The organism is Kurthia sp. 11kri321 (assembly GCF_001534765.1).
GTDB classification, from domain to species: Bacteria; Bacillota; Bacilli; order Bacillales_A; family Planococcaceae; genus Kurthia; species Kurthia gibsonii.
In genome coordinates this window covers 1286890-1517575 of the sequence record NZ_CP013217.1, presented here as the reverse complement: position 1 = coordinate 1517575, position 230686 = coordinate 1286890, and the positions used below count along the sequence as shown (strand labels likewise).

Here is a 230686-nt window from a genome sequence, read left to right as displayed (position 1 = left end):
CGAAACATTAGTTGAAGCAGGTTACCAACCAGAAATCGCTTACTTCGAATGTTTCCACGAATTAAAATTAATCGTTGATTTAATGTACGAAGGTGGAATCGACAACATGAACTACTCAATCTCTGATACAGCAGAGTGGGGCGAGTATGTTTCAGGTCCACGCGTTGTAACAGCAGCTTCTAAAGCAGCAATGAAAGACGTATTAACAGATATCCAAACAGGTAAATTTGCGAAAGAATGGATTGCTGAAAACGAAAATGATCGTCCACAGTACTCAGTGAAAAAACAAGCAGTACGCGATCACCAAATCGAAGAAGTAGGCGCTAAATTACGTGAAATGATGCCATTCGTTGGACAAAAAGCAAACAAAGAAGTTGTAACAAAATAATAAAATATGGGGTGTGGGAAGTATATGCTTCCCGCATATCACTCCATACTTGTTATTTTCGCACGATTTGATTTAAGGGGGAAATTATAATGGAAAAGAAAATTACAGTGTTACCAGGAGACGGTATTGGCCCAGAAGTAGTAACTGCGGCTGTTGAAGTATTAGGTGCAATCGCACAAAAGTATGATCATCAATTTCATTTTGCATATGGTGCAATTGGCGGTGTAGCCATTGACCAATATCAAGATCCACTACCACAAAATACGATTTCACTATGTGAAGAAAGCGACGCTATTTTATTAGGCGCAGTTGGTGGACCGAAATGGGATCATAACCCAGCAGATTTACGCCCAGAAAAAGGACTACTCCGCATCCGTAAACACTTCGACTTATTTTCTAATTTACGACCTGTGCAAGCGATTCCGTCGATGCTCAAATCATCTCCTTTAAAAGAAGATATTGTGAAAGATGTTGATCTTCTAATCGTTCGAGAATTAACAGGCGGTTTATATTTTGGAGAACGTCATCGTACAGAGAACGAAGCACTTGATTCATTAACTTATACAAGAGAAGAAATCGAACGAATCGTCGATAATGCCTTCACACTAGCACGCTTACGTCGTAAAAAACTAACATCGGTTGATAAAGCCAATGTACTTGATACATCACGTTTATGGCGTGATATCGTAGATGAGAAAAAATCACAATATCCAGATGTAGAGGTAGAGCATAGTTTAGTTGATTCAACAGCAATGAAGCTAATTACAGCACCTGCAGAATATGATGTCATTGTGACAGAGAATATGTTTGGTGACATCCTAAGTGACGAAGCATCAGTTATTACAGGTTCATTAGGTGTATTACCTTCTGCAAGTATGCGTGCAGATAACTTCGGTTTATACGAGCCCGTACATGGTTCAGCACCTGAAATTGCTGGTAAAGGGATTGCAAACCCAGCAGCAACAATTCTTTCGGCAGCGATGATGTTACAATATTCATTTGGTTTATTAGAAGAAGCAAAAGCAATTGAAGACGCAGTGGCAGCTGTTTACGAAAAAGGATTCTTTACAGGTGATATGGCGCCAAAAGGTGTAGAAGCACTCTCTACAAATGACTGGACAGAAAAAGTATTACATGAAATCGAACCAGCTTATGTAAAAGAACAAACATTTATTTAATGATGATGAGGTGAAGAATATGGGGAAAAATATTATTGAAAAAGTATGGGATCAACATATTGTCTATCAAGAAGAAGGAAAACCAGATTTATTATATATTGATTTACATTTAGTACATGAAGTGACGTCACCACAAGCATTTGAAGGACTTCGTTTAAATAATCGTGTATTACGTCGTCCTGATTTAACATTTGCGACAATGGATCACAACGTACCAACGAAGAATTTACCAACAATCAATGACCCAATTGCAAAAAAGCAAATTACAACACTTGCGGATAACTGTAAAGAATTCGGTGTTGAATTGGCTGACATGGGGCATCCAGATCAAGGGATTGTCCACGTTATTGGACCACAACTTGGTTTAACACAACCAGGTAAAACAATCGTTTGTGGTGATTCACATACATCAACACATGGTGCATTCGGTGCGATTGCATTCGGAATTGGTACATCAGAAGTAGAACACGTCATGTCCACACAAACACTTTGGCAAGCAAAGCCAAAAACATTAGAAATTCGTGTAACAGGCGAGCTTGGTTTTGGCGTAACAGCAAAAGACGTCATTTTAGCGATTATTGCAAAATTCGGCATTGATGTTGGTACAGGGTACATTGCAGAATTCACAGGTGATGCGATTCATCAATTATCAATGGAAGAACGTATGACGATTTGTAATATGTCGATTGAAGCAGGTGCAAAAGCAGGTTTAATTAGTCCAGACGAAACAACGGTTGAATATTTACGCGGACGTAAATATGCACCACAAGGCGAAGCATTTGAACAAGCTGCGAAAGAATGGTTAGCACTTGCAACAGACGCAGATGCAACGTATGATCGTACAGTCGTTATTGATGGTTCTGAAATTGAACCATTCGTTACATGGGGAACAAATCCTTCAATGGGTACCGGGATTTCAAAAACAGTTCCATTTGCAAAAGATTTAGCAGATGAATCAGACCGTCAAGCGCTTGAAAAAGCACTAACATATATGGATTTAGAGCAAGGAACACCAATCGAAGACATCGCAATTCAACATGTATTCATCGGTTCTTGTACAAACTCTCGTCTACATGATTTACGTGCCGCTGCAGAAGTCATTCAAGGTAAAAAAGTAGCAGACGGTGTACGTGCTATTGTCGTACCAGGTTCTTATTCTGTGAAGCAATTAGCAGAAGCAGAAGGTTTAGACAAAATCTTCTTAGATGCAGGATTTGAATGGCGTGAATCAGGTTGTTCGATGTGTTTAGCAATGAATGAAGATGTTGTACCTGCAGGTGAGCGTTGTGCTTCTACATCGAATCGTAACTTTGAAGGTCGTCAAGGTGCAGGATCACGTACACACCTTGTAAGTCCGCCAATGGCAGCCGCAGCCGCAATCGCAGGCCATTTTGTTGATGTACGAAAAGTAATGAACGTACCTGTATAGGAGGGGAATTGTATGGAACCAATTAATATCGTAAAAAGTATTGTGACACCATTAAATCGTAAAAATGTCGATACAGACCAGATTATTTCAAAAGAGTTTTTAAAACGTATTGAACGTACAGGTTTTGGTCAATATGTATTCTATCATTGGCGTTTTGATGCAAATGATCAGCCAATCCAAGACTTCGTATTAAATCAGCCAAAATATGATGGTTCATCTATTTTAGTAGCACATGATAACTTCGGGTGTGGTTCATCGCGTGAACACGCACCATGGGCGATTTTAGACTACGGTTTCCGCGTTGTTATCGCACCAAGTTTTGCAGATATTTTCCATAATAACTGCTTCAAAAATGGAATTTTGCCGATTGAGTTACCTGTTGAACAAGTAGAGGCGATTTTAGCAAAAGCAGAGGCAGAAGATTTACAAGCCGTTGTAAATTTAGAGGAGCAAACCGTAACAGCTGGCGAAGATGTTTATCGTTTTGACATCGATCCTTACTATAAAAAAATGTTAATCAACGGTTGGGATGAAATTTCGTTGACGTTCCAATACGAAGAGTACATTTCAAAATTCGAACAACGTAAAGCACAAACTGTATAAATTAAGATAAGCTATCTATGGATGTTGGGGATTCCCAATCATTCAATAGATAGCTTTTTTATTTTTTTTTAATATTTTCAAAAAAATGAAACCTTTTATAAAAAGTATGCGACGATAGAGGTGAAGGGGTGAAAATATGACGATGGAAGAACTGATTGAGGCATATGCAGATTATTGTTATCGTGTCGCTTTTATTTATGTAAAAGACCACGGGGCAGCAGAAGAAATTGTACAAGATGTTCTACTCGCACATTATCGAAATGAACATGCTTTTGAACAACGTGCCTCTTTAAGAACGTATTTAGCCAAAATAACCGTACATAAAAGTCAAGATTATTTACGAAAGAAGAAAGGGAAGTGGCGCTTCTTTTTTACAAAAGAGAAGGAAGTCGACATAGGCGATTCGACGATTAACCCAGCGAATCTTTATGGAAGAAAAGAAAGAAATGGAGAAGTAGTAGATGCTGTTTTACAACTGGATGAAAAGTATCGTGCCATTATTTTATTTCATTATTTTGAGGAATATACGCTTGCAGAAATTAGTGAGATTTTATCGATTCCACTGAACACTGTAAAAACGCGTCACCAGCGTGCGAAACAACAACTCAAACAATCGTTAAAGGAGGTTTATTTTGATGAAGAATTTTAAACAATCATTTCAACGAGAGATGAATCAATATAAAATGTCAGAACAGGCAAAAGAGCGAATGATTCAAAAAGGAAAAAAAGAGAGAAGAAAAGTCATCTATAAACCCCTCCTATTAACTGCTTGTATGATGGTCGTATTCGCTGGCATTCTTCTTATGATTTTCCAACAACAAACGACACGCGTTGGACAAGCAGAAGATGGGATTCAGTCGATTCGAATTGATACAGAAGCGCGTTATGAAGAAGACGGAACAACATTAACGAATCAATGGTTTTCAAGCGAGCGAGAACTATCTTCTTCTAAATTTGAAGCATTTCAAAAAAAATTAAATGCGAGTCCTGTTATAAAAAAAGAAATAGAACCACCTTCTTTATACTATGTTGTCGAAGTAACGAAAGAGAACAACGAAGTCGAAACCTTTTTACTATTTTCGAATGACGAAGATACACAGTATTATGTAAAAGAACTTGATACAGATAAGATTTATAAATGGGCTGACAGTGTAGAGGAAACGGAACTCTTTTTCAAATTAAAACCAAGTGTTATGGAGATAGCACTCATCGCATTTATTTTATGTATACCCACTTTATTTTCAACATTATTCATTGAAAAAGAGAAGAAAGAACCCTATGAATATCAAAATAAAGTGAAAAATATTTTCGGGAAAATAGCATTCGTTACGACTATGCTTTTTGCATGGTACGTCATTTGGAAAACCAGAAATATTTTTTATGGTTTATTAATCTTTACATTTGCATCAATTATCGGTTCATTCAATAAAAACCATATTCGAATGAGCCGTCCAAATGCGATGAAGTTATTAGAAGGAACGAAGGATATACTGAGTTACACATATGCCTTTACAATATTTATTTTTATACTGTACCGTAATCAAAACGCTCTATACGTAGGAATTGCCTTTATTGTTTTAAGCTTTATTTTATGGTTTGTCATGAAAAATCGTGAAGAAGTAACGTGTCCACATTGCGACGAAGTGCTCGACTATCGGACGACGTGGAAACTTCAGTGGGGTATGAAGAAATATCAAGCATGTGGACATTGTGCACAACCGATTTATTTAAATAAAAGGCGCATTGATCTACAAGGCTTCCTGCTAAGTCTTGTGTTAGGCGCATTGTCAATCGGAGCGAATCTATATGGAATTCACATAGCGTATATTATTGGTGTCATCATCGTGTATGTTCTTTACTTTATATTATTTTCACCGCTCTTTATTCGTGTCGACAAAGAGGATAAACCACTTTGGTGATGAAAATAAAACCAACTATTGCATAAATTACTAGGGAGTGCTATACTCACCTTAACAAAATCATAGTGTGCTAGGAGTGCTGGTGTTGCCAGCTGAGATGGAGCCGTAAGCTCTGGATTCTTTCAACCTGATCTAGTTCATACTAGCGTAGGGAAGCCGTTTCGACCGAAAAAACAATTTCAGGTCCCTGTTTCGATACGTGTATGGAGACAGGGGCTTTTTCTAATTTCATAATGCTTCACCACTAGGGGTGCCGTTTTTACGTGCTGAGAGAGGTTTCGACACCTTAACCCTTATTACCTGATCTAGTTCGGACTAGCGTAGGGAAGTGGCATGCGATGATTCTGTCATTTGCAGCCATTTCGATTCTTTGTCGAGATGGCTTTTTTTATAGAGGAGGAAGATCATTGGAGAGTTTAGCTTTACAAGATGTCTGTTTTCGTTACGAAGAACAACCCATTTTAGACCATGTTCATTTTTCCATTCAAGAAGGTGAATTCGTTTCGTTAATTGGTCCAAGTGGTTGCGGAAAAAGTACGATTTTTCGTCTCATTACAGGTCTATCTCAGGCACAATCGGGACAAGTGACCGTAGCGAAACAACCGGTAGGCTATATGCCACAGCAAGATTTACTGCTTCCTTGGCGAACGGTATTACAAAATACATTGTTGCCATTAGAATGTCAGCGAATACCGAAAAAGAGAGCAGAAGAACAGAGTAAGGCGTTACTCGAGGAATTTGGTCTAGGAGCTTACATGCATAAAAAACCAAAAGACTTATCGGGTGGCATGCGCCAACGTGTTGCCTTCATTCGTGCATTGAATGCTTCACAAGATGTACTGTTACTCGATGAACCATTTAGTGCACTTGATGCACTGACGAAGATGGAGTTACAAGATTGGTTATACATACAAGCGAAGAAATGGCGTAAAACCATTTTATTTATTACGCATGATGTGGATGAAGCGCTCTATTTATCAGATCGTATTCTAACTGTACAGCAGACACCAATTCATACGCTACACGAAACGATTGTCCCAATGGAACATAAAAGACAGCGTTCAGATTTAGCAAGTAAGGAGGTGCAAGACGTGAAGCAACAACTGATTTACATGTTGCAACAAGGACGTCAGCAATTATGAGAAAAAATGCACCTGCGATTTACGTGAGTGTGGGACTGCTACTCATTTGGGAAGTATTTGCGCGCTGGCTAAATGAGATGTACATCTTACCGTCTCCAACAGCCATCTTACAAAAGATGTGGGATTTTAGAGAAGCTCTATTTACCGTCCATTTACCTGCAACACTACAAGTACTTTGGATTGGTTTACTAATTTCAATTATTTTAGGCATTGGCCTCGCGATTATGATGCACCTCAGTCATTGGTCGGAGCGCGCATTCTATCCGCTACTCGTCGCGTCACAGACGATTCCCATTACAGCACTCGCGCCCATTTTTGTTTTATGGTTCGGTTACACGATTTGGAGTAAAGTGCTTGTGACTGTCCTCATTGCGTTTTTCCCGATTGCGATGAGTATGTTTGATGGACTGCGTAGTACAAAGCGTGAACTAGAAGAACTCATGCGAACGTACGGGGCGACAAAATGGCAAATTTTTTGGAAGCTACAACTTCCGTCAGCGCTACCACAGCTATTCTCTGCTTTTAAAATCGCTGTACCGCTCAGTATTATCGGCGCAGCTGTTGGGGAGTGGCTCGGAGCACAGGCAGGTCTCGGTTACTTCAGTAAACGAATGATGACACAGTTAGACGGAGCAGGTGTATTTGCGCCTATCGTTCTATTATCTACGATGGCGATCATTGCTGTCTTCATCATTCGAATCATTGAAAAAAAATATATCGTTTGGAGGAAAGATTAATGCGTTTGATGAAATTTTTTGTACTATGTAGTTTGTTAGTTGTCGTATTAGCAGGTTGTTCAAGTAAAGCAAAAGATGGTAAAGAATTAAAAGAAGTGACAGTTATGCTCGATTGGTATCCGAATGCGATTCATAGCTTTCTCTATGTAGCGATGGAAAAAGGTTATTTTAAAGAAAAAGGACTTGATGTCAAACTACAATATCCATCGAATCCAACAGACCCACTGACTTTAACAGCTGCTGGAAAATCAACCATTGGTATTTACTATCAGCAAGATGTCATTATGGCACGTGCGAATGAAGGAGTTCCAATTCAGTCGATTGGTACGATTGTCCAATCACCACTTAGTCAATTGATGTCACTAAAAGAATCGAATATTCAACGACCACGCGATTTAGAAGGAAAAACAGTTGGTTATGGCGGTACACCATTAAGTGAAGCGACAATTAAAGCGATGGTAAAAGAAGATGGGGGCGACCCGAATCAAGTGAAGTTAGTCGACGTAGGCTTTGAATTAGTATCCGCACTCATTACGAAAAAAGTGGATGTTTTAGCAGGTGGTCTAATTAACCATGAGCTACCTGTCATGGAGGAAAAGGGCTATCCGATTTCAACAATGGACCCATCGGAATTCGGTGTACCAAAGAGTCATGAAATTGTCTTCGTAGCAAGTGACCGTACGATTGCGAAAGACGAAGCAACATTAAAAGCATTTTTAGAAGCAGCGAAACAAGGGTTTGATTATACGAAGAAGAATCCAGATGAATCGCTTGCTATTCTATTAGATCATCAAGAGAAAGACCAATTCCCACTGACGAAAAGTATCGAGGAAAAAAGCTTGAAGATTGTAACAGATAAGATGGAGACGAAGGAAGAGCCGTTCTTATCGGATAATCCAGCCAGCTGGGAAAAGCAAAATGAGTGGCTCGTTCAACAAAAAATTGCCGATAAAATGGTGCCAACAGACGAGCTATATAAAGAACTGGTGAAGTAGATGAAGATTCATGTTCTTTCAGATGGCAAGCAGACGAATGAACAGTTTGTAAAACGTGTTATGCATGCAGAAACCGAAATAGACGCACTACATTTTCGTGAATATGAACGCACAGCAAAGGAGTTATATCAGCTTATAGATCAGTGTCTACAAGCTGGTTTTCCTCTTCATAAAATGATCGTCCATGATCGGTTAGATGTTGCCCATGCACATCAAATTCAAACCGTTCAAGTTGGTTACAGAAGTCTACCTATTCCCGTAATTCGCGTGCGCTTTTCAGAATTTTCAATTATCGAATCAGTTCATTCTATTGAAGAATTACATAAGAGTGAGGCGGATCAATGTATGTTATCACCGATTTTTCATACAAGTTGTAAAAAAGATGCGATTCCTTTAGCAGCAGATATTCTCCAAACAGCGAAGCGTCCGTATATTGCATTAGGAGGGATTACGCCCCACAACGTACATCTTGTGAAAAGTGAAAGAATAGCGATTCGCTCGGGTTTTTGGGAGGCAGAAAATGGTTGTGACATATTAAAAATCTATCGTGAAATGAGGGAGAACTATGAAGAATTATGATGTCATCATCATTGGCGGCGGTGCAATCGGCAGTTCAATCGCCTATTCGCTTTCTAAACGAAAAAAGCGAGTAGCCATCATCGAAAAACAGATGATTGGCAGTGGTGCTTCATCTGCGGCTGCTGGTTTACTCGGTGTACAAGCAGAGTGGGATGCGGAAGATCCACTCTTTCACCTAGCACAGCAAAGTCGTCGATTATTTCCAAAACTTCAAGAGGAAATTCGTACACTCTCAGGCATTGATATTGGTTATGAACAAAAAGGAATCTTGCGCATCGCTCATACAGAACAAGAACTCGCACGTATTCATGACATTATGAACTGGCAAAGTGCGTGTGGTGAAGTGTGTGAAGCGATGACGATGGCACAAGTACAGCAGATAGAACCAGCAGTGTCATCTAAATTATATGGTGGTGTATTTTGCCGAGATGATGGGCATGTACTTGCAAAGGACTTAACAAAAGGCTATGCCGCGAGTGCCGCAGCACTTGGTTGTGCCATTTACGAACATACGGAAGTGACCCAGATTATAGAACAGCAAGGAGAAGTATGTGGTGTGCAAACAACAGCAGGCATGTTGGAAACGAAACAAATCATACTAGCAACGGGCGCATCAAATCAGACGCTGCAACAACATTTTGAAATTGAAGCGATTCCTGTGAAGGGGGAAGTCGTTTGCTTGCATAGTTATGAACCGATTTTACAAGTGCCACTATTTCGAGAACGATTTTATATTGCACCAAAACGAGGCGGTCATTACGTCATTGGGGCAACGATGAAGCGAGGTGACGTAACAAAGCACGTGGAAGCAGCAAGTGTGCAACATCTATTAAATCAAGCTTTTGAACTTGTACCAGCACTTCAACAGGCGACCTTTAAAACGAGCTGGGCAGGTTTGCGTCCAGACTGTTCTTTAGAACGACCACTTATGGCACAACATGCGACAACAAAAGGATTATGGTGTGCGGTTGGACATTACAGGAATGGTATTTTACTCAGTGCCATTACAGGTGAATATATGGCAAATCAATTAGAGGAGGTGACAAATACGTGCAATTACGTGTAAACGGTCATTTTATCGATGTACCAGAGGAAGTACAGACAGTCGCAGCACTTGTCGATTTTTTAGCACTTCAATCGAAAGTCATCATCGTGGAACAAAACGGTGCCATTTTACAGGCAGATGAGCATGAACGAGCAATTCAACCAAGCGATTCATTCGAAATCGTAACATTCGTAGGAGGCGGTTAATATGTTAACTATTGGAGAAAAACAATTCACATCACGTTTATTATTAGGAACAGGGAAATTTACAGATTTTGATGTACAACAACAGGCGATTGCAGCGTCGGAAACAGAAATCCTTACATTCGCAGTTCGTCGTATGAATATTTTTGAACCGACACAACCGAATTTATTAGAAAAAATTGATGTATCAAAATATACACTATTACCGAATACAGCAGGTGCAAAAACGGCAGAAGAAGCAGTTCGCATTGCACAACTCGCAAAAGCATCGGGGCTATGTGACATGATTAAAGTCGAAGTGATTGGTTGTGACCGTAGTTTATTACCAGATCCAATTGAAACATTGAAAGCAACCGAAAAATTATTAGAACTTGGCTTTATTGTATTACCTTATACGTCAGATGACGTGGTACTCGCACGCCATTTACAAGAGCTTGGTGCACATGCCATCATGCCAGGTGCTTCACCAATCGGTTCAGGACAAGGTGTTATTAATCCGCTGAACTTACAATTCATTATGGAACAATCAACAGTGCCTGTCATTGTCGATGCAGGGATTGGCACACCAGCAGATGCAGCTTATGCAATGCAGTTAGGTGCAGACGGTGTCTTATTAAATACAGCAGTAAGTGGCGCACAAAATCCAATTCAAATGGCACGCGCAATGAAGTATGCGATTGAAGCAGGGCGCATGGGGTATGAAGCAGGAGCCATTCCGAAAAAAGAATATGGTATTGCGAGTAGTCCGCAAAAAGGAATGAGTCCGATTGGATAGTGTACGTTATTCACGTCAAATTCTGTTTGAACCGATTGGCACAACAGGGCAGCAAGCATTACGAGATGCACATATCCTTGTGATTGGTCTTGGTGCATTAGGCAGTCAAATAACAGAACAATGTGTGCGAGCAGGTGTTGGACATCTGTCGATTGTTGACCGAGATTATGTCGACTACTCTAATTTACAACGTCAAACACTCTATCATGAACAAGATGCTGAACAAGGTTTGCCAAAGGCGGTTGCCGCACATCAACATCTACGCGCCATCAATCAATCCGTTCAAATTGATGCGTACATAGAAGATGTCAGTCCTGCTTTTTTAACACAATTTAAACAAGTCGACGTCATCATCGATGCGACAGATAATTTTGATATTCGTTTTATAGTCAACGACTTCGCCTATCAGCAACAGATTCCATGGATTTACGGTGCATGTGTCGGTTCATACGGTCTTTCCTATACTTTTTTACCGAATGAGACACCCTGCTTGCATTGTTTAATGCAAAAGATTCCACTTGGCGGTGCGACGTGTGACACAGCGGGAATTATCGCACCTGCTGTATCACAAGTTGTCGTCTGGCAAATGACGGAACTATTAAAAATTCTAACAAAACAATATGATGCACTACGCGGTACACTTATTTCAACAGATTTATGGAAGAATGAAATAGCCGAAGTGCGTGTACAAAGCTTAAAAGATCCAGCTTGTCCTTGTTGCTCATCTCATGCAACACATCCCTATTTACAAGCAGACAATCAATTGAAAACAGCGATATTGTGTGGGCGTGATACGGTTCAACTGCGTATGAATCAACGAGAAAATTGGTCTTTAGCTCAGTTTGCAGAAACATTACAAGGGCAAAATTATACACAAAATGACTATCTCATTCGCATTGAGGCAAAGCCCTATAAACTCGTCGTATTTCAAGACGGACGTGTGTTTGTTCATGGCACAAAAGATGTTCTTACTGCAAAAAAATTATATTATCAATATTTTTAACCAGAATACTTTAGCTTGGGTATAATAAGTATGAGGTGAAGAACATGGTTGAATATATAAAACCAACAGTAGAAGATGCGGCAGAGATTGTTGCATTTTATAATCGTGTCGGTGGTGAAACATCATATTTAAGTTTTGAACAAGATGAATATCCATTAACAGTGGAAGAACAGAGTGAAGCGATTGAACGTGACGCACAAGATGATAGTCAGTACATGTTGCTCGTGAAAGATGAAGGACGTATTATTGCGATTGGTACGATGACTACATCCCACAAAATAAAAGCACGTCATGTAACAGAGCTTGGTATTGTCGTTGAAAAAGCACAACACAGTAAGGGAATTGGTACAATTCTTATGAAAAAGTTGATTCAATGGGCGAGAGAGCAGCCATTCATTACGAAGATTCGTTTAGATACGCGTGCAGATAATTTAAAGGCTGTAGCACTTTACATTAAGCTTGGCTTTGTTATTGAAGGTACATTGAAGAATGAAACGTATTGGAATGACCAATACTTTGATCTGTATGTGATGGGAAAAGACGTCTAGTCCAAAAGAATTATTTTTTCTGTAACAGGAAAAGATGAAAATGAAAAGAGTTTTTCCTTAGGGAAATAATAAGTAAGCTAAACGCTTTTATACGAAGTGTTTAGCTTACTTTTTTTATAAAAGCTTATTTTTTTCTTATAAGAAACTTTTTTTCTTTATTTAAAAAACACGTAATAACGGAAAAAATCTTTGCATAGACTAAGAGCGATTTTGTTTGATATGATACGAAAGCACTTTCGACATCAGATGTCATTATTTGGAGGGTTTCTTTTGGACAAACAACAATCATTATTCGCCGCTTGGGTGAGTGTCATTAGCAATATTTGTTTAACGATTTTAAAAATCATTTCAGGCGTCGTATTCAAAAGCCAAGTTCTCCTCGCTGATGGAATACATAACGCAGCAGACGTTGTTGCTTCTGCGGTATCATTAGGCTCCATGAAAATCTCGAATCAACCAGCAGATGAAGACCATCCTTATGGACATGGGAAAGCAGAAGTTGTATCTTCCGCCTTTGTGTCCATTATTTTAATGTTGGCAGCAGTTTATATTGGGTATGAATCGATTCTTGCTTTATTTGAACCAGCGACAGAAGCACATATTTTAGCCTTTGTTGCAGCCGTTATTTCGCTTTTATGGAAAGCATGGCTCTATGTCTATACGATTCGCATTGGACGAAAAGAACGTAGCAAGGGATTAATTGCGACAGCTTATGACCATTTAGCCGATGTCTATGCCTCATTAGCAGCTGTTGTCGGTATCGGCATCGCGCTTATTAATCAATACATTATCGCAATTCCCTACGCTGCATATGGTGATCCTGTTGCAGGCATCATTGTCGCATTACTGATTTTAAAATTAGCGATTGGTATGATGAAAGAATCGATTGATATTTTAATGGAAGCAAGTATTCCATTGGAGCGAAGTCATCAATATTTTGAAACAATAAAGCAAATTACGTATGTCAAACGAATTGACAGTATTCGTGCGCGTAATCACGGACATTATGTATTAGTCGATGTACGTGTGGGTATTCAAGCAGACTTAACGATTCAACAAGGACATGATGTCTGTCGTGAAATTAAAAAACAAATTATGGAGCGCGATGAAGAAGTAACAGAAGTGTTAGTCCACCTTAATCCGTGGTACGCTGAAACAGAAGTAGCACGCACACCAGCGGAATTATAATGAAAAACCAGAATCGTATTACAATGCGATTTTGGTTTTTTGTTTTATTTTATTAAGTATGTATTATTCGCTTAATTAAAATCTGCAGTGAAGATTTAATTTTAAGTGGTATAATAAGGTTTAAATGTATTTTTTTAAAGTTAAAGTGATAAAACAAAAATATTAGGTGAGCTAACAACAGGTAGTAAGATAACTTATTTATTCAAAAAGAACAAATGGAGAGATTACTACACGGAAACAGGCGATAAAACATTAAGTACTAAGTGGAAAAGAATTAACGATACAGTGATTTTTGAAATGGATAAGTCTAATTCTACTAAACCATTTATTACTTTAATTGAAGATATTATGAAACCATTTGAATTTAGAAATAAGGTTGATTTGTGGAATGACTCTTTAAAAAATATTAATGAGATAATCGTTTTTTGTGGATTAGAGTTACTCTCAAATGGAAAAGTTATTACAGTGAAACCTGTGAACACTTTAGAAGAGGCCGCTAATAGAACTAATAACTTATATGAAAAATTAAATGAATATAATGTTCATTTAGAAGTAATAAAATATTGTAAACAGGAGTTGCTGCAAGAAAATTATTTCCATGCGATATTAGAAGCAAGTAAAGGTATATTACAGCGTATTAGAGATTTAAATTTATCTAGTAAGGATGGAAATACATTAATTAACGATTCATTTAATTTGAAAAACCCTTCAATTCTTATTAAAGGCAATTTAATATCTAATGATACAGAAAAGAGTCAATATCAAGGTCTAAAATCTTTATTAAACACTATTTGTTATTTATATAGAAATCCAACTGCTCATTCACCAAAGATGTACGATGATAGAAGTGAAGGAGATGCTATTCAAGCTTTATTATTAATTTCAATGGCTCATTCCCATTTAGATAACTGTGAATGTATTAGATTTTTAGAAGTTTAAAATAATTATTTTAAGTATTATAAAAAATTATATGTATTTTTCAAGAGCAAGATACATAAGTTTACTAGTTTTTAATCTATTTGTTCTACACTATATCTTAAATATAAATAATCTAATCAATTAAACGCGTAGAAAACGACTCCTGCGGGAATAGCATGAGCTGAAAACCCCACAGGAACGGAGTGACGAGGGGTTTGAAGCCATGCCCGCGGAAAGCGTTTTTCGAAGCGGAATTTGATTGAGTTAAAGAACCTGTATGATTTTTCGAAATCATACAGGTTCTTTTCTGTTGAAAATATTTTTATTTCAGACACTTTTCTAATCATCCGAAAGTTCAGGTGTTTTTGTACCGAGTGCCAGCAGTAAAATCATGAATAGAATACAAGCTGTTCCAATCCATTGCCAAAAACCGAAATGTTCTTGTAGCCAGAAGACCGTTGTTAAAACAGCAGCAAGCGGTTCTAAGCTACTTAATAAACTCGTCTCTTTCGGTGATAAACTTTGTAAGCTCTCGATATAAAACCAAAATGCTAACATTGTACCGAAAATGATGACGAAAATAAGATAGATATAACCATCTACATCGAATTGGGATAAATCGACTGCCCATGGTGGATGGATGAAACTAAGCATGAAGCCACCGATAACCATTGCCCAACCAACAACGACGAGTGAATCGAAATGAGCGAGTAGACGAACAGCATACAATGTATAAAAAGCGAGTGCGACGCCCGATAAAATCCCCCAAATAATAGCAGGTGTTGGGACGGATAAATTCGAAATGGAACCGTTCGTTAAGAGGAAGAAGCAACCGAGCAGAGCAAGCGTTACGGTAATCACGTCTTTTTTTGTTAAGACGGATTGTCGACGTAAGACAAGATAGAGAATAATCATGACAGGCGCTAAATATTGTAATAATGTCGCAACTGCCGCATTCCCATAATTGATGGACATCATATACGTGTACTGTACAGCAAGCATACCAATGATGCCGAAAATAATGAGTTGTAATGCTGTATGTTTATGTTGCCATATTTGAAAGATTTGTTTTCGGTCTTTTAAGAAAAATTGTACAGTTAACAATAAAATACCAGCGATGAGCAATCTTGTTGTAACAAGCCAGTTGACGTCAACCGCATAGTTTTGAAATAGTTTTTGTGCAACTGTTCCTCCGACACCCCAAAAGAGAGCGCCCACTGTTACGAGGATAAGACCGATTTTTCGAGCAGGTCGTTTCATCTTTATTCTCCTTTTTTTCTATGTTCTCCATGTTATAATAAAGGATAATCTACTTAGAAAATACTGAATTTAATGAAAAAAGTATAACAAGATTGAGGTGAGACCATGCAAATTACCGATTTTCAACTCAATGCACAACTACAAGAACTAACCAAGCATCATACGGTAACATTACCTGTTGCTTGTTATGAAACAACGATTCAAGCAAATGTACATGGTTATATACCACTTCACTGGCATGAAGAATTACAATGGATTGTCGTGCTACAAGGATCTGCACAATTTCAAGTGAATGAAGAATATATGACGGTTTCAAAAGGAGAAGGACTTTTTATTAATCAAGCGCAACTACATGGTGCAAAAGATGATGCAAAAAATCCATGTATTTACCGCTGTTTGAATGTTTCGCCGCTATTTATAATGTCGAATGAATTGTATGCAGCATATGTTCAACCTTATTTGCAAGCCAATAGTTACATGAGATTAACGAAGTCAACAAGTTGGTCGAATCAAGTGTTGGCGCATTTACAAGCAATCTATACATTACTTGAAACGAAACATCCGTTATTTGAATTTGATTTAACCATTCATCTAACACAGCTTTGGAAAGAGATGATTATAGGGTTTCAACAAGGTATTGCACTTAGACAGCCTATTCAAAATGAGCGTATGAAGCAGATGCTCCAATGGATTCACACACATTATGCTGAAACGATTATTTTAGAAAATATTGCACAAGCAGGGCAGCTAAGCCGCTCGGAATGTTGTCGTTATTTCAAACGAATTTTACATACAACACCATTACAATATGTGACGGACTATAGAATTCGAAAAAGCCTTACTTATTTGCAACATTATAATGTTACAGAAGTAGCTTATGAAGTGGGATTTAATAGTACAAGCTATTATATTGAGAAGTTTAAAGAACGTATGGGACAAACCCCACTTGCTTATAAAAAGAGTATAGCGAGTAAAAATGAGATGGAAGCTTGACTTTGCTTCCATTTACTTATAATATGTATATATGATTATATGTTCATATAAAGGGGTGTTAAAAATGGAAGAACAAAATAATAATCGGAAAATACTTTGGTATTCACTCATTATTATTACAGTGTACATGATTATTGAGATGGTTGGTGGTTTTTTAACCAATAGTTTAGCATTACTATCCGACGCAGGGCATATGTTAAGTGATTCGATATCATTAGCCATAGCGCTTATCGCTTTTACACTTGCACAAAAAGCTTCGAATAACGGTAAAACATATGGCTATAAACGTTTTGAAATTTTAGCGGCTGTTGTGAATGGTGTTACACTTATGTTAGTGGCTTTATACATTTTTTATGAAGCATTCGATCGCTTTAAAAATCCGCCTGAAGTTTCAACAACAGGTATGTTAATTATCAGTACGATTGGATTACTTGTAAACATCTTAGTTGCATATATTATGATGCGCGGCGCCGATACGAAAGAGAACTTAAATATGCGTGGTGCGTATTTACATGTTATTTCAGATATGCTTGGTTCAATTGGTGCAATTGTTGCAGGTCTTTGTATTTTATTCTTTGACTGGCGAATAGCTGATCCAATCGCAAGTATTATTGTCGCAATATTAATTTTACGAAGTGGCTTTAAAGTGACGATGGATTCAGTTCATGTGTTAATGGAAGGAACACCAAAAGATATCGAGATTGACCACTTAGTAGATATTCTAAAGTCTAAAAAAGAAGTACAAGGTGTTCACGATTTACATGTATGGACAATTACATCTCGTTTAAATGCGTTAACATGTCACTTAGTAGTTCCAGATAATTTAACCGTAATTGAAAGTTCACAATTACTCGCAGATTTAGAACATCAACTAGCCCATGAGAATATTCAACATGTAACAATTCAATTAGAAGCAGCTTCACTTGCACATCAACCTGATTTATTCTGTACGATGAAAGTAGAGCTAGATCCACATGCAGGGCATAATCATTAGGAGTGATATGTATGAAACATATATGTGAACGACAATTAGATGAAGAAACATTATTCGTTGTATCGCAAACATTTAAAGCGTTGAGTGATCCAACTCGTATTCGTATTTTAAATTATTTATGTGGTACAGAACGTTCAGTGAATGATATCGCAGAAGCACTCAATCTTGGACAATCTACGGTATCACACCAACTTCGTTTTTTAAAAAATTTACGTCTCGTGAAATTTAGAAGAGAAGGTACAACAATGTATTATGCACATGACGACGAACATGTCATTGATTTACTACACCAAGCGATTGATCATGCAATGCATGAGTAAGAGGAGAAATGACGTGAAATATCCGTCGTTCCTCCTTTTCTTTCTTACTTTGAAAAAAGTAAGGTTAGACTGGATGGAAATGAGGAAAAAACATGGATAATAGGCATTATACGATTGGACAAATGGCAAAGCTAACGAATTTACCAAGCCAAACATTACGATATTACGATCAAATTGATTTATTTAAGCCGATTTATACAGATCCAGCCACAAATTACCGCTACTATGCGGAATCACAACTATATTTAATCGATTTGATTAAAAGCTTGCGATTTGTCGGTACACCTCTTGAGAAAATTAAAGAAATTCAGCATTTCTCAATTGAAGAAATGATTAATTACTTAAATAAACAAGAAGAAACATTGGCTAATAAATTAGCACAGCTACAAGAAACACAATATACACTTCGAAAAACACGTAAACAAATGGAAGAACAACTTGCGATTCCCGTTTTAAATGAAGTGTTTACAAAGCACGAAGAATCCGCTCGCCTTCTTTGTTTAACAGCACCAAATGCAACTCCCGAACATGTCTCAAATGATGAAATGCGTAAGTTAACAGAGACAATTGAAAATGAGGGAAGCGTACAGACCATTCGTTATGGTAGTTATTATCCACTCAAACGATACAAACAAATAGAAGATATTCAATACACCCAAATTTTCATTCCGATTTTGACATCAAAATTATTCCATGTGCAAAATGAGGCGATGAATATTGTGACGATGCCAGAAGGCAAATATATTGAAATGGCCTTTATTTATACGTCGGCACAATACATTCAAATGTATGAAAAACTATGGCAATATATTCAAATAAATGACTTGCACGTAGAAGAGGTCGTTTGGGAATCTATTATGCCGATGAGTTTTTCAACAAATGTAGAAGAAAAAATTTTAGTAGAGTTAAAAGTACGTTTGCTAGATTAATCGCTTGACATTATAGTTACTGTAAGGTTTAAGTTTAGTAATAGAAATTGAACAGAATCGAGGTTATTCAACATGAAAAATAAGTTAACATTATTTATTTTACTTGGAAATCTGTTCATTGCTTTCTTAGGCATCGGTTTAGTTATTCCGATTTTGCCAACGATTATGAATGAGTTTGGTATTAGTGGAACAACGGTCGGTTATTTAACCGCCGCGTTTGCTTTATCGCAGTTAATCGTGTCACCTTTTGCGGGGAAAGCAGCGGACCGATTTGGTAGAAAAATTATGATTGTCCTTGGACTTTTCATTTTTGCCTTTTCTGAATTATTATTTGGACTAGGGAAAAGTGTGGAAGTTCTATTTATTTCGCGTATTTTAGGCGGTGTCAGTGGTGCATTCATCATGCCTGCTGTAACAGCTTTTATTGCCGACATCACATCAAATGAAGAACGACCTAAAGCACTTGGTTTTATGTCGGCAGCTATTAATTTAGGATTTATTATTGGACCTGGGGTAGGAGGGTTCTTAGCAGAAGTTGGTACACGCGTGCCTTTCTTTGCGGCAGCCATACTCGGCACAGTCGCGGCGATTTTATCACAAATTTTATTAAAAGAGCCTGAAAAGAAAGCAGCCATCGCAGATGCTGGAGAGCATGCGACACCGAAGAAGAAGGCAGGACTTGGTCGTCTATTGACACCACTCTACTTGTTACCATTCGTCTTGATTTTTACATCGTCATTTGGTTTAGCAGCCGTCGAATCATTCTTCAGCCTGTTCGTTGACCATAAATTTAATTTCACACCAAAAGATGTCGCGATTGCGATTATGGGTGGTGGAATTTTAGGAGCAATCTTCCAGTTACTGATTTTTGATCGTATGGTGAAGCAACTAGGGGAAATTAATGTCATTCGTCTTAGTTTAATCTATTCGGTCGTGTTCGTTTTAGCGATTGCACTAGCACCGAATTATTGGACAGTTATGATTGTCTGCTTCCTTGTATTTGTTGGTTTTGATTTAATTCGTCCAGCATTAACGACGTATTTATCAAAGATTGCAGGAGATGAACAAGGATTTGTTGGTGGTATGAACTCGATGTTCACATCATTAGCGAATGTGATGGGTCCGATTATTGGTGGTATGCTATTCGATCAAAATATGAACTATCCATATTATTTTGCAGCGATTCTACTATTAATTAGTTTTATCCTTGCACTATTTTGGAAACAGAAAAAAGCATTGTCATAAGTAGGAGGTGTCACTTTATAAAGTGATGCCTTTTTCTTTATTCTTTAAAAGGTTGAAACATATAATCTTTATTCCATTTAGTTATAGTGATTATTCCGTCTAGAAGGGTAGTATAATAAATAAAATAAGTTTTTAAATTTTCTAATTTCTTTGGATTCAATTGAGGGGGATGACCAATGAAAGTATCATTGTTCGCGACATGTCTTGTCGATACATTTCAAACCAATGTAGGGAAGGCAACTGTCGAATTATTAGAAAGACTCGGGTGTGAGATTGAGTTTCCGCGTTCGCAAGTGTGTTGCGGTCAACCAGCTTATAACTCAGGTTATGTTGAAAAAGCAAAAGAACCGATGCGTAAAATGATTGATACATTTTTAGATGCAGAAGTGATTGTTACACCATCTGGTTCATGTGCCACGATGTTTAAAGAATATCCACATGTTTTTAAAGACGATTCAGCTTATGCTGAAAAAGCACAAATCGTAGCGGATAAAACATATGAATTAACCGATTTTATTGTGAATGTTTTAAAAGTAGAAGATGTTGGCGCAACATTCAACCACAAAATCACATACCATCCATCATGTCATATGACACGTCTACTCGGTGTGAAAGACGCACCGTTTACATTATTAAATAATGTGAAGGGCTTAGAATTCATTCCATTACCATATAGCTATAATTGCTGTGGATTTGGCGGAACATTCTCAGTGAAAATGGGTAATATTTCAGAGCAAATGGTAGATGAAAAAGTCGATTCAGCGATTGAAACAGAGGCTGAATATTTAGTTGGTGCAGATGGCGGTTGTTTAATGAATATTGGCGGACGTATGCATCGTCGCGGCGAAAAAATTAAGACGATTCACATTGCTGAAATCTTAAATCAACAAGCATAAGGGGGGATTTTCATGGCGATTAAATATAATGACAATGCATTCAAAGATAATGTGAATACAAATTTAGAACGTGACTTCATGCGCGGTGCAGTTACATCAGCACAAAACCGTCTACATGGTGGACGTTTAAAAGCAGTAGACGAGCTAGGCGATTGGGAAGAGTGGCGTAAACATGGCGAAGAAATACGTCAACACGTTCTCGATAATCTCGACTACTACTTATATGAACTCTCTGAAAATGTTGAAAAAGCAGGAGGTCATGTCTTCTTTGCGCAAACACCAGAAGAAGCGAATGCTTACATCCAATCGGTTGTTCAAAAACAACAAGCAACACGCGTTTTAAAATCAAAGTCGATGGTAACAGAAGAGATTAGCCTGAATGAAGCATTAGAAGAAATAGGCTGTACCGTACTTGAAACAGATTTAGGGGAGTATATTTTACAATTAGATGATCACGATAAGCCATCTCATATTGTCGCACCATCTGTTCATAAAAATCGTTTCCAAATCAAAGAAGTATTCGTTAAAAAGCTCGGTTATCCAGAAGACGGTTCAGCTGATGCCAAAGATTTAGCACGATTCGTTCGTACAATTTTACGTGATGATTATATGCAAGCAGAAGTCGGCATTACAGGCTGTAATTTTGCGATTGCTGATTCAGGTTCCATCTCACTCGTTACAAATGAAGGGAACGCGGGACTTGTGACAACCATTCCAAAAACGCAAATTGCTGTTATGGGTATGGAGCGTATTGTACCGAGTTTAGAGGAGATGGAAGTACTCGTTAATATGCTGACACGTAGCGCAGTAGGGCAAAAATTAACATCATATGTGAATGTTATTACAGGTCCAAAACGTGCAGAAGATGTTGATGGTCCAGAAGAATTCCATTTAGTCATTTTAGATAATGGGCGTTCAGATATTTTAGCTGGCGAATTCAAGTCGGTTTTACAATGTATTCGCTGTGCAGCATGTGTTAATGTTTGTCCTGTGTATCGCCATATTGGAGGGCACTCGTATAACTCGATTTATTCGGGCCCAATTGGAGCTGTTTTAACACCACTTCTTGCGGGATATGATGATTTTAAAGAACTACCATATGCCTCATCTCTATGCGGTGCATGTACAGATGCTTGTCCTGTTAAAATTCCACTACATGAATTGCTACTTAAACATCGTCAAGTCATCGTCGAAAAAGAAGGACGCGCACCTGTTTCAGAAGGTCTTATGATGAAAGGCTTTAGTGTCGGTGCTTCAAATAGCACATTATTTAATGTAGGTACGAAAATTGCGGCAGCAGTGATGAAACCATTGTCAAAAGATCAAATGATTTCAAAAGGTGTCGGTCCACTGAAAGATTGGACGGATATTCGAGACTTCCCTGTTGTGGAACGTGAAAAGTTACGTGATTGGTTTGATAAGCGTGAAAAGAAAGGCGGAAAATAAATGATTCAAAATCGTGAGAAATTTTTAGAAAAGATTGCTACATCCTTAAACCGACCTTTTTCGCCTACACAAAAGCCTGTGCGTAATTGGCAACATAAGCCAGAAGAAAAAAAACTATCGCATTTATCCATTGATGAGCTGATGCCGGCATTTGTGGAACAATGTGGTCGTTTAAATAATACAAATGTTGTAGAAGTGTCATCAGGTGACGTGAAGAAGGCAGTCGATGAAGCTGTTAAACAACATGGCGGCGAATCCGTTGCTCTATGGAATGATGAACGCTTCCAAAAGCTCGGTTTAGACGAATTATATGAAAAACAGTGGGTAGAAGAAGGATTACGCGTACATGTATGGGATTCAGGTCTTAGTCGTACAGAAAACTTCGAGCGCACGAACGATTCGAATATTGGGATTGTGTTTGCTGAATATGCACTTGCTGAATCAGGAACGGTTGTTTTATATTCAGCAGAAGGACAAGGAAAGGCAGTTGGGTTATTACCGAACGCTTTTATTGCGATTGTTAAAAAGAGTACACTTCGCCCTCGTATTACACAGGCTGTACAAGAAATGGAACGTGAATTCGTGGAAGCGGGCAAAACATTACCTGCAGCTGTTGATTTCGTATCAGGTCCAAGTAACTCAGCTGATATCGAAATGGACTTAGTCGTAGGTGTACATGGTCCGATTTACGCAACGTACATTGTCGTATCAGATCAGTAAAAATTAAAAAATCTCTCTATTTTATAATGGAGGGATTTTTCTTTTTGCGTTACGATAATAAAGACGAAAAGGAGGTGCTTGTTAGATGATTTCTTCATCGATTATTTCAAAAACTCATGCAAAGCCTTTCTTAAAAGTGCGATTCTTTGCATGGGGTGAATAATTCCACATCGCAAGCTTTGTGTTTTTAATGAATGGTTTTGCCCTTAGAGATGACAATATAAGGAGCCAAAAGCATGAGTTATCAAAACGCAAAAGAAATTTTACCAGAGAAATTAATGAAAGAAATTCAACAATATGTACAAGGGCAAACACTCTATATTCCGAGAAAAGATGAGCCGAAGCGCTGGGGAGAAAAGAGTGGTAGCAGAAAAGCGTTATATGAACGAAATGAAGCTATTTGTAAAGCGTATGCGCAAGGTGCTACAAAGGAACAATTGGCGCAACAGTACTATCTATCGGTTGAAACGATTCGCAAAATTATTTATCAAAAAGGGAAAAAATCATTCAAATGATTTTACCCACTCGTCATTACGTTGGTTACGTTTTATACTTTGACTATAGAAATGAGGGAGTCAAAATGGAACCATTTATTCGACATGATCAAGTGATCTTCATTGAAAAACAGATGAAACAGATTATAGACGGTCAGCAAAAACATTTACCGAAAAGTGTAATGCGTGCATTGACGGAAGAAGCTCACTTTAAAATTGAAGCACAATTTATACAATTAACAGAAGAACAGCGCCAACTAATTGATTTTACACGTTATGAAAATAACGAGATGTACCTCGAACAAATCAAAGCGTGTGAACTTGATTTTCCCGTTGTGACACTTGCTGAACTAAAAAAATTACTACCAAAGTATAAGAAGTTAAAAGTGCCAGAAGAATTAGCGGCGAATACGAAGCGTAGTTATTTAGGTTTTGATGATGTACGTTCACATCAAAAAGTTATCGTGGCAGAAATAGCGGGTGAATTATGTGCGATTGCAGGACATTTTATCGATAAGCATCAAAAGAATATTTGTGCGTTTTGTGGATGTACGAATGAGGTGGTCTATTTCACAGCGAAGACCCACGCACGCGATCCGAAAAACCCCGACTATTATAAAACGATTAGTCATTTAATCTGTAAAGATAGTGAAGTATGTAATGCACATCTAACAGATTTGACGAAATTGCATGATTACATGGAAGAAGTTTTAAAAAAATAAGCCACTTTTAATTTCCAAACGGTGTATAATATAGTGTGATTCGTAAGTTAATGGAGGATGTAATAGAAGATGTTGAAAATTACTTTTGGCAAAACACGCTATAATGCGGATAAGTTAATATTAAATGAAGCGGATAACATACTTGAGCTTGGAAATGGTTATCGCATGAAAAATTTAGCTCCGAATGTTAAATTAGCTGACTTTTTAGATTATATTAACCACCAATACATGCTAGGTGATAATATTATCAATGCAGAAATTTGGTTTTTACGTAATGGTGGTAGTGAAACACAACCGAATTATATGGTGGAAAAAATCGTAGCAGATGACCAAGAAGAGGAAGAAGATTTTCGTCGTAGCATTTTAGTTGATGACGATGGCATGCATCACTATGGGTTTAAAATCATTCATGTTCATGGAGATACGATTTTATTTGAAACACCGCGCGCCTTAATTCAAGTCTATGTACAAGGACAACTGATTCCATTTACAGCGACAGCATTAGAAAAGAGTTTAGCAGCTTTTGAAAAGATTACACTGCATACGATTGCTACATGCGTAAATCATTCAACAGCAAACATATCGAGCGAGACATTCTTGCGCTCATAATACTTAAAATAGAAGAAAATGAAATCTCAGCAATGAGGTTTCTTTTTTATATGGATAAAAATTGACAACAGCATATAAAGAATTCCATAATAAGAATAGTGAGGCAAATCTGTCTCCAACCAGAAAAGAGGCTTTGATATAATGAATCAACCCATTCTTTTTTACGACGGAACCTGTGGTTTTTGTCAGTGGTCGGTACAGCTCGTTTTAGAACATGAAAAACTACCTACCTTTTATTTTGCTTCCTTGCAAAGCGATTTCGCTAAAAAACATTTGCCAGAAGCGCTGACAAAAGATTTAAATTCAGTGGTTGTTTTAGACAATCAACGCATTTTTACACAATCAGATGCTGTGATTAAAGTAGCGTCAACACTTTCTTTTCCTTATTCTTTGGCGAAAATAGGGCAATTTATACCGAAAAGTGTCCGCAATACACTTTATCAACTTGTTGCACAAAATAGACAAAAATTATCACCAGTAAGCAAAAAATGTCGAATCCTAACAAAAGAGGAACGAATGCGCTTTATTGAATAATAAGGTCATAACTTTTGCTTATCATAAAGTATAATTTTAATGTTATTTACTTATGTGCAGGCATCTTATATCATTGGTGTTGGAGAAAAGTGGCTCATGAAAAAGCCTTTTTATATTAGTTAAATTAGAGGGGGAACCGAACAAATGGCAAACACTAACTTGCATAACAGTCGCTCTTCATTCGAAGTAAACGGCAAGACTTACAACTTCTACCGTTTAGGTGCAATTGAAGAAGCTGGCGTAGCAAACATCAAACGCCTTCCTTATTCAATCAGAATTTTATTAGAATCAGTTTTACGTCAATATGACGGATACGTAATCAAAGAAGATCACGTAGATAACTTAGCAAAATGGGGTAAAGGATCAGATGCAAACGCTGAAGTACCTTTCAAACCATCTCGCGTAGTATTACAAGATTTCACTGGTGTACCAGTAGTAGTTGACTTAACTTCTCTACGTACAGCAATGAACGACATGGGTGGCGACGGTAACGAAATCAACCCAGCAATCCCAGTTGACCTTGTAATTGACCACTCAGTACAAGTAGACAAATACGGTAATGCTCAAGCATTACAAGCGAACATGGATCTAGAATTCGAACGTAACGCAGAACGTTACAACTTCCTAAAATGGGCTCAAACTGCATACGATAACTTCCGTGCTGTACCACCAGCAACAGGTATCGTACACCAAGTTAACTTAGAGTACTTAGCACCAGTTGTACACGTGAACAAGAACGAAGACGGTTCATTCGAAGCATTCCCAGATTCAGTAGTAGGTACTGACTCTCATACTACAATGATCAACGGTATCGGCGTACTTGGATGGGGCGTTGGTGGTATCGAAGCAGAAGCAGGTATGCTTGGACAACCTTCTTACTTCCCAATTCCTGAAGTTATCGGTGTAAAACTTACTGGTACACTTCCATCAGGTACAACAGCTACAGACTTAGCGCTTAAAGTAACGCAAGAGTTACGTAAAAAAGGCGTTGTTGGTAAATTCGTTGAGTTCTTCGGACCTGGCGTACCAGCACTTCCATTAGCTGACCGTGCTACAATTTCAAACATGGCTCCTGAATACGGTGCTACTTGTGGTTTCTTCGCAATTGATGAAGAATCTCTTAACTACATGCGCTTAACAGGCCGTGAAGAAGAGCACATTTCAGTAGTTGAAGCTTACTTAAAAGCGAACGATATGTTCTTCGATGCAAACTTAGAGCCAGATTACACTGACGTAGTGGAAATCGATCTTGCACAAATTGAACCAAACCTTTCTGGTCCAAAACGTCCACAAGATTTAATTCCATTAACTGAAATGAAATCTCGTTACCATGAAGCAGTAGTTGCTCCATCTGGCGTACAAGGCTTCGGTTTAACTGAAGATGAGTTCTCTAAAACAGCAACAGCTAAATTTGCTGAAGGCGATGTAGAAATTCCAGCAGGCGCTGTAGGAATCGCTGCAATCACTTCATGTACAAATACATCTAACCCATACGTTTTAATCGCTGCAGGTCTTGTTGCGAAAAAAGCGGTTGAAAAAGGCTTAACTGTTCCTAAATGGGTTAAAACTTCTTTAGCACCAGGTTCAAAAGTTGTAACTGGTTACTTAGAAGATTCAGGTTTACAATCATACCTTGACCAAATCGGTTTCAACACTGTAGGTTACGGTTGTACAACATGTATCGGTAACTCAGGTCCTTTACTTCCAGAAATCGAAGAAGCGATCCAATCAAACGATTTATTCGTAACTTCTGTACTTTCTGGTAACCGTAACTTCGAAGGCCGTGTTCACCCACTTGTAAAAGCGAACTACTTAGCATCACCACCACTTGTTGTTGCTTACGCATTAGCAGGTACTGTAGATGTTGACCTTCGTAAAGATTCATTCGGTAAAGATAAAGATGGCAACGACGTATTCTTCGATGACATCTGGCCATCAACTGATGAAATCAACGATGTATTATCTAAAGTTGTTACACGTGAATTATTCCAAAAAGAATATGAAACTGTATTCAATGCAAATGAAACTTGGAATGCAATTGAAACTTCTACATCAACTCTTTACACATTTGATGAGAAATCAACTTACATCCAAAACCCACCATTCTTCCAAAACTTATCAGCTTCTCCAGAGGATATCTCTGCTCTTGAAGGTTTACGCGTTTTAGCTAAGTTTGGTGACTCAATCACAACTGACCACATTTCACCAGCAGGTGCAATTGGTAAAGAAACACCAGCAGGTCAATACTTACGTGCAAACGGTGTAGAACCTCGTAACTTCAACTCTTACGGTTCTCGTCGTGGTAACCACGAAGTAATGATGCGTGGTACATTCGCTAACATCCGTATCCGTAACCAAATCGCTCCAGGTACAGAAGGTGGTTTCACTACTTACTGGCCAACAGGTGAAGTTGAGTACATTTACGATGCAGCAATGAAATATGCTGAAAACAACACTGGCTTAGTAGTATTAGCTGGTAAAGATTACGGTATGGGTTCTTCACGTGACTGGGCAGCTAAAGGTACAAACCTTTTAGGTGTTAAAACAGTTATCGCTGAATCATACGAACGTATTCACCGTTCTAACCTAGTTATGATGGGTGTTCTTCCGCTTCAATTCGCTCCAGGCGAATCAGCTGAAACACTTGGCTTAACTGGTGAAGAAATCTTCTCAGTAAATATCGCTGAAGGTGTAAAACCAAAAGATATGTTAACTGTAACTGCTACTGCAGCTGACGGTACTGTGAAAGAATTCCAAGCTCTAGCTCGCTTCGATTCAGAAGTTGAAGTAGATTACTACCGTAACGGTGGTATCCTACAAATGGTATTACGTAACAAACTTGCAAAATAATGTTGCGTAACCGAGAAAAGATCTACCTTAACGGGTAGGTCTTTTTTTATGCCGACAACGTAACCATTTTTTTGATATACTATTACATGAGGTGAAGAAAGCATGTATATAAGTGAAAAAGAGATTGAAATTCGTTACGCAGAAACGGATCAAATGGGTGTTGTCTACCACGCAAACTATGTCATCTGGCTAGAGATGGGCAGAACACAGCTAATTAAGGACCTAGGCTTCTCTGTAACAGAGTTAGAGGACGCAGGCTATGTTTCACCTGTTATGAACGTAAACATTTCCTACAAGGCTGCACTGCGCTATGGTAAGCCTGCTAAAATTCGCACATGGGTAAAAACACAGGACCGTTTACGTACAGTCTACGGTTACGAGATACTCCATGAAGATGGAACAGTTGCTGCAACAGCAACAACAGAACATATCGTTGTTAAAAAAGACTCTTTCCGCCCAATTTCTATGATGAAAATCGACAAAGCATGGTACGAACGCTACTTAGAAATCGCAGAAGAAAAACCAGAATGAACGCATTCTGGTTTTTTTATATGAAGTAGTAGGGTGAGTGACCCGTTTTCGCCCTCGAATGTCCCGAATCAAGCTGAGAGTGACCCAAACACTTCATCGAATGTCCCAAAATGCGGGTCGAATGTTCGAATTCACACTATCCTAGTCAATTGAAGTCCTTTTGATTACTCAAAAGCCTTGAAGAAAGTACAAAAAGGGAGCAACTTAGTCTTTTGGGTGAGTGACCCATTTTCGCCCTCGAATGTCCCGTTTGGACGAGTGAATGTCCCGAACCGAGCAGCGAGTGACCCAACAGCTTCATCGAATGTCCCAAAATGCGGGTCGAATGTTCGAATTCACACTATACTAGTCGATTGAAGTCCTTTTGATTACTCAAAAGCCTTGAAGAAAGTACAAAAAGGGAGCAATTTAGTCTTTTGGGTGAGTGACCCATTTTCGCCCTCGAATGTCCCGTTTGGACGAGTGAATGTCCCGAACCGAGCAGCGAGTGACCCAACAGCTTCATCGAATCTCCCAAAATGCGGGTCGAATGTTCGAATTCACACCAGCCTAGTCAAATCAAGTTCTATTGAATTACTCAAAAGTCTTGAAGAAAGTACAAAAAGGGAGCAATTTAGTCTTTCGGGCGAGTGACCCATTTTCGCCCTCGAATGTCCCGAACCGAGCAGCGAATGCCCCATTTCCGCCCCCGAATGTCCCAATCCCAAACAAAAAAGAATGGGTATGCACCCATTCTTCTAGTCAACATATTCGTATAATAGTTCGTCTAAGTCATTGTCGACTTTTACTTTAAAATCATGTCCGTCAAAGAACCAGAGATCATCTGTTTCGATGAAGAAGCGGTAACCGCCTTGTTCAGTGACAACAGCAGCGTCAATCGGTGTATCTGTATTCATGCCGATGGAATAACCTTCATGGAAGGGATTTGAGCCACCATAGCGAGCAAAGAAGCGAATATGTGCGCCTGGCTCTAAGTCCATCTCTTTTTGAAACCACTTGATTGCTTCATCTGTAATCAAAATTTCCATATACATGCACACTCCTTTTGATTTTAAATCCACGTTACTTTAGGTTCTGTACCCTCTTTGATACGTTTTATGTTTGCGCGATGACGATAAATAACGAATGTTGCAAGAGCTGTGACAACAGCGAATAGTAAATATTCTTGGTCGAGTACAGCATACGTTAATCCATAAATGAATGCAACGACTGCGGCGAACATCGAAGCAAGACTCACCATTTTAAATGCTTTTAAACAAAGTAAGAAAGCAATTAATAAAATGACGAAGATGGGCCAGTGATAACCAAGTAGCACACCCGCAGATGTTGCGACAGCTTTACCTCCGCGGAATTTCGCGAAGATTGGGAACATATGACCGACAACAGCGATGACACCAGCTACAAGCGGATGAACATGACTGTTTGAAAGAATCGCAAACGTGGGTAATAACGTAGCGAGCGTTCCTTTTAAGATATCCATGACTGTGACAACAGCACCGGCTTTTTTACCGAGTACGCGAAATGTGTTTGTAGCACCTAGATTCCCACTACCATGTTGTCGAATGTCCGTTTTATAGAACAGTTGACCAATCCATAGACCAGATGGGATGGAGCCAATTAAATAGGCTAGAATAATGACGATTGCGGTATTCATATCTGAATGCTCCTTCTTTTTCTCTTAGTTACAGGTACTAATATATTGTCATAATATTTTATCATGCTTACGCTTTTGGAACAATAAGACAATGTAGGTGTTTTCAGTTTATGCTGAAATCGTTTATTTCGCAATAAAAATACAGTAACTGTTTGCCACAAAGCAAAATTTACTCTTATAATAAGAAGGCTATGTAAAAAAACGTTGAACAGTAGCTAGCTATATTTGTAAATTCAATGATTTAGTGTATAATCAAGCCTGATATATAGCCTGTATGCTGTTGACAGAAACGCTAAGTTCATACTAGACTTAAATAAAGCGAAACAGATGTTCGTGTTAGGAGAGGATTTTTTTTGACGAAAAATAATACACTATCGTCTTATAATGAAGATGATATTCAAGTACTTGAAGGTCTTGAAGCAGTAAGAAAAAGACCAGGGATGTACATAGGGTCGACGGATAGTAGAGGTTTACATCATCTCGTTTACGAAATCGTCGATAACGCAGTTGATGAAGCGCTAGCAGGCTTCGGTAACCACATTATCGTCACACTACATGAAGATCAATCCATCAGCGTACGCGACTTCGGTCGAGGTATGCCTACAGGTATGCACAAAACAGGGAAGCCTACACCAGAGGTTATCTTTACTGTACTTCATGCAGGTGGTAAATTCGGTCAAGGTGGCTACAAAACTTCAGGAGGACTACATGGTGTAGGTTCATCCGTTGTAAACGCGCTGTCGTCGTTTTTAGAAGTAACAATTTACCGAGAAGGTACTAAGTATCAAATGCGTTTTGAAAACGGTGGAACGCCTGTCACGACGCTAGAACAGCTAGGCAAAACGAAAGAGACAGGAACACTGGTTCATTTTAAGCCGGATCCAACGATTTTCTCCGTTACAAAATATAATTTCGATACATTAGCAGAACGATTACGTGAATCGGCTTTCTTATTAAAAGGGTTAAAAATCGAATTAATTGATGAAAATACAGAAAAACATGAAGTGTATCATTATGAGAACGGGATTGAAGCATTCGTAGCCTATTTAAATGATGAAAAAGATGTGCTACACCCAGTCAAATATGTAGAAGGTACACAAGACCAAATTGAAGTGGAGTTTGCGTTCCAATACAATGACGGTTATTCAGAAACCATTCTATCTTTCGTAAATAATGTGCGTACACGTGATGGTGGTACACACGAAACAGGTGCGAAAGCTGCTTTAACGCGCGCTTTTAACGAATATGCACGTAAAGTAGGCTTATTAAAAGAAAAAGATAAGAACCTAGAAGGCTCGGATATTCGTGAAGGACTAGCTGCGATTGTTTCCGTTCGAATCCCAGAAGGCTTACTACAGTTTGAAGGACAAACAAAAGGAAAACTAGGTACAAGCGAAGCGCGTAGTGCAGTTGATCAAGTCGTCTCGACACAATTAATGTACATGCTAGAAGAAAATGCAGAGCTTAGTACATCGCTTGTGCGTAAAGCGATTCGCGCACAACAAGTACGTGAAGCAGCACGTAAGGCGAGAGAAGATGCACGTAATGGCAAAAAGAATAAAAAGCAATCGACGCTATTATCAGGTAAGTTAACGCCAGCACAATCAAAAAATGCGGCGAAAAATGAACTGTATTTAGTCGAAGGAGATTCAGCGGGTGGCTCAGCAAAACAAGGGCGCGACCGCTCATTCCAAGCGATTTTGCCACTTCGCGGTAAAGTCATTAATACTGAAAAAGCAAAATTACAAGACATTATGAAGAACGAAGAAATTGCGACGATCATTCATGCAGTTGGTGCGGGTGTTGGTGCAGACTTTAATGTAGAAGATGCAGCGTATGATAAAGTCATCATTATGACCGATGCCGATACAGATGGTGCGCACATCCAAGTATTATTATTAACATTCTTCTTCCGTTACATGCGACCACTTGTGGAAGCAGGGAAGGTCTATATCGCTCTACCACCGCTTTATAAAGTATCTAAAGGTACAGGACGTAAAGAAGTCATTGAATATGCATGGACAGAACGTGAATTAAATCAAGCAATTCAAAAAGTCGGAAAAGGCTATGTTTTACAACGCTATAAAGGTCTTGGTGAGATGAATGCTGACCAGTTATGGGATACGACGATGAATCCTGAAACACGTACATTAATTCGTGTGAAAATTAACGATTTAGAACGTGCAGAGCGCGGTGTTGCGACATTAATGGGCGATAAAGTAGAGCCACGTCGTAATTGGATTGAAACACATGTTGACTTCGGATTAGAAGAAGATGACAACATTTTAGAAAGTGAATTTATCGAGAAAAATGAAGAGCAGGGGGATCTGTAAATGACAGAGAAAGAGCAATTTCAAGATCTGCCTTTAGAAGAGGTTATTGGTGACCGATTTGGTCGTTATAGTAAATATATTATTCAAGATCGTGCATTACCAGATGCTCGTGACGGATTGAAGCCTGTACAACGTCGTATTTTATATGCGATGTTTATGGATCATAATACGCATGATAAACCATTCCGTAAATCTGCTAAAACAGTAGGGAATGTAATTGCGAATTATCACCCACATGGCGATAGTTCTGTTTATGAAGCGATGGTTCGTCTATCACAAGATTGGAAATCACGTCATCCACTCGTTGAGATGCACGGGAATAACGGTTCGTTAGACGGGGACTCACCTGCTGCGATGCGTTATACAGAAGCACGTTTATCAAGTATTGCAGGTGAAATGTTGCGCGATCTTCAAAAAGAGACGGTTGATTTCATTCCAAACTTTGATGACCAAGATATGGAGCCAACTGTATTACCAGCGCGCTTCCCAAACTTATTAGTAAACGGTTCGACAGGGATTTCGGCAGGTTATGCGACAGATATTCCACCGCATGCACTGCATGAAGTGATTGATGCAGTACTCATGCGATTGAAAAATCAAAATGCCACAGTAGATGAACTGATGAAAGTTATTTCAGGTCCTGACTTTCCAACAGGTGGGATTATTCAAGGTGTGGCAGGGATTAAAAAAGCGTATGAAACAGGTCGTGGTAAAATTGTTGTACGTGCCAAAACACGCATTGAAACATTAAAAGGTTCAAAAGAGCAAATTGTCGTTGATGAAATTCCATACGACGTAAATAAAGCCAATCTTGTGAAAAAAATAGATGAGTTACGTGTCGATAAGCGCTTAGAAGGTATTGCAGAAGTACGTGATGAATCGGATCGTCAAGGTTTGCGAATCGTTATCGAGATGCGTCGTGACATTCCAGCAGAACCGATTTTACAATATCTCTTTAAAAATACGGATTTACAAGTAGCTTATAACTTTAACATGATTGCAATTCATGACCGTCGTCCAACGATGATGACATTACCGATGATGTTAGATGCGTATATCAAGCACCAAAAAGAGATTATTACGAAACGTAGCCAATTCGATTTACGAAAAGCACACGCGCGTCTACATATTGTAGAAGGTCTGATGAAGGCACTATCGATTTTAGACGAAGTTATTCAAGCGATTCGTGCATCAAAAGATAAAAAAGATGCAAAAAACAATTTAGAGACGAAATTCGACTTTACAGAAGTACAAGCAGAAGCAATTGTATCGCTGCAACTGTATCGTTTAACGAATACGGATATTACGGAATTACGTGAAGAAGAAGCGACATTGAATGCGACCATTGCGGAATTAGAAGGCATTTTACAAGATGAAAAAACACTTGTGGCTGTCTTGAAAAAAGAATTACTTGATATTCGTAAACGTTTTAAAGAAGATCGTCGTTCACTTATTCAAGAAGAAATTGCAGAGATTAAACTGAACATGGATGTATTAATTCCATCAGAAGATGTCATCGTTTCGGTGACGAAAGATGGCTATGTGAAGCGTACGAGTCTACGTTCATATAAATCTTCAAACGGCGAAGGTTTTGCGATGAAGGAATCGGATGAAATTGTCTTTAAACAACAATTGAATACGCAACAACATGTGCTTCTTTTCACAAACAAAGGACATTATATTTTCCAACCGATTCACGAGTTACCAGATATTCGTTGGAAAGACTTAGGGCAACATATTTCAAGCTTGGTCAATGTGACAGATGCAGAAGAACGCATTATCCGAGTAGTGGGTGTCGAAGATTTCGAAGCACCATTATATGTTGTGACGGTTTCAAAATATGGTCAAATTAAGCGAACACTTTTAAAAGAGTACTTTGTCACACGTTATAATAAGCCATTCAAAGCAGTAAATCTGAAAAAAGATGATGAATTACAATTTGCAGATGTCGTAGCAGAGGACCAAGATGTCATCTTAACAACGTATATGAGTTTTGCCGTACGCTTCCCACTAGAGGAAGTACCACCAACAAGTGTACGAACAGCAGGTATTAAAGCAATTAATCTAAAAGACGATGATTATATTGCCGCAACAACGATTGTATCGCCAGAAGATGCAGGCGATGTTCTCATCATTACAACACGCGGTTCAGTGAAGAAGATGTCGATTAAGGAATACGAACCGACAGGACGTGCAAAACGCGGTCTTCAAACATTGCGCGAACTAAAAACAAATCCACATCGTATTGAAGCAGTTCTACGTGTCGCACGTGGTACAACGGTAGAAATTGCGACGGAAAAAGAGATTGTCGAAGTCATCTCAACCGATCAATATCGCCATGCGGATCGTCTATCAAACGGTTCACCCGCAGTGAATACCGCAACAGACGGTGCGATTGTGCGTATTACAGTACAACCACCTGAAGAAGCAGAATAGAAATCAAAAGGAACCGTAGAATAAATTACGGTTCCTTTTTTGTCGATTATGTGAAGAAGTATGTCGTTCATTTAAAAGCGTAGTATACTGAACAAATAGAGGAGTGGAGTTTATGAATAGAATAGAGCAAGCGATGCAAGCGAAAAAGAAAAAGCAATTTGATGAGGCATTACAGTATTATCAACTCCATCAGCGAGAACAGGGCATTAGTGCAGGGCTATTACATTCGATTGCGAAAATTTATTATTTAAAAGGTGACGGAGAGATTGCACTTCGTTTTCATCTTGCAGCGACACACTTAACGCTATATATGGATCAAATCTTATTACAAAATGAAGATGAAGAAGCGCTACAAGCATTAAAACGTTTACCAAGTGAAGTTCGTAAAACATTGCCACATGATGTTGCAGGTATGCTTTATGTACATCTAAATGCAATCAATCATATCGCACATAGTTTACTAGATCGTCCTGCTACATGGCAGGAGAAGCCAGAGCTACAGCCGATTGCCAAGTTATATGCTGCGCGTGTATTAGGCGATGGTTCAGAGCATGCACTATATGAACAATACAATCAAACACCTGAAAGTATGCAACAAGTCGAACAGAAGTATTACTTACCTGCTGGCTTCCAATATGCCTTCCAACAAATTAAGTGGCAGTCACTTGGAAATACAGATGTGAGAGCGTTATATTTCACATAATGAAAACATCGTAACGGAGCAATCGGTTACGATGTTTTTTTATTTACACTATGCATATGACTTTAAATTCTCGTATTGGTTCTTATTTTCTCTAAAATGTGGTTCTTTTCTTATTTATGTATTTCATCCATAATATGTCTACAAGAAAATAAGATGAAATGGAGTTGAACGCGATGCAAGAAGTTTCACTAAAAAGACAATTAACAGGTTTTGAACTGGTCATTTTCGGATTATCTTTAATGGCTCCTGTAACCGTATTCACAACATATGGAATTGCAGCAGATGTAACAGGAGGGCGTGTTCCATTCGCTTATCTATTTGCAGCAATTGCCTTGTCTTTTACAGCCTTAAGTTATGCTCAAATGGTAAAAGCTTTTCCCATCTCAGGTTCGGCTTATACGTATGTACAAAAAGCCTTTAACTCAAAAGCTGGTTTCTTAGTAGGTTGGACATTATTAACGGACTATATGTTACTTCCGATGGTCAATTATTTGATTGCAAGCATCTTTTTATCCTCTGTTTTTCCTTCTATTCCAGCGATGGTGTGGATTTTGATTCTTGTCGTGTGTAATACATTCATTAATATTCGTGGAACGAAAATGGCGTCTTGGGTGAATAGTTTATTACTTGCATATGCCTTCATCGTGGTCATTCTTTTTACAATTTTCAGTATTCGTTTCCTTCAAAATGATGGTGAGAGCTTATGGAGTACGATGCCTTTTGTTAATTCAGGTTTTGATCTGGGTTTACTAATGGCAGGTGCATCACTTCTTTGTTTTTCTTATTTAGGTTTCGATTCTGTAACAACATTAGCGGAAGAAGTTGTCAATCCAAAAAAGACGATTCCACGTGCGATCTTTACGATTGTGTTAATTGGAACAGCTGTATTTGTCGTCGTATCCTATTTTGCGGCACGCGTTCAACCTAATTATCAGAATTTTTCAAACTTAGATGCGTCAGGTATGGAATTGGTAGCGATGGTAGGGGGCAATTTATTCGTATCCCTCTTTTTAGCGGGTATGCTTATTGGCTGTTTTGCATCAGGTCTTGCGGCGCAATCTAGCGCATCACGTGTTCTATATGCGATGGGGCGTGATGGTATGTTACCAGCCATTTTTAGTAAATTACATGCAAAATATCAAACACCAGTCTTTAATTTAGTACTAGTTGGATTGAGTTCTTTATTGTCGATTGTTATGACATTAACAATGGCAACAGCTTTTATTAACTTTGGAGCCATGATTGCATTTTTATTCGTGAATTTATCCGTCATCGGATTCTATTATGTAAAGCAGAAAAAACGGGATGTGAAAGGTACAATCCTTTATTTAATTCTCCCATCTTGTGGCGCATTATTTGTACTGTATCTCATCATCAGTCTCAACGTGTACTCATTAATTCTAGGGATTACATGGGGAGCAATTGGCGTATGTTATTTGATTTATCTTGTAAAGGTAAAAGGAATGAAAAAATTAGATTTATCCTTTGAGGAGGCATCATAAATGAAAAAAGTCATCATTAGTCAAAATGTATTTACAGGTTTGCAAGATCAACCAGAACCAGCAGCTATTTTAATTGACGGCGCGAAAATTCAAGCTGTCGCACCCACATTAAAAGATTTAGCATTGACGGGAGAAGAAGAAGTACTCGATTTCGGTGAACAATTAATTACACCAGGGCTACATGATTTTCATCTGCATCTATTTACAGGTGCACTACAGATGATTAGTGTTCCATTACATGATACAAATTCAGCAGAAGAAGTCATTGAAAAAGTGAAAGCGTATGCAAAAAATCATACGAAGAAGTGGATTATTGGATTTGGTTGGGATAACGGGAGTTGGGTAGAAGATCAATTACCAACAAAAGAGATGCTTGATTTACATTTTCCAGATCAACCAATTTTGTTGAATCATTTAGAATGTCATTATTGCTGGGTGAATAGCGTAGCTTTACGTGAAGCAAGGATTACAAACGATACACCGAATCCAAGTTTTGGTGAAATTTTGCGTGATGAACAAGGAGAAGCAACAGGGATTTTAGTTGAAAAAGCACAAGATGCAGTCCAACAATTAGCGTATGATTTTAAGGATGAGGAAAAGATTGCGATGCTTCAAACCTTTTTTAAAGAAGCAGCACGTTTAGGTGTAACATCGATGAATGATATGTATGCACCATTCTCCGAGTACCTCGATGATTTTTCGTTACTTTATAAGCTAGAAGAAATGAATGAATTAACAGCACGCGTCTTTTTACAACCAAGAATGGACGGTGATTTAACGCGTGCGCATCAATTTAGAGCAGATTATCAACATCCGAAAATTAAAATGAATGGTTTAAAGCAATTTGTGGATGGTGTTATTACGGGGCATACAGCGTACATGGTAGAACCATATGCCGATCAGCCACATGTAGGAACAACAACCTATCCATTAGAAGAAATGAAGAAGTGGATTGTAGAAGCAGATGCACAAAGGTTCAGTGTTCGTTTGCATGCGATTGGTGACGGAGCAGTAAGATTTTCATTAGATGCTTTTGAAGAAGCGCGTCGTATGAATGGACATATGGGAACACGCCATACAATCGAACATATTGAATGTATTCAACAAGAGGATATTCCGCGTTTTAAAGAATTAGATGTAATCGCGTCTGTGCAACCTTATCATATTGCAGCATTAGAACAACAAGTCTATGTGGATCGTTTAGGTGAAGATCGATTTAAACAAACCTACTACTCAAAAACATTATTAGAAGCGGGAGCATTACTTGCTTATGGAAGTGATTTCCCTGTTGTAAGTATGGAGCCAATGCGCGAAATCTATCATGCTGTGACGCGAATGGACCGGACGAATCAAAAAACATGGGGAACAGGCGAACAGACGACGATGGCAGAGACATTGCGTGCTTATACACAAGCGCCTGCTTATGGATCGTTTAGTGAAGATGTATTAGGAACGATTGAAGTAGGTAAGTATGCAGATTTAGTCGTTTTTGAACAAAATTTATTTACAATTGAGCCAAGTGATATTTTACACAATGAAGTTGTCTTCACCATGGTAGATGGTCAAGTGGTATTTGAGAAACAAGCAGCACGTACATTGTAAAAGTCATTATATTTTCAGAAAATAAAGACTTATCGTATAATAAGCTATGGGTATTACCTTCAAATTTGTTTATTTTTAGTTGTATCGTATTCATTATTCGTTATGCTTTTCAAAATGACGACCAAAAAGGAGATTGAACGATGTTTAACGAAAAGTACAAATTATCAAATGGTGTACACATGCCAAAAGTAGGCTTAGGAACATGGCTTATTAAAAACGATGTGGTCACACCAATCGTTGCAGACGCATTAGAGGTGGGGTATCGACATATTGATACAGCACCAGCGTATATGAACGAAGGTGGTGTGGCAGAAGCAATCCATGCAAGTGGTATTCCGCGAGAAGAACTATTTATCGCCACAAAAGTGGGAGCAGAGTCGAAAAAATATGACGGTGTTGTCCGTTCGATTGACCGCTCGCTGAAAAAGATGAATCTCGATTATATCGATTTACTACTGATTCATAGCCCACAACCATGGAAAGAGTTCCGCGAAGAAAATCGCTATTTTGAAGAAAATAAAGAAGTATGGCGTGCGATGGAAGATGCTTATAAAGAAGGAAAAGTGAAAGCGATTGGCTTATGTAACTTCCTGCAAGATGATATTGAAAACTTGCTAGAGAGTTGTGAAATTAAGCCGATGGTCAATCAAATTTTAGCGCATATTTCCAATACACCATTCGAATTAATCGAGTTTTGTCAAAAACACGATATTCTGGTGGAGGCATATTCGCCAATAGGACATGGGGAAGTGTTACAACACCCTCGTCTTCAAGCGATGGCAGAACATTACGGTGTATCTGTAGCACAGCTTTGCTTACGCTATGATTTACAACTAGGTCTATCGGTTATTCCAAAATCAACTGGTCGTACACATATGGAAGAAAATACAGCACTTGATTTTGAAATTAATGAAGCAGATATGGAAGCTTTAAAACAAGTCGAAAAAATCGAAAGCTACGGAAAAGATAGTATCTATCCTGTTTTCGGTGGCAAAATTAAATAAAGTAAAAGTGAGGATGGGACAGAACAGCTCATTTTCCTTTTTTAGAGTTCACAACGAAAAACTGGAACCGCACAATAGCGCGATTCCAGTTTTTCTTATGCTCATGTAGGATGGTGTTTTTACACTTATGTCCCATCCCCTTTTCTCTTTACATCCCACTTAAACATCCGTATAATTCCATAAAATGAATAGAAAGGAATGATGATGTTGAATTGTACATTACGCTATATTATTTTATACGTCTCTGATTTTGACCAAGCCTATACGTTTTACAAAGATGTGCTGCAATTATCCGTTAAAATGCAACAAGGTACATATGTGGAGTTTGATACAGGACAGACGACATTCGCAATCAATACACGAGACTCTGTAAGAGAAGAAATCGGCTTAATTGTTCCACACGAAACGGAAAAAACAGCAACATTTGAAGTTGCATTTACAGTGGAAGATGTTGCACAGACAATCGATATCTTGCGTGCAAAAGGCGTACAGATTATAAAAGAACCTGTAACAAAACCATGGGGACAAACAGTTGCTTATATAGCAGACCCAGACGGACATTATATTGAGATTTGTAGTGAAGTGGGTGCATAACTGATGTATATGATTCGAAATATGACAGAACAAGATGTTTTATCTGTGCAGCAAGTGGCGGCGGAGACATGGCACACAACCTATGAGGGCATCATTCCACGTCCTATTCAAGATGCTTTTTTACAACAAGCTTATGAAGAATCTCGCTTATTACAACGTTTACAGCATGGCTTTTTTTATGTAGTTGAAACAGAAGGAACAGTAGAAGGCTTTGCCCATTTCTCACCTGTAGTAAATGGTATGGTTACGCTATATGCAATTTACATTCATCCGGCGCTACAAGGAAAAGGAGTTGGCACAGCTTTTTTACAAAAGCTTCATGAAGATGTAGCTGGTGTAGAAATGATTGAGGTAGAAGTAGAACAAGACAATCAAATTGGCATACGTTTTTACGAAGCGAAGGGTTTTCAAGTACGTGAAATATATGAAGAAGACTTTGATGGTCACTTACTGAAAACAGTGAAAATGTATAAGGTTGTGTAAGATGATGCGATATGGACTTATTTTGATGATTGGTTTTTCGTTGACTTTTTTATTGCAAGATTCATTTTTTACACAATCCCATGTCATAGTTAATCTTTTTTTGAGAACACTATTTGCTTGCTTTTTCTTATGTATGATTTGGTTAGTACAAAATATAGGCTTTTCAAATAAACAATCTAAATAATTTAAAAAGAGCTTCAGCGGAAATACGCTGAAGCTCTCTTACATATTATGCATTTTTTCGCATGATTCGTAAAAAATAAATGGTAGGTAAGATGAGTAGTGCAGATGCGAATAGTCCACCTTCAATGGACGTATAAAGTGCGATAAGTCCAACAAGTGGTCCACCTGCTACTTGACCAAAAGCATCAACTTGTCCATAGAAGGAAAGTGTTGTCGCGCGCCCTTTTGATTCTAGTTGTTTATTCATCATAATATTCATGAGAGGGTGGTTCACATTTCGTAGTGAAGCAACACATAAATAAAGTACAACAGCTACTATAAAATGTGTTGTAAAAGCGAAATAAATCATGAATAGTATGAGCAAAGTATTCAACCACATGAGTAGACGAGCAAAATGCGAAGTAGCTACACGCTCCATCCACTTGAGTAAACCAATATTGAGCAAGAATGTGAGCGCATAGAACAAGCCGAACCAATAGACGGTGTAATGCTCATTCAATTGGAAGTTTTCAATGAAGTGAGCGCCCCATAAACGATCAAATCCTTCACTAGCGAGACCCATAAATAATGTAATGCTTGCTAAAGAGAGAAGCGTTCGGTCAGATCGAATCACATTCCAACTCGATTGTAGTGCTATTTTCATGTGATGTAGGTGTGATTGCTTTCCTTGTGTGATGGGTACAAACTTTGTTTCAGGAATCCAAAAAATAGAGAGCAAAGCGATGAGTAATAATACGGCACCTGCGAATAGGATGGCAATTTGTACCGTAAATAGACTACCGATGGCTACACTTGTTAGAATACCGATAAAACTACCAATCGAACTAAATTTTGCGCCATTTAAAAGTGTGTGATCCAGCTGTTCTGGTGTGATTTCATCTGCAATCCATGCAGTTTCAGCACCGCTAATAAATGTCCAACCCATTCCCCATAATGCAGCCGCAATCGCAATCGCTGTAAAAGAGGGGATGCTTCCTTCTAAAAGATGTGCACAGCCAATGATGATTGTCCCGATAATAATCGATTTTTTACGACCAAATAAATCAGCGACTAATCCCGTAGGAATCTCACACAGTAAAACGGCTAATTCCATAATTGTCCCGATTAAAACAAGCTCTAATGGATTCAGTTGTGCATCTGAAACGTAGTAAATGATATTTAAAGTGAAAACAATTTGTAAACAAAATGCGCGTGAACTTGTAAAAGCATAATAAATAGATGGTGTTGTCATGTGTAACCTCCGAATGAAATTCATTTCAATACGGAGAATACGTCATTCCTTAAATGTGCATACCCTCCGTTTTAGGTGATGTAATGCAAGTAATGACTGTCATATTCATTCGCTCCTTTTTCATAGATTGCTTCGATTATAACATAATTTGTAAAATAAAAAACCTCCACATCATTTGTAGAAGTTTTTCATAATTAAAAAGAAATATTCATTTGATTGAGTAATTGTTGCATGATTTCAGCGCTACCATCTTGAAACATAAAAATGGAAAAAGCAATCATACAGACACCTGTTAAAGAAGCGAACCACTTCTTTGAAGGCATCCATTGTTTTCGAAAAGCCGTAATCAGTAATACAATACCCATCAATAAAATCAGAAAATACCAAAAACCCATATAATCCAACTCCTTTCTATTTTGATTAAGAACGAAAATAGAAGGAAGAAGTTCCAAATAATGTTTTAGGCTTTGCGTATTTTGTGTAACAAAGACATAGTCGCGTAGATTAAAAGGATACAGCCAATTCCACCAATACAAGCTGCACTAAGAATGCGTAGTGGTTGCGATTCAAAAAGAAATAATGTTATTACAGCTAACAATACAATCAAGTATGGCATCCATTTAGAAAAAGTAACCAACGAATTTTTTTGCTCGACTTTCCACTTATTACTTGTGGCAGCTAATGTTGTCCAAGCAAGTGGAATCGTCAAGACAGTTAGTAAAATAGAGAGGATCAGTAAAAATGTTTGTAAAACTTGTGTTGTCTGGTCATATAAATACCAACTAAGAAGTGTAATAGGAATGAATGAAATAGTCGTGATTTGAAGCGGTTTTAAAGAGCTTTTATATTTTTCAACATGTGTTGCATCATCGGTATAAAGTGACTTTGTTTCGGGGGCAGCTTTGAATAAATGAATATTTGCTTGTGAATCAACATGTGACCAGCCCGCCTGATTGAAAAGTTCAAAGTATTCGTCATCATCATCCTCTAATGTACGATAGTCAATTTCATAAATCCAATCTTTCTCAGTCCCTTTTTCAAGTGTATAACCTAAGAAGGAAAACTTTTTAACATGCCATCCTTGTTTGGATAACTCATGTAAACGTGTCATATCTTTTTGTTCCGAAAAAGCCAATCCATTGGACATAATATATTTCTTTTTCACTATCATCTTTCCTCCATTTCTTGTTCAGCTAATTGAATCATCTGTTTTCGTAATTGAATTTCTTCCTTTAGAATGGTGCGTCCTTGCTCCGTCAGTGTATATACTTTTCTACGTGAATCGGAATCATCAAATAAATAAATCCATTGATTATTTAATAATTTTTTTATAATGGTGTACATGGAAGCAGGGCCAATTGTGATCAAACCGTTTGATGTTTCTTCGATTAAATTCATCATCGCGTAACCATGTCGTGGCTTTGCTAAGGCAGACATAATATAAAACATTAAATCAGTTAGTTGTTCATTTTTTTTCAATATATCACCTCCTGATATATCACTTTATGATATATAATATATCGCTTTGTGATATAAAAGTAAAGAGATAAATAAAAAATACGCTAGGTAATCGATTGATTACCTAGCGTACTTGAAGTTTATTCGCCTACAAGTCCGTCACCATCGCGGTCATCCATATAAGGATATAACCAATGATCTTTTGTAATTGGCATTTTGAATCCAGCTGTTTTTGCTTCTTTAATTGTGACTTGTCCGTTACCATCTGTATCTACAGCTGATACGTCACCTTTTGTTTGTGGTTTTGAAGAAGTTGTCGGTTGTTTTTTAGTTAAACCGAGTTCTTCATTTCGCTTATCTGGATTACCGTTTGCATATTCATCTACAACGCGATTACCTTTAATTGTGTATGTGTATTTATAACGGGAAGGAATTTGTGTTTTCGTATTTGGATACGTGATAATCGCTTCAAAATCTGTTGCGCCACCTGCTTTACGAATCGCATCTTCCATATAGGCTTGGTCACCATGACGGTTTAGTGTACTATCTTGTGGTGTAATGTTATAAGCATTTGATACACCACCAAGTGAATCGGCAATGACATGTCCTTCGTCTAAATCTTTACGTTCGACACCTGGAACTTTCGCTTCGTCTCTACAGTATCTTCCTGATGATGTAACTTGTTCAGTACGATCATTTTGTAAGGTAATCTTTTTAGCAGTGACGCGAACTAATTGGCCATATTCGTTTGTAAATGCCCAATATTCACGATTTCCAAAGCCTATGTCTACTACAACATTTGCTTCACGACTCCCAGATAAATCACAAGCATTTGCTTTGATTAATTTGTAGCCTTTGAATTCATCTTTTGAAGATGTTGTTTTTTCTTCTTTTTGAGCAGGTTGTTTTTCCTGTGTATTACTTTGATTGTCATTTACTTGTTGTGTTGACTCGGTTGTTTGTTGTTCAACCGGTGCAGTTTTTTCTTCCGAGCATCCAACAAGTGCAAAACTAATAGATGCTAGTAAACCTAATTTAATCAGTGTTTTCATAGATGTCTTACTTCCTTTATTCATTAGCGTTCACACGCCCAGTTATCGTGGTCGCGGTCCATCTTTGCTTGGTAAGCAGGGTGACTTTTCGGTACACCATTTGGATAGACTTTGCGTAATTCAGTACAGTTTTTAAATGTCTTTGATGTGTTGACCGTCACAGTAGAAGAAGGTTTTTTAGAAGCGAAACCGCTGTTCGTTACATAACCTTTCTTAGACCAAATACGTAATTTTTCTTTTTTTGCTTTAGACTGCGCAACTAAATATTTCGTTTTATATTTCGTATTCGGTGCATAAACATATGCAACGCGAGCATAGCCTTTACGCACAAGTTCTAAATTCAAGTCTTTACCGTCAACATATACATACGCTAATTTACGTCCGTATTTATCACCTTTATAGCCTGTACGGTCAAAATCGAGTTGAATTTTTTTTGCGTTTTTTAAGCGATTCTTCGTATAGTTACTTGCTTCTTTACCATAAGGTTGAACTCCCTTAGAAGGGTGGACCGTTTCAGGTGTATCAACAAGTAGGAAGCGCACTTTCATATTCTTTCCCTTATACTTAAATGTTGCTGTATCACCATCTGTCGCACGTACAAGTGATACGGTTTTAAGCGAAGCCGCTGTAACGGTTTTCGGTGTTGTGTCGATTGGGTTTAACATCGATCCGCCAACTAACGAGATGCCAAGTACACTCGCCAAAACTGTCTTTTTTAATAAAGCCCAATTCATGTTCAATTCACTCCAAGTCATTTACTTTGTTGGAATCGTTTAGATATTCCAACATGAATAAACTAACGATAGAAGAAAAGCATGTAATTGTCAATTAAAGTGAAAAAAGCATCTTTTTTGTGAATTCATGTTATTTTTAAAGTATAAAATATTCTGAAAATCGTTTATCATAGTAAATAGCATACAAAGAAAGAAGGCAATCATCATGAAGACAATTGAAGTACATGCAGCACCTAGTGAATATATTTTAAAAGAAGGTGCTTTTGAATTATTAGAAGAAAAATTACAACAACGTGGCATTCAAAGTATCCTTGTTGTGACAGGGACGAAATCATATGAAGCTGCAAAAGCGTATTGGCCAGAGATGCCGAGTATGACAGAAACTTTTTATACATATCAAGGTGAATGTTCTTTCGCTGAGATTGAGGAAGTGGTAACGAGAGCGAAAGAAGTCGATGCGATTGTTGCTTTAGGCGGGGGAAAGGTAATTGATTTAGCGAAAGCAGCAGCGAATGAATTACATAAACAAGTAATTGTTTTACCGACATTGGCATCTAACTGCGCACCGTGGACACCACTAAGTGTTATTTATGATAATGAAGGGGCATTTCATCATTATGATATCTATCCAATTGCGACGAGTTTATTATTAGTTGAGCCGAAGTTACTACTTCATGCGCCGCGTGATTTATTCGTTGCGGGTATTGGTGATACGTTAGCGAAGTGGTATGAAGCCGATGTACAATTACGTACGATTGAGCATTTACCTGTACCGCTCATGATTTCGTATGAAGCAGCGAAACAATGTAAAGAGTTACTACTACGCGATTCAAAAGAGGCTTTACGTGCGATGGATGAAGGTGTACTAAATGATGCCTTTATTCAAGTGGTAGAAGTGATGTTCATGTATGCAGGTATGGTTGGAGGTTATGGTGATCATTATGGGCGTACAGCAGGTGCACATGCAGTTCATAATGGATTAACGGCTTTAGAGGAGAGTCATGCGTTGTTACATGGTGTAAAAGTGGCTTACGGAATTTGTGTACAGTTAATGCTTGAAAATCGTCCAGAAGAAGTACAAGCATTACGTGCATTTTATGAGGAACTACATCTTCCTCAAACATTAAAAGAGCTAGGTTTAACAGAAGTAACAGCTCAACAATTACAAGAAGTAGCTGAAAAAACAACGATTCCAACAGAGTCCATTCATTTAATGCCAATTGGTGAAATAACGAGTGAGCGCGTACTAGAAGCGATGCAAGAACTTGAACAACTCGTATAATTAAAAATAACTTGTAGGTCGTAAAAGACCTGCAAGTTATTTTTAAAATAAACCTCGCTAGTCTATATATGAAAATAAAAAAACAGGTTCATAAAAGTAAAAGAGGCTTAAACAAATAATGTCAGCCTCACTTTTCTGTAACGAGTTGGTGAACAGAACCGTGGATGAGTGTATAGTTTTTATTATAGGCAGAGAGAGCATCGTCTTTTGAAATCCAAATGACGGTTGTTGTTTCAGGTCGTTCTTCATCAATTAATGCCATTTTATAGTGATACTGAATGGGTGTTTCATTTTGAAACCATTGTCTTTTTATACGCCATTGTTGAAGTGTCTTACGCGTTTTTTCATAGAGCGGTTCACCCTTTGTTGCAGTGAAGATTTGCTGATGCGGCTCACCCTGTGAGACATCCCACAAAGTAATACGGTCTACAACGATTTCAAAGCGATCTGAATCGGTGACGAGTGTATCGACAACATCCTTTGGTTTAATCGCAATATAAAAGGTAGCACTAATGATAATGAATGCAACAATCCCAATTAATAAAAATAGTTTTGAACGATTTTCCATATACTTCGCCTCCTAGTCACTTCATTCATATAACCGTTCCCGTATTTTCAAATAGTAGACCACCCCATTAAAAAAACAGGGGAAACGGTATTCGTTTCCTCCTGTTTTAATTGTTATTTTTGTAATGTTAGACGTAATTTATAAGGGTCTGCAAACGCATTTCCTTGACGGTCTTTTACTTTAATCGCATAAGTTGTATTTTTCTTGAATGTGTAAGAGCCGACTTCTTCATCACCTACACCATATGCATCGAATGTTTTAAGTTTTTTACCATTTGCATATAACGTGATGACAGGGTCAAAATCTGACGCGCCACTTAATGCTAAACGGACTTTTTTCGTTGTTTTATTTTTGAATGCATACCAGTCTTCGTCACCTTGTAGCTGACCAGGATTTAGATAGCCTGTTTTTTCATAAAACGTAGCGCTTTTCTTCGTTAATGAAATCGGGTGAGAAGGGCGATTATTTTTTACTTTATTTTTTGCATCTTCATCTTTCGTTACACCTTGTTGAATTTTTAACTCATAAGGATAAATCGAGAATAGATCCGTTGTTAAAAATGCAGTAGGTTGAGCTAATACGAAGAATGTATCACCTTTTTTCGCTTCAATTGAACCGCTGATTGGCTCACCATTTAAGTCATTTCCAACAGGCTTAAATGCAGATAAATCATTCCCATCCATTTTGTGATTATGATTCTTATCTTCATAAACCGTAATAGACTTCGTGTACAGATTATGCCATTCTTTTGAATACTTCGTATCATCAAATGGACTTAAACCCATCTTCATTTGATAGATACCGTCTTTCGGTGCTTTAAAGTAATAGAAGTCTACATCGTTTGGACGTGCAAAATTCGCTGTTACTTTTTGATTTACACGAATCGTTTTTGCTTGTTCAGGTACATTGTTTTGCTCGTATTTGTCTACTATATTTGATTGTAACTTTTTCGCTGTGACACGATAGCCATTTTTCGGAATCGAGCCAACTGAGCCGACGCCAACTTCTACTAGATACGTCGTATTTGCTTGTAAACTCGCAATGGCTTTTTTCTTCATAATGCCGTCTTCTGTACTATTGGAAGCTAAAAATTCTTCTGAACGCATACCTGTTTGTGGATCATTTTGTACTTCATAAATTGTGACAGAAGGTTGTTCAGCAGCGTGTGCGACAGCAGTATTAAATTCATAAAAACCAGAAGTAGTGGTTTTGAAGTAATAACCATCTAAGTCAGTTGAACCTTGTAAAAAGCCTTCTACACCATTCACTACATCAAATGGTCGGCCTTTTTTCTTAAATAATTGTTCGAGTGTATACACTTTAGTCGGGTTTGTACGATCTATTTTTTGACTTGTTTCTGGATTGAATATGATTGAATCTTCATCGGCTGGCATCGTACGACTTGATAATGTCAGTTGATAAGGCAGTAAAGATGCTTTTGGTGAGACAACACCTTCTTTTAATTGATTAAGGACATCTTCTTCAGGCATTGCTTCACTATTGCTACTGTTCGATACGATAACTTCATATTCTTCACCTGTTGTGGCAGGGAACGAAGCATATTCAGCTTTTCCAATACCATTTTTATTAATCGAAACAAGTGGTGCACTGCTTTCTTCATTTAATAAATCTTGTTTTTTGTAGACTTCAATCGAAAGGTCGACACCAGGTAGAGCAGATGTTTGAACTTGAACTAATTCATCTTTGGTTGCTTTTATATGAAAGGCGTCTTGGTCAACCCCATCAGCTGTTTCGTTCATATATAGTCCATATACTTTTGTATTTGTACTTTTTAATGCCATCGGTTTTTCAATCGAAGCTTCATCTTTTGGTTTACTAGACTGTTTTAAAATATCTAGTGTATAAGGTGTATTAGCGTGTCCATATACATTTTTAACACCGATTGCGACTGTACCATCTTCTTTTGCCTGTACAAATCCCGCTTCTTTTTCACCAGCGCCCGTATCTTGAATCGTTTTTGTTTGAACTTTTGTACCGAAAGTTTTTAAAACAAGTTTTAAATCCGTTACGTTGTTAGATGAGGCAGTAGCTTGGATTAGTTCACCTTTTTTCACAGGTACTTGATACCATTTTGTTTCATTCGGTTGTTTAAGTGTCCCTTTTTTCGTCTGTGTTCCTTTTATAACCGTAGCATCTTTTAAAATGGTTGCGTTCGTCCATTTTTTTGATGTAAATGTCGGGATTTTCCCTTTAAAATTTTGAGCTGCCAGTGGTTGAATGAAACCATAACCATATTTTAAGTCATAACCTTTTGTGCCAAGATCTTTTGCTGTTTTTTCAAGTACATAGGCAAGTTGCTCTGGTGAATAAGCGTGATTGATAAGTAGAGAAGAAGCAATCCCCGCAGCAGCAGGTGAAGCCATCGATGTGCCACTCATCGTTTCAAAAGTTGAGCCACGTGTCGCATCATAAGAAGTGGAATAAATATCCTCACCAGGAGCCATTAAATCGAGTGATGCTCCATAATTCGAAAAGTCACTACGCTTTTTCTTCGCATTCACTGAGCCAACACTGATGACATTCTCTAATGAAGCAGGGTAGTCTGGACGATCTGTATCATCATTACCAGAAGCTGCGAATACCGCCACTCCTTTTGCATGTGCTTTTTGCACAGCTTGGTCGACAAGAGGTGAATATAATTCATTACCTAAACTCAAATTAATCACTTTTGCGCCATCTTTGATCGCTTGGAGAATCGCTTTTGCGACATCATAGTCAGCAGCATATTCAGAGCCATTGAAAACATCGTAAGATAGAATTTCAGCATTTGGATTAACACCATATCCACCAATACCATTATTCATTTTCGCTGCTAGTATTCCTGCAACATGCGTACCATGTGATTTTTTAACTTGTGCCTTCATGGGATTCGCAATGTTTAGTGCCTTTTTGACTTGGCCTTTTAATTCCACATGATTCGTATCAATACCTGTATCAATGACAGCGACTTTAATTTTTTTCTTTTTCGTTTGTTGCATTAGCTTTTTTGTTTGAAATAATTGATGCGTATATTGCAAAGATGCTTTTTCGTCCGTTTGTCCAGAAGTTTCATACAATGGACTTAGAGAGAGGCGTTCAAATCGAGCGTCTTGTGAAAACCAATCAATCGCTTTTTTCATCGCTTCATCTGTTTTAAACTGAACAACCATTGTGTGCAGATCTGGAATTTGTTGTATAATCGTACCTTTCAGTTGCTGAATCTCTTGGTATGTATAGTCATTTGAAGACTGAATAACAAGTGTACGTTTTGCATAGGATTTTTTTGTAAGATTTTTTTGAATTGAAGAATTAGTTGCCTGTGCAACTGATGTTGGCAATGCAGCTGTTAATAGTAGGGCAGAAGCTGCCACTGTCGATACCCATTTATAAATTGTTGGTTTCAAAGAATCACTCCCGTAAATAAATTGCTTTTGTATCATAACACAAAGCTTTTGTCTATGCAGTGATTTATATGACGTAAATTTGTATTAAAAAGATGCCTAAAATAGCCAATTTCTGTAGAATATTATAATATAGAGGATGCTTGAAAGGTGAAAGAATTAAAAATAGGGGAGAATAAAATATGTGTGCGCGATATACATGTCCCGTTTGTGGATACGACGGGTTAGAAGAACCGACGTATTACGAGAATTTCGCTGGAAGTAATGAAATATGTGCCTGTTGTGGATTTGAATTTGGAGTAGACGACTTTGATTGTGATACATTTGAACATGAGGGTTTAACAGAACGAGAAATTGTAGAGGAGTCACATCGCATTTGGCGAGAAAAATGGATAAATGATCATTTTGAGTTATTTGATGTGAGTGCCTTTCCTAAAGAGAAGAAAAATGGACGATTTTTAAAAGAAGCAGGAGCAATCAAACAATTGAATCGTATAAAAAAAGAGGGGCTTTGACAATATGAATTGTCTAAGTCCCTCTTTTACTACTTATTTTTTAACCGTTAGTGTATAAGGTTGAATCGACGCGCGCTTTAAGCGGTCTGTTACTTTGAAATAGTACGTTCCTTTTGATGCGTTCAATGTCAGTTTTTCTGCATCGCCGTCACCGTAAAGATCCGTTTTTGATAGGCGTTTACCATCTTTATAGACTTCTAGTACACCGTCTAGACTTGTTGGTACATCAAGCGTTACCGTTAATTTGCCTTTTTTCGTTGCTTTATAGACGAACCAATCGGCATCACCGTTTGTAAAGCCCGCATTCATGTAAGCAGAACCTGAAACAGTAGAAGTTGATTTTTTCTTGAAAGCAATTGGTTTCGAAGGCTTATTATTTTTAACGACACTTTTTGCATCTTCATCGACTGAAGGAGCTGCTTGAATCGCTAATTCATATGGACGAGCAGAGAACATAAATGCTTCAAATGCCGTTGGCTGAACTGCGACAAAGTAATGTTCACCTTTTTTCATTTCGACACCAGAATGTAAAGATAAATCATTTTGCATATCTTCTAAATAAATAGAAGATTCCATTTCATTGGCATCTAAACGTTTATTATGATTCTTGTCGAGTATTAATCGAACTGTTGAAATATAACGATTGTGCAATAATGTAGGTAATGTTTGTAAATCATTCTTTGTTAAATTTTTTAACTGATAATCTACACTATAAATACCTGTTTTTGGTGCTTCATAGTAGTAGAAATCTACATCATTAAATGTTGAAACATTGGCAATTAATTTACCTGATTTCGGGAATGATGCAGCTTGTTCAGGCTGGTTATTTGCTTCAAATGAATCAGCCACCTTCGTTTTGATTGTTTCCGCTTTTAATGTATAGCCATCAAAAGGAATGGTTTGGTCATAATTTGCGTCAACACGTAGGACATATTCTGTATTCGCTTTTAAGCCCATCATCATGAAAGAACCATCCGCAGCATAGTCACTCGTATTATCATAAATGTCTTCTAAATACACCATTTCTTGACCATCTACTGTTTCCGTCATCGCTTCAGCTAATACTACGTTCGGTAAATTACGCATATTTTTCGTTTGAATGTGTAGTTTATAAATACCGTCCGCATTCGTTTTAAAATGATACGCATCGTAGTCGCTCGAACCTTGTAAATGACCCGTTACCTCTTTTGATAAATCAAACGGACGACCTAATGCCTTGATCTGTTCTACTTCATTTTCAAAATTCAGTTCTTCTTCTCCAACATACGGAAGTTGATCTTCATCTGCTGGCATCGCTTTTGTCGCAAATGTTACTTCGTAAGGGAATAGAGCACTCTCTGGCTTCATTTCAAAATTTGGTTCTTGACCAGACATCATCATTTGAAGCAATTGTTCAAAAGTAATCTCAGCATCAGCTGTATTTTTAAGAACAATATAGTAATCCTCTCCAGCTTTTGTCGCAAATGATAGTGTATTCTCCGTATTTGCTTTTAAACTATTGCCTTGTACAATCGGTGATACTTCCTCTGTTGCATCCTCAGGAGGATTAAAGCCTTGTTTGTCATATACAATCACGCTCGTCGTTACATTTGGAATATTTGACAGTGTAAGCGATACAAGTTCATCTTTTGTAGCTTTAAAATGGAAGACATCTTCATCCACCTCACCAAGTGGTTGGAAATATTGATTATCAATTGTTGTGTTTAAGTCTGTTAATTCAGCCACTTGCTCGCGACTTGATTCATCTTCAGGGAACATGCCTGTTTGTATATCAAGTGCATATGGTGATTGACTAATGCGACCATTCACGTCGCTCACACCTACAGTCATAACCCCGTCAAATGGTGCTTCGATATATTTAGATTCTACTTCGTTTTCACGGGCGCTGTTATAAACTGCTTTTTGAGAAGATTCATCACCATAAAAACGAACGTCTAGTTGTAAATCAGCTAACTTATCACCTTTTACTGTTAGTTGAATAGGTTGACCTTTCGTAACGTTGACACGAACCCATTGCTGCTCGTATCGCTGTTTCAGTGATTTTGTAACGGGTTTGTTAAATGTTGCATCTTCCGCACTATGTTTAATTTCCTCATCATTCCACTGTTTTGTTGTTTGAACAGGAATATTTTTCGGATTGAACTGCATCGCTTTTACGGGATTTACAAGCCCAAATCCATACTTTGCATCAAAACCCTTTTCACCTAAGTCAGTCGCTGTATGTTCTAAAATATATTCTACTTGATCAGGTGTTAAGTTTGGATTTTTCGATAAAATCAGTGATGCAATGCCTGCTACAACAGGAGAAGCCATCGACGTACCGCTCATTTTTTCAAATGAAGCACCACGTTTTTGATAACTTGTCGAATAAATATCTTCACCAGGTGCTACAATATCTGTCGATACACCGTAAGAAGAGAAGTCACTTAACTTTTTCGTATTACCAACAGAGCCAACACTAATGACATTTTTATAACTAGCAGGGTATTGCTTTTGATCTGTGCCTGTATTACCTGCTGCTGCGATGACTGTAACTCCTTTTTCGTGTGCATACGCAATCGCTTCATCCATTACAGGAGAAGGGGAAGCAGAACCAAGACTCATATTGATAACTTTTGCACCATCTTTTGTCGCTTGAATTATCGCTTTTGAGATGATGTAATCGTACGCACCATCTGAACCATTGAACACATCATATCCTAAAATTTGTGCGTTCGGATTCAGACCATATCCGCCAATACCATTATTTTTTACTGCGCCAATAATGCCCGCGACATGTGTACCATGTGAACCTTTTTCTGCTACATGTAAAGGATTAACTGTATTCTTTGTTGCCACAATATTTTTTTGTAAATCAGGGTGTGTAGCATCGACACCTTCATCAATGACTGCAACTTTGATTTTATTTTTCCCTTGTAACTTTTGAGCTGCAGGAGATTGCAGTAGCTTATGTAAAGCTTGTTTTGTTGCTTTTGGATCGACATTACCTAATTTTTTATAAATTGGACTTAGTGATATACGTTCAACTTGTTTCATTTTTGCTAATTTTGGGATTGCAGCTTTCCATGCTTTTTCAGACTTGAACGACAGTACCGTATACTGAATTGCTGAAATACGTTCTTGTTTCGTTGCATTTAACTGTTTTAATTCGCGTGATGTAAATTCTTTTGTCGAGCGAATAATCAATTTATTTTTTTCGTATGCTGAATCATCAGATGTTGTTTGAACCATGTGTGTTAGATTCTGTTGTTTTTGTACAGCTTGTGTAGAGCTAAGAGGTGTTGCGAATAGTAGCGCACCTAAACTTAGTGCGGCAATCGGACGTAAATGCTTTTTCAAATAACCACTCCTTTATAATAAAATACATGGACATCATACCATATTTTGAAATAATCTTGTAATATTTGTAATAAAAAAATTCGATAATCATTTTAAATTAATTATAAATATACCTCTCTAGTCTATATATAAAATAATAAAAACCGTTTATAAAAATAAATGCACATTTAAAGAATAAATAATCCTGTATAATTCTCGAATCATACAGGATTTTATATATTTAAAATACTAGCATCTCAGGTTTCATCAGTTTAGCTTGTAACTGCTTTCCAAGCTTTCTTGCATAGGGATCATGGAAGGCCTGTAACAAGTTGATTGCTTCTTGAAGTGAAGTTAAAGGCCAGCGCTCATGTGGATGAAGTTTTATTTGTTGAAGAAGGCCAGCACCAATATACCATGCAAGCTGTGTATCTTGCTTTCTCTTTAATGTATAAATAGCCAATTGACTATACCATTCAAAGTCATTTGCTTCATAGGAGAATTGTTCGAAACAAGCGGCAATATGTGTTGTTGATTTTCCTTTTTTTACATAGCGTTCAAATTGACGAGATGTATAAATGAAATCATTTATCTCTTCCATGTACGCTGTATCTAACTTCTTTATAAATGATCTAAAGTGGCGTGCGACTTTTATGACTTCTTTCGTATGACGGTGAATGAAAACAATAGGTGGGTTACCTTTTCTATGCACTGTATAATCAAAAGCAATAAAAATATGATGACTACATGCAAATACGATATAGCGTTCATCGATGTCTAGCTGTGTGGTAATCTGTTTTGATTCAATAACTCCTTCGTGTATAGAAAGAGGCAGAAATACATCGATCTCAATCGAATCTTCACGTAATTTACGAGAAGAAAAGGTAGAATAGGCTAATGAGCCCCCGTTGTGCATCATCATCAGTTTTTTATAACTATTTGGTAATTCAATTGAGAAAAACGATTCAATAAATTCAATCGTTTGAGAAGTTACAGATTCAAAAGTTTGTTCTTCATCAAAAATATAGGCATACATAATCTAGCCTCCTTTTTATATTTTGATTGTATCGAATGATTTTGAAGTTAATATGAAAAAAATGTAAAATTTATGTTTGATTTGCGTTGTAAATGTTAATACAATAGAGTAAGGAGGTTGTTCATGAGCTTTTTAAAAATCAATACAATTGTCGGTTCATCTGTAGACCATGTTGCATCACTTACAGATAATGAAGAAACAACTTCATCTTTTTTGAATTTACTTCAAATCAAGCAACAAGATATATGGCTTTTTTCAGTAGCTGCTATGGGACTTATTGTATTAGCAATTGTAATCTTAGTCGTGATGAAGCGTACAAATAAAAATCAATAACATTCGCTTATACATAGACTACGAATGTCAATCGGGCATGAATCTTTTAAAGGTTCGTGCTTTTTTTATAAAAAGGAGATAAAAAAACGAGTACATAAAAGGAAAGGATGGATGTTTTATGTGTCACAATACGACATCATTTTATATACAGCCAAATGGAAAACCAGCATTTTTACTATGCGCAAAGTGTAATGAAAGTATGCCAATTGAAACATTGCAACTTACACCTGAATTACAACAAAAATGGCTCTTTTGGAAAAGAGATCATGAAAATTGGCTTGATTCTAAAACAGGAACCATGATACATGGAGGAGAACATCTCGAAAAACAGTATCATCAGAGAGGACAAGAATTGACAAAAGAGTTGAATCAAGCAGCGAATGGCCGCTATACATTAGAATTTAAGCAATCTTATAAATACATGGATTAATTTAGACCCTTACCAAGACTTAATTTATGTGATTTTCAGAAAAAACTATTAAATAATAAAACGAGTTTTGTTGTTTATAATAGATGGAAAGGGAATCAACATAAAGGGATGTAAGGGGAAAAGAAACATGAAAAATATGAAAAACATATGTATGATTATCATTGGTTCATCACTTGTCGGTTTTGCGTACAACTGGCTACTTATTCCACATCATATTTTAAGTAGTGGTCTAAGTGGTATCGCCATTATGCTTGGATTATTATATCCAATTGATACAGGGGTATTGAACTTAATTTTAAATTTACCATTACTCGTACTTGGTGTATGGAAATTAGGTAAACGATTTATTGGTTATACGATTCTTTCGGTGGTCGTTGTATCCGCTAGTCTATATATTATTCCACAAATGGAATTAACACATGAACCATTACTCGCTGCTTTATTCGGCGGGATTATAACAGGTGTCGGAATCGGCATTGTGTTCCGCGCATCAGGTTCATCTGGTGGTTTCGATATTTTAGCGATGTTGCTTGCGAAAAAGACAGATTTTCCAATCGGCGCTTTACTATCGGCTATGAATGCTGTGATTGTCATTGCTTCAGGCTTTATTTTCGGCTGGGACGCAGCCTTAATGACATTAGTAACGATTTATGCAACAGGTAAAGTCATCGACACAATTCATACGAACCATGTAAAATTAACATTAACGATTATTACAGCAAAAGGCGAAGAGATGAAGCAAATGTTGCTTCAAAACTTATATCGCGGCGTAACTATTTCAGATGGTGTAGGCGCATATTCGGGCGAACACCGTAAAGTTTTAATGACGGTTATTACAAAATATCAATTAGCCGAGTTAAAAGATTTAATCCAACAAACGGATCAACATGCATTTGTAAATATTACAGAAACAACAGAAGTTGTCGGGATGTTCCATAAAGGTTCTTAACTTCAAAGAAAAAATCGTGCAATTGCGCGGTTTTTTTCTTTTTCTCAAATTATGTAATGCAACTACAACGAATTCTATAGTAAAAATTGTTTTCTATTTATTTCTTATGACTTTCAGTACAATAAGAATATTCCGAATGTAGTCGAATCGTTCTACTTTTCATTTTTATCGAAAAAATTGTAAAATGAAGAAAGAAATACAAAAAAAGATTTTCGTTGTATTGTTTTTCTACTAGATAATTAGAGAGGCTTAGAATTCAATCGGAAGGAAGTATATCATGGTAGATATGAGTCAAGCTATTTTAGATTCACTAACGGATCAAGTAGCACTTATTGATCATCAAGGAACTATACTTTTTGTGAATAAAGCATGGATTCGTTTTTCAGATGAGAACTTTCAAGATGTATGCAGTAATTATATAGGACTGAATTATTTACACGTGTGTCAAGAGAACGTAAAAGCAGGTATTGTGAGCGTACTCGAAGGTAAATGTTCTATTTATACGTTTGAGTATCCATGTCATAGTCAGAAACATTTGAGGTGGTTTTTATTAAGAGTAACACCACTCGTAGTAGAGGGAGGAGAATTATGTGGTGCGGTAATCTCGCATATTAATATAACGGATCGTAAATTAGCGGAATTATCACTTACACGTAAAGAAGAACATTATCGACTCATAACAGAACATTCAACTGATTTTATTTCGCTACATACACGTGATGGGTGTTTTACATTTGCATCACCAATCTGTAAGAATATATTGGGGTATGAAATAGAAGAACTACTAGATCATTCAATTTATATTTTTTTGCATCCAGAAGACCAAGCAGAATTACAAGGGTTTTTAAAAGTAGCACAGTTTCAAACTGAGATCCAAACAATCACATACCGTATTTATCGTAAGGATGGTTCATATGTTTGGTTTGAAACAAAGTTAAAGTGTCTATTCACAACAGAATATCAACGAGATGAATTTATCTTTATTTCACGTGATATTACAGAACAAAAAAATAAGATGTTGGAACTCCAAGCTGAAACAAAAGCACTTAAACAAAAAATATATACGGATGAATTAACAGGTGTCTATAATCGTCGCTTGCTTAATTTAATTGTTGAAAAACATATACAAGAATTTCAGTTACATCACCAATCATTTTCACTTCTTATGCTAGATATCGACTATTTTAAACAGTTTAATGATACATATGGGCATGTTGCAGGTGATCGCTGTTTAAGACGTGTAGCAATGAGTATCAAAAATGATTTAGGTCATCAAGATTTTATTTTTCGAGTTGGCGGTGAGGAATTTTGTGTGTTATTACCAAATACAACAGAGCAAGAAGCAGCAGTGATTGCTAATCGCATTCGCCAAACAGTTGAAAGTCTAAATATTCCACATACCTTATCACAAGTATCACCCTATATCACAGTTAGTTTAGGTATTTATACACTCATGCAACACGAACAACAACTAACGATTGGGGCATTACTTGAACGAGCGGATCGTGCGTTATATAAAGCAAAGGAAAACGGTCGTAATCAAACAAGAATTTATTCGTAAAATAAAAGGAAAAAGGGGAATATGATATGCCTTGCAGAAGTTGTTTAGTTTTAGCGTTAGAATTTGAAATTCAATTGATGAGTAAAGAAAACCAAACAGTCATACCATCCATTCAACAGTTTTTTAAACGTCGTCAATTAGAACTAACAGTAGAAAAAAATAGTCTCTATATGAATGAGCAAGGAGCAAAAGAGTTTTTAGACTTTAGTACAGGACATATGGATTTAGCAGAGATGCAATTCCGAGTAGAAAATCAAGATTGGAAATCGATGACGGAGTTAGAAAGTATTTTAGAAACAAAATGGTTGGATGAGGTCATTCGTGAAAAACGTATAATCAGTTATTCCCAACCGATTGTTACGCGCGATAAAGAAATTTATGCATATGAGGTGTTATCACGTTTTACACGTGAAGATGGCTCGATGATTTATCCGAATGAAATCTTTTCAGCTGCACGTGCACGAGGTCGTCTTTATGCATTAGATCGTCTATGTCGTATGACAGCAGTTAGTTATTCAGCAATTCTTCAAAAGAAAACGTTTATCAACTTTATTCCAACATCTATTTATTCACCTGAATTTTGTTTAAAATCAACGATTCATCGAGCAAATCAACTAAACATTAATCCAAGTCAATTCGTTTTTGAAGTAGTTGAAACGGAGCAAGTGGACGATGTGGAACATTTGAAGAATATTTTAAATTATTATAATGAGCGTGGTTTTAAATACGCACTAGATGATGTAGGGGAAGGATTTAGTACGATGGAGATGCTTGATCAAATTCAACCACATTATATGAAACTAGACATTAAATATGTACAAGGCGTTAGCGAAAATGAAGAGAAACAACAAATCGCGCGTGCCTTTTTAGAAAAAGCCATGGAGATTGGTGCTACCCCACTCGCTGAAGGAATAGAGAGTGAAGAAGATTTTGAATGGTTAAAAGCATGTGGTTATGAATTGTTTCAAGGCTACCTATTTGGAAAACCTAGCGTAGAACCATTACGAAAAGTAAGTTAAACAGCCAAAAGGCTTCGACATGATAAATGATGTCGAAGCCTTTTGTTTAGTATTTTTATACTGCTTTAATTTCAACATCAATATTGCCAGCTGTTGCTTTTGAGTAAGGGCATACTTGATGTGTCATATGCAGTAGTTCAAGTGCTTCCTCACGTGATACGTCATCAATATGACCAACAATCTCCACTGCTAAAATAAAATCAGCAGCTGCTTTTTCAAATAGACGAACCGTTACGCTAATCGTTGATTTACCTTTAATGCCTTTTTGACGCTTCACTAAGTCAAGTGCGCTATTGAAGCAAGCGCTATAGCCTGCCGCAAATAACTGCTCTGGATTTGTTGCGTCTGCTACATTAGAACCTGGAGGCGCGATTTTCACTTGGAATGAACGGTCATCTGCTACAGATTCTCCATTACGTCCGCCTGTATTCACCATTTTTGTTGTGTAAATTTCTTTCATTATAAAACACACCTTTCAATTAAGTTTTGAACAATTTAATTGTACACAATTAAATTGCGTTTGACAAGTATAATGATTCTTTTTAAAATAGAGAAGATATGAACGGAGGATTGACCATGACGACATTAGATGATCAATTGTGTTTTCTACTCTATGTTTCTTCAAAAGAAGTCATTAAAGAATATACATCACGATTAAAAGCATACGACCTAACCTATACAGGTTACATCACATTACTTGCTATACCCCTAGATGAGTCCATCTCAATCAAAGATTTAGGAAAAAAGTTATTTTTAGATTCAGGCACATTAACGCCACTAATGAAAAAATTAGAAGCACAAGGATATGTGAGTCGTGAGCGCTCACAAGAAGACGAGCGTGTACTATGCGTGACACTTACTGCTGCAGGACTTCAATTAAGAGAGCAACTACAATGCGTATCTGAAGATGTATTTGCTGCTTCTGGTATGGATGTGACACAAGCTCAATCACTTCATACAATCTTACAACAATTTGTACATGCGCTTGAACAACGTCCGAAATAGAGGAAAAGAGGTATTTCATTACGGTGAGATATCTCTTTTTTATGAAAGTATTAAAAAATGGTTTGACATGTAAAAAGAAGCAGTGTAATATTTTAAATCGTAATCATTACTATTTGTGATGAAAAAATTTTACGGTTTTATAAAGCGTAATCATTACGTTTTAAGAAAAGGAGCTATTAAGATGAAAAAGATTCCCGTTACAGTATTAAGTGGCTATTTAGGGGCTGGCAAAACAACATTATTAAATCATGTATTACAAAATGAACAAGGTATGCGTATTGCAGTCATTGTGAATGATATGAGTGAGATTAATATCGATGCATCACTTGTATCGCATGAGAGTGGTTTATCTCGAACAGATGAAAAGTTTGTTGAGTTATCGAATGGTTGTATTTGCTGCACATTAAGAGAGGACTTGTTAATTGAGGTAGAGCGACTTGTTCAAAAAGGCAATATTGATTATATATTGATTGAATCAACAGGAATTAGCGAGCCAATACCTGTAGCACAAACTTTTACATATATTGATGAGGAATTGGGGATTGATTTAGCCAAATATTGTACATTAGATACGATGGTGACTGTTGTCGATGTCTATCGTTTTTGGACCGATTTTCAATCAGGTGAAACATTACGTGAACGTCATGAAGGAAATGATGAGCAAGATGACCGCGATGTAGCTGACTTACTGATTGATCAAATTGAGTTTTGTGATGTGCTCATTTTAAACAAAACGGACTTAATTACAGCTGAGCAATTAGAACAACTAGAGCGTGTATTACGTGTCATTCAACCCGAAGCTAAAATCATTCATAGTTCATATGGGCGCGTTGCACCAGCTGATATTTTGCATACAGAACGATTTGACTTTGAAAAAGCAGCGGCTTCGGCAGGTTGGCTACAGGAGTTGAATACGCCACATCATACACCTGAAACAGAGGAATACGGTATAGGCTCCTTCGTCTATCGACGTAAAAGACCGTTTCACCCTGTTCGTTTCCAGCAATTTGTAGAAGATATGCCGTTATCTATTGTACGTGCCAAAGGTTTTGTATGGTGTGCTAAACCGAACCATATCGCCTTACTATTTTCACAAGCAGGTGCATCTGTTCAACTATCGCCACTTAGTTATTGGATTGGTTCTTTATCTAAGGAAGAACAAGAAGCTTATTTACAAGAAGAACCTGAGCTGCGTGAAGAATGGGATGACCAATATGGAGATCGCCAAACACAACTCGTACTCATCGGTATCCAATTAGAAAAAGAGGAGATTATACAAGCGCTGGATACATGCTTATTAACTGAAGACGAAATGACAAGTGACTGGGAGAGAATCGAACAACCAGAAGGCTGGCTACAGTTAGAAGTCTAATTGGTCATAAAAAATAGAAACCACACAGCAACGTGGTTTCTATTTCTATTTATTGAATCAATTTTTGTAATGTCGCAATCAGCTTTTCTGCTTCATCTGCTTCTAATTTATTAAGGAAGTGGTGATTCATCTTCTGAATAACTTGTTCTACATCCGGTTGTAATGCTTTTGCTTTCTCTGTAGCTGTCACTAAAATCGTTCGACGGTTACTAGGGTCAACCTGTCTTTCAATTAACTGTTGCTTTTGCATTTTATCTAAAACTGTTGAGATAGAGGAAGCTTTTAAATGAAGAAAACTTCCAATTTCTTTTGGTGTTAGCTCACCATGTGTCCATAACGTATTTAAAATACCATACTGTGTCGGTGTTAATTCATAAGGTGTTAATTCGTCTGCTAGGTGTTGATGGACTTGATGTTGTGAGACACTTAATAAAAAATTTAAACATTGATGTAATTCCAATTGGAAAACCTCATTTCTTCTATGTATTCAAAATTATTGAACAAATAATTAAAATATGTTACCTTTCTATTACAAAATATTTCTATATTAGAACTATTTAAATCCAGGAAGGTGTGTGTGAAGATGGAACAATTTCAAGCGATGGTTGTACGTGAAGTAGACGGTGAAGTGAACTATGCTATTGAACACGTTACAAAAGACATGTTATCAGACGGTGAAGTACTAATTCAAGTTGCGTACTCATCCATTAATTATAAAGATAGTTTAGCTGTAAAAACAAGAGGTGGGGTCATTCGAAATTATCCGATGATTCCAGGGATTGATTTGAGCGGGATTATTGTTGAAACAACCGTACCACATCTTCAAGTAGGACAAGAAGTTCTCGTAACAGGTTACACAATGGGTATGTCACATACAGGTGGCTTTGCTGAATACGCACAAGTACCAGCTGAATGGATTGTACCATTACCACAAAATGTATCTTTACGTGATGCAATGGTAATTGGTACAGCTGGTTTTACAGCTGGACTCTCAGTAGATGCACTTGAAAAAGACGGAATGAAGGCAAAAAATCAGCCATCCATTCTCGTAACAGGTGCTTCAGGTGGCGTGGGGAGTATTGCCATTCAATTATTAAAAGCAACAGGTTATGAAAATGTCTCTGCACTTATTCGTAAAGACTATCAACGCGATGTTGTGACGTCACTTGGTGCAGATCAGGTCGTGACACTAGAAGAATTTGAGGCAACAAAAGGAAAAGTACTTGAAAAAGAGACGTATGATTATGTCATTGATACAGTAGGTGGTGAAATTGCCGCACAGTGTATTGCAAAACTACGCTACGGTGGTAGTATGACGATGTGTGGGAATGCAGGTGGTATCGGACTGACAACAACTGTCCTACCATTCATCTTACGCGGTGTTCGTTTACTTGGCATTGATTCTGTACAAATGCCACATGATGCGCGTTTACCAATTTGGCATCGTTTTTCAAATGAATGGGCAATTATGTCACAAGCACACGTAGAGGAAATTACACTACATGAAGCAAAAGAAACTTTACAAGCTCTGCAAGAAGGACGCCATCTAGGACGTACAATTATTCGTATGTAAAAATTTACAAAGCATTCATAGTAGCTTAAAGCTTCTTTTCTATACTTAGTTTAGAAAAGAAGGAGGCTACTTGTGTGAATAATCTACAATCCATTACATTAGATCACGTCACATTTTTCCCGCCCGTTGTTCAGCGTCAAGCAGAACAGCTCTTATTGAAAATGAATGCATCGGTTGAAGCTGCGATTTGGCATGAAGTATCGCTTGGCTACGCAACGATTCACGTACCAGAAATTATATATAACGAACGCCTAACACAAAAGCATATTGAGATGTGTGGGCATATTGAAAAGCAGCAATACTATTGTCTATTTAGTCGTCATTTTCAATGGAAAGTACGCGTCGATGCATTAAGACAGTTACACAAAATGGATGCACTATATGATTGGACCATTCCTTTTTTAATGTTAGGAACAGCAGACTATAGTATGGAAGTACAACAATTAAGTCGTCAATTACTATCAACGTTTGATGCGAGAGAAATCGAACGTATTAGTTATCATAATGTCTCTTTCTTACATGCTATCAAATCACTAGCACTACAAAAACCATATTAAAAAAAGGTTTGAAAGAGCAAAAAGAAGTGATATAGAGAAAAAATAATGTATTTTATGTAAAAATACGTTTTGATATGTTATACTTTTCCAAGAGGGATGTGGAAAAGGGGTTTTCTATATGAGTAATGATTCCATGTATTTAGTGATGATTGTGGTATTGGTATTATCTTTACTGGCATTAATTGCGAAGCGTAAACAAAAGGGGTTAAGTGGATTAAAATCGATGATTACACCGATTTTTAGTTATTTAATCGGGATTGTCATTTTAATTTCATTTTATACGCATACATTTGGTCCATGGACATTCTATGCAAGTGTCGTACTGTTTTTAGGTGCACTGTTCGGACTAAAGTATATGAAAGAAGCAATAGTTGAAGCTGCAGAGAAAAATACAGTATCAAAATAATAAAAAATCCGTAGCGCATGATGGGCGTTACGGGTTTTTTATGTGTGGTCATGTAGAGATGTCACAGCAAAACCTCCTTTTAAATATCTGAAAATTCAATCGTAGTAACATCTAATTCCCTATACCCTGAATAGTCCCTTTTAATAAAAGGAAAAAAAGTTGAACGAAATACGAACATGAACAGTCTAATAGAAAAGGAGGGGTGAAATGGACGTTAAACTCATTCAACAAGCAATCAAAGGAAATCAAGATGCTTGTGTTTTATTATTACAACATCATCAGGATGTACTTTATCGTATTGCCTATAGTTATTTACGAAATGAACCCGATACACTCGATGCCATACAAGAAGTGACGATTCGTTGTTTAACCCGCATACATACATTGAAAGAACCGACCTATTTTAAAACGTGGCTTATTCGAATCTTGCTCAATGTGTGTGCTGATTTAAACAGAAAAAAACAGAGAACATTGCCTGTTTTACAAGAAAAAGGCTATGAGGAAGAAGTGCATATTGATTTATATCGTGCATTAGATGAATTAGAAGTGGAGCAGCGTGAACTGATTTATTTAAAATATTTCGAGGACTATCAAAACAAACAAATTGCAGAACAACTGCAATTACCAGAAGGTACAGTTAAATCGAGGTTACATACAATTTTAAAAAAGATGCGCAAGCGATTAGGAGGTGTCTAGAAATTGAAAAAACGATATGTCTTTAAAAAATTAGATGAGATTGCTGTCCCAAAGGACCAAGTGAATAAACAGATTGAACAAGGAAAAAAACAATATCAAAAACAGCAAAAACGAAGAAAGCGAATGAAGTGGAGTGGCGGCGTAGCCGTTGTAGTCCTCCTTTTTCTAGCCCTCATTCGTTTTAATCCCAGTGTGGCAGATGCACTATCGAAAATCCCTGTATTCGCAGGTTTTGTTGAATTGATTAAACACGATGAAAGCTTGCGCACAGCACTCGAACATGAATATGTCGAAAAGATTGATTATACCATCACTAAAAAAGATGTAAAGATGACGATTCAGCAAATTAGTTTTGATGGTGCGAAAATGGTCATTAGCTATCGACTGACAAACCCTAACAAACATCTCATTAATCAGTGGGTCGATACTGCAATTGACGAAGAAGAATATACAAGTGAATCTTCTATGTCACCAACAGTAGAAAAACCATCTCCTGTCAAAAGGTTAGATGGTGTCATTCAACTATACGGTGCAGAATTGAAACGAGATTTTACACTTGATTTAACAGTGGAGATTGACGGAAAAGACGAAAAGTTCCGTTTCCCTATTCATCTAACAAAAAAGCTATTGGAGCCGAAAATACTCGCAAAACAACAAATGATTGAACTGGATGGACAGAAGATGGAGTTGCTTCAAGTGAGTCGTTATCCACTCACAACACTCGTAACTATAAGAGCAGCTGCTTCCAATACGAAAAACATTCTAATGATTGAAGAAATGATGCTATATGACGGGAAGAAAAAAGTCGCAACATTACATAAAGGATTGCGTTCGACGGGCAGTTTACAAGATAAAGAAGGCAGCACGTACTATTTACAAGGCGATTACTTCAAATCGTTGAAAGAACCGCGACTGGTCCTTTCATCTATTCAAGCACTTGAAAAGGGCGAAGAAAAACTCATCGTGAATTTAAAGAAAAAACAAGTTATTAAAAAGCCGAATAATACACTTGTCACGTATGAATTAAAAGAAGACGAGTTACGCATTATCCCAAAAAACGAGCAACATACACCGCAAATTCAGTTATATGATGCAAATGGAAAAGAAGTAGATGATACTTCTTACCGAGAAAATGGGGTGAATATTATTCCTGTGAATCCAAAAAAATATAAGCAACCACTAACAGGAGATTTTGTCATGTACCCTGCTTATTTAAAAGGAGAAGTACAAGTACCGCTAAAAGAATAATTCATTTATGCAAATAAAAGAAGTCATCGCTTTATTGTGATGACTTCTTTTTGTTTAGGTTGCACGATGTAAAGAAACTCCTGCATCTACATATGTTTCATAAGTAGTGTCTTCTAATTGCTCGTCTGTAATAATCGTATCAAAAGCTCTAAGCGGTGCGATATGAACGAATACATCACGCTCAAATTTGGAATGATCAACCATTAAATACGTGTGCGTCGCAATCTCAATCATCTTTTTACGTGTAGTCGCTTCTTCTAAACTATAATCGGAAACACCTTTTTCTAGTGAGACGCCACTCGCACAGATGAACGCTTTATGAATCGTTAATTGATCAAAGTTAAATAGAAAATCATAGGTCGTAATGGACTGTTCAGATCGTCTTAACTTACCACCAATTAAAAGCACCTCAATTTCTGTATGCATGAGTGCCATAACAATCGGCAGTGAATTCGTGACAACCGTCAGTCGCTGAACATCTTGTAATAGATGTGCTAATTGTAGTGTTGTCGAACCACTATCTAAATAGATGCAATCACCTTCTTGAATGAGACTACGACAATAGGTCGCAATTTGCTTTTTCTCTGGTAGTGCATGATGGAGGCGCTGCTCAATCAATGACTCACCAAGTGGTTCTTCTTTTAATTTAATCCCACCATATACTTTTTCGATAGCACCTTCTTCTACTAATACCGCAATATCTCGACGTAATGTCTCCATTGAAACACCAAGACGCTCCGCAAGAATCGGTAACTTCATCATCTTCTCTTGTTGTAGCATATCTAAAATCGTTGCCCGTCTTTTCATTGGGAACATGGTCAACTTCACCTCATTTCTATCTTTATTATAAACAATATAGTCAACACTTTGTAATTAGTTATTCAACATTTACTCAACATTTACAAAAATCTTCTTTTTCATTTACATTTACTCCCTATAATAAAAGTAAGAAACGGGAGGTGGACGATTTGCTACAGTTACAACATGTCAGCAAACGCTATAAAAATCAAACGGTACTGGAAGAAATTAATGTAACAATTCAAAAAGGGGAGATCGTTTCCTTATTAGGACCTAGTGGAAGCGGCAAAACCACCATTTTAAATATGATTCTTGGATTAACAGATGTATCTTCAGGTCAAATCTTTTTTGACGGGGAAGATGTAACACATACACCGATGAAAAAACGCGGCTTTAATATTGTATTCCAAGACTATGCACTTTTTCCGCATTTGAATGCCTATGACAATATCGTCTACGGATTGAAAAATAAAAAAGACAAAATTTCAAAAGAAGAAATTCAACGCTATATCGAGTTTTTAGACTTAACACCACATTTAAAAAAGAAAGTCCATGAATTATCAGGTGGTCAAAAACAACGTGTGTCCATCGCGCGCACACTCATCATGCAGCCGAAAATTCTCTTAATGGATGAGCCACTTAGTGCGCTTGACGGTGTTATGAAAGAGTCGATTAAAGAACGCATTCAACAAATCGCAAAAGAATTCAATTTAACGACAATCATTGTCACACATGATCCAGAAGAAGCACTGACGATGTCGGACCAAGTCATTATTGTCAATGACGGCAAGATTGCACAGTACGGGACACCAGAAGATATTATTCAACGCCCAAGTAACCCTTTTGTGAAAGACTTCATTTTGAAGCAGCTACATGTAAAACGCCAAAATATTTATCGCTTATTCGGTGAAGCCTATGTTTAATACGACGAAGTGGTTGAATGTTACGTCGATTCCGCTCATTGCTTTTTTCTTCGTCTTTCTCTGTCTACCTGTTGGCTTCATCGGTTTTCAATCGTTGCAAACAGATGCAGGTTTCTCGATTTCGGGTTATGTAGAAGCACTGCAAAATACAGCACTCATGACCGCACTATGGAACAGTACAAAAGTTTCGACACTCGTTGCGCTGAGTACGACGATTTTAGCTTTCATTCTTAGTTATACCGTAGCGATGACGCGGATTCAAGGTTCCATGAAGCAGTTCATTCAGTATAGCGTGATTTTCCCGATGTTTTTACCAACAATCACATATGGTTTTGTACTCATCTATGCATTCGGTAATCAAGGAATTTTCTCGAAGTTATTCGGTGGTGAGCCACTGTTTACGATTTATGGATTTAACGGTCTACTTCTTGGCGGCATCTTATATACGTTACCACCCGCCTTTATTATTATGCAAAATGGTTTTCAGTATGTGGACCGAAAATATTTACTCGTTGCAGACCTTATGGGTGACCGTCCAATGCGAAAAGCCTATCATACGATTTTGCGTCCGATGTCGGGTTCCATTGCAGGTGCTTTCGTTTTAAGTTTTATTTTAAGTTTTACGGACTTTGGAATTCCTGCTTCAATTGGCGGTTCATATGAAGTGATTGCGACGACACTCTATCAAACGATGCTCGGAGCGATTCCAAACTTCCAACAAGGTGCGATTGTTTCGGTCTTTATGTTACTACCAGCAGTGTTCGGTGTGCTCTTATTACAAGCAGTCGATAAACTGAATTTTCATCAGACGAATCCTTCTGGAACGGAACTTGCACCGCATCGCATGCGCGATACAACATTTGGCATGATGGCACTAAGCATCTCAATCATCATTCTTGCGATTTTCATCGTGATGTTTATTGTGCCTTTTTCAAAAGCCTATCCTTTTGATCTAACATTTACACTTGATTTCGTTCGTCAGTTTTTATCGATGAGTGAATTAATCCAAGTATATGGTAACTCAGTATTCGTCGCACTCTGTACAGCAGCAATTGGTGTCATCTTTACTTTTGTGACAGCCTTAGTACGAGCGAGAACCGATTTAAAAGGGCGGAAGTCATTCGATTTCTTTGCGATGATGACAAATACCGTACCTGGCATGGTACTCGGTCTAGGTTATTTACTTCTATTTAATGATAGCACGTTAAAAGGGACATTTTTGATTATCATTCTTTGCAACTTTGTCCATTTTTATACAACACCTTATTTAATGGCGAAAAATGCACTACAACGCATGGATGCCAATTGGGAGGTGATTGCGTCCCTTTTACAAGATTCTTGGCTCAAAACGGTATTCCGTATTATTTTACCCAATATGAAATCAACGATCATTGAAATGTTTAGTTACTTCTTTATTCAAGCGATGGTAACGGTGAGTGGTGTCATCTTCCTTGTCTCTACAGAAACACTCATTGTATCTGCAAAAATTAAAGAATTACAGCATTTTAATCAGTTCAACGAAATTTTCTTATTATCTATTTTTATTTTCTTAACGAATATTATCGTAAAAATTGCGTGTGAATGGTACTTAAAAAAGAAAAGAAGGTGCAATGATGAAAAAGATGAAATGGTTTTTAGTCGTATGTATGCTCGTAGTATTCATGGTGGGATGTAGTGGGAAGGCAGCACAATCAGATCAAGTGATTGTCTATTCGAATGCAGATGAAGAAGCAATTGCAGAGATGAAAAAAGCATTGGATACGAATGGTCTAAAAGGACAATACATCATTCAAGCCATCGGTACATCGGAACTTGGTGGCAAGATGATTGCAGAAGGTAACAAGATGGAAGCAGATGTTGTGACAATGGCTTCGTACTTTATTGATACAGCACAACAAAAGCATGATTTATTCGTACCAATTGAAGCAAAGCAAGAAACACTAATTGAAAAACCAGCATATGCGAATCCAATCTTAGGGAATATGGGCGCAATCTTCGTTAATACAGAATTATTAAAGTCGAAAAACTTACCAATGCCAACATCGATTAAAGACTTAACAAAACCGATGTATAAAAATCTTGTAGCCATTCCAAATATCATGGATTCTTCAACAGGTTGGTTACTTGTACAAGCAATTTTAGGTGCATATGGTGAAAAAGAAGGACAACAAGTGTTAAAAGATTTAATTACGAATGTAGGTCCACATCTTGAGAGTTCAGGCTCAGGTCCCATTAAGAAAGTGTTAACAGGTGAAGTGGCTGTAGGATTTGGTTTACGTGCTCAAGCTGTAAAAGCAAAGGCAGAAGGAAAACCAATTCAATATATTGATCCAACAGAAGGTAACTACGCATTAACAGAATCAGTAGCAGTTGTCCGTAAAGGTGGTGAGAAAGAGAAGAAAGCCGAAAAGGTAGCGAATGTTATTACAGAACATGCACGTGCAGGACTTTTAACATTATATCCTGTGGCGTTATATAAAGGCGAAACAGTGGATGCGACACATGAAGCGAAATATGCAAAACAGTGGGATGCACCATTAACAGTGGAACTACTTGAACAACATCAACAATTCTTTAAAAATGCACAATAACGGAGGAATCGAATAACGATGAAATTACTAACACCAGGTCCATTAACAACGACACGTACAGTACGTGAACAAATGCTAGAAGACCGCTGCACATGGGATACAGACTATAAAGAAACAACGCAGTGGATTCGTAAAGAATTACTTGCACTTGCGCATGCATCTGAAGAAAACTATACAGCGATTTTAATGCAAGGAAGTGGAAGTTTTGTTGTTGAGTCAGTTTTAACATCAACAATTCGTCCAGAAGATCGACTACTAATTATAACGAATGGCGCATACGGTGAACGCATTGTTCAAATGGCAAAAACGATTGGTTTACAATACGCTGTCTATGCAGTTCCTTACGATGAACAGCCACAAATTGCGCTATTAGAGGATTATTTAATGAAAGGAAGTTATACGCATGTAGCAGTCGTACACTGTGAAACGACGACAGGTATTCTAAATCCTGTTGAAGCGATTGGAGAAGTTGTACATCAATACGGTGCGACATTCATTGTAGATGCGATGAGTAGTTTCGGAGGTGTTCCGTTACACATACAAGAAGCACAGATTGATTACTTAATTAGTAGTGCCAACAAGTGTATTCAAGGTGTGCCAGGGTTTGGCTTTGTCCTAGCGAAAAAAGAACATTTTTTAACGACAAAAGGTATTTCACGTAGTGTATCGCTAGATTTATATGATCAATGGGCAACGATGGATGTTGACGGGAAGTGGCGCTTTACTTCGCCAACACATGTTGTCGCAGCGTTTGCACAAGCGATTCACGAATTACATGAAGAAGGTGGCGTGACAGCACGTTACGAACGTTACCGCTTAAATAATCAGATGATTCGTACTCAGCTACAAGAAGTGGGCATTCATGCATATATTGATGAAGCCATTCAATCACCGATTATTACAACATATCTTTTCCCGAATGAAGCATTCTCTTTTGAAGATTTTTACGAGGCGATGAAGGAAGCTGGATTTATCTTATATCCAGGTAAACTAACGGAAGTAGATACATTCCGAATTGGCAATATTGGCGATGTACACGCACAGGATTTCCGCGTGCTATGTGAAGCAATTAAAACATATATGGGGGTACAAGTAGGATGAATAAACAAATAGAAGCTGTTATTTTTGACTGGGCTGGCACAACGGTTGATTTCGGGTGCTTTGCGCCTGTACAAGTATTCGTGCAAATCTTTGAACAAGCAGGTGTACCTGTAACGATTGAAGAAGCACGTAAACCGATGGGGATGTTGAAGATTGACCATATTCGTACCATGTTAGAAATGCCAAGAATCTCGGCAGCTTTCGAAGAAGTACATGGTCGTCCTTTTACAGAAGAAGACGTTCAAACACTTTACGGACAGTTTGAAGAAGCATTAATGAAAACACTCGCAAAATATACAGATCCCATCGCAGGTGTATGCGAAACTGTTCAGACTTTACGTGAACAAGGAATCAAAATTGGTTCTACCACAGGTTACACACGCGAGATGATGGAAGTCGTGACACGTGAAGCGAAGAAAAAAGGCTATGCACCAGACTTTCTCGCTACAGCAGACGACACGAACCAATTCGGACGACCTTATCCATATATGCTGTTTCGAAATATAGAAGCACTTCAAATTCAATCAACAAAATCTGTTGTAAAAGTAGGCGATACAACTTCTGATATGCAAGAAGCGAAAAATGCAGGTGTTCTTGCGATTGGTGTTATTGTCGGCAGTTCGGAAATGGGTTATACAGAAGCAGAATACGCTGCTTTACCAGAAGATGAAAAACGCAAATTAATTGAAGCAACACGCAAAAAGTTTGAAGCGAGTGGCGCAGATTATACAATTGAAACGATGCCAGACTTATTACCTTTACTAGAGCAGATTACACAACCTGTAATGATGTAAACAAAAAAACAACCGCGCTTTGCTCGGTTGTTTTTTGTTGATAATTTCCATTTTTCTGATTATTTAAAGTATAATGATAGTAAAAATATTATCTGAAGGAGTATTTGAATTGTCATATGTAAAAATGTTTTTTGTTTATGTAATGGTTTCAGTTATTTTATCTTATTTCGTCTTTAATAATCCGCTTGTATATTCTATTATCTATTCGTTTTTAGGATTTGTTATCTTCATAATCATCTTCATGATATTCCAAAAAATGAATAAAAGAGTGATTAAATAAAAATCGATGTATCTCGCGGAATTAGTGCGTAATATAAGATGTATAGGATATTTTATTGACTGCATGTGCAGCTGTAATAAAATCATTTGAAAGATACTATGGGCTAGCCTATGCGGCTTGTAGTATCTTTTTTGTTTGCGTAATAAAATCATGCTATTAACATGTAGGATTATGTGATAATGTAAAAAAGGTTATTCTGATAAAAAAATGATTTTTTTAATGTAGAATCACGTTATTTCATGAATTAAAGGCGAATTTTGAAGAAATAGAAAATACACTGGCTTTTAATGAGTTAAAAGAAAAAGTAGCGAATGATATATCGAACTTTGGTTTGTCAGGACTGATTTTATCCTTTTTTAAAGATATGAATCATTTAAAAAAAATACTACCATCTTTTCTCCAATATACACATTATGATTTTGATCTATAAGACATTAAACAGTGTATAGAGCTCACAACAACTATAAAATAATAAAATCTAGTAGGCGCGCAAATGAAACCAGAAGTATTCATACAAAATGGAAAGGATTTAATACGAAAGAGCTGCGATTACAAAGAGAAGGAGGAGAAAGGGATGATAGAAGGAAAATACATTCAAATTATAGCGAATCATCAAAAGTTTGATGAACGATATGGTCAGTTCAGTAAATTAGAAGATAAGGGAATGGAAGAGCTAACGCTTTTTTTGAAAAACCTATAATTGAATTAGAACATGCACAGAAGTTTTTAGTTTCTCTGCTAGACTTCCCAATCTATATGCATTTAGAAGTATTTGACTTTGATTTAGAAAGCCTAGAAAGCTTATTTATTTCTCATGATGGTAAATATGCGATTCAAAAATTGAAAAGTGACACATATCATTTTGAGGCTAAGATAGAGTGTCTAGAACTTTTCCTAGAAATGCTAGAATATATGACTGCTTATGCTGGCTATGGACGATTGAACTTTTATACAAACTGTAATACATGTTTTAATAGTGAAATTATAAATAAAAAGATTCAATTCAATTTACTAGACTCTAGTAAATTTGTGTTAGTTATGATCAAATATGATGGGAATGTGTTGCGCATAGTAAGCGGAAAAAGTAAATTGGAAGAAATTAAAAAACAACTCAAACAGCTACATAATGATGAATAGTCTATACGTTACTAGCTCAACATAACATTTAAGAGTTACAAATTAAGTGGAAGGTGATGATGAGATGAATTATTATTTGAATGATTACTTAACTGGAATAAATGAAGAGTATTTTATAAAAAATAATTTTAATATTGAGTTAGAACAATTTTGCTGCGAGCCTAATTTTGAAGGACTTTACAATCCAACAATATTAGAAACAAGTGCATCTTTTTTGACGAAGCTAGAATTATTTCCTATCTACATTCATGAAATAACTTTTGGGTTACGAGCCAATCTTTCAAATGCTATAAAAGATACAAAAGAAATAAATACTAATTTTTTTTATACAATTAAAAAAATTCAAGATTCTAGGCAATTGAAAGAAATTTATTCTAAATTGGCTTTAGATGCTTATAATGGAGAAACTATTGTTATAACTTCTGAAAAGATATTAAATTTAGTTGAACCAAAAGAAAATAATGATCTGTTTAAATATGAATTAACTTTTGTTTTAACAAATCGGAAAACTTACTTTTTAATTATACAATTAGATGGTCAGTGCTGGGATTTTATTTCAAATTTTAAAAACCACCCATTCCAAGAATTTCACATTGAAGTTTAAGAAGGAAAGAGAGCATAAGGTGAATAGTGAAGTAATTTATACGTTTTTATTTTTAATAGCGAGCCCTATTTTTTTAATATTGTATTTGGAAAGTAAAAGAAGATTCTATTTATTTCTTAGTATTGGTTCAATCGCTGTATATCCAATATATGTGATTTATTTAATGAACAAACAAGAAATAGCATTTATTTTTTTACTTCATCATATGATTGTTTTCTTAGCAATGATTACACCATATTTCTATAGGAGAGAAACTGAGAACGAAAAAGATAAAAGAAATAAATATTTGAATAGAATTGTACTTATTCTTTGCCTTCTAATTATATTTACAATACCTAAAAGCTAATTAAAAAAGAGAGAAATAAAAATGATGCATGAGTTTATACATATGGATGTAGACGGTCGTTTACGAAAGAGAACTATTGTAAAAGATGTCGGTTCTATGGTTGCACATGTAGGGAGAATGGAATAAAGAACACTTTAGATTTTAAGGAGAAAAAATTCATTATATTTAGTCTACAAAATATAATGAATTTTCTCTAGATTTATTGATGAAATACATATTAGGATTTCTGCTGATGTTCTTTATTTTACTAGAACAAGCAACTACTAATTCAAAAAGAAAAATCGTCTATAGAATATCTTGGTTTACTGCTTTATTCTTAATGATGCTGTTTCGTCCTCTATAGACACACACAACTATGAATATATTAGATTTTAAGAAAGGTGTATATATGAATTTATTAGAAATGATCACGTGTTTCATTTTTTTAATAGTAGCTAATATTTTTATTGTATTAAAAGTAATTAAAAAAAACGCTATTTATTTAATTTTAAATTTGTTAGTAATCTGTTGTTATATTGTTTATATTAGTCAGTTTTGGCATGAGAGTAAAACCAGTATAGGGTTTATTATTCTTAATATCTGTGCCTTATATTATATGAGCTCATATTATTTTACAAAATCTATAGAATCGTCAACCTCTAAAAAAGTAAAGTATGTAGATTCAATAGTTTTAGTACTATTTATTTTTTTGTTAATAGATAATTATTATTAGTGGTTCATATATGACTATACAAAAAATGAAAGCTTGAAAATGAGCCACGACCGTGACGAAGCAAAAAAGACTGTACAAGTAATTGATAATTCGTATTCCTACGTTTGGAGTGTTTTTAAAAAATCTAATTATAAATTCAAAAAATTTGGAATAATCTTAATAAGAAAAAACTTACAACATTAGTTATTACAGATGCACTTATAGGTATGTTGGGGGGAACCTTCGGCAAATACCTTGCGAAAGCTAGAGTAGGAGTAATAAATAGATTATTTGTCAAATATCAATGGGAGTTCAAAGATGAATTAGCTAGACAATACTCGAAAACTGGAAAAATATCTATTTGGAGTGCGCTATATGATAGTGCAAAATCAGTCTTAAATGATAAAAAAAAGCTATAAAATTGGTTGTTACAGCATATAACCGTGGTGGTAAAACAAGAGCAATAAAGGGTGCAAGGAGATTTTAAAATATGGGAATGCATATAATGTTTATTACAATGATTATTTCTCTAATAATTACAACAGCGTGGTTTTTTAAATGGGATAGAATAAATGAACCATTTGTGGCTAATGGTAGTACACTGTTATCTATAATAAAATTATTCTCAAGAAAAACACAAAAAATATTATTGATTATTTTGTTTGGATTAATGACCGTTATAGTGATAATTTTTTATGTGACATTTATATTATATGGATAGAAGGTATGATCATGTAAAAAAGAAATGAGAATGAGGAATAATTTATGAAATTTAAATGGGATATTTTTGATACGATAATTGTATTAATAACATTAATTGGTGTTTTAGGTGATTTATTGGGGTTGCTGCATATGAAAATAGAATATTTACTATTTTTTATTGTTGCTGGAATTTTAGATTTTAGGAGTGAAAAAGAAAAAGTAGGTAAAATTAAGACGATTGTTTTGTATGGTATTAACATTATCTTGTTACTATCTATATTTATTATAAAATAAGATGCCAATGACCAATTAACAAAAGAAACCTTACCAGATGGTACGATGAATACATATGATTATGACGCAGTTGGGAATCATACGGCATCCGAAGTGAATGGTGAGAAAGCGACTTTCACGTACAATGATGCCAATCAAATTGCGACGAAAAATGAGACGGCCTATACGTATGATGCAGATGGTAACTTATTGCAAGATGAGAACTATAAAAGGAAGGTGAGCCAAAAGCGTAGGTAGAAGATAAGTCAAAAGCGCAACGTCCTGTTGCTGACTTATCCAACCTACATCGTGTAGGCAGTGTTGCAAGGCTCACCCAACTTGCGTCCAGCAAGCAGCAGCAACAACGTTTAACAAAGGTAACGACGCTAGACGACCAAATCATTGCATCGTACACATACGATGAAAATGACTTAGGTTTAACGAAAACAGTTGGCGAAACAACACATGCATACTTCTATAACGACGAAGTATTGGATAAAAAGGAACATCGTGTGAGGCCGTGATAAAGACGACCAAGAAGTCGGTGCATACACATATGATGCATACGGAAATGTGTTAACTGTCGAAGGGGATCTAGCGAAAGAAAACCCAGGTGAACGCTAGCAACGACGTCCTGTCGTAGCGTTCACCCAATCGTCGTCCAGACGACAGCGTTATGCAGGTTACTACTATGACGATGAAACAAAGAACTACTATTTACAAGCACGTTACTATAACCCAGCAAATGGAGTATTCTTAGCAGAACATCGACTAAATGCTGCACGTCCTGTGCAAACGTCGATGGCGCTCACATCGTGTGAGGCCCACACCCAGGTGATGATGACGAACCTTTATCACAGAATGGTTATAGCTATGCGAATGGTAATCCCGTAATGAATGTGGATCCAGATGGGAAAATAGCTTGGTGGATAGCTTCTGCTTTAGTAGGTGCCGCATTGAATGCATTGCCAATGTTATTGAACTATTATTATAAGCATAGGACGTTAAGAGGTTTTAATTGGTGGGTTTTTGGTAGGGCAGCAGCTGTTGGAGCTATAACCAGTATAGGTGGTGCAGGTCTATACAGAGCCGTGGCTTCTATAGGTGGAAGTTTAATAACTAGAGTTATAGCCTTAGCCGGATATGGTCCTAAAGCATATATTCTTAATACTATCGCTAAAGGTAAGAAGCCAACTCTTAGTGGATTATACTCAAGTTATATAACATCTGGAGTTGCATCAGGACTAAATGTTTTTAATCGACTAAAAAGTATTTATAGGTACGGTGGTAAAAAAGCAGTAACTCGTTATATTAAAGCCATTCGCTAAGTCAGGGAGTGATATAGTGTCAAAGAAAATATTAATCAGTATACCAATTTTTATCTTAGCAATTCTAAGCCCTGTCGCTCCAATTTTTTATTTTGGATTAAACACAAAAAAAATAGATGCGAATATACAGAGGTTGTTAAAATATTCTTGGTTTGATGAATTATATTCTACGGATAAATTTAGACATTTATTTTTTGCAAATAAACATGTTAGAAAAAAATTAAGTAGCGATATTTATGTAAAGCTGTTGAGCCATCACAAAAAAACACAAGAAAAATTCTACCGATTTTTAGAAAAAGAAAATAATAGATCAAATTAATTTATTACTATTGATTTCGATTTGCTAATAGAGATAATAAAAGTTGGATATATATCGGTTCTTCACCGAAAGACGGGGTTGACTGAAATAGGTCAATATATGTTTCAGACAGACGCTTTGTTTGTTTTTCGGTAGACCGCTTACGGAGAAGATTTTAAAGTAAAAGAAGCGACAACATATAAAGAAAACAGCGATGATGTCGACCATATTTAAAATCGAGGATTTAAAGTATAAAAAGAAGGAGATTAATAATGAAGAAATTTAGAGGGAAACAACGATACTTTTGCAATTTAGAAAAAGAAACACATATAAAAAACTATGATTTGGATTTTGACGAAAATAGTTAGTTTGATTTTTGGCATACGCATTTAGATTATTATGGATATGGAAATTATTCTATAAAAATAAGAAAACAACATTTAAAAGGTTTATTTAATTTATTTCATGAGTTAAAAGGTGTATTGAAAAAAATAGGTAAAACTTATCAAATGTGGATTGAAATATCTAGTAACGATGCTTCTATGGATACATTATTTATACATTCACCGAATCCGAATGAAGATAATTTTCCTTATAAAAAGTTGACGAATTTAGTAGATGTAAGGTCAGAAATTCCATCTTATCTAACGGAGATTATTGATGTAGAAAATTATAAGATAGAAAGTTATGAAAGCATAGAAGATGGAATTACTGATAAAATATTTGTAATTCAATTTTTAGATATCAAAAGTCTCTAAAAGAGTACTAGGAGAAGGCATTTGACATTATGATTATAAAATCAAGACGTATTATATTATAGGTGAATTCATACCGAGAAATGTGTATATAAAAACATCAAAAGATTATAAGGTGGTATGGTAGTGAAGATTACATTAAATGATTTTTTAGTTGGAGAAGACTTTTCATATATTTTTAAATCTAAAAAAAGGGGCATAACTCGTTTCTATTGTCATGTCGATTCCGAGGGAAACAATCTGGGTGCCATTGATATTGACCTAGATAGTTACAGTGATGTTGATAGTTATATTGATATTAAAAACGATATTGATAGTATATGTTTAAAAAATTTTTTAGAGAAATTAAATGTATACCCATTGTATATTCACGGAATTAGCGGTTCAAATGAAATTAATCTATCTAATAAAGAAATGACGAAATTGAGTAATGGAAATTATTATTATGTGGTAGATATTAATAATATAGAAGAACTCAAAACCCATTTTTCTAAGGCTTATTTAGATGCATTTAATAACGAAAGTATCTTATTTTCTAATGAACGAACATTAGAAATGGACTTTCATAGCGATATTGGTTTAGCTAGATTTATTTTAGATTATACTGAAGATAATTATACATATCATTTGTGGGTAAGTCATGACGGTGTAGGTTTTGACTTCATATCTAATTTTTCAGATCACCCATATCAAAATATACCTGTTATTAAAGAGGAAGACGAACTATGACGCAATGGAGAATCGTACAGCATCCGAAGTGAATGGTGAGAAAGCTGCTTTCACGTATAATGATGCCAATTAAATTGCGACGAAAACGGACTACGTTTAACGAAAACTGTTGGCGATACAACACATGAATACTTCTATAGTGGTGAAGTATTAGATAAAAAGGAACATCGACTAAGTTCCGCATGTCCTGTGCGAACGTCGATGGCACTCACATCGTGTGAGGCCGTGATAGTGAAGATCAAGAAGTCGGTGCATACACATATGATGCTTATGGAAATGTATTAACGGTCGAAGGGGACCTAGCGAAAGCGAACCCAATTCGTTATGCAGGTTAGTATTATGACGATGAAACGAAGAATTACTATTTACAAGCACGTTACTATAACCCAGCAAACGGAACCTTCCTAGCATTAGACCAACATCCAGGTGATGATGAAGAACCGCTGTCACAAAATGGTTATAGCTATGCGAATGGCAACCCGGTGATGAATGTGGATCCAAATGGAAAAAATGCTTGGTATAATTCAAAGGGATTTCTTATAGGGCTATTAATGCGGCGATATTTCTTACAACATCAGTAATATTTGGAGGGATTGATGGATTACTAATCAGATTAGGTAAGAAAAGTTTAAGTAAATCCAAAAAAAGTATATTTGTTACAGACCTTAAAAAGAAACTAAGAAATAGAGAGGTTTCTTACATCATAGCCAGTAGTATATCCAGTGCTGTAGGTACATTGATTAATATTAGTGGTTTTTGGCTAAATTCAGGAAGCTCTATATTTGATTATTTAGATAAAAAGCTAAGAAATGGTTATTTTAATGATTTTTAAGACTTAGAGGTGAGAATTATATTTAAATTATTTTTGAAAACACAAAAATTCTATATAGGACTGTTTGTCATTGGTTTTCTAACGTCAGCAGTAGCTTCATATATTTATATGGGTGGACCTAAATCTATAAGTGCAGTGCTAAGTGGAATAATTGGTTTTTGTCTAATACAGTATTTAGCTTATAGAAATTTCAAAAAAGAAAATAACTGGAAATAAAAAGATTTCAAACAAGTAACATAATCTCATACTGACTAGATGTGGTACCTATTCCTATGAATAAAGAAAAGTTCAAATTTTAGTGTGGAATAGAGTGATTCAATGAAGAAGTATCAGTGGCATTTCTTTAAAAAGAATACTCAGGATAATGCTTTTTCTTTAGTTAATTAAATAATTTACTCGGTTCACTGACGTACACAATAAAAGCGCAACAACTATTTAAAATTGCATATGACTACACGAAAAATGGCATGTTGAAGATGAGCCAAAATCGCAAGTGGAAGATAAGTCAAGATTGCAACGTCCTGTTGCTGACTTATCCAACCTACATTATGTAGGTAGTGTTTGTTGTTGGCTTATCCAACTTGCGTCCAGCAAGCAGCAACAACAACGTTTAACAAAAGTAACGACATTAGACGATCAAACTATCTCATCGTACACATATGATGAAAACGGCTTACGTTTAACGAAAACAGTTGGCGATACAACGCATGAATACTTATATAACTAAAATAAGTATATACAAAAATCGGGAATTTAAGGTAGGAATTGATGATAAACAATCTATGGATCGGAATAAATATCGCTTATATTATTTTATTAACAACTTTTCTTTTAAATCTTTTTATTAAAATAAAATTTAAAGAGTCCATCAATATAACTATATCATTTATCAGTTTGGGTTTAAATTATATTGTAAGTCTAGTTATTCTTTTTACTGATACTTTATCTTATATAGGTAATACACTACTATTCATCATTGCGACTTTTTTAATGATTACGTACACATATATATCTATAAATAATATCCAACTTAAAAAAAGTATGAAGATAAATATGTTTGGAAATATCTTGGTTTTTATTTTTTCATCAGCAATTACAATTTTTTTGGTGATAAAAAAATATTTTATGTAATAAGATGGATTAAGACGGAGAAGTGGCTAGGCTTGTTGTAGAGTAGGTACAAATTTTTATTTAATTAATACTAAACTATAAAGAAAGAGGTGAGGGGATTGGATAAAATAGATTTTGATGAACTATATCAAGAACCGGAAAATAAACTGAAAATAAGTCTACCTTTATTATAAAAAATAAAAAAGTTTCATTTAGTTGGACTGAACTATATTGGGGATGGAAAAGTCAATTCATTTCAGATAAAACACTTATTGAAATAGCAGAGACAGAGGTAACGAATACTATTTATTCAGAGCCCGTACTTGAACTAGCATCTATTATGGACTCTGAAATTTATACAGAGCAAATAAAGATACAAGAATTAATTGAACAAATTATTGAGATGTTATTCTTAATGACTTTCATAATCCTTCTAAACCCGCGAAAGAATTTTACGATGAACTTCTTATGTGGACGGCGTATGGAATAACTGCGAAGAATGAGGAGTTACTCAAATTATGGAGATTATTTTTAGAAAAGCAACGTACATATTTTTTAAATCAATGGTCTACAAAGTAATTTAATAGCATAACTCAGTGACTAAACACTACTTGGTATGATAGTGAAGGCGAAAAATGAATCAGGTAAATTTGAAACTATAAGGAAGGCGAGCTAAAAGCGCAAGTGGAAGATAAGTCAAGATCGCAGCGTCCTGTTGCTGACTGATCCAACCTATGTCGTGTAGAAAGGCTCACCCAATTCGCTTTCTGATGATAGTGTATTATTCTAAAGATGAACCTTTAATCACAGAATGGATGATATACGACGTATAAGAGCGATAATCCAGGACTAATAGTATGGCAGCTATTCTATTATCAGGGATAAGGTAAGTTATTAAAGAATTTTAATATTAGAGGAGATTGAATAATAATGATTAAATTAAATAACGTGAAAAGCTATTTTAATAGTACGATTGACCTTAACAATGATTCAGTTTTGGAGATTTGGAATAAATTCAAATCTTTTTGTTTAGTTGATGTTGAAAATGAAGATGATCGAGAAATTTTGTTTGAAACAGGAGTTGAAAAAATCGAAGGGATTAAATATTTCTATGTTAATTTCGTTCGACAATTTACAATTTATGATGGAGATGAATATGATGGAATGGAACAACTTATTTGTGCATTTCATTTTGAACATACAAAAGAGTTTAGATTTTTAAAGAAAAGCGAATGGTCAATGGATTATGAAGACTTAGAAACATATTTTAAAGAGGTAGAAAAAACAAAGGCATTTCAAAAAATGATTGATAAGAACCCTGTTAAAAGAACACTCATGCAAGAAGAAATCTAAAGTAGGTAGAAACTATAAAACCTCAAAAAAATCGTCTTGTTGCTGCCTCTCCGAACTTACTTCCAGCAAGCAGCAAAAGTAAAGACGCTAGATGATCAAACCGTCGCATCGCATCGTACGCATACGATGCGATGCGACGGTTTACGTTTAACGAATACTTCCAAAACAATGAAATATTTGATAAAAGGGTGTTTATTATTCTAAATATAGGTTTAGTATATCGAAATGAAAAAAATATAGAGAAAGAGTTTCAACATATTGTAGATTTTTTAAAGAAAAGGGAACTAATCATAGTTGAATGGAGAGTCTCTTTAGATAAAAATGGAGACAAATGGGTTGAAAAGAAAGATCAAGATGTAGATGTTGCGTTATTAACAAAATATTATTATGGAGAAATAATCGGATATATTACAAATTTTGTTGGTTTTCAAGAAATTTCGATGAGGATTAGTGTTCAACAAGAAGAGGGTTTTTATGGCTATGTGCTACATTTAGATGGAGAAAGACTAAATGGTTTAGTGATAGACACAATAGAGCAAAAAATAATTACATGGGTTACTAATTTGAGCAATTTTACGAGTTTTGATTATGCCTTTTGTGATTATGATAGTGAAATAGAATATGATCCTCAAAAACAAAGGATAATAAACAAAAGTTATTCAGTTTTATTTTGGCCAGAGAGGGGTAGCGTCAGGAAAATGCGGATTTACAACGCTAAGGAAATTCCCATACTAAAAAGCCAAATTTCTCAACATCAATTGAGAAATTTGGCTTTTTTCGTTGCTCAGTTAAAGCGTCCTTTAGTTGTATATTTCCTGTTAATATCCCTTTTGAAGCATAACATTGTTTTCAATGATCGCACCAGATAGTTGACGCCCATTTTAGAACCTATTCTTTGATTTTCAATAAGCGTAAACTGTTTAATGTTACAAGTAAAGTTGCTCCCATATCAGCAAATATCGCTATCCAAAGCGTTAACCAACCGGGCATGACCAAAAGTAATGCCACTAATTTAATCACCAAAGAGAAGGTAATGTTTTGCTTGATGATTGCTAAAGCCTTACGGCTTAATTTTATTGTATATGGCAATTTACTCAAATCATCAGACATTAAGGAGATGTCAGCCGTTTCTAAAGCTGTATCAGTTCCAGCACCACCCATTGCTACACCAACGGTAGATGCCGCAAGGGCTGGAGCATCATTCACGCCATCTCCGACCATCCCCACACTTTGATGTTTTTCTCGAAGTTCTTTAATAAAATTAAGCTTATCTTCTGGAAGTAAGTCAGCTTTAATATTCGAAACACCAACTTGTTTTCCGATGGCTGTTGCCGTTCTTTGGTTATCGCCTGTTAGCATCACTGTTTCGATTCCCATATTGTTCAACTTGCCGATAACTTCTTTAGACGATTCCCTCATTTCATCGGCTACGGCAATAAACGAAAGAATTTCTTTTTCTGTTCCTAACACCATCACCGTTTTACCTTGAGTTTGCATATCGGCAATTTTTTCTTTCCTATCGCTTGAAATGCTTCCGTGTAATTCCTCAAAAAGATTTGGACTTCCCACATAATACATTTCATTATTTATTTTGGCTTTAACGCCTTTACCTGTAATGGATTGAAAATCCTCTACTGTTACTTCGTTGAATTTTAATCCATTTTCTTCTGCTTTTCGCATAATCGCTGAAGCAAGAGGGTGCTGTGATCCTTTTTCAATGGCTGCTGTTATGGTCATTAATTCATTTTCATTTCTACCATATGTCACAATGTCTGTTACAGCAGGAATCCCTTTGGTTAATGTTCCTGTTTTATCAAAGGCTATCGCTTTTAAGTGTCCTGCTTCTTCTAAATGGATACCACCTTTAATTAAAACACCATTTTTTGCTGCATTTCCTATTGCTGTAACCACAGCAACTGGAGTTGAGACTACTAAGGCACAAGGACAACCAACCACTAATACAGCTAAGCCTTGATAAATCCATTGGCTCCAGTCTCCGCCAAATAATGGTGGAACTACCGCAATTAAAAGAGCAAGTATGACAATAGCTGGTGTATAGTATTTTGCAAATTTATCGACAAACGCTTGAGAAGGGGCCCGTTCTGCTTGGGCTTCTTCTACCAAGTGAATGATTTTTGAAAGAGTAGTATCTTTAACTCGTTTTGTAACTTTAACCTCAAGTAACCCTTCTTCATTCAAGGTTCCTGCAAATACTTCATCATTTGTGGTTTTCGTTACTGGAACACTTTCACCTGTAATCGCAGCCTGATTTAATGTCGATGTACCTTTAACCACTATTCCATCCATTGCTAACTTTTGACCGGGCTTAACAATCATGATGTCTCCAACTTGAATATCATCAACATGAATCATCATTTCTTCATTGCCTCGTCGAATTAACGCTTCTTTTGGGGCAATATCCATTAAAGATTCAATAGATTGACGCGCTTTATCCATTGAATAACGCTCTAATGCTTCACTAATCGCAAATAGGATAACAACGGTTGCCCCTTCACCCCATTCACCAATGATTGCAGCTCCTATAATTGCAATAGTCATAAGCGTATTCATATCGAAATTTAATCTGCTTAGATTTTTGAGACCTTTAATGAATAACGAATATCCACCGATTAAAATGGACGCTGCATAACCAATTGTCGGTAGAACATGCTCTTCACCATACTGCTCTCCTAAGAACCAGCTAACTACAAGTAAAAGAGCTGATATATATACCTTAATGTTTTCTTTCTGCTTCCAAAAAGGTTCTCGTTCTACCCTTTGTTCTTTTTCATCTCGAATTTTTAAATTTTCAAATGCTCCTGCTTTTTCTAATTCTTCAATGGTTGTCGTCCCCTTAACATAAACTTTAGATGCTCCGAAATTTACTTTCGCATCCTGAACACCGGGAAGTTCTTTAACATTATTTTCAAAAATGGCTGCACAGTTAGTACAAGTAAATCCTTGAACACGATAGGCTTTCATTTCTTCTTCAGACAGTTTTGCTTTCCCACTAGACATTGATCTTCACCTCTTTCTTATGTGCCAATGCAATCATCATAATTTGTCTGATATGCTCATCATCTAATGAATAAAATGCAAGTTTTCCCTCTTTTCGAAACTTAACAATCCCTTGCTTATGGAGCGTTCGCAGGTGATGAGAGGCATTTGCAACCGTAACACCTATAATATTTGCTATATCACACACACACAGTTCGTCACCTTGACATAAAGCATAGGTAATTTTTGCTCTATTTTCATCTGCAATAGCTTTTAACATTTGGGCAACACTAGAAATATCTACTGTCTGTAAATTACCTTGTATTCGATTGACCTTTTCTTCGTCATAACAATAAATTTCACAAGTATCTTTCTTAATCACATTCTCACCCCAATATCATTCAAGTGTTTATTTGAATATAGTATAACCATTTTTAATAATTCATTCAAGTGTTTGTTTGAATGAGTAAAAAAATTCATAAAAAAAGAATTGGAGTACCCAATTCTAATAACAAAATAACCAAACTGCATAAGACTTTAAGTACATAACATTATCTGGCCAATTAGTAGTAAGGGAATTACATAAGCGTTATTAAGGGGCGGTAATTTGAAAAGCATAACAACTGTTATAACGATTATTCTAGGTATCGTGATTATATTTGTGCCAACGATTATTACTGGGCATGGCTATAACGATGAAAAAATGATGGGCGCATTACTTGTTGCTGATTATACATTGAGAGTGGTTTCGTTAATAATTGGACTACTTGTGATTAGCTTTGCTATTAGAGGCTTAGCTAAAAATTAGCTAAAAGAAATTACCAAAAGCACCTTCTCGTTGTAAAAGAGGGTGCTTTTTATATTGTCTTTGTAGTTCCTTTTCACGTATTAGTGGGATCGCTTTCCTCGATATTTAAAGCAAGAAAGGATGAATGTATTGAAAAATGTATTATTATTAGTTGCATCTTTTTTCATGTCTCTCATTGTGTGGTTAAGTACATATCGTTCTTTACCAGAAAAAGTTATCATGCATGCTAATTCAGGCGGAACAACGGATTATGCGCATAAAAGCTTCATGTTTCTTATGTTTATGATTATTTCATTGTGTGTACTCGTCATTTTTTACGCTTTGCTGCTCATCGATAGAAAAAATGAAAATAAACAAAAAATGAATACAGCATTTGCTATGATCGGTGGTTTATTCGTTATTGGATTAAATATTGTCTACATACTCAATGTCCGTAATGAAGCGTTAAACACAGAACGTCTCTTTTTAATCTTTGTAGGCTGTATTTTCATTATCATCGGCAGTTTCTTACCTACAGTCAATTATAATTCTAAAGTGGGTGTCCGAAATGCCGCTAGCTTTCAAAATAAAAAATCATGGACTCAAATTCAAAGATTTAGTGGATGTGCGTTTATCATCTGTGGTATATTCATAGGGTTTGCAGCTTTAATTCCATCATTCTTATATGCGATTCTTGTCATTTCACTACTGATTACTGCTATGTTATATAGTATTCAGTTATACTCGAATAAATTGCTTAAAAATGAGTAGACGCTTAGCTTTCAAACGCAGGTAAGTATAATAAAGTGAAGGTGATCCATTGGAAGTTATAATCGGATATGGATTAATACTCTTTTTCCTTGTCAATTTTTGCGTGATGATGTACCAGGCTTATAAGGAAGTGAAAGAGAACCCTAAGAGCTTTTTTAGAATGCTGATTTTCATACCTCTTGAATTATTATTAGGTACATATGGTTTCTATGTAGCAATTGTCTTGGGAGCACTGTTAATAGGTATCCTACTTGTTTTCTATCCATAATGAATCTAAAAAGCGAGTAACACGTTCAGCGTGCTACTCGTTTTTGTTTTGAGTTTATATACTTCTTTTTACACGAGGATTCGATTATGCCATACACAATCACCGATAGAATCAATCCACCGAAATACACGATAATAATATAAGAAGGAATTTTCTCTAGAGGCTGAATTTGTATAGAGGCATAGAGCAATATAAAAAAGAAAAACAGTGTCAAAGCGGATACGAGTGAAGTCCAAGAGCAATAGAGTTTGTACAGTTTCATACTTAGTTGTTTATCAAACTTTGCTAAATAGCGATTGAATTTAATAAATCGAAAGCTTTTCAACCCTGCGAACAGTAAAATTGAGACAATCGGCAATATCCATAAAACATATTTTGAACCGTAACCATCTGGACTACCTAGTAAATTAAAATGAATCGGAACCCGCCCATCTAACCCTTTCCAATACAACAGCAATATGACGATTTGAGCTAACATGAAAAAATATGAAATCGCATCGAGGTAATATGTATGTTTGGGTAGTATATACTTCATTAGATTTCCTCCTACTTAAAATTTTGTAATTAAAGATTCACTATCAGCTAATGAAAAAGTAGTTTTCAACAAAAGCTTATACATCACATTTGAAGGCAATACTACATATATTTTAATCTAGCACCAAAAGGTCGTTTTCGTGCTACAATAAAATGGCAGCATTTTCAGCTGACTCCTTTTTCGGAAGGAGGTGTACTACATGCCTAAATACTCGCGACAAGAGAAAGTAAAGGCTGAGCGAAAGAAAAAGCGTGAAGAAGGACTGACCATCTTTCGATATGCAGCGGATCTATTTCGATTCGTGGATACAATTTATCGTTTCTTCCGTATGATGCTGTAAGAAAAAAGAGCGTTGATTCCAACTGGATTCAACGCTCTTTCTATAGATTTAATACATAAAAAACGCCTGGTGACCAAACCAGGCGCTGTACTACATGTGATTCTCGCGACAAGAATCTTACTAACTTCATTGTATGATGATTATAGATAGAAGTCAATTAAATAAGATAGAAATAAAATAGGTTAATTAAGTGATATTATTATCGAAAGCATCTATGATTTCGTATTTATACTCAATTATCGATTATTTGTATAAATAAATAATAATCGATTATAATCGATACGATTTTAAAGTTGCCGTTTTAAAAATCGGTTTTATATTGAAAAGTGCAGCAGCAATTATTAAATATAAAAAGATGAGCTCATCTATATTCGATGAACCCACTTCTTTTTATGATTTCGAACGTTTTTGAATCTCTTGTTTACTTTGCAAAATTTTATAAGCGAGATGTACGACAATTCCAAATAGCAGAAGTGCGAAAATAGAGGCAAGACCGATAAAGATCGGTTCACCAAAGCGCCAGAAAGACTCCGGTTCTTTTGCGGCAAATGAACGTGAAATCTGTAGCAAGACAACAAAGAACAATGTCACAATCGATACAAGCCCCACTTGTTTGACCTTCTTTTGCAAGAAGATCGCTTGCTCTTTACGCGATGTTAATTTCATTATGTAAAACTCCTTTAAAACATACTACCTTCTATAGTAATGGTTGAACTAAAAAGACGCAATTCTTTCCTATTAAATAGATATTCAGATGAAAAGAGTAGGCTAAGTAATTAAAAAACGAAACCGCACATATAGCGCGATTTCGTTTTTCTTATGCATGTTCTTCTTTAATTTCTTTCACGAGTGCTTCGTGTTGCTCTGGGTTGTATTCATTTTCTAGTTTTGATACAACAACTGTTGCTACTGAGTTACCAATTATGTTTGTGATGGCACGCGCTTCTGACATGAAGCGGTCTACACCGATTAGTAGGGCAATACCTGCTACTGGAATCATTGGGAACGCAGCTAATGTTGCAGCTAATGTAACGAAACCTGAACCTGTAACACCTGCAGCACCTTTTGATGTAACCATTAATACTAATAATAATGTTAGTTGTTGCCAGATAGATAGGTCAACATTGTAAACTTGTGCGATAAACATAGCAGCCATTGATAAGTAGATGGCTGTACCATCTAAGTTGAATGAGTAACCTGTTGGAATAACTAAACCAACGACTTGTTTTGAACAACCGAATTTTTCTAATTTCTTCATGATGCCTGGTAAAGCTGTTTCTGAAGAAGATGTACCTAATACAAGTAATAATTCTTCTTTGATATAAGCAAGGAATTTGAAGATGTTGAAGCCGAAGCCCTTCATAATACCGCCAAGAATTAAGAAGATGAATAGCGCCATTGTAATGTAGATACAAATCATTAATAATGCTAAGCTTTTTAAAGAACCGAAGCCGAATGAGCCGATTGTGTAAGCCATTGCACCGAATGCTGCTAATGGTGAAATAACCATGACCATACCGATGACTTTGAAGAAGATTTCAGAAGCAGATGTCATAACCTTCATAACAGGTTGTGCTGCTTCACCAATTGAAGCAGATGCTAGACCGAATAGCGCCGCACATACTAAGATTGGTAATAAATCACCGTTCGCGATTGCGCCAACGAAATGCTCTGGAATAATGTTCATAATGAATGGTACGAAGCCAGACTCTTGGGCTGCTGCTTGATCTGTAAAGTTTTGAACGGCTGATGTATCAATTTTTGATACGTCAATACCTGTGCCTTTACCTGGTTGGATAATATGTACCACGATAAAACCAATTGCAAGTGCAACTGTTGAAACAATCTCGAAGTAAATTAATGCTTTACCCCCAATTTTACCAACTTTTTTCATATCCCCCATGTTACCAATACCAATCACAACCGTTAAGAAAATAATTGGTGCGATTAACATCTTGATTAATTTGATGAAAATATCTGCTAGGATTTTTAAGTCTTGACCGAATGTTGGGAAGACGCCACCAACGATGATCCCTAAGATAATCCCGATGACTACTTGAACCGTTAAGTTCTTATACCACTTTTTCTTTTTCATGTTCATCCCTCTTTGTTATTCAATTTTGTGATCGCTTACATGTATCATAAGCGCTGTTTTAGTACAAAGGAATAATTCGGTTATAAAGTTCTTTTTGGTCATAAAGTTCTTTTTGCCGAAAAAGGATAAAAACATTGATTTAACAGCATTTTAAAAGACTGAACAAAGATGTCCAGTCTTGTATGAAAACGCTTTATGGTCATTTTTCTATTGTTGTAATACAGTTTAGGTATCTGTTTTTTTCTGAATCAATTGCTGAATTTCGTGTAGATAATGTGCATCACTACGATTTTCAAATGAACGATAGAGTGGAATAAACGCTTTTTTCCACGCTGTTTGTTGCTGCGGTGTTAAAGTGTGTATCTCAACGGAGAGATTCTTCAGTTGTTGTAAGTCATGATCGTTCATCTGCATAGCATTCTCCATATTCCATTCTGTTGCATCTTTTAACGCCTGCTCAATCAATTGCTGATCGGCTGGTTCGAGTTGTTGCCAAAACTGTTTATTAATAATGACCGCATAGGCAAGAATGCCATGATTTGAAATCGTTAAATGATTTTCTTTTTTATACAGGCTTTTTGAGTAGATATTTGAAATTGTATTTTCAAGTGCATCCATCTTTTGTTTATTGAGTTCTGTAAACAATTCGTCAAATGAAGAGGTTACAGGCGTTGCTTTCACTTGCTCGAATTGTTGTTTAAGCATATCACTCTCCATCGCGCGCACGCGAAGCCCTTTAAAATCTTGTACATCTTGAATGATCTCTTTTTCATTAATCATCTGTTTAAAGCCATTTTGCCAAAAGCCAAGTGCTTTCATATTTTCATGTTGGAGTTCATTTAAAAGACGTTCACCGACATCACTTGTGAATACTTTTTGAACTTCAGCAGTGGATGAAAATAAATAGGGTAAATCTAGAACTTCCCAACTCGGTACTTCTTTTGTTACTTTAGAAAGAGTCGGGGCAATCATCTGAACATCATTATCTTTTAGCGCTTGTAATTCATTCACATCATTGTAAAGCATACCATTCGGTGAAATTTCAACTTGAATACGATGATGCGAGCGCTTTTGAACGAGTTCAGCAAATTTCAACACAGCTTGTCCTTTCGGTGTGTCTTCTGCGACAACATGTGAAAAACGAATCGTAATTTGATCTTTTAATCCCTCTTGTTCTTCGTCATACGGTAATGTTTCGCTTTTGAAAAAGCCTTGTTCATAGCTCATATAACCGAGTAAAGCGATGACGACGAATAGAGCGGATAGCATATATGTACGCAACGTCGACCCTCCACTTTGATTTAATTTTTATTAGTTTAACATAATTGAAGTGGTACAATGTTAAAAAGTATAAGAGAGGTGGCTTGTTTGTTCAAACAAAAAATGACCTTAAATAAAGGGATGATTGCACTTACGTTCTTCATCATTGCCTTCTCATTATTGATTGCGGGCGTCTTTATTTTAGGGAGTATTGTCAATTCAAAAGAAAAGGAATTACAGGAGCAGTCGATGCTTGTGGCGAGAACGGTAGCGACATTACCTGAAATTGAAGATACTTTACATAACGAGAATAATTTATCTATTGAAGCACAGGCACGTCGAATTAATCAAACCGTTGAACAGCTACGAACGGTCAATTCTGCAGACTATATTGTGATTATGAATATGGATCATATGCGATTGTCGCATCCTTTAACGAGTAAGCTTGGCACAGTTTCGACAACACCAGATGAAGAAGCAGCGTATTCAGAGCATTATTATACGTCGAAAGCAAAAGGTGAAGTGGGTGTAATGGTACGCGCCTTTGTACCGATTATGAATACTAAACATCAGCAAATCGGTGTTGCAGTCGTTGGCTATCGCTTACCGAGTGTTCTTGAAGTGTTAGGTGGAATGAAGTGGGAGATTGCACTTGCACTGACACTATCAATTGCCTTTGGTTTATGGGGAGCGCTGATTCTAAGTCGTCGTGTGAAGAAGCAGATGCTGGATTATGAACCGCATGAGATTGCTAAATTATATACAGAGCGTATTGAGACATTCAATGCGATGCATGAAGGAATTATCGCTATTGATAAAGAGTTTACAGTGACCATCTTCAATCCGAAAGCGCGACAAATTTTAGGGATTGGCGAGCAGAATTTGCTCGGAAAGAAGATTTATGATATTTTACCTGATACACGCTTACCAGAGATTTTAGATTTCAATCAGCCCATTTACAATAAAGAATTACATATTAATCAACATACGATTTTAAGTAATCGCGTGCCGATTGAAGTAGACGGTGAGACGGTCGGGGCGATTGCCATTTTCCAAGACCGTACAGAAGTGAAAAAGCTAGCGGAAGAATTAACGGGCGTAAAAGAGTTCGTGCAAGCACTTCGCATTCAAAATCATGAGCATAAAAATAAGTTGCATACGATTTCAGGACTTCTACAACTAGGTCATCATCAAGAAGCGATGGATTACATTGTAGAAGTGCAAACGACGCAGGAAGAAACAACGAATTTCTTAAATCAGCGCATTCAAAATCAAAATATTGCAGGTCTGGTACTGAGTAAGATCAATCGCGGTAAGGAACTTGGTATTGATGTCATGATGGATGAGCATAGCACACTCGAACGCTTACCAGAAAAGCTTGATTTCCACGATTTTGTTGTGGTGTTTGGAAATCTTGTAGAAAATGCTTTTGATGCGCTGCAACTGACAAGTAGTTCATCAAAAGAAATCTTTATTAGTATTGACCAAAACGATGAAACATTATCCATTTTAGTGGAGGATAATGGTGTCGGTATGACCGATGAACAAATTCAAAAGATTTTTGATAATGGTTTTACAACGAAGAATTCTGCCAATCATGGCATTGGTTTATATTTAATTTCAGATATTTTAAACAAAACGAACGGTAGTATTGATATTACAAGTTCGTTGAATGAAGGAACGAGTATTTTAGTTACGTTTACAATGGAGTAGGGGGAACATCGCGTGATAGATGTTGTATTAATTGAAGACGATCCAATGGTACGTCAAGTCAATCGCCAATTTTTAGAGCAAATCGAAGGCATTCGTATTGTAGGAGTGGCGAAAGATGGAATTGAAGGGGTAGAGCAGCTGAAAACATTAGCGCCAGATGTAGCACTTATGGATATTTTCATGCCAGAACAAGATGGCATTAAAACATTGCAACAAATTCGAGATCAAGGGTTACCTGTCGATGTTATTGCTGTAACTGCAGCGAATGATATGAAAACAATTGAAAAAATGCTGCAATTAGGTGTTTATGATTATATTATGAAGCCTTTTACGTTTGATCGTATGAAGCAGACCATTCAGCAATATTTAGCGTATAAAGCGTATATTACGAAGAAGGAAACACTCAATCAGGATGAACTGGATCAATTACTGCATCCAACAAGAGAGACCGACCATTACCATGATGCTTTACCAAAGGGATTAAATGGTGCAACTTTACAAAAGATTATTCAATTTATTGGGGAGCAAAAAGGTGCTGTTACAGCTATTGAAGTGGCGCAGGGGGTTGGTTTAGCACGTGTAACTGCAAGACGTTATTTAGATTATTTAGAGAAGCAGCGTCAAGTTGTCATTGATATTCAATATGGCGGGGTAGGACGACCAGTGAATCAATACCGTCTCGTACAAAAATAAAGGTTTTAACTAAAATTAATAGGGAATATATGGATTAGAATATTTAGTCGGAGGGTGTGAAAAAACTTGCTAATATTACTAATTCTCTCTATTATTGCACTAATAGGTATTCCTTTACTACTTGTGATATCATCGCTTAAATTTGAAGAACGTCAATTGGACGCGATGATTCATCAATACTATGTAGAGCATCGTACAGTTCGAAAAACGCAAAAGATGTCTGTAAAACCAGTTGTTGAAAAACAGACACAACAAAAAAGACCGTCTGCTGCTAAAGACGAATCAAAACGTGCGTTTACACATACAATTCGTAAAAAGTTACCTGGTTATATTTATCCGTCACGTGAAGCAATGATTCGTGATCGTGCCAATAAAAACTAATTAATAGCTTTATTTGAGGGGGCTTTCACCCTCCTACATAACAAAGGGGTTCAAAAAATGCAGTCTTTAGTAAAACAGTTACATTTTATTGAAAAAACAATTGTGCAACTATTTGATGAAGTGAATGAGCAAACATGGAAAGAACCAGAAGCAAAGGGGCTTCGTTCTGTTTTCGAATTGTGTCATCATATGACCTACTTACCAAAAGCAGATTTAATGTTAGCAAGTTCTGCGAGTCATCAGGAAATGGATGCATTTTATCAGCGCAATCGTTTGGAGACGATTTGTGAAATGAAACAGATGTTTATTTATCATATGAAGCAGCTTTACGCACATATTGAATGTATGTCAGAATGTGAAAAGCAGCGTGAATCAACCAGTTATTGGGGCGCTACATATACGCAACAAGAATGGATACTAGAAATTCTAATGCACCTCATTCATCATCGTGCACAACTATATCAACTCTTAATGCAACATCGAGAAAAACCTATCTCAATTTGTCTATTTCAATAATTTTCAGACTGTTTCCAAAAAGGAGACAGTTTTTTCTTTTATTTTGAAAAAGGTACGCTATAATAATAAAAACGAAAGAAGGCGAATGGGATGGAATTTAGTCAATTAGAAGATGATGTTGTTTATTTACGTCCACTTGTAATGGAAGATGCAGAAGCTTTATTTGAAGCAGGAAATCATGCGGAGATTTGGACATATACAGCACATACGATTCAATCATTAAAAGATGCAGAGGCTTATATTGAAGATGCCTTACATAAATCGAAAACGGAGCAAACTTATGCAATTGTAGATCGCCAGTCGAATCGCGTAATTGGTTCAACACGTTTTTATCAAATAGATACTAAAAATCGTGCTGCAACACTCGGTTACACGTGGCTAACCCCCGCATATTTTGGCACTTCGGTGAATAAGCGTTGTAAGTATCTATTATTTCAATATGCTTTTGAAAAAGAAGGTCTTGAACGGATTCAAATCGTAGCAGATGAGCGAAATACACGCTCTTGTCGTGCTATTGAAGGGCTTTTAGCAACAAAAGAAGGGGTACTGCGTAAACATATTATTTGTAAAGATGGTTATATTCGAAATAGTGTTGTCTATTCGGTTATACGTGAAGATTGGCCGCGGGTAAAAGCGCATTTGGAGCAGGCGATTGGTTATAAAACAGTTTAAAGGAGAAAGAGACAGCATGAGTACACTAACATTCCGTATAGCAAAATTAGATGATTTAGAGCGCGTTGTCGCGATTTATAATTCAACGATTGAAGGGCGCATGGTGACGGCTGATTTAGAAGCAGTCACTGTTGAAGAACGTACTCCTTGGTTTCATGCCCATACCGCAGATCACCGACCACTATGGGTAATGGAATTAGACAACGATATTTGCGGCTGGATTAGCTTGCAAGATTTTTATGGTCGAAAAGCCTACGATGCGACAGCAGAAGTGAGCATTTATTTGGATGCGGACTTCAGAGGACATGGCTTAGGCAAAAAGGCGATTCAATTCGTTTTAGATGCAGCGCCTTCTTTATCCATTCAAACCATACTCGGCTTTATTTTTGTTCAAAATGAACCGAGTATGAAACTATTTAAACATTTCGGTTTTGAACAATGGGCGTTCTTACCGGAAGTTGCTGAACTAGACGGTATGAAAAGAGACCTCGTTATTCTAGGTAAAAAAGTAAGTAAATAATGTAATCATAAGAAAAAACCAAAATCGCGCTTCGGCACAGTTTTGGTTTTTTTCTGTTTATTTTTTAAGTGGTAACGCTAGAGGCTCATCTTGATAAATGGAATAGCTTTCTCCGCTTATCTCTACCTTTTCACAAGTCTTATCTGCACAATCAAACATATAATTGTTGTCTTTTGTTTTCACAAAAACAGACATGTAGTAAGGGAAAACGCCACCTTTATAGCGATCTACGCCATAGTTAATGGATAAAATTTGTTCTTTTTCTGCAATTTTCTTGTAATCATCACTTTCCATCGTCTTAACGACCATTTCACCTAAGATTTTATATTCTTTCTCTGTTTCTTCATAGCCTCGTTCAAAAAAGTACCATTTTCCAAGTAGGAAGAGGTTGAGAGCAATGCTGATTGTTAAAATCCCAATAAGTAATTTCTTTTTCATGTATGTCAATCCTTTCCAAAAAATATTATATCATAGATAGTTGAAAAGAAATTGACATCTTTTTCATATAAGAATATGATTATATAAGTAAGTTATTATATTTTGAGGTGATTTAAAAAATGAACAAAATTCTTTATTTTTTATGTACAGGTAATTCATGTCGAAGTCAAATAGCAGAAGGTTTTGCGAAGAAGTTGCTACCAACTGATTGGACTGTAAAAAGCGCAGGAATTGAAGCGCATGGTTTGAATCCGAAAGCTGTAAAAGCCATGCAAGAGGTACAAATCGATATTACAACGCAAACTTCAGATGTGATTGACCCACAAATTCTTAATCAGGCAACATTAGTTGTAACGTTATGCGGTGATGCAGCAGATAAATGTCCTGTAACGCCACCTCATGTAAAACGTGAACATTGGGGTTTTACAGACCCTGCAAAAGCGACAGGAACAGAAGAAGAAAAGTGGGCTGTTTTTCAAGAAGTTCGCGATGCAATCCAAAAAAGAATTCAAGATTTTGTTGAAAAGGAGCTAGATGATTATGAAAGCCATTCAAATGTATGAACCAGCAATGTGTTGTCCAACAGGTCTATGTGGACCATCGATTGACACAGATTTACTGCGAATTTCATTTATTATGCATCATGTACAAAATCAACCAACAATTACAGCAGAGCGCTTTAATGTAACGAATCATCCAGATGTTTTTGTTGAAAATCAACAAGTGAATCAATTGGTTATGGAAGAAGGTATGGATTGTTTACCTATTACGCTTGTAGATGGTTTACTAGCAGTGAAAGGGCGCTATCCTACTACGGAGGAATTTTCTGAATGGACGGGAATACCTACTGAAGAATTAGCGAAAAAACCAAAAATTCGTCTAAACATTAAGGGAGATGTTTCAAAGTGAAACGTTTAACAAAAGCTGATTTTCCTACAACCCCTTTCGTCTTTTTAACAGGTAAAGGTGGCGTCGGTAAAACATCTGTTTCATGTGCATTAGCTATTTCAATGGCGCGTGAAGGGAAAAAAGTGCTGTTAATTAGTACCGACCCAGCTTCTAATCTGCAAGATGTGTTTCAACAAACGATTTATGGAGAGCCGACCCATATTTCAGATACACTCTATGCGTTAAATATTAATCCAGAAGAGGCAGCAGCTCATTATAAAGAACAAATGATTCAACCATATCGCGGAAAGCTCCCACCTGTTTTAATTCAAAATATGGAGGAACAATTATCAGGTGCTTGTACAGTTGAGATTGCTGCATTTAATGAGTTTGCTCAATTATTGACGGATCAAACCTTACTTCAAGATTTCGATCATATTATTTTTGATACAGCACCGACAGGGCACACACTACGTTTACTGCAATTACCATCGGCTTGGACACATTTTTTAGATGAAAATACGACAGGCACTTCTTGTCTAGGTCCTTTAAAGGGTTTGAATGAACATAGAGACATGTATCGTTTAGCTGTAGAGCGTTTAATGGATAAAAATCAAACGACGTTATGGCTTGTAACTCGTCCAGATGGGAATCCTTTAAAAGAAGCTGCACGTGCATCTCAAGAATTAGATGCGTTAGGTATGCAGCATCAGCAATTAATCATCAATGGCTATTTTGAAGAAGTGAGTGATGATGTGATGGAACATGCTTTCGCAAATCGTCAACGAGCAGCCCTTCAGCATATGCCGCATGCTCTACGTCATTTAAAAACATACACACTTCCATATGTACCATATACGTTGTCATCTCAAGCGAATTTAGAGTGTTGGTTACGTGATGAGTCAATTCCATTTGCTCATACAGAAACTTCATCGTTTGATGCGTATATAAACTTAGAAGAATTGGTTCAAACGTATACGAGAGAAAAGCCACATATTATTTTTACAATGGGTAAGGGTGGTGTTGGTAAAACAACCGTTGCTTCTTATATTGCTATGCGTCTTGCAGAAGAAGGGCAATCGGTTCATTTAACAACTACAGATCCAGCAGCACATCTTTCTTGGACACTAGATGAAACACTTCCTAATCTAACAATGAGTCGAATTGATCCAAAATCAGAGTTGGCGAAATATGAAGCAGCTGTTTTGGAAAAAGCTGAAGAAACTATGACAGAAGATGGTTTAGCACTTGTGAAAGAAGATTTAGCATCTCCTTGTACAGAAGAAATTGCTGTATTTCGTGCATTTGCTGAAGTTGTGAAAGCACATGAGCATGAAACAATCATTATTGATACAGCGCCTACAGGTCATACATTATTACTTTTAGATGCGACTGAAGCGTATCATCAAGAAGTGAATCGTACCCAAGGAGAGATTCCACCTACTGTTTCTGAATTGTTACCAAAACTACGTGATTCAGACTATACGCGTGTGTTAATTGTAAGTTTGCCTGAAGCAACACCTGTACTTGAAGCAGCACGTCTACAAACTGATTTAGAACGCGCTGGATTATCAGTTGATTATTGGGTTATGAATCAATGCTTTACTGCAGTGGCTACAGAAAGCCCTATTTTTAAAGAAAAACAGCAAATGGAGCAGCAATGGCTTGAAGCAGTTCAAAAAGAAAGTAAACGAATGGTGGTTGTTCCTTGGTTGATGGAGGAGCCTATCGGTCAAACAGGTTTAAAGAAACTAGAAGGAGAGGTTAAATAATGAATTTAACAATAGAAGGAAAAAATTATCTAATGCAAGTTATGGAAGGACAAGCGCCTAAATTGCTTCGTTTTTATGGTACAGAAGGTTGTTGTGGTGTAAATGTTCAAGTGGAAATTGCCGAACCAACTATGCAAGATACGGTTCAACTTGTAGATGGTTTAGAGATTGCTATACAAGATCAAGTGATTCCTATATTAAAAGATGTGACAATTCATGCAGAGGAAGAAGATGGACAGATGGGGCTTGTATTACAAGGTTATAGTCCGACGTCTTGTTAAGGAGGAAAAGAAATGAAAAAATCAGATGAACTTCGTACAGCAGTTCGCTTGAATTACGCAAAAGTAGCGACTCAAAATAATGACTGCTGTACAACGAATACAGTAAGTTGCTGTAATCCAGAAGAAAACTTGCAGCAATCACCGGAAGAGTTAGCTCAAAAAATGGGTTATTCTATCGAGGAATTAAATCAAATTCCAAAAGAAGCAAATATGGGATTAAGTTGTGGAAATCCACATGCTATTGCGCAATTTAAAGAAGGCGAAACCGTTGTCGACTTGGGTTCAGGCGGTGGTTTTGATTGCTTCTTAGCTGCTAAAAAGGTAGGGGAGACAGGTCATGTCATCGGTGTCGATATGACACATGAAATGATCGCAAAAGCTCGCGCACAAGCTCAAAAAGCAAATTTAGCACATGTTGAGTTTCGTTTAGGTGAAATTGAGCATTTACCGATTGCCAATGAAACAGCAGATCATATTATTTCAAATTGTGTTATTAATTTATCACCAGAGAAAGAACAAGTATTTAAAGAGGCCTATCGTGTATTGAAACCAGGTGGTTATTTAGCCATTTCAGATGTGATTTTAACAGCTGAATTACCAGAAAGTTACCATGAAGATTTACAATTATATTCAGGATGCATATCAGGAGCCATATCGATTGAGACATATGAAGAATTGCTACGAAATGCAGGCTTCAAAGACATTCAAATTGAACCAAAAGATGAATCGAAGGAATTCATACGTGACTGGGAACCGAATTATGATTTAGAAAATTATATTGTATCGGCATTGATTCAAGCACGTAAATAAATCAAACGAAGGAATATGGTTGAAAAATTCATTCAACCATATTGTTTTTTTTCAAATATCTCAATATTATAAGTATTCTTATTAATGATACAAAACTTCCTATAATTTATATTATGTAAACTAAAAAGAAAAGAAATAAAAAGCGTGCAATCTTCTGTTCTATTTCCAATAAAAAATACAGTTCAGACAATTGCTTCGTCCAAACTGCATAAATGCTATATTTAGTATGCTCCGCCTTTAGCTGATCGGTTGCGTTGCATAAAGCGTGCTTCAATTTGTGCGTGATTCCGTTGTTTAACCATGCGTTGTTTTCTTTTTATACGAATGAAGTAAATACTGCTTACTAATAGCATACAACTCATTAAGATAATCCATACAAACATCTTATTTCCCTCCATCTTTCGTATCACTTACATAAAATGTACCTGACGTGAATTTTGTTGTTAATTGTTTTTGACCTGCTCCAACGATTGACGCACCTTTTGAGTTTTCACCATTCGTTAAATCAACTACGACATCACCTGACGTTTCTTCATGCGTATAACGTAGGTCGCGAACAAGTTCTGTATAATGAATGCGTACATCACTACTCGTTCCATTTATAAGCATCTTTTGTAGAGGTGTAGCCATTGTAAAATCAGCTGTACCCGATGTTAGCTTTAATGTAGCTTCTTCTCCTAAAAGTTGCTTCACTTGGATATCACCAGATGTTAATTCAGCTGTCATTTTTTTCGCTTGAACATCGACGAGACGTTGTGTACCAGACGTTGCCTTCATGCGTAAATCATCCGTTTCAATTTGTTCGAGTGATACATCCCCTGATGTAAGGCGAACAGACTGTTGATCTGAAATGATATTTTGTGCTTGTATAACACCTGAGGTTGTAGAAACCTCTACATTTTGTGCCTGTAAATCTTGCACTTTCATATTGCCTGATGTCTGTTTGAATTGTAGATGATTTCCGTATATTCCTTCGACAATCATTTGATTCGCTGTGTTTTCAACATAGAGTTCTTTCCATTCCTTTTCAGGAACAGCAATCGTTAGCTTCAGTTTGCTATGTAGGATATTGAAAAAAGCATAACGAAGCGCCTCTTTATGTGTAACTTCTACTTTTAGAGTATCGCCCTGCTTCTCTACTGTGTACGCTAGCTTTTTAGCTAAAGAACTATTCATCTTACCCTCTAACTTCGCGCGTAATTTTAAATCACTCGTCGGTACCACTTCTATATCTGCAATATCGGAATAAACATGAAGATTTTGAATATCTTCTATGGAAATTTTTTGAATATCATGAATTTCTTCCTGATTAACGCTATTCGCAACAAAATAAAAAATGGAAAATAAGAACAGTGAACCTACAATAATCAATAAGAATTTTTGCATAAGCGCTCCTTTAAATTTATTTTTGAAAATTTTGGAATATCATGTTTCATTATAAAGTATATAGCATAAAAAAGGAAGTTTTTCACAGATAGCGTCATATAGTGGTTTCATACGATGTTAAGAAGTCACTTTTTTTATGCTTTATTTTAATAAAATAGTATGAAAAATAGATTATAATACACTTCAATGATATTTTTTTAGTAAATATGCCTTTTTTATAAAATAAGAACACTTGTTCTATATGCCGTATGTGTTGTATATTCGATATACTAATAAAAAGGAGATGGTACACATGACAACTGTTGAGAAATATACAGAGCAAGCAGAAACATTAAAAAAACAAGGGGCATATGCGGAAGCATTAGAAACATACGTCAAAGCAATCCAATTAGATAGCTCAAATAGCCGCCTATATCGCGCTTTTGGTAAAGTAGCATATCTTATGCAAGATCAGAAATTAGCAGTCGCAGCTTATCTTTCAGCCTTACATATCGAAATTGCGAAAATTGAGTATTATGGTTTAACTGAAGAAACAGAGAAAATGTTAGTTGCTCTGCCAGATGAAATGAAAGAAGCACTCCCTAAAGTAGGTGGCTTCATTATTTATTATGATACCAATACACTACGTCACTTAGCGCATGCAGTCGCAGACTTTGATGAAGAAGCAATTCGTAAACAACCAAAGATGCTCGCTTATAAAGAGATTTACGCAGCAGAATTAACAGAAGACGATGCGCTTTATGAAGAAACACTGAAACAATTCAATCGTACAGAAGACGAAGTGACAAATGAAGCAAAAGCTTTCTACATTCCTGTTGGAAAAGAACTTGCTTTTTCTTGGATTAAGTGGAATGAGCTAAATAGTTTAGATGTAGGTAAATTATATTTTCCATAATAAAAAAACAGGGCTGCTACTACTAGCATTTGCCCTGTTTTTTATTATACGGTTTGTGTAATTGTATTTAAAAAAGCTTGAATCATCTGATTCCCTTCATCTGTGTGATACGATTCTGGATGGAATTGAAGCCCGTAAATCGGTAATGAGCGGTGGTGACAAGCCATAATCTCCCCGTCCTCTGTGACCGCATCTACATGAAGTAATATATGCGGGAAGTTTTCACCATTTGCGACTAATGAATGATAACGCATCACTTCGGTTTCAAAAGAACAGTTAATTAATAGTCCTTCCTTTTTATGCATGAGTGGAGACATACGTCCATGCATGATTTCTTTTGCTTGTATAATTTCCCCACCAAAAGCCTGCACAATCGTTTGATGCCCTAAGCAAATACCGAGTATGGGAAACTCTTTGTGAAGTTGTGTAACGACCTCAAGGCAAATCCCTGCTTCATCTGGTGTACCAGGACCGGGTGAAAGGACAATTGCTTGTGGTTGAAGCGCTCGAATCCCTTCGATTGTTATGGCATCATTTCGTACAACTTCTACTTCCGTACCGAGTGAGGCGATTTGTTGGTATAAGTTATATGTGAATGAATCGTAATTATCAATAAGTAGAATCATGAGATCACCTCCAATAAAGCTTTTGCCTTATTTAATGTTTCCTCATATTCACTGATTGGATTTGAATGATGTACAACACCTGCTCCAGCTTGAACATGAGCTTTCCCGTCTTTTACGACCATCGTACGAATGGCAAGTGCTAAATCTAAATCACCTGAAATCGAAAGATAACCAATCGCTCCTGCATACACGCCTCTTTTTACATGTTCGAAATCATTAATCAGTTGCATGGCGCGAATTTTCGGTGCACCTGATACCGTACCAGCTGGTAAACAGCTCGCCACAACATCTAGTGGATGAATAGCTGGTCTTAAGGTTCCTGTCACTTCTGATACAAGGTGCATGACATATTTATAACGCTCAATTACCATGTACTTTGGCACACTGACAGAACCAATCTCACATAGTCTCCCTACATCATTACGACCTAAATCAACGAGCATACGATGTTCAGCTAATTCTTTCTCATCTTGAAGTAGACCTTCTGCAATGACATCATCCTGCTTAGCATCCTTTCCACGCGGTCTTGTGCCAGCGATTGGGTTTGTCGTCACCTGACGCTTTGAAACCTTTACAAGGCTTTCTGGAGACGTTCCAAGCACTGTATAACCATCAAAGTCAATATAATACATATACGGAGATGGATTCGCTGTACGCAGTTGACGATAAAGTGCCATCGGGTTCCCATCATACTGTGCTGAAAAACGCTGAGATAGTACAATTTGAAAAATATCTCCTGCTTCAATATGACGTTTCCCTTCCTCTACCATCTGGCAATAAGCATCTTGTGTCATACTCGGTATAAATTGAAGCGCATCCACTTGTTCTAAAAAAGGTTGAAGTGGTTTCGTTAATTGCTTTTGGATTCGTTCAATTCGTTCATCTAAAATCGCTTCTGTTAAACCTTCTTGAAATAAATCAATGGTCGCAATCGTTAATGTCTGCTTAACATGATCCATCACGACAAATGTATCAAAAAAGAGTAAATGCATATCGGGCATATCGATTGGATCAACTAATACATCACCAATCTGTTCATGATAAAAAGCAGTTTCATACCCGATGTAGCCAATCGCTCCACCATAAAAAGAAAACGGATAGTCCCCTTTTACATAGGGAAGAAATTTTTTTAATTCTTCAAAAGGGTGCAGTGAATTCAATTCAATACATTTATCGCCCTTTTTATACGTAAGAATCTGATTTTTCGCAACTAGTGTTGCAACAGGTGAAGCAGCAATAAAAGAGTAACGACCACTCTCTTCATGTTTTGCAGAAGATTCAAATAGAATTTTTTGCTTCCCCTCTAATGCGTGATAAATCGAAATAGGTGTCAGCATATCTGCTTCTAACTCTAACTGCTTGTGTAATACGGTCTGTTCTGTCATGTGAAAAACTCCTCTCAACTCAGCTCATTTTTCCTCAACATATAAAAAGTCCCCCACGAAGAAAAAATCTTCATGGAGGACGAAATCAATCCGCGGTACCACCTCAGTTGTGACCTATGTCACCTCTCGCAAGTAACGGTTGCCGCCGGATGTCTCTACTTTCATGTTCAAGGCACCACTCAAAGGTCCATTCGATTCATGCACTTTACTAACTTCCACCAACCGTTAGCTCTCTTGAAAAGTAACATTGAATGTACTACTCCTTCTCAACGTGTTGCACTCATTATATGACGAATCGTCATATAATTCAATTTATTATTCTTTCTTTTTTTGGAAAAACTGTAGCATGTAATGTAAAAAACGGCGATTCGTTCGAATTTGATTTGTTAAATCACGTGCAATAACTTCAAAAAATTCATTCGACTCATCCGTACCGCGCAAGACACGTCGGGTTCTTTTTTCATCTGGCCATGAACCGATTAAATAGCCTTTTTCTTCTAATTCCCACGAAACGGTATAAAGATAGCTATTAGAAGGACCCCAACCGAAAAGGTCTTCAATCTGCTTTGCAACATCTGCCATTGAAAAACTGCTTCTCGTTTGCGCAAGTTTAAAGGTAACATAGCGCACAATATCTTTCACCGAAATCAATTTTGAAAAATAAGCTCGAAATTCTTCCGGTAATGGATGATCTGGCTTCGGTGGCTTTTCTCCATTTTTCGTCAATTCATAATAAAAGCGATCTAATATTAAAACAATCTCATGGAATCGTTCATAATAAATTTGCTGATAACGTAAAAGACGCTCTTTTCCAAGTGTCGTCGCTTCATAGTACACCTTTCTACCTTTGGTGAACGAAGAAAGAGCGCCTTCGCCTTCTAATTGCTTTGCAACACGTGCCACATATTCATAACCTACTTTGCGACCTGGGAACTGATCGACGAACTGTTCATATAACTCTGCTGCATAGAATGGTTGTGTTGAGGTTTCATGTAGCCAGAATAATGCAATCGTATCTTTTACACTAAACCCTACTGCATCTTGAAATGTTTTCTCTTTCACAGTTTAGAAACCTCCTTTTTCTTTTAGTTTACCATGTTTTAACGATAACGTATGACTCTGACAGTAGTCGATTTAGAGACATTTCCAGCCTGATCGACTGCCTTCACTTCAAATACATAGACTTTTTTCTTTTTAATTTTCGGTATAATAACCTGCGATTCACGTGTTTCTTTGATGCGTTTTCCGTTCATATAAAGAATATTTTTTAAAAAATCCTTACTACGCGACTGCTTCCACGTTAATTTCACTTGCCCTGTTGGTAGTAAATCAGCCGTTAGCTGTTTTGGAGCTTGTGGTTTTGTGGTATCTTTTTTTGTTCGAATTGTTGTCGTGACAGTTTCCGAAAAATCTCCGTCAGCATTTACAAAACGGAATGAAAAAGTTAGCTTTTTATTTGCAGGAAGGTTTTTTAAGGTTAATTTATTAGCTTTACTGCGCTGAATCACGCGTTCATTTTGTAATACGATAACGTCTTCTTTTTTACGATTTGTTAGTGAAAAAGAAGCTTCATGATCCGTCACTTTTCTTGTTGAGATGACGGGCTTTCTATCTAGTGGTACAGGTGCTTTTATCGCTAAAATCGGATAGGGCTTCTCTTTTTGCATCTGTTTTAACTTTTGAACAAGTTGCGTATTTGAACTGTACGGATAACGTTCTTTTAATAAAGCAAGTAATCCTGTAATATGCGGTGCTGCAAACGACGTACCCGTTACATAACTCACTGTACCAGAACGGTTAATCGCTGGCACATCTTCACCAGGTGCTAAAAAATCAACCCGTCCTTGATGATTTGAAAAACTACTAATATCTTGATAACGATTAATCGCCCCAACACTGACCACTTCTTTATAACTTGCTGGATAACGAACCTTTTCATAGTAACCATCATTTCCAGTAGAAGCGATCATTAAGATATCTGCCTTATTTGCCTTTTGAATGACTTGGTGAAGTGCTGTTAAATCATTAGGCAGGCCAGAAGATAAGTTAATGAAATCGATTTGATGATCAATTGACCACTGAATCGCACGTACAATATCAAAAGCAGAGCCTCTTTTTGTGCCATCTGCATATTTTAAAGCATATATTTGAACATCGGGTGCAATCCCTTGCGAAAATCCATTAAGTAGATGCGGCTTAGCAGCAATAATCGACGTAACGAGTGTGCCATGTCCTAAACCGTTATGACCGCGGTCAATCGAATCTGCTTCATTCACAGTTGTATTCGGATCGTCTGGTGCAAATACGAGTTGTTGCTTAATGGCGTGTTGCAAACTTGGTATTGCCGCTACACCGGTATCAATAACAGCTACTTTCACATTTTTCCCTGTATAAAGTGATGCAGGTGTGACAGGAATACGTAGAAGTGATAAATTCCACGTTGGTTTCGTCGGTTCATTTAATAATGTGACAGCTGTATTTTTTTCAATCGTACTATCTGGGAAAGCTTGGTGAAAAGTACGCTGTTCAGCTACTGTAAGGTCCGTTAAGATGAGTTGTAAATCTGGCAATATCTCAGCATTTTTCGGTAACTGTTTCTTCATATCAACTACGTCTTGATGTGGTGTAGAGATGATGACTTCTTCTGCGGAAGCACTTATGGAAGATGTTGCAATGAGACCTAGACAACAACTTGCCGCCAATAATAACCTTTTCATACCAAACCCTCCTTTAAAGTGTTGTTACTCCATTATATGAAAAATGAAGTCCTGTATTCAATAGTTGTCCTGAAAATTGAAAAAGAGCAGCGATTACTACGCTACTCTTTTAATTTAGGTCGTCTGCATGACCCCGTATTTAATTTTTAACCGTTCTAGCTTGTCACCAATCGGTTTTGTAAGTAACCACAGGAAAATGACATTCGAAATCATATACGTAATAGTGAATGGAATTGCTGTGATGATTTTAGAACCGTAGACAATCCAACTAAAGCCGTTACCAAGCGATAAAACCGTCCAAATATCCATGAGCATCGAATACATGATACCTGAGAAAATCCCGTAAAATAGTAATGAGATTTTTGATTCCATCCAGTTCGTTTTGCCGAGTAATCCAGCAATGTAGCCGAGAATACCGAGCGTGAACATTTGAAAAGGTGTCCAGGGACCTTGACCGAATAAGATATTCGACGTAACAGCAGATACAGCACCCGTTAAAAAACCTGCCTCTGGACCGAGTTTAAAACCGGTAATCGCCACAAGCGCTGTCATCGGTTTAAAAGCAGGAATAAAGGCGAATGCTGCACGTCCTGCCACCGTAATTGCCGACATCACTGCGATAATTAATACTTCTCTCGCATCGGGTTTTCGTCTTTCAAATGATAAAAAGAAAGGAATACAAGAAAATACCATGACAAACATGGAGATTAAATTGTATTTTCCATCTTCTAATAAAGTAGCTCCAATTAAAATCCCAATAGGAATAATCACAAAAAAGATAATGAGTGAAATCACCTTTTTAGACATGTGTCATCACCTCTTGTTGAGATTGACAACGTGCAATTAACTGCTCTGTCGTTATAACATCTTCAAATAATTGACGACACATACGATTCGTCGCAGTCGTATAGAAGTGATTACCACTGTAAAAGGCAGCTGGTGTTCCTTTTGCGACGATTTCACCGTCAAAGAACATCGCACAAGACGTTGCATGTTCAGCCGAGAATTCGACATCATGCGTCACCATTAAAATTGATGTACCTTGTCTTTGTAAATCATGTAGAATACGAGCTAATACTTGTTTAGATTCACCGTCTAGCCCTTTCGTTGGCTCATCCAGTACTAAGATTTTTGGGTTTTTAAGTAGTACTTTTCCAAGTGCGACTTTTTGCTGCTCACCACCGCTTAAATCATATGGATGTTGAGCCAGTAGATGGCGAATTTGAAGTAAGTCAATTACGCGATCAATAGCTGTTTGATCTTTTGACATCATGGCAAGTTCAAGTTGCACTTCTTTTTCGACAAGCAATGTTGTCGGATCTTGCGGTAGCATCGAAATCATACCTTGATATAAATCTTTTTTTGCATATTTTTTAAGTGGCTTATTAAAGATTGTTACTTTTCCGCGATGTGGCTTTAATAGCCCCGTTATTAAGCCGAGTGTTGTGGATTTACCCGTCCCGTTTCCACCGACAATACTTAGAAATTCACCTTGATGGAGCTGGAAATTCAACCCTCGAATTAAATCTTCTGCATGACGGTCATAGCGAAACCATACATCTTGTACATCTAGTACGACTTCACCAGAAGGCTCTGCTTCTTGAATTTGCTTATGATCTGCTTCATAGTGCTTTTCAAGCCATGTGCGTCCGTCACGAATCGTTAAAGGTGTTTCATCTGATTGCTTGAGTGCATGATGTACACGAAGCGGTGTTGGCAAACCAAGCAACATTGGATGATGTGCATCAACATGACGTAAACGTGTAGCCGCTTTAATCGGTGTATCATTTGCGATAATTTCACCTGCATCTAAAATAATGACACGATCTGCAATCGGATATACTTCCTCTAATCGGTGTTCAACCAGCACAATCGTTAAACCGAGTTCTTTATTGAGCTTTTGAAGTGTTGCGATAAATTCACTCGCTGCAATCGGGTCGAGTTGTGATGTAGGTTCATCTAGAATCAGTAGTTGTGGTTGCATCACCATAATACTCGCTAAATTGAGCAGCTGTTTTTGACCACCTGATAAGTCTGTTGTATTTTTTCGGAACCATGTTTGAATACCGAAGAAGCTTGCCATTTCAGCAACGCGACGACGGATTGTCATAGAATCGTAACCCAGATTTTCAAGACCAAAGCTCAATTCATGCCATACTTTATCCGTTACAATTTGTAGTTCAGGTTTTTGAAGTACATAACCGATTTGACTGGCTGCTTCACGCTGAGGCAAGTCTTGTAAAGCGACACCATTGAAATGAATCGTTCCAGACATTTGACCATGTGGCGTTAATTCACGTTTTAAATGCTTTAATAATGTACTCTTACCACATCCTGATGTTCCGCATAATACGACGAATTCACCTGCTTCAATTTCAAGAGAGATGTCTTTTAAAGTTGGTTTTGTTGCAAGTGGGTAACTAAACGTTAATTGATTGATTTCAATGAGCGCCATTTGAATGCCTCCAGTACTTCAATAAAAATAGGTAGTGACACGAGTATACCATAACTAATGGTCATGAAAATCATCGGACCATCCCAGACGATTGGTGAGAACGTTGGATAGTAGTAGAATTCATTCCAACCGAAATAGCTACATAGCAGTTGAATGATAAATAAAATGAAAATACCGCTGAGTGCAAATCCATCTAATCGATCAAAGCGAAATAATGAAAAAGTTGAGCGCCCCTTTAATCCGTAGCCGCGTGCTTTCATCGAATCGGCTGTTTCAATTGCATTTTCTAAAGCCCAAGAGATAAGGATGGATAAAATACGAGTTCCAGCTTTAATACGATGCCAAACCGAACCTGAACTAGGGTCCATGCCAATCGCACGTTGCGCATACATAATCTTCTTAATTTGATGACCGAATAGAGGTACAAGGCGCATCGTTAATGAGATCAGTAATGCCACAGCAGGGGATACTTTCGTAAATAAATATAAAAATTTATCAGATGTCATGACCGCATTAAATGCACTAAACCAAAAGATAATGGCGATTAACATGACAGAAGCAGCAAATCCATAAACAATAGCTTCGACTGTAATCGGTTGTTCGTTGATATAGAGAATCGCTGTTTCGCCTTCATGAATGAGTAAAGGGTTTAAAATAGCTGCTACCAACATGAATGGAAGCAGCCATTTAATCGATTTCAAAAAACTTTTCTTTAATAAAAGAAAGCTTGTGACAGTTGCACCCGTAAAACTAATCATCAGAAGAATAGGATGCATGTAAAACATCGTTAAACCAATAACAGCGAAAAAGTAACTGAAAATAACGAGCGGGTGAAAATCATGAAGTGATTTCATCTAACTACCACCCTAAGTCCGTTCCACCATTAGTTGTATATTGCAACTCAATGCGGTCACCATCTTCAAGTTCATAATTACCTACGCCAACAGGTGCCTTTACACCGTTAACTGTATACATCCAGCCACTTAATGAACCTGCTTGTTTTTCGTTTATATGATTAATCCCGATAATATAAATACCGTACATTGGATTTTTTTCGTAATTAATATAAATACCGTATTTTGAACGTAGTTTTGAAATGGCATCCCAAGCTGTATCGCCTTCTTTAATTTCAATTTTTGCGTTATTTAATAGTACACCACTTGCTGGTACATATTTTTCACTTTGTAGGTTTTTCGGTAATAGCTCATAATGATCAGGATTTAGTAATGTGCGCATGCCAATTGTAATCGTTGCATATTCTTTTTTCGCTGGTTTTTCTACAGGTTTTTCAGGTGTTGACGGTTTTGGTGTCGATGGCTTCGGTGTAGAAGTCGTTGTCTCTGGTTTTTTCGTTACCGTCGTTTCTTTTTTCGGTTCGTCTTTTTTGACTGGTTTTTCTGTTTTTGTTGGTTGTTCTTTAGAGGTATTATTAGATGTTGTTGTTTCCTTTTTTGCCTCTGGTTTTTGTGTTTGAGATGGTGTCGATGTTGATTTCTCCACTGTAGAAACGGACGAATTCGTTGACGTTGTCGTGTCGTTTTCAGATGTAGCAGCCACTTCTTTCGTTACAGAACCTTTATCATCTTGCGCCGTTTCTTTTGTTTCTTCTTTTTCTTTTTCTTTTGCTTTTTTCTGTTCTTCGTCATTTAGAACAACGACTTTTTTTGCTTCTTCCTCTTGCTCATTTTCATATTGCTGTGCGGTTTGCACTTTACAGCCTGTTAAAAGTAAGGTTGCAGATAGCGCAAATAGTATAATTTTACTTTTCATGTTGTCCCTCCTTTTAAGATAGCAATAGGGCTGTTCCAAGATTTACATCTTAGAGCAACCCTTATTCGCTATGTGTAAATCTTATTTACTTTTTACTGTAACTGTAACGGATTTACTTGTGTAATTTGATTTTTTCGCATACACTTTTACTTTTGTTTTTTCTTTTAATGTTGGTACTTTAATTGAGAAAGAACCTGTTTTTGTGCTGGCAGTTGTTTTATATGTTTTGTTTCCAATTTTCGCATATACTGTTGCACCTTTTGTTGTTGATCCGGTTACTTTTTTAGCGCCTTTTACAAGCTTACTTACTTTTGGTGTTGCAGGTGTTAAACGATCAGCCACTTTTTGTGTAATGGCTTTGCTCTTATTACCAGCTAAGTCAGTTACATAGAATTTCACTGTCGCATTGGCTTTGAACGCAGTTTTTACTGGATATGAGAATTTACCTTTTGCATCTGCTTGAACTGCTGCTAATTTTTTCGAACCATTATAGATTGTAACCGTTGCATATGGTTCTGTCGTACCTGAAATTGTTTTTGTTGTGTTCGCCACTTTTGTAACACTTAATGATTTTGGTGCAGTTGTATCATACTTTAAAGAAGAAGCTTTTGCATCTGCTAAATCAAAGAATGTATTTTTATCTGATGCATAACGATCATACGCAACAAGACCTAACATTGCACTTGTTGTTGCAAATAGTTGTGGACTTTTTTGATCTGGTGTTGTTTTAAAACCACCTGTTTTTGCATCAAAGTTTAATAACATATTTGACACAGCCCAGTGACCATTTTTAATAAATGAACGTGCCGTTTTTGGATTAATACCATTCTCTGTTAGAGCGATGACCACTTGAGCTTGTGAATCGACACTATTACCGCCCCATGGATTATAACCTGCAACATCTGTTAATTGGCTTGACATATAATCTAAACCTTTACGAATTGACGCTTTGACAGCTGGATCTGAATCATAGTTCGCAAGTGCGCTTAACACCATCGCAGCCATGTCGACACTCACGCCATTTTCAACATCTTCAGCCCAAGAGAAGCCACCATTTTCAAATTGTGTACTTACTAAATAATCAACCATAGATTTACGTGAGAAATCAGCGTATTTTGCACCTGCTGGGAAGCTATAATCTTTCGCTTCTAAAGCACGTAATACATATAAATAATCTGTGATGTATAAACTTTTCGCTGCTTTACCTGCGACTAATTTATCACCTAATAAGTTAATTAAGTTATAACCCGCAACATTTTTCGGATCTTTACCGATTGCAGTAATCGCTAAAATTATTTTTGATAATGCGCCTGGCGAACCATTAAATTGACCTTTTTGCTTCTTTAATTCACGTTCAACATCTTTATAGAATGTTGTGTAGTAATCTTTACTTACAGCGTAATTTGAACGCGCAAAATTAAGTACTGCATCTGAACTTTGGTAAGTTGGTGTTGATACATCTGGTAATGAATAATAATAGTTCGATGTTGCTTTTAATGTATTCGCTACATCAACTTTTTTAACTGTTGGTACTTTTGCTTCTGCTTGTAAAGCCGTTGCTGGTACAGCTGAAACGACTAAAGCTGCTGATAATGTTGCTGGAATCACCCATTTTGATTTAAACATAAAAATAACCCCCAAATTGTTTTGATTTGGAGGATTAGCTAACACGAAAAGCTCACGTTCTAAAGACATGAAGAATTATGTAACAATATTTATACTTACGTGCGTCTAATCCACCCCTCGAAGATTGAAACGAATGATGAAAGCAGGTCTCCTGGCTCTATGATCACATTACTTTGACAACTTCCCGTATAAACACAGTGTTTATATGTCATTTCATCCCATATTACAGTAGCGGGGCTGCATCGGATTTTCACCGATTTCCCTATTATCTAGCCTAAAACTAGCACTCTCATCTGAAAGAATATTCAATTATCTTAATAGAAAGTATTCCATACTCTATAAAAAAAGTAAATAACTTTTCATAAAAGAAGGTCTTAGGACATACAAAAACCTCTACTTTACACATTAAGTGGAAAATAGAGGTTTAATACCTAGCTAATCTCTTGAATTGTGGCGTCTCTCTTATACTCATTAAATGCATACAATTGCTCCTCTGTTAATTGTTTGACATATAAATGGTAATTCATCGACTCCAACCCATAATTTTCGCAAGCCTGACAATATATTTGATAACCTTCCATAAAGTGTTCCATTGAACATCTCTCCTTTTGTTATATAACAGTTTTATTTGTTGTACTTAATATATAACAGATGAAAAAAGATGTCAACTCATTTTCTGAAAATTCAACGAAAATATTTGGTTTACATAATAATATTATTTTTGAAACAAAAAACACCTTGAGATGACAAGGTGTTTCCACGACAAATGAGTCTGTATAGTTTAAGACAAATGAGCCTTTATTGATTCGGTGTAATCGCAAATGAGCGTACGGGAAAACCAGATGCTTTTTCAGGTTTAGCCACGATATTAAAGATAACTGCCCCTTTTGCCGGAAGTTGATCTAAATTCGTTAAAAGTTCGACTTGATACGTATCTTGTTCTAAAACGAAATACTCTGCGGCTAATGAGCCATGTTTTCGATATTCTTCACTCGAATCTGTATCAAATGTTTCATGACCAATCGCTTTAATGCCTCGTTCTTTGAATAAAAAAGATAATACTTCGACAGACCAACCTGGCACATGAGCCACGCCTGCTTCATCAATATTATTAAAGATATCATGGTCGGGCCAGCGCTTCGACCAGTCTGTGCGTAATGCGACAAATGAGTCGGCTTCAATGATGCCATTTTGATCCTCAAATGAGAGGATGTCTTCAATCGTTACCGTGTGACCTGGATTCTTTTGTACTTGAGCTGTAATATCTACAACAATAAGTGGCAGTACTAACTCCTGAAGATGAAGTTCCTCGATATAGCGTGTATCTCGTACAAAGTGTATCGGTGCATCAAGATGTGTTCCATACTGACCTGCAAAAGAAAATTGTTGTGCAAAAAAGCCATCATCATGTGTAAAAAGTGTATCGAATTTTGCTGGATTGAATGCATGGAAGTGAGGTGACTGGCTATTAAAGGTATGTGTCAAGTCCACCCATTTCTGCTTTTTCAATGTTTGTAATGCTTGTAAAACATCTTGCTGTAAAACCGATTCGCTCATAACATCACTCCTTTTTAATCTACAAAAAAACCTCTCCTGATAAGAAGAGGTTTTGAATAGTCAAAGGAACTCTTCTTATCTTTTAGCTTACGCTACAGGATTTAGCACAGTTCAATTTAACATTGTCTGTTGCTGAAGGGTCAACGGGCCAGTCCCTCGCCTTCTCTTGATAAGAGATACGATTTTTTTGTTAACTTCATATTACAGTAAGCAAATCGGAATTGCAACTGTTTTCTGAATATTATTTTATTTTTAGATTTAATTGCGTTCTTGCTTCTTCAATTTGCTTCTCAAATTGCTCAAATAAAGTTGCAACAGTTGGAATGGAATGAATGAAACCAATACTTTGACCTGCATATCCAAAACCATCTTGCTGCTCTTCGTAAATATAACGACGGTTTGCTGCACCGCTAATATACTCTTTTAATGCCTCGTATGTAGGCGTCTTTTGTTCAATTTCTAAAATTTCATCTGTGAATGGTGTGTGTAATACACGCGCTGGACCACCAATGGAACGTTTAATAACGACCGTATCCATTTCATCATGTTCAATCAATGCTTGTTTGTACAGTGGTGCTGCATCTACACATTCTTCTGTCGCAATAAAACGTGTCCCAATCTCAACTCCGTCTGCTCCTAGTGCAAAAGCAGATAAGATACCACGACCATCTGCAATGCCTCCTGAAGCGATTACAGGGATGTTGACAGCATCGACAACGCGCGGAACGAGTACATGTGTCCCTAAATCATTTAAACCGAGGTGACCACCGCCTTCTTGTCCAACAACGACAACAATATCTGCCCCTTTTTCTTCGGCCTTTAAAGCCAATTTAACAGAAGAAACGAGTACAAGCTTCTTCATATCGGTGTCTTTCACCATTTCTAATACAGGACTTGGATTTCCTCCTGTAATCGAAATGATTTGAATACCTTCTTCTATTGCTACTTGTACAAAAGGTTCGTAATGTTCACGGTGTCGTCCAATCGCAAAGTTCACACCAAAAGGACAATCTGTTAATGTGCGTGTTTTATGAATTTCTTTTCGTAAATCTTCTGGAGAATCTAAACTGAGTGCTGTCACTTGGCCCAGTCCTCCAGCATTCGAAACTGCTGCTGCTAAATCTGCATAACCAAGATAGGCGAGACCTCCTTGAATAATTGGTTTTTCAATTCCTAATAATTCCGTTACACTTGTTTGCCACTTCATCTCAAAATCCCCCTTATGCTACTCTAAATAGAAATCTTGAATCTCTTTTCTCGTTTGTTCATCAATATGATATTCTTCTTTTAAATACATCTCAATCGTACCGTATTTTCTTAAAATCTCATCATGTACATGGTCGAGCAATGTTTGATTGACTCCTACTAATACCTGCAAAATTTCTGGATCCTTAACAGCTAATTCAAGAGGTTTTTGCCAATATGGTGAATGTTTCTCCATATATTGATTAGTTTCTAAAAAGTCTTGGACAATCGTCGTATAAGGAACACCAAGTATCAAGTACGTAATCATTGAGCCAATTCCTGTGCGGTCTTTTCCTGCTGTACAGTGTTGAATCATCGGTCCTTCATGTGCTTTTAAAATAGAGACGAGTGTTTGATATGCAGGATTTTCAAATGCTAAACTGGCATAAAACTCTTTAAATAAATCCATATTCAATTGCTTCAATAAATCACTACTCGCTAAATCTTCAATCGAAGCAAGATTAAATTGCGATCGACTAGCAGGCGCATGGACGTCATGCACACCTTGTATCCTTGGTGTCGGATGAGCTTCAATCTCACTTTCATCTCGGTAATCAATGATTGTTCGAATATGAAGCGCTTGCAGTTGTTGCAAATCTTTCGGTGTACTCTTACTTAATTCTCCACAACGATAAAGTAATCCTTTTTTCACATGTTTACCTTCAATCGTCGTTACACCACCTAAATCACGAAAATTAGGAATTCCTTCGAATGGTAAAAACATTTAAACGCCTCCATTATTCTAAATAAAAATCTTGAATTGCTTTTCTCTCTGTTTTGTCTATTTGAAACTGTTTTAAAAAGAAATTTTCAATTGTATCAAATTCATTTAAAATTTCATCATATGCAACTAATAGGAAGTCACCATTTACATAATTCATATCCGTTTCTAATTTTTGGCCCTGTAGATTTCGAATCATTACTTTTAACCATTCAGGCATTTGTTCGATAGCATTCTTCTGGCGCTCCAAAAAAGTTTGGACAATTGTTTTCAATGGTACATCCAATAGTAGATAGAGCAGAAATACACCTATTCCTGTACGATCTCTACCTAACATACAATGTTGAAGTAAAGGAACTTGTTTCAGTCGGATTACTTCAATTAAAGGCCGGTATGAATTATTTTTTGCAAGATGTTCACGATAAATACGCATACGATTTTGTGCTTCAAAATAATGGGTACTCGCTTCATAATCTTGTAAAAGTTCTGTAAGCATGAGTGTAGGCATGGATACATGTGAATGAATTGTATGAACTCCTTGGATTTTTAAAGAAGGTTTTTCATTTTGTTCATACTCATTACGATAATCAATAATGGTTTTGATGCCTAATACTTCTTTTAAGTAATAAATATCTTGAACCGTTGCGTTACTAATATCGCCACTTTGAAATAGAAGCCCCTTTTTCACGTTACGACCATCCGAACTTTTTAGTCCACCTAAATCATGAAAATTATAAATCCCCTCAAATTGATATGTCATATTATCACCTACTTTTATAGTTCAATCCATGTATAAACACTAATTTTATATACCCCAAAATCATTATTGTAAATAAAAAAACTTGCAATCTCTTAATGATTTTAGGTCTTTGTAAAAGACGTGCATCATATCTCTTATTATTGATTGAAAAATTGACACAAATGGACTGTATAGCCTTTTAGTTTACATAATAAATTTATTTTATTTATATATTACAAAAATACTTTTCTTTTTTTCATACCAAAATCTCTCATAAAAGACTTAAATATCTATTCCATTCTATAAATATAGAATTTTCTGATATTTCAGTATTGACTGAAATATATAGACAATATAAACTAAATTTACTTTAAAAGAACAGTTTGCTTCGAAAGGGTTTGAGCGTATGAAAGATTTTTTTAATAAGTTACTAACAGGAATGAGCTTAGGTATTGTCGTTTGTTTAATTCCTAATGCGTTGGTGGGGGAGATTCTGAAACTGATGATTCAACACTTCCCTACGATTGCACCGTTTTTACAAACCATTTTAAATGTCACATTAATTGCGATGAGTTTACTACCGGTCGTTATTGGTGTCATGATCGGGATCCAATTTAAACTCACACCGATTCAAATGACGAGTGTTGGACTAGCAACAATGGTAGGTTCAGGTGTCATCACATTTAGCGAAACAGGTATGACGATGGCTGGTATTGGTGTTGTCATTAACATCGGAATTACAGCTGGTTTAGCCGTTGTATTTGTGCAATTTTTAGGGAATAAATTAAAAGATTATACATTATTACTAATGCCTGCTCTATCATTGTTTATTCCAGGTCTAATCGGTTTATTTATCTTACCTTATGTAAAGTATGGAGCAGATGTTGTCGGACTTGGTATTGCGACATTAACAAATCTTCAACCTGTTTTAATGGGCATGTTAATTGCGATGATTTTCTCTATTTTAATCATCTCACCTATTTCAACAATTGGTGTAGCTACAGTTATTATGTTAAGTGGTGTAAGTGCTGGAGCAGCTAATCTAGGTGTCTGTGCATCCGGTGTAGGTATGGCGATTGCTTCTTATCGTGCTAATAATTTTGGTACAGCATTAGCACACGTTGCATCTGCCAAAATTCAAATGCGTAACTTCTTTATGAAACCTAAAATTGCTTCACCGACTATACTAACAGCAGCCATTCTTGGTGCGTTAGCGGGTGTTTTCAATATTACAGGTGATCCCTATTCTGCTGGTTTTGGATTAGCTGGCTTCGTTGGTCCCCTTAAATATTTATCCATTGAACAATGGAGTACGACGAGTATGTTTTTAGCAGCTACACTGTTCATTATTTTACCGATTGTGTTAAACCTTTTATTCATTCGTTTGTTTGAACGAAAAGTGAAGTGGATTGCGCCAGAAGATTATAAAGTAACTTATGAATAAAATAAAACAAAGAAAAAGTCGTCCAATGGTGCGACTTTTCTTTATTTTCATTCAAACAGTTTACATAATATAATTATTTATTAATATAAAAAGAATTACAAAACTGCAATTCTTTTCACATCTGATTTAATCAAAGTGATGATGTATAATTTGCTTAGTTTGATGTAACATATCCGCATGTGTTTCATAATTATCGATAAAATAATGATAATACAATAAATTTACAATATACTGTTGAGCAATAATTGATGTAATCGCAGCAGTACGAATAATATCGATACCTTCTATTTGACTATGGACTAAAACAACCGTCGATTTGGAAGCTAAACGACTTGAAGGGTTGGATACAATACTAATTAGTGGAATGCCTAATTCATTACACACTGTAGCCAATGTATTTGTTTCTTTTCTTTCTCCTGAATTCGAAATGAAAATTCCTACCTTTTTCTTCGGCTTAGCAGTTAGTGCTGTCGCAATCAAATGTGCATCCTCTGTGTGAAGTACGGATTTTCCAAGTCGAATAAATTTTTGAGCTATATCTTGTGCGATAAGATTAGAAGAACCTACGCCATAGACGACAAGTTCATCAGCATTCTTTAATAACTTCGTACAAGATTCAATGATATGATCATCCATTAATTGTTCTGTTTCATTTAGCGCTGCAGTCATACGAAGATTCAATTGGTGTTTAATTTGCTTAAGTGAATCGGTCGCTTTAATCTCTTGTTGTACTTGATTCCCATGTGAATTTTCTGCAGATAACATAATTTTTAAATCAGGAAACCCTTTTGCCCCAACTGATTTACAAAATCGTGTAATCGTCGCATTACTTACTCCTGCTCGTTTTGCTAATTCTTGCGTTGATAAATAAATGACTTCTTGTGAATGAGCTATTACATAGTGCGCAACAGCTTGTTCTGCTTCGGATAGTGTAGATAATTTAAATTGTATTTGAAAAATTAAGTTATTTGACATCTCAAAAGTCCCCCTTACAAAACTGCTCGTTTTACATGATTTTTAACTTTTCTGCATAAATCAGTAAATGTAAACCTCCAGTAATATGTATACATAATCCTATTATATAGGACAAAGTATGTCCTTGTGTAATGAAATTAATTTTACTCTAATGTGAAAAAAGAAACTCTTACGTAAAAGAGATTCCTTTTCTTATAGGCGTATTCATTTCTTCTAGCTTAATTTTCTGATTACATGGGCAAATTGACAATAAAGGCTGGTCCTCTTTTCGAATTTTTCCGATTGTAAAGATATGCTCATTCTTTGGTAAATCTACTTTAACTAGATGTACTTCCCCAGCATACGAACCCATACCTAGCATATTCATCGTAATATCTCCCACTTTTCTCCCTCTAGATCTACCAAACAGAACATTTTCGGAAAAATAAGAGCGACTCTCTTGTAAACGAATAACGTCTCTTGGAAGATCAGGACGTGTATGAAAGGTGAATTGATGAATCGGGTTATGCAATACATAAGAAGTCATGTACAGCGTGATATAATTCGAATGAATCCAATCTGTAAACTGTCTAGTTGCTTCTTCTGATACATCATCATCACTAATGATAATCGTTTGAATCCCTTGTTGTATTAACTCGATTGCATGCGCGAATACAGAGCTTGTACGATGTTTTTCGAGCGTTGGCGCATTGTTTAAGGTTGTAGAGATGTCGCTCATTAGAAACGCGCCTAGAGGGATATTTTCACGCTGTATCAACTGATTCTGTTGTTGAAAGAATGTATCATCTAATCCCGTAAATGGTTGTTCATATCGATCATGCCAAGCTTCTATATTCAAACCTTTAAAATTTTGAAAACAATCTATATTTAGCGTACTCGCATTTAAAATAATCCGATAATTCAAAGCGAGTTCTTTCACTTCATCTTTTGAAAAACTTTCATCTACGATAAGTGCTTGAATCGATAACTTCGCCAGTTCCGGTAACAATGATTTTGTTTGTTTTATTATCTGTACAACGAGTTGTAAGTCATGTTGTTTTGAAAAACGTGCAAGTTGTTGAAGATGTGTCATTGCTACAGGGAGCGTATCTGATGGAACTACAAGCGATGTATAAATCAGTTGAAAACCCACTTTTTGCATTTTTTGAATTTTAGATAGAGAGGGTTGCTGTGTTAAAGATACTGAGAAACCAAACATGTATCGAACCTCCTTTTTTTCATACATACCAAGAAAGACTTCTTCATAAACATAAAAAGCAATTCATCGCTACTAAAAGGATGAATTGCTTTTTTATTAAATAAGTAGTGCTTCAATTTCTTTGGCTGGAAGTGGTTTTGAGAATAAATAACCTTGTAAATAATCACAATTTGATTTTTCAACAATGCTTTGTTCCATAACCGTTTCAATCCCCTCAGCTACAACCTTCATATTAAAGATTTTAGCTAATCCTATAATGGCACGAATCATATTTTCCTCATTCGTATTTTCATGGATACCACGTATAAAGTCACGATCAATCTTCAATGTATCAATCGGAAATGTTTTTAAATAACTTAATGAAGAATAGCCCTTTCCAAAATCATCTAGCGCAATTGTTACCCCAAGTTTTTTTAATTCACTAAATGTTTTTGTTAAAATGTCGCTATTATGCATTAAAGAATTTTCCGTAATTTCAATTTCGATTAATGTAGGATTACAGTTATTTTTCTTTAGAATATACTCTAATGTATCGACGAATTTTTTCTCTTTTAAGTGTAATGGCGAAATATTAATGGCGATTTTTATTGGTTCTGGCAAGGTCTTTTGCCATAATACAGCCTGTCTACAAGCTGTTTCAATTACAAACTCATCAATTGCTGTTGAAAGTCCTAATTGCTCAGCGAAATAAATAAATAATTCAGGAGAAACCCAACCAAAATCTTCATCATACCATCTAATCAGTGCCTCTACGTCTACAATCTTTTTCGTATGTACGTGGTACTTTGGTTGGTAGTAGAGTAAGAAGTCTTGATTACGAATGGCATTGCGCAATTTTTTTTCAAATAAAATATGATCTTGAAACTTTGTATTCATGGCTGTTTGATATTCTACATAGTAATTTCCTTTGCGTTCTTTTGCATTCATAAGTGCAATGTCAGCTGTACGAATCACTTCATCAAACGATGCAACTTCAAGGACAGAATAACGAACACCAATACTAACCGAACTATAAAATTCAAAACGATCTACTTCAAATAAATCATTAAAACGAAATAAAATAGCATTAATTAAACGAAGTGCGTCTTTATTTTTACACATCACGACGAATTGATCGCTACCATAGTGATAAACTTGTCCATATATATTCACAATTTCTGTAAAAATCGAAGCGATATTTACTAAGAATAAATCGCCAATATGATGACCGAAGCTTTCGTTAATAATCTTAAAACGATTAATACCGATTAGTAAGAAGGCATAACCTTCTTTACGCTTTGAATTTTTCATCATTTGTTCGTAAGTCATACGTAATTTCCGGCGATTTTGTAGTCCTGTTAATTCATCATGGTAAGCTAAATGTTCATAATGTTGCGCATTCTTTTGTTCTGTAATATTTGTGCGAATTGAGATATATTGATAAGGCTTACCTTTTTCATTTAAAAAAGGGACAATGGTTGTCTGTACCCAATAAAGGGATCCATCTTTTGCGCGATTGCAAATTTCACCTTTCCATACCTCACCGTTACCGATTGTTCGCCACATCTCTTTAAAGAATGTTTTAGAATGATAGCCAGAGTTGACAATTTTATGGTCTTGTCCAATCAATTCAGAAGCTGAATACTTCGAAATTTCGCAAAAGGGCTTGTTGACAGAAATAATTTTCCCTTGCGCATTTGTAATCGCAACAATGACGGATTGATCAATTGCTGCTATGATATCAGCCATTACTGACTGATCGAATTGTGCATTGTCTAATAGTTCTAAAGTAGCGTTCATTGAAACATCCATCTGCAACCCTCCCCTAAGTGACGTATAATCGAACCTATTTTACCATAAAATTACGTATAAGTGCTCATTTCACATTTAATTTTTAGGAAATAAAATATTTATTTATATTTATTAAATAAATAGACCCACAACTTTTTACTTATTTTTTACAAATAGTGGTTTTTAATTTTTATTTCTTATTCAAAGGATGTTCAGTCATGACACGCTGAATTTCTTTATTTTCAACATGTGTGTAAATCTGGGTTGTTGAAATATTCGAATGACCTAAAATTTGTTGTAAACTTCGAATGTCTGCTCCTGATTTATAAAGGAGTGTGGCCGATGTATGGCGCAATTTATGCGGCGTGAGTTTCTTTTTTTCAAGACCAGAATCTTGATTAATCTTTCGAACGAGGTTTGAAATGGCTTGTCTTGTTAAACGCGTCCCTTTTTGTGATAAAAATAACGCCTGTTGTTCTCCTCTTACTTGTAAATAGCGTGAGCGAATCTTCATATAAGAAGAAAGAGCTTCTAAACATTGCTCATTCAAATATAAGTTACGTTCTTTATCCCCTTTCCCTCGTACTGTTAGAATATCATCGTGTACGGAATCCACATCTAAAGCGCATAACTCGCTCACACGTATTCCTAAATTCAAAAAGAAAGTCATCATGCAATAATCACGTTCAGGGTGTCTCGAGTGTTCTACGCCCTCTAAAAATTGATGTGATTCTGTAATATTCATATAAACAGGTTGTTTTTTGCTCAACTTAGGTGCTTCTAATTCATCTGCTGGGTTTTGCGTAATTAAACGTTTTTTCGATTTTAAATAGTTGAAGAATGATTTAAGTGTTGCTACTTTGCGCGAACGCGAAGCAGCTCCGTTCCCCCGTTTCACTTCACAATACTCTAAAAACAGATAGAGATCTTCTAAGGTTAATTGTTGCAAATCTTCTATTGTAAAAAGATTCAAATCTACTTCATTCATTTTATCTAAATCTAAATCATGTGAGATTGCAATTTGAAATCGTAAAAATAATCGCAAATCATATTCATATTCTTTTCTTGTTCTTTGGGACTTTCCTTTAATTGCTGTTAAATATACTAAAAAGTCGCGTACATATTTCGGAAGCATTCTTCCACCTCTTTTACTAAATTCTAGTCTATTATATCATTAAAAAACTTTCCCAAATATACATTTGGGAAAGTTTTTGTGTTTTAAAGCTCTTTCAACCTGTTTTTTTCATAAAATGGTGCGTTAAATACAGTAAATCTATCGAATCTAATTGAACCCTGTTTTACTTATATGTGATGTTTTTCACATAGTGATTTACTTTTTCTAAGACTACTATTTAATTTAGCAAGTAGTATTTACCTTTCATTTAACGAATGATTAGTAATTCGTTAAATGAATCATACTCCTAAAAAGTATACATAAAGAGTAACTCTATTATATAAAGTTATGTTTAAAAGTAATTCACGCAACTTCATTTGAATATTCAGATAAATTATTTCAGAAGATAATGATTTCGAAATTAACATATATGGTAATAAATGTTTTATAAAAAATAGATAAAGGGTATGTAAAAAGAAAACAATTTTTCTGTTTACATCTATCGATTTAAAAAGTTACTTTTCCTTTAATTAGTAAATAAATCAAAAAAGTATCATTTATTGTTTTCATTCTTTTATGCCTTTTACAATAAATAAAATGCGTTCATTCGATTTTTTTATGCTTAGAACTATAAAAATCTCGTTAAAAACAATTTTTCCTCTGATTTTTTTTGTTTTTGATACAAAACAGGGGGTGATTGAAAAACTGTCATAAAACAGCTAAAATTCGCTTTTTCGACTAACAGACATCATAAAAACATCATATATTTTGAGATATTTTACTCTTTAAATAGAATTTTGAGTACCTATTAAAGAAAATTTTTAATTTTTTAAAGAAAAAAGTGTTGCATTTTAAAGCGCTTTCAAATAATATTAACTCAGAGCTAGGAAATAATTACCTTGCTCGCAAAAAAAACTATATAAAAAGGAGGCATACTTTTATGGATCAAAACTTAAACGGTTCTGATGTTCTAAATGCAAAAGCAACATCAACTGAAGTTGATAAAGCAGTTGAGTTAACAGAGCAAGAGTATGTGAAAATTTCAGAAAGCTCAGAATATCATGCGCTTGTGAAAAAGAAAAACAAATTCCTTGTTCCAATGACGATTTTCTTCTTAGCATTTTACTTCACGTTACCATTACTAACTTCGTTCACAAAAGTATTACACGCAAAAGCAATTGGAGATATCACTTGGGTATGGATTTTTGCTTTAGCACAGTTCATAATGGTTTGGGCATTTGCCATGATTTATGTGAAAAAAGCAAACGCATTCGATAAAGACGCAGCAGTTATTATCGAAAAGGCTAAGGATGGTGGATACAAATGACGGGTGGCATGAGTGGAATTGGTATCGCGTTTTTCGTCGGTATCGTAGGGATTACATTACTTGTAACATACTTTGCTTCTAAAAATACAAATTCAGCACAAGATTTCTATACAGCTGGTGGTGGATTAACAGGTTGGCAAAACGGGATCGCAATCGCTGGTGACTACCTATCAGCTGCTTCATTCTTAGGTATCGCAGGTGCAATCGCTTTAACAGGTTTCGACGGTTTCTTCTATTCATTAGGTTACTTAGTAGCTTATCTAGTTGTACTTTATATCGTAGCTGAACCTTTACGTAACTTAGGTAAATATACTTTAGCGGATATGATTACAGCTCGTTTCAACCAAAAGAAAATTCGCGGAACTGCAGCAGTAAGTTCAATCGTTATCGTTTTATTCTACATGATTGCACAATTAGTAGGTGCAGGCGCTCTTATCCAATTATTATTAGGTATCGATTACAAATTTGCTGTATTAATCGTAGGTGTAATGATGACAATCTACGTATTATGGGGCGGTATGGGTGCCACTTCTTGGGTACAAATTATTAAAGCCGTTCTATTAATGTTAGGTACTGTTATTATCTCGGTATTAGTTCTGATGAAGTTCAACTTCAATATCTTAGAAATGTTCTCTTATGTAAAAACACATCAACCACATGGTGAAGCATACTTAAATGCAGGTGTAAAATATACAAATGGTATTGACACAATGTCAATGATGATCGCACTTGTACTTGGTACAGCAGGTCTTCCACATATTTTAATGCGTTTCTTCACTGTAAAAGATGCAAAAACTGCACGTAGCTCAGTTGTTACAGCAACTTGGATTGTAGGTATCTTCTATATCTTAACAATCTTCTTAGGTTTCGGTGCTGCAGCATTCGTAGGTACTGATGCAATCTTAGCTGCTAACCCAGCTGGTAACATGGCCGCACCACTGTTAGCTGAAGTATTAGGTGGCGACATTCTCATGTCCTTCATCTGTGCGGTAGCGTTCGCAACAATCTTAGCCGTAGTAGCAGGTCTTGTATTATCAGGGGCTTCTGCATTCGGACATGATATTTATGGTCAGATCATTAAAAAAGGTAAAGTAACTGAAAGACAACAAATGTTAGCTGCTCGTTGGGCTTCATTAGGCGTATCAGCATTCTCAATCCTTTTAGCACTTGGTGCACAATCATTAAACGTAGCATTCTTAGTATCACTTGCATTCTGTATCGCCGCTTCTGCGAACTTACCAGTAATTATTTACACAATTTACTACAAAAAGTTCAACACAACAGGTGCGATGGCAGCAATGTTAACAGGTTTAATCACTGCATTAATTCTTGTAGCAGTAAGTCCGAATATCTGGAGTCCTGAAGGTACTGCAATTCTTACAGGAACACCTTTATTCCCTCTTACTAACCCAGCAATCGTATCAGTTCCACTTGGTTTCTTAGCAGGTTGGATTGGTTCATTAGTTGGCGCGAAAGCAGACGCGAAGAAATATGCTGAAGTTGAAGTACGTGCAAACACTGGTATCGGTTCTTCTGGTTCAGTTGATCACTAATTCAACACAAAAAGGAATCTCCTCGGGGGTTCCTTTTTTTAATATATGAAAATGATTTATCTACCATACACAGGATTACTAATTGGTTACATCAATGAAACGTATAATGATGCCCTACCGAACATGATCTTTACTCCTATTACAAGCAAGAAACAAAACCCTCTTGATCTTACTTCAACTACTAAAATGGGCTTGTGAATATACAACCGTACTTCACTTAAAGGTCTATAATGATTATGTTTGATTATTGTGTAGCATTTTAATAAAAGAAAACACAAAAAAAGGAAACTGCCGAGGCAATTTCCTTTTTGATCGTAACTCGTTAAAATTAAAGTTTTACGATGTTTACTGCTTGTGGTCCGCGTTGGCCGTCTTCGATTTCGAATTCAACTTTTTGACCTTCGTCTAAAGATTTGAAACCTTCGCCTTGGATTGCTGAGAAGTGAGCGAATACGTCAGAACCGCCTTCAACTTCGATGAAACCGAAACCTTTTTCTGCGTTAAACCATTTTACTGTACCTTGTGTCATTTAAATGACCTCCAATTAAGTTATTAATACATAAGCTTTTAAAAAACAAAAAATTCACATATTACAAAAAGTACCGAACAAACACGATTACTCTTTGTAATATGCGAATTCATTTCTAATAAGAACTATTTGATTAACCTTAGTATATAACACTTATTACGGTTTGTAAAGCATTTACTGAAAGTTATTTAGTTCAAGGATTTTTCTAATAACCATTCATCTTGAATTGCAATTTGATCAGTAGAAAATAATGGAATAGTCGGTTTGATCAAACTTGCACGCTTAACCGCATCTAATCGAATCTCTGTCACGCGATACCCTCTCTTTTGATAAAAGCGAATGGCATGTAAATTATCATTTGTTGTAATGAGCGAAACCTTTTGAAGCTGATGTGTTTTAGCTACTTCTTCTACTCGATTTAATAGAGCACTTCCAATCCCCTTACCTTCGTAAATACAGTCTAATGAAATTATTTCTACCTCCTGTTGCTTTATTCTATAAGTTACAAGCCCAATGATTTCTTCTTCATCCATCACATAGAATCCTTCTAATTGATCACAGTGATAGACACCAGTTGAAACAACCATCTCACTACTTCCCCAGTGCGTAATGAAAAACTGTTTAACTGTTTGACGAATTTCATCATGTATTATTCTTATTTGCATATTTCTAAGCTCCTTTAGATAGAAAAAGAACCGCATGACTGCGATTCTCTCCTTTTATCTATGAATTTGTTTCGACTGGTTCTTTTTGAAAGAATTGCTCAATTGTATCATAATCTTTACGGTGCAGTGCGTCAACAATCGCACTTCCTACAATCACACCATCAATTCCTTCACTCATTTTCTCTGCTGTTTGTCGATTCGAAATGCCGAACCCTGCAAGGACAGGTAAAGATACCGACGATTTAATCTCTTTTAGGTGTTGCATAACATGATCTTGGAAATCTCTTTGTTCCCCTGTCGTTCCATTGACAGTTACCGCATAAATAAATCCTTCTGCTGCTTCTGCAATTTCTTGAATACGCATTTTAGAACTTGTTAATGATACAAGCTGTACAAGTGCGATATCCGTTCCTTCTAAGAATGGCTGAATTAAGTCGCGTTCTTCCAGTGGCATATCAGGAATGATTAATCCTTTTACATTCGCTTTTGTAGCTGCCTTCACAAAATCTTGTAAACCGAAATGAACAAGCGGATTTAAATAAGTCATCAAAATAAGTGGTGTTTGCACATCTTCTTTTATTTCTTCTAGCATCGCTAAAATAGCATGTAAATTCGTTCCTTCTGCTAAAGCACGCAATCCTGCTTTTTCGATAACAGGCCCATCTGCAACAGGGTCCGAAAAAGGAATCCCTACTTCAATAGCAGTTGCCCCCAGTTGTTGTAGATAGCGAATCGTTTCTTTTGTGTGCGTTAGTCCCCCGTCTCCTGCCATAATGTAAGGAATGAATGCTTTTTCACCTTGTTCATTTTTTTGTTCAATTACTTGCTGTAATGTTTTAGTCATGTACTTGTCCTCCTAATGCATCACGTACTTGTGCAACATCTTTATCGCCACGGCCTGATAAGCAAATCACCATGATTTCATCTTTTGTCATCTCTTTCGCTAACTTACTTGCAAAAGAAATCGCATGCGATGTTTCTAAAGCAGGAATAATTCCTTCGATTTTCGATAATAGTTTAAAACCTTCTAATGCGTCTTCATCTGTAGCAGATTTATACTCAACGCGTCCAATATCGTGTAAATAACAATGCTCTGGTCCAACACCTGGATAATCTAATCCAGCTGAAATTGAGATTGCTTCTTGTACCATCCCATGATCATCTTGTAGTAAATACATATAAGAGCCGTGTAAGACACCTTCTTTTAAATCGGCAAATGCAGCTGCGTGTTCCCCAGTTGGAATACCATGACCTGCAGCTTCTACACCATATAAGCGAACACCTTCATCTTCTACAAAAGGTGTGAACATACCAATCGCATTACTTCCCCCACCAACACATGCGACAACTGCGTCTGGTAGGCGTTGTTCTTTTTCTAAAATTTGACGGCGTGTTTCGTCACCAATAATACGCTGAAAATCGCGTACAATCGTTGGGAAAGGATGTGGTCCTAGTGCCGAGCCTAAAATATAATGTGTGTTTTCCACATTTGTCACCCAGTAGCGCATCGCCTCGTTACATGCATCTTTTAATGTAGCAGAACCTGAATCAACTGGTTGAACGGTCGCACCAAGTAACTCCATACGGAATACATTTAGTTCTTGTCTTTTGACATCTTCTCGTCCCATGAAGATCACACATTCCATATCGAACAATGCACAAACCGTAGCAGTCGCCACACCATGTTGTCCAGCACCTGTTTCGGCTACAACTTTTTTCTTCCCCATACGTTTTGCGAGTAAGACTTGCCCTAGTGCATTATTGATTTTATGTGCGCCGGTATGATTTAAGTCTTCGCGCTTAAAGTAGATTTTTGGTCCACCTAGATGTTCTGATAATCGCTTTGCAAAATAAAGTGGATTTTCACGACCTACATAGTTGTGTAAGTAATCTTGTAGTTCTTCTTGGAAGCTCGGGTCTTGTTTTGCTTCTTCATATGCTTGTTCTAATTCATTTAAAGCTGTCATTAATGTTTCGGGTACAAATTGACCACCGAATTTACCAAAACGCCCTTTTTTCTCTGTTGTTGTTACCATTTATACCACTCCGTTTCTTGTTTGATTCATAAATGCGCGCATACGCATTTCATCTTTTTGTCCGTCTATTTCAACACCACTTGATACATCAATTCCGTAAGGTTCTACTTGTTCAATCGCACGCCCTACATTCTCAGGGGTTAATCCACCTGCTAGGATGATGTTTTGTCGATTGATTTTCGTATTTTCTAATAATGTCCAATCAAACGTATTACCACTACCACCTTCATATTCAATGCCAGGTGCATCGAATAGATAGTAATCGACGTTATATTGTGCTGCTTTTTGTATATCTTCTTTTGTTCGAACTGAAATGGCTTTAATAGTCGTATATGGTTTTAAAGCCTCAACGACTTGCTGGGATTCTTGACCATGTAATTGAATCACGTCTAGTGGCACTTCTTTTGCAATGTGTAACATATTCTCCACTGTTTCATTGACGAATACCCCTACTTTTTGAATGGGTTCAGGAATCGACTGCGCTAAAACTTTTGCTTGTTCAATGGTTACTTGTCGTTTACTCTTCGCGAATACAAATCCGATATAATCCACTTGTTCTTCAACAGCTACTTGAATATGCTCTTTTTTAGTTAATCCACAAATCTTCACGCGTACCATTAATAAACACCTTCTTTTTGAACTTGGAAACTTCGAAGTGTTAATTCAACATCTTCTGCGCGCATCAATGTTTCACCAACTAGGATGGCATCTGCACCGTCGTTTGACACAAGTTCTGCATCAGCAATAGTTTGAATACCACTTTCGCTAATAAATACATGTTGATCTGTTTCATTACGTGCTGCGGCAATCGTTTTTGTATGTGCTAAATCCACTTCAAATGTTTTTAAATTCCGATTATTAACCCCGATGATTTTCGCACCAATTCTTTTAGCAATTGTATATTCTTCTAGGTCATGCACTTCGACCAACACTTCTAGTTGTAGCGACTCTGCATAATCATGTAGTTCTTTTAATCGCTTTTCATGAAGGGCAGCCACAATAAGTAGAATAATGGATGCGCCTGCTGTTCTTGCATCTTCAATTTGTACCTCATGTAAGATGAAGTCTTTTCGTAGAACAGGTATTGTGACTTCATTTGCGACAGCTTCTAAATCAGCTAACGAACCTTTGAAAAATTGTTCATCTGTTAGTACCGAGATGCATGCTGCTCCCGCACGCTCATATTTTTTCGCTTGTTCAATAGGATTAATATTCGATTGAATCATTCCTTTAGAAGGTGATGCTCTTTTAATTTCTGCAATAACTTGTAAATGAGGTGTTTGAAGTAGTTGGTTATATAAAGAATAGACCGGTTTATCTGTTTCTACTTTCTTTTCCTCACGTAATCGCTTTTGAATTTCGATTTCTTTTTGTTGTAAGATTTTATCTAAAATCGTCATTTCGTCATCTCCAGTCGTTGATGATACTGTCGAACTGCTTGTAATTTTTCATATGCCTTTCCATGTTCAATCGCTTGGTTCGCACGATGAATACCTTCTTGAATTGTCTGTACTTTACCAGCTGCATATAAGCCAAGACCCGCATTAAAAAGTACTGCATCATAATAAGCATCTTTTTTACCAAGTAATAATTGTTCTAATATTCTGGCATTTTCAGCTGGCGTACCACCTTTAATTACTTCGAGTGGATACTCAGGTAAACCCAGTTCCTGTGCAGTAATTGTAAATGAAATAATCTCGCCATCATCGAGTAAGGCACATGTCGTTTCGCCGCAAAGTGAGGCTTCATCCATTCCTTGTTCACCACTAACGACTAATGCACGTTTTCTTCCTAACTTCTTTAAAACTTCTGCATAGGGAATGACAAAATCAGGACGATTAATGCCTGTTAGTTGATACGTTAAATCAACAGGATTCACAAGAGGACCCACTAGATTAAAAATTGTTGGTGTTCCTAATTGTTGGCGAATTTGTCCAATCCGCTTTAATTTTGGGTGCGCAGCAGGTGCGAAAATAAAAGCTAATTTCTCTTGTTTTAATAAAGGACTTACTTTTGATAAGTCCATTGTAGCTGGAATCCCTAGTTCTTCTAACAAGTCTGTACTGCCAGAAGCACTCGATACTTTTCGATTACCATGTTTTGCGACTGGAACGTCACAAGCAGCTAAGACAAAAGCGGCTGTTGTACTGATATTAAAACTTTTTAAACCATCGCCACCCGTTCCACAGTTATCTAAATAAGCTAGTGACTGTACACCTTGAACTTCATTTGCATGTTCTTTCATCGTTTTAGCGAGAGCAGCGAGTTCTTGTGCTGTCTCTCCTTTTTTAGCTAGTGCTACTAAAAACGACATAATCTCTTGTTCGGGTGTTTGTTCATCTAACATCTTATGTGCTGCGATCGTCATTTCTTGATTCGTTAAGTGTTGTCTTTGTTCCACTTTTTCAATGAATGCTTTCATACACTTCTCCACTCTCCTCAACTCAACTTTACTTTTGAAAGAAATAAAAAAAGTCCCCATGAAGGAAAAAACCTTCATGAGGACGATATTATTCGCGGTGCCACCTCAATTTCAGATTGCTAAACAATCTGATCTCGACATCCGTAACGAGGATGATTCGTTATCTACTACTACAAATTGGTTCATAGATACTCTCATAAGTCCATTCATATAGCGACTAGATCAGTTTTCACCAACCACTGATTCTCTATAACTAGCTTAACTATACTACTACTCTTACTCTTCAATTTCTCGGCTCTGCTATTTTGATGAGACTGACACTGCTCTCAGTGCCTTCTGCTCATATACGTTCAAAAGTATTGCTTACATCTTATTCCATAGAAAATAGAATGTCAAGTGATTCATTTATTAAGATATATGTTGTTTTAAGAAACGAATAATTTCACGTTGTACTTCAGGTGTAACACCGTGACCGTCTTCAAATGCCATAAATGTTACATTAGCTTGTTGGTCTTTATAGAAGTCACGTGCTTCTTCACCCCATTGATATGGTAGTACATAGTCCATCTTACCATGTGAAATAAAGACTGGTAGCGATGCAACGCTACGTTTACTATATTCTTCTTTGACATGTCCTGGTAAATAACCACTTAATGCGATGGCTCCAGCTAAGCGTTCTGTTCCTAAAACAAATGGTAATGTTTCAGCTAGTGTTGCACCTTGGCTAAAGCCGAGTACGAAAACTTTTGTTGCATCAATTGAATACGTTTGAATAGCTTCTTCAATAAATGCTTGAATATGTAAGACGATTTTATCGAAAATTTGACGATCTGGTTTGCCGAAATCTTCATCAATGAAGAACGCATAACCAGGTGCTTGTGTAATTGGTCCACGCAAGCTGAAAATATGGTATTCATCTTGAAGTTCTGTTAATAAGCCTGGTAAATCCTTCTCGTTACTTCCCATACCATGTAACAAGAAAACGGCTGGATATAACTTTCCTGCTTCTTGTTCTTTTGGTGCAGTGTGTTCAAATGTAAATGGCGATTTCATCTATAAATCTTCCTTTCAAAACGAATTACTTGTATCATAGCATATCGCTCGATTCCACGTAAATCCATTATGCACCAGACACAAAATACCGTATTAAGTGCAAACTTTTTGCTTGGTTCATGCGTCTAATGTATAAAGGAGGGACTCTTGTGGTGAAAAGATGGTTTTCAAAGCGAAAAAAACAGCAGCGTATGGTGGAACAGATATTACAAAATAATCGTCACATGCTATATAAAATTCTCTATTTGTATGTAGGTGATGAGCAGACAGCACTTTCTATTTTAGAGCAAGGCAAGACAGATTGTTTGAATGCGCACTGGTCAATTGAACAACCCGACTTGTTGTTTAGAAAGATTGTGCAAAAGCATATCGAGTATGCGATGAAAGCTGCACCACTTCCAGCAACCCAAGAGCCATATCGTGCAATTGCTTATTTATATTTTGGCGCACAGTTACATGACGAATTGTTAAGTCGCTTACTGCATTGCGATGAAGATGCACTACAACAAATGATTTTACAAGTGATGGTCAATGCAGAGGGTAAACCACAAAAAATACAACAAGCTTATGAACATATTCAAGTACCAGCAAATCTTACATAGTAAAAACAAGCAAACACCATCCACATCATATAAGCATAAGAAAAACTGGAATCGCACTTTGATGCGGTTCCAGTTTTTCGTTGTGAACTCTTAGTGAGATATTTTTTCTCAGCTTGTTTTATTTTTCTTTCGCATTAAATGCATCTACTAAACGCTGAATCGCTTCATGTTGTGAGAACATCATTGGATAGCCTTGCCACTTCACAAGTAAATGTTCATTCATTAAAAAGTCATTCAACCGATCATTCGGTAACTTCTTTTTCAATTGTAGCAGTTCTACTGCGTAAAGTGTTTTACCATTTACTTTATAACTCACAATAAAGCGTGGCTCTTTTTCAAAATAATTACGGTCTGTTCGTTCATACTTTTCAATATGAACAAGTGGTGTAGACTCAATAAAAGGTGTTGCTTCTTTCCCTTTAAAAGTCATGCTTTTTTCTCCATTTGAAATCGTTACCTCATCTACTTGTTGTACATGATTCAGAATATCTTCTGTAGCTTTTTGTTGTTTTTGATTCTGATTGTACATATTCCACGCAGCAATTCCAATAACAACAAGTATCGAGATAAAGATCATCCATCTTTTTTTCATTCTATCTACTCCTATATGTAACACATCTTTTACGATTGTATCACATCTAGTCGTTATTCAACATGCACACGTTTTACAAAGAATGTGGAAATGAATCCGACTAACGCAATCCCAGCAATATAATAGAATACATGGTTTGTTCCCGCTGCAATCATCTCTGTTGGTAGTGATTGTGGATTTTCAGACATGAAGATTTTTTGACCTTGTACCATTAAAGTAATCGCAACTGCTGTTCCCGCTGCACCTGCGATTTGCTGTAATGTGTTCATCACGGCTGAACCATCTGAATAAAGCTGTCTCGGTAATTGATTTAAACCGTTTGTTTGAGCAGGCATAATAATAAATGAAATACCTGCAAAGAAAACAATATGCGAACCAATTACTTGCCATAATGCTGCATCTGCTTTTAGTGAGAAGATGAATAAGATACTGCCGATAAAGGCAAGTGCAAAACCAATTGTTAGTAGCGTTTTTGCACCGATTTTCTCAAAGTTTTTTCCAATGAATGGAGCTAAAATGGCATTAATTGAACTACCTGGTAATAAGATAACTCCTGCTAGAGCAGCACTGTATAGAAGTGCTCCTTTTACATAAAGAGGTAGTAAAATCGCTGTTGATAAAATAAGTAGCATTCCAATAAATAATTGTAATGTACCAAGTGTAAACATCGGTTGCTTAAATACAGCTAAATTTAACATTGGAATCTTCATTGTAAATTGTCGAACGACAAATAACATGATTGCGATGACACCTGCTACAAGTGTCACCCATACTTCAGGTGCTGAAATTGATTTTTCAGCAATCGTACTTAGACTAAAAATAAGTCCTCCAAAACCGATAGTTGATAAAATAATTGATAAAACATCAATCTTCGGTTTTGTAATCGTTGCGACATTGTCAATTTGCTTTACACCGAATACCCCTAAAGCAATAAATAAAATAACGCTTAGCCAGAAAATGTAAGCCCATCCAAGTGAATCGACAATTAAACCGGCGATTGTAGGACCTACAGCTGGTGCTGTTGTAATAACAAGTCCCATTAAACCCATCACAATGCCGCGTTTATAAATCGGAAAAATTAATAAAATAACGTTCATTAAAAGCGGTAAAAGAATACCCGTTCCTAACGCTTGTATAATACGTCCGATTAATAAAATCGCAAAGCTCGGTGCTAACGCTGCGATAATTGAGCCAATAATTGAGAAAGTAAATGATGCGATTACGAGTTGGCGTGTCGTAAACCATCTTAAAATAAGTGCGGATACAGGAACAAGAATTCCAAGTGTTAATAAATATCCTGTTGTAAGCCACTGTGCGGCAGATGCATTAATCGAGAAATCTGCCATAATATTTGTTAATGCCATGTTTAATGCTGTTTCGCTGAATAGTCCAATGAAAGCACCTAGCATGAGAACAAATGCCATTCCTTTTGGACTTCTTACTTGTACTACTTGTGGTTGTGTCAATTGTATAACCTCTTTCTTATAATTAGACCAGTCTATATAATTCGATGGAAAAATGTTACCTTTACTATTTTTGTAATAATAAAGGTAACATTTTTACGATATCTTGAAGTGGTTGATTTGATTTTTTAGTGAGGCTAAGTGTTACTGCCCCCTCAATCAAGGCATTCAATGTACTGCTAATTAAACGAGCTTGTTCTTTTGAATAATCAGATGCTACTAGTTTTTCAATATAAATTTCTTCAAAACGTTCAAAAACAGCTTCACATTTTAAACGAAGACGTTCATTCACTAATGCTGTTTCGGCAGCCATCAATCCAATTGGCAATGAATCTGCACAAAGCGGTATATTTTCAACCACTGCAAATTTATCTGCAATTTTTAAAATATGTGCTTGAAAAGCTTTTAATGGATCTACTTCGTTTTGTGTGTCTTCTAAAATATTTGCGGCAACCATTGCACCGAATCGTTCGATTGCTTCGCTCGCTAACTGTTCTTTACCATCTGGGAAGTGGTAATAGAGCGAACCTTTTGGCGCACCGCTCTCTTTAATAATCTGATTTAACCCTGTTGCATGATAACCATTCATATGAAAAAGACGCGTAGCTGTTTGTAAAATTCGTTCACGTGATTGATTTTTACTTGTCATCGTAAGACACCTCGAAATTATAGTGATTGGTCTAATTAATGATATTAAATACTTTTCAAATGATTGTCAATGTGTTTTTCTTTAGTACGTTTTTTATTTTTTATATATAGACTAGAGAGGTTTATTATATTTAAAATAAAGGTGTGATATTAAAAAACCTATCACTTGTTTTAAGAAGTGATAGGTTTTCGTTTGAATTTATCGAATATATTGGTTTGATACAAGTAATGATTGAATAACTTTTGTTGGAATAACAAATTTCACTGGTCCCATACTACCTGGAGCTACTTCATATTCGTTGAATGAAATAACTAATTCATGTTTCTTGTTAATATAGAATGATTGGTTTGCTTGGATTTGATCAAAACCATCTGTTATTTCTGCATCCATACCTTTGATAAAGTAGACTTGTTCTCCTTTGCTATCAGTCATTTGTTTTTTCATTTGTTGCTTAATTTCATCTGAAATCACTTGAACATAGTCTTTATTTTTAAATAGTGACGGTAATGTAATCACTTGTTTTAATGTAGGATCTACTACATCATACTGTAATGTTGTTGCACTACTTGCTTCTGTCTCCGTTGTTTCACGTTCAATTACAAGTAATTGTTTTGTATCTTGTAATACACGATAATCACTTGTTACACTCGCATGTCCTTCACCTTTTAATGCTTTCATACGTTGTTCAAACTTTGTATATTGCTCTTTTGCTTCTTTTTCATATTTTTCATTCAATGTTTGTTCAACGTCTTTATTTTCTAAGTCTCGTACTTTTGGTGTTTTAATGTCTGCTGCATACTGTTCATCTTCATATTGGAACGTCATCGCTTGGAACACATGACCAACGATAGGCATTCCTCCCATCGCACGTGCAACCGATGCATTGGTATTTAATGTAACGAATAAAGCAATAATAGCTGCTGCAATTGCTGCACTCATCCAATACGGACGATAGTTTTTCTTCTTTGTCCCTAATTCTTTTCTCACCATTTGTTGTAGTTCTGGTGGAATCGGTGTATTTTTATAAGCTGTTCGCTCTTTTTTTAATTTTGGATTCATATTAGAATTCCTCCTCCGTTTTTAAATCAGCACGTAATAGGCGTAATGCCTTATATAAACGTGTTTTAATCGTATTTGTATTTTCTTCTAAAATAAAAGCAATGTCTTCAATTTTTAAGTCTTCAAAGAATCGTAAAATTACAACTTCACGATAAATCGTCGGTAAGTCGTCAAGCGCGTGCTCTAAATCAACATTTTCATAAGCATCATGAAAATTTCTTTGATTCGCTTGTAATTGTTCATCTTCCATCACTTGAACTCGTTTATGTTTTCTTAAAAAATCGAGTGATGTATGTACAACAATTTTATAAAACCAACTTTTTAATTTTTCTTTTTCGATTAATTTGTCATAAGACTGCATTGCTTTTTGGATACTATCTTGTACGACGTCTAATGCATCTTGCTCATTTTTTGTATAACTATAAGCAAGGCGATAAAAATCGTTTTGATAGCGTTCGATTAATTGGATCAGCTGATCATCGTAGTGTAGCTTTTTACGCGTAAATTTCATGCTAAGGGCTCCTTCTATGTTTGTATACGTGTAATAGACGTATGTCCTTCTATAAAAAGTTTGCATTTAATATAAAAAAATGAGGTACGCTTTTCTGCGCCCCTCATTTCTTTATATTTCCTGATACACAATAACAAAAGGTACAATGATTGTAACCGTTGTTCCTTTGTTTTGTTCAAAGTTCACTGTACCATTGACGAATTGAATCCGTTCTTGGATGCCTTTAATTCCATTCCCTTGCTCACCCTGTACAGTATTATAGCCAATTCCATCATCTGAAATCGTCATACGAATTTCTTTATCTGTCTGCTCAATACGAATCGTACATTTCTTTGCTTGACTATGGCGTACGATATTATTAACAACTTCTTTTAAACACATACTCAATGTATTTTCTAAAATAAGTGGTACTTCTTCAAGTTTTAATTGCCCTTTTACTTTTAAATCGATATTGGCAATTTCTAAAATCTGTTGGACATGCAATAATTCATCTTCAATTTTTATTTTTTTCATATCGGACACCATTTCACGCACTTCTTTTAATGCCATACTTGCCGTTTTACGAATATCTGATAGCTCATTTTTCGCTTGTTCTTGATTTTTATCAACTAAACGAATCGCTAAATCGAGTTTAAGACCAATCATTGATAATTTCTGCCCAAGTGTATCATGTAAGTCACGTGCAATTCGTTGTCTTTCTTCTACAACACTTAATTCAGAAATACGATTCTCTGCTGATTTCAACTTATTTTCTAAGTGGTCACTCTGTGTACGGCTGAATAAATAGAATGGTGCTAAAATCGTACCGAACACGATGACAACCATAAATGGAATTTGCTGAATATAAATAGCCGTTTCAATGAAAAAGCCACCAATAATCGCACCAACTGTTGCCGCAATGTGTAAGCCATACATAATATAAAAGCCGACTTTACTACGAATACGTCCAATTAAAAATGACGTAAAAATAGAAAAATAAAAATAGCCATATAAAATCGACATAACGGCATTTATAATCATCTCAAATGATAGCCACATATACGTCAAACCACTTGGTAGTTTGAAATCTAAATACACACAAATCAGATATGTAATCAGAATGGCTGCTGCAATACTTTGCGTCGTATGATCTTGATTTTTAAATACTGAATAAAATGGAATAAAGCAAATAAATACCCATGCTAAAATACTTTGAATGGGATGTTTCGGTATAATAGAATACCATTTTGACACACGCGTTCAACTCCTTAATTCTCTGTCTATCATATAACAAAATACTGTTTCAAGCTAGAAACATCTTGTTTTCTGTAGTTTCCTTTTACAATATCGTGTACTATTAGAATAACGACGTAAATTTCATTTATTGGAGGCATCAAGTGATGTTAATTCAACTTTTTATTTTAGGGATTTTATCTGAAAATAATTACCATCCCTACTTTATCAAAAAGCTCTTCACAAATATTGTTGATATTGATCCAAGTTTTAAATTAAGTGATGGAAAACTTTATTATCATTTCGACTCGTTAGAAAAAAAAGGATATATTAAAAAAATCGAAGTCATTCATACAGAAAATCGTCCTGAAAAATCCGTTTATGCCATTACAGATGCTGGACGTGCGTATATGGTAGAACTCATTTATAAAACATTCGACTCGATTAATTTAGCAGATGTACAAAGTCTCTATATTCCTATTTTATTTTTAAAGTATGTTGATTTAAAACGTGTAATTGGTCTATTAGATCAGGCAATCGAGCGTGAGAGTAAGCGAATCGATTCGATTATTGAAGCTGGTTCACATCCTTCTGTAAAAGATGTTGATCATATTCAATTAATTATCCGACATGCAAATCGACAATTTAACGAAAACTTAAAATGGCTACAAGATATTCGTGACGCAATTGCAGAACATATTTAAGCATACAAAAAAGACTTAGGCACTGAGCCCAAGTCTTTTTGTTATTTAATCTGTCACTTTACTCCGGAATAAACTTCCTAACGAAAAAGCAATTGTATGAATGATTAAAAAGACAGATTCATTAAAATACCAATCATTTGTATAACTATTAAACGGTGAACGACCGTAAATAATCGATTTCGAATCATTCCATGTTCCGCCAAAAACTTCAATTTGACTTGTTACATATTGATATTCTGTACCGCCTGCTAAAATAAAAATCACGACAATAATAAGAATTGCTGATGCTAGCTTTCCTTTTGTTGCTGTTTCAAAAAAAGATACGCCAACGCTCCACGTAATAAACAGACTGACACACAGGAAAGGCACTAATAAAACAATTAAAAAGAAAGCAGGGTTTAAGTTTCCAACTTTTTCAGTAGGGTCCAACGTAAAATAATAATTGATGACCATGAAACCTAAAAAACTAATCCCTAAAGAAATATACCACGATAGATTTTTCACACAATTTCCCTCCATACTTGTTCTCATTATACAAGACAACCTATTTTTACTAAAGCGGAACCTTGCAAAATGGTCTAAATATGGTATGCTCTAACCATACTAGATTTGCGGGGGGACTCTTAGGAGTTGAGAAGGTAAAACCTGACCCTTTGAACCTGTCAGTTAATACTGGCGTAGGGAGCAGCTGTTTTTCGCATGTAATGCTGTTCTACGATTAATTCGTTGAGCAGCTTTTTTATTTTTATAGTGAAAAAGCAGAAACCCGTCCTCTAATTTAGTGAAACTGAGTATGAGAAGCTTCATGAATTTGCTTTTCATTCATCAATGGAGGTAACTAAAAATGAGTATCCAATCAATTCATTCAACGAAACCAATTGTTCACTGTATTACGAATTATGTCGTAACAAACTTTACTGCAAACGGACTTTTAGCAGTAGGTGCATCGCCCATCATGGCGGATGAAATACAAGAAATGCATGATATTGTTCAAATCGCAAATGGATTATTAATTAATATCGGTACGTTAAATACACGCACAGTCGATGCGATGATATTAGCTGGACAAGCTGCAAATAAAAAAGGGATTCCAGTCGTTTTAGATCCTGTAGGCATCGGTGCTTCTAAATATCGTAAACAAACAGTCGAACAACTATTACAACATGTGCAATTTACAGCCATTCGCTGTAATGCTGGTGAGTTAGCGGCTCTTGCGGAAATTAAAGTCACCTCTCGTGGTGTCGATGCAGGTGAGGTATCTTTTGAAATTGAAGAAGCAGCTAAACAAGTCGCAACACGCTACAAAACGATTGTTGCTGTAAGTGGTGTAGAAGATTTAATCACAGATGGCACGACGGTTCACATAATAAACGGCGGACATGCATGGATGGAACAAATTACAGGAGCTGGTTGCTTATTATCTGCCCTAACAGCTGCTTCAATCGCATCACATACAGACGCACTACAAAGTGTTATCACAATTCACAAAGACTATAAACAAGTCGCAGAAACTGCACATCATCACAGCAATGGTATTGGCGATTTTCAAATGCACATCCTAAACCAACTACAACAAATGAGTTTTGGAGGGATTAAATAATGTTACCGATTACACTGACGATTGCCGGATCTGATTCAGGTGGCGGTGCCGGTATTCAAGCTGATTTAAAAACATTTCAAGAATTGAAAACATTCGGTACATCTGTTTTAACAGCTGTTACTGCACAAAATACGTATGGCGTACAAGCTGTTTATGCGTTACCCGAAGATTTCATTGTGGAACAATTACAGTCGATTCAAAGCGATTTTAATGTGAATGCACTAAAAACGGGGATGCTTTTTTCAGCATCTATTATTGAAGCTGTTTCAAAACAACTAGAGAATGTACAAGCACCTATTACTGTTGACCCTGTCATGATTGCAAAAGGTGGTGCCACACTACTGCAACAAGAAGCAGTTGATGCGATGATTACTCACCTATTCCCACTAGCGACTGTTCTCACACCGAATATTCCAGAAGCAGAGGCACTGACAGGCATGAAAATTCAAACTTATGATGATGTTGAACAGGTAGCTAAAAAATTACTCGCTATGGGACCTGAAGTCATCGTGATGAAAGGTGGACATTTTGCACCTGAACAACAAGCTGCGATTGACCATATTTTCTTTAAAAACGGTGATAAATTAACCATTTCTGCCCCGCGTGTTCAAACGAAGGATACTCATGGTACAGGCTGTACGTATTCAGCAGCACTAACTGCCTTCTTAGCAAAAGGTCTACCAATGAAAGAAGCACTTATTGAAGCGAAGCGATTTATCCATGCGGCTATTTCACATGGTTTAGGTATTGGGCATGGCCATGGTCCGACGAATCATTTCGCTTATAACACAAAAGCAAAAGTGGAGGTCGAGATAATTGAATAAACAATTACTTGAAACGTATTTTATTATGGGAAGTCAAGACGTTGTAGGTGATCCACTCTTTGTATTAGAAGCTGCATTACAAAATGGGATTACTTTATTTCAGTGGCGAGAAAAAGGTGAACAGTGTTTAACAGGTGACGCTTATGTTCAATTTGCAAAAGACTGCCAAACTCTTTGTAAACGTTATGATGTTCCTTTTATCGTAAATGATGATGTTGAATTGGCAATCAGACTCAATGCAGACGGGATTCATGTTGGACAAGATGATGTCGATGCAAAGAAAGTACGTGAACAACTACCACATAAAATACTCGGTGTGTCCGTTCATACACAAGACGAATTACAACAAGCAATACAGGACGGTGCTGACTATATTGGAATCGGCCCTATTTTTTCAACACAATCCAAAAAAGATGCAAAAAAGCCTGCTGGTACAACATTTTTAACAGAAGCCGCACAATCTATTCCTACCCTGCCGATTGTCGCAATCGGTGGTATTCAACCCGAGCATGTTTACGATTTACGTCAAGCTGGCGCTGATGGTGTATCGATTATTTCTTCCATTTCAAAAGCAGAAAATCCTGGTGAAGCGACACAGGCTTTTCGTAAAGAAAATGAACGCTTTTTACAACAACTTTAATACTTAGTAAACAGAATAGGACAAAACATTTCAGCCCCTTCTCAGCGTTTACAATAAAAAACTGGAACCACGCCACAGTGTGATTCCAGTTTTTCTTATGCTCATGTAGGATGGTGTTTTTTACACTTATGTCTCAGTCTGTTTCTTTTTCATACAAAAGGCTTAAATAAAATATTTTTACAGAAGATTTAGAGCATTTCATTATTTTTTCTATACAAAATGTTACAATAAATGTATTCTAATGCATTTGGAGGCTTACATATGGACGTTAGACAATTAATTTATTTTACAGAAGTAGCAAGACAACAAAGCTTTACAAAAGCTGCTGCTTCACTACATGTAACACAACCAACTCTCAGTAAAGTTGTGAAGCTACTTGAAACAGAATTGAATACGACTTTAATTGATCGTTCCCAACGAAAAAGCGTACTAACAGATGCAGGCGCATTAGTTTACGAGCGAGCGCTCAAAATTATTCAAATGGTCAATGAAGTACATCTCGTATTAGAGGACTTAGAAGATTTAAAAAAAGGACATATTAAACTCGGTATGCCACCGCTTATTGGCATTTTATTTTTCCCAGAAATGATGAAAGCTTTTCAAAAAATCTATCCTGAAATTACGATTACACTAGATGAAGTAGGTGCAAATGTCGTCAAAGAACGCGTATTTGATGGGGACTTAGATGGCGGATTTGTCATGTTACCTGCACATGAAGAAGATTATGACTTACTTCCCTTCACTACAGAACAAGTACAGCTTATTGTTCATCAGGATCATCCTCTCGCTGTAAAAGAGAATGTATCAATGCTCGATTTAAAAAATGAAAAAATGCTGTTATTTAGTGACGACTTCACCATTCATGACCGTATTATCGAAGAATGTGAAAAAGCAGGATTCATTCCCGATGTTGCATTTATTAGTTCGCAGTGGGATTTCATTAGCCAAATGGTCGAACATAATCTAGGTGTAGCTCTTTTCCCAGAATCCATCGCCGCAAAAGCGAATGCTGATATCATTAAAACGATTCCCGTATATCCTGTCATTCCTTGGGAAATTTCATTCATTACGAAAAAAGGTCGCTATTGTTCACACGCTATGAAAAAGTTTATCGAATTTATTAAAGATAATTATTCCAAAACGGAATGAAAAATATAAAAATATTTAATTTTACGAATGGTTAAAACAGGTGTACAATTTGATATAAACTTATTAGATAGAAGGAAACTATATGAAAATTATACAAATTTGTGTGCAAATTTTAATCATCACAACTTTTTTACTCATAGGGAATGCAATACATTCGTATGCACACTTACCAATTCCGGGAAGCGTCATCGGTCTTGTACTTCTCTTTTTGGCACTGTACCTCCGTATTATTCCATTAAAATTGGTAGATGTTGGAGCGAAATTATTAACTGCCGAACTACTTTTATTTTTTATCCCTTCAGCAGTGGGAATCATGAATTACCCTGACTTATTCGGTATAGTGGGTATAAAACTTATTATTATTATTTTTATAAGTACAGTTTTTGTCATGATGGGTACAGGCGTGACAGCTCACTTTCTTTCAAGAAAGAAGGTGCAAACTGATGATTTCAAGTCTTAGTCTTGGTATCGTTTTAACTTTATTCATTTATATGCTCAGTAAAATACTCGCAAAGCGTTATCCATATCTTTGGCTTTCGCCTCTTATTATCTGTCCTGTTACGCTCGTACTATTTTTAAGTGTGTTTCATGTTAACTATGCGACCTACGCGCGCGGAGCACATTATATTAGTTTATTATTGGGTCCTGCAACAGTGGCTTTTGCAGTTCCTATTTATAAAAATCGCGCGTTAATTAAACAATATGCTACGGCTATTCTTGGTAGCCTCATTATTGGGGTAATCATCGCTTTCACATCATCTTATTTTTTAGCAAAATCATTAAATTTTTCAAGTCAGATGGTTCATAGTATGATGCCGCGCTCTATTACAACACCGATTGCCATGGATCTTTCTACCATGCTAGGTGGACAACCCAATCTAACAGCGATTTTCGTTATTGTCACTGGATTAGCTGGTAGCATTGTTGGGCCGCTAGTTATTCGATTCATGCGAATTCGCAGTGCTTCTGCTCGAGGTTTACTACTCGGTATGGGTGCACATGGTTGTGGCACATCAACTGCTTTTTCCATCGGTGAATTGGAAGGATCTTTCGCTTCTGTTGCGATGATTTTAGCAGCGCTTGTTAGTATTATTTTATCCATCTTTTTCTTTTAAAACTAATATCCTATAAGAAAGAAGTCGCTCTAATATCCAAGGCGACTTCTTTCTTTTTAATATATATTAATTTTCCAACAAGATTCTCAGTTTATTCTTCTTGAATGATTTTTCAAGTAAATTATGTTGATTTTCGAAGTATCAACAAAAAGTCGCACGATTAATCCTCACTTTTTTGTTATTTGGTCAAACTCAACTTCTTCTAACATTTGTAGATACTTTCATTCTTTATACGTCTCTATTTCTATTTTCTTCAGACTAATGATGTAAATTGTAGCTTATATAACACATCTGAAGTTTTGTTACTAGGTTATTTAATCAATTCAAACTATAATAAATTAAACAATGGCTATTCAAATAAAAAGTAGAAATAGCACTACTTTATATAGAAAGAAGGAATTTCATGACACAAACATCACGCTTCATACGAGAAATAAAAGACTTTTGGTATCCTACTTATAATCAAAATGGTTACCCGCATGTACAACAAGCTTTTCTTTTACCACCTGAAAGACAACAAGAATTTGATCCCTTTATTTTATTAGCTGAAGATTGGTTTAAACGCGGCGTATTCGGTGATCATCCACATCGTGGTTTTCAAACTGTAACGTATGTAGTAGATGGACGTTTAGAGCATATCGATAATGCTGGAGGATACAGTATATTAGATGCTGGTGACATACAGTACATGAATGCGGGATGGGCAGCACGTCACGCTGAAGAGGCTTATGAAGATGATTTAATTCACACTTTACAGCTTTGGTTGAATTTACCTAAGGCTTTAAAAAACACCGAAACAAGCTATCAAAATATTCGTTTAGAAGATGCACCTGTTGTTGCCATCGAAAAAGGCTTCATTCGCATTTATTCTGGTGAGTTTTTAGGTGTAAAAGGTCCAATGAATAGTTTAGTTCCGATTACAATGACCGAAATTACGCTATATGAAGGAGCTGAATATACGCATACTCTTCCAGAAAACCATAATGCTTTTCTTTATATGTTAGCTGGTGAAATGACTTTTGGTGAGTCATCTACTTCTCTTAACAAAACAGGTGTTGCAACGATTTCTTATAATGAAGATATAAATGCTTCAAAAGAAAGTGAATTAAAAATAACAGCGAAAACACGTGCAAAGGTACTGATTTATTCAGGTGTACCTATTCGTGAACAAGTGGCATTAGGTGGTCCTTTTGTGATGAATACACGCGAAGAGATTATGGAAGCTTTTCAAGACCTACAGCGTGGCGTATTTGGTCCACCTGCTATTAAAAAATAATCGTTTGAATCAGAAAAAGAGCAGAAAGGCATATGCCCTTCTGCTCTAAATTTTCGTTCGGTATTTATTATTTCTCTACTTATTCTTTTTGCGTTGATCGGCATGTGTTTCTTGTTTACGATTTCGATCATTTTTATGCTCAATTGCAGTAGCTCGTAACTCAATATAGAGTGAGATGACGACAATGGCAATAACCGAAATGATGACAATGATTTGGAACCAAAACGGCCAATCAAAATCTAGAATATACAATGTTGCTGAAATAATAAAGAAAAAGTAAGCGATAATTCGTGCTTTTTGTCCCCACCAAATCTGTAGTACAACAAATACTAGAAATAATATGAGCGCAATCACTTTTACATATTCCATATCAACACCTCGTATTCATCATACCATGTTTTAATACAGGAAGCTAAAGTTTTAAAATTGATACACACTATGCAAAATATGAATTGGCTTTTAAATATGAAAATGACTCAGCAAATGACTTTCTCAGTTCATCTCGCATAGAACCGTTTGTTGTTTTAACAATTTGTCCAAAAATTTTATACTGTGTTAATTCTGGATCTTTTAACTTTACGATATCTGTAGACATTACATGAATTAGTGCTTTTTCATTTTTTTCACGGATTTCTTTAATTAATTCAATTGCTGGCATTGTTTCAACTAAATCTAAACTGATGTAATATAACTCTGCTTGATCTGACTCTAAAAAGCGTATAATGCTTGACGGCTTTCTTGTTGTCAAATTAAATTCTGCATTGATACCTTTTACTTTAGCAAATTTAAATAATGTACTATGTACCAATTCAATATATGAGTAATCTTCTTCACAAATTATTACTTTCATATTACTTTCCCCCAAAGCGATGTTAAATCGTGCTTTCTCTATATACAATCTATATCATAATATCGTTAATATTATCATTAAGTTGGTATTTCTTTCAACAAAATTCGACAAATTAATCTTTTATTTTTTATTTTTTTACATTATATAATACTTTTTTTAACAATAAAGGTTATAAAAAGTTATTTTATAATTATTTATGTTTATAAAGAAAGAAAATCTAACCATTTATTTTATAAGATAAAAGTTCAAAAACAATTGTTTTTATAGGTATTCTTTTCTATTTTTTAATAATTTTTAATTACCCTAATTCGACTTTATATTAAAAATACATTTTTCGACAATTCCATTTCGTTAATAGCTCTCTTTTTTGGGGTATAATAATGAAAAGAGGAGGGATTATTCGTATGACTGAATCAACAAAAATTCATGCACAACCTTTTGAAAAGACTGGGAAAGATGTAGGCATCTTTTTAATTCATGATTTTGGTGGCTCCCCTGCACATTTATATCCAATCGCCACTGCTTTTGCAGATGCGGGTTATTCTGTTAAACTTCCTCGCTTACTTGGACATGATACGTCCCCGGAGGAATTAAATCAAGTAAATTATACGGAAATTTTAAAATCTCTTGAACTAGAATTTGAACCATTCTTTGAAGAAATGGAATATATTATTTTACTCGGCTTCGCAACAGGTGGCGCACTTGCTCAACAACTTGCTACAAAATATGAAGTTGAAGGACTTATTTTAATCAACTCTCTCTTCCAACCACCTTTAAAATTAATGGAGGAGGCTGAAACAGCTTTAAAACGAGATGTTGACTATGTTCCACGTGGTACAGTAGATGTTAAAAATGAACGTGCTGAGCATGCACTTTATGCTAAATATCCAACACGACTCATTTTAGAATTAAAAGAAGTAAGTGAAAAAATTCAAGAACAAGCTAATCTCATTACAACCCCCGTCTTAGTATTACAGTCTATTGAAGATCATGTATATCCACCTTCGAATGCAGATCACCTTGTGAACGCTTTTAACTCACGTGAGAAGCATTTAATCATGTTATATGATAGTTATCACTATGCTGTGATTGATTATGATCAACAACGCATTTTTAAACAATGTTTATATTTCGTAAAAGGATTGGACCCTACACGCGAAGATTAAATAGTATGTAACACAAAATGAGAAGTGGCTAAAAGCCATTTCTCATTTTTTCTATGTGATTTGAATTAGTACCAGCCGTTTGAAACCCAGAATTGTTTTGCTTTTTCCCATGAACCATAACGTTGTTTCACATAGTTATCCGCTACACGTTCTTGGTTAGCTGCTGAATAGTCACCATTTAGATAAGATTTATCTAATTGGTATTTACCAATATATTTACCTGTTGCACTTCTTGCTTCATATGAGTTGCTTGATTCTTTTTGGGCAATCCATGATTTCGCTGAAGATGATGAACCTTGGTATGATGATGCATTACTTGCTTTTTGTGTTGATTGATATGACTTTGTTTGTGCTTGTTGTTTTTGTTGTACTGGCGCTTTATATGTTGATTTTGCTTGTGTTTGTTGTTGCGCTGGTGCTTTATATGTTGATTGTGTTGTTTGTTGTTTTACAGGAGCTTGGTAAGTTGCGTTGCCATTGCCGTCACCAACTTCTAGTTGAGCGCCTGCATAGATTAAGTTTGCTGATTTAATATTATTCATATTTTGAAGCGTACGCACTGTTGTGTTGTGCTCTGCTGCTAATTTCGATAGTGTGTCACCTGATTGGATCGTAATTGTCTTCGCTGACGCTGTACCTGCGAATGCTGCTGTTGATAATGCGATGGCACCTGTCAGTGCGATAATTTGTTTTTTCATAATGTGAAATGTCCTCCTCGGTTTTTCTAACTGTCACTACTATACCAAGCATAAATTTCAATCAGATGTCAGTTCATTCTCACACATGTTACAACAATATTACACATAGTGGTATAATTTGGATGTAAAAGCCTTAGATTGCTGTATTTTCACTATAAAACGTATAGAATCAACATTTTAAACATCCATTTTTTTACTTCAATATTCTTTTCATTCAAAAATAAAACTACTTTTTTTATTTATTTTTTTATAAAATAATCGAGATTTCATAAAATTTTATCGTATTTTTTATACATAACGGACTCTTATATGACAAAAACAGCTTCTATTTCAGTACATATAAAAAAGATGAAAGGAAAATCCCTTCATCTCTTTTCTACATTATTTGAGTTTCTACTATTATATGTTGGTTAAAACGGACCGTAATTCATCGCATGTGCCACAATTAAAATAATAATGCTGACAATTACTTGTGCGATAAAGAATGGAATATACCATCTTACCCACTTATTCCACTGGATTCCCGCAACTGCAAGTGCAGCGATTAATGCACCATTTGTCGGGAACAATAAGGCTGCAATCCCATCGCCTAATTGGAAAGCGAGAACTGCCGTTTGACGCGTAACATTCACTAAATCAGCAAGCGGCGCCATAATTGGCATTGTTAAAGCTGCTTGTCCACTTTGTGATGGAATTAAGAAATTAATCACCATTTGAATAAACATCATCGCAACTGCTGTTAAAGCAGATGGGACACCTGATAACATATTGCTCATATAATGAAGCATTGTGTCTAATAAACCGCCTGATTGGAAGATAACAAGGACTGCCTGTGCTAAACCGATAATCAATGCACCACCAAGTAGTTCACTGGCACCTTTTACAAAGCTGTTCGCGATTTCTGATGGAATTAAACCACCAACAATCCCCATAATAATACCTGTCAATAAGAATAGACCTGCTAATTCAGGAATAAACCACTCATACAGTTTGACACCTAAAATAAGTACAACAAAGTTTAGCATGAATACGGTTAATACTAATTTATGACGTAATGTCATTTTTAATGTCTTGTCTTTATCTTTTGGACTAAACTGACCGAACTTACCGTAAATACCGAGTTCTGGATTTTTTTGGACTTTTGAAGCATGACGATAAATGAAAAAGCTCGCCATTAATACAAAAATAATAAATACGACAATACGAAGTCCCATACCTGAGAAGGTTGGAAGTTCTGCAATGCCTTGTGCAACTGCGGTTGAGAATGGATTTAAAAACCCGGCTGTGAAGCCCATCCATGCACCCATTACAACAATTGCAAAACCAGTCACTGCATCAAAACCAAGTGCAATGGTCAAAGGAACGATGAGTGCTACATAAACCGCAACTTCATCACTCATCCCCATTGTTGCACCACAAATCGCAAAGAATAGTACGAATACAGGGATCATCAATTTTTCTTTGCGCTTCATTTTTTCAGCAAATGTCACAACAAATGTATCAAGCGCACCTGTTGCGTTCATAATACCGAAAACACCACCGATAATTAGTACGAAGAAGATTGTTCCTGCACCATTTACCATACCTTCATGAATACTTGTGAAAATATCTAGAAATCCAACAGGTGTATTGTCCACAAATTGAAAGGAATCGGCTACTAATATTTCACGTCCATCCTTCTCTACCTTATCAAACTGACCAGCAGGCACAAAATAAGTTAAAATAGCTGAAATCACAATTAAACTAAAAATTAATACATATGCATTAATCCCTTGTGCTGCTCCTTTTTTTGCTTTATCTCTCTTAAACATCTTGATGTATAACTCCTAACGATTGATTGAATATTTATGATATAAATTGTTTTTAAATGCAGTCATAATTATACATTCAAAAAATTTTTTATACAATACTATTTCAACTTTTTTCGACAAAAAAACAAAAAAGAATACGTTTATACACTAATATTATCCACTTAAATGAATAATTGGTATAAACGCATTCATGTACATACATTATTTTAAGGGTTGTAAATAGATGATTTGCCCTTCATATACAAAAGAAGAGTCTAACTGATTCAAAATTAACAAGTTTTGTTCTGTTGTTTGGTACTTTGCCGCGATACTCGATAACGAATCACCTTGCTGAATCACATAACGTAATGGTGTATTCTTTTGTGCTAGATTTTTCTTATTCCCTCTTACATCAACAACTAATTTTTGTTTAATTTGAATGGTCGCATGCGTTAAACTATTCCATTTCTTTAATTGTGCTGTCGTAATACCATGTCGTGCGGCAATACTTGTTAATGAATCACCTTTTTTCACACGATAGTATTTAGTCGGTGTATAGATGATTCTTTGAGTAGGTACAACTTGTTGACCATTTTGTTCTTTTACTTCTGCGCTATCTAAAATGCTTTCTGGTTTCGCATTCGCTGTAGTTTCTGTTTCACCAGCTACAGCTGTCGATTTTAGACGATCAAATTTTGTTAAATCATAGCGTTCAATAATTTGATTCAGCTTTTTACTATAGCTTAAGTCACTCGCATATCTTCCTGCTAAAATAGCTGTCGCATCTCTGTAACTTTTTGTATTCTCCTTCCATGCCCCTGCATAATAGTTTGGACTATATGTTAGCCCATTCCGAATAAGTTTTGCATAATCTTCTAAAGACTCTGTATACGATGTATATTTTTTAAATGTAGAGCGTATTTGATATGTGCCGCTATCTTTATACTCTTTCGTTTGGAAGGTTGCACCTTGGCCATTGTATTTCCCTTTCATACCAAAAAGATTATAAATCGGTGCTTGGCTTAGCCCACTATTGCCATAATTACTTTCTAAAATAGTTTGTGCCAACATAACAGAGGCATAAATACCATATTGATTACTTAATCTGACAACCTCAGGTGAGATTTGATTGATGAATGGATGACTTGTAGATATTGATGGGAGGCTTTTCTTTGGGGTAGCTTGCGCGTATAAAGATGAAGTCGTTAATGGTACAGCTAAAATACTCACAGATAATATTAAGCTATACAATCTTTTTTTTCTATTCAATTAAAATACCACCTTTTTTTACAAATAATGTATCATTCCACTTATTTACATACCCGATATTTTTTTATCTTAACCTTTTTTACAAGAATGGAACCTTTCTCAAATTTTATAGTCTATGTAAAGAGATTGGCTAAACTATGCTACAATAGCTATTGAAATTTAAAGGAAAAGAGTGACATCATTGAATTATGAATTACTAAAAGCCATTAATGATTTGGCTGGAAAATCTTCTGTTGTAGATGCAATCATGATTTTCGCAACAAACTACGCAGTTCCCGTTTTTGCAATCGTCTTACTAATGATGTGGTTCTTTGGAAAAGAGTATATGAAAAAAACCGTTGTTTACTCCGCTCTTTCAGGTGTTCTTGGTATTTTAATAAATGTACTGATTAGTAAAATTTATTTTGAGCCACGCCCATTTGTGACACATGATGACTTAAATGTACTTGTAGATCACGCAAGAGACGCTTCATTCCCAAGTGACCATACGACAGGTGCAATTGCACTTGCTTTTGCGATTGCACTACGCAACAAACGAATTGGTATTGTCATGATGGTATTTGCACTTATAACAGGCTTTTCTCGCATGTATGTGGGGAACCATTACCCTGGAGACGTAGCAATGGGTATTGTCATTGGTTTATTCGTTGCCTACACTGTAAACAAACTCGCATTTTTAGTAGAACCACTTGCTAACTTTATCGTTGCAGTTTATCGTGCATTACCATTTGTACCAAAGAAAACAATATAATTGTTTTATACTACACATAAAGGGTAAACAATTTTCATACCGAAAGTTGTTTACCCTTTTCTATATGTTTTGTCAAATGAAAAAACTAAATTAATTGACAATTCTAACGATTAGATGTATGATTAGTTCACAAAGTTGACACAGTTTACGGAATGCTTCATACAAAAGGAGGAAATCATCATGAACATCTACGACATTATTTTAATTGCTGCAGGTTTGATTTCAATTCCCGTCGTTTGTGCAATCTGGTTAGACTTCTCTTATAGTAAAGGTAAAAAAGTTTCATTTTCTCTACCGCGTATGTTAGGTTGGTACGCTGCAATCTTCGTTATTTCTTATGTACCAGCTGCATTTATGATTTACAACATGAAAAACTAAAAACGGTGATATATTTCAAACATACCTACCATGACCAAAAAACCAAGTAGTCACTTGACGGACAAGTGACTACTTGGTTTTTTTGGCTCTTCTAACAAAAAAAGAAGCTACTTTATCGTAGCCTCTTTCATTTTATTGTTAACTTTTCTTCCTTTGCGCTATGATTTTAAACACCAAGTGCTGTAGATAGCATAAAGATAAAGAAAATACCCCCAAGAATACCTAGAATATTTACAACAACTAATACATTTCTTTCTCCTTTATATACACTAACTGCAGTTAAAATGGCACCAATCATATATAAGAAGAAACCTAGAAAAATAAATACATTACTTGATAAAAAATCAATTGCCTGATCTGTAAATGGTGGTACTAATAGAAATAAACCAACAAATACAAAAAAGAACGATGCTCGTGAAAATGCGCGTGACATAGTAACACTCCTTTTTTAAATCGTACAAAATCCCACTAGATAGCATACCATGAAACACATAGTAACTCCTAGTGGGATTTCAGAGATGACAAGAAATCGTGCAATTTTTGTTAATTTTCACCAGCTGTTTGTTTTAACGTACGAATGAAGACTTCTTCTGGTTCCGCACCAATAATACCAAAGCGATTATCAAACACAAAAAATGGTGCACGGTCTACACCAATTTGTTGTGCATCATATGCATCTTGGTCAAGTTCTTGTTGGTAGTCTTGCCCATCTAAAATTCGTTTTGCTTCTTTTTTTGAATAACCAAGTTCTTCAATTACTGAAAATAAATAAGCTCGATCTGAAAGATCTTTTCCTTCAACAAAGTGCCCTTGCATTAATCTTTCTGTCCATTCATGCTCTTTTTGCTCTTTTGCCATCCATTTTGCAAGGCGATGTGCATCTGCTGTATTCGCTGGAATCATTGTATCAAAATGATACGTTAATCCGACTTCGTTCGCATGTTGTTGTAATTCTGCTAAAAATGTATCCACTTTTTCAGCTCGTCCATCCATACTTTCAAGCAAATAGTCTTTATAAGGTTGTTGAACGGCGCCTTGAATTTCTGGATGTACTTCGTAATTTTTATATTGAATTTCGATTGGTTCTTGAAGATTCGTTTTTTCAATTGCTTGCATGAGTTTTTGCTTACCTATATAACAAAAAGGACACGTATAATCTGTAAAAACTTCAATTTTCATGATGTACCCCTATCTCCAGGCACTCATACCACCTCGTACATTTGTGATGTCTGAAAAGCCTAGTTTTTTTAATTGTTTACATGCCTGCATACTGCGCATACCGCTCTGACAAATTACAACAACTTTTTTCGATGAATCGAGTGTACTGTAATTTGATCCCAGTGGCATATTTTTAAATTCTTTAATATGACGACTCTTATATTCTGCTGGTGTTCGAACATCTAAATAAATCGTATTTGCAGGTTTCTTTTTTAGTTGTTCTTTTAAATCAGCTGTTGTCATTTGATTTACGCCCTTTGCTCCTTTCATACGTAGGACAAAAAATAATACAACGACAGCAGCTATAATGATCCAAACCATATTGTTCCCCTCCTTACATTAAAATATCAAACCAAATTTTTGCGGCTGTTGCTAAAATCAGAATAGCTAGGAAAATTTGTAATGCTTTAATATTCATTTTTTTACTTACTTTTGTTCCAATAGGTGCTGCAATTAGACTTGCTACAATCATAATAATCGCGGGAATCCAGTCCACTTGCCCTGTTGTAATCTTGCCGATTGAGCCACCAATAGACGCGATAAACGTAATGGCAAGACTAGATGCAATCGTAATACGTGTTGGAATTCCTAGTACGACTAACATAATCGGTACGAGGATGAACCCTCCACCTGCTCCAACGATTCCTGATGCGACACCAACTAGAATAGCTAAAAAGAAAGCTAATCCCTTATTAAAAACAATGTCACCTTGTTGTTCAACTTTTTTCTTTGGTATAAACATCATAACAGCAGCTAATATCGCGAGTATACCATATACCATGTTGACACTTTCTTCATTAAAGTAACTTGAACCGAAGCTACCGACAAAACTACCGAGTACAATTCCTGTACCCATCGTTAAAATGAGTGGTTTATGCAGTAAATTACTACCACGATAAGCAAGTACGCCCGCAATGGAAGCAAACATGACTTCCACTGCGCTAATACCTGATACTTGATGTGATGTAAATGCTGCAAAACCAAATAGTGGCGGTACATACAGTAATAATGGGAACTTAATAATCGCCCCGCCAATACCGAGCATACCTGAAATGAAGCTCCCAATTAATCCAATCCCAAATATGGTTAAGATCCATGTAATATCCACGGGAGTCCCTTCTTTCTAGATGAAGGTATTTATGCTTTTTGTAAGATAAATACGTATTCATCTCCATTTTCTTGTTGTTCTACAATCTTGTTGCCACTTGCGTTTGCCCATGCTGGAATATCTGCTAATGCACCTTTATCTGTTACAGTTACTTCTAACACTTGACCTGATTCTAATTGGTCCATTGCTTTCTTCGTACGTACGATTGGCATTGGACAAGATAAACCTTTTGCATCTAGTTGTAAATCAATTTTCATTTTTATATCCTCTTTTCATTTTAATTATATAGAAATAGTTATTAACCCTCAAATACTTATCTTACTGCACAGCGATTCGGTCCGATTTCCATCTCTGTTTGTTCATCAGCTGATGGCGTTAAACGTCCCATATTCACATGGCGAATTTGTGTATAAGCATTTGGTTGTGGTGGTAAGTTGTCTGTTACTGTTTTACGGAATTCTTCTTCATTTTCAATATTTAAGCCATGGTTTTCTGCTAATAAGTCACCAAAACGTTTACCTACTGTACCATCTTCATTTAATTCTTCAATAATCATAAAGTGCGCTGGTAACACGTATAAATCCTCACTTAATTGGCGATAACGATTGTAAAGTGTTTCACGTAAATCACCCACCCAATCTTCTGCTAAACCAGCTAAGTCTGGGCGACCAATTGAATCGATGAATAAAATATCACCTGTTAAGAAATATTTTTCGTCAATAATGAATGATGTAGAACCAATTGTATGTCCTGGTGAATAGATCGCTTGAATATCAATTTTAGCTTGACCGATTTTTACAGTTGTTGCATCTTCAAGTGGTGCATAATCAAATACGACTTCTTCTGCATCTTTTGGTGGTAAGTAATATGTTGCACCTGTTTTTTCTGCTAGTAAGCGACCTCCTGAAATATGGTCTGCATGTAAATGTGTATCGAATACGTGACGAATAACAGCATTTTTTTCTTTTGCAAAGTTTTCAAATACATCTGCAAAACGTACAGCATCGATTACTGCTGCTTCACCTTCAGAGATTACCATATAAGATAGGCAACCTTTACCTAGACGAACGAATTGATACAATTCGCCACCCTTTTCTAAATCAGCTACTTTTAAAGGCTCTAAATAGCTACTCCAAGCTTTCATACCGCCTTCTAAATAACCTACTTTTACACCAGCTTCATCTAACATTTCAGCTACCATGACAGATGAACCTTCTTTCGCACATACAACTAAAATTTCTTTGTCTTTTGGTAATTGAGGTACTAATTCTTCTACACCGTCTAGTAAATCGAAGTAAGGAATATTCATATATTCGAAGTTTTCACCGTCAATTTTCCAATCTTCAAATGCATCTTGATTACGTACATCTAAAATAAATAATTGTTTTTTATGAATGACATAGTTTGCTACTTTTTGAGCTGTCCATTTTTCCATTTTAAATTACCCCCATAGGTATTATTTTTTCGTAAATAAAAGGGATGTCTATCTAGGATAGACAAAACCCTGTTTGTCTTGTAATTAGAAGCTTAATGATGGTGCGGCATCTTTTGCAAATTCTAAGAATGTTACAGCGCCACCTACATCGATTCCGTCAATTAAATCTTCTTTTTGAATATTCATAACGTCCAATGTCATTTGACAAGCGATGAATGTTACACCCAGATCTTGTGCCATTTCTACTAATTCAGGAATTGATGGTACGTTTGCATTCGCAAAACCTGCTGCTACTTGCTCACTACCTGCTGGAGCTGATAAGTGGTGCATACCTTGTTTGTGGATTAAATTTAAACCTTCGAATGTGAAGAAAATAGCTACTTCTTTTTCTGTTGCTGCTGCTGCAGTTGCGATATTGAATACTTTATAAGCGTCGAAAAGACCACCGTTACTTGCGATAATTGCTACTTTGTTTGACATAATTGTTTTCCTCCAATAATTAAATAGTTTTTTCTAATTCACCTGTGTATGCTGTCATACCAGGTAAAACATTATATACATGTTTAAATCCATGTTCTGCTAATTGTTGGCACGCTAAATCACTTCTTGTACCTGTTCTGCAGATTACATAGTATATTTTTGTTTTGTCTAATTTCCCTATATTATCCAATAATTCTCCAAAAGGAATTGATGTTGCACCTTTTATATGTCCAAAGGCATATTCAACTTCTTCACGAACATCTAATACGATTGAATCATTCGAAATATTCTGCACTTCTTCAAGTGAAGCAGTTTGTTCAAATGTTTTTTCACGTTCTTCTGCTTCATTACATTTACGTAGGTAATGTTTTAACACAGAACCTTCTTCAACTAAACCAATGTACTGATGTCCTGTTGAAGCTGCCCAAGCTTGTAAGTCCGCTTTGGAGCCCGCATCCGTAGCAATTACTTCTACTGTTTCGCCAACCTCCATTGTATTCATCGTTTTTTTTGTTTTAACGATGGGCATTGGACAAGCTAAACCTTGTACATCGAGTTGATGATCTGTTCTCATTTCTCTGCCTCCCTATACCACTATGGGTATTTTTCTTTCTAAAAAAATAGGTTTGCGATAATGCATAACCGATTTCCTAGTTACACTATAGTATACCCCAACAGGTATTGTCAACAATTTAATTCAAAAGAAAATAGTCACACTTTCAATAAAGCTATGTTGAAACTTTATTCATATTATCAAAAAAACAATAGAATTACTTTTATGATTCCTTTATACTATTTTTATAAACAGTCAGGAGGAACCACAATGAAAAAGCTATTAAATTTTAAAACAATCAAAATGCGCATTTTATTTAGTTTTGCGATTGTTTTAGTTCTATTTTTAGGCTATGGGTATTATAGCCTAACCGTAATTAAGAATGTCCAAGATGGTATGAATGTTATGGTATCAAAAGATTTAAAACTACAAATTGCAAATCAACGCGTTGCATCAAATTTCTCTGTGCAAATTGCAGCTGCACGCGGCTATATTTTGTCTGATGATCCGAAATATAAAGATATTTTCGAAGAATACAATAAGTCGCGAATGGAGAATGAACACACAATCAATCAAATTAGCGATAAAGAAATTGCAAAGGACTTAGTAGACAAAACAGACAGTTGGTATACATATATTCAAGATGAAGTATTTGCTGTATATGAAAAAGGTGATGTCAAAACTGCTGCAAAAAATTTAACTTCTGTTGATGAAGCTGGTACAGAAATCCGAAAAGGTTTTGAAGAATTAGCTGATTTACGTTCAGATGCTATGGCAAAAAATGGTGAGGAACTTTATAAAATCGCTAAAAAAGGTGAAGTATATACATTTATTCTAGCAGTTATTATTATTCTCTTAACCATTGTTATCTCTATGCTTTCTGCTCGTGTTATTTCACAACCAATCATTACGATTACTGCTCGTCTGAAAAAGATTGCTTCTGGAGATTTAACTGAAAAGACATTATCTGTTACACGCCGTGATGAAATTGGTCAATTAGGTTATGCTTCAAACGACTTAACAGAAAAATTACAACATACCATTGCTTCTATGCAAGATGTGGCACAAAATGTGGCAGGTCATAGTGATTCATTAGCACAGTCAGCCGATGAAATTAAACAAGGTTCAAATCAAATCTCTATAACGATGCAAGAATTAGCTGAAGGTACAGAAGAACAAGCATCGCATGCAGGAGAACTCTCTTCTTCTACAGATGCTTTCGTACAAGTGATTCGTACTGCAAGTGACAAAGGAAACGAAATTTATAATCACTCTACACAAGTACTTGATTTCACATCAAATGGTGCTGAATTGATGGAAAAATCAACAGACCAAATGAAAACAATTGATCAAATTATGAATCATGCAGTTGAAAATATGCAAGAATTAAATCGTGAATCAGAACAAATCTCCATGCTTGTGAAAGTGATTAATGGGGTTGCAGATCAAACAAACTTACTTGCACTCAATGCTGCAATTGAAGCGGCACGTGCAGGTGAAGCTGGTAAAGGATTTGCCGTTGTGGCAGATGAAGTGAGAAAATTAGCAGAGCAAGTATCAAGTTCAGTAACGGATATTTCAAATATCGTTGAAAAAATTCAAGCAAATACAACATTAGTGTCCACTTCTTTAGAACATGGTTATGGCGAAGTTGTACGTGGCACAGAACAGATTCAAACAACGAGTGAAACATTCGAAACAATCCATAAAGCTGTGACTTCAATGGCTACAGGAGTTAAAAGCATCTCGAACGATTTACAAGACATTGAACAATCTTCACGTACAATTCAAGTAGCAGTCGATGAAATTTCATCTGTCTCAGAAGAATCTGCTGCAGGGGTAGAAGAAACAACAGCTACGATTCAACAAACAACAAGTTCAATGGAACAAATCTCTTCAAATGCTGATGAACTGGCAACAATGGCACAACAATTAAATCAAGTAGTACGTCAATTTAAGTTATAAAATAAGATTCAAATATAAAAAAAGCAGCAATCGCATCATGACGCGATTGCTGTCTTTTTATTTCGAATTTGAATTCTCTCAATTTTTCATGATGTCTATTTAAGAATTAAGTTGACGGTAGATTTGTTGATTAGCTTTTAAAACATTCATTTTTTCTTCTCCAAAGATACCTAATGAACGTGAATCTGTAGCTTGTTCGATAATTTTTTTCAAATCATCTATTGATAAGCCTGTTGTTTCATGCAAGCGATCTAATTGAATTTTCGCCGCTTTAAGCGAAATATGTGGATCTAATCCAGATCCTGATGCAGTCAGTAAATCTGCAGGGATCTGTTGTTTTTCGACGGTTGGGTGCTGTTGTAAAAACTGCGCTACATCTTGTTCGATACGTTTCATCAATTCAGGGTTGGAAGGTGCATAGTTTGCACTACCTGAGCGAACGCCCTCTTTATTTTCTGTATTTTTTTCATAAATATTATATGCAATAGCTGACGGTCTTGATTGAAAATATTGATCTTGTTCAAATGTTTGACCGATTAAAGCTGAGCCAATTACTTGTCCCTTTTCTTCTATTAAACTGCCGTTCGCTTGATTTTTAAAGACGATCTGTGCGACTCCTGTCGTTATAAGTGGATATGCCAAGCCACAAATCCCCATCCATACGATTGTAATAAGTAATGCAACTTTCAATTGTTGCCACATCGACATGCCCTCCTATGATAACCCTAAACTTTTTAAAATAGGTGTAATGATTACGTCAATTAGTTTAATACCAATGAATGGGATAACTAATCCACCTACTCCATAAATAAGTAAATTCTTGCGTAATAATCGGTTTGCACTCATCGGACGATACGGAACACCTTTCATTGCGATTGGAATCAGTAATGGAATAATAAGCGCATTGAATAATAAGGCTGATAGAACTGCACTTATCGGTGAAGACAGATGCATTAAATTGAACATTTGCATTCCTGGAATTCCTATTAAAAAGATAGCTGGAATAATCGCAAAGTACTTAGCTACGTCATTTGCAATACTAAATGTTGTCAAAGCACCTCTTGTCATTAATAACTGTTTCCCAATTTGTACAATTTCAATGATTTTCGTAGGATTTGAATCTAAATCCACCATGTTCGCTGCTTCTTTTGCAGCATTTGTTCCTGAATTCATCGCCACACCTACATTGGCTTGTGCAAGTGCAGGTGCATCATTTGTTCCATCGCCTGTCATCGCGACTACTTTACCTTCGCGCTGTGCTTTTCGAATCACTTCGAGTTTATCTTCAGGCTTACTTTCCGCAATGAATGAATCTACACCTGCTTCTTCTGCAATAGCAGCAGCCGTCAATGGATTATCACCTGTACACATAATCGTTTGAATGCCCATCTTTCGTAAGAGTTGAAAACGCTCCTTTAGCCCCTCTTTTACAACATCTTTTAAATAGATAGCACCTAAAATTTCTTTATTCTTTGTAACAACAAGTGGTGTTCCACCCTTATTTGAAATCATTTGAACAGCTGCTTCTACCTCATTCGGACAAGATCCTACATATTTTTTCACAGTGTCAAATGCGCCTTTTCGATAGGTTGTCCCGTCCTCTAAATTGATTCCACTCATACGTGTTTGTGCAGTAAATGGTACTTCCTCAAAAGTTTGAGTTGTTCGAGATATATCTACACCTTTTTGTTCAATTAACGTTAAAATAGATTTACCTTCTGGGGTATCATCAGCTAGTGAACTATAATAAGCTGCTTCCATTAAATCTTGTAACTCTACTGTCTGCGCTGTATGAAAAGATGTAGCCATACGATTGCCGTATGTAATCGTTCCAGTCTTATCTAAAATTAAGACATCGACATCACCACAGGCTTCTACAGCTCGCCCGTCTTTCGCAATCACATTAAATTGTGTGACACGGTCCATTCCTGCAATGCCAATCGCAGATAATAAGCCACCTATTGTCGTTGGAATCAAACAAACCATTAATGCAATCAAAGTCGCTAGTGGAATCATTAAGTCGAAGTAATCTGCCATTGGCTTTAATGTTACGACGACAAGCAAAAAGATGATTGTTAAACTAACTAATAATGTACTTAAAGCAATCTCATTTGGTGTCTTTTGTCTTTTTGCCCCTTCAATTAACGCAATCATTTGATCTAAAAAAGAAGCACCTGGAAGTGAAGTAATTTCAATTATAATTTCACCACTTGTGACAATCGTTCCACCTGTTACCGAAGAAAAGTCGCCTCCTCTTTCTTTTACTACAGGTGCTGATTCACCTGTAATAGCTGATTCATCGACTGTTGCTACACCTTCAATCACTTCTCCGTCGTTTGGAATGACTTCTCCTGCTCGAACAATCACTCGGTCTCCCTTCATCAATGTAGAAGCTTCAACCCATTGTTCTTTTCCTTCCTTTATAATTCGCGCTCGCATCGACGTTTTCGTTTTCTTTAACGTTTCGACTTGCGCTTTTCCGCGTCCTTGTGTCATCGCTTCTGCAAAATTCGCAAACCAGATGGTGATTCCTAAAATAATAGCGATGATTGCATTATATAGACGCGGCGAATCATCATGTAACATTTGTGGAAACAGCGTAAATAGAATTGTTACGAAAAAGCCAATCTCTACTACAAACATCACTGGATTCTTCACCATGTACATGGGGTTAAACTTTAAGCATGCTTGCCAACAAGCCGACAAAACAAATTTTTTAGAAAAAATCTGTTCTTTTTGCATAGTTGTCATTTTCTTCACTCCTTAACGTATCGTTAAAAACTCTTGAATGGGCCCTAATGTTAGTGCAGGTAAGAATGTTAATGCACCTACTACAAGAACAATTGTGAATAAGAATGTTCCGAAAAGTGGTGTATCTGTTTGTAAAGTACCAACTGAATCTGGTTGTTCAGGCTTTCTGGCGATTAGTGTCGCAATGGCTAATTGTAAAATAATCGACGTATACCGTCCGAAGAACATTGCTAAGCCAGTCGTGACATTCCAAAATGTCGTATTATCTGCTAACCCTTCAAATCCTGATCCATTATTTGCTGCTGATGAAGCATATTCATATAAAATTTGTGATAAACCATGCGCACCTGGATTGGTAATCCCTTCAACACCTCCTGCTGCTGAAACAGCAAGTGCAGAAAATCCTAAAATAATAAATGGATGAATTAAAATACATAAGGCAATAAACTTCATTTCCTTTGCTTCAATTTTTCTTCCTAAAAATTGCGGTGTACGCCCAATCATTAAACAAGCAAGGAAGATGGCTAATAGGACGTACATCATCATATTCATAAGACCCACGCCTTTTCCACCAAATACGACATTTAACATCATATTAAATAGCGGAACCATGCCTCCTATTGGCGTTAATGTATCATGCATATTATTAATCGTCCCTGTTGTAAATGCTGTTGTGACTTCTGTAAACAATGCAGATTGCTCAATTCCAAAACGAATCTCTTTTCCTTCCATACTGCCATTTGATTGATCGATGCCAAGTGCTGTAATGAGTGGATTACCAGCCTTTTCGCTTATATAAATTGCAGTAAGTCCAATTAAGAATAGAGCACCCATTACAGTGAATAACACCGCGCCCTGCCTTCCAATGACAACGTGCTTATGTGGTTGCTTTCGATAGGCAATCATCAAACCAAATGCTACAACGCATGCACCTGGTAATAACATCATCGATAATATTTCGATTACGTTCGTTAGAGCTGTTGGATTTTCAAATGGTGTAGAGGAATTAGCTCCATTAAAACCACCGCCATTCGTACCTAAATGTTTAATAGATTCCATCGAAGCAATCGGTCCTAACGCAAGATCCTGTGACTTGCCTTCCAATGTTGTAATCGTCTGGTTTTGTGCTAATGTTTGCGGAACGCCTTGCCATACGAGTGCAAGTGCAACAACGAATGAAAAAGGTAATAAAATACGGACGATGATTCGTGTGAAATCTTTGTAAAAATTACCGATTCGATCTGTTTTTGCAATAAAGCGACGACAAAATGCCATACATACTGCGTAGCCCGAAGCTGCAGAGGTGAACATCATGAAGGTAATAACAATCATTTGTGCAAAATAACTCATCGCTGATTCACCACTATAATGCTGTAAATTCGTATTCGTCATAAACGAAATGACCGTGTTAAATGCAAGCGTTGGTTCCATATTCTCAATTTGGTTCGGATTTAAAAATACATATTTTTGAAGACGAAGTATGAGATAACTCACTATAATCATGCAAGCATTACTTAATAGTAAAGCAATGACATATTGCTTCCCTGTCATCTCTTGCTGCTTCACACCTGTTATTTTATAAAGTATATTTTCAATTTTCTGAAAAAAAGAATTAAAAACTGTTTTTTGATTCATTGTTACTTGATATACATACCGCCCGACAAGTAATACGAGCGGTATGTAGATGATTAAAACGAACACAATCTGTAACATCATAAATCCTCCCTATCTTTCTGGATACAATAGTGCATAAAATAAATAGACAAATATACACAGACATACAATAAACAACTCTAGCATGTTATTTCTCCTATTGATTTTTCGACTTATGATTACACCATTGTGTAAAAGCAAATAACACGCCGAAACTACTGAAAACTAGAGCAATCATGAAAAGTTCTAACATATCCGTCACCTTCTTTCTTGTGTAAAACTACTATAAAATAAAAAAAATTAAGGTGACATTTAGATTCGCCAAGAAATATTAAGATGGCATTAAGATGTAAAGAGCTCGCTTTTTTTTCATAAAAAATGGTTATAATGAGGAAAAGGTGGTGTTATTCGAATGAATAAAAAAAGAGGGAAATTAAAAATTTTTTTAGGATACGCAGCAGGTGTAGGAAAAACATATGCCATGCTCAAAGAAACACATGAACAACTTGCACTTGGAAAAGACATCGTTGTTGGTTATATAGAACCGCATGACCGACCTGAAACAAAGAGATTGATAGATGGTTTGGAATGTATCAAAACAATCGATGTTCATTATAAAGGTCGCGTATTTCAAGAACTTCATTTGAATGCAATTATTGAAAGGATGCCAGAATGTGTCGTCATTGATGAATTAGCTCATTCTAATACACCTGGATTACGCCATGAAAAGCGTTTTGGAGATATAGAGGAATTATTAAATCGTGGGGTTGATGTATATACAACCATCAATATTCAACATATTGAAAGTTTGCATGACCTAGTCGAAAGTATTACAGGAATTCCTGTAAATGAGCGTGTACCCGATTGGATGATTGACCGCGCCGATGAAATTCAACTAGTTGATTTAGAACCAAGTGTACTTATTCAACGACTAAAGGACGGGAAAATATATGCGCCTGAGCGAGCTAAACAAGCATTACAAAATTTCTTCACCTTACCACACTTAATTGCATTACGTGAAATCGCACTGCGCAGAATCGCTGATAGTGTGCATAAAAGGATTCCACTCGAACATGCAAAAGAACATATTCTTGTCGGTATTAGTAGCTCACCTACGAATGCAAAGGTTATTCGCACAGCAGCTCGTCTTGTTCAATCACTGCATGCTGAATTTTCTTGTGTGTATGTAATGGATGACTCGAATGAACTTGAAGCAGAGGATCAAGAACGACTACAGAAAAATATCGAATTAGCTGAACAATTAGGAGGCACAGTCGTTATATTACGAGAAAATAATCCATCTGCTGCAATCGCGAATTATGCAAAAATAAGTGGTGTAACCAAAGTCGTTCTAGGTAAAACAATGGGTAAAACAACATGGTTTACAAGACGAAAATTAACAGATGCTGTCAATGCTTTCATACCATCAATTGATTTATACATTGTACCTGATTATGAAAATGCGCAAAAAAAGTCAAAAAGAAAAGAAATTGATTTTTCCTTACAATGGCTGGACTTTCTTAAAATGATTTGTATCTTTACATGCGTCGCTTTACTCGGCATGTTTTTTCAGTACCTCGGATTAAGTGAATCTAACATTATTACCATCTTTATTTTAGGTGTATTAATCGTAGCAATTTGGACTACTAGTTGGCTTATGAACATTATTAGTTCTGCTATTGCTGTTTTAGAATTCAACTTTCTTTTTACACAACCTATTTTTTCATTTGAAGCCTATCATAAAGACTATCCCATGACATTTTTTATTATGTTTTTAGCAGGGCTTCTAACAAGTAGCTTAGCTAAAAAGATTCGCAAACAAGAGCAAACAGCGATTTATAATAGTTACCGAATCGAAACATTATTAGATGCCAACCGTACATTACAAAGTGCCAAAAATGTGGACGAACTGATGAACATTGGATGTCAAGAAATGATTAAAAATACGCAAGCACCCATTATGCTTTATACGATTGAACAAAAAAAGATACAAAATGCAGCTTACTTCCCTTGCTCACATTTAACGACACAACAAAATGAGCATGCGAAAAAAAAATTAATGAATTCAAATGAACAAGCAATTGTACAATGGTGTATCTATAATCAAAAAGCCGCTGGTCAGACAACGAATATTTTTAAAGACGCTTTTGCATATTATGTTCCCTTCTCTTTTCATGATGAAGTACAAGTAGTACTAGCGATTACATTTAAACAACAACAACCTTTTTCAAAGTTTGAAAAACAAATTATGTATGCTATTTTAAATGAACTTATGCTTTCATACGAACAGTTCTATTTACTAGAAGAAAATATGAAAGTAGCAAAAGAAAAAGAACTAGAACAAATTCAGTCGAACTTATTACGTTCTATTTCACATGATTTAAGAACACCACTCACTAGTATTTCTGGGCATGCTTCTTTATTAAAAACAGCTGGGACACAATTAACAAACGAACAAAAATATACTCTATACGAAGATTTAGATTATAATGCGAATCGACTCATTCAATTAGTTGAAAATTTATTAGCGGCTTCTAAAATTTCAAATGGACAGTTATCATTGCATATACATGAAGAATTAATTGAAGATATCTTTCAAGATTGTTTAGAGCAAATTGCGAAACATTCAGAGCGATCTATTCAGGTTGACATACAAGAGCCAAACTTAAGTGCGAAAATGGACGTCCGCCTGATTAGACAGGTGATTTATAATTTACTTGATAATGCCATTCAACATACCGAGCCACATTGCCATATTTACTTAAAAGCTTATAAAGAAAACGGATTGATTTGGATTGAAGTACGTGACGATGGGCAAGGTGTTTCTCCCAATATAAAAGAGGCTCTTTTCCACCCCACTACTTTTTATCACTTAAAACAACATGATGCAAAACGTGGTTTAGGGATTGGTTTATCACTTTGTCAAAATATTTTACAGATTCATCAAAGTGAATTGCACGTAAAAGATGCGATTCCACATGGCGCTATTTTCACATTTTCTTTAGAGAAAGGAAGCGGTATATGATGACACAACCTATTTTAATCGTAGAAGATGATCCTGCTATTACGCATTTTATACAAATGGCACTTGAATTACAGCACTACCCTTTTGAACATGCGCGCTCTGGTAAAGAAGCTTATGAAAAACTCCTTACATCAAAGCCTATATTGATGATTTTAGATTTAGGACTTCCTGACATGGATGGACAGGAAATTATCACTAAAACGCGTCAATGGTCTTCTATTCCCATCATCGTTGTTAGTGCTAGAGGTGAAGAACACGATAAAATCCAAGTATTGGATGCTGGAGCAGATGATTATGTGACAAAACCATTTAGTATGGATGAATTATTAGCGCGTATTCGTGTAGCACTTCGCCGAGTACAACATCCGCTACATGTACAAGAACAGCCGACTTTTCAAAATGGCCCATTAACCATTCATTATGATGCTAATCGCGTCTTTTTATATGAGGAAGAAATTCATTTAACGCCTAATGAATATATTTTATTAGAGACCTTTAGTAAGCATGTTGGAAAAGTTCTCACACACAATTTTCTGTTAAAGTCCATTTGGCAAGATGCTTTAGAAACAGATTTACCAAATCTTCGTGTATTTATGACAACTCTTCGAAAAAAATTGGAGAACCCACATGTTAAGTTAATTCAAACGCATATTCGTGTAGGTTATCGTATGATTCATGTAGATGAAAGGAGCGAGTAAAGAGATGCAACGCATTTTTTTAATTGAAGACGATGAAGCCATCGCCACACAAATTCAACAGCATTTTCAGCATTGGGGTTTACAGACCACTATCGCAAACGATTTTCAACAAATTATGAAGGAGGTGCGTAGTGTAGATCCAGCTCTCGTTATTATTGATATTCAATTACCCGCATACGATGGCTTTCATTGGTGTCGAGAAATACGCGCAGAGTCGAAAATTCCAATTATCTTTTTATCTTCGCGCGACCAACCAATGGATTCCATTATGGCGATGCAATTAGGAGCAGATGATTATGTACAAAAACCTTTTCACATGGATGTATTACTCTCTAAAATCCAAGCACTTTTAAGAAGAACTTATGAGTATACAAAGGTTGAAAAAGAAACGGTACATCAATGGAATGGCATTCAAATTGATTATGCAAGAAGCGTTCTCCTACGCAATCACCGACAAGTCGAACTGACGAAAAATGAGCAATTTATTTTAAAAGTATTACTAGAAAAACCGGATGAAATTGTTTCAAGAGACGATTTAATGCGTCGATTGTGGGATGATGAGCGCTTCGTCAATGACAATACATTAACCGTAAACGTGAACCGTTTACGCCATAAATTAAGTGACATCGGTTTAGATGATGTCATTGAAACGAAAAAGGGGTTAGGTTATGTAGCAGTGACGAAAGGAAACCTGGCAACATGATGAAACTATTTTTCAAAGATCATCTCATCTGGTTTTTATTATTATTTGTTTTATTTCTTTGGATGAATCTTTTATTTATATTAGATACAGGCTTACAGACTGTTTCTGTTATTTATTTGAATGGAACATCATTATTTATTGTAGTAGTGGTTGTAAGTATTTATGCCCTATGGTGGCGAAAACAATTAAAAAAACAGGCCTTTTCTTCTTATCATGCTTCTTCTGTTATGGGGCTTTATGAAAAAGAATATGAGCGGTTACGTGTAGAATTAAAACAAGCTGAAAATCAATTATTCACGAAGTTTCAAGAACAGGCTGATGAACAAATACGTTGGATTCATGAGATGAAAACACCGTTAACTGCGCAAAAGCTCATGATTGATGCACTCCCCCCGTCCCCTGCAAAACAGCAAATTGATTTAGAGTGGCATCGCTTGCATTTTTTATTAGATCAAACATTACATACATTACGCATGGAAAGCCTAGAACAAGATTTAATTTTACAAGAGGTCTCTCTCCGTCCACTTGTAATAGAAGAAATCAAACAGCTACGAAGCTGGTTTTTAGAAAAAGAGCTTGAAATTAATTTAGACGACTTCTCTACTTCCATCTACAGTGATGCAAAATGGTTACGTTTTATTTTGCGTCAAATTTTATCGAATGCGATTAAATATAGTCACGTTGGTCAATCTATCCATATTTACAGCGGGACATCACAAGATGGGCATACATTTTTAGCCGTTCAAGATACAGGTGTCGGGATTGAACAACATGATCTACCACGTGTTTTTCAACGTGGCTTCACAGGAGGTTACGGACGTAAACAGCAGGCGGCTACAGGGATGGGTCTTTATTTAGCACAGAATATCGCGCGTAAACTAAAAATCCAACTACAAGTAGATTCAACTGTCAAACAAGGGACAACCGTTCGCTTATATTTCCCTCACCCGAATACATTTGTCGACCTTCAAGCAATATGACAAAAATGTCACGTAAAACGAACGATTGTCACATCGATTCGCTTTAAGATGAATATAAGACTTGAAGGAGGCAATATACAATGGATCTTGTAAAAGCACGTAAACTAACAAAAAGTTATGGTAAAAAACAAAACGTACAACAAGTATTAAAAGGGATTGATTTAGATGTACAAGCTAGTGAGTTTGTGGGGATTATGGGCGCGTCGGGTTCTGGCAAAACGACATTATTGAATGTTTTATGCTCGATTGATACACCGACTAGCGGCATTGTCGAAATTAATGGACATGCGTTACATGAGCAATCGTCGAAAAAATTAGCACAATTGCGTCGAACAGAGATGGGGTTTATCTTTCAAGATTACAACCTCTTAGACACATTGACGGTTAAAGAAAATATTCTACTACCGCTCGCTGTGAATAAAATTAAAAAAGACGAAGCAGAGTCTCGCTGTGTGACACTGATGAAACAACTTGGGATTGAAGAGTTAAAAAATAAATACCCAAATGAAATTTCAGGTGGTCAAAAACAAAGAACAGCTGCTGCACGTGCATTAATTATGAAACCATCGATTATTTTTGGAGATGAACCAACAGGCGCACTTGATTCAAAATCTGCAACATCTCTACTTGAAAGTTTAGAAGCATTAAACAAAGCCTATCGTGTAACAATTATGATGGTCACACATGACCCTGTAGCCGCAAGCTATTGTAATCGTGTACTCTTTTTAAAAGATGGTTCAATCTATACGGAATTATATAAAGGGGATCAAACACATAAACAGTTTTTTGCACAGATTATGAATACACAAGCTGTATTAGGCGGTGATTTACGTGAGCTTTAATACGCTTGTCTTTCGAAGTATGCGAAAAAATATTCGTCACTATTATCTTTATTTCTTCGCTTTAATTTTTAGTGCTACACTTTACTTTTCATTCACAACGATTTCGTCAAATGATGATGTCACACATATGCGAAACGCCGATTTAAAAGCGGGAGCTGCTTTCCAAGTAGGTTCGATTATTTTAATCATCATTGTGGCTGTCTTTGTTTTTTATGCCAACCACCTATTTATGAAGCGTCGCAGTCGTGAAATTGGCTTATATCAACTCATTGGTATGCCAAAATCAAAAATTAATAGCATGATTTGTATTGAAAACTTTATTCTTTTCACATCCGCAGTTAGTCTTGGCGTGTTAATTGGCTATTTCTTCTCACGTTTTTTCACAATGGCCTTTTTAAAAGTCATCGGTAGCGATGATTTTGTGGAAATGTACTTTTCGACAGATGCACTAGTACAAACACTTGTTGTTTTTGCGATTATTTTTGGTTTTATCTTATTACAAACAATGTGGCTGATCGCCCGTTCAAAGCTATTAGATCTTTTCCAAGCTGAAAGTAAGTCCGAACAACAAATCAAAAAAATCGCGCCTTATCAGCTCGTTCTCGGACTACTTGGCATTGTATTGATTGGTTTCGGCTATTACCGTTCGAGCATTTTATTTGAAGTAAAAAATACGATTACATTGAATGACTTATTTATTGCGATGGCAATTATTTTATTCTCTGTTATCATTGGAACATTTTTATTTTTCCGTTACTCTGTTTCTTTTTTATTCAACGTCATCCGCTCGAGTAAAAAAGGACATCTTAATATCACAGATGTTGTAGCAGTAACACCAATTATTCACCGTATTCGTTCAAGTTCACTTTCGCTATCACTTATTACGATTTTAACCGCACTTGCACTTGGCATTTTGTCACTCGGCTCAATCGCTTATTATGGCGTACATGCTACAGCGAATCAAAATTCATCGTATGACTTTGTTACATTCAACAATCAAGGTTCTTTTGAACAGCAATTAAAAAAGGAACAGATTGATTTTAAAAAGCAAACGTTCCAGATTGTAAGTGCCGATATCGACACACAAAATTTATTAAAAGAAAAACCTACAGATGATGCACTTGAAAACATTTCAAACAAAACACAAGTTGTCGCATTCTCTGACGCTAAAAAAGTATTCCCTTCCATTAACATAACAGATGATGAAGCTTATTTAACAGGCTATAGTCAAATGATGGCGAGTATTATTCCACTTGAAAGCGGGCGTACCATTCAAGTGTTACTCCCTGGTCTTACAAAAAATTTAGAAGTCAAAACAATTGAAAAGCAAGCAATTGTCCCTTCGTATTTAACATCGGGCGTTCCAGCAGTCGTTGTTTCAGATGCATTATTTAAGCAGCTACAAGAAAATAAAAAAGTTCAAAAAATGACCGCTTGGCATTCATTCACAGGCTATACAGTTCCAGAACAGGACATCAAACAGGCTACAGAGCTTTACTTTAAAACTACAAATGATGGCACATTCAAATCGAAAAAACAAGAACTGCATCCAAAACCAAAAGCCATTTTAATTAAGGCACTACAAGAACAGATGGGGCTTGTTATTTTTATTGCTGGTTTTATCGGTCTTGCTTTCTTATTTACATCTGGTAGTATTTTATACTTTAAACAAATGTCAGAAGCAGATGAAGAACGAACTTCGTTTACAACGATGCGAAAAATCGGCTTCTCTGAACAAGAGATTATGCGTGGCATCTATATGAAGCAACTATTTAATTTTGGTATTCCACTCGTAATTGGTCTATTGCACAGTTACTTTGCGGTCAAATCCGGATGGATGTTCTTTGGTACAGAACTTTATACACCACTCTTTATGACGATGGGAATTTATATTTTACTCTATTCTATTTTCGCCCTTTTAACGACACAGTATTATAAAAATGTTGTGCGACAAGCCCTTTAAATAGTACACTGTAGAGGATTATGTTTAAAGGAGTCGGCATAGATGGCACAAATGAATGAATTAGATCGCATGATGCTTATGCGCAAGCTAGCAGAGTTAGCAAAAATGCTAGAAGACAAAACTGTCACAGAAGAACAATATTTAAAAGAAAAAGAAAAATTAATGGAGATGTTACGTAAGTTTAATATGGACATCTAGCCTATAAAAAGAGTCTTTTCAGGCTCTTTTTTTCTATTTTCACAAAAAAGTCCCTCTTATTTTTAAAATAAAAGGGACAAGCACATTATTTAGTTGAATCCATGATCTTCTTTATACGCTTTGAATAATCCTCTGTTAAAAGATATAAAGTCTCTGTATCTTCTGTATCCATAACAGCTACTTTCTCTTGATTTAACCACATAAAGTAGCTTTTATCTCCTAGCTCCACTTTATATTCAGGGTCCATTATATCGACTTTTCCCTTTTGCTTTTGTAAATGCGTAAAAGCCTGTTCAAAAGCTTTTATTTCTTCATCTGATTTAAACGTAACGACAGAATTTTTTTGAACTTGATCAAAACTCTCCATTTTATACACATCGACTTGTTTTACTTCACCTAGCTTATTACTACAAGCACTTAATATCATGAAAACACTCAAAATAGAAAGTAACAAAAGAATCTTTGAACACGATTTTTTACCATATGTACCCTTCATGGATGGCAATCCCCTTTCAAAAAGAACGCGTATTTTAATACCCTCACTATAATACCATTAATAGGTATTATTGTTATTAATATACCATTTTTTATAGAGGCAAATTTTCTACGTGTTCAGTATCCTTGTAGGAAAAATGCTGCGCGCTGTTCTTTCACCCACTCTTCTAGTGTATCTTGACTACGGTGTACTAAACGGTTTACGAGGACATCATGCCATATGTAATCTTCTAATAAACGAATGTGTATAGGGTCATCTGTATAAAAGGCAAGTGGTCGCTCTTTTAGTGAAGGGCCATAAATCATATGTGTACTATCAACCGATACAATAAACCAGCGACTCGCTGTTGGCTTCTCTGTAAAATAGGTCGCGCGGTGACGGTCAATTGTCGGTAAACCATTTTCTACATGTAGCGTAATGCCATGCACCGTTACTTTTTTCGCTGCTTCTTCTAATACAGGACGTAATAACTCGTAAACATCATCCCACAGCGAAATTAAAATTTTCTCCTTTGCTTGTCCAATTAACGTACGACAGTAACTGAGAATCGCTTCTTCTTCTTGTAAATGAAGAACGGTCGGTTTTTCTTGTTGCTTTTTTTCTTCCAATTCTTTTAATGTATCCGATAGTTGTGTAAATTCATGTTGCCAACTTGTTGCTGTCTTTTGTAAAAATACCTCGACAGGCAATGCTTGATAACGGACTTTATCCGTTGCTTCTTGTTTTGATACGATTCCTTTTTCAACAAGACTATTCAACACATCATAGATACGCGCGCGTGGAATTCCTGAATCTTTACTAATTTGATACGCCGTCACATCGCCATTTTGAATGAGCGCTAAATACGCTTTCGATTCGTATTCTGTATAACCTCTTTGCTTTAAAATCTCAATAATTCTCTGCATATTGCCACTCCTCTCTTTTTTCTGAATTCTTTATTTACAAGTATACCATAATTAGTTACTATTGTGATAGTAACTAATGAAAGGACTTATTTTTATGCCATTTGATTTAGATCCACAACTACTACTTATGCTACTCATCGCAGGTTTCGCCGCTGCCTTTATCGACTCAGTTGTTGGCGGTGGCGGTTTAATCGGTTTACCTGCACTCATGTATTTAGGATTAAGTCCTGCTACTTCTGTCGCGACGAATAAACTCGCTGGCATGGTCGGTTCTCTTACTTCTACCATTACATTCTATCGTTCTGGGAAGCTCGACATTAAAGCCGGATTAAAATACTTCCCACTGACATTCTTTGGTGGGTTACTTGGTGCTTTCTCCGTTCATTTAATGAATCCAGAACTTTTAAAACCTTTAATGCTCATTATGTTGGCGCTCGTTCTCGTTTACACCATTTTCAAAAAAGATTGGGGTACAATGGAAAAAATCGCGCAACATTCCAAACAAAAAATGTTTACATTCGTCATCATCTTATTTTTAATTGGTTATTATGATGGTTTCTTAGGTCCTGGGACTGGTTCTTTCTTAATCTTCGCCTTTTTAACAATGGGGCATGACTTTTTAAAAGCTGCGGGTAATGCAAAACTGATGAACTTCGGGAGTAATCTTGCTGCACTGTTCATGTTCGCTTTTCTCGGTCAAATTAATTATACTTACGGTATTCCGATGGCGATTGCTCAAGTATTCGGTGCGATTGTTGGTTCTCGCTTTGCTATTCGTCAAGGCTCTGGCTATGTTCGTGTTCTTTTCATTATTGTAACCGTCGTATTATTAGCTAAAAATACATATGATTACTTTTTTAAATAAACGGAAGTTTTGTTATACTGACATCATAAGGAGCTGGTCAACATGAGTATTTTTTTAAAAGCAATGTTACAAGAAATGGATAAAATTAAAAAACAAGGTGATGGTACACTTGTGCAATTAACGGAAGAACAATTGTATTTCGCACCTGATTCAGAGTCAAACAGTATCGCTGTACTCGTTCAACATATCGCTGGTAATATGCGCTCACGTAGTACTGATTTCCTCACAACAGACGGTGAAAAACCGTCGCGTGATCGGGATGCAGAATTCACTCATCACAGACTTTCAAAAGAAGAACTTATGCAAGAATGGGAAGACGCATGGGCGATTTTTTACGAAACTGTTCATGCACTTTCACAAGAAGACTTACTCCAAATGGTTTCGGTAAAAGGGAAAGAAACACCCGCGATGGCTGCTTTAATGACACAACTTGTGCATTATGCTGGGCATATCGCGCAAATGATGTATGTTGCAAAAATGCAATTACAGGAAGATTGGCAAACACAATCGATTCCAAAGAAAAAATAAACAATTATGAAAATGAGGTTCTTGTAGCCTCATTTTCTTCTATTTTCACAAAAGGGGATGACAGAATTGAAGACATGTTTTGTAATGAGTGATATTCATGGGATGGATGATGCTTTTGAAACACTACTTAAAAAATGGGATCACGAAATGCCACTCATTCTTTTAGGGGATTTAATGGACCGTGGTATGGGTTCACGTCATGTATTAGAAAGAGCATATGAACTTTCAACACAATATAATGTACGTCTTATTCGAGGAAATCATGATCAGATGTTTTTAGATTATATTGATTTAAAAGAAAAGCCCGAACGCTTTTTACGTAATGGCGGCGACGTGACATTACAATCACTTATTTCAGTCGATTTTACGAATTGGTCGCGTGCGCAAGTTGCCAATTACTTAAAAGAACATTATGCAAAAGAGATTACATTTTTACGAAATAGTCGCTACTTTCTTATATTTGGAAAAGTGTTATTCACGCATGCAGGCTTTAATAGTGACTTTGCAGATTTCCAACATACAACAGAAGATGAATTCATCTGGATTCGAGAACATTTTAAAAAGCAAAATCAAACGCCCTATGTGAATGTATTTGGCCATACACCAACGCATTACATACATGAGGCTGAAAAGCATTCTATTTGGACGAATGAACAAAAAAGCTACATAGGGATTGACGGTGGCGCTGTATTCGGTGGACAGTTGAATGGTGTGTTACTCGATGAACATGGACAAATTCAACAAGTATTTGAAGTCAAAACACCAAAATTTTCATAATAAAAAGCAAGTGTCATGAAAATTAACGACACTTGCTTTTCTTTTATGCTTCTGACTGTGAATCATCTTTATGCTTTTTATTTTTCTTTAAATGTTCAAATTGACTCTTAATTTTTTCTTTATACGCAGCTACCTTTGCTTTACGCTCTTCTGAACGCTCTGCTGATAATTTTTGACGTGTTTGCTTTTCCATATCTTTTTGTAATTGTTGTGCATGTTCAACTTCTTCAGTTATTAAAGCTGCATCATATCGAACAATACGTGTTTCATGCTCATTTAGTAGTTCATCTAAGAACTTTTCATCTGTTTCTTGTACGAGCGCGATAATGGCTACATCTCCATCTTCTAAACGTGATGTCATCGCCCCAATTAATGATGAGTCCGTTTCCATCTCATCCATTTCTGAAATCGAGCCAACAATTGCACCTACTCCTAAACCGAGCAACATGCCAATTGGACCTCCTAAAATACCAATCAAAGTACCAATTAAGCTACCTTTTAATGCATTTTCATTCGATGTCATATAATCATCTAATGTTTGAAGCTGTACACCATTGCGCTTAATTAAAATTGCATTGGAAATCGTTGTACTCCCAATAACACCTTCACGTTGCTTTAATTGTGTAAATGTTTGATATGCTTCACTCTCTACCTTATTATAACTAACAACAATATTTTCCACTCTAATCTCTCCTCACTTTTTATATTAACCGAGCGTTCTTACAACTCTCTCCTTTTATACCCTTTCATACCAAAAATACACGTCACTTTCGATATATATATTGACTTTTACGTTAGACTTTATAGTGGTTTTAGAAAGGAGATGATGATAATTTATAAAATCAAACAATTAGCTGATTTAGTCGGTGTATCTGTTCGTACTCTTCATCACTACGACGCTATTGGTTTATTGCCACCTACAACTGAAAATGATGCAGGTTATCGACTTTATAACGATGATGCTGTTGATCGATTACAACAAATTTTATTTTTTCGAACACTTGGATTTTCACTCAAGCAAATTCAACAGATGATGACACAAGACGCGTACAATCAACTCGAAGCTTTATATTTTCAAAAACAATTAGTCGAAGAAAAAATAAAACAGTTTGAACGTATGGCGCAAACGATTCAGCAAACGATTGAAGCAAAAGAAGGAGGTATTCATATGACAAATGAAGAAAAATTTAATGGATTAGATTTTAAAAAGAATCCATATGAACAAGAAGCACGTGAAAAATGGGGAGACGAAGCAGTCAATCAATCCAAAGAACAGATTGCACAATTCAATGATGAAGCCTTACAAGAAAAGTGGCAACAACAATGGACGCGCCTAGCAGCGATTCGCCATGAAGTTATTGACTCTCCGACTGTTCAACAAGCGATGAAAGAGTTCTATTACTTTTTAAATCAATATTTTGGGAACTATTCAAAAGAGGCGTTTCGCGGTTTAGGTCAGCTATATGTACAAGACCCTCGTTTTAAGTCACAGATTGATGTGTATGGTGAAGGGTTAACACAATTTATGAGTGAAGCAATGCAACAATTTAAATAAACAAAACTTTTTTAGCGTTCGCAACGAAAAAACTGGAACCACGCCACAGCGCGATTCCAGTTTTTCTTATGCTATATTTTTACACTTACAGTCTCTTTCTCATGAAAATTCAATCTTCTTTTAAACCAAGTAGTTCTGTTTTTGATGGTGATTTTTGTAAATCTTGTTGTAACTCTAAACGTAAACGCTCTGTTTCAAGTTTAAAGTTTTCATTCTTTACATGCTCCAGCTTTAACTGTTTATCAAGCATTTGCTGCTCTATTTTCATTGTGCGTTCTTTAAATTTTAAACGCTTGACATAGACATCACTACCGATTGCTACACAAGCCACGATAATAATCATTACCCACATCATATTGAATCACACCCTTTTTCTATTTTATACGAATGACTCGCAATTAAGTTTCACTATGATTCAGAACACGTTATAATAAAACTAACTCTATTATACAAAAGGATGTTAGATTATGGAAGGTTCAAAGAACGATATTCAATTAACAGAACAAGAAAAAAGTGTCTATACGTATGCATTTCGAGATGAGTTTAAAGGAATGGGCATCGATCCTGCGAAACAAGATTACTACATCGATAAGATTTTAAATGCAAGTGATGAAGCGATTCTTCATTTACGTAAAAATGGCGCGATTGCCATTGCACGTGAAGTAGTACAACCAAACAATATATTTGATGCTTAATATAAAAGAATCGCCCACTCATTGAGCGATTCTTTTTGTATACAGTATATTAAATGGCTATTTTATATTCCACGTTGTATGACTGTATCCTTCTTTTGTCTTACGAACTTCAAGTGTGGCTGGAACCGTTTCTTTTAATTCTGCAACGTGCGAAATAATCCCAATCATACGCCCCGTTTTTTGTAAATCGACTAATGTATCAATTGCTTTTGAAAGTGCTTCTTCATCTAATGTACCAAAGCCTTCATCTACAAACATCGTATCCATTTGGACATTCCCTCGGAAACTTTGAATGATATCACTCATACCTAGTGCTAAACAAAGAGATGCATTAAATTGTTCGCCACCTGATAATGTTTTAACATCACGTTCTTGACCTGTATAAGCATCATATACATCTAAACTCAAACCAGATTGCTTACCATTCGAATCGACGCGCTCACTACGAAGCAGGCGATACTGTCCATTGGTTAATGGCACTAATCGTTCATTCGCCGCTTGTATAATTTGCTCTAAATATTCAATTTGCAAATAACGCTCAAACGAAATTTTTTGTGCATTTTTCCCCGCCATTAAGTCATATAGTTGAATAATTTGACTTGCTCGTTCTTCTAATTGCGCTGACTTCTCTTGCGCCTGTTCTAAATAACGAATAAAGCGAGTAATAGATTGGCGATAGCTTTCAATTTGATGAAGTTGCTTCACGTATAAATCGACTTGTTCTTTTATAGTAAGTAGTTCTTCTTTTAGCACCTCAACATTCTTCTTCTCTGCCTGTGCTAAATGTTGTTGTTTTTCTAAATATTCTTCCGTCGCATAGCGTTCTTTTTCATACTGTGTAATTCGTTCTTGAAGTGCATTCATTTGAGCTGTTTCTAAACGTGCGGCTGTATATTCTTTTCCGTCTTGGAAGCCTGCTGCTAATACTTTTTCTTGTAGTTGTTGTTGCAATTGTGATAGCTGCTCCTGTGCTTCTACATGCTGTTGCTTCATATTTTGCACATTTGCTTCTTGCGTTGTATGTTGTTGCATCGCTACTTCATATGCTTCATTAACTTGTTTTGTTTGTTGCTCATATAGCGCTACTTGCTGTGTAATTTCATGAATCGCTTCATCAACTTGTTGTTTCGTCGCAAATGCCACGGGTAATTGTTGCTTTTTGTCCTGTAATTGTAGCTCTGTTGTATGAACGGTCATTTGGAATTGATTTACTTGTTGTAAACATACTTGCTGTTGTTCACGTAATTGCTCCACTTGTTTGCGGAATTGCGTTAACTGTTGTTGTAATTCCTGCGCCTGTATTTTTTGTTGGTTATTCTTATTAAGAGTTTGTTCAAGTTTTTGAATTGTTTCAACATTTGTTGCTTCATCATATGCAACCGTTACTTGTTGTAATGCCTCCGCCGTTTTTTGCATATCGCTATTTAAAATATCTACTTGTGTTTGAATCTGACGTGCTTTTTGCTCTGCTTGTTGTTGTGTTATTTTAGCTTGCTCAACGATTTCTTTCGTGATTTTCCCTGTTTGTGTTTGTTGTATCTTTTCTTTCACTGTATTTCCACATACGGGACAAATTTCGCCTACAACTAGTTGTTCTGCTAAGACATACGCTTGATTAGCAAGCCATTGTTCTTCTACTTGATGTAGTTTTGTATTTTGCTCTTGTAACTGCGTACTGGCCATGTCATGTTGTGTTGTTAACTCTTTTAGTTTATGGCGCTGCTCTCGCTGTGCAGATAATAGTTGTTCTACTTGCTTTAGCTGTGTTAACTGTTCGTAGTAAGCTGTTTCGTCAATCAACTGCTTCATCAATACATCATACTGTTCCTCTGCTTGCTTTACTCGCGTGATTGCTTGTTGTAATTGGATATCATATTGTTCTTTGTTTGTTGTTGCTTTCGCTAATTGATGTTGCTGTTCTTTATACTGCTGTTCTAATTGATTAACCGCTTCGTAAAATGGTAAAATACGTTGCCATTCACGTAATTGTTCTTTTTGTTTTTCATAAAGAGGCAATTGCTGTTCTATATTCGCCTGTGCTTCTTTTGCTACATTTCTTTTTTCAATCGCTTGTTGTAATTGTTGTTTTGCAAACGCAACACGCTCTGTTAATTGTTCCGTTCGTTTTCGTTGTTCACGAAAAGCTTGCTCATACGGAATAATATGCTCTGCTCGCTCCGCTTGTTTCAACTGCTGTTGAATCGACTCTATTTCCGCTTCGCGTTGTAAAAGCTCTTTATACTTCGCTGCTACTTTTTGATATTCCTCTAATGTTAGGTTAAACTGCTCTGCCGCATGTACCATCTGTTGTTTCTCTGTAAATAGCTGTTGTTTCTCTGCATGAACGGTTTGTACTTTCTTTTCTTCTGCCTCATAGTACACTTGTTCATGTTGTAACCCTTCAATGATTTGTACAGATGATTGATACTCTTTTGCAAATACATGAAATAGTGGGCGATCCGCTTCTGGTAATGTTTCTTTTATTTGACGAATAAATGTTGCACGCTCTGTTTCTAACGCAAGTAATTGCTTTTCAGCTTCTGTTTTTTTATCTTTTAAGCGTTTTGTCATTTCTTCAAAATGTTCTGTTTTAAAGATTTTACGCAGGATTTGCTCCTTATTGCGTGAATCGGACGTTAATAGTTTACGAAATTCCCCTTGCGGTAACATAACAATCTGTTTAAATTGTTCTTTTGTTAAGCCAATAATCTCCTCTAAACGATCGTTCAAATCACGTACACGATGCGAATCAAGTACAGGAATCTCACCCTCATCTGTTATCTCAACAAATTCCGTTTTCTCACCTGTAGCTGTCTTATTTCCTGCTTTTACATGGGCTAATTGGCGTAAAATACGATAAGTCTTCCCCTTCATTTCAAACACTAATTCAATCGCTGTATGCGTATCATCTGCCGCAAAATTACTACGATGTGTTTTCGCATTTTCACGCTCTTCACCACTTACACTTCCATAGAGTGCAAAACAAATCCCATCAAAAATCGTTGTTTTCCCTGCGCCTGTCGCACCTGAAATGACGAAAATTTGATTACCTTGTAGTTTCGTAAAATCAATAGTTTCTTTCTCTTTATATGGACCAAATGCAGTCATACTTAAACGAATTGGCTTCATTATTCTGCCTCTCTTTCTTTACGCAGTTCTTCTTCTACTAATTCTTGAAATAACTGAGTCATCGCTTCATTCGGCTCTGAACCTGTAATTTCAGTGTAGAAGGAATGGAATAAGGTTTCCGTATCCATCGCTCGCTTATTTTCAACAGGTGCTACTTCTAATGCCCCTTTTATAATAGGGCGTTCAATATGCATCGCATTCGGAAAGACCGTACGAATTTTCTCCATTGGTGAAAGAATTGGTGCTTCATCTAGTAATGTCACATACACATAATCTTCACTTGCAGCTAACTTTAATAAATCTTCCATAAATCCTTCGATTCGTCGTAAGTCACGAATCGGTTCTAAAGGAATCTTTTCAATCGCTACATTCCCTTTAGCGTCTAACTCCAGCATGAGAACACCTTTTTGATGGGTTGCTTCAGATACACTATATTTAAGCGGTGAACCACTATAGCGTATTTTTTCATGGGCAACAAAATGCGCTTGATGTAAGTGACCCAGTGCCGTATAGTTGAATTTTTCAAATAAACTCGCATCAATACATTCTGAACCACCAATTGATAATGGGCGCTCTCCTTCATCTGGATTCTCCTGTTGTTCACCATTCTTTGTAACGAAAGCATGGGCGATGCAAACTGAACGATTTGTTGTAGGCTGAATTGCTTCCATAATTGTTTCCATTGCTTGCTGATTCGTATGTACATCCTCTTTTTCAAATACATAGCGAACTTCTTGTGGGTCAGCAAATGGAATCAGATAAAAATCAACAGCTCCATGTTCATCTTCTAAACGAATGGGTGTCATTTCTTTTGCTAGTTTTCCTTTTACATATAAGCCACTTTCTTTAAATAAAGTCGAGCCAAAATCAACACGACTCGTACTATCGTGGTTCCCTGCGATTGCTAAAAGAGGAATTTCACGATTCTTTACAATCTCCTCAAAGACATCATCTAATAGTTGAACTGCTATTACAGGCGGTACGGAACGGTCATATAAATCTCCTGCGATTATAATCGCATCGGGTTGTTGTTCATCAACTACTCGAAGGAATTGTTGTAATATATATTTTTGATCTTCTAACATGGATGTTCCTTGCACAGTTTTACCTAAATGCCAATCAGCTGTGTGTAAAATTTTCAAAGAAAACACTCCTTTTTTTATTTTTATTTAGTTTATCATGTAGTTTGTGCATTTTTTTGTACATCTCTTTCTCTTTTTATTATATACTAAGTAAAAGATTACGAATAATGGAGGTTTTTTCTATGTACATATTCATTTTTGCTCTTTCGGCTTTAATTTTGCTTATTTTGCTTGTGTTCTTCATTATTAAACGTGCAGACCAAACAGCAAAACCTGTATCAAATATTAAGTTGGCTTTCTATCATCAAAATGGAAACCTTGATTTTTACGTTACAACAGATAATGAATTTATTAGTCGCATTCACAATCATCAGTTCAACTTACAAGACGTAGAACGCATTGAAGCAACAGCAGATGAAACCATCGTATTTGAAAAAACACGCGATCATGTACAACTCGATGCAGAAAAAATCGAAAAATTATTCAAAAATCACGTAGGCTATGTGACGTACCAAATCTATTTAAAAAATAACGAAAAAATTGAAGCAGTTGTCGATGTTGCAACGAATAAGCGACCAAAACAACGCGAAGAATTAAAGCAAAGTTTAAATAAATTAACGAATCTATTAAATCAATTAGAGATGAATTAATACAAATAGAATGGGATATACGCGTAAGAACAACCTTTCGTATGAGCATAAAAACTGGAATCGCACTGTAGTGCGGCTTCAGTTTTTTGTTGTAAATGTTATCCAACCTTTTTTCTAAGAAAAAAGGTTGATCTTATTGTACGAATTAACAGCACGCACGCTTCTCTAAACGGAAAGCTAATAATGCCCTGTTTCCCTTTAAACGGCGATGATTCCCTTTCGCGCGCAGTTTTGTCCCTTTCATCGGCGGCGCTTCCCTTTCGCGCGCGATTTTGTCCCTTTCATCGGCGGCGATTCCCTTTCGCGCGCGGTTTTGTCCCTTTCATCGGCGGCGCTTCCCTTTCGTGCGCAGTTTTGTCCCTTTCAAATGCGACATTTCCCTTTCATCGGCGACGATTCCCTTTCGCGCACGGTTTTGTCCCTTTCATCGGCGGCGATTCCCTTTCGCGCGCAATTTTGTCCCTTTCATCGGCGGCGATTCCCTTTCACGCGCAATTTTGTCCCTTTCAAATAATCTAATTCCTTAATGAGCATAAAAAAACTGGAATCGCGCTGTGGCACGATTCCAGTTTTTCGTTGCAAATGTTAAAAAGGGAATTAAAATGTTTTGTCCAACCTGTTTCATTATGATTTGATTAAGAAAAACATGACGATGATAATCACAATTGGTACAACTGTATACATCAGTGTGCGCCATAATGTATACCAACCTGTCGATAGTTGACTACTTGCTAAAAATTCACGTTTTGTAAAGTTCTTGTCTACTTTATACATGATAAATAGTGCGATACAGAGATTTCCTAATGGTAATAATACATTACTCACTAAAAAGTCAGTGGCATCAAAGACTGTTTTACCAAAAACATGAAAATCAGCTAATTTGCTTGATGATAAAGCAGCTGGAATTGCCGCTACAATTACAATAACACCTAAAAACCATGTAATTTTCTTGCGTGCATTCGGATACTTTTCTTGCAGAGCTGCAACAATAATTTCATATAAACTAAACGATGATGTTAATGTCGCAAACAAGAATAATAATAAAAATAGTGCAAAGAATAGCTCACCAAATGGTAACTGTTGAAAAACAGTTGGTAATACAACAAATAATAGTCCTGGGCCTTCAGATGCTTTTAATCCAAAAGAAAACACAACTGGGAAAATTGCAAGACCTGCTAATAAAGATACGAAAATATTCATTAATACAACTGAACCTGCTGCATAAGGTAGACTTTCATTCTTTTTTAAATACGAACTATATGTCACCATACATGAAAATCCAACTGCTAATGCAAAGAAAGCTTGTCCTAATGCATATAAAACTGACTGGAATGTAATCGCTGAAAAATCAGGCTTTAAGAAGAAGGATACCCCTTCCACCGCACCTGGTAATGTCAGTGCACGTACGACTAAAATAACAAAGAAAATAAATAGTAATGGCATCATTACTTTATTTGCTTTTTCAATACCATTTTGAATCCCTAATCCTACTACAAGTACATTAAACAATGTAAAAATAATTAATCCGATAATTGTCATCATCGGTGAACCCGTTACTTCTCCAAATAAAGCACTTGCATCTAAAGATGGCGTGATGATTTGACCGACTAATGCTTTTCCTGTATAAACGGCAATCCAACCACCAATGACGCTATAGAAGGATAAAAGCAAGAAACAACCAACGACGCCTAATCGCCCAATCCATGTCCATGCTGTTCGCGGTGCCAGCTTTTTATATGCTGATACTGCTTCTTTCTGTGTACCACGTCCAATAATAAATTCCGCAATTAACATCGGTAAACCAATCGCCAGTGTAAACAAGACAAACAGTAAGAAGAATGCTCCTCCTCCACTCGTCCCTGTTACATAAGGTAGTTTCCAAATTGCGCCTAAACCAATCGCAGCTCCTGCTGATGACAGTATAAAGCCTAACTTTGTTGACCACTGTCCTTTTCTCTCATTCATTCAAATGCCTCCATTACTCTACTCAGCTCAGCAATACAAAGGATTGCGAGTTTAAAACTTCTCCTTATTATTTTATCATGTTAAAAAAATAAATTCATTACCGTTTCAACACAAAGAAAAAAGAGGCTAGTTCATTCCCTAACCTCTCTACAATTCCTTATTATGTTCGCTCGTAGCGATTACCTGTATTCATATAAATTAATCCAATGATTGTCGCTAAAATAATGCCAGCTGTTCCTAAAATAAAGTAGATCTCTTGATTCCATAATGCGCCCGGAAGAAAGAGGACAAGGGATAGTGTAATCGCACCTGTCATTTTCGAAAAGTCTTTGCACATGCGTACAGTATTCACTTTTTCCTTTTCTTCTTTTGAAGCTGTATTATAGCCTGCAATGAGCATCTCACCTTTTCCAAGAGCAAAAACAATCGTTAATCCTAGAAATAAAAGAATAACAAGGAAAAGTACAATCATATTTTTTTCACATATTCAGACTTAATATAAAGTGTACCAATACCATCAAATTTACTTTCTAAGTTATGACCATTTGGACCATCAACTAAACGAATTTTCGCTTTTGTGCCAACTTTTAAAGGTCCTGAACCACCTTTAACTTTTAAATCTTTTATAATTGTTACCATGTCACCGTCTTGTAGTTCATTTCCGTTGACATCGCGTGTTTTCGCAGACTCTTCTGCTTCTTTTTGTGATTCAGCTGTCCATTCATGCGCACACTCTGGGCAGACGAAAAGATTTCCATCTTCATATGCATACTCTGACTGACATTGTGGACAATTTGGGATATTTGCCAAATTCCTCACCCTTTCTTTTTTCTTCTCTTTTATTATAAAGGATTTTTTAGTTAATTAGGTCAATTATGCTATTTTCGTCAGAAATTCGCCCTATTTTACATAAAAAAAGCGAGACATACAATATGTCTCACTTTTATATTACAAATATAATTCAGCTTATTCTCTCAACAAATCTTCTGATGACTGACTATGTACTATAGTGCTTGTACAGATGAGTTTGTTGCTTCTGCTGATGCTTGCCAATCTAATTGATCTAAGAATTCTAATGTATCTTGATATACTTGTTCGCGTTCTTGACCAAGAGTGATAATGTGACCTGAGTTTGGATACCAAATGATTTCTTTTTCTGTTGTATCTACTGTATCAAAAATGAATGGTGCTGATTCTTGGTATAGTGCATCATCTAGTTTACCTTGTAATACAAGTGTTGGTGTGTCGATTTCACCGATTTCATCGCTTGTATGTTCAATCATTTTTTGAATTTCCATAATTGCGTGGCGATCCATGTTTTCTAACTCTTTTAATTCTTTAGCAATTGTTTCTTCGTCTTTGCCTTCGAATTTTTTATACACTTCAGCGTATTTGTATAAACGCTCGAATAAACCGTCACTTGAACGACGTTTAATTGGTGCACACATTGATACAACACCTTTAACAGGGAATTCCGCGCCCACTTTTAATGTAAACACGCCACCTAATGAAATGCCGACTACTGCGATTTCTTCATAGCCTAAGCTTTTTAAATGATGGTAGCCGCTTGTTACGTCTTCCCACCAATATTTTGCGCCGTAACGAAGAATTTCTTCAGGGCTAACTCCGTGACCACGATACATTGGTGCGTGACATGTATATCCCTTTTTATTTAAAAATTGTCCTAATTTTTTTACATCCTTCGTACTACCAGTAAACCCGTGAAGTAGGAGGACTGCTCTTTTTCCGCCTTCAATTGTAAATGGCTTTGGTGCAAGTAATTTCATTTTATGTGGCTCCTTTTTTTCTTAATTTGAACAAATCACTTTTTTTAAAAATTTATTAATTTTATTGTTCGCTCAAATTTTGTTCACATTTTTAACTTACATATACTCTAACACCACATTTCCATAATGTACAGTATATTAGCTTATTATTTTCTATGCATTTTTGTAATAGGTATGATGTCTTGAAATCTCGAGAAATCCTGTTATATCAACGTTCGTGAATATTTTCACACACTTTAAATTTTGTCTACTATTTTCACTTATTTTTCATTATTTTTTGAACTAAAACCTCTAACATATTGATAAGTTGTTACTTTCAAATGTTGATTTAGCGTATATAAGACTCATAAATACCTCTTTTTTTAGTATTTTTCTATCATAACACCTATTTTTATTCTAAAAAATAAATTTTCACGAAAAAGGTAAGCGTGTATGAGCTTCCTTTGCTTTCCTAAATGATACACGAACATTTTTTATAGCCCCTATTAAGATTTATCATAGATCTTTTCATGCATCGTTTTTATAGATCAGTTCTCTAAAAGTAAAATCTGTACTATAATAGTTATATTGGATACACAAAGGGGGAGTACAACATGAAAGTTTCAACAACAAGATTAGAAAAAGAAGATGCAAAAATTGTTTATCAAGAAACGGCAGGACTCGCGATTATTACAATCCATCGACCACAAGCTAAAAATGCATTAACCGCAAATATGTGGAATGAGCTACGTTTAATTGCGCTACAAGTACTTAAAAATCCAAAGAATAAAGTATTATTAATTCGTGGATCAGGGAATCAATTTACAGCTGGATCGGATATTAAAGAGTTCAATTCCATCTCTTTAGAAGAAGCTGAACAAGCTTTTGTTCACATGGAAAAAACGATTTCAACAATCGAGCGATTAGCCATTCCAACAATTGCGGTTATCAATGGACCTGCAATGGGTGCTGGACTTGAATTAGCACTTGCATGTGATTTACGTATCGGTAGCGATCAAGCTAAGTTAGGTATTCCTGTTGGGAAGTTAGGTATTACATTGAATAATCAGTTTGCACAACGACTTGTTCAATTAATTGGACCATCTATGACGAAAGATTTAGTGTATACAGGGCGTATGCTTAAAGCAGAAGAAGCCGATCGACTTGGTTTACTTAATTATTTAGTGGCGGAAAAAGATTTAGACCGTTATGCGATTCGAATTGGGAAGCTCGTTGCTTCTATGTCTCCAGCTTCTCTACTTGCAGTCAAACAATCGGTACAAGAGTGTGTGGATTCTGCTCCAAGTCTATGGACAGGCTCAACACCATTTGTTGATTCACATGACTTCCCAGAGGGTGTACGTGCTTTTGTCGAAAAACGTCCTGCTAGATTTACACGTAAAATAGAAGAACAATAAAAAACAAGCTGCTCTAGTGTTCAACTACTGCAGCTTGTTTTTTTATTTTTAATGGCTTTTTTTGCGAAGCTAAATGCTCGACTTGAAGATCAATCGTGTCAAACTCAATTTCAAATTGTTCGTCAAAAGCTTGATTAATTTGCTGTTGTAACATGTATAATTTTTCATCCATACGCTCTGTCTCATTACTTGAATAAACAAGTACTAATTTCGCAATTGGTAGTGGATATAGCGTGAATTGTAATTTTGTTACATCCATAATATATGGAGAATCTTCACATACTTGACGTATGCATTGTGTAAAGTCTTTTGTTTTATAAACCAGTAAATCTTCATGAAAATCAGGCTGAACAATCGTTGTTTCACCGATTTTTTCTTTTTTCGTTGAGAAAATTTCAAACCCTTTCATCACTAACCGTTTAAAGAAATTTTGTTGCACTTCAACGAACGGAACAGGCATAATATGCTTTCCTTCTGTTTTTCGTATAAACTTCGCCATTTTCATTTGTTTCGATGTACGGTATTCGTCGATATGATAGAAGTGTTCAATCTCCCCTACGCCTAAACGCTCTGCAATTCTGATTGTCATACGATCCGATGTGCCAATAATCATGAGTTTTTCTGGTTGTACTTCCTGTAAAGCTACTCGCACTTCTTCTACATGTGCATCATCGGAGAAAATCGCACGTTTCACTGCTTTAAATGCACTTTTTTCAAACTTCGCTGAGGTTCCTGCTTTTCGACAACCATTCATAATGAATAAACCATCATCAATAATTGCATCTACCTCTAATTGATGTGCTAACTCAAGTGCAAAGGAACTTTTTCCTGTGCCACTTGGTCCACTAAAAGAATAAATGTTCATTTTTTTCCCCTTTAATAATATACTGCTCTATTGCAGCGGCTACACCGTCTTCTCTATTTGTTAATGTTTCAACTACGGCAACACGCTTAACCTCATCTACTGCATTCCCCATCGCAATCGGATAATTTGCATAGTCAAGCATCGATAAATCATTAATTTGATCACCAATTGCTGCAACATACTGCTGATGAATACCTAGTATTTCCGCAAGTGTTTGTAGTGCGCGCCCCTTACTTGCACACATTGCATTTACCTCTACATTATGCGCAAAAGAAGTTGTCACTTGATATCCTGCTTCAATACATTGTTGAATTGCTGTATAACGTTCATGTTCATGTTTAAAAAATAAATTAAATTTTTCAACAGGTTCGCATAATTCTTCTACGTATTGTAAAACATTTTCTTTTGGTGTACGGGTCTTTTTTAAAAAGTCTGTATGCTGACTACCACCATATGCTTCAAAATGTTCATAATAATAAGGTTCTACTAAGATTCTTCCTAGCATAAAAACTTCCATACGTACGTCAAATTGTTGAAAACCTTTCATTAAGGTAATAGCTTCTGTTGATGTAAGCGCACATTCAGATAGCTTTTCTTTTGTTTGACGGTTCCAAACTGCTGCACCATTCGATGTAATGATATAACGTATATTCGGTATATATTGTAGTTCTTCTGGTAATTCTGCAATCGTCCTTCCTGTACAAATAACCACTTCCACATTGGACGGTACGCGGTTTAATACGTCAATTGTGTGATGTGTAATTTGCAATTCAGAATTTAATAATGTTCCATCTAAGTCAATGGCAATTAAGCGAATATCCATTGAATTCACCTCATACTCTATTTTATCATATCTATTTAAACTTCTAATTGAAAAGAAGGAATTGCCCTCTAAGCAACCCCTTCTCCTTCTTTACTAATCGTTATTTCTATACTTTAAACGATTGTGTTAATTCATGCAATTCAATCGCTTGTGAAGAAATTTCTGCTACAACGCTATTAATTTCTTGTAGTGTGGCAGTTTGTTCTTCTGCTGCTGCTGTAATACTTGCTGTTGCTGTTACCGCACCACTTGCATGTGAAGCAATTTCAGATACAGAAGCTGTTACTTCTTCTGTTCCAGCAGATAATTCCTCTGACGTTGCTGTCACATCTTCTAATTGCGTCGTCATTTGACCTACGCTTTGTTCAATACTGCCAAATGCTGTACTTGCATTCTCAATAATGTAAACACCTTCTTTTACATTCTTTAATCCTGTTTGTACAGACTCTGCTACTACTTCTGTATCTTCTTGTATTGTCGCAGTTAATTGAACAATCTGACTTGCCGATCTTTTCGATTCTTCTGCTAGTTTACGCACTTCTTCTGCCACTACTGCAAACCCTTTGCCATGTTCACCAGCACGAGCTGCTTCAATCGCGGCATTGAGTGCAAGTAGATTCGTTTGTTCTGTAATATCTGTAATAACTTTTGACATGCTTTGGATTTGACTTGTCTGTTCTGCTAAACGATGAATTAATTCATTCGTTTGATTTGTAGAACTTGCAATTGTATCCATCTGGTTTTTAGCTACTTTTAAAATATCTGCTCCGTTAATCGCTAAAGCATTTGCTTCTTTTGCATGGTCAAATAATTGTTGAGATGACTGCGCAATACGCTGTACGCCGACCGCTGTCTCCTGCATTGCTTCTGCACTATCTTGCGCATTTGCTGCTGAGTCTGTTGCTGCAGATGCTGTTAGTTCTACTTGTGAACTTACTTCTTCTGCTGCTTTTGAAACTTCATGTGTACTTGCAGATAATTCTTCAATTGAAGCACTTAATTGCGCGGCATTATCCGAAATACCTTGTACTAAATTTTTTGTATTATGTTTCATTTCATTAATTGAATCTGCTAATTCTTGAATTTCATCTTTTGTATTTACTTTTAAATCTGGCTCTGCATAATTACCAGTAGCTAATACTTTCACATTTTGAACAGTTCTTAAAATTGGTTTTACGACTGAGCGTTTAATATAAAGAACAAAGAAAATAGCTATAATTGCACTTAAAATCCCAACAATAACTGATAATATTTTTGAAATTATCGCTGTACGTTGCAAATCTGATTTTGCATGTTCTAATGTTGCACGCTCTTTTTTCTCAATTTGTTTAACTGATTCCATAACACTAACATTAATCGATTTTGCTTTATTTAATTCAGCAAAAATAGCTGATTCATCTGAATTATCGTCTACTGCTTTAATTAAATTAACACTTACATCATTAAATTCTTGATCACGTGCTGTAATCGACTCTACACTTTTCTTAATATCTGAATCATCTTTTGTGATTTTTTGTAATTTTTGTACTTGAGCTGTCGTTTCATCACGTACACTCTCTAAAGAAATTTTCGCTGTATCTGACTTTGTCAGAACATAATCACGAAGTTGAACTCCTTGCATCGCAATCAAATATTTTACATCAGTTACTAAGCTAATATTATCAAAGCTTCCTTGTACTTCATCTTCAAAACTTTTTTCAATTGCATCTAATCGATTATATGTAAATACCATCATAATAATCATTAAAACCAACAATGTAATATAGCCTAAACTTAATTTTTTTTGTATAGACAATTTTTTTCCCCCATCTGCATATAAAATATTTGTTGATAAAACTTATATTACATGGCAACAAGACTTTTCGCATGGTTATTTATACCTATTTTTAGAGATTTAAAAATAAAAAAGCAGGAAATAAATTCCTACTTTTTTTAAGATTAAAATTTTTTCGCTGAAATTTGCTCGCTTACATAATTTTTTATGTATGTAATCGCTTCTTTTGATAAAGTACTTTTCGTAGGATGGACTAAATCCCCATAAATGATTCCATCTACAACACGAACCATTCCTTCAAATTTTCGGTTATAATCTGTGCCTTTTAGTTCGATAAAGAGTGTTTGATTACCATGCCAAGCAAAATCGACTACATATACATGCATTATTTACGCTTCCCCTTCAACTTTTCTTGTTGCTTTTTTAATTCTTCTTCCTTTGCTTTTTCTTGTTGTACACGTTTCCACTGCATACGAAGTTGAAGCGCACTTAACGCTAAAATAATAATAAAGAATGGTTGTGTTACGGATAAGCCAAGCTCTGAATGTCCTCCAAATAACGGTAAGACAAAAATTAAAATAAGAATGGCTGCAATAACACGTACTTGTAACCAAAAGTTTTGTTCTAAATTTAATTTCTTTGTCGGTGTGAAACAGATGATAATTCCAATAATAAACACAATAATCATCACTGTTTTTGGAACAACCGTCCAAATATGCCAATTACTAAAGAAATCCATACATAGTAATACAAGAACTAAAATATAGGCAATTAATTCTCTCATTATTTTCAATTCATTTCCCCCCTTAAAACCATTCATAGCATAGCATAGAACAGCTTTTACATGCTACCCTTACTCTATTTTCCTTCTATTAAACATGAAAGCTACTTTCCAACTTTTTCTTATAAATACTAAAAAGAGTCTCAGCATTTTATGTGCTGAAACTCTTTTATCGTTAAAGTTTATTGTACACCTGTAATTTCTTTTAGCTTTTTCAATACATCTGGATGCGCTTCAACTGTACGTTGTGGTGTATCTAGACTATTGATTGCATTATGCGTGTAGTAAATGTAGCCTTTTTCTGTAATAAAGAAGCTATAAGGGAATGGTTTACGTGGATCACGTTCTTTTTTGTTTTCAAAGTAGAAGAAATACGAATCAACGTCTTTGATTTCTTTTTCTGTATTCGTAATTGTACTTTGTTTTGTTTTTAAACCGTCTACTGCACGTAAAATCTCATCCATTTTTTCTTTGTCTGTTAATGTAACTGTTTTTGACTTCACTTCTTTATTGTTTTCAATGGTTTGAACCTGTACAGAAATGAATTCTTTACCGCTTGGTACTTCCATTGTTTTTTCTGATTTCCCAGAGAAAATCACATATAGAACGCTTAATACGAGTAAAATAATAATAGCGAATGGGATTAACTTTTTAATGACCAACACTTCCTAACCCTTAATTTCAGAATACCCCTTCATTATAGACTAGCTTACAGAATCTTGCATGATAGAAAACCACTTTTTTCGTTAGAAACATGAAAAATTCATGTTTTTGCCATAATTAAGCGCCGATAAAGAGTGCGGCTTGTGCAATCGCTAAAAAGAGTGCTGGGTTTTGGAATGGGCTGTCTTCTAACATCTCAAACGTAATTCGGAATGTATCTTTTTCTTCTATATAATCTGCGCGCCAACGGGCAATTGTTTTTTCATCATAAAGAAATGGTGACCAGTCTTCTCGATTCATCTCTAGTGTCATCTGTTCTTTTTTATTTGAAATCATCAAATCTGGAATCAACTCTTTCCAACCGATATAAGCAATTCGATAAAGTGGTTGCCCTTCCTCGATGGCATCGTAATAAATTTTACCTTTACGTTGAATTTTTTTACATGTTACAGGTGCAAAACCTTCAATTTTTGTGTCAATTTGAACAAAATATTTTTGATCAAACATGCGATCAATTACTTTTTTTAAACCATTTGAATAAACACGTTGAATCGTTCCGACTTGTTGTTCGTCACAAATAATTGCTTCTTTTTCTGTATGTTGTAAATGTGCTGGAATTTCATAATAGTATGCTTGCATAAATCTGCTCCTTATTTCACTGTTCATTCCTTTACCATACGGGAATTAAATAGAGAAATCAAACTAAAAACTGCACCCGTCATTAAAAGGTGCAGTTCTCAATTTATGGTGTATGAATTATTTTGCTTCAGATTGAATTTTATTAGCTACGCGTTCTGTTAGCATTGATGTTGCTTTTGGTAATACAGCTGAAAAAATTGGATTTAACACAGGTGCTACAATACCACCTGCTTTAATTTCTAAAAATCCTGACATCTCTGTATTTTGTGCATCGATTTCTTTTGCTGTAAAGTAGCCTGAACCTGTAAATTTATCTGTTAGACCTGTTAAATCAAATGAAATTTTAGATGGTTCTTCCCAGTTTGTAATATCTATTTGCACTTCAACTGATTTTTTTAACACGCCTACATTCCCAGCGAAAATCCATTTCGACTGCTTTTCATTGATCATTTCGTGATTGCGGTAGCCAGGCACTAACTTTGCCCACTTCTCCATATCACTTACAAATGCCCATACTTGTTGTTGTCCTGCTTTTACAGTTGTTGTGTGTGTTGCTGTTGCCATCTAAATCCCTACTTTCCTATCTTTACGAATAAATCTAGCTATGCTAGTGTTCACTTTATTATAACAAGCTTGCTTAAAATTACAAACGATGGGCATATTTGTTTGAATTATTGACGAATTTGCCCTGCTCCATCTATATAATATTTCTCAGAAGTTAGAGCTGGTAGCCCCATAGGTCCTCTTGCGTGTAACTTTTGTGTACTAATACCAATTTCAGCCCCGTAGCCAAACTCAAAACCATCTGTAAAACGTGTCGAGGCATTATGGTAAACAGCTGCAGCATCCACTAACTGTTGAAATCTCTTTGCATTATCTTGTAATTCCGTAACAATAGCTTCTGAATGCTTTGTTCCATACTTTTGAATGTGCTGAATAGCCTCATCTACCGAGTCTACTGTTTTTATACTTAGTGACATTGCTAAATATTCAGTGGCATAATCTTCATCTGTGGCAGAATAAATACGTGAATCCATGTTACAAATTGCTTCATCACCGTATAATGTAACATCTGCATCCAGCAATGCCTGAATTAATTCTTCACCATGTATTTCTACATATTTTCGGTGAATTAATAAACTTTCTGCCGCATTACATACCGATGTACGCTGTGTTTTTGCGTTAAGTACAATCTGTGTAGCCATCTGTGGATTTGCAACTTCATCAATATAAATATGGCAGTTCCCTGCGCCTGTTTCTAATACAGGAACAGTTGAATTCGCTACAACTGTATCAATTAACGCTTTACTACCACGTGGAATTAAAACATCTAAATATTCTTTCATTGTAAAAAGTTCACTCGCTGTTTGACGACTTGTATCTTCTATTAATAAGACTGCATCTTGTGGAATCGTTGTTTTTTCTAAAGCGCGGTGAATACTTTCTACTAATACTTGATTTGAATATTTTGCGCTTGAACTTCCTCGTAAGATGACTGCATTTCCTGTTTTCAATGTTAAGGCTGCGGCATCCACTGTTACATTAGGACGCGCTTCATAAATCATACCGATAACCCCTAAAGGTACACGACGTTTTTCGATATGTAATCCATTTTCTTTATCAATCACCTCAAGTATTTCACCAATCGGATCTTGTAATTCTACTACTTGTAATAAAGCATCATGAATAGCAACGAGACGGTCGTGATTTAACATAATACGATCTAGGACAGCCGAATCAATCCCTTTTTCTTTTCCTTCTATTAGATCGCGCTCGTTTTCTTGTAAAATATGTGCCTCATCTTGTAATAATTGTGCTGCAATCGCACATAATGCAGCGTTTTTTTCTTCTGTTGTACGCTCCATCATCGTAAAGCTCGCTACTTTTGCACGTTTTCCTTTTTCAATTACCTCTGACATCTTAAATTTCCTCCTTTACTACTGCTACAAAGCGATCACGATGAATCACTACATGATCATGTGCTAATTCGTCTGTTCTTTTTCCCATAGCTTGCATCAACTCTTCCGCGCTATATAAAACTTCACCCTTACCAATTAAATCACGTTCTCTGAAGACATCGACTACATCACCTGCTTCAAAGTTGCCTGTAACCAGATATACACCTGCTGGTAATAAACTCTTCCCATTTTCTAAAATCGCTTTTTCTGCACCTTCATCAATATAAATCGCTCCCTGTGTTTGAGAAAAAAGTGAAATCCATTGCTTTTTAGAAGATAATGATTGCGGAACTTGTCGCTCAATATACGTACCGTCTCCACGCTTTTCTATAATTTCGATGAGCTTTTCTGAACCTTCCCCTTTACCGATGAACACATTGACACCTAAGTCGTAAGCGGTTTTAGCTGCTTGTAATTTAGATTGCATGCCACCTGTGCCTACATTTGAACCTTCTGATGTTGCATATCCAAGTAACTCATCTGTAATTTCTGTTAAATAATCAAAACGTTTTGCTGTAGCATCCTTCTTAGGATTTGCTGTATATAAACCATTAATATCTGTTAAAATAATGAGCTGCTCCGCATGAACTAAACCACTTACAAGTGCTGATAATAAATCATTGTCACCAAACGTTAATTCTTGTAATGATACGGTGTCATTTTCATTGATAATTGGCAAAACATTTCGTTCTAATAGTTCCTCAATTGTTTCATGCGCATTTTGATAACGATGTTTCGACTGAAAGTCAGCGCGTGTCAATAAGATTTGTGCCCCTACATAACCGTACTGTGCAAGTGCTTTTGTATAGGCTTGAATCAGTAAACTTTGACCAACTGCAGCAGCTGCTTGCTTTCCTTTTACAGTAATTGGTCGTTGTGTGTAACCTAGTTGACGGAATCCACAAGCGACGGCCCCTGATGAAACGAGTACAACATCATAGTGTTTTTGTTTTAAAGCGGCAATCGCTGCTACATGTTCTTGTAGCTTTTCGTAATCTACTTCACCTTTACTATTCGTCAAACTACTACTTCCGATTTTTACAACAATTCGATTTTGGTACATATTTGTATTCCTCCATATAAAAAAGCCCTTATCATCCAATATTTTAAGGACGAAAAGGGCTCATTCGCGGTACCACCTTAATTGAACAAAGTCATACTTTGTTCCGCTCGATTCCGTTAACGCTGGAGTATGCGCCTATGTTTTCATAGGAGCTAGGAAGTAGGTTCCGCATGCCTTATTTGAATTTCCCTTTCAGCCGGTGAGGAAATCTCTCTTTCAAACAGTCACACACATACTATTCTTCCGTACGCTAATATATTAAATTCATTATTCCCGATAAGAACTTTTTTGTCAATATATTCTGTATTATATGTTGAAAACAGAAAAATATTGTCTTTTACATCAAAAACCCTGTTTTGTTATACAACAATTTTTTGAAAATTTTTATACAATTTAATTATCTTAAAATAATAATAGAGATTTCTTTTTCGTTCGATTTTTTTCTCTTTTAAATTATTATTTTGTTTTTAAAGTGATTTTTTTAGTTATTTACGCTCAATTTCTTTTGAATTCGGTTTTTTGCTACTTTTTAATTTAAAAGGAATTTTTTTCATGTAAGTCAGAATATATTTATTTTTACAAATTTTAAAAATTCCGTTTAGAATTTTCCGAAAAAATGTTGTTGATTTTCTCTCTCTGCCTTAATACAATAGTTTCATGCCTTGTGAACGAACGAGAATTTTTCTGAATAAGGTAGAAATTTGCAACATCGGAGGTGGTTTGGCATGACGACAAAAATCGATCTGCCAACAAAGGGGAGTTCTGTTTCCGATAAAATTATCGAGCAAAAAACAGAACAAGAAATGACACAAAAGAAAGTTTTGAAAGGAATTGGGCAAAATCAAGAATTTAAAGCACTCGTTAAAAAAAGAAGAACATTTCTATTTTCAACAACTTTTATTTTCCTAGCATTATATATTTCCTTACCAATTCTAACTTCATTCACAACTGTACTACATCAGAAAATGTATGGAGAGATTACATGGGTTTGGGTATATGCTCTATCGTTATTTGTTATGACGATTGTTTTATGTAGCTTTTACATTAAAGGGGCAACACGATTTGATCGTGAAATGAAGGCATTAGTTGAAAAGTTGAAAGACGGGGGTTTTTAAATGAATATTGTAACGATTAGTTTCTTTTTAGGAATTGTAGGTCTAACTTTATTAGTTACATATATTGCCGCTAAAAAGACATCAAATGCAAAAGATTTCTATACAGCTGGTGGTGGCTTAACAGGTTGGCAAAATGGTTTGGCGATTTCAGGTGACTACTTATCAGCCGCTGCATTTTTAGGTGTATCGGGTGCAATCGCATTATCAGGTTTTGATGGTTTCTTCTTCTCAGTTGGTTATGTAGTAGCAAACTTAGTTGTACTTTACATGATTGCAGAGCCACTTAGAAATTTAGGTAAATATACATTAGCTGATATGATTACAGCTCGTTTTAATGAAAAGAAAGTACGCGCAATGGCTGCAATTAGTACGATTACAATTGTTATTCTTTATATGATTGCACAGTTAGTTGGCGCAGGTGCACTTATTCAATTATTATTCGGTATTGATTATTGGATTGCTGTTTTAATCGTTGGTACGATGATGACGGTTTATGTATTATTCGGTGGTATGACAGCGACTTCATGGGTACAAATTATTAAAGCTTGTTTACTATTATTCGGTACAGCTTTAATGTCGTTTTTAGTATTACGTCAATTCGACTTCAGCATTGTCACGATGTTTGACAAGATGGCAACAGCTACAAGCTATGGCGACAGTTTCTTGGTACCTGGCTTAAAATATACAAATGGTTTTGATTCAATTTCTGTGTTAATCGCGCTTGTTTTAGGTACAGGTGGTCTTCCACATATCTTAATGCGTTTCTTCACTGTAAAAGACGCACAAACAGCACGTACATCGATTTCATGGGCTACATGGATTACAGCAATCTTCTTTACTCTAACAATCTTCTTAGGTTTCGGTGCTGCAGCATTCGTTGGAATCAAAGAAATTATTGCAGCAAACGCAGCAGGTAATACAGCCGCTCCATTATTAGCTGAATTCTTAGGTGGTAATGTTTTACTATCATTTATTTGTGCAGTAGCATTCGCAACGATTTTAGCAGTTGTTTCTGGTCTTGTATTAACAGGTGCTTCGGCTATTTCTCACGATATCTATGGTGAAATCATTAAAAAAGGCGTTTTAACTGAAAAACAACAAGTATTAGCTGCTCGTATTGGTTCAATCTCAATTGCAGTATTATCAATTCTTCTTGCATTAGGTGCACAATCATTAAACGTTTCATTCTTAGTATCATTTGCGTTCTGTATCGCAGCATCCGCAAACCTTCCAGTTATTTTATATACAATCTATTGGAAGAACTTCACATCAACAGGTGCAATCGCAGCGACAGCTACAGGCTTAATTTCTTGTATCATTTTAGGTGCAATTGGTCCGAATATCTGGAGTCCTACAGGAAATGCTATTTTTGTTGGAACACCTTTATTCCCATTGACAAACCCTGCAATTGTCACTGTTCCACTTGGTTTCTTAGCAGGCTATCTCGGCTCTAAATTATCAAGTCGTAAAGTAGACTTAGAAATATATGAAGAAATTCAAGTAAAATCAAGCACAGGCATTAATGTTTCAGATGTTTCCCATTAAATTGGACGAGGGGTATAACCATAGTTGGTTATACCCCTCTTTTTTCATGATATTGCTAATTGTATGTTATCTCAACCCGATCTTCCGGGGAATGTACTACTCTCTTTATTTACTTGCCGCGGTAAAAATTACACTGTTATTCTCTAACCTAAGCAACGTAAACCCTACCTTCTTTTACGTCCTTGTGACCCCATAGTCACGCCAGTGTGAATAAGTATCTTCAAAAACAATTGTGAACTGCCAATTTCTTCAACTAGCTTTTTATCAAGATTTATATCATCTCATGTTTTCAGCCTCTTGTCAACTTTTTTTATTTTATTTATATATAGACTAGAGAGATTTATTTTAAATAGAATTTAATATATAAGTACTTTGCATACAAAAAATCTCGCATGATTTTCAGAAATCATACGAGATCATTCAATTTAATCTACATCGACTAATTCAAATGTTGTGTGACCATTTTCAACTGCTTTAATCACACCTGCATTCGGTGCATAATAGACAATTTTTGTATTGGTTCCTTTTGAATTATAGAACTTTTGAACAACTACTTGTTTAAATGTGCCTGCTTTTACGGTCATTGTATAACTAACTGATGTAATCTTACTATAACCTTTTGTCAGGCTACCAGATGTTGCACCTTTAAAGATTGGTGTGTTGATTGCAAATCCGTATCCTGTATGATAATTAAAGAATGTATAACTTTTAGAAGTCGCTGTTTCGGTATGTGTAAAACCTCGATTCACATTTCCCCACTTAACAATTCCTTTTTCCTGCTTTTGATAAATCGTTTCAATCGTTCCGTTTTCTTCCACATCATATACTTCATATGAACGATTTTGATTACGTAAAAAGTTCGTTTTTACTTCTTTTGATACATAATCTTTACTAACATAAGCTGTCTTACCATTATAATTAATTTTCGCCCAAGCATCTGACTGCGCTAAAACATGTAGTTTCGTATTTTGCTTGATTTCACCTATTTTTTTTGCAGTTGTGGATGGTGCTGTACGAACGTTCAAATTTGTTGTTAAACCTGGGTTCGCATAGTACGTTCCTGTCATTTGTTGAAATGATTCGCTCACAGGCTTTTGCTTTGTTAAATACGAACTTGCTACGTAGCCATAACCTGACTGATAACGAATTTTTGACCATTCTTTTCCGTAACTTACGACATCAACTTTTGTTTGGTCTTTTAAAGAACCTAATTTTGTCGATGTACTAGAGGCACTTTTTCGAACATTTAATGCAACACCATTTGTCTTCACATAATAGACCGTTGTTGTGGACGGTTGAAGTGCTGGCTTATTTTTCGTTAAATACATGGTTGCCACATAGGCATACCCTGTTTTATAACGAATTTTCGACCATTCTTTTCCATAGCTTACGACATCTATTTTACTTTTATTTTTAATTGTACCAAGCTTTTGTGATTGACTTGATGGACTTTTTCGAACATTCAAATCAATACCTGGTGTACTGACATAATACGTTACAGTTGAAGATGGTTTTAAAGTAGGCTTTTTACTTGTTAAGTAACTACTTGCTACATAACCATAACCTTTTTTATACTTAATTTTTGACCAGCCATTTTTGGTTGAAATGACGGTTACTTTCGTATTGTTTTGCAATTTCCCCAATGTTGTTGCTTTTGTTGACGCACTTTTTCGAACATTTAGATTGCTACCATTTGTTATACTCACATACTTTATTTGTGTAGCTGCTGATGCTTCAATCGTTGGCGTTTGACCTATTCCAATTGCTAACATAAGCGTTGCGCCAATCATTATTGTTCTTCTCACCCTATAGTCCCTCCTATATTGAAAACATGGATACTCTTTCCAAATGAGTATTATAACTGTCATTCAATAGGCTGACTATACAAAACAACGACTTTCGAACTAAAGATATAGGTTTATTATATGAGTATAGGTTTCAAGTCATTTTATACGATTTGAAACTAGCAATCTATTGGCATAAAACATACTAGGTCATCTACACTAGTCTATTTTTCTAATAGACGATGAAGGTTTGCCATCTCGATTGCTGCTACAGCCGAATCATAACCTTTGTTCCCTGCTTTTGTTCCTGCACGTTCTACAGCTTGTTCAATTGACTCCGTTGTGACAACGCCAAAAATAATTGGCACATTCGTTTCAAGTGATACTGAAGCAATTCCTTTTGCCGCTTCATTACACACATAATCATAATGAGTTGTTGCACCACGAATAACCGTTCCAAGCCCAATAATTGCGTCATATTTTTTATAACCTGTTAATTGTTTTGCCATATATGGAATTTCAAAAGCACCTGGTACTTTTACGACGTCAATATTTTCTTCTGCTACACCATGTCTTTTTAAACCATCTACTGCTCCTTCTAATAAACGATTTGTGATGAATTCGTTGAATCTTCCTAATACAATCCCAACTTTTAAGTCTTTTCCGATTAATGTTGTTTCGATCATGTTCATTTTGAATACGCTCCTTTTGTTTGTTCAATATATTGTTTTAATGCTTCGATTGAAATGATAGGTAATACGTGTTTTTTAGCAAATGCGGTCAACTTTTCACCTGTCAGCATATGTCCATCATCACCCATAATTTCACAAATTACTGCTGCTTCTTTTTTATCGCATAACTTTGCCAAATCCACTCCTGCTTCCGTATGCCCATCACGTTCTAATACACCACCAGCTTTTGCAATAAGCGGAAACACATGTCCTGGACGACGAAAATCTTGTGCTACGGTTTGTTCACTTGTTAAAGCTTGAATGGTTAATGCACGATCATAAGCACTGATACCTGTTGTCGTATCGATATGGTCAATCGAAATTGTAAAGGCTGTTCCATGATTATCCGTATTATCTTCTGTCATCGGCGCTAATGCTAAGCGTGTCGCCATTTCTTCAGAAATAGGTGTACAAATTAATCCACGCCCCTCAATTGCCATGAATGTTACTTGTTCAGGTGTAATCGTTTCTGCTAATGCAACGAGATCCCCTTCATTTTCACGTGTTTCAGAATCAGTCACGATAATCATGCCACCAGCTCGTAAAACACGAAGTGCTTCTTCTATTTCTTGCATGTTCTTTCACCTCAAAATCCATTTTTTCGTAAAAAATCTTCTGTTAAAATTGTCGCCATTTGGCTTTGTACATATTTTCCGATGTAATCCGTTTCGATATTGACGACATCACGTACTTTTTTCATATGCAAAATCGTTGTTTCATATGTGTGCGGAATAAGCGAAACTTCAAATGTCCGCGCGTTTAACGCAAAAATCGTTAAGCTAATCCCGTCCAATGTCACAGAACCTCTTGGCACCATCTGTTTGATGAATTTCGGTTCTGTTTCAATCGTTAAGCGAATTTCGTTCGATGTTTTTAAGATTCTCTGAATTTTCCCGACTGTTTCAACATGTCCTGTCACAATATGTCCACCTAATCGTCCTTGCAACTGTAAAGTCCTTTCAACATTCACTTTTTCACGTAGCTGTAGACGATGTAGTGTTGTTGTATGAAAGGTTTCTTTCATAACTGTCGCATGAAAAGCGTACTGCTCTAATTTTTCAATTGTTAAGCAAACACCATTTACTGCAATCGAATCACCCAGTTTCGCATCTTGTAAAATTTTTTCTGCTTGAATTTGCAACACCATATTTTCATTCGCTTGTCGAATCGATTGAATTGTCGCAACTTCTTCTACAATCCCTGTAAATATACGAACCACTCCTTTCCCAAAATAAAAAACTACCCTCGATTGATGAAACAATTCAGGGTAGTTTTATGGAAGAATGATTAAAATTCATGTCTAAATAAACCTGTTGACATACGTCTTTTTAACAAGTTTTGTTCACACATCCTTCTCCCATCCAGACTGTACTGTCGGTTCTGGATTCTCACCAGCTCCTGCTCCGAAAAGCTCACGGACTTATCGCTCTAACACGCATCACCGTCGATTGGGAATTTCACCCGACCCCGAAGGATTATTCAGTTTGATACAACAAAAAAGACCTTCATTTACATGAGGTCGCTGAAAAAAGGTATGTTCAAATAAGCCTATGATTTTTCGGATCATAAACAAATTTTTACATGTCTTCTCCCATCCAGACTATACTGTCGGCACTGGATTCTCACCAGTTCCTGCTTCAAAAAGCTCACGGACTTATCGCTCTAACGCGCATCACCGTCGATTGGGAATTTCACCCGACCCCGAAGACGATTCTGTTGTCACAATAAAAAAGACCTTCATTTACATGAGGTCGATGAAAAAGGTATGTTCAAATAAGCCTATGATTTTTTCACATCATAAACAAATTTTTTGCATCTTCTCTCATCCAGACTATACTGTCGGTCCTGGATTCTCACCAGCTCCTGCTCCGAAAAGCTCACGGACTTATCGCTCTAACGCGCATCACCGTCGATTGGGAATTTCACCCGACCCCGAAGATTTTTTTAATTGTAGCTATACCATACCACTAATTTATTCAGAAAACTAGATTTTTTACAAAAAAACTCAAAAGACCACGAATGATTACGTGGCTTTTGAGTGATTCGAGAGGGACTTAAATTGACTGGGATCGTGTGAATTCGAACATTCGACTGGCGAAACGGGTCACTCGCTGATTGATTTAGGACATTCGCTCGTTCAAACGGGCCACTCGAAGGCGAAAATGGGTCACTCGTCCACTTATTTCGATTCTAAAGTTGTAACGACGATTTCTGGGCGGTTGAAGACACGTAGTGGGAAGAGACTATTTCCTAGACCACGGCTAATTACGTGTTGCAACTGTTCCACTTGTTCAATTCCTTCTGTATGTTTCGGTAATAGTGAGGCATCATGATCGACTAACCCACCTAAAAATGGTAAGCGAATTTGTCCGCCATGTGCATGTCCTGTGTATGCAAGGTCAATTCCAGCTTGTGCGTATTTTTCTCCAAATTCTGAACGGTGTGCTAATAAGATTTTGAACTGATCTTGTGGAACATTCACCAGCGCTTTTGCTAGCATATCTTCTGTTGTTTCGCCGGATAAAGGGTCACTAATACCGATAAGTTGAATACGCGCACCATTATAATGGAATGTTTCTGCTTCATTATTTAAAACATGCACGCCCCTTTTTTGGAGTGCTGTATGAATCTCTTTAACTCGATTAATTGAAATTTCATGATTACCATCGACAAAATAAGTCGGGGCAATTTTTGTAAAACCATCAACTGCTTCTAGACTTCTTCCCAGTTTATAATTATTGCGATCAATTAAATCGCCTGTTAAAAAAATTAAATCGGGTTTTTGCTTTTTTACTTGTTCAATTAGTCGTTGTTGGTGACGACCAAATTTCGCATCGTGCAAATCTGAAATTTGAACAATTGTTAAACCATTCATTTCTTTTGGTAATGTTTTTACTTGTAACGTATGTTTTGATAATTGTAGCCATTGATTATTAGCTATATAAAAAACAAAAAGTACAACAAGTGCACCAATTATTTTAATTAGTTTCTTCATATTGAATTCATCCTTTATTTCAACAATAAATTAAGGATAACGAACGATGTAACATTATGCAATGCATATCAATTTATCGAATAAATTATTAAAATAATTAGAATTATCAGAATTATTAAATCGTTTATTTGTCCTTTTTTTCTACTTTAAGTATTATTTTAGCTATTTTTTTAAATTTATTTGTTTACAAAACAGACTTATATCTTGTGATTCAATCATTAGAGTGCTATACTTTTAAAAAAAGTCAGAAAAAGGGAGAGAATCGCACATGCAATATTCTAACCGCGTATTAAATACGCCCTCATCATTCATCCGAAATATTTTAAAAGTTACGGACGCGCCAGACGTCATTTCTTTCGCAGGTGGCTTACCAAATCCGATTTCTTTTCCACTTGAAAATTTACAAGAAGCAATCAATCGTGCAATCGATGAGAATGGAAGCAAAATTTTCCAATATGCTTCAACGAATGGTTACTTACCACTACGTCAATATATTGCAGATAAATATAATCGTAAGCATGACTTAGGTATTACAGCAGATGATATCCTATTAACAACAGGTTCACAACAAGCACTATCATTATTATCTCAAGTGTTAATTAATCCTGGGGATGGCATTATTATTGAAGAACCTGGTTATTTAGGTGCGATTCAGGCCTTCACAATGAGTGAACCGTCATTCTACCCTGTTACATTAGAAGAAGATGGGTTAAACCTTGAAGAATTAAAAGTTGCGCTCGATCAGCCGAATGTAAAATTCATCTATACAGTGCCGAACTTCCAAAACCCAACAGGTCTTACGTACACAGCAGAGCGTCGTAAAGAAGTATATGAATTAATTAAAGACCGCGATATTATTTTAGTAGAAGATGATCCATACGGTGAGCTACGTTTCAAAGGTGATTCATTACCTTATATTGCGGCTGGTAAATCAGAAAATAGTGTGTTACTTGGTAGTTTCTCAAAAACCGTTACACCAGGTATGCGTTTAGGCTTTATTATTTCAAAAAATAAAGAATTGATGCGTCATATTGAAACAGCAAAACAAGCATCTGACTTACACACCAACATCTTCTCACAATATGCAATTTATGAATATTTAACGCATAATGAATACGATACACATGTTCAAAAAATCATCGAACTATACGATGCACAGTCAAAAGTGATGTTGGAAGCTTTAGAAGAACACTTCCCTGAGAATGTATCATTCACACGTCCTGAAGGTGGCATGTTCGTCTGGGCTACATTAAATAATGGTATGACAGCGATGGAATTCTTCGAAAGAGCGATGGATGTCGGCGTAGCATTCGTACCAGGCGATCCATTCTATACATCGAAAAAAGATGTGAATACACTGCGTCTAAACTACACAAACTCAGCACCCGAAGTAATTCGCGACGGTATTAAACGTCTCGCTACTATTTTAAAAGATGCTGAAATCGTTCAAAAATCATAAATTCATAATGAAAAAAGGAATCGCTTTACAAGCGATTCCTCTTTTTATATACAGTTATTACTTCGCCTGACGAAGTGTTTGCTCGTCTAGTTTAATCGTTTCTGTTTTACGCGTACCATCACTTTGTAAATTATCACGAATTTGAATATACGGTGTATTCAAATTCAGATATGTATTTGATAATAAATCTATTTTATTTTGTTCTGTTAAATCAGCATAGACAGGGTTTGTTGAACCGCCACCCGAGTTAGCGAATGTGAAAAACATCATCGCAATTGCCATATGGTCAAATGTATTATTTTTAATACGTATATTTTTTACACCACTCGCTGAAATACCTTTTACAACTTCATTGCGTGGATCCGTTGATTCGAGTGTGAATGTGTTGTTTTCAATGATGGCGTTTTCCCAATTAAGCGCGCGTATAAAATCGTTTCGTAGGTTTTTCATTGTATTGTTTCGAATCGTAATGTTTTTATGAATTTTCTTTTCTGAGTATTTATGCGTACCAACAGCACGTGGAATATTTTCGAATGTATTATGTTCAATTAATACATTGGTATTTGGTTGTGCATCAAACTTGCTCCAGCGTTGACTCCACCCTTTTGTTTCGCGGTCGGGTGTATCGATATTAATTGCTTCTTTCACCGACATTAGAGGGTCATTAGCTGATTTAAACGTTGAATTGCGAATCGTTACGTTTTTCGATGCGTCCAGTTCGATGAAGTGCGCATAATTGAAGTTTCGGAATTGAATATTGTCAACAAGAACGTTTTGATTATGTCCCATAATAATCGTAATGCCTTTTGGAACATATTTCATATCAAACGTGACCGTTCCTTTACCGATAAACTTAATATTTTTCTCACCGTTGTATTTTCCATATGCACCGTCAATTAATGCTTTTGAAGGTGATACGAGTTGGAACATCGAAGCAGATGGTGTGATGATGTTTGTTCCTGTTTTTGTCGTTTTGACCATTTTGACACCGTCTTGAAATTCTAATGTTACGTTAGATGGAACATAAATCGCATTTGTAATATTATACGTTCCTTTTTTAATAATGAGTTTGCCACCTTTTTTCTTTTCAAATTCGTTCATATAAGAACGGAATAAATAGTAGTGTTTCGTATATTGATTATACGTACCGTATCGTTGAAACATAGGGTCGAGTGGTTTACTATTCGGTGTGATCGTGTAGGTCTTTGCATTTGCTTCTTCTGGTTGAATGGTTATTACACTTATAATTCCTACTATCAATAAAAGAAACGAAATAATCCTAATTTTATTCATTGTTATTAACTCCTTTAGATATTTATCACAGCGAGAATTATAGCACATAAAAATTTAAAAATGGTTATTTTTTCAATTTAAAAATTCTTTTTTACATGAAAAAGAGATTAGGACATATTGTGTTTTAAACACATACGCCCTAATCTCTTTTTTGTTATTCATTTATAAAATAAGCGACAAAATAAAGGTCCAAATACAGACGAATACGAGGAAGCCTAAACTATATTTTAAGGTCATCTTCGTTAATGTCGATTCTTTTCCTTGCTGTCCTACGGCTGCTGTTGCAATGGCGATTGATTGTGGTGATACGAGTTTGGCAATTACACCACCTACCGTATTCGCTGCAACGAGTAACGTCGAATTAGTTGATAAGGCTGCTCCTGCTGTGGCTTGAATCGGCGCAAATAGCGTATTATTATTTACTACTGAACCCGTCATGAATACGCCAATCCATCCTAATATTGGTGAGATGAATGGAAAAGCACTTCCCGTTTTTGCTGCAGCTTCACCGAGCGCCATCGTCATACCACCATATGTCATGAGTTTGGCAATACCGATAATCGCGCAAATCATAATAATGGGTACCCAGAACTCTTTAACCGTCTCTTTTAATAAATGACCACTTGTTTGGAATGTCATGTTTTTGGTTGTGAGAATCGTGACAATGACTGCAACTAAGAGCGCACTGCCCGTTGCCCCAATAATGTCGAGTGACATATTAATTTCAGAACCCGGAATGGTAAAATTAGCAACAAGTGAAGATAAGGCGCCACCTTCAGCAAATAGACCTTTAAAGGCTGGTAAGCTCCAAATTAAAATGAAAAGTGTAAGGAGATAGAATGGTGACCATGCTTTGATGATGTCTTTTGCTGTATGTTTTTCATATTCTAAGTCATGTCCACTGAGGAAGAATGTGTTTTTCGGTGACCATTTTTTACAAAGTAACGCAAGTGCGCCCATTGCTAAAATTGGAGGTACGATATCCGCAATTTCTGGTCCTAAAAAGATGGTAAATAGTGCTTGTGATACAGCATATGTGATACCTGTTGTTAAAATGGCTGGCATGGTTTCTTTAATACCTTTAAATCCATCAACAAGCCAGACCATTAAAAATGGGATGGAGAGATTGATCAGAGGTAGTGTTAAAGCTGTCATACGTGATACATCTAAAGATGAGATTCCTTCTTGTAAATCAAATGTATCGATAATCCCGACTGGAATACCAATTGCACCAAAAGCGCCTGAAGCACCGTTTGCAATCAAACAAAGCATAGCTGCTTGTAGTGGTTTAAAACCGAGTGACATGAGAAGTACTGCACAGATTGCAACTGGAACACCAAAGCCTGCTGCACCTTCTAAAAAGGCATTAAAACAAAAGCCAATGAGTAGTAATTGAATACGTTGGTCATGTGAAATTCCAGCAATCGAACTACGGAGAACATCAAATTTTCCTGAATTCACAGAAATTTTATACAGCCAAACAGCCATAACGATAATATAACCGATTGGTACAAGCCCTTGAATGATACCTTGAATAATACTTCCGACGCCATTTCCAAAAGATAAATGAAAGAAACCATATACTAACACAAAGGTCACAACTAGATTAATTAAAGCTGTTGTAATGCCTTTCATTTTTAAAACGGTTAGACAGATTAAAAATAAAAGGATAGGAATAACCGATACGAGAACGGTTATGCCAATTTGACCAAAAGGGTTATATTGTTCGACTAACATACGATGCGTTCACCTACCCTATTTTTATGAAGACCAAATAGATGCTTGAATATCTTTTAGTGCTTTAACGGATGCATCAAATTTTTCACGTTCATCTGCATCTAAGTCTAATGTAAATACTTTCTCAACACCTTGACGATTAATGAGGCATGGTACACCTGTAAATACATCTTCATGTCCATTTTCCCCACTTTGTAACGCGCCTACAGGTAGAACAACTTGTTCATTGCGTAAAATGGCTTTTGTAATACGCGCAAGCCCCATCGCAATACCGTAGAAGGTTGCACCTTTTGAGTCAATAATTTTATAAGCCGCATCACGTACTTCAATACCTATCGCTTCTTTTCGTTCATCTGATAACTTTAATGCGATTTTTTGACCGTATAACGTAGCTGCACTCCAATAAGGTAATTGTGTATCACCATGTTCACCGATAATATATGCATGAATACTAGTCGGTGCTGTTTGAAATTCTCTACCTAATATATTGCGAAGTCGAGCGGAATCTAAGATAGTACCTGAACTTAAAATACGTTCTTTTGGTAATTTAGAAAATTTCCATGTCGCATATGCCAAGATATCTACTGGGTTAGTTGCGACAATAATAATGCCATTAAATCCTGTATCCATAATTTTTGAGACAATTTCTTCAAATACTGCTATATTTCTGTGTACCAAATCAATACGTGTCTCACCTGACTTTTGGGCTACTCCTGCACAAATAACAACAATCGCCGCTTCTGCACATTCATCAAAATCTCCAAAACGAATTTTCATAGAGGATGGTGCATAAACGATACCGTCTTGTAAATCTAATACATCACCTGTCGCTTTTTTTTCATTTGCATCCACAATAACTAGTTCATCACTAATTCCTTGATTGACTACTGCATAAGCATAACTTGAGCCAACTGCTCCAGCACCAATTAAAACAATTTTATTGCCTTGTGTTAAGTTCACAGATGTTTCCTCCCTTTTCATCAACTACTTACACATTCCACTGACAAGACAAATTGAAACTCCCAACACATTCCATAAAAATCTCTTTAAACTATAAAAAGTAGAAACTACATTTTATTGTAATTTCTACTTTGTTTATATTTATTCACTTACTTAAAAATCTATTTCTTTTTGCTACGTTTGAACACGAGATATAAAATGACACCAATCACTGCAAGTAAACCAATAAACATTAAAACAGAAGACCATTTTAATGCACTTTGAGATTGCTTAGGTGCTGCTTCTTTTTGTTTTTCTATGCTGAATTGTGCGCGATTTGTGAATGTTTGTTGTTCTTTATTTTGCACAGCAACTGATGCATCAGCTGATAAATTTTGAATTTGGCGTAAGAATTTTGGCGTAATTTGATTTTGACTGCTTCCCTCTCGATTAAACTGTAATGCGATATAAGCATCATCCCATGGATTCTTTTGAATCGTCGCATAGCGCATAATTGTCTCTTTTATAAAACCATCTTCTGCGAAATCCGGTTTATCATCTTTCATTACTAATGGACTTTTCTTGTTCAAATCTTTTTGTAACGTACCCGCTTCACCAACAAAAATAAGATGACGTCCTTTTAACTTCTCTTTTTGAATTGCGTCAACCGTTTTTAATTCATAATTTGGTGCAGAAGCACTTAATGCCGAAGACGTGTACAGTGCATTTAAGTCTTCTAATGCTACATTTTCTATACTGTCAATAACAACATATGTTCCTTGACGTGTATTTGTGAAGATTCCTGGATAACTCGTTAAACTCGCGACAGCTTGTTGGTTATTCTCTGTAGTTGAAAAGTTTAATGTACTTTCTTTTGAAATGAATAACCACTTCTGCTGATCATTCGTTGTACATGGATTATTCGTATTAGAGCCATTTAATTTAAATTGGATATCTAGTAGATGATTATTTTTCAATGCATTCTTTTCTATTGGAACATTGATTTCAAAAAAGCCTTTATCTTGTTTTACTTCTTTTAAAGTGATAGCGTGTGGAATTCCGTTTACTTCCATTACTAACTCCGCTTGTTTAGCATCTAAAATAGACGATTTTTTTAGTTTCAATGTTGCTGTAATAGCCTTATCTACATCAAAATCTTGCGGTAAGTAATAAAAGTAATGTCCTGATTCATATACTGCATTTGAAATTTCGAGATTTTGAATTCCCATCTGTTCAAAAGTTACAATACCTGCTTCACGTAAAGGTTGTTTTGGCTCTTCCCCAATCGTTATTGCTTTTCCACTTAATTGTGAAACGAACTCTTGATTCGATACAACTGCAATTTTCCCATCCAAATCTGTTGATTTTTTAGCTGTTACGACTAAAACATTTCGTTTTGTATTTTTAATTTTTTCTTGTGCTGTTTGAAGTTGAATTGTATTCTCTGTCGTTTTGACATTCATACGTTTTAAAAGATTTTTAACTGGCGCTGTTTTAAAATCTCCTATAACACCTACAAGAATTTTATTGGTTTGACGATTTTCAAAATCTTTCTCTTTCACTAATACAATTTGATTTTGATTTGCTACTTGTTTTTTTAAATAACTAACTATTTTTAAAGCTGCATCCATTGTTTCGACATTTGCATCATCTGGAATAACGACATCTGTTTTTGATTGGAATGATGTAAATTTAGATGGATAGTCTTGTAGCATTAACTCTCCTGCTGTGACATCTCCTTGAATTTGAAGGTATGAAGCTGGATTAATACGTAACCAGTTTCCTGATGTATTATTTTCAACACAGACACCTTGTTTAATAACTCCGTAAAAAATAATTGTTACTTCGTGTGCACCTTTTTTTAGCGCTTTTCCTTTTAAATCTAGTTGAACAGTGGTTTTATCTTTATTTCCTTCTAATTTCACTGTTTTTTGATTTTCGCCATCTACTCGAATCGTTAAAGATGATGGTGAGATGAGCAGCGAACTGTGGTGTACATCTAAAACAATTTGATTCTTTCCTTTTTGTGCATCTTCCGATAAATAATAATTATACGTAAATGAATCAGATACACCTTGTAAATTAATCGCGGTAGTTGTAATTGGTTCTTTTTTAATATCCTTTGCTGAAACGGTTATATTAAACAACATAAACGATAGGAAGGTGAGTACTACAAATCCGAAGAACTGTTTAATCATCTTTTTTACCTCCTTGATCTTTCTGGCTAAAACGTTCTGTTTTGTACCATTTGACTTCTTCTTTAAATATGGCACGTTTTATTTCTTGATAGAGTGAATATACAACGAGTGCAATCCACATTTGTGAATACGTAAAATACATAAGAATTACGTAGAAAAAATTTTTTCGATTCATTTCATTTTTTTCAATACTTAATGTAATCATTACTTCCCCTAAGAATAGTAAGAAAGCTAAAATCCACAAAGCAATCGCAACATTTCCAATGGATAATTGTAAATCATAGAATAGGTTTACAATAAATAAACCATTCGAAAGAATAACTCCGAAGAAGAAAAGAAAATACGTGAAAAAGAAATAAAATAAATCAAAAATAATTCGTTTTCTCTTTAATGTTGCGAATTGCCGTAAAAACTTTAAGACAACATATTGATTTCCCCGTGCCCAGCGTGTTCGCTGTTTCCACCATACACCGAGTGTTTCGGGTTCTTGTTCCCATGTAATAGCTTTAGGGAAAAATCGAATATGATAGCCAAGATTGTAAACACGAATCGTTAATTCCGTATCTTCTGCTAACGCTTTTACATCCCAACCGCCAAGTTCTTCAATAACTGAGCGACGAATCGCAAAGTTAGTGCCTGGAATAGTTGCGACACCAAACCATTTCCAACGTCCACCTTGTGCCATCCATTGAAAACAAATCGTTTCAATGTTAATAAATCGGGTTAACCATGTTTTTGCGGCATTGATTACACGAAACTTTCCTACCATTGCAGCGGCTTTTGGGTCATTTATGAGACCCATTACTAAATACCAAACAGCCTTTTTTTCTGGTGTATTATCTGCATCATATACGCAAATAATTTCACCTTTGGAATTCGCTAAGGCTTCATTCAATGCAGAAGACTTTCCCTTCCCTTTATTCGGTGGTTTTGTTTCTAATACGCGAATGAATGGATAGCGATCCGCAAATTCTTGTGCGATTTCACCTGTACGATCTGATGAATTATCATTAATGACGATAATATCAAGCTTATCTTTTGGATAATATAGTCGCGACATAGCAGTAAGAGTTTGTGCCATGACTACTTCCTCATTATGTGAAGGAATAAATACACTGACAGTTGGTAAATCTGTCATATTTTTTTCCCACTTAGGAATAACGCGCTCATAAGTACGATAGTGACGATATCCCCCCTGCATTAAAAACATATGGTAGAGGAGCATAACCCAAATTAAAATCAACGCGGTAAAAAAGAGTGTGTTAGCCATTTGGTTTCCTCTCCTCAAATAAACGTTTTTTTAATGTAAATCGTAGTCGTAGAACATTTAAGAAAAAGAGTGCTACGAATAATAAGACAATTCCAAATAAGACCCAAAGTGAGAATTCGAATGGACTCGTCTCCCATTTATACTTGATTAAATCGATATAACGATTTTCTTGTTTTACTGCCAACTTTCCCGTATCCGATTGTATAATCGTCAAATCTGTCACTTGTACTTTTGCCTTAATTTTACGCAAATCAAGCCATTCAAATTGTGGAAAAGTATTTAAAATAGATAAAGTTCGAGCAATTTCTTCAGGTTTTTGTTGTACATTGATTTTTATACCAGCCATAGAACCTTGAATCGTCGTTAAATTCTTTAGTTGCTGTATTAAAATAGGTTCACTTTCTAAGTTACTCGTGATAGGTGTGAGATTTGTTGAATAGACTTGTAAGTGATACATGTAAGAAGGTTTTGTAACAAGTGGCTGTACGCCATTAAACTCACTCGACTCATCACTATATTGTAATGTCCCGAAATACGTACTGAAATGTTGTGCGATTTCTTCATATACATAAGAACTTGCTTGACCATTTTCAATTGTAAAAGCAATTGGATATAATTTTGCTCTTGATAAAGCACTCACTGCTTCTTGAATACGTTGTTTTGTATATTGTTTTTCAATTTGTCCATTTTTTTTCCTTGCCTCTTGAAAAGCTTCTTTTGATGAAAATTCTTCTATACTATAAAATGGCTTAGCTTGCGCACTATTTAGCGCTGTAATCGGTTGATTCAACTTGTCATCCCAAAACTCATGCTGTTTTTGATCTTCTTGGCGATAAGATAATCCATAACCATTGACAATAATAGCAACTCCTTTTGCCTGTTCTTCTTGAAGTAAATCACGAAGTTCTTTTGCCTCACTTAGTTGATTAATACTTTTACGATTTGCTGTATATTCAACTGCCGAAACAGCTAATGCATATGGCACATTTTCTCTTTTTAATTGGTCTGTTAATGTTTTTAATTGTTTAGGCGATGTCGATGGTCGAATCCCATCAATAATCATCCAAACGCGGTGTTTGGGTGGTTGATACCATGTTGTCTTATTTGCAATAAACGGCTGTAGGTATAATTGAAATTCGTCTGTCCATTTATTCAATGATAAATAATAATCTTTGTTGTGTTTAAGAAGAATGGGATACGTACGATGGAGTGTCTTTCCCTTAATTACTTCTTTATAATTTGAAGTTGTTTTTAAAAAGGGAATTTTAGTTGTTAAAGTTTTTGAGTCGATTTGTACAAAATCACCCATTCCTTCTATTCTTAAATCTCGAAAAGCTTCGAACTGATTAGCATTATAACCGATGAATAGCTTTTGACGTGGGAATTTTTGAATCCATTCACGTGGTTGTCTTGAAATGTCAGCTTCATTCATACCAATATAAATAATAGTGGTTGCTTCATTCACTTGCTGTTTTGTAATCTTACTAATCGGTTCAACGACTGTGTCGCCATACGATGAAAAAAGGGCATCTACACGATGAACTGTCTTTTCTTCCATAGGTGTCGTAGCATTATATACGATTAAAATAGTAGGTTTCTTTTGACTTTGCGCCTGCGTTGTCTCGGGAATCCAACTAACAACAAGCAAAAAAGCAAAGAAAGTAAGAACACCCTTAAATTTCATTAATTAATGACTCACTTTGAGCGACTTCAACCATATCGTTAAAGCTCACTTCTGTTTTAGGTGTATACGTATAATGCCCTACTTTAAATTGAAGGGTCACTAAATTTCCCGATAGTAACTGATGTTCTTTTAAATGTTCTGATAATTTTTCATAAATAACTTGAATGTAGGTACTCGGTGTCTCGGGCAAAATAAGCGCAAAATGATTTTCGTCGTAACGATACTTTCGATCTGTCAAGCGCATAATGCCATTAATTTTTTCAGCTAATTGTGAAATGAGATACTGTGTTTCTTTTTCACCATATAAATTTCTAAAGTTCTTAAAATGTTGTATTTCAATTAATAAAAAAACAAAAGGGTCCTCATTTCTGTCAGAACGTCTTGCTTCCTCAACAATGGCTTTTTCAAGACGAATACGATTATCAAATCCACTATCCGTATCTGTCGCCACGTATTTTTCAACGCTCCCTTGTAACATATGGATTTGTTTAGCACTTTCAACTGTCAACTCATGAATCCTTCCAGAGATTAAAACTAAAATTAGAATCGCAATACCATAGATGAAAAATTCAGTTAGTTGTAAATCGAATGGCATGAAGACCATTGTTTTCTCTGTTAATTGTAAATAGAAAATGATTGTTCCGATTAAAAAAAGATAAATCAAACTAAGCAATAATCCAAGTACAGCACCATAGTAAAGAGATACTGCTACCAATAAGATTAAAAATAAAGCAAGTAAAATACCTTGACTGCCTTTTAAATAAACCATATACAGTGGTAGCTGGACTAATAAAAGCAGAACAATTGTTAAAAAACTTGCTGTTTTTTGATGTCTTGTCATCGTACCCACCCTCCTTTAGTTAGTAAAGGTAGTAAATTATCAAAAATATGTGTTTCACCATTTTTTGCAATATAAGAGCCATAGTATTGCGTATTTTTATGGTGATTTTTCAACTGATTCATGCGCTTATTGATTGCTTTTTCAAGTGTTTTGTCTTTAACAGCTTGACTATAAAAGATAGCATAGCTATAAACAGCTGGTGATTCATAACGCACAACAGGTTGTAATGTTTTTCGATTATATTGACCATATAATTTACCATCTTTTTTCATCTTTTCTTTTAATAGCTGATGAAATTTAGATGTAGATTTAATTTCTTGCACATTTCGCGCTGTTAATAATTGATCAATCATATGCACTGTGTCATCAAATTGATAGGTTTTCGTTTGGATATCAAATTTTTTAGCGTAAAGTCCATTGGCATCTTGTGGTGCATTTCGAATAACCTCAACATTTTTTTCTAAAATTTCAGGTGTTAATTGCATACGCTTATAGTAACTTGGTGCAGCGTAACTTAACGTGATTTCTTTTGCACGGTTTTCAGATTGCTCACTACCAAAATCAACAAAATAATCTTCATACATGGTGTATGCTTTATTGGCATCAATCGTTTTAGAAAGTAATTGCTTTACTTCTTTGTTTCCCCATTTTCTAGCCCCTAAATCTAATGCCTTAATCAAACGTAAATCATCGATTAATGCATTTGTATCAGAGCGTTTACCTTCTTTGATTTCCCATGAGATGAGGTGATTTGGAAGAATTAACGATTGTTTCACTGCTTGAAAACTTTTCATATAGTTTGTTTTGTCATTCGTTTGAATGAAATAGAGCATAAGAAGCCCCATCGATTCTGCTAAATACTCATTTTTTCGATTCGTTAAATTGGTAGAAAGAAGACCATTTTTAGAAGCGAATTCTTGAAAAATCACAGTCGCTAAACGTGATTTTTGGTTTTCTGTGTAACGAATAGTTTCTGTTTTTGGCGTATTTTTTATTGATTGACATCCCAATAAACAAAGAGACATAATCATTAAAATTACTATTTTCCGATGTCTCATTCTACTTTTCACCTTCTTCAAATTCATATTCTCTTATTTTCTTTATTAAATAATACACTTTTTAACCAGAAATAACACAAAAAGTTAAGATAGACAAATGAGTATTTTTAAAATCTCATTCACATACTCTTCCATTTTCGCATGACTATACATTATAATGAGAAGGATGTCAGGAGGCACTTATATGAATATTCAAATTGAAAAATCAACAAATGCAAAAGTCATCCATAAAATTATGATGAAAGCGTACGAGGAATATGCACATGATGCTGCACCTTCCAGCGCTTTATCTGAGACGGTTTCGTCTATAAAAGAAGCACTTTTAAACGGACAAGAAGCACTTGTAGGAACGATTGCTGGACAACCAATTGCATGTGTTCGTTATAAAATTCACGATAACGGACTTCAGTTCTTCCGTATGTCTGTATTACCTACAATGCAAGGTTTAGGGATTGCTAAACAATTGATTAATGAGTTAGAACAAATTGCACGTACTGCTAATCTAAATACGATTTATTGTCGTGTACGTGTCAGCGTGTTACGTAATCTTCAGCTTTATCAATCAAAAGGTTATTCAATCTACGATCAAGAAACCGTTATGACAGATGAAGGTGTACCAATCGAAGTTGTTTCGATGAAAAAGATTATTGCTCCACTCACATAATAAAAAGGATAAACCCGCTCACATGGGTTTATCCTTTTTCTATTCCTTATTTATGCTTCTGCAAACTTATCTTCTTGTGAATTTTCATTTAATTGCTCCTCTTTCATCTGCTTTAAAACAGAATTACGCAACAAATATAGCGTGAGAGAAATCACAATAATACCAGTTCCAATTAAAACAGATGGCGCACCGAAATAATCATATAAAAACCCGTATATTAAAATGCCAAAAGGCATCATCCCCATAGCAAGTGTTTCAAATAAAGCAAACACACGCCCCCTATAAGATTCTTCTATACTTTTTTGTAAAATCACACCAATTGGGACATTCGTACATACTTCTGTCATCGTCATTAAAAATGATGTAATTCCGTAATAAATAAATAGTTGTATATATGTTAATTCAAAAAGAATAAGTGGTAATGCAAATAAGAAAAATATCGTGCTGAGTATTAAAAGCGCTCTTTTTGAGAATAAAATCGGATTTTTTAAATTTTTACGTGCTGTTAAATAGATGGAAGCAAGTAACATCCCCACTGCGCCAATCGATTCAATCCATCCGACATGAAGTGACTTAAACTGCACGACTTCCACTAAAACATACGAAATACCAACTGCAAATGCGGAGAAAAAAAGATTCAAACAAAGTGCGAGTGTAATAATTGTTTTAAGTGTCTTTCGATTTTTAATATAGTGATAGGCAGATTTCATACTCTTTAGAAAAGGCTCTGACTTTTGTGCATGGTTTTTTTCTGTTTTATAAAGATTAAAATTCATCGTTGCATCTAACAATGTACTTATACTAAACGCGATGATTTGAATGATTAAAAATACTTCAATCGATACAAAACCATACAAAATACCACCAATCATCGGTGCGCTAATTGCAGCAAGTGACATAGATAATTGATTCAAGCTCATGACCTTTTGGATGCGGTCTTGGTCGACTAATTGTCCAATTGAAGCGGTTAATGTAATTCCACTACACGATGTGAAAATAGTATAGAACACCATCATGATATATATCGCCATGATGGACATTCCTTGCCAATTCGCGTAAAGCAACAGTATCGCAACCGTTACAACGGTTAAAATTTGCGAACTAATAACTAATACCTTTTTATTATAACGGTCTGCCATATAGCCGATAAGTGGCGAAAAGAGAACACGTGGCACAATCGAACAAAGAATATTAATTGAAAAACTAGTTGCTGAACCGGTTAATTTTAAAATATATAACGAAATCCCGAACGCGACGATATTTGCTCCCATAACCGAAACAAATTTACTAACTGCAAAAATACCTATGTGATAACTTGCTTTTCGTAAAGACTGTTCAGAAGTCATCTCTAGCCCTCCTATAAAGTTTAATATAATTAAACTTATTATAACGGATGATTTACTTGCCCACAAGTTAAAAGTTTAATATAATTAAACAAGAGGTGTTGAAATGAAAACTTTAGGACAGCGAATACGCTCTTTGCGTAAATCAAAAAAGATGACACTCGTTGATATTGCAGGTGAACAAATGACCAAAGGGATGCTTAGTTTAATTGAAAACGATAAAGCGAAGCCATCTATTGAAAACTTACAATACATTGCAAATCAGTTACACGTAGAAGTGAGTGTACTGACTGACCCATTCCCACTTACTGAACTAAGAAGAATCATTGATGACCTTCATCAAATTGTTCAAAATAAAAAATGGCTCGATGTATCTCAAGCCATTCAAGTAAAAAATTTAGTTGAACCGATTATTTCTGAGCTACCAGCAAATTATGAAGCAGCTCAAATTTACTTATATTATTTAAAAGTATTTCCGCCACTAGAGGCGTTCGAACAAGGGATTGAAGAAGCTAAAAAAGCGGTTGTCTTTTTCAAAGAACTCGCCCTATATAAAGAACTCGCTACAACCTATACATTACAAGCGATTTTCTATTTTAATCAGTTACAATTTGAACAGGCGTATGAAACGATTCAAGTTGCTTATAAATTAGTTCAATCACCTTACTATACGATTGATCCGATTACACGAATTGACGTATCGTACCATATGGCATCATTTTGTTATGCAACGAATCGTTTGGATGAAGCCGATCAAGTTTTACAACACTTGCTTAAAACATGTCACGAAGAGAAAATATTTCACTTTTATGCGCATATTATTCGGATGGCAGCTTATGCAGCCATGATTTTACAGCAACCCGAGAAAGTGGAAATGTATCGTGAACGATTAGAAAAATATACGGCTTTTGATACACATCCAAATACACAGTACTATTTACATGTATTTTACTTATTTTATTACAACACATATGACAGTAAGCCTTTAAAAGTATTGGAACATGCACGTATAATGAAAGAATCCGATGAAGCTTTTGAAACTTTACCATATATTGAAGTGGAAACAGGGAAAGCACTTTATAAATTAGGGCGTTTTCAAGAAGCCTGTGAAGCTTTTCATTTTTTTGAGACGGAACGCAATTGGAATGGTGTTCATCCATTTAATACGGCTCGTTTTCAAGAAGGGCTCGCCTATTATGCATGTACACTATTTGAACTTGGTCAAATGGAAGCAGCAAAAAAATGGATTCTGCGTGCATATGAAGAACAAAAAATCATGCTACCCCTTGCTGAAAAACAATGGATTTGTGATACGTATAATTGGTTGATGGAACAGATGATAAAAAATAATGAGTAATGAAAAAAGCTCATCCGACTTTTGTAAAATCGGATGAGTTTTTTTATTTTACGCTGTAAAACGAATCAAATAGCGTTCTTCTGTATGCACTTCTGGTAAATCATCTTCTTGTAAAGGGAGCGTTACTTCTCCTAGCGCATCTTCTTCCTCATCACCAAACCAACAAATATAGACTTCAGCTATATCACCTGTTGGAATGACTTTTTTCAAAGCTGTATGAAGTTGCTGTAAGGCGATTCTTGCCTGCTCATAATGAACAGGTGTCTCGATTTTTGATTGTGGATTTAAATCATCTAATTGACCATTTAATTCAATTTCGTATACATAGTGCGTTTGCAAATGATGATGTTGGACAGTTGTTCGCGCTAAACGGTCAGATGTCTGTTCTGTAAAATGAATTGCTCCTTGCGTCATTTTTTGTAGTTCCTCTAACGGTACATTACTTCCCAAATATGTCACTAGTCCCATCCTTCATCCTCCTATTGAATCTTACGACTTTGTACGACGCCAATTGCGAGCGGTAAAATAACAAAAATACTGAGTAGAGTGGCATATGTTGTAATACCTTGTGATGCCATTATACCAAGTGATACAAACACCATCTCAGCTAATACGAAAGCAAAAAATAGACTGCCTCCATTTCGTAACACAACGATTAGTTTACGATTATGTGTATAAAAAGCTTCTGCATTCTGTTCATTTAATCGTGCAGGATAATTCCCCCACTCTGGATGTTTCATCATAAAATTCATTAACGACCAGAAGCAGTATGTAACAATCGGTATCGTCAACATCGTCCATTTAGAACCTGTCGAATCGAGTTCACCTAGCGCATTATAATGTAGTGGAATCTCGATTGGAATCTTTTGCCAAACCATCGCAATATAGATGACTAAAACACCCCAAATAAGCAAGGTTAAACGTGTATATAATCGTTCCATCGGTGTAAAAGGAACATCAAATTGCTTCATCTTTTTCACATCATACATCAGATTCCCTCCTTTTTCTATATTATAACGTAATTCCCTCTTTCCGTCAGATGTATTAAAAGAGACCGAGACAAAAGTATTTTCAACGTAGCAAATCCCGTATGATTTTTCAAAATCATACGGGATTTGTTCATTCAGATCAATTTTCGCTTCGAAAAACGCTTTCCGCGGGCATGGCTTCAAACTCCTCGTCACTACGTTCCTGTGGGGTTTTCAGCTCATGCTATTCCCGCAGGAGTCGTTTTCTACGCGTTCAATTGATTTGACTATTCGCATTTGAGCCATATTATTTTGTTCTGTCCCAGGCTCTTTCATGTTAGACAGATGTATTTTCTACAATATAATCAAATACTAGATCGGCAATATGTGTCGCTGTTTGATCACCGTGATGTGAGCAAGTCGACTGAATTCCTTTTTGCATTTGCATTAAGCAACCTGGGTTCGCTGTAACAACAATATCTGGATTGATGTCTTGTACATGTTGCATCTTCGTTTCTAAAATCGCATCAGCCATCTCTGGTTGTAAGATGTTATAAATACCTGCTGAGCCACAACATATATTTGCACCAACTAGTTCTTCATATTCAAATCCAGTCATACTCTTTAAAATCTGACGTGGTTCTTCACTTACACCATTTACATTGCGTAAGTGACATGAATCTTGATACGTAATCTTTTTACGTGCTGCTGGTTGAAGCGTCTGTAAAAATTCAGGTAGGCCTAATTTTACAAGCAAGCTGGATAAATCAATTTGCTTCTCTGTAAAGATTTTCGCACGTTCTTCATATACGGGATCATGTGCTAAATGATGGTCATATTCTGCTAAGAATGCGCCACAGCCACCTGCATTATTCACGATATAATCAACGGAATCATCTGTAAAAACATCTAAATTGGCACGTGCATTACGCTTTGCTTTATCCATCTCACCACTATGTCCATGTAGCGCACCACAGCATTGTTGTTGTTTTGGAATTGTTACCTTTGCACCGAGCATCTCAAGTAATGCAATCGTTTTACGATTCGTCTCTAAAAATAAAGTATCCATCAAACACCCCGAAAAGAATGACACATGCATTTGCTTCTTCGGTAACTGTGGAAGTGCTGGCAACGACTTCTTCGCTGGTTCTGGTAACACGCCCTCCATCTCTTTCATAAACGGTGGGAATAAATTTAGGAAGCCGATTTTTCGCGTTACTTTTTGCAAACCTGACTTTTGATAAAAGCGGATTAAATTAACCGCTCCTGTCATCGCTTTTTGGTTCGCAAATAACCCGTCGAATGTTGCACCACGTACAGCTTTTTCAAGTGGCTTACGTGTTTTACCAAGCTGTATCGCATGACGAGTTTGTTCAATGAGTGGACCATATTGTACGCCTGCTGGACAAGCTGGTTCACATGCTCGACATCCTAGACACATATTGAACGATTCTTCAATACTTGCATCCCATACCACTTTTCCATCACGCACTGCTTTCATTAAGGCAATACGTCCTCTTGGTGAATGTGCTTCTTCTGCATTCGTGTGTATATAAGTCGGGCAAGCTGGTAAACAGAAGCCACAGCGCATACAATCGAGTAATAAATCTTCATCAACTGTTTTTTCAAATGCTTTTTGCATTAACTCAGCATTATTCACCATGATGAATCACCACTCTTAATTTTTGTGATTTTGCAAAGATTTTATTCGGGTTCATAATATTCTTTGGATCAATAGACTGTTTGATGGCACGCATAACAAACATGCCTTCCTCTCCTAGTCGCCAAGCTAAGTAAGGTGATTTCATCTCGCCTACACCATGCTCACCTGTTAGTGTACCGCCTAATTTAAGAGATGCATCGAAAATGGCTTCAAAAGCTTGTTCCACGCGTTCCATTTCTTCCGCGTCACGTACATCTGTTAAACAAGTTGGGTGTAAATTACCATCACCCGCATGACCAAATGTTGAAATTTGAACGCGATAATCACGTGCGATTTGTTCAATTGCACGAACCATTGTCGCAAGCTCTGAACGCGGAACTGTCGCATCTTCTAAAATCGTTGTCGGACGTTTTCTTGCAAGTGCTGATAATGCCACGCGTCGTCCTGTTTTTAACTTCATCGCCTCTGCTTCACTTTCCGCAACTGCTGTAAAGATTGCACCATTCTCTTTTGCAATCTCAATCATCTGTGCTACATCACGTTCCACTTGTGCTTCTTCACCGTCTTGTTCCATTAGTAAAAAGGCTTGTAAATCAAGTGGTAGACCTAAATGCATAAACTCCTCTACCGCTTGAATCGTACCATTATCTAAAAATTCGAGTGTTGCTGGAATAATTTTCGCAGCAATAATCTGTGATACCGTTTCGGCTGCTGCATCTAATGAATCAAAATGCGCAATCGCTGTTTTTTGTGCGACTGGTTTTGGAATCAATTTTAAAACAATTTCTGTAATAATCCCGAGCGTACCTTCTGAACCAACAAGCATCGCTTTTAAATCATAACCTGCCACATCTTTCGCTAACTTTCCACCACATGTTAAAACTTCGCCACTTGGTAAAACAACGGTCAAGCCAAGCACATAATCTTTTGTCACACCATATTTTAAACCACGTAAACCACCTGAGTTTTCATTCACATTCCCACCGATTGTAGAAATCTTCATCGAGCTTGGATCTGGTGGATAGAATAATCCCTTTGATTCCACATATTCATGAATGGTTTGTGTAATCACACCTGGTTGAACGGTTAGTGTTAAATTATCCGCATCTAGCTCTAAAATTTGATTCATATGATTAAATAACATCACAAGACCACCCTGTGTCGGGCAAGTACCCGCTGCTAAATTCGTCCCTGACCCTCTTGGTACAATCGGCATTTCATAACGGTCACATAACTTCACGATTGCCACAACATCCTCTGTATGTCGCGGGCTAACTACCACGTCTGGTAAAGCCTGAAAGTTCGCTGTCGCATCATACGAATACGCAAGTAATTGTGCCTGTGTTGTTTTCACATTCTCTTTGCCTAATAATTCTGTCAATTCATTTAAAAACTGTGCATTCATTCCGAATCCCCCCTTCTTCTTATTATAGAGTTTTGCGCAGTTTTCGTGTATCGTTCTGTTATCCAAATCTTTTTATATTTATTTGTGCATTTGCACAAAATCATATAATTGGAACTTTTCAATGAGTAAGCAACTCATATATAAATTTGCTCTTCCTTTTACATCTGTTAATTTATACCCTAATTTTTCTTCAATTTTCATTAAGCGGTAATTTAATGTATTGCGATGAATATGAAGGTAACTTGCTAGTTCATTCAATGTCCAATCCGTCATAATTCTCAAATACATATGTTCAAATAAAATTGAATCTTTTACAAGCGAACCACATACACGCGATACAAACTTCATCGCACGCTCTCTCGTAATGTCTGCAACAATCAATTCCATCGTTAATTCTTTTTCTTGCACAACAGGTCGTTCTTTTGAGCAATAGAGTAACGCTGTTTTTGCTTCTTCGTAAGATGTTTTGATTTGTTCTAATAAATACGAACCACCAATCCCTACTTTTTGCTGCCAATCATATAAAAATGTTAGTTCTTGGTCAGCTGGCAATAATATTGCATACTGCCCTTGATGAATAGCTGTAAATAATTCTTTTTTAACGTGTTCATGCATCCACTCACGTAATACATCCTCTACTATGACAATGCGATACAGTTGCGCTGCTTCCATTTTCAACTCTTTTGCACCACGTCGCACCTCTTTCTCGCTCATCCCTTGTAATAATTGAGCTAAAAACTGTTCTTTTTGAACATGATCGCGTTGATGAATAAAATCAGAAATCAGCATTTCAGCTAAACGTTTTACGAGCATTCCATATTGCGAGATATGCTTTGGATCGCCCGTTACCCCAATAACGCCAATTGGCTCATTTTGAATAATAATTGGAAACACCATGCCTGGGCGAACCCCTTGTAGTTTCTCTACTTCAGATTGCTTCATATGCAAAATTTGTTTTTTACGCATCGCAAGAAGTGAACCTTCGTGAAAGGAACCAACTCTCTCTGGCTCTGTGCTCGCTTTAATCATCCCTTGTTGATTCGTTACGATAATCTGCTCTTGAATGAGTTGTCCAAGTTCTCGTACAATTTGATCACCTATAATATGTAAATCATACATTATCTATTTGCTCCTTTTCCGCTAATCGGTCGATTATTTTCTATAAAACTTGGGTAGTATGTTAATAGTCTGAAATGAGGTGTTACGAAAATGAATGCATTCAAATTAGCCTTTTTTATGTACATGGGCGGATTGTGTATTGCCCTCTTTCTACCAACTTCTAGTATGTACCATAACTTCTCCTCAAAATTAATCATTGCACAAATTTATGTCATTCCGATTGTTTTACTGACATTATTAGTATATATCGTTTGTCGTAAACAATCACCTACCGAAGAAAGTCAGGAGTGAACGATATGCTCGGCTCAATTATTCAAACGAAAAACCCACGTATGAATCCCTATCTCAAGACGGCTATGCTTATTTTTATAACAGCTGCTTTTATCGAACTTTTTAGTTTTAGTCGTTCGCATAGTTCATCACAATTAGCACTATCCCTTCTCTTTGCCTCATGTGCTTGTATATGCTACTTAGAGCGTTCAGCTCAACGCCCTATAAAACGACAGCATAGTAAAAAACAACAAACATCACCCAATTTACACATTCTATTCCCTCTATTCACTGGTTTTTTATGGTTGATTGGTGGTGTCTACATGCTGTGGTTCATGCTACAAGAACCTACATTACCACTTAATCCTAATGCAGTATATACATTAACTACTATGAGCGCTCTCTTTGTTTTATATGCTTTTATTCAACTGCAAAAACGTGCAACGCACATACAAACGAGAAAACAATTTATCAAACGCGCGTTACTATTCTTTTTACCAATTCTAGCTGTATTTACAGCCAATATCGTCTATGATGTGACCACTACTTTATTAATTGACCAGTTAGCTACTTGTATCATCGCTATTTACCTTTTCAAAAATGGCTGGTCATTAATTAAAACAGGCAGCACCTATCTCTCTTATGGTGCGTCAAACAGTCTAGACCTCGTTCAGTTAAGTCAAGATTTATACTCTTTTGAATCTGTCAAACAGGTGGAAAAGTTACAAGCTTGGGCAATTACACCACAACTTTTCGGTGTAAAATGCGAATTAGTAATTCAAGGGAATGAACATCATCTGAATCAAATTATTGATGACATTACGAATTTCGTCTTAAATCATTATCAAATTGAGCATATTCATTTTGATATTATTCCAATCTTTATTAGTCGACCCGATCTCTCATAAATTTAAAATCATATAAAAAGACTTTAGAAAGCCTAAACTTTCCAAAGTCTTTTTGATTGTGTTTAAAAATTTTAATGTAAATTGAAGTATAAACCGACTAACGAATAAATAATAACTGTCGAGAATAATACAGTCATATGGATTAATGAGTAGACAAATAATAATGTCGCCCATTTCTTTGGATCTTTTTTGTGGTAGCCATAAACATTCATAATGAGCCAAGCAATACTTAGTAAAATGGCAACTGACATTAATCCATAGCTCAATGTACCAAGTGGAATACAGCTAATGATTAGTAGAACGAGGTAAACATTTGTTGTAATGTATGTACGACGCATACCTTTCGCTGCTGGTAACATCGGAACATTCGCTGCCTTGTAGTCGTCCATTTTACGAATTGCGATTGCATAGAAGTGTGGCATCTGCCAAATCAGTGTAATGACAAATAAACTTAAAATAGCTGGGTTTAAAATATTTGGATTGATGGCTGCCCATCCAATCAACGGTGGCATCGCACCTGATAAACTTCCAACTTCCGTATTATAAACTGTATGGCGCTTCGTCCACATTGTGTAAGGAACTGTGTATAGGAATAGACCTGCGAATCCAAGTAATGCTGCCATTGGCGTAGCAACATACAACATACCTACACCAAAAATAGCTAATACAGTTGCTAAAATAAGCGTCGTTTTCACAGAAATTTCACCTGTAACAGTCGGACGCTTCTTCGTACGTTCCATTAAGCGGTCAATATCACGATCATATGCATTATTAAATGCACCTGCTGACGCGATAACGGCTGCTGAACCAACTGTTGCCGCAACAATATTCATAATTAAATCAACTGGATTTAATTCATACTTGTATAGCGCTAATGTCAAACCAGCGAACATCGGAATTAAGTTCGACTTAATAATACCTGTTTTAACGGTTTGAGCTAATAACTGTGACTTGCTTCCCTGAAAGATTTCGACAGTTGTTTCTTGCTCTAGATTTTTTTCACTTTGCATTGGTTGATTTTTCATTCCTTTACATAGCAATAAGCTAGAAAA

General features: G+C 36.1%; 236 protein-coding genes, 3 pseudogenes, 8 riboswitches and 3 other annotated features (1 of these 250 cut by a window edge). Of the genes and pseudogenes, 124 read left to right on the top strand and 115 right to left on the bottom strand.

The annotated features are described in order from the left end of the window. The 17 genes from ilvC to ASO14_RS07750 form a co-directional block, all read left to right on the top strand. Nucleotides 1-388: the 3' portion of a ketol-acid reductoisomerase gene (gene ilvC / locus ASO14_RS07830; protein WP_068453603.1), read on the top strand. 629 nt of this gene lie to the left of the window's left edge; only the last 388 of its 1017 coding nucleotides appear in the window; the start codon falls outside the window, past its left edge; the stop codon is at nt 386-388. 89 nt (nt 389-477) lie between these two features. After that, nucleotides 478-1566: a 3-isopropylmalate dehydrogenase gene (leuB, locus tag ASO14_RS07825; RefSeq protein ID WP_068453601.1), complete on the top strand. Its 1089-nt coding sequence runs from the start codon at nt 478-480 to the stop codon at nt 1564-1566. 19 nt (nt 1567-1585) lie between these two features. Next, entirely contained in the window at nt 1586-2995 is a 1410-nt protein-coding gene (gene leuC / locus ASO14_RS07820) for a 3-isopropylmalate dehydratase large subunit (RefSeq protein WP_068453599.1), read from the top strand. A gap of 12 nt (nt 2996-3007) precedes the next feature. Further along, nucleotides 3008-3598, top strand: a complete 591-nt coding sequence (gene leuD / locus ASO14_RS07815) for a 3-isopropylmalate dehydratase small subunit (RefSeq protein WP_068453598.1) — start codon at nt 3008-3010, stop codon at nt 3596-3598. A 136-nt stretch (nt 3599-3734) separates the two neighbouring features. Further along, complete coding sequence (locus ASO14_RS07810) at nt 3735-4247, top strand: RNA polymerase sigma factor (RefSeq protein WP_068453596.1); 513 nt, start codon at nt 3735-3737, stop codon at nt 4245-4247. After that, a complete protein-coding gene (locus ASO14_RS07805) occupies nt 4234-5517 on the top strand; it encodes a hypothetical protein (RefSeq protein WP_068453594.1) in 1284 nt (427 codons plus the stop codon). Before ASO14_RS07810 ends, ASO14_RS07805 begins: the two co-directional genes overlap by 14 nt. Nucleotides 5518-5579: 62 nt before the next feature. Further along, nucleotides 5580-5688, top strand: a riboswitch (TPP riboswitch). Nucleotides 5689-5753: 65 nt separating this feature from the next. Then, nucleotides 5754-5861, top strand: a riboswitch (TPP riboswitch). Nucleotides 5862-5882: 21 nt separating this feature from the next. Continuing rightward, entirely contained in the window at nt 5883-6659 is a 777-nt protein-coding gene (locus ASO14_RS07800) for an ABC transporter ATP-binding protein (protein ID WP_409136208.1), read from the top strand. Next, nucleotides 6656-7396, top strand: coding sequence for an ABC transporter permease (locus ASO14_RS07795; protein WP_068453590.1), 741 nt, complete (start codon nt 6656-6658; stop codon nt 7394-7396). Before ASO14_RS07800 ends, ASO14_RS07795 begins: the two co-directional genes overlap by 4 nt. Beyond that, entirely contained in the window at nt 7396-8391 is a 996-nt protein-coding gene (locus ASO14_RS07790; RefSeq protein WP_068453588.1) for an ABC transporter substrate-binding protein, read from the top strand. Before ASO14_RS07795 ends, ASO14_RS07790 begins: the two co-directional genes overlap by 1 nt. Continuing rightward, the gene (locus ASO14_RS07785; protein WP_068453587.1) at nt 8392-8970 is read left to right on the top strand and encodes a thiamine phosphate synthase; all 579 of its coding nucleotides are present in this window, start codon (nt 8392-8394) and stop codon (nt 8968-8970) included. Continuing rightward, on the top strand, nt 8957-10036 hold the full coding sequence (gene thiO / locus ASO14_RS07780; protein WP_068453585.1) for a glycine oxidase ThiO: 1080 nt from the start codon (nt 8957-8959) through the stop codon (nt 10034-10036). Before ASO14_RS07785 ends, thiO begins: the two co-directional genes overlap by 14 nt. After that, nucleotides 10021-10221, top strand: a complete 201-nt coding sequence (gene thiS, locus ASO14_RS07775) for a sulfur carrier protein ThiS (RefSeq protein ID WP_068453583.1) — start codon at nt 10021-10023, stop codon at nt 10219-10221. The genes thiO and thiS overlap by 16 nt, the downstream gene beginning before the upstream one ends. 1 nt (nt 10222) lies before the next feature. Continuing rightward, nucleotides 10223-10993, top strand: a complete 771-nt coding sequence (locus ASO14_RS07770; protein WP_068453581.1) for a thiazole synthase — start codon at nt 10223-10225, stop codon at nt 10991-10993. Then, the gene (locus ASO14_RS07765) at nt 10986-11996 is read left to right on the top strand and encodes a ThiF family adenylyltransferase (RefSeq protein ID WP_068453579.1); all 1011 of its coding nucleotides are present in this window, start codon (nt 10986-10988) and stop codon (nt 11994-11996) included. Before ASO14_RS07770 ends, ASO14_RS07765 begins: the two co-directional genes overlap by 8 nt. Nucleotides 11997-12040: 44 nt before the next feature. Next, entirely contained in the window at nt 12041-12544 is a 504-nt protein-coding gene (locus ASO14_RS07760) for a GNAT family N-acetyltransferase (protein ID WP_068453577.1), read from the top strand. Between the two features lie 270 nt (nt 12545-12814). Then, nucleotides 12815-13732, top strand: a complete 918-nt coding sequence (locus ASO14_RS07755) for a cation diffusion facilitator family transporter (RefSeq protein WP_231726939.1) — start codon at nt 12815-12817, stop codon at nt 13730-13732. A gap of 285 nt (nt 13733-14017) precedes the next feature. Beyond that, nucleotides 14018-14671: a TIGR02391 family protein gene (locus ASO14_RS07750; RefSeq protein ID WP_197409916.1), complete on the top strand. Its 654-nt coding sequence runs from the start codon at nt 14018-14020 to the stop codon at nt 14669-14671. A gap of 318 nt (nt 14672-14989) precedes the next feature. Here ASO14_RS07750 and ASO14_RS07745 read toward each other — a convergent pair whose 3' ends face one another. Beyond that, the gene (locus ASO14_RS07745; protein ID WP_068453574.1) at nt 14990-15910 is read right to left on the bottom strand and encodes an EamA family transporter; all 921 of its coding nucleotides are present in this window, start codon (nt 15908-15910) and stop codon (nt 14990-14992) included. Nucleotides 15911-16021: 111 nt separating this feature from the next. Here ASO14_RS07745 and ASO14_RS07740 point away from each other — a divergent pair, with 111 nt between their 5' ends. The 14 genes from ASO14_RS07740 to ASO14_RS07675 all read left to right on the top strand — a co-directional run bounded on the left by ASO14_RS07740 (nt 16022) and on the right by ASO14_RS07675 (nt 29193). Then, entirely contained in the window at nt 16022-16903 is an 882-nt protein-coding gene (locus ASO14_RS07740; RefSeq protein WP_231727000.1) for a helix-turn-helix transcriptional regulator, read from the top strand. A gap of 64 nt (nt 16904-16967) precedes the next feature. Next, nucleotides 16968-17897 (top strand): cation diffusion facilitator family transporter, encoded by a 930-nt coding sequence (locus tag ASO14_RS07735; protein ID WP_068453570.1) that lies wholly within the window; start codon nt 16968-16970, stop codon nt 17895-17897. An 11-nt stretch (nt 17898-17908) separates the two neighbouring features. Beyond that, entirely contained in the window at nt 17909-18217 is a 309-nt protein-coding gene (locus ASO14_RS07730) for an ArsR/SmtB family transcription factor (RefSeq protein ID WP_087680664.1), read from the top strand. Between the two features lie 92 nt (nt 18218-18309). Then, a complete protein-coding gene (locus ASO14_RS07725; RefSeq protein WP_068453568.1) occupies nt 18310-19146 on the top strand; it encodes a MerR family transcriptional regulator in 837 nt (278 codons plus the stop codon). A 72-nt stretch (nt 19147-19218) separates the two neighbouring features. Beyond that, nucleotides 19219-20391 carry a multidrug efflux MFS transporter NorA gene (gene norA, locus ASO14_RS07720; RefSeq protein WP_068453566.1) on the top strand — a complete coding sequence of 391 codons (1173 nt, stop codon included), beginning with the start codon at nt 19219-19221 and terminating at the stop codon, nt 20389-20391. A 176-nt stretch (nt 20392-20567) separates the two neighbouring features. Next, the gene (locus ASO14_RS07715) at nt 20568-21287 is read left to right on the top strand and encodes a (Fe-S)-binding protein (protein ID WP_068453564.1); all 720 of its coding nucleotides are present in this window, start codon (nt 20568-20570) and stop codon (nt 21285-21287) included. A gap of 12 nt (nt 21288-21299) precedes the next feature. Then, on the top strand, nt 21300-22733 hold the full coding sequence (locus tag ASO14_RS07710; protein WP_068453562.1) for a LutB/LldF family L-lactate oxidation iron-sulfur protein: 1434 nt from the start codon (nt 21300-21302) through the stop codon (nt 22731-22733). After that, a complete protein-coding gene (locus ASO14_RS07705; protein WP_068453560.1) occupies nt 22734-23453 on the top strand; it encodes a LutC/YkgG family protein in 720 nt (239 codons plus the stop codon). It begins immediately after the preceding gene. Between the two features lie 236 nt (nt 23454-23689). After that, nucleotides 23690-23968 carry a CD3324 family protein gene (locus tag ASO14_RS07700; protein WP_068453558.1) on the top strand — a complete coding sequence of 93 codons (279 nt, stop codon included), beginning with the start codon at nt 23690-23692 and terminating at the stop codon, nt 23966-23968. Between the two features lie 65 nt (nt 23969-24033). Continuing rightward, entirely contained in the window at nt 24034-24669 is a 636-nt protein-coding gene (locus tag ASO14_RS07695; protein WP_068453556.1) for a FusB/FusC family EF-G-binding protein, read from the top strand. 69 nt (nt 24670-24738) lie between these two features. Next, the gene (locus ASO14_RS07690; RefSeq protein ID WP_068453554.1) at nt 24739-25278 is read left to right on the top strand and encodes a hypothetical protein; all 540 of its coding nucleotides are present in this window, start codon (nt 24739-24741) and stop codon (nt 25276-25278) included. A gap of 141 nt (nt 25279-25419) precedes the next feature. Further along, on the top strand, nt 25420-25812 hold the full coding sequence (locus ASO14_RS07685) for a thiol-disulfide oxidoreductase DCC family protein (RefSeq protein ID WP_068453553.1): 393 nt from the start codon (nt 25420-25422) through the stop codon (nt 25810-25812). A gap of 144 nt (nt 25813-25956) precedes the next feature. Continuing rightward, a complete protein-coding gene (gene acnA / locus ASO14_RS07680) occupies nt 25957-28662 on the top strand; it encodes an aconitate hydratase AcnA (protein WP_068453551.1) in 2706 nt (901 codons plus the stop codon). 102 nt (nt 28663-28764) lie between these two features. Next, nucleotides 28765-29193 carry an acyl-CoA thioesterase gene (locus tag ASO14_RS07675; RefSeq protein ID WP_068453549.1) on the top strand — a complete coding sequence of 143 codons (429 nt, stop codon included), beginning with the start codon at nt 28765-28767 and terminating at the stop codon, nt 29191-29193. Between the two features lie 737 nt (nt 29194-29930). Here ASO14_RS07675 and ASO14_RS07670 read toward each other — a convergent pair. Continuing rightward, nucleotides 29931-30221, bottom strand: coding sequence for a HesB/YadR/YfhF family protein (locus ASO14_RS07670; protein ID WP_068453547.1), 291 nt, complete (start codon nt 30219-30221; stop codon nt 29931-29933). A gap of 23 nt (nt 30222-30244) precedes the next feature. Then, the gene (gene plsY / locus ASO14_RS07665) at nt 30245-30847 is read right to left on the bottom strand and encodes a glycerol-3-phosphate 1-O-acyltransferase PlsY (protein ID WP_068453545.1); all 603 of its coding nucleotides are present in this window, start codon (nt 30845-30847) and stop codon (nt 30245-30247) included. 353 nt (nt 30848-31200) lie between these two features. Between plsY and parE the strand changes: the two genes are divergently transcribed. From parE to ASO14_RS07625, 8 genes are all read left to right on the top strand, one after another. Continuing rightward, nucleotides 31201-33180, top strand: a complete 1980-nt coding sequence (gene parE / locus ASO14_RS07660; protein WP_068453543.1) for a DNA topoisomerase IV subunit B — start codon at nt 31201-31203, stop codon at nt 33178-33180. After that, complete coding sequence (gene parC / locus ASO14_RS07655) at nt 33181-35616, top strand: DNA topoisomerase IV subunit A (RefSeq protein ID WP_068453541.1); 2436 nt, start codon at nt 33181-33183, stop codon at nt 35614-35616. Nucleotides 35617-35728: 112 nt separating this feature from the next. Beyond that, nucleotides 35729-36319 (top strand): hypothetical protein, encoded by a 591-nt coding sequence (locus tag ASO14_RS07650; protein WP_068453540.1) that lies wholly within the window; start codon nt 35729-35731, stop codon nt 36317-36319. Nucleotides 36320-36492: 173 nt separating this feature from the next. Continuing rightward, nucleotides 36493-37821, top strand: a complete 1329-nt coding sequence (locus tag ASO14_RS07645) for an APC family permease (protein ID WP_068453538.1) — start codon at nt 36493-36495, stop codon at nt 37819-37821. Beyond that, nucleotides 37822-39423, top strand: a complete 1602-nt coding sequence (locus tag ASO14_RS07640; protein ID WP_068453536.1) for an amidohydrolase — start codon at nt 37822-37824, stop codon at nt 39421-39423. A gap of 140 nt (nt 39424-39563) precedes the next feature. After that, nucleotides 39564-40427, top strand: coding sequence for an aldo/keto reductase (locus tag ASO14_RS07635; RefSeq protein WP_068453534.1), 864 nt, complete (start codon nt 39564-39566; stop codon nt 40425-40427). A gap of 207 nt (nt 40428-40634) precedes the next feature. Beyond that, nucleotides 40635-41021, top strand: a complete 387-nt coding sequence (locus ASO14_RS07630) for a VOC family protein (RefSeq protein ID WP_068457384.1) — start codon at nt 40635-40637, stop codon at nt 41019-41021. Beyond that, nucleotides 41022-41504, top strand: a complete 483-nt coding sequence (locus ASO14_RS07625; RefSeq protein WP_156422357.1) for a GNAT family N-acetyltransferase — start codon at nt 41022-41024, stop codon at nt 41502-41504. A gap of 229 nt (nt 41505-41733) precedes the next feature. Here the strand turns inward: ASO14_RS07625 and ASO14_RS07620 are convergent, their stop codons facing one another. The 6 genes from ASO14_RS07620 to ASO14_RS07595 all read right to left on the bottom strand — a co-directional run bounded on the left by ASO14_RS07620 (nt 41734) and on the right by ASO14_RS07595 (nt 46162). Further along, on the bottom strand, nt 41734-42918 hold the full coding sequence (locus tag ASO14_RS07620) for an MFS transporter (protein WP_068453530.1): 1185 nt from the start codon (nt 42916-42918) through the stop codon (nt 41734-41736). A gap of 194 nt (nt 42919-43112) precedes the next feature. Then, a complete protein-coding gene (locus ASO14_RS07615; RefSeq protein WP_068453528.1) occupies nt 43113-43313 on the bottom strand; it encodes a hypothetical protein in 201 nt (66 codons plus the stop codon). 65 nt (nt 43314-43378) lie between these two features. Next, on the bottom strand, nt 43379-44089 hold the full coding sequence (locus ASO14_RS07610) for a DUF2812 domain-containing protein (RefSeq protein WP_156422356.1): 711 nt from the start codon (nt 44087-44089) through the stop codon (nt 43379-43381). Continuing rightward, complete coding sequence (locus ASO14_RS07605; protein WP_068453526.1) at nt 44086-44397, bottom strand: PadR family transcriptional regulator; 312 nt, start codon at nt 44395-44397, stop codon at nt 44086-44088. The genes ASO14_RS07610 and ASO14_RS07605 overlap by 4 nt, the downstream gene beginning before the upstream one ends. Before the next feature lie 119 nt (nt 44398-44516). After that, nucleotides 44517-45428 (bottom strand): DNA/RNA non-specific endonuclease, encoded by a 912-nt coding sequence (locus ASO14_RS07600; RefSeq protein ID WP_068453524.1) that lies wholly within the window; start codon nt 45426-45428, stop codon nt 44517-44519. Between the two features lie 23 nt (nt 45429-45451). Then, on the bottom strand, nt 45452-46162 hold the full coding sequence (locus ASO14_RS07595; protein ID WP_068453522.1) for a thermonuclease family protein: 711 nt from the start codon (nt 46160-46162) through the stop codon (nt 45452-45454). A gap of 205 nt (nt 46163-46367) precedes the next feature. Here ASO14_RS07595 and ASO14_RS07590 point away from each other — a divergent pair, with 205 nt between their 5' ends. Beyond that, a complete protein-coding gene (locus ASO14_RS07590; protein WP_068453520.1) occupies nt 46368-47444 on the top strand; it encodes an iron-containing alcohol dehydrogenase family protein in 1077 nt (358 codons plus the stop codon). 127 nt (nt 47445-47571) lie between these two features. On the opposite strand, the gene ASO14_RS07585 is transcribed toward ASO14_RS07590, so the two are convergent. After that, entirely contained in the window at nt 47572-48012 is a 441-nt protein-coding gene (locus ASO14_RS07585; protein WP_068453518.1) for a hypothetical protein, read from the bottom strand. Nucleotides 48013-48125: 113 nt separating this feature from the next. Next, on the bottom strand, nt 48126-51416 hold the full coding sequence (locus ASO14_RS07580) for a S8 family serine peptidase (RefSeq protein WP_068453516.1): 3291 nt from the start codon (nt 51414-51416) through the stop codon (nt 48126-48128). 179 nt (nt 51417-51595) lie between these two features. Between ASO14_RS07580 and ASO14_RS07575 the strand changes: the two genes are divergently transcribed. Then, complete coding sequence (locus ASO14_RS07575; RefSeq protein ID WP_068453514.1) at nt 51596-51928, top strand: hypothetical protein; 333 nt, start codon at nt 51596-51598, stop codon at nt 51926-51928. 33 nt (nt 51929-51961) lie between these two features. Here the strand turns inward: ASO14_RS07575 and ASO14_RS07570 are convergent, their stop codons facing one another. Next, nucleotides 51962-55267, bottom strand: a complete 3306-nt coding sequence (locus ASO14_RS07570; protein WP_068453512.1) for a S8 family peptidase — start codon at nt 55265-55267, stop codon at nt 51962-51964. A 220-nt stretch (nt 55268-55487) separates the two neighbouring features. After that, complete coding sequence (locus ASO14_RS07565; RefSeq protein ID WP_068453510.1) at nt 55488-56282, bottom strand: SMI1/KNR4 family protein; 795 nt, start codon at nt 56280-56282, stop codon at nt 55488-55490. A gap of 123 nt (nt 56283-56405) precedes the next feature. Between ASO14_RS07565 and ASO14_RS07560 the strand changes: the two genes are divergently transcribed. The 5 genes from ASO14_RS07560 (at nt 56406) to ASO14_RS07540 (ending at nt 60574) form a co-directional block, all read left to right on the top strand. Further along, entirely contained in the window at nt 56406-56615 is a 210-nt protein-coding gene (locus ASO14_RS07560) for a hypothetical protein (RefSeq protein WP_068453508.1), read from the top strand. A 118-nt stretch (nt 56616-56733) separates the two neighbouring features. Next, on the top strand, nt 56734-57045 hold the full coding sequence (locus tag ASO14_RS07555; RefSeq protein WP_068453505.1) for a hypothetical protein: 312 nt from the start codon (nt 56734-56736) through the stop codon (nt 57043-57045). A gap of 136 nt (nt 57046-57181) precedes the next feature. After that, complete coding sequence (locus ASO14_RS07550; protein ID WP_068457380.1) at nt 57182-57994, top strand: YitT family protein; 813 nt, start codon at nt 57182-57184, stop codon at nt 57992-57994. A 277-nt stretch (nt 57995-58271) separates the two neighbouring features. Next, complete coding sequence (locus tag ASO14_RS07545) at nt 58272-59555, top strand: sensor domain-containing diguanylate cyclase (RefSeq protein ID WP_068453503.1); 1284 nt, start codon at nt 58272-58274, stop codon at nt 59553-59555. Nucleotides 59556-59581: 26 nt separating this feature from the next. Beyond that, nucleotides 59582-60574 (top strand): EAL domain-containing protein, encoded by a 993-nt coding sequence (locus tag ASO14_RS07540; protein WP_068453501.1) that lies wholly within the window; start codon nt 59582-59584, stop codon nt 60572-60574. 55 nt (nt 60575-60629) lie between these two features. On the opposite strand, the gene ASO14_RS07535 is transcribed toward ASO14_RS07540, so the two are convergent. Further along, nucleotides 60630-61034 (bottom strand): organic hydroperoxide resistance protein, encoded by a 405-nt coding sequence (locus ASO14_RS07535; RefSeq protein ID WP_068453500.1) that lies wholly within the window; start codon nt 61032-61034, stop codon nt 60630-60632. A gap of 116 nt (nt 61035-61150) precedes the next feature. On the opposite strand from ASO14_RS07535, the gene ASO14_RS07530 reads away from it, so the two are divergent. Both ASO14_RS07530 and ASO14_RS07525 read left to right on the top strand, forming a co-directional pair. Next, nucleotides 61151-61579 (top strand): MarR family winged helix-turn-helix transcriptional regulator, encoded by a 429-nt coding sequence (locus tag ASO14_RS07530; protein WP_068453498.1) that lies wholly within the window; start codon nt 61151-61153, stop codon nt 61577-61579. Between the two features lie 181 nt (nt 61580-61760). After that, complete coding sequence (locus ASO14_RS07525) at nt 61761-62951, top strand: GTP-binding protein (RefSeq protein WP_068453496.1); 1191 nt, start codon at nt 61761-61763, stop codon at nt 62949-62951. 49 nt (nt 62952-63000) lie between these two features. Here ASO14_RS07525 and ASO14_RS07520 read toward each other — a convergent pair whose 3' ends face one another. Further along, on the bottom strand, nt 63001-63411 hold the full coding sequence (locus ASO14_RS07520; protein WP_068453494.1) for a MarR family winged helix-turn-helix transcriptional regulator: 411 nt from the start codon (nt 63409-63411) through the stop codon (nt 63001-63003). Nucleotides 63412-63534: 123 nt separating this feature from the next. Between ASO14_RS07520 and ASO14_RS07515 the strand changes: the two genes are divergently transcribed. The 5 genes from ASO14_RS07515 to ASO14_RS07495 all read left to right on the top strand — a co-directional run bounded on the left by ASO14_RS07515 (nt 63535) and on the right by ASO14_RS07495 (nt 67431). Then, nucleotides 63535-64524 (top strand): YhdH/YhfP family quinone oxidoreductase, encoded by a 990-nt coding sequence (locus tag ASO14_RS07515; RefSeq protein ID WP_068453492.1) that lies wholly within the window; start codon nt 63535-63537, stop codon nt 64522-64524. Nucleotides 64525-64598: 74 nt separating this feature from the next. Further along, the gene (locus ASO14_RS07510) at nt 64599-65081 is read left to right on the top strand and encodes a hypothetical protein (RefSeq protein ID WP_068453490.1); all 483 of its coding nucleotides are present in this window, start codon (nt 64599-64601) and stop codon (nt 65079-65081) included. A gap of 118 nt (nt 65082-65199) precedes the next feature. Beyond that, complete coding sequence (locus tag ASO14_RS07505) at nt 65200-65487, top strand: hypothetical protein (protein ID WP_068453488.1); 288 nt, start codon at nt 65200-65202, stop codon at nt 65485-65487. Nucleotides 65488-65694: 207 nt separating this feature from the next. After that, complete coding sequence (locus ASO14_RS07500) at nt 65695-66183, top strand: sigma-70 family RNA polymerase sigma factor (RefSeq protein WP_068453486.1); 489 nt, start codon at nt 65695-65697, stop codon at nt 66181-66183. A 3-nt stretch (nt 66184-66186) separates the two neighbouring features. After that, nucleotides 66187-67431, top strand: coding sequence for a DUF4179 domain-containing protein (locus ASO14_RS07495; protein WP_068453484.1), 1245 nt, complete (start codon nt 66187-66189; stop codon nt 67429-67431). Between the two features lie 54 nt (nt 67432-67485). Here ASO14_RS07495 and ASO14_RS07490 read toward each other — a convergent pair whose 3' ends face one another. Continuing rightward, entirely contained in the window at nt 67486-68247 is a 762-nt protein-coding gene (locus tag ASO14_RS07490; protein ID WP_082701420.1) for a DeoR/GlpR family DNA-binding transcription regulator, read from the bottom strand. Between the two features lie 152 nt (nt 68248-68399). Here ASO14_RS07490 and ASO14_RS07485 point away from each other — a divergent pair, with 152 nt between their 5' ends. The 19 genes and pseudogenes from ASO14_RS07485 (at nt 68400) to ASO14_RS07390 (ending at nt 84945) form a co-directional block, all read left to right on the top strand. Continuing rightward, a complete protein-coding gene (locus ASO14_RS07485; RefSeq protein ID WP_068453482.1) occupies nt 68400-69152 on the top strand; it encodes an ABC transporter ATP-binding protein in 753 nt (250 codons plus the stop codon). Continuing rightward, nucleotides 69145-70827: an ABC transporter permease subunit gene (locus ASO14_RS07480; protein WP_082701419.1), complete on the top strand. Its 1683-nt coding sequence runs from the start codon at nt 69145-69147 to the stop codon at nt 70825-70827. The genes ASO14_RS07485 and ASO14_RS07480 overlap by 8 nt, the downstream gene beginning before the upstream one ends. Continuing rightward, the gene (locus ASO14_RS07475) at nt 70766-71743 is read left to right on the top strand and encodes an extracellular solute-binding protein (protein WP_068453481.1); all 978 of its coding nucleotides are present in this window, start codon (nt 70766-70768) and stop codon (nt 71741-71743) included. The genes ASO14_RS07480 and ASO14_RS07475 overlap by 62 nt, the downstream gene beginning before the upstream one ends. An 18-nt stretch (nt 71744-71761) precedes the next feature. Then, entirely contained in the window at nt 71762-72844 is a 1083-nt protein-coding gene (locus ASO14_RS07470) for a 2-aminoethylphosphonate--pyruvate transaminase (RefSeq protein WP_068453478.1), read from the top strand. Then, nucleotides 72841-73638: a phosphonoacetaldehyde hydrolase gene (gene phnX, locus ASO14_RS07465; RefSeq protein WP_068453476.1), complete on the top strand. Its 798-nt coding sequence runs from the start codon at nt 72841-72843 to the stop codon at nt 73636-73638. Before ASO14_RS07470 ends, phnX begins: the two co-directional genes overlap by 4 nt. A gap of 773 nt (nt 73639-74411) precedes the next feature. Continuing rightward, nucleotides 74412-74618 (top strand): hypothetical protein, encoded by a 207-nt coding sequence (locus tag ASO14_RS15035; protein WP_156422354.1) that lies wholly within the window; start codon nt 74412-74414, stop codon nt 74616-74618. A 56-nt stretch (nt 74619-74674) separates the two neighbouring features. Beyond that, on the top strand, nt 74675-75055 hold the full coding sequence (locus ASO14_RS07460; RefSeq protein ID WP_068453474.1) for a hypothetical protein: 381 nt from the start codon (nt 74675-74677) through the stop codon (nt 75053-75055). Between the two features lie 46 nt (nt 75056-75101). Further along, nucleotides 75102-75659 (top strand): hypothetical protein, encoded by a 558-nt coding sequence (locus ASO14_RS07455; RefSeq protein ID WP_068453472.1) that lies wholly within the window; start codon nt 75102-75104, stop codon nt 75657-75659. Nucleotides 75660-77461: 1802 nt separating this feature from the next. Continuing rightward, nucleotides 77462-77692: a hypothetical protein gene (locus ASO14_RS07435; protein ID WP_068453464.1), complete on the top strand. Its 231-nt coding sequence runs from the start codon at nt 77462-77464 to the stop codon at nt 77690-77692. Between the two features lie 45 nt (nt 77693-77737). Beyond that, the gene (locus ASO14_RS07430) at nt 77738-77929 is read left to right on the top strand and encodes a hypothetical protein (RefSeq protein WP_068453462.1); all 192 of its coding nucleotides are present in this window, start codon (nt 77738-77740) and stop codon (nt 77927-77929) included. A gap of 417 nt (nt 77930-78346) precedes the next feature. Continuing rightward, nucleotides 78347-78597, top strand: a pseudogene (locus ASO14_RS15190) (RHS repeat-associated core domain-containing protein); the annotation flags it as partial. A gap of 418 nt (nt 78598-79015) precedes the next feature. After that, on the top strand, nt 79016-79318 hold the full coding sequence (locus ASO14_RS07420) for a hypothetical protein (RefSeq protein WP_068453458.1): 303 nt from the start codon (nt 79016-79018) through the stop codon (nt 79316-79318). Nucleotides 79319-79779: 461 nt separating this feature from the next. Beyond that, entirely contained in the window at nt 79780-80055 is a 276-nt protein-coding gene (locus ASO14_RS07415) for a hypothetical protein (RefSeq protein ID WP_068453456.1), read from the top strand. A 123-nt stretch (nt 80056-80178) separates the two neighbouring features. Further along, entirely contained in the window at nt 80179-80781 is a 603-nt protein-coding gene (locus ASO14_RS07410) for a hypothetical protein (RefSeq protein WP_068453454.1), read from the top strand. 395 nt (nt 80782-81176) lie between these two features. Beyond that, nucleotides 81177-81362: pseudogene (locus tag ASO14_RS15025) on the top strand (hypothetical protein); the annotation flags it as partial. A 744-nt stretch (nt 81363-82106) separates the two neighbouring features. Further along, on the top strand, nt 82107-82340 hold the full coding sequence (locus tag ASO14_RS07405) for a hypothetical protein (RefSeq protein ID WP_156422353.1): 234 nt from the start codon (nt 82107-82109) through the stop codon (nt 82338-82340). Between the two features lie 570 nt (nt 82341-82910). Next, nucleotides 82911-83213, top strand: coding sequence for a DUF2247 family protein (locus ASO14_RS15325; RefSeq protein ID WP_156422399.1), 303 nt, complete (start codon nt 82911-82913; stop codon nt 83211-83213). Nucleotides 83214-83653: 440 nt separating this feature from the next. Next, nucleotides 83654-84076, top strand: a complete 423-nt coding sequence (locus ASO14_RS07395; protein ID WP_068453449.1) for a hypothetical protein — start codon at nt 83654-83656, stop codon at nt 84074-84076. Between the two features lie 188 nt (nt 84077-84264). Continuing rightward, a complete protein-coding gene (locus tag ASO14_RS07390; protein WP_197409944.1) occupies nt 84265-84945 on the top strand; it encodes an Imm64 family immunity protein in 681 nt (226 codons plus the stop codon). A 19-nt stretch (nt 84946-84964) separates the two neighbouring features. Here ASO14_RS07390 and ASO14_RS07385 read toward each other — a convergent pair whose 3' ends face one another. Together ASO14_RS07385 and ASO14_RS07380 are read right to left on the bottom strand one after the other, a co-directional pair. Then, the gene (locus ASO14_RS07385) at nt 84965-87094 is read right to left on the bottom strand and encodes a heavy metal translocating P-type ATPase (RefSeq protein ID WP_068453445.1); all 2130 of its coding nucleotides are present in this window, start codon (nt 87092-87094) and stop codon (nt 84965-84967) included. Next, nucleotides 87087-87455: an ArsR/SmtB family transcription factor gene (locus ASO14_RS07380; RefSeq protein WP_068453443.1), complete on the bottom strand. Its 369-nt coding sequence runs from the start codon at nt 87453-87455 to the stop codon at nt 87087-87089. The genes ASO14_RS07385 and ASO14_RS07380 overlap by 8 nt, the downstream gene beginning before the upstream one ends. 225 nt (nt 87456-87680) lie before the next feature. On the opposite strand from ASO14_RS07380, the gene ASO14_RS07375 reads away from it, so the two are divergent. Then, nucleotides 87681-87881 carry a hypothetical protein gene (locus ASO14_RS07375; RefSeq protein ID WP_068453441.1) on the top strand — a complete coding sequence of 67 codons (201 nt, stop codon included), beginning with the start codon at nt 87681-87683 and terminating at the stop codon, nt 87879-87881. A gap of 129 nt (nt 87882-88010) precedes the next feature. Beyond that, complete coding sequence (locus ASO14_RS07370; protein ID WP_068453439.1) at nt 88011-88631, top strand: SdpI family protein; 621 nt, start codon at nt 88011-88013, stop codon at nt 88629-88631. Nucleotides 88632-88924: 293 nt separating this feature from the next. Here ASO14_RS07370 and ASO14_RS07360 read toward each other — a convergent pair whose 3' ends face one another. After that, nucleotides 88925-89434 carry a DUF1648 domain-containing protein gene (locus ASO14_RS07360; protein WP_068453435.1) on the bottom strand — a complete coding sequence of 170 codons (510 nt, stop codon included), beginning with the start codon at nt 89432-89434 and terminating at the stop codon, nt 88925-88927. Between the two features lie 199 nt (nt 89435-89633). Between ASO14_RS07360 and ASO14_RS15015 the strand changes: the two genes are divergently transcribed. Beyond that, on the top strand, nt 89634-89774 hold the full coding sequence (locus ASO14_RS15015) for a hypothetical protein (protein ID WP_156422352.1): 141 nt from the start codon (nt 89634-89636) through the stop codon (nt 89772-89774). 390 nt (nt 89775-90164) lie between these two features. On the opposite strand, the gene ASO14_RS07355 is transcribed toward ASO14_RS15015, so the two are convergent. The 3 genes from ASO14_RS07355 to ASO14_RS07345 form a co-directional block, all read right to left on the bottom strand. Beyond that, entirely contained in the window at nt 90165-90440 is a 276-nt protein-coding gene (locus tag ASO14_RS07355) for a hypothetical protein (protein ID WP_068453433.1), read from the bottom strand. A 151-nt stretch (nt 90441-90591) separates the two neighbouring features. Further along, nucleotides 90592-91869, bottom strand: a complete 1278-nt coding sequence (dctA, locus tag ASO14_RS07350) for a C4-dicarboxylate transporter DctA (protein WP_068453430.1) — start codon at nt 91867-91869, stop codon at nt 90592-90594. A gap of 225 nt (nt 91870-92094) precedes the next feature. Beyond that, on the bottom strand, nt 92095-93150 hold the full coding sequence (locus ASO14_RS07345; RefSeq protein WP_068453429.1) for a DctP family TRAP transporter solute-binding subunit: 1056 nt from the start codon (nt 93148-93150) through the stop codon (nt 92095-92097). Nucleotides 93151-93252: 102 nt separating this feature from the next. Between ASO14_RS07345 and ASO14_RS07340 the strand changes: the two genes are divergently transcribed. The 6 genes from ASO14_RS07340 to ASO14_RS07315 all read left to right on the top strand — a co-directional run bounded on the left by ASO14_RS07340 (nt 93253) and on the right by ASO14_RS07315 (nt 97624). Then, the gene (locus ASO14_RS07340) at nt 93253-94842 is read left to right on the top strand and encodes an ATP-binding protein (protein WP_231726998.1); all 1590 of its coding nucleotides are present in this window, start codon (nt 93253-93255) and stop codon (nt 94840-94842) included. A 12-nt stretch (nt 94843-94854) separates the two neighbouring features. Next, a complete protein-coding gene (locus ASO14_RS07335; protein ID WP_082701416.1) occupies nt 94855-95535 on the top strand; it encodes a response regulator in 681 nt (226 codons plus the stop codon). 66 nt (nt 95536-95601) lie between these two features. Further along, nucleotides 95602-95916, top strand: coding sequence for a hypothetical protein (locus ASO14_RS07330; RefSeq protein ID WP_068453425.1), 315 nt, complete (start codon nt 95602-95604; stop codon nt 95914-95916). A 57-nt stretch (nt 95917-95973) separates the two neighbouring features. Beyond that, entirely contained in the window at nt 95974-96432 is a 459-nt protein-coding gene (locus ASO14_RS07325; protein ID WP_068453423.1) for a hypothetical protein, read from the top strand. A gap of 90 nt (nt 96433-96522) precedes the next feature. Next, nucleotides 96523-97104: a GNAT family N-acetyltransferase gene (locus ASO14_RS07320; RefSeq protein WP_068453420.1), complete on the top strand. Its 582-nt coding sequence runs from the start codon at nt 96523-96525 to the stop codon at nt 97102-97104. A 16-nt stretch (nt 97105-97120) separates the two neighbouring features. Further along, nucleotides 97121-97624 (top strand): GNAT family N-acetyltransferase, encoded by a 504-nt coding sequence (locus ASO14_RS07315; protein WP_068453418.1) that lies wholly within the window; start codon nt 97121-97123, stop codon nt 97622-97624. A gap of 57 nt (nt 97625-97681) precedes the next feature. On the opposite strand, the gene ASO14_RS07310 is transcribed toward ASO14_RS07315, so the two are convergent. Then, the gene (locus tag ASO14_RS07310; protein ID WP_068453416.1) at nt 97682-98062 is read right to left on the bottom strand and encodes a hypothetical protein; all 381 of its coding nucleotides are present in this window, start codon (nt 98060-98062) and stop codon (nt 97682-97684) included. 119 nt (nt 98063-98181) lie between these two features. Between ASO14_RS07310 and arsC the strand changes: the two genes are divergently transcribed. Genes arsC through ASO14_RS07285 form a run of 5 tightly spaced genes read left to right on the top strand, consistent with a single transcriptional unit; the run spans nt 98182 to nt 101813 of the window. Further along, on the top strand, nt 98182-98625 hold the full coding sequence (gene arsC, locus ASO14_RS07305; RefSeq protein WP_068453414.1) for an arsenate reductase (thioredoxin): 444 nt from the start codon (nt 98182-98184) through the stop codon (nt 98623-98625). Further along, the gene (arsD, locus tag ASO14_RS07300; protein WP_068453412.1) at nt 98603-98971 is read left to right on the top strand and encodes an arsenite efflux transporter metallochaperone ArsD; all 369 of its coding nucleotides are present in this window, start codon (nt 98603-98605) and stop codon (nt 98969-98971) included. Before arsC ends, arsD begins: the two co-directional genes overlap by 23 nt. Continuing rightward, a complete protein-coding gene (arsA, locus tag ASO14_RS07295; RefSeq protein WP_068453410.1) occupies nt 98968-100722 on the top strand; it encodes an arsenical pump-driving ATPase in 1755 nt (584 codons plus the stop codon). Before arsD ends, arsA begins: the two co-directional genes overlap by 4 nt. Continuing rightward, nucleotides 100722-101003 carry a Fe-S cluster assembly protein HesB gene (locus ASO14_RS07290; protein ID WP_068453408.1) on the top strand — a complete coding sequence of 94 codons (282 nt, stop codon included), beginning with the start codon at nt 100722-100724 and terminating at the stop codon, nt 101001-101003. Before arsA ends, ASO14_RS07290 begins: the two co-directional genes overlap by 1 nt. Before the next feature lie 12 nt (nt 101004-101015). Beyond that, nucleotides 101016-101813, top strand: a complete 798-nt coding sequence (locus ASO14_RS07285) for an arsenite methyltransferase (RefSeq protein WP_068453406.1) — start codon at nt 101016-101018, stop codon at nt 101811-101813. A gap of 221 nt (nt 101814-102034) precedes the next feature. Here ASO14_RS07285 and ASO14_RS15010 read toward each other — a convergent pair whose 3' ends face one another. Continuing rightward, a complete protein-coding gene (locus tag ASO14_RS15010; protein ID WP_156422351.1) occupies nt 102035-102196 on the bottom strand; it encodes a hypothetical protein in 162 nt (53 codons plus the stop codon). Nucleotide 102197: 1 nt separating this feature from the next. Next, nucleotides 102198-103199, bottom strand: a complete 1002-nt coding sequence (locus ASO14_RS07280; RefSeq protein WP_068453404.1) for a DUF4097 family beta strand repeat-containing protein — start codon at nt 103197-103199, stop codon at nt 102198-102200. A 292-nt stretch (nt 103200-103491) separates the two neighbouring features. Here ASO14_RS07280 and ASO14_RS07275 point away from each other — a divergent pair, with 292 nt between their 5' ends. Further along, a complete protein-coding gene (locus ASO14_RS07275; RefSeq protein ID WP_068453402.1) occupies nt 103492-104094 on the top strand; it encodes a tetratricopeptide repeat protein in 603 nt (200 codons plus the stop codon). Between the two features lie 44 nt (nt 104095-104138). On the opposite strand, the gene ASO14_RS07270 is transcribed toward ASO14_RS07275, so the two are convergent. The 14 genes from ASO14_RS07270 to ASO14_RS07205 all read right to left on the bottom strand — a co-directional run bounded on the left by ASO14_RS07270 (nt 104139) and on the right by ASO14_RS07205 (nt 118956). Next, nucleotides 104139-104720, bottom strand: coding sequence for an anthranilate synthase component II (locus ASO14_RS07270; protein ID WP_068453400.1), 582 nt, complete (start codon nt 104718-104720; stop codon nt 104139-104141). After that, entirely contained in the window at nt 104717-106105 is a 1389-nt protein-coding gene (gene trpE, locus ASO14_RS07265; protein ID WP_068453398.1) for an anthranilate synthase component I, read from the bottom strand. Before trpE ends, ASO14_RS07270 begins: the two co-directional genes overlap by 4 nt. A gap of 72 nt (nt 106106-106177) precedes the next feature. Continuing rightward, nucleotides 106178-106384 (bottom strand) — a binding site (T-box leader). 36 nt (nt 106385-106420) lie between these two features. Beyond that, on the bottom strand, nt 106421-107167 hold the full coding sequence (locus tag ASO14_RS07260; RefSeq protein WP_068453396.1) for a hypothetical protein: 747 nt from the start codon (nt 107165-107167) through the stop codon (nt 106421-106423). 38 nt (nt 107168-107205) lie between these two features. Then, the gene (locus tag ASO14_RS07255) at nt 107206-108822 is read right to left on the bottom strand and encodes a S8 family serine peptidase (protein WP_068453394.1); all 1617 of its coding nucleotides are present in this window, start codon (nt 108820-108822) and stop codon (nt 107206-107208) included. 114 nt (nt 108823-108936) lie between these two features. After that, nucleotides 108937-109629 (bottom strand): ECF transporter S component, encoded by a 693-nt coding sequence (locus tag ASO14_RS07250; protein ID WP_082701415.1) that lies wholly within the window; start codon nt 109627-109629, stop codon nt 108937-108939. Continuing rightward, nucleotides 109622-111277 (bottom strand): ABC transporter ATP-binding protein, encoded by a 1656-nt coding sequence (locus ASO14_RS07245; protein ID WP_068453392.1) that lies wholly within the window; start codon nt 111275-111277, stop codon nt 109622-109624. The genes ASO14_RS07250 and ASO14_RS07245 overlap by 8 nt, the downstream gene beginning before the upstream one ends. Next, complete coding sequence (locus ASO14_RS07240) at nt 111250-112131, bottom strand: energy-coupling factor transporter transmembrane component T (RefSeq protein ID WP_068453390.1); 882 nt, start codon at nt 112129-112131, stop codon at nt 111250-111252. The genes ASO14_RS07245 and ASO14_RS07240 overlap by 28 nt, the downstream gene beginning before the upstream one ends. Before the next feature lie 4 nt (nt 112132-112135). Further along, complete coding sequence (locus ASO14_RS07235) at nt 112136-113047, bottom strand: DUF4430 domain-containing protein (protein ID WP_068453388.1); 912 nt, start codon at nt 113045-113047, stop codon at nt 112136-112138. A gap of 81 nt (nt 113048-113128) precedes the next feature. After that, on the bottom strand, nt 113129-114673 hold the full coding sequence (locus tag ASO14_RS07230) for an Ig-like domain-containing protein (RefSeq protein ID WP_068453386.1): 1545 nt from the start codon (nt 114671-114673) through the stop codon (nt 113129-113131). A 124-nt stretch (nt 114674-114797) separates the two neighbouring features. Further along, nucleotides 114798-114979: riboswitch (cobalamin riboswitch) on the bottom strand. 125 nt (nt 114980-115104) lie between these two features. Continuing rightward, nucleotides 115105-115266, bottom strand: a complete 162-nt coding sequence (locus ASO14_RS07225) for a transcriptional regulator (RefSeq protein ID WP_068453384.1) — start codon at nt 115264-115266, stop codon at nt 115105-115107. Between the two features lie 205 nt (nt 115267-115471). Then, nucleotides 115472-116230 (bottom strand): cyclase family protein, encoded by a 759-nt coding sequence (locus tag ASO14_RS07220; RefSeq protein ID WP_068453382.1) that lies wholly within the window; start codon nt 116228-116230, stop codon nt 115472-115474. Between the two features lie 72 nt (nt 116231-116302). Next, a riboswitch (SAM riboswitch) is annotated at nt 116303-116406 on the bottom strand. Between the two features lie 65 nt (nt 116407-116471). Then, on the bottom strand, nt 116472-117437 hold the full coding sequence (locus ASO14_RS07215) for an NAD(P)H-dependent flavin oxidoreductase (protein ID WP_068453380.1): 966 nt from the start codon (nt 117435-117437) through the stop codon (nt 116472-116474). An 18-nt stretch (nt 117438-117455) separates the two neighbouring features. Next, nucleotides 117456-118199 (bottom strand): tyrosine-protein phosphatase, encoded by a 744-nt coding sequence (locus ASO14_RS07210; protein ID WP_068453378.1) that lies wholly within the window; start codon nt 118197-118199, stop codon nt 117456-117458. Nucleotides 118200-118212: 13 nt separating this feature from the next. Next, nucleotides 118213-118956, bottom strand: a complete 744-nt coding sequence (locus ASO14_RS07205) for a tyrosine-protein phosphatase (RefSeq protein ID WP_068453376.1) — start codon at nt 118954-118956, stop codon at nt 118213-118215. 385 nt (nt 118957-119341) lie between these two features. On the opposite strand from ASO14_RS07205, the gene ASO14_RS07200 reads away from it, so the two are divergent. Continuing rightward, the gene (locus tag ASO14_RS07200) at nt 119342-120379 is read left to right on the top strand and encodes a PTS sugar transporter subunit IIC (RefSeq protein ID WP_068453374.1); all 1038 of its coding nucleotides are present in this window, start codon (nt 119342-119344) and stop codon (nt 120377-120379) included. Nucleotides 120380-120505: 126 nt separating this feature from the next. Here ASO14_RS07200 and ASO14_RS07195 read toward each other — a convergent pair whose 3' ends face one another. From ASO14_RS07195 to ASO14_RS07180, 4 genes are all read right to left on the bottom strand, one after another. Continuing rightward, entirely contained in the window at nt 120506-121354 is an 849-nt protein-coding gene (locus ASO14_RS07195) for a MurR/RpiR family transcriptional regulator (protein WP_068453372.1), read from the bottom strand. A gap of 169 nt (nt 121355-121523) precedes the next feature. After that, on the bottom strand, nt 121524-122552 hold the full coding sequence (locus ASO14_RS07190; RefSeq protein ID WP_068453370.1) for a MupG family TIM beta-alpha barrel fold protein: 1029 nt from the start codon (nt 122550-122552) through the stop codon (nt 121524-121526). 96 nt (nt 122553-122648) lie between these two features. Then, the gene (locus ASO14_RS07185) at nt 122649-124343 is read right to left on the bottom strand and encodes a sensor domain-containing protein (protein ID WP_082701413.1); all 1695 of its coding nucleotides are present in this window, start codon (nt 124341-124343) and stop codon (nt 122649-122651) included. 169 nt (nt 124344-124512) lie between these two features. Continuing rightward, the gene (locus ASO14_RS07180) at nt 124513-125457 is read right to left on the bottom strand and encodes a tyrosine recombinase XerC (protein WP_068453368.1); all 945 of its coding nucleotides are present in this window, start codon (nt 125455-125457) and stop codon (nt 124513-124515) included. Nucleotides 125458-126376: 919 nt separating this feature from the next. On the opposite strand from ASO14_RS07180, the gene ASO14_RS07175 reads away from it, so the two are divergent. Both ASO14_RS07175 and ASO14_RS07170 read left to right on the top strand, forming a co-directional pair. Beyond that, the gene (locus tag ASO14_RS07175) at nt 126377-126763 is read left to right on the top strand and encodes a DUF485 domain-containing protein (protein WP_082701412.1); all 387 of its coding nucleotides are present in this window, start codon (nt 126377-126379) and stop codon (nt 126761-126763) included. Between the two features lie 8 nt (nt 126764-126771). Continuing rightward, on the top strand, nt 126772-128316 hold the full coding sequence (locus ASO14_RS07170) for a solute symporter family protein (protein WP_068457356.1): 1545 nt from the start codon (nt 126772-126774) through the stop codon (nt 128314-128316). A gap of 328 nt (nt 128317-128644) precedes the next feature. Here ASO14_RS07170 and ASO14_RS07165 read toward each other — a convergent pair whose 3' ends face one another. The 8 genes from ASO14_RS07165 to ASO14_RS07130 form a co-directional block, all read right to left on the bottom strand. Then, nucleotides 128645-128845 (bottom strand): cold-shock protein, encoded by a 201-nt coding sequence (locus ASO14_RS07165; protein ID WP_068453366.1) that lies wholly within the window; start codon nt 128843-128845, stop codon nt 128645-128647. Between the two features lie 188 nt (nt 128846-129033). Next, nucleotides 129034-129510 (bottom strand): GNAT family N-acetyltransferase, encoded by a 477-nt coding sequence (locus tag ASO14_RS07160; protein WP_068453364.1) that lies wholly within the window; start codon nt 129508-129510, stop codon nt 129034-129036. A 58-nt stretch (nt 129511-129568) separates the two neighbouring features. Then, nucleotides 129569-130354: a tryptophan synthase subunit alpha gene (gene trpA, locus ASO14_RS07155; RefSeq protein ID WP_068453362.1), complete on the bottom strand. Its 786-nt coding sequence runs from the start codon at nt 130352-130354 to the stop codon at nt 129569-129571. After that, nucleotides 130347-131546, bottom strand: a complete 1200-nt coding sequence (trpB, locus tag ASO14_RS07150; protein ID WP_068453360.1) for a tryptophan synthase subunit beta — start codon at nt 131544-131546, stop codon at nt 130347-130349. The genes trpA and trpB overlap by 8 nt, the downstream gene beginning before the upstream one ends. After that, nucleotides 131547-132164 carry a phosphoribosylanthranilate isomerase gene (locus tag ASO14_RS07145; RefSeq protein WP_068453358.1) on the bottom strand — a complete coding sequence of 206 codons (618 nt, stop codon included), beginning with the start codon at nt 132162-132164 and terminating at the stop codon, nt 131547-131549. Continuing rightward, nucleotides 132164-132946 carry an indole-3-glycerol phosphate synthase TrpC gene (gene trpC, locus ASO14_RS07140; protein ID WP_068453357.1) on the bottom strand — a complete coding sequence of 261 codons (783 nt, stop codon included), beginning with the start codon at nt 132944-132946 and terminating at the stop codon, nt 132164-132166. Before trpC ends, ASO14_RS07145 begins: the two co-directional genes overlap by 1 nt. Beyond that, a complete protein-coding gene (gene trpD, locus ASO14_RS07135) occupies nt 132943-133968 on the bottom strand; it encodes an anthranilate phosphoribosyltransferase (RefSeq protein ID WP_068453354.1) in 1026 nt (341 codons plus the stop codon). Before trpD ends, trpC begins: the two co-directional genes overlap by 4 nt. Nucleotides 133969-134043: 75 nt before the next feature. Next, nucleotides 134044-134261: a binding site (T-box leader), on the bottom strand. A 115-nt stretch (nt 134262-134376) separates the two neighbouring features. Then, a complete protein-coding gene (locus tag ASO14_RS07130; RefSeq protein ID WP_068453352.1) occupies nt 134377-135021 on the bottom strand; it encodes an alpha/beta hydrolase in 645 nt (214 codons plus the stop codon). Nucleotides 135022-135170: 149 nt separating this feature from the next. Here ASO14_RS07130 and ASO14_RS07125 point away from each other — a divergent pair, with 149 nt between their 5' ends. Continuing rightward, on the top strand, nt 135171-135623 hold the full coding sequence (locus ASO14_RS07125; protein WP_068453350.1) for a hypothetical protein: 453 nt from the start codon (nt 135171-135173) through the stop codon (nt 135621-135623). 118 nt (nt 135624-135741) lie between these two features. Here the strand turns inward: ASO14_RS07125 and ASO14_RS07120 are convergent, their stop codons facing one another. The 6 genes from ASO14_RS07120 to ASO14_RS07095 form a co-directional block, all read right to left on the bottom strand. Then, nucleotides 135742-136215 carry a hypothetical protein gene (locus tag ASO14_RS07120; RefSeq protein ID WP_068453348.1) on the bottom strand — a complete coding sequence of 158 codons (474 nt, stop codon included), beginning with the start codon at nt 136213-136215 and terminating at the stop codon, nt 135742-135744. Nucleotides 136216-136268: 53 nt separating this feature from the next. Next, a complete protein-coding gene (locus tag ASO14_RS07115; protein WP_068457353.1) occupies nt 136269-137639 on the bottom strand; it encodes a DHA2 family efflux MFS transporter permease subunit in 1371 nt (456 codons plus the stop codon). A 106-nt stretch (nt 137640-137745) separates the two neighbouring features. Further along, on the bottom strand, nt 137746-138327 hold the full coding sequence (locus ASO14_RS07110) for a TetR/AcrR family transcriptional regulator (protein WP_068453346.1): 582 nt from the start codon (nt 138325-138327) through the stop codon (nt 137746-137748). A gap of 198 nt (nt 138328-138525) precedes the next feature. Continuing rightward, nucleotides 138526-139386, bottom strand: a complete 861-nt coding sequence (locus tag ASO14_RS07105; protein WP_068453344.1) for an anti-sigma-V factor RsiV — start codon at nt 139384-139386, stop codon at nt 138526-138528. Between the two features lies 1 nt (nt 139387). After that, nucleotides 139388-139897: an RNA polymerase sigma factor SigV gene (locus tag ASO14_RS07100; RefSeq protein WP_068453342.1), complete on the bottom strand. Its 510-nt coding sequence runs from the start codon at nt 139895-139897 to the stop codon at nt 139388-139390. Nucleotides 139898-140008: 111 nt separating this feature from the next. After that, complete coding sequence (locus ASO14_RS07095; protein ID WP_068453340.1) at nt 140009-141130, bottom strand: sensor histidine kinase; 1122 nt, start codon at nt 141128-141130, stop codon at nt 140009-140011. A gap of 146 nt (nt 141131-141276) precedes the next feature. Between ASO14_RS07095 and ASO14_RS07090 the strand changes: the two genes are divergently transcribed. Continuing rightward, complete coding sequence (locus tag ASO14_RS07090) at nt 141277-141813, top strand: PadR family transcriptional regulator (RefSeq protein ID WP_068453338.1); 537 nt, start codon at nt 141277-141279, stop codon at nt 141811-141813. 45 nt (nt 141814-141858) lie between these two features. Here ASO14_RS07090 and ASO14_RS07085 read toward each other — a convergent pair whose 3' ends face one another. Then, nucleotides 141859-142317: a hypothetical protein gene (locus ASO14_RS07085; RefSeq protein WP_068453336.1), complete on the bottom strand. Its 459-nt coding sequence runs from the start codon at nt 142315-142317 to the stop codon at nt 141859-141861. A gap of 99 nt (nt 142318-142416) precedes the next feature. Then, nucleotides 142417-142514, top strand: a riboswitch (TPP riboswitch). A 143-nt stretch (nt 142515-142657) separates the two neighbouring features. Here ASO14_RS07085 and thiM point away from each other — a divergent pair. From thiM to ASO14_RS07050, 7 genes are all read left to right on the top strand, one after another. Further along, nucleotides 142658-143413 carry a hydroxyethylthiazole kinase gene (thiM, locus tag ASO14_RS07080; protein ID WP_068453334.1) on the top strand — a complete coding sequence of 252 codons (756 nt, stop codon included), beginning with the start codon at nt 142658-142660 and terminating at the stop codon, nt 143411-143413. Continuing rightward, entirely contained in the window at nt 143413-144237 is an 825-nt protein-coding gene (thiD, locus tag ASO14_RS07075) for a bifunctional hydroxymethylpyrimidine kinase/phosphomethylpyrimidine kinase (protein WP_068453332.1), read from the top strand. Before thiM ends, thiD begins: the two co-directional genes overlap by 1 nt. Next, on the top strand, nt 144230-144877 hold the full coding sequence (gene thiE, locus ASO14_RS07070; protein WP_082701411.1) for a thiamine phosphate synthase: 648 nt from the start codon (nt 144230-144232) through the stop codon (nt 144875-144877). Before thiD ends, thiE begins: the two co-directional genes overlap by 8 nt. Before the next feature lie 261 nt (nt 144878-145138). Beyond that, on the top strand, nt 145139-146026 hold the full coding sequence (locus ASO14_RS07065) for a LysR family transcriptional regulator (RefSeq protein ID WP_068453330.1): 888 nt from the start codon (nt 145139-145141) through the stop codon (nt 146024-146026). 82 nt (nt 146027-146108) lie between these two features. After that, nucleotides 146109-146486 carry a CidA/LrgA family protein gene (locus ASO14_RS07060; protein ID WP_068453328.1) on the top strand — a complete coding sequence of 126 codons (378 nt, stop codon included), beginning with the start codon at nt 146109-146111 and terminating at the stop codon, nt 146484-146486. Continuing rightward, nucleotides 146470-147141, top strand: coding sequence for an LrgB family protein (locus ASO14_RS07055; protein ID WP_068453326.1), 672 nt, complete (start codon nt 146470-146472; stop codon nt 147139-147141). Before ASO14_RS07060 ends, ASO14_RS07055 begins: the two co-directional genes overlap by 17 nt. Before the next feature lie 403 nt (nt 147142-147544). Beyond that, nucleotides 147545-148417, top strand: coding sequence for a pirin family protein (locus tag ASO14_RS07050; protein WP_068453324.1), 873 nt, complete (start codon nt 147545-147547; stop codon nt 148415-148417). A 75-nt stretch (nt 148418-148492) separates the two neighbouring features. Here the strand turns inward: ASO14_RS07050 and ASO14_RS07045 are convergent, their stop codons facing one another. Together ASO14_RS07045 and ASO14_RS07040 are read right to left on the bottom strand one after the other, a co-directional pair. Then, nucleotides 148493-148786 (bottom strand): hypothetical protein, encoded by a 294-nt coding sequence (locus tag ASO14_RS07045; protein ID WP_068453322.1) that lies wholly within the window; start codon nt 148784-148786, stop codon nt 148493-148495. A gap of 67 nt (nt 148787-148853) precedes the next feature. Beyond that, nucleotides 148854-149267 (bottom strand): hypothetical protein, encoded by a 414-nt coding sequence (locus tag ASO14_RS07040; RefSeq protein WP_068453321.1) that lies wholly within the window; start codon nt 149265-149267, stop codon nt 148854-148856. A 404-nt stretch (nt 149268-149671) separates the two neighbouring features. On the opposite strand from ASO14_RS07040, the gene ASO14_RS07035 reads away from it, so the two are divergent. Continuing rightward, nucleotides 149672-150433: an alpha/beta hydrolase gene (locus ASO14_RS07035; RefSeq protein WP_068453319.1), complete on the top strand. Its 762-nt coding sequence runs from the start codon at nt 149672-149674 to the stop codon at nt 150431-150433. 65 nt (nt 150434-150498) lie between these two features. Here ASO14_RS07035 and ASO14_RS07030 read toward each other — a convergent pair whose 3' ends face one another. The 3 genes from ASO14_RS07030 to ASO14_RS07020 all read right to left on the bottom strand — a co-directional run bounded on the left by ASO14_RS07030 (nt 150499) and on the right by ASO14_RS07020 (nt 154190). Continuing rightward, entirely contained in the window at nt 150499-151131 is a 633-nt protein-coding gene (locus tag ASO14_RS07030) for an aggregation-promoting factor (protein ID WP_068453317.1), read from the bottom strand. Between the two features lie 410 nt (nt 151132-151541). Then, nucleotides 151542-152942 (bottom strand): YfcC family protein, encoded by a 1401-nt coding sequence (locus ASO14_RS07025; protein WP_068453315.1) that lies wholly within the window; start codon nt 152940-152942, stop codon nt 151542-151544. A gap of 201 nt (nt 152943-153143) precedes the next feature. Next, nucleotides 153144-154190 (bottom strand): glucosaminidase domain-containing protein, encoded by a 1047-nt coding sequence (locus ASO14_RS07020; protein WP_068453313.1) that lies wholly within the window; start codon nt 154188-154190, stop codon nt 153144-153146. A gap of 181 nt (nt 154191-154371) precedes the next feature. Here ASO14_RS07020 and ASO14_RS07015 point away from each other — a divergent pair, with 181 nt between their 5' ends. Together ASO14_RS07015 and ASO14_RS07010 are read left to right on the top strand one after the other, a co-directional pair. After that, a complete protein-coding gene (locus ASO14_RS07015) occupies nt 154372-154941 on the top strand; it encodes an undecaprenyl-diphosphatase (protein WP_068453311.1) in 570 nt (189 codons plus the stop codon). Nucleotides 154942-155121: 180 nt separating this feature from the next. After that, the gene (locus tag ASO14_RS07010; protein ID WP_068453309.1) at nt 155122-155319 is read left to right on the top strand and encodes a hypothetical protein; all 198 of its coding nucleotides are present in this window, start codon (nt 155122-155124) and stop codon (nt 155317-155319) included. A 166-nt stretch (nt 155320-155485) separates the two neighbouring features. Here ASO14_RS07010 and ASO14_RS07005 read toward each other — a convergent pair whose 3' ends face one another. From ASO14_RS07005 to ASO14_RS06970, 8 genes are all read right to left on the bottom strand, one after another. After that, on the bottom strand, nt 155486-155752 hold the full coding sequence (locus tag ASO14_RS07005) for a hypothetical protein (protein ID WP_068453307.1): 267 nt from the start codon (nt 155750-155752) through the stop codon (nt 155486-155488). A 110-nt stretch (nt 155753-155862) separates the two neighbouring features. Continuing rightward, nucleotides 155863-156498, bottom strand: coding sequence for a DsbA family oxidoreductase (locus ASO14_RS07000; protein WP_068453305.1), 636 nt, complete (start codon nt 156496-156498; stop codon nt 155863-155865). Nucleotides 156499-156507: 9 nt separating this feature from the next. Further along, nucleotides 156508-156858: a rhodanese-like domain-containing protein gene (locus tag ASO14_RS06995; protein ID WP_068453303.1), complete on the bottom strand. Its 351-nt coding sequence runs from the start codon at nt 156856-156858 to the stop codon at nt 156508-156510. 13 nt (nt 156859-156871) lie between these two features. Further along, nucleotides 156872-157645: a sulfite exporter TauE/SafE family protein gene (locus tag ASO14_RS06990; protein ID WP_068453301.1), complete on the bottom strand. Its 774-nt coding sequence runs from the start codon at nt 157643-157645 to the stop codon at nt 156872-156874. A 29-nt stretch (nt 157646-157674) separates the two neighbouring features. Then, nucleotides 157675-157902, bottom strand: a complete 228-nt coding sequence (locus tag ASO14_RS06985; protein WP_068453299.1) for a sulfurtransferase TusA family protein — start codon at nt 157900-157902, stop codon at nt 157675-157677. Between the two features lie 56 nt (nt 157903-157958). Continuing rightward, nucleotides 157959-159080: an MBL fold metallo-hydrolase gene (locus ASO14_RS06980; RefSeq protein WP_068453297.1), complete on the bottom strand. Its 1122-nt coding sequence runs from the start codon at nt 159078-159080 to the stop codon at nt 157959-157961. Nucleotides 159081-159164: 84 nt separating this feature from the next. Further along, nucleotides 159165-159560 carry a DsrE/DsrF/DrsH-like family protein gene (locus ASO14_RS06975; RefSeq protein ID WP_068453295.1) on the bottom strand — a complete coding sequence of 132 codons (396 nt, stop codon included), beginning with the start codon at nt 159558-159560 and terminating at the stop codon, nt 159165-159167. A 19-nt stretch (nt 159561-159579) separates the two neighbouring features. Continuing rightward, nucleotides 159580-160134 carry a sulfurtransferase TusA family protein gene (locus ASO14_RS06970; RefSeq protein WP_068453292.1) on the bottom strand — a complete coding sequence of 185 codons (555 nt, stop codon included), beginning with the start codon at nt 160132-160134 and terminating at the stop codon, nt 159580-159582. A 249-nt stretch (nt 160135-160383) separates the two neighbouring features. On the opposite strand from ASO14_RS06970, the gene ASO14_RS06965 reads away from it, so the two are divergent. Next, entirely contained in the window at nt 160384-162078 is a 1695-nt protein-coding gene (locus tag ASO14_RS06965; RefSeq protein WP_068453290.1) for a methyl-accepting chemotaxis protein, read from the top strand. Nucleotides 162079-162177: 99 nt separating this feature from the next. Here ASO14_RS06965 and kdpC read toward each other — a convergent pair whose 3' ends face one another. The 4 genes from kdpC to ASO14_RS15320 are packed head-to-tail and all read right to left on the bottom strand — an operon-like array spanning nt 162178 to nt 166629. Continuing rightward, nucleotides 162178-162780 carry a potassium-transporting ATPase subunit KdpC gene (gene kdpC / locus ASO14_RS06960; RefSeq protein WP_068453288.1) on the bottom strand — a complete coding sequence of 201 codons (603 nt, stop codon included), beginning with the start codon at nt 162778-162780 and terminating at the stop codon, nt 162178-162180. Between the two features lie 12 nt (nt 162781-162792). Then, nucleotides 162793-164829 (bottom strand): potassium-transporting ATPase subunit KdpB, encoded by a 2037-nt coding sequence (gene kdpB, locus ASO14_RS06955; RefSeq protein ID WP_068453286.1) that lies wholly within the window; start codon nt 164827-164829, stop codon nt 162793-162795. Nucleotides 164830-164841: 12 nt separating this feature from the next. Then, on the bottom strand, nt 164842-166542 hold the full coding sequence (gene kdpA, locus ASO14_RS06950; RefSeq protein WP_068453284.1) for a potassium-transporting ATPase subunit KdpA: 1701 nt from the start codon (nt 166540-166542) through the stop codon (nt 164842-164844). A gap of 12 nt (nt 166543-166554) precedes the next feature. Further along, entirely contained in the window at nt 166555-166629 is a 75-nt protein-coding gene (locus ASO14_RS15320) for a potassium-transporting ATPase subunit F (protein WP_368634018.1), read from the bottom strand. Nucleotides 166630-166894: 265 nt separating this feature from the next. On the opposite strand from ASO14_RS15320, the gene ASO14_RS06945 reads away from it, so the two are divergent. The 7 genes from ASO14_RS06945 to ASO14_RS15005 all read left to right on the top strand — a co-directional run bounded on the left by ASO14_RS06945 (nt 166895) and on the right by ASO14_RS15005 (nt 174891). Then, nucleotides 166895-169507, top strand: a complete 2613-nt coding sequence (locus ASO14_RS06945; RefSeq protein ID WP_068453281.1) for a sensor histidine kinase — start codon at nt 166895-166897, stop codon at nt 169505-169507. Next, on the top strand, nt 169507-170205 hold the full coding sequence (locus ASO14_RS06940) for a response regulator transcription factor (RefSeq protein WP_068457337.1): 699 nt from the start codon (nt 169507-169509) through the stop codon (nt 170203-170205). The genes ASO14_RS06945 and ASO14_RS06940 overlap by 1 nt, the downstream gene beginning before the upstream one ends. 4 nt (nt 170206-170209) lie before the next feature. After that, entirely contained in the window at nt 170210-170908 is a 699-nt protein-coding gene (locus ASO14_RS06935) for a response regulator transcription factor (RefSeq protein ID WP_068453279.1), read from the top strand. Continuing rightward, nucleotides 170905-171888 (top strand): sensor histidine kinase, encoded by a 984-nt coding sequence (locus ASO14_RS06930; RefSeq protein WP_068453278.1) that lies wholly within the window; start codon nt 170905-170907, stop codon nt 171886-171888. The genes ASO14_RS06935 and ASO14_RS06930 overlap by 4 nt, the downstream gene beginning before the upstream one ends. Nucleotides 171889-171968: 80 nt before the next feature. Then, nucleotides 171969-172730, top strand: coding sequence for an ABC transporter ATP-binding protein (locus ASO14_RS06925; RefSeq protein WP_068453277.1), 762 nt, complete (start codon nt 171969-171971; stop codon nt 172728-172730). Beyond that, nucleotides 172720-174693 (top strand): FtsX-like permease family protein, encoded by a 1974-nt coding sequence (locus ASO14_RS06920; protein WP_068453276.1) that lies wholly within the window; start codon nt 172720-172722, stop codon nt 174691-174693. Before ASO14_RS06925 ends, ASO14_RS06920 begins: the two co-directional genes overlap by 11 nt. Nucleotides 174694-174735: 42 nt before the next feature. Further along, a complete protein-coding gene (locus ASO14_RS15005) occupies nt 174736-174891 on the top strand; it encodes a hypothetical protein (RefSeq protein ID WP_156422350.1) in 156 nt (51 codons plus the stop codon). An 85-nt stretch (nt 174892-174976) separates the two neighbouring features. Here the strand turns inward: ASO14_RS15005 and ASO14_RS06915 are convergent, their stop codons facing one another. Both ASO14_RS06915 and ASO14_RS06910 read right to left on the bottom strand, forming a co-directional pair. Further along, nucleotides 174977-175387, bottom strand: coding sequence for a YhfM domain-containing protein (locus ASO14_RS06915; protein WP_068453275.1), 411 nt, complete (start codon nt 175385-175387; stop codon nt 174977-174979). Nucleotides 175388-175503: 116 nt separating this feature from the next. Beyond that, nucleotides 175504-176292, bottom strand: a complete 789-nt coding sequence (locus ASO14_RS06910; RefSeq protein ID WP_068453273.1) for a TrmB family transcriptional regulator — start codon at nt 176290-176292, stop codon at nt 175504-175506. Between the two features lie 94 nt (nt 176293-176386). Between ASO14_RS06910 and ASO14_RS06905 the strand changes: the two genes are divergently transcribed. The 3 genes from ASO14_RS06905 to ASO14_RS06895 all read left to right on the top strand — a co-directional run bounded on the left by ASO14_RS06905 (nt 176387) and on the right by ASO14_RS06895 (nt 178462). Further along, nucleotides 176387-177157, top strand: a complete 771-nt coding sequence (locus ASO14_RS06905) for a sulfite exporter TauE/SafE family protein (protein WP_068453271.1) — start codon at nt 176387-176389, stop codon at nt 177155-177157. 42 nt (nt 177158-177199) lie between these two features. After that, nucleotides 177200-177685, top strand: a complete 486-nt coding sequence (locus tag ASO14_RS06900; protein ID WP_068453269.1) for a DUF1572 family protein — start codon at nt 177200-177202, stop codon at nt 177683-177685. A 66-nt stretch (nt 177686-177751) separates the two neighbouring features. After that, nucleotides 177752-178462 (top strand): metallophosphoesterase, encoded by a 711-nt coding sequence (locus ASO14_RS06895; protein WP_068453267.1) that lies wholly within the window; start codon nt 177752-177754, stop codon nt 178460-178462. 43 nt (nt 178463-178505) lie between these two features. Here the strand turns inward: ASO14_RS06895 and ASO14_RS06890 are convergent, their stop codons facing one another. Further along, nucleotides 178506-179144, bottom strand: coding sequence for a DUF1269 domain-containing protein (locus ASO14_RS06890; protein WP_068453265.1), 639 nt, complete (start codon nt 179142-179144; stop codon nt 178506-178508). A 144-nt stretch (nt 179145-179288) separates the two neighbouring features. On the opposite strand from ASO14_RS06890, the gene ASO14_RS06885 reads away from it, so the two are divergent. After that, on the top strand, nt 179289-180017 hold the full coding sequence (locus ASO14_RS06885; RefSeq protein WP_068453263.1) for a MerR family transcriptional regulator: 729 nt from the start codon (nt 179289-179291) through the stop codon (nt 180015-180017). Nucleotides 180018-180126: 109 nt separating this feature from the next. Here the strand turns inward: ASO14_RS06885 and ASO14_RS06880 are convergent, their stop codons facing one another. Then, on the bottom strand, nt 180127-180372 hold the full coding sequence (locus ASO14_RS06880; RefSeq protein ID WP_082701406.1) for a hypothetical protein: 246 nt from the start codon (nt 180370-180372) through the stop codon (nt 180127-180129). A gap of 112 nt (nt 180373-180484) precedes the next feature. On the opposite strand from ASO14_RS06880, the gene ASO14_RS06875 reads away from it, so the two are divergent. After that, nucleotides 180485-180712, top strand: coding sequence for a hypothetical protein (locus tag ASO14_RS06875; RefSeq protein ID WP_068453261.1), 228 nt, complete (start codon nt 180485-180487; stop codon nt 180710-180712). 57 nt (nt 180713-180769) lie between these two features. On the opposite strand, the gene ASO14_RS06870 is transcribed toward ASO14_RS06875, so the two are convergent. Together ASO14_RS06870 and ASO14_RS06865 are read right to left on the bottom strand one after the other, a co-directional pair. Beyond that, nucleotides 180770-183841, bottom strand: coding sequence for an AAA family ATPase (locus ASO14_RS06870; RefSeq protein WP_068453259.1), 3072 nt, complete (start codon nt 183839-183841; stop codon nt 180770-180772). Further along, nucleotides 183841-184983 carry an exonuclease SbcCD subunit D gene (locus tag ASO14_RS06865; RefSeq protein WP_068453257.1) on the bottom strand — a complete coding sequence of 381 codons (1143 nt, stop codon included), beginning with the start codon at nt 184981-184983 and terminating at the stop codon, nt 183841-183843. Before ASO14_RS06865 ends, ASO14_RS06870 begins: the two co-directional genes overlap by 1 nt. Before the next feature lie 122 nt (nt 184984-185105). On the opposite strand from ASO14_RS06865, the gene ASO14_RS06860 reads away from it, so the two are divergent. After that, entirely contained in the window at nt 185106-185573 is a 468-nt protein-coding gene (locus tag ASO14_RS06860; protein WP_068453255.1) for a hypothetical protein, read from the top strand. A gap of 624 nt (nt 185574-186197) precedes the next feature. Here the strand turns inward: ASO14_RS06860 and ASO14_RS06855 are convergent. The 4 genes from ASO14_RS06855 to ASO14_RS06840 all read right to left on the bottom strand — a co-directional run bounded on the left by ASO14_RS06855 (nt 186198) and on the right by ASO14_RS06840 (nt 189325). After that, entirely contained in the window at nt 186198-187538 is a 1341-nt protein-coding gene (locus ASO14_RS06855) for a sodium-dependent transporter (RefSeq protein WP_068453253.1), read from the bottom strand. Between the two features lie 160 nt (nt 187539-187698). Further along, nucleotides 187699-188010, bottom strand: coding sequence for a DUF3784 domain-containing protein (locus ASO14_RS06850; protein ID WP_068453251.1), 312 nt, complete (start codon nt 188008-188010; stop codon nt 187699-187701). Continuing rightward, nucleotides 188007-188348, bottom strand: a complete 342-nt coding sequence (locus tag ASO14_RS06845; protein ID WP_068453249.1) for a zinc ribbon domain-containing protein YjdM — start codon at nt 188346-188348, stop codon at nt 188007-188009. The genes ASO14_RS06850 and ASO14_RS06845 overlap by 4 nt, the downstream gene beginning before the upstream one ends. 194 nt (nt 188349-188542) lie before the next feature. Next, entirely contained in the window at nt 188543-189325 is a 783-nt protein-coding gene (locus ASO14_RS06840; RefSeq protein WP_068453247.1) for an alpha/beta hydrolase, read from the bottom strand. Nucleotides 189326-189918: 593 nt separating this feature from the next. On the opposite strand from ASO14_RS06840, the gene ASO14_RS06835 reads away from it, so the two are divergent. Continuing rightward, nucleotides 189919-190722, top strand: a complete 804-nt coding sequence (locus ASO14_RS06835) for an enoyl-CoA hydratase/isomerase family protein (RefSeq protein WP_068453246.1) — start codon at nt 189919-189921, stop codon at nt 190720-190722. A gap of 13 nt (nt 190723-190735) precedes the next feature. On the opposite strand, the gene ASO14_RS06830 is transcribed toward ASO14_RS06835, so the two are convergent. The 10 genes from ASO14_RS06830 to proB form a co-directional block, all read right to left on the bottom strand. Next, on the bottom strand, nt 190736-191587 hold the full coding sequence (locus ASO14_RS06830) for a hypothetical protein (RefSeq protein WP_068453244.1): 852 nt from the start codon (nt 191585-191587) through the stop codon (nt 190736-190738). Continuing rightward, nucleotides 191568-192410 (bottom strand): Cof-type HAD-IIB family hydrolase, encoded by an 843-nt coding sequence (locus ASO14_RS06825; RefSeq protein WP_068453242.1) that lies wholly within the window; start codon nt 192408-192410, stop codon nt 191568-191570. The genes ASO14_RS06830 and ASO14_RS06825 overlap by 20 nt, the downstream gene beginning before the upstream one ends. A gap of 106 nt (nt 192411-192516) precedes the next feature. After that, nucleotides 192517-194205: a methyl-accepting chemotaxis protein gene (locus tag ASO14_RS06820; protein ID WP_068453240.1), complete on the bottom strand. Its 1689-nt coding sequence runs from the start codon at nt 194203-194205 to the stop codon at nt 192517-192519. A 143-nt stretch (nt 194206-194348) separates the two neighbouring features. After that, nucleotides 194349-194570 carry a hypothetical protein gene (locus tag ASO14_RS06815; RefSeq protein ID WP_068453238.1) on the bottom strand — a complete coding sequence of 74 codons (222 nt, stop codon included), beginning with the start codon at nt 194568-194570 and terminating at the stop codon, nt 194349-194351. Continuing rightward, nucleotides 194570-194977 carry a hypothetical protein gene (locus ASO14_RS06810; protein WP_409136110.1) on the bottom strand — a complete coding sequence of 136 codons (408 nt, stop codon included), beginning with the start codon at nt 194975-194977 and terminating at the stop codon, nt 194570-194572. The genes ASO14_RS06815 and ASO14_RS06810 overlap by 1 nt, the downstream gene beginning before the upstream one ends. A gap of 170 nt (nt 194978-195147) precedes the next feature. Beyond that, nucleotides 195148-195630: a hypothetical protein gene (locus ASO14_RS06805; RefSeq protein WP_131004894.1), complete on the bottom strand. Its 483-nt coding sequence runs from the start codon at nt 195628-195630 to the stop codon at nt 195148-195150. A 115-nt stretch (nt 195631-195745) separates the two neighbouring features. After that, on the bottom strand, nt 195746-196267 hold the full coding sequence (locus tag ASO14_RS06800) for a tubby C-terminal domain-like protein (RefSeq protein WP_068453234.1): 522 nt from the start codon (nt 196265-196267) through the stop codon (nt 195746-195748). Nucleotides 196268-196384: 117 nt separating this feature from the next. Further along, entirely contained in the window at nt 196385-196831 is a 447-nt protein-coding gene (locus tag ASO14_RS06795) for an SRPBCC family protein (protein WP_068453232.1), read from the bottom strand. Nucleotides 196832-196938: 107 nt separating this feature from the next. Beyond that, nucleotides 196939-198186, bottom strand: coding sequence for a glutamate-5-semialdehyde dehydrogenase (locus ASO14_RS06790; protein ID WP_068453230.1), 1248 nt, complete (start codon nt 198184-198186; stop codon nt 196939-196941). Between the two features lies 1 nt (nt 198187). Further along, nucleotides 198188-199288, bottom strand: coding sequence for a glutamate 5-kinase (gene proB / locus ASO14_RS06785; RefSeq protein WP_068453228.1), 1101 nt, complete (start codon nt 199286-199288; stop codon nt 198188-198190). 42 nt (nt 199289-199330) lie between these two features. Continuing rightward, nucleotides 199331-199545, bottom strand: a binding site (T-box leader). 468 nt (nt 199546-200013) lie between these two features. Here proB and ASO14_RS06780 point away from each other — a divergent pair. After that, the gene (locus ASO14_RS06780; RefSeq protein WP_231726988.1) at nt 200014-200403 is read left to right on the top strand and encodes a DUF485 domain-containing protein; all 390 of its coding nucleotides are present in this window, start codon (nt 200014-200016) and stop codon (nt 200401-200403) included. Then, nucleotides 200404-201948: a solute symporter family protein gene (locus ASO14_RS06775; protein WP_068453226.1), complete on the top strand. Its 1545-nt coding sequence runs from the start codon at nt 200404-200406 to the stop codon at nt 201946-201948. It begins immediately after the preceding gene. A 425-nt stretch (nt 201949-202373) separates the two neighbouring features. Here ASO14_RS06775 and ASO14_RS06770 read toward each other — a convergent pair whose 3' ends face one another. The 5 genes and pseudogenes from ASO14_RS06770 to ASO14_RS06750 all read right to left on the bottom strand — a co-directional run bounded on the left by ASO14_RS06770 (nt 202374) and on the right by ASO14_RS06750 (nt 207458). Beyond that, nucleotides 202374-203753, bottom strand: a complete 1380-nt coding sequence (locus ASO14_RS06770) for an SH3 domain-containing protein (protein WP_165442631.1) — start codon at nt 203751-203753, stop codon at nt 202374-202376. Nucleotides 203754-203956: 203 nt separating this feature from the next. Next, the gene (gene ribH / locus ASO14_RS06765; protein ID WP_068453222.1) at nt 203957-204424 is read right to left on the bottom strand and encodes a 6,7-dimethyl-8-ribityllumazine synthase; all 468 of its coding nucleotides are present in this window, start codon (nt 204422-204424) and stop codon (nt 203957-203959) included. Nucleotides 204425-204453: 29 nt separating this feature from the next. Further along, a pseudogene (gene ribB / locus ASO14_RS06760) lies at nt 204454-205038 on the bottom strand (3,4-dihydroxy-2-butanone-4-phosphate synthase); the annotation flags it as partial. An 11-nt stretch (nt 205039-205049) separates the two neighbouring features. Further along, a complete protein-coding gene (gene ribE, locus ASO14_RS06755; protein WP_231726987.1) occupies nt 205050-205682 on the bottom strand; it encodes a riboflavin synthase in 633 nt (210 codons plus the stop codon). Between the two features lie 126 nt (nt 205683-205808). Continuing rightward, nucleotides 205809-205942: riboswitch (FMN riboswitch) on the bottom strand. 100 nt (nt 205943-206042) lie between these two features. Further along, a riboswitch (FMN riboswitch) is annotated at nt 206043-206176 on the bottom strand. Between the two features lie 97 nt (nt 206177-206273). After that, nucleotides 206274-206407: riboswitch (FMN riboswitch) on the bottom strand. Between the two features lie 235 nt (nt 206408-206642). Further along, nucleotides 206643-207458 (bottom strand): metallophosphoesterase, encoded by an 816-nt coding sequence (locus ASO14_RS06750; RefSeq protein WP_068453217.1) that lies wholly within the window; start codon nt 207456-207458, stop codon nt 206643-206645. A 268-nt stretch (nt 207459-207726) separates the two neighbouring features. Here ASO14_RS06750 and ASO14_RS06745 point away from each other — a divergent pair, with 268 nt between their 5' ends. Next, nucleotides 207727-208917 (top strand): aminotransferase-like domain-containing protein, encoded by a 1191-nt coding sequence (locus tag ASO14_RS06745; RefSeq protein ID WP_068453215.1) that lies wholly within the window; start codon nt 207727-207729, stop codon nt 208915-208917. Between the two features lie 57 nt (nt 208918-208974). On the opposite strand, the gene ASO14_RS06740 is transcribed toward ASO14_RS06745, so the two are convergent. The 8 genes from ASO14_RS06740 to ASO14_RS06705 form a co-directional block, all read right to left on the bottom strand. Next, nucleotides 208975-210210 carry a right-handed parallel beta-helix repeat-containing protein gene (locus ASO14_RS06740; RefSeq protein ID WP_068453212.1) on the bottom strand — a complete coding sequence of 412 codons (1236 nt, stop codon included), beginning with the start codon at nt 210208-210210 and terminating at the stop codon, nt 208975-208977. 162 nt (nt 210211-210372) lie between these two features. Then, complete coding sequence (locus ASO14_RS06735; protein WP_068453210.1) at nt 210373-211947, bottom strand: L-lactate permease; 1575 nt, start codon at nt 211945-211947, stop codon at nt 210373-210375. A gap of 24 nt (nt 211948-211971) precedes the next feature. Next, entirely contained in the window at nt 211972-212907 is a 936-nt protein-coding gene (locus tag ASO14_RS06730) for an L-lactate dehydrogenase (RefSeq protein ID WP_068453208.1), read from the bottom strand. A gap of 161 nt (nt 212908-213068) precedes the next feature. Then, complete coding sequence (locus ASO14_RS06725) at nt 213069-215084, bottom strand: cellulose biosynthesis cyclic di-GMP-binding regulatory protein BcsB (protein ID WP_068453206.1); 2016 nt, start codon at nt 215082-215084, stop codon at nt 213069-213071. Then, nucleotides 215077-216354, bottom strand: coding sequence for a glycosyltransferase family 2 protein (locus ASO14_RS06720; RefSeq protein WP_068453204.1), 1278 nt, complete (start codon nt 216352-216354; stop codon nt 215077-215079). Before ASO14_RS06720 ends, ASO14_RS06725 begins: the two co-directional genes overlap by 8 nt. Next, nucleotides 216347-218038 carry a DUF2334 domain-containing protein gene (locus tag ASO14_RS06715; protein WP_068453202.1) on the bottom strand — a complete coding sequence of 564 codons (1692 nt, stop codon included), beginning with the start codon at nt 218036-218038 and terminating at the stop codon, nt 216347-216349. Before ASO14_RS06715 ends, ASO14_RS06720 begins: the two co-directional genes overlap by 8 nt. Further along, complete coding sequence (locus ASO14_RS06710; protein ID WP_068453200.1) at nt 218028-218879, bottom strand: diguanylate cyclase domain-containing protein; 852 nt, start codon at nt 218877-218879, stop codon at nt 218028-218030. Before ASO14_RS06710 ends, ASO14_RS06715 begins: the two co-directional genes overlap by 11 nt. Beyond that, nucleotides 218876-219937: a hypothetical protein gene (locus ASO14_RS06705; protein ID WP_068453198.1), complete on the bottom strand. Its 1062-nt coding sequence runs from the start codon at nt 219935-219937 to the stop codon at nt 218876-218878. The genes ASO14_RS06710 and ASO14_RS06705 overlap by 4 nt, the downstream gene beginning before the upstream one ends. Nucleotides 219938-220121: 184 nt before the next feature. On the opposite strand from ASO14_RS06705, the gene ASO14_RS06700 reads away from it, so the two are divergent. Beyond that, the gene (locus ASO14_RS06700) at nt 220122-220601 is read left to right on the top strand and encodes a GNAT family N-acetyltransferase (RefSeq protein ID WP_068453196.1); all 480 of its coding nucleotides are present in this window, start codon (nt 220122-220124) and stop codon (nt 220599-220601) included. A gap of 50 nt (nt 220602-220651) precedes the next feature. Here ASO14_RS06700 and ASO14_RS06695 read toward each other — a convergent pair whose 3' ends face one another. Then, entirely contained in the window at nt 220652-221947 is a 1296-nt protein-coding gene (locus ASO14_RS06695; protein ID WP_068453195.1) for an MFS transporter, read from the bottom strand. Nucleotides 221948-222050: 103 nt separating this feature from the next. On the opposite strand from ASO14_RS06695, the gene ASO14_RS06690 reads away from it, so the two are divergent. Then, entirely contained in the window at nt 222051-223301 is a 1251-nt protein-coding gene (locus tag ASO14_RS06690) for a helix-turn-helix domain-containing protein (RefSeq protein WP_068453192.1), read from the top strand. Nucleotides 223302-223349: 48 nt separating this feature from the next. Here the strand turns inward: ASO14_RS06690 and ASO14_RS06685 are convergent, their stop codons facing one another. From ASO14_RS06685 to ASO14_RS06665, 5 genes are all read right to left on the bottom strand, one after another. Next, complete coding sequence (locus tag ASO14_RS06685; protein WP_068453190.1) at nt 223350-223769, bottom strand: hypothetical protein; 420 nt, start codon at nt 223767-223769, stop codon at nt 223350-223352. 11 nt (nt 223770-223780) lie between these two features. Further along, on the bottom strand, nt 223781-224290 hold the full coding sequence (locus ASO14_RS06680) for a DUF1648 domain-containing protein (RefSeq protein ID WP_068453188.1): 510 nt from the start codon (nt 224288-224290) through the stop codon (nt 223781-223783). A gap of 316 nt (nt 224291-224606) precedes the next feature. Beyond that, nucleotides 224607-225932: a (Fe-S)-binding protein gene (locus tag ASO14_RS06675; RefSeq protein WP_068453186.1), complete on the bottom strand. Its 1326-nt coding sequence runs from the start codon at nt 225930-225932 to the stop codon at nt 224607-224609. Further along, on the bottom strand, nt 225922-227337 hold the full coding sequence (locus ASO14_RS06670; RefSeq protein WP_068453184.1) for an FAD-binding oxidoreductase: 1416 nt from the start codon (nt 227335-227337) through the stop codon (nt 225922-225924). The genes ASO14_RS06675 and ASO14_RS06670 overlap by 11 nt, the downstream gene beginning before the upstream one ends. 78 nt (nt 227338-227415) lie before the next feature. Next, nucleotides 227416-228456: a CdaR family transcriptional regulator gene (locus ASO14_RS06665; RefSeq protein WP_068453182.1), complete on the bottom strand. Its 1041-nt coding sequence runs from the start codon at nt 228454-228456 to the stop codon at nt 227416-227418. Nucleotides 228457-228546: 90 nt separating this feature from the next. Here ASO14_RS06665 and ASO14_RS06660 point away from each other — a divergent pair, with 90 nt between their 5' ends. Both ASO14_RS06660 and ASO14_RS06655 read left to right on the top strand, forming a co-directional pair. Beyond that, complete coding sequence (locus ASO14_RS06660) at nt 228547-228747, top strand: DUF4017 family protein (protein ID WP_068453180.1); 201 nt, start codon at nt 228547-228549, stop codon at nt 228745-228747. Nucleotides 228748-228752: 5 nt separating this feature from the next. Then, the gene (locus ASO14_RS06655; protein WP_068453178.1) at nt 228753-229634 is read left to right on the top strand and encodes a cation diffusion facilitator family transporter; all 882 of its coding nucleotides are present in this window, start codon (nt 228753-228755) and stop codon (nt 229632-229634) included. 71 nt (nt 229635-229705) lie between these two features. Here the strand turns inward: ASO14_RS06655 and cyoE are convergent, their stop codons facing one another. Further along, complete coding sequence (gene cyoE, locus ASO14_RS06650) at nt 229706-230644, bottom strand: heme o synthase (RefSeq protein ID WP_068453176.1); 939 nt, start codon at nt 230642-230644, stop codon at nt 229706-229708. Nucleotides 230645-230686: the final 42 nt, after the last annotated feature.

Coding starts and splice junctions, on each gene's coding strand:
- leuB (WP_068453601.1), top strand. CDS start 478: ATGGAAAAGAAAATTACAGTGTTACCAGGAGACGGTATTGGCCCAGAA.
- leuC (WP_068453599.1), top strand. CDS start 1,586: ATGGGGAAAAATATTATTGAAAAAGTATGGGATCAACATATTGTCTAT.
- leuD (WP_068453598.1), top strand. CDS start 3,008: ATGGAACCAATTAATATCGTAAAAAGTATTGTGACACCATTAAATCGT.
- ASO14_RS07810 (WP_068453596.1), top strand. CDS start 3,735: ATGACGATGGAAGAACTGATTGAGGCATATGCAGATTATTGTTATCGT.
- ASO14_RS07805 (WP_068453594.1), top strand. CDS start 4,234: ATGAAGAATTTTAAACAATCATTTCAACGAGAGATGAATCAATATAAA.
- ASO14_RS07795 (WP_068453590.1), top strand. CDS start 6,656: ATGAGAAAAAATGCACCTGCGATTTACGTGAGTGTGGGACTGCTACTC.
- ASO14_RS07790 (WP_068453588.1), top strand. CDS start 7,396: ATGCGTTTGATGAAATTTTTTGTACTATGTAGTTTGTTAGTTGTCGTA.
- ASO14_RS07785 (WP_068453587.1), top strand. CDS start 8,392: ATGAAGATTCATGTTCTTTCAGATGGCAAGCAGACGAATGAACAGTTT.
- thiO (WP_068453585.1), top strand. CDS start 8,957: ATGAAGAATTATGATGTCATCATCATTGGCGGCGGTGCAATCGGCAGT.
- ASO14_RS07770 (WP_068453581.1), top strand. CDS start 10,223: ATGTTAACTATTGGAGAAAAACAATTCACATCACGTTTATTATTAGGA.
- ASO14_RS07760 (WP_068453577.1), top strand. CDS start 12,041: ATGGTTGAATATATAAAACCAACAGTAGAAGATGCGGCAGAGATTGTT.
- ASO14_RS07745 (WP_068453574.1), bottom strand. CDS start 15,910: ATGAAACGACCTGCTCGAAAAATCGGTCTTATCCTCGTAACAGTGGGC.
- ASO14_RS07735 (WP_068453570.1), top strand. CDS start 16,968: ATGGAAGAACAAAATAATAATCGGAAAATACTTTGGTATTCACTCATT.
- ASO14_RS07730 (WP_087680664.1), top strand. CDS start 17,909: ATGAAACATATATGTGAACGACAATTAGATGAAGAAACATTATTCGTT.
- ASO14_RS07725 (WP_068453568.1), top strand. CDS start 18,310: ATGGATAATAGGCATTATACGATTGGACAAATGGCAAAGCTAACGAAT.
- norA (WP_068453566.1), top strand. CDS start 19,219: ATGAAAAATAAGTTAACATTATTTATTTTACTTGGAAATCTGTTCATT.
- ASO14_RS07715 (WP_068453564.1), top strand. CDS start 20,568: ATGAAAGTATCATTGTTCGCGACATGTCTTGTCGATACATTTCAAACC.
- ASO14_RS07710 (WP_068453562.1), top strand. CDS start 21,300: ATGGCGATTAAATATAATGACAATGCATTCAAAGATAATGTGAATACA.
- ASO14_RS07705 (WP_068453560.1), top strand. CDS start 22,734: ATGATTCAAAATCGTGAGAAATTTTTAGAAAAGATTGCTACATCCTTA.
- ASO14_RS07700 (WP_068453558.1), top strand. CDS start 23,690: ATGAGTTATCAAAACGCAAAAGAAATTTTACCAGAGAAATTAATGAAA.
- ASO14_RS07695 (WP_068453556.1), top strand. CDS start 24,034: ATGGAACCATTTATTCGACATGATCAAGTGATCTTCATTGAAAAACAG.
- ASO14_RS07690 (WP_068453554.1), top strand. CDS start 24,739: ATGTTGAAAATTACTTTTGGCAAAACACGCTATAATGCGGATAAGTTA.
- ASO14_RS07685 (WP_068453553.1), top strand. CDS start 25,420: ATGAATCAACCCATTCTTTTTTACGACGGAACCTGTGGTTTTTGTCAG.
- acnA (WP_068453551.1), top strand. CDS start 25,957: ATGGCAAACACTAACTTGCATAACAGTCGCTCTTCATTCGAAGTAAAC.
- ASO14_RS07675 (WP_068453549.1), top strand. CDS start 28,765: ATGTATATAAGTGAAAAAGAGATTGAAATTCGTTACGCAGAAACGGAT.
- ASO14_RS07670 (WP_068453547.1), bottom strand. CDS start 30,221: ATGGAAATTTTGATTACAGATGAAGCAATCAAGTGGTTTCAAAAAGAG.
- plsY (WP_068453545.1), bottom strand. CDS start 30,847: ATGAATACCGCAATCGTCATTATTCTAGCCTATTTAATTGGCTCCATC.
- parC (WP_068453541.1), top strand. CDS start 33,181: ATGACAGAGAAAGAGCAATTTCAAGATCTGCCTTTAGAAGAGGTTATT.
- ASO14_RS07650 (WP_068453540.1), top strand. CDS start 35,729: ATGAATAGAATAGAGCAAGCGATGCAAGCGAAAAAGAAAAAGCAATTT.
- ASO14_RS07645 (WP_068453538.1), top strand. CDS start 36,493: ATGCAAGAAGTTTCACTAAAAAGACAATTAACAGGTTTTGAACTGGTC.
- ASO14_RS07640 (WP_068453536.1), top strand. CDS start 37,822: ATGAAAAAAGTCATCATTAGTCAAAATGTATTTACAGGTTTGCAAGAT.
- ASO14_RS07635 (WP_068453534.1), top strand. CDS start 39,564: ATGTTTAACGAAAAGTACAAATTATCAAATGGTGTACACATGCCAAAA.
- ASO14_RS07620 (WP_068453530.1), bottom strand. CDS start 42,918: ATGACAACACCATCTATTTATTATGCTTTTACAAGTTCACGCGCATTT.
- ASO14_RS07615 (WP_068453528.1), bottom strand. CDS start 43,313: ATGGGTTTTTGGTATTTTCTGATTTTATTGATGGGTATTGTATTACTG.
- ASO14_RS07610 (WP_156422356.1), bottom strand. CDS start 44,089: ATGATAGTGAAAAAGAAATATATTATGTCCAATGGATTGGCTTTTTCG.
- ASO14_RS07600 (WP_068453524.1), bottom strand. CDS start 45,428: ATGAAAACACTGATTAAATTAGGTTTACTAGCATCTATTAGTTTTGCA.
- ASO14_RS07595 (WP_068453522.1), bottom strand. CDS start 46,162: ATGAATTGGGCTTTATTAAAAAAGACAGTTTTGGCGAGTGTACTTGGC.
- ASO14_RS07590 (WP_068453520.1), top strand. CDS start 46,368: ATGAAGACAATTGAAGTACATGCAGCACCTAGTGAATATATTTTAAAA.
- ASO14_RS07585 (WP_068453518.1), bottom strand. CDS start 48,012: ATGGAAAATCGTTCAAAACTATTTTTATTAATTGGGATTGTTGCATTC.
- ASO14_RS07575 (WP_068453514.1), top strand. CDS start 51,596: ATGTGTGCGCGATATACATGTCCCGTTTGTGGATACGACGGGTTAGAA.
- ASO14_RS07565 (WP_068453510.1), bottom strand. CDS start 56,282: ATGTATGCCTATATTTTTGATGAAGAACAAACTTTTGAATCTGTAACT.
- ASO14_RS07560 (WP_068453508.1), top strand. CDS start 56,406: ATGAGCTTTTTAAAAATCAATACAATTGTCGGTTCATCTGTAGACCAT.
- ASO14_RS07555 (WP_068453505.1), top strand. CDS start 56,734: ATGTGTCACAATACGACATCATTTTATATACAGCCAAATGGAAAACCA.
- ASO14_RS07550 (WP_068457380.1), top strand. CDS start 57,182: ATGAAAAACATATGTATGATTATCATTGGTTCATCACTTGTCGGTTTT.
- ASO14_RS07545 (WP_068453503.1), top strand. CDS start 58,272: ATGGTAGATATGAGTCAAGCTATTTTAGATTCACTAACGGATCAAGTA.
- ASO14_RS07540 (WP_068453501.1), top strand. CDS start 59,582: ATGCCTTGCAGAAGTTGTTTAGTTTTAGCGTTAGAATTTGAAATTCAA.
- ASO14_RS07535 (WP_068453500.1), bottom strand. CDS start 61,034: ATGAAAGAAATTTACACAACAAAAATGGTGAATACAGGCGGACGTAAT.
- ASO14_RS07530 (WP_068453498.1), top strand. CDS start 61,151: ATGACGACATTAGATGATCAATTGTGTTTTCTACTCTATGTTTCTTCA.
- ASO14_RS07525 (WP_068453496.1), top strand. CDS start 61,761: ATGAAAAAGATTCCCGTTACAGTATTAAGTGGCTATTTAGGGGCTGGC.
- ASO14_RS07515 (WP_068453492.1), top strand. CDS start 63,535: ATGGAACAATTTCAAGCGATGGTTGTACGTGAAGTAGACGGTGAAGTG.
- ASO14_RS07505 (WP_068453488.1), top strand. CDS start 65,200: ATGAGTAATGATTCCATGTATTTAGTGATGATTGTGGTATTGGTATTA.
- ASO14_RS07500 (WP_068453486.1), top strand. CDS start 65,695: ATGGACGTTAAACTCATTCAACAAGCAATCAAAGGAAATCAAGATGCT.
- ASO14_RS07490 (WP_082701420.1), bottom strand. CDS start 68,247: ATGTTCCCAATGAAAAGACGGGCAACGATTTTAGATATGCTACAACAA.
- ASO14_RS07480 (WP_082701419.1), top strand. CDS start 69,145: ATGTTTAATACGACGAAGTGGTTGAATGTTACGTCGATTCCGCTCATT.
- ASO14_RS07475 (WP_068453481.1), top strand. CDS start 70,766: ATGAAAAAGATGAAATGGTTTTTAGTCGTATGTATGCTCGTAGTATTC.
- ASO14_RS07470 (WP_068453478.1), top strand. CDS start 71,762: ATGAAATTACTAACACCAGGTCCATTAACAACGACACGTACAGTACGT.
- phnX (WP_068453476.1), top strand. CDS start 72,841: ATGAATAAACAAATAGAAGCTGTTATTTTTGACTGGGCTGGCACAACG.
- ASO14_RS15035 (WP_156422354.1), top strand. CDS start 74,412: ATGAAACCAGAAGTATTCATACAAAATGGAAAGGATTTAATACGAAAG.
- ASO14_RS07460 (WP_068453474.1), top strand. CDS start 74,675: ATGCATTTAGAAGTATTTGACTTTGATTTAGAAAGCCTAGAAAGCTTA.
- ASO14_RS07435 (WP_068453464.1), top strand. CDS start 77,462: ATGAAATTTAAATGGGATATTTTTGATACGATAATTGTATTAATAACA.
- ASO14_RS07430 (WP_068453462.1), top strand. CDS start 77,738: ATGAATACATATGATTATGACGCAGTTGGGAATCATACGGCATCCGAA.
- ASO14_RS07395 (WP_068453449.1), top strand. CDS start 83,654: ATGATTAAATTAAATAACGTGAAAAGCTATTTTAATAGTACGATTGAC.
- ASO14_RS07385 (WP_068453445.1), bottom strand. CDS start 87,094: ATGTCTAGTGGGAAAGCAAAACTGTCTGAAGAAGAAATGAAAGCCTAT.
- ASO14_RS07360 (WP_068453435.1), bottom strand. CDS start 89,434: ATGAAGTATATACTACCCAAACATACATATTACCTCGATGCGATTTCA.
- ASO14_RS15015 (WP_156422352.1), top strand. CDS start 89,634: ATGCCTAAATACTCGCGACAAGAGAAAGTAAAGGCTGAGCGAAAGAAA.
- ASO14_RS07355 (WP_068453433.1), bottom strand. CDS start 90,440: ATGAAATTAACATCGCGTAAAGAGCAAGCGATCTTCTTGCAAAAGAAG.
- dctA (WP_068453430.1), bottom strand. CDS start 91,869: ATGAAAAAGAAAAAGTGGTATAAGAACTTAACGGTTCAAGTAGTCATC.
- ASO14_RS07340 (WP_231726998.1), top strand. CDS start 93,253: ATGACCTTAAATAAAGGGATGATTGCACTTACGTTCTTCATCATTGCC.
- ASO14_RS07325 (WP_068453423.1), top strand. CDS start 95,974: ATGCAGTCTTTAGTAAAACAGTTACATTTTATTGAAAAAACAATTGTG.
- ASO14_RS07320 (WP_068453420.1), top strand. CDS start 96,523: ATGGAATTTAGTCAATTAGAAGATGATGTTGTTTATTTACGTCCACTT.
- ASO14_RS07315 (WP_068453418.1), top strand. CDS start 97,121: ATGAGTACACTAACATTCCGTATAGCAAAATTAGATGATTTAGAGCGC.
- ASO14_RS07310 (WP_068453416.1), bottom strand. CDS start 98,062: ATGAAAAAGAAATTACTTATTGGGATTTTAACAATCAGCATTGCTCTC.
- arsC (WP_068453414.1), top strand. CDS start 98,182: ATGAACAAAATTCTTTATTTTTTATGTACAGGTAATTCATGTCGAAGT.
- arsD (WP_068453412.1), top strand. CDS start 98,603: ATGAAAGCCATTCAAATGTATGAACCAGCAATGTGTTGTCCAACAGGT.
- ASO14_RS07290 (WP_068453408.1), top strand. CDS start 100,722: ATGAATTTAACAATAGAAGGAAAAAATTATCTAATGCAAGTTATGGAA.
- ASO14_RS07285 (WP_068453406.1), top strand. CDS start 101,016: ATGAAAAAATCAGATGAACTTCGTACAGCAGTTCGCTTGAATTACGCA.
- ASO14_RS15010 (WP_156422351.1), bottom strand. CDS start 102,196: ATGTTTGTATGGATTATCTTAATGAGTTGTATGCTATTAGTAAGCAGT.
- ASO14_RS07280 (WP_068453404.1), bottom strand. CDS start 103,199: ATGCAAAAATTCTTATTGATTATTGTAGGTTCACTGTTCTTATTTTCC.
- ASO14_RS07275 (WP_068453402.1), top strand. CDS start 103,492: ATGACAACTGTTGAGAAATATACAGAGCAAGCAGAAACATTAAAAAAA.
- ASO14_RS07270 (WP_068453400.1), bottom strand. CDS start 104,720: ATGATTCTACTTATTGATAATTACGATTCATTCACATATAACTTATAC.
- trpE (WP_068453398.1), bottom strand. CDS start 106,105: ATGACAGAACAGACCGTATTACACAAGCAGTTAGAGTTAGAAGCAGAT.
- ASO14_RS07255 (WP_068453394.1), bottom strand. CDS start 108,822: ATGAAAAGGTTATTATTGGCGGCAAGTTGTTGTCTAGGTCTCATTGCA.
- ASO14_RS07250 (WP_082701415.1), bottom strand. CDS start 109,629: ATGTCTAAAAAGGTGATTTCACTCATTATCTTTTTTGTGATTATTCCT.
- ASO14_RS07245 (WP_068453392.1), bottom strand. CDS start 111,277: ATGGCGCTCATTGAAATCAATCAATTAACGTTTAGTTACCCACTTGCA.
- ASO14_RS07240 (WP_068453390.1), bottom strand. CDS start 112,131: ATGAAATCACTTCATGATTTTCACCCGCTCGTTATTTTCAGTTACTTT.
- ASO14_RS07235 (WP_068453388.1), bottom strand. CDS start 113,047: ATGAAAAGTAAAATTATACTATTTGCGCTATCTGCAACCTTACTTTTA.
- ASO14_RS07230 (WP_068453386.1), bottom strand. CDS start 114,673: ATGTTTAAATCAAAATGGGTGATTCCAGCAACATTATCAGCAGCTTTA.
- ASO14_RS07225 (WP_068453384.1), bottom strand. CDS start 115,266: ATGGAACACTTTATGGAAGGTTATCAAATATATTGTCAGGCTTGCGAA.
- ASO14_RS07220 (WP_068453382.1), bottom strand. CDS start 116,230: ATGAGCGAATCGGTTTTACAGCAAGATGTTTTACAAGCATTACAAACA.
- ASO14_RS07215 (WP_068453380.1), bottom strand. CDS start 117,437: ATGAAGTGGCAAACAAGTGTAACGGAATTATTAGGAATTGAAAAACCA.
- ASO14_RS07210 (WP_068453378.1), bottom strand. CDS start 118,199: ATGTTTTTACCATTCGAAGGAATTCCTAATTTTCGTGATTTAGGTGGT.
- ASO14_RS07205 (WP_068453376.1), bottom strand. CDS start 118,956: ATGACATATCAATTTGAGGGGATTTATAATTTTCATGATTTAGGTGGA.
- ASO14_RS07200 (WP_068453374.1), top strand. CDS start 119,342: ATGAAAGATTTTTTTAATAAGTTACTAACAGGAATGAGCTTAGGTATT.
- ASO14_RS07195 (WP_068453372.1), bottom strand. CDS start 121,354: ATGTCAAATAACTTAATTTTTCAAATACAATTTAAATTATCTACACTA.
- ASO14_RS07190 (WP_068453370.1), bottom strand. CDS start 122,552: ATGTTTGGTTTCTCAGTATCTTTAACACAGCAACCCTCTCTATCTAAA.
- ASO14_RS07185 (WP_082701413.1), bottom strand. CDS start 124,343: ATGGATGTTTCAATGAACGCTACTTTAGAACTATTAGACAATGCACAA.
- ASO14_RS07180 (WP_068453368.1), bottom strand. CDS start 125,457: ATGCTTCCGAAATATGTACGCGACTTTTTAGTATATTTAACAGCAATT.
- ASO14_RS07175 (WP_082701412.1), top strand. CDS start 126,377: ATGGATCAAAACTTAAACGGTTCTGATGTTCTAAATGCAAAAGCAACA.
- ASO14_RS07170 (WP_068457356.1), top strand. CDS start 126,772: ATGAGTGGAATTGGTATCGCGTTTTTCGTCGGTATCGTAGGGATTACA.
- ASO14_RS07165 (WP_068453366.1), bottom strand. CDS start 128,845: ATGACACAAGGTACAGTAAAATGGTTTAACGCAGAAAAAGGTTTCGGT.
- ASO14_RS07160 (WP_068453364.1), bottom strand. CDS start 129,510: ATGCAAATAAGAATAATACATGATGAAATTCGTCAAACAGTTAAACAG.
- trpA (WP_068453362.1), bottom strand. CDS start 130,354: ATGACTAAAACATTACAGCAAGTAATTGAACAAAAAAATGAACAAGGT.
- trpB (WP_068453360.1), bottom strand. CDS start 131,546: ATGGTAACAACAACAGAGAAAAAAGGGCGTTTTGGTAAATTCGGTGGT.
- ASO14_RS07145 (WP_068453358.1), bottom strand. CDS start 132,164: ATGGTACGCGTGAAGATTTGTGGATTAACTAAAAAAGAGCATATTCAA.
- trpC (WP_068453357.1), bottom strand. CDS start 132,946: ATGACGATTTTAGATAAAATCTTACAACAAAAAGAAATCGAAATTCAA.
- trpD (WP_068453354.1), bottom strand. CDS start 133,968: ATGAAAGCATTCATTGAAAAAGTGGAACAAAGACAACACTTAACGAAT.
- ASO14_RS07130 (WP_068453352.1), bottom strand. CDS start 135,021: ATGAAATCGCCATTTACATTTGAACACACTGCACCAAAAGAACAAGAA.
- ASO14_RS07120 (WP_068453348.1), bottom strand. CDS start 136,215: ATGAAAAAAAGATGGATGATCTTTATCTCGATACTTGTTGTTATTGGA.
- ASO14_RS07115 (WP_068457353.1), bottom strand. CDS start 137,639: ATGGCATTTGTTCTCATGCTAGGTGCTTTCATTGGACTATTCAGCGAA.
- ASO14_RS07110 (WP_068453346.1), bottom strand. CDS start 138,327: ATGACAAGTAAAAATCAATCACGTGAACGAATTTTACAAACAGCTACG.
- ASO14_RS07105 (WP_068453344.1), bottom strand. CDS start 139,386: ATGAATCCAAAATTAAAAAAAGAGCGAACAGCTTATAAAAATACACCG.
- ASO14_RS07100 (WP_068453342.1), bottom strand. CDS start 139,897: ATGAAATTTACGCGTAAAAAGCTACACTACGATGATCAGCTGATCCAA.
- ASO14_RS07090 (WP_068453338.1), top strand. CDS start 141,277: ATGTTAATTCAACTTTTTATTTTAGGGATTTTATCTGAAAATAATTAC.
- thiM (WP_068453334.1), top strand. CDS start 142,658: ATGAGTATCCAATCAATTCATTCAACGAAACCAATTGTTCACTGTATT.
- thiD (WP_068453332.1), top strand. CDS start 143,413: ATGTTACCGATTACACTGACGATTGCCGGATCTGATTCAGGTGGCGGT.
- ASO14_RS07065 (WP_068453330.1), top strand. CDS start 145,139: ATGGACGTTAGACAATTAATTTATTTTACAGAAGTAGCAAGACAACAA.
- ASO14_RS07060 (WP_068453328.1), top strand. CDS start 146,109: ATGAAAATTATACAAATTTGTGTGCAAATTTTAATCATCACAACTTTT.
- ASO14_RS07055 (WP_068453326.1), top strand. CDS start 146,470: ATGATTTCAAGTCTTAGTCTTGGTATCGTTTTAACTTTATTCATTTAT.
- ASO14_RS07050 (WP_068453324.1), top strand. CDS start 147,545: ATGACACAAACATCACGCTTCATACGAGAAATAAAAGACTTTTGGTAT.
- ASO14_RS07045 (WP_068453322.1), bottom strand. CDS start 148,786: ATGGAATATGTAAAAGTGATTGCGCTCATATTATTTCTAGTATTTGTT.
- ASO14_RS07040 (WP_068453321.1), bottom strand. CDS start 149,267: ATGAAAGTAATAATTTGTGAAGAAGATTACTCATATATTGAATTGGTA.
- ASO14_RS07035 (WP_068453319.1), top strand. CDS start 149,672: ATGACTGAATCAACAAAAATTCATGCACAACCTTTTGAAAAGACTGGG.
- ASO14_RS07030 (WP_068453317.1), bottom strand. CDS start 151,131: ATGAAAAAACAAATTATCGCACTGACAGGTGCCATCGCATTATCAACA.
- ASO14_RS07025 (WP_068453315.1), bottom strand. CDS start 152,942: ATGTTTAAGAGAGATAAAGCAAAAAAAGGAGCAGCACAAGGGATTAAT.
- ASO14_RS07010 (WP_068453309.1), top strand. CDS start 155,122: ATGAACATCTACGACATTATTTTAATTGCTGCAGGTTTGATTTCAATT.
- ASO14_RS07005 (WP_068453307.1), bottom strand. CDS start 155,752: ATGTCACGCGCATTTTCACGAGCATCGTTCTTTTTTGTATTTGTTGGT.
- ASO14_RS07000 (WP_068453305.1), bottom strand. CDS start 156,498: ATGAAAATTGAAGTTTTTACAGATTATACGTGTCCTTTTTGTTATATA.
- ASO14_RS06995 (WP_068453303.1), bottom strand. CDS start 156,858: ATGGTTTGGATCATTATAGCTGCTGTCGTTGTATTATTTTTTGTCCTA.
- ASO14_RS06985 (WP_068453299.1), bottom strand. CDS start 157,902: ATGAAAATTGATTTACAACTAGATGCAAAAGGTTTATCTTGTCCAATG.
- ASO14_RS06980 (WP_068453297.1), bottom strand. CDS start 159,080: ATGGAAAAATGGACAGCTCAAAAAGTAGCAAACTATGTCATTCATAAA.
- ASO14_RS06975 (WP_068453295.1), bottom strand. CDS start 159,560: ATGTCAAACAAAGTAGCAATTATCGCAAGTAACGGTGGTCTTTTCGAC.
- ASO14_RS06970 (WP_068453292.1), bottom strand. CDS start 160,134: ATGAGAACAGATCATCAACTCGATGTACAAGGTTTAGCTTGTCCAATG.
- ASO14_RS06965 (WP_068453290.1), top strand. CDS start 160,384: ATGAAAAAGCTATTAAATTTTAAAACAATCAAAATGCGCATTTTATTT.
- kdpC (WP_068453288.1), bottom strand. CDS start 162,780: ATGTGGCAACAATTGAAAGTTGCATTACTTATTACAATCGTATGGATG.
- kdpB (WP_068453286.1), bottom strand. CDS start 164,829: ATGACAACTATGCAAAAAGAACAGATTTTTTCTAAAAAATTTGTTTTG.
- kdpA (WP_068453284.1), bottom strand. CDS start 166,542: ATGTTACAGATTGTGTTCGTTTTAATCATCTACATACCGCTCGTATTA.
- ASO14_RS06945 (WP_068453281.1), top strand. CDS start 166,895: ATGAATAAAAAAAGAGGGAAATTAAAAATTTTTTTAGGATACGCAGCA.
- ASO14_RS06940 (WP_068457337.1), top strand. CDS start 169,507: ATGACACAACCTATTTTAATCGTAGAAGATGATCCTGCTATTACGCAT.
- ASO14_RS06935 (WP_068453279.1), top strand. CDS start 170,210: ATGCAACGCATTTTTTTAATTGAAGACGATGAAGCCATCGCCACACAA.
- ASO14_RS06930 (WP_068453278.1), top strand. CDS start 170,905: ATGATGAAACTATTTTTCAAAGATCATCTCATCTGGTTTTTATTATTA.
- ASO14_RS06925 (WP_068453277.1), top strand. CDS start 171,969: ATGGATCTTGTAAAAGCACGTAAACTAACAAAAAGTTATGGTAAAAAA.
- ASO14_RS15005 (WP_156422350.1), top strand. CDS start 174,736: ATGGCACAAATGAATGAATTAGATCGCATGATGCTTATGCGCAAGCTA.
- ASO14_RS06915 (WP_068453275.1), bottom strand. CDS start 175,387: ATGAAGGGTACATATGGTAAAAAATCGTGTTCAAAGATTCTTTTGTTA.
- ASO14_RS06910 (WP_068453273.1), bottom strand. CDS start 176,292: ATGCAGAGAATTATTGAGATTTTAAAGCAAAGAGGTTATACAGAATAC.
- ASO14_RS06905 (WP_068453271.1), top strand. CDS start 176,387: ATGCCATTTGATTTAGATCCACAACTACTACTTATGCTACTCATCGCA.
- ASO14_RS06900 (WP_068453269.1), top strand. CDS start 177,200: ATGAGTATTTTTTTAAAAGCAATGTTACAAGAAATGGATAAAATTAAA.
- ASO14_RS06885 (WP_068453263.1), top strand. CDS start 179,289: ATGATAATTTATAAAATCAAACAATTAGCTGATTTAGTCGGTGTATCT.
- ASO14_RS06880 (WP_082701406.1), bottom strand. CDS start 180,372: ATGATGTGGGTAATGATTATTATCGTGGCTTGTGTAGCAATCGGTAGT.
- ASO14_RS06875 (WP_068453261.1), top strand. CDS start 180,485: ATGGAAGGTTCAAAGAACGATATTCAATTAACAGAACAAGAAAAAAGT.
- ASO14_RS06870 (WP_068453259.1), bottom strand. CDS start 183,841: ATGAAGCCAATTCGTTTAAGTATGACTGCATTTGGTCCATATAAAGAG.
- ASO14_RS06860 (WP_068453255.1), top strand. CDS start 185,106: ATGTACATATTCATTTTTGCTCTTTCGGCTTTAATTTTGCTTATTTTG.
- ASO14_RS06855 (WP_068453253.1), bottom strand. CDS start 187,538: ATGAATGAGAGAAAAGGACAGTGGTCAACAAAGTTAGGCTTTATACTG.
- ASO14_RS06850 (WP_068453251.1), bottom strand. CDS start 188,010: ATGATTGTACTTTTCCTTGTTATTCTTTTATTTCTAGGATTAACGATT.
- ASO14_RS06840 (WP_068453247.1), bottom strand. CDS start 189,325: ATGAAATTACTTGCACCAAAGCCATTTACAATTGAAGGCGGAAAAAGA.
- ASO14_RS06835 (WP_068453246.1), top strand. CDS start 189,919: ATGAAAGTTTCAACAACAAGATTAGAAAAAGAAGATGCAAAAATTGTT.
- ASO14_RS06830 (WP_068453244.1), bottom strand. CDS start 191,587: ATGAACATTTATTCTTTTAGTGGACCAAGTGGCACAGGAAAAAGTTCC.
- ASO14_RS06825 (WP_068453242.1), bottom strand. CDS start 192,410: ATGGATATTCGCTTAATTGCCATTGACTTAGATGGAACATTATTAAAT.
- ASO14_RS06815 (WP_068453238.1), bottom strand. CDS start 194,570: ATGCATGTATATGTAGTCGATTTTGCTTGGCATGGTAATCAAACACTC.
- ASO14_RS06800 (WP_068453234.1), bottom strand. CDS start 196,267: ATGCAAGCATACTATTATGAAATTCCAGCACATTTACAACATACAGAA.
- ASO14_RS06795 (WP_068453232.1), bottom strand. CDS start 196,831: ATGGCAACAGCAACACACACAACAACTGTAAAAGCAGGACAACAACAA.
- ASO14_RS06790 (WP_068453230.1), bottom strand. CDS start 198,186: ATGTCAGAGGTAATTGAAAAAGGAAAACGTGCAAAAGTAGCGAGCTTT.
- proB (WP_068453228.1), bottom strand. CDS start 199,288: ATGTACCAAAATCGAATTGTTGTAAAAATCGGAAGTAGTAGTTTGACG.
- ASO14_RS06780 (WP_231726988.1), top strand. CDS start 200,014: ATGACGACAAAAATCGATCTGCCAACAAAGGGGAGTTCTGTTTCCGAT.
- ASO14_RS06775 (WP_068453226.1), top strand. CDS start 200,404: ATGAATATTGTAACGATTAGTTTCTTTTTAGGAATTGTAGGTCTAACT.
- ribH (WP_068453222.1), bottom strand. CDS start 204,424: ATGAACATGATCGAAACAACATTAATCGGAAAAGACTTAAAAGTTGGG.
- ASO14_RS06750 (WP_068453217.1), bottom strand. CDS start 207,458: ATGAAGAAACTAATTAAAATAATTGGTGCACTTGTTGTACTTTTTGTT.
- ASO14_RS06745 (WP_068453215.1), top strand. CDS start 207,727: ATGCAATATTCTAACCGCGTATTAAATACGCCCTCATCATTCATCCGA.
- ASO14_RS06740 (WP_068453212.1), bottom strand. CDS start 210,210: ATGAATAAAATTAGGATTATTTCGTTTCTTTTATTGATAGTAGGAATT.
- ASO14_RS06735 (WP_068453210.1), bottom strand. CDS start 211,947: ATGTTAGTCGAACAATATAACCCTTTTGGTCAAATTGGCATAACCGTT.
- ASO14_RS06725 (WP_068453206.1), bottom strand. CDS start 215,084: ATGATTAAACAGTTCTTCGGATTTGTAGTACTCACCTTCCTATCGTTT.
- ASO14_RS06720 (WP_068453204.1), bottom strand. CDS start 216,354: ATGGCTAACACACTCTTTTTTACCGCGTTGATTTTAATTTGGGTTATG.
- ASO14_RS06715 (WP_068453202.1), bottom strand. CDS start 218,038: ATGAAATTTAAGGGTGTTCTTACTTTCTTTGCTTTTTTGCTTGTTGTT.
- ASO14_RS06710 (WP_068453200.1), bottom strand. CDS start 218,879: ATGACAAGACATCAAAAAACAGCAAGTTTTTTAACAATTGTTCTGCTT.
- ASO14_RS06705 (WP_068453198.1), bottom strand. CDS start 219,937: ATGAGACATCGGAAAATAGTAATTTTAATGATTATGTCTCTTTGTTTA.
- ASO14_RS06700 (WP_068453196.1), top strand. CDS start 220,122: ATGAATATTCAAATTGAAAAATCAACAAATGCAAAAGTCATCCATAAA.
- ASO14_RS06695 (WP_068453195.1), bottom strand. CDS start 221,947: ATGACTTCTGAACAGTCTTTACGAAAAGCAAGTTATCACATAGGTATT.
- ASO14_RS06690 (WP_068453192.1), top strand. CDS start 222,051: ATGAAAACTTTAGGACAGCGAATACGCTCTTTGCGTAAATCAAAAAAG.
- ASO14_RS06685 (WP_068453190.1), bottom strand. CDS start 223,769: ATGGGACTAGTGACATATTTGGGAAGTAATGTACCGTTAGAGGAACTA.
- ASO14_RS06680 (WP_068453188.1), bottom strand. CDS start 224,290: ATGTATGATGTGAAAAAGATGAAGCAATTTGATGTTCCTTTTACACCG.
- ASO14_RS06675 (WP_068453186.1), bottom strand. CDS start 225,932: ATGGTGAATAATGCTGAGTTAATGCAAAAAGCATTTGAAAAAACAGTT.
- ASO14_RS06670 (WP_068453184.1), bottom strand. CDS start 227,337: ATGAATGCACAGTTTTTAAATGAATTGACAGAATTATTAGGCAAAGAG.
- ASO14_RS06665 (WP_068453182.1), bottom strand. CDS start 228,456: ATGTATGATTTACATATTATAGGTGATCAAATTGTACGAGAACTTGGA.
- ASO14_RS06660 (WP_068453180.1), top strand. CDS start 228,547: ATGAATGCATTCAAATTAGCCTTTTTTATGTACATGGGCGGATTGTGT.
- ASO14_RS06655 (WP_068453178.1), top strand. CDS start 228,753: ATGCTCGGCTCAATTATTCAAACGAAAAACCCACGTATGAATCCCTAT.
- cyoE (WP_068453176.1), bottom strand. CDS start 230,644: ATGCAAAGTGAAAAAAATCTAGAGCAAGAAACAACTGTCGAAATCTTT.